The sequence below is a fragment of the Chryseobacterium sp. Leaf180 genome, assembly GCF_001424585.1.
Classification (GTDB): domain Bacteria; phylum Bacteroidota; class Bacteroidia; order Flavobacteriales; family Weeksellaceae; genus Chryseobacterium.
In genome coordinates this window covers 461,374-692,059 of record NZ_LMPJ01000001.1, presented here as the reverse complement: position 1 = coordinate 692,059, position 230,686 = coordinate 461,374, and the positions used below count along the sequence as shown (strand labels likewise).

Genomic DNA, 230,686 nt, shown 5'->3' with positions numbered 1-230,686 from the left:
ATATCGTACAAGGTAGGAATAGTCGCGACACTGCTGTTTCCTAATTTATGAATAGACATCGGCATAATGTCTTTCGGCGGAGTAAGATCGTATAAACTGTAGAAACGCTCTACGATTGCTTCATCCATCTTTTCATTTGCCTGATGAATGAGAATTTTGCTAAGCTTTTCGATAGGAACATTAGCTTTTTCAAGACAGATTTTCATCGCCAAAGGCACTTTCGTTAAAGCAAATTCATAGATTTTGCGGCCTTTCATTTTTATATAGCGTGTATCTGACGCAGCATTTGTATCATAAGATGTTCCGAAAAACAAAAATTCAGCTTCTTCGGTTGCATAAGTTGCCGTCTCGTGAGCCAAAATTCCGCCTTCGTCATCTGTTGCTTCCACAATAGTCGCTCCTGCGCCATCAGCATAAATCATCGAATCTCTGTCCGACTGATCGGTAACTCTCGAAAGAGTTTCTGCACCGACAACTAAACACTTCTTGGCAATTCCGGCTTTAATAAAAGCGTTAGCATGAATCATTCCTTCCAGCCAACCCGGACAGCCAAAGAGTAAATCATAACCTACACAACTGGGATTTTTTATCTGAAGTCTGCTCTTCACACGTGTCGCAATCGACGGCACCGTGTCAGACTGAATATTTCCTTTTTTTACATCGCCATAATTGTGCGCAACGATGATATAATCTAAAGTTTCAGGATCAATTCCCGAACTTTTTACTGCTTTTTCTGCAGCAGCAAACGCCAGATCTGAAGTCACGTGGTTTTCATCAGCGTATCGTCTTTCGTCGATGCCGGTGATTTCTTTAAATTTTCTGATGATTGTTTCTGGAGCCTTGATCTCAGATCCGTCTTCATTCAGGAAAATATGATTACTGAAATATTCATTGGTAATCACATTTGTAGGGATGCAGCTGCCAGATCCCACTATTTTTACGTTCATCAGTGTCTGATTCTAATTATTTTAAATTTAAAATCCGGAAAAAGGTTGTTTCCAGTGCTTTAATGTGCTGAGTTTTCAGACAGCAAAAGTATTAATTTACAGCATTCCTACCAAAACTTACCACCTCAAAATCATTATTCGAGCAATAGGGTATGCAGCTTTCATCATTAAAATCATCCGGATTCTGCAAAAAATCCTCTATAAATTTATTACTTTCATCTGTATTTGATGGAACAATCGTTATGTGAAACATTTTTTTTACCGACTCATCGGCTTTACTTTCTGCTTCCTGTTTGTGCAAAACAGCTTCGGCATGTGTCATAATATATTGATTTTTAATGTGTTTAAGCAACTCTTTTATCGTCAATCGACTTTACCCATTCTTCTTTGGAACAGCGTTGGCAACTTTGTTTTCCAGCCGAAAGTTTCTCTGTATGCGCACAGTAGGTGCAGGAATATATTCCGTCACTACTGATTGTTTTTAATTTATCCTTATACAGTTTTGGCTGTACCGGCATTCCGAAACCGACTTTTTCATCTTCATAATAATAGAAACTCATTTTTCCTGTAGTTTCCAAAATCGCAGTTTTTACCTGACCGACGTGATCGATACTTTCTTGGCGCATTTCTGATAGAAACTCATCTTTCGCAAAAGTGTGTTCTTTATTATCCAGCAAAACAAAAAGTCCGTTTTCTATCACATAAAGCGGTTCGCCTTCAATAAAATCTTCAAATTTTTCGCTTCTGCTAGCAATAAAGGTAATGATTCTGTAGAAAATAATGATGGCTATAAACACAATAACTGAAGGTAGAATGGCAAAATCTTTATTAAACATTGGATCGCCTGCTGCAGAACCCAATGCAATGATAATGGCAACTTCAAAAAGAGATAGTTGCCGCACGCCTTTTTTCCCGGAAAGACGTAAAATTAAGAGAATCATGCTGAACATGATGAGCGTTCGTATAACGATTTCGAACGCGAAAGAAAAATCCAGATCACAGATAAACATTTTATTCCAATCCATTTTTTGTTTTTTGCAGATTAAATTTCAATAAATTAAACTAAATCGAGAGGTTGTGACCTTAGTCATATACACTTGATATTCAGATTTAATAATTTTGATGAAATCGAATTGAAATAATACCCAGTATTTTATCGATGTTTTTAACTCAAGTTTTTATTACCCCTTGCGCGAGGGGTAATTTTTTTATTTTATGCGGTCATAGATAAATTTTGTCACCAACGCGCCAAAAACGTAATATCCCACGGTCATCAGCTTCTTCTTATTTGTAGATGCCACAGGTTCATCATCAAGTCCCATATATTTTGGTAATGCGACCGCGCCGATCCCTGCTAAAAGCCCTGAAGCCATATTATTCTGGGTTGCTGTTGTAGCGTAATAAATACCGTTGCTCATAATATCACCTGCAAGTGTTGCAGTATAAATTTTATCTGATGAAATGCTGAACGGCGTCTGATCGGTCACTTTCAACAGAGCTTCTTCACCCAATTCATTGATGTGAGGAACATCATCAAAATTCTTACGGATTACTTCGTGCAGTATGTTTAAGGCGATGGCGCCACCAAATCCTGCGATCATTTTTTTGTACATCTTCTTTTGTTTTAAAGGTTTATAATTATGTTAAATAAAAAGTTTCAAATTTCAGACCACTTGAAGTTTCGTCGTTGCAAATAACACCAATCATATTAATAAAATAATTTGTACCACAAAACTTTCTCTTGGCAGTAATCTTGTTGATTTAATTTAAAATCATAAGAAATGAACAGACTAGGAAAATTAGCACTGGCGCTCGCAGCCGGCGCTGCAGCAGCAACAATTTACAGACGAAGAAAAAAACTTAGTGAAGAACTAGAAAAATTCACCACACCAGACGGTGAAAAATACGGAAAAGACCAGACCTACAGATCATCAGACGGTGAACTGTACAGAAACGGTCACAGACTGCACACCGATCGAGGTCATGTAGCACCGCATGATCATCAGCCAGGAAATAATCATCACGACGATGCAAGATTACATTCTAACCAGAATTTGAATCAAAATCAGAATGTGCAGTATCACCCGAGAGGACATCGTCACAGATAATATTTTTTTGATTTTTTGTGTATTAAATCAATCCAAAAAATCTGCTATGACTCAGGTCATACCATGCAAGAAGCGGTTTGCGTAGTTTTGTTTACACACTAAATATTATATTATGAAAACCATTCTTGCATCTGCCCTTATTTTGGGCCTTTCTCTTGTTAGCTGTAAAAAGGAAGCAAACAACGATTCTACTTCTACGACAGACACGACGATGACAGACACGACGTCTATGACTCAACCGATGGCTGCTCCAATGGATTCTACAGGATCTATGAATTCTGGATCTTCGACTATGTCAGATTCTACAGGTGCTGCAGGCACACAAATGAGAGGAGATTCTGCCAGAACTACGACAAGATAGTTCATTATTCTAAATCAACAGAAGTTTTCGTCTGTACTCTCGGTACTTAGAAACACTTCTGTTGTTTTTCTCCAAATTTTTTTTAAATCTTTTTAATAGCTACAAATACAGCTAAGGTTATTTCCTGTGCTTTATTGTAAAGTTTTAATAGAGATGAATATCTAATCAGGCTTAAATTAAAGTCTGAGCACCAGCTGTGTTCAAACAAGATGACGTTGAATTGAAAATAAACGACTTGCGTATGAAAATGACCATTAATATACAGCATCTCGTACCCAAAAACAAAATGGGATCTTCGAACGATGCAGTGGCAACAAAAACGTATCCAGACGATCAGACAGCTATTAAAGCATTTAATGCGATTGAGAAAATGCTGTTTGACGTTAATTCCTGGACGGTAACGATTCCTTTCGGAAGCGTACGTTTTTATCTTGCCGATCCTCGCGGAAAGCCTACGTACGACGAAGCTGAGATGGGTGACTTTGTTAAAATTAAAATGCCAATGCTCGCCAATAGCTTTGGGAATGGTTTCGACTGGGTTTATGTGACGAAAATTTCAAAATTCAGTGAAGGAGATATTGCCTACACGATGATAGAAATGAAACCACATTCATGCATCGAAAATGCAGCAGGACAAATTGCTCACTTCTATACAAATGATTCGACCAATACATTTATCGTGGCGAGATCCGGAAGCGAAATTCAGGTAAGTGTACACGGTAGAAATGAAATTCCAAATGTGAAAAAACTGAGAATCAGGCACAGGTTGAGGAATTTTTTTATCGGCGGTGGCGGCATTTTCGGCGGCAGCAAACTGCAGTGGCAAAACTTTGTCGACACGCTCATCAAAATCAAATAACACCATAAATTACTAAATATGAAAAACGAAAATTTAAATTCTAATAAGAAATTAGATCAGCTGGAGGAGCACAGAACAGATAACAGCGGCGAATTTCTGACGACCAATCAGGGTTTGAAAGTCAATAATAATCAGGATTCTCTGAAGGCTGACGAACGCGGACCGTCGCTTCTGGAAGATTTTATTCTTCGCGAAAAAATTACCCATTTTGATCACGAGCGTATTCCAGAAAGAATCGTTCATGCAAGAGGTTCGGGCGCTCATGGCGTATTTAAGCTTACAAAAAGTCTTGAAAAATATACCAAAGCAAAATTTTTAACCGAAGTAGGAAAAGAAATTCCTGTTTTTGCAAGATTTTCTACGGTACAGGGAAGCCGCGGAAGTACTGATCTGGCGCGTGATGTGCGTGGTTTTGCCGTAAAATTTTATACCGATGAAGGCAATTACGACCTTGTCGCGAATAATATTCCCGTGTTTTTTATTCAGGATGCAATAAAATTCCCGGATCTCGTTCACGCGGTAAAACCCGAACAGGATAACGAGATTCCGCAGGCAGCCTCAGCTCATGATACTTTTTGGGATTTTATTTCGCTGATGCCAGAAAGTATGCACATGATTATGTGGATAATGAGTGACCGCGCGATCCCAAGAAGTTACCGTATGATGGAAGGTTTTGGCGTGCATTCGTTTAAATTTATAAACAGTGAAGGCGATGTACATTTTGTGAAATTTCATTTTAAACCAAAATTGGGCGTGCATTCGGTTGCCTGGAACGAAGCGCAGAAAATATCGGGTGTTGATCCTGATTTTCATCGTAGAGATCTGTGGGAAGCTATTGAAAACGGAGCGTATCCGGAATGGGAACTGGGCGTACAGCTGATTCCTGAAGAAAATGAGCACGATTTTGATTTTGATCTTCTCGATCCTACTAAGCTGGTTCCTGAAGAATTGGTTCCCGTAGAAATTGTAGGAACACTTATATTAAACAGAAATCCGGATAACTTTTTTGCGGAAACCGAGCAGATTGCTTTTCATCCGGGACACATCGTTCCGGGAATCGATTTCAGCAACGATCCTCTGCTTCAGGGAAGATTATTTTCGTACACCGACACGCAGCTCTCTAGACTTGGCTCACCGAATTTCCACGAAATTCCGATCAACCGTCCGGTGCAGGAAATCCACAACAACAACCGCGACGGTCATATGCGTCAACAGATTGTAAAGGGTAAAGTTGCGTACGAACCGAACTCGATGGGCGGCGGCTGTCCGTATCAGGCGATGATAAAAGATGGTGGTTTCCATACAAATAATGAGCGCATTCACGGTAATAAAATCCGGGCGAGAAGCCAGAGTTTCGTGGATCATTATTCTCAGGCGAAAATGTTTTACAACAGTCAGTCGATTCCTGAAAAACTGCATCTGCAGAACGCTCTTATTTTCGAGTTATCTAAAGTGAAAATACATGCAATCCGTGAGAGAATGGTGGCTCAGCTGAATTTCATTAATAAAGAATTAGCTGCAAACGTTGCTGCGAAAGTCGGTGTTGAAGTAACAGTTTTAGATATGCCCAACCAAAGTATTCCTGCCGATGCAGATCCTAAAACTTTGCAGAGCGCTGAGCGTGAGCCAAAAACGACTTCTTCAGAAGCTTTAAGTATGAAAAATACTGCGAAAGATTCTATTGAAAGCAGAATCATTGGATTTATGATGGCCGATGGAGTCGATGCAGATGGTGTTAATACACTGAAAAACCAGCTTGAAAATCTGGGCGCGGTTGTTCAGATTATCGGTCCAAGCATGTCGGCTGTAAAAGCTTCAGACGGAACGAAATTTATCCCAAAACATTCAATAAGCAGCACAGCAAGCGTATGTTTTGATGCTTTATATATTTGTCCGGGAGCCGAATCAGCTGCCGAGCTGATGAGATCTGAAAATAAAAACTGGGTTATCGGTTTTGTAGAAGAAGCATACAGACATTGCAAAGCGGTTTATTTCGGAGCCGATACAAATGCGATTTTCAGCAAAACAGATATTGCAGGTAAAACTTTTGAAGATCCTGCGATGATTGCCAATGTAGACAGCACCGTAGGAAACGGCAAATTTATCACCGCGATTGCCAATCACAGAGTTTGGGATCTTGAGATCGACCGATACGAAAATAATTAACATCACATCACAAAATATTAAAATTATGAAAGCAGCAGTTTTTCACGCACCAGGTAAGATTACTTACGATACGGTGGATGATCCTATTATTCAGGAGGAAAATGATATTATCTTAAAAGTAACTTCAACGGCAATTTGCGGTAGCGATCTTCATATGTATTCCGGTGGAATTCCTCAGGCGAGACCGATGGTGATGGGCCACGAGTTTATGGGAATTGTGGAAGATGTCGGCAAAAACATCGGTCATCTGAAAGTCGGCGACCGTGTGATTGTTCCTTTTCCGATTGCGTGTGGCGGATGTTATTTCTGTCAGCACGATCTTCCATCAGGCTGTACCAATTCAAATGTTGAAAATTACGGTCCTGAAGGTGGAATTTTAACGGAAAAAGGTGGCGGAATGTTTGGTTACACCGATCTTTACGGCGGTTACAATGGCGGACAGGCAGAGTATGTGCGCGTTCCGTATGCTAATTTTGGTCCGAGAAAGGTGTCAGAATCGCTTTCTGATGAGCAGCTTTTGTTTCTGACAGATATATTTCCGACCGGTTACACGGGCGTTATGTGGGCAGATCTGAAAGGTGGAGAAACTGTGGCAATTTTCGGTGCCGGACCTGTAGGTTCTATGGCGGCGAAAAGCGCAATTCTTCACAATGCTAAAAAGGTAATCGTGATCGATACACAGCAGTACCGTTTAGATCAGATTAAAAATCTTACTGGCTGCGAAACGATTCTCTGGGAAGATGGCGAGCAAACAGTCAATGAAATTCGCGATATGACGGAAGGTCGCGGTGCCGATGTTTGTATTGAAGCTGTAGGATTCGAGCCGGATCGTGATTTGATCGACCGTGCAAAAGCTGTTATCAATTTTGAAAAAGGTTCGATCAAAGTTTTGGATGCCTGTATGAGCGCGGTTCGCCGTGGTGGTTTTGTCTCAATTCTCGGTGTTTATCCGATGAATTATGATAATTTCCGCGTGGGACAGTTGTTTGATAAAGGAATTACGATCAAAGCCGGTCAGTCGCCGGTTCACGCGATTGTCGATAAACTTTTGAATTACGTAGAGACAGGTCAGGTAAAACTCGATGATATTATCACACACAGAATGGCACTGTCAGATGTTGCAAAAGGTTACGAGATTTTCCATAAGAGGGAAGATGGCTGTGTAAAAGTCGTTTTAGACCCCTGGAAATAAAATTTTCATCTTTTCATACATAGTTTTTTGAGAAGAGACCTCGTTTTGAGGTCTCTTTTTTTATTAAATCTAATCTTTCTCCATATTTTTTTTGGGGTAAAGAATGAGTCTGATTGAAGGATTATTGGTTATAAAAAGCCTGAACCAGTCGAGCATCAGCACAATTTTACTTCTGAAATTCACCAGAGGAATTACGTGAATGAAAAGCCACGTAAGCCACGCGATAAAGCCTTTGTACGAAAACTTCGGCAAATCGACGACCGCACGGAATTTCGAAATAATCGCCATACTTCCTTTATTGTTATATTCAAAAGGAGTCAGTTTTTTATTTTCGTTGATTTTAATCAGATTTTCAGCAAGATTTCTTCCCTGCTGAATGGCAACCTGCGCCAATTGCGGATGACCTTGCGGAAAATTTTTATCAGACATCTGAAGACAGATATCACCCACAGCAAAAATATTTTCGTAACCGTTTACTTTATTAAAACCGTCTACCAAAATTCTTTTTCCGCGGCCAAAAGTTTCCTGTCGCAATCCCGGCGTTTCCCGTCCAATCACTCCGGAAGTCCAGATTAATGTTTCCGTTTCAATTTTATTTCCGTCAGACAAAATCACTTTTCCGTCGACATAATCTTTCACCGAAACATTAAGAATAATCTTTACGCCCAGTTTTTTCAATGTATCGTAGGCAGATTCCTGTGCCATTTTGCTCATTGGCGCGAGTAAAGACGGTAAAGCATCGATGAGATACAGATTTGAATTGTCGAGTTTGATTTCCGGATATTCTTTCTGCGCGATATATCTTCCCATTTCTGCGATCATTCCTGCGAGTTCAACGCCAGTCGGTCCGCCACCCGCAATGACAATGTTCTGAAGTCGCTGAGCATTAGTCACATCGGTATTTCTCGCGGCTTCTTCCAGTTTTAAAAGCACATGATTTCTTATAAAAAGTGCTTCCTCGATACTCTTCATCGGTAAAGCGCATTTCCTCACATTATCCATCGAGAAAAAATTGGTTTCTGTTCCGTGCGCGATCACCAGATAATCATATGAAATATTCCCGGTATCGGTTTCAATAATATTTTGCTCCGGAAAAACCTGTTTGAAGTTTCCCATATGAAAATGCACATTCTTAAATTTAGAAATCATTTTCCTAAATGGGTAACTGATGTTGGAAGCCTGTATAAACGATGTTGCCACCTGATACAGCAGCGGCGGAAAAAAATGATAATTATTTTTGTCGACGAGTGTGATGTGAAATCTTTCGTCGTTTTGCAGTTCTTTGATCATTTTGATGCCCGCAAAACCACCACCGACGATTACAATTCTTTTTTGCATAAAGCGGTATTTTAGAGATTGTTTTAAATTTTTCAAACTGAAAAACAGAAAATGACCGGAATTTCGGTTTCCGGCCACTTTTTCAGATTAATCTTTGTATTCACTTATTTTGCTGAATGTCTCGTAAGACTGTCGCAGTTTATACAGCTGATCGTCAATTGTTTTTCTGCATTCTTCATCAAGATCACCCGAGTAAAGTGCAGCTTCATAAGCTTCAACGGCAGTTTTCTCTCCAAAAGAAACATTTTCTAAAGTCGCTTTCTCACGGTTTTTTCCAGGGATGGCATTTCTGATGTCAATCCACGCGCGGTGAATCGCGCCTGCGGTACTTGCAGAATCATCTGGAGTTCCGTTTCTTTCAGTAATAAGATTGATGAGTTCGTTTTTAAAGATTTTAGCTTCCGTGATCATGTGGTCGTATTGCGGTTTCAGTTCAGAATACATTTCCCAAACTTTTCCTTCCACGCGCGCAAAACCTTCTATCCGGTCATTGGTAATGTGTAGAAGATCATTCAGCACACTTACAGGGTTTTCGTTATTCATAATATATTTTTTATGGTGTGACTTAAATTGATCAATTATAATGCCTTTGTAAAAGGTTTTTCAAAGAAATCAAATAAGAAATTTTAATGATTTTTAATTTTGATATTCATAACTATTCATCTCATTTTTTCAGCTGATTTATCGCTTTAATTTAATGAAAAACGGGCTAAAGATTTTATGATTTAAGTTTATTTGTAATCATTCTAAGCCGTGATAAATTCATTTTTTGTAAAATCTTCATTAGCTTTGAGAGAACAACCAAAATCATTAAAAATATGTCTGAAAAACTCCACTTTTCGCGACGGAATTTTCTGAAAAGCAGCGCCATTGTAGCAGTCTTTTCTGCAATTCCGTCATCAGTGAAGGCTTTTTACCATGATGTAAAACATTTTATTATTCCCAAGAAAAAAGTTTTACCCTTGAAAATTTCCATTAACAGAAAGAAATACGATCTCAATGCCGACAGCCGTTCTACTTTGCTCGATGTGCTGCGTGAAGATCTGCAGCTTACCGGAACCAAAAAAGGCTGCGACCACGGCCAGTGCGGTGCTTGTACAGTTCATGTAGACGGCGAACGTGTTTTGAGTTGTCTTACACTTGCAGCCACACTTCCAGGAAAAGAAGTGACGACGATTGAAGGTTTGTCTGAAGGTAAAAATCTGCATCCGATGCAGGAAGCGTTTATCGAATGCGACGGTTTCCAGTGCGGTTATTGTACACCGGGCCAGATTATGTCGGCTGTTGCCTGCGTGAAAGAAGGTCATACCAAATCAGTCGAAGAAATTAAAGAATTCATGAGTGGCAATCTTTGCCGTTGCGGCGCCTACAACGGCATCGTAGAATCTATTCAAAAAGTTGCAGCACGATGAAACCATTTACATTTGAAAAACCGAAAAATCTTGCCCAGACGCAGGATTTAAAAATAAAAACGAAGAGTTTTCTTGCTGGCGGAACCAATCTCGTGGACTTGCAGAAAAAAAACATTGTTAATCCTGATGGTCTGATCGACGTTTCAGAAGCTTTGTCAAATAATATTAAAACCACGAAAAACCGATTGGTTATTGGTGCCATGGTGAAAAATACCGAGCTTACTTTAAATAATGATTTGCTTAAACATTCCCCTCTGATCTCAAAAGCGGTATTGGCAGGCGCTTCACCGCAGATCAGAAATATGGCAAGCACCGCGGGAAATCTTCTGCAGAGAACGCGTTGTCCGTATTTTTATGATACTTCGGCACCTTGTAATAAAAGAAATCCGAATTCTGGATGTAGCGCTTTGAAAGGTGATACGCACAATATGGCCGTTGCGGGATATTCTCAGCAGTGCGTGGCAACACATCCTTCAGATCTGTGTGTGGCACTCGCTACACTGGATGCTGAGGTGACTGTTGCCGACGGAAAAAAGGAATCTATTATTGCTTTTAAAGATTTTCACAGGTTGCCTGGCGAAACACCTTGGCTTGATAATAATCTGCCGGAAAATGCAGTCATTACTCAGATCGAAATTCCTGAAAACGGTTTTAATAAAAATTTTGCATATTTAAAAATCAGAGAGAGAAGCTCTTATGCTTTTGCTCTGATTTCTGTAGCCGCAGCTTTACAGATTGAAAACGGCAAAATCAAAGAAGCGCGACTTGCATCTGGCGGCGTGGCGCATAAACCTTGGCGCTGGCTTGAGGCTGAAAAATTTCTTCAGGGGAAATCTGCGACACCAGAAGTTTTTGCACAGGCAGCAACTTTAGCGACTTCAGGTCTGAAACCGCTTCCGGATAATGCGTATAAAGTTCCATTGCTGAAAGGCGCGATAGAATCAGCTTTAAAGCAGGCTTTACAACCGGAAAGCGCTATAATTTAACATCAAAAAAATACACATATGAAATTTTTTGACGAAGAAAATTCTTCTGCTCCAATGCCCGAAGGCAGAGTGGAAGCGATTGCCAAAGTGACCGGGAAGGGAAAATATTCTGCAGAATATTCTGTAGAAAACCTTTGCCATGGTGTTTTGGTGACAAGTGAAATTCCAGCCGGAAAAATCACCGGTTTTGATTTTACGGATGCAAAAGCCGCCGACGGCGTCATCGATATTATTACCCATGAAAACCGACCTGAAGTTCCGGGATTATCTACTGAAGCAAAAATCAAAGAATCAAAATTTGGATTGCCGGTTTTTCATACCGATAAGGTTTATTTCAAAGGTCAGCCGGTTGCGCTGGTCGTTGCAGGAACTTTGGAAGAGGCCGTTTATGCAGCTTCGCTGGTTAAAGTTAAATATGAAAAAAACACTGCTGATCTCGATTTTGAAACTTTAAGAAAGAAGACAGCATTAAAACCTGAAGGTAAAGAACGCGGAAGTTCTTCGTCTTGGGAAAATCTGCCTTTTACAGTTGATCAGGAATATAAAATCGCTCCGGAGGTTCACAATCCGATGGAGATGCACGCCACGATCGCGCATTGGCCTTCAGAAAATAAACTGAAGCTTTTTGATAAAAATCAGGGCGTGAATATGGTTCAGAAAACGCTTTCTGGTTTATATAATATTCCGAAAGAAAACATTGAAGTCATTAGCGAATATGTTGGTGGTGGATTTGGAAGCGGTTTACGGGTTTGGCCACATACTTTGGCGGCCGCGATAGCTGCTAAAAAACTAAACCGACCGGTAAAACTTGTTTTGACGAGACCGCAGATGTTTTTCTCAACGGGTTACCGCCCGGAATCCTGGCAGCGTGTGAAACTGTCTGCAAGCGCCGACGGAAAAATCATGGGAATTTTGCATCAGGCAATGAACAGCGGTGCAAAATATGATCCTTTCAGCGACGGAATCACGCGTGTGACGCGACTTATTTACGAGTTTCCAAATCTTAAAACTGAAAATGCTGTTGTTCCTTTGCATTTGAGTGCACCTACGTATATGCGCGGTCCGGGCGATTGTTCAGGCGATTTTGCAATCGAATCTGCTTTAGATGAGCTCAGTTATCAGCTGAAGATGGATCCTCTGGAACTTCGTTATAAAAATCTTTCGCTGGTCAATCATCCGGATTCTAAACTGCCTTGGTCAACGAATTATTTAAAGGAAGCTGCACAACGTGGCGCTGAAATGATCAAATGGAACAACCGAAAACAAACTCCCGGAAGTATATCTGAAGGTGAGTGGAAAATCGGCTACGGAATGTCGCTTGGTATGTGGAATGCCGGCCGAAGTAAAGCCAGCGCAGGAATTATCATGAGTAAAGACGGAAGTGTGATTTTACAGACTGCCATGACAGATATTGGAACGGGAACAGGTACAGGAATGCGGAATATTCTGCATGAAGCCACGGGAATTCCGAAAGATAAAATTAAAATTGAACTTGGAAATTCTAATCTACCGCAGGCAGGAAGTCAGGGTGGAAGTACCGGAATGTCTTCTGTGAGCGGCGCCGTCGTTGCTGTTGCAGATGCTTTAAGAGAGAAACTTTTGGCTTACGCAGCGACAGCAAATCCGGAATTTAAAAATGTTTCTAAAGAGAATATTATTCTAAATGATAAAGGAATTTCTGTGAAAAATCAGAATGCTTCGATAAGCTACAAAGATATTTTTGAGAAAAATAATCTGACAACATTTGAGGTTGAAGCAAGTTCCGCTCCGGGCGATGAACGTAGCAAATACGCGTTTTGTTCTTCTGCGGCACATTTCTGCAGAGTGAAAGTTCATTCGAAAACCGGAAAGGTAAAAATTGATAAAATGGTAGTTGTTGTAGATGGCGGAACGATTATCAGTGAAAAACCTGCTGCTAATCAGATTTCTGGTGCGGCAATTGGCGGAATCGGAATGGCTTTAATGGAGAAAAAAATGATCGATGAGAATCTCGGAGTAATAGGAAACGATTTGGCGAGTTATCATTTCGCTGTAAATGCAGATGCGCCGATTGTTGAAGTTGCGTTTATCAATAAACCGGATCCAAACATCAATCCGAGCGGTGCGAAAGGTTTAGGCGAAGTCGGAATCATTGGTACCGCAGCGGCGATTGCCAATGCAATTTACAATGCCACCGGAAAACGTTTTCGGGATCTGCCAATCACACCAGATAAAATAATTATGTAAAATAAAAATCCCCGCCGAAAAGCGAGGATTTTTTTATTTTGTGGATTTTAAAGCCCAGTAAATAAGAACCGGCTGCATGAATAATCTCGCAAAACGGCGTTTGTCTGTGGTAAGATTAAAAGCATCTACACGGTTGGTGTATTGCGCAATGTTTCCCGGGAAAATAGCGGTAAAAAATCCTGCAAGGATTTTTCCCATCAATGGCCGGTGTTTTTTTGGAGCTAATAAAGTTGCCGATCCCAAAGCAATTTCTGCTATTCCTGAATATACTACAGTATCATCTTTATCGAGCGGAACAAAATCCGGAACTTGTGCTTTAAATTCTTTTCTGGCAAATGTAAGATGCGATATCCCTGCGGTAATAAGCATCGCGCCCAATGCGACACGTGCGATTGTTTTTGTTTCCATAATCAATTTTTCTGTGACTCTGCAAGGACAAATGCTGTACCATTTCACTGTGTTTTATTTTCAATTATAAATGAATTATGTTAAGTTTGGTCTGATATTCGCTTATGTTTGTGATAGATCTATAAAGATTTCATTGAGACTTAAACAATTTGCTATCAGTAAATTAAAAGTGGAATTTTAACCTACAACAACACCAAAAATCACCAGATATGGAACGAATCAGAATAAAACCAACAGCAGCAGGAATAGAAGGAGGAAATGGGGCGCAGTCTACAATGATATCTGAACTCAAATCATTTTTGCAGAAAGCCGACAATAAAAGTTTCGATCAGATAAAAATGCGTCAGGATGCCGTGAACGGAAAAATTGTTGTTGACTGTGTCACAGGAATTAAATACCCGGAATTTGACGAATTTATTGCAAAAGTGAAGAGCAGTAAGTTTGGAAACTTATTACTTTTTTAAAAAAAATTCGTTCAGAATTTTTATTATGTTAAATAACTGTTAAACTTATAATTCTCGTTTTTTCGGGCATACAGATTGCAAGTTTGTAGGTACACTAATCAAAAATAAGTATTATGGAAAACAGTAAGACAGTATCAGTATTAAATGATCTACTGAACATTACCAATGACAGAATTGAAGGGTTCAACAAAGTTGAAGACAAAGTATGGGAAAATCATTCTAATCTGAAATCTGATTACGATCAAATGGTAACTGAATCTCAGAAAATGAAGTCAGAATTGATTGATTTGATTACATCAAAAGGTGGAAGCCCAGATGATACGACGAGCACTGCAGGTGCTTTACACAGAACTTGGATCGATGTGAAAAATTCTTTCTCTGGTAACAAAGAAGAGTCGACTTTAGAAAACGTAGTTTTCGGTGAAAATGCAGCAATCGACGCTTACGAAAATGCTTTGGAAAGCGGAGATTTATGCCCGGAAAGTACATTAGTAGTACAGAACCAGTTGCATCATTTAAAATCTGCAGCTTCAAAATTCGAGCACTTAGAAAATATCAAGTAACATTATTTTTATTCTTGATTTCAAAACATGTTTTGCATATGCAAAACATGTTTTTTTGTGATGAAAATGGGTCATTTATAAACGGAAATCTTTAAATTTAAACAAAATTACAAGTAAATGCAGATAGATACACGTACGCTCAGCGTAGCAGATTATGATGAATTGGCAGACACAATGCGCCGCGCTTACCCACAAATGTCGGAATACATCTGGTCGCGAAAAAGCATCGATAAACTGACGAGGATTTTCCCGAAAGGACAGATTTGCATTACCGTAGACGGAAAATTAGCGGCTGTTGCTTTATCAATTATTGTCGATTATGATGATTTTGGCGATGAACATACCTACAGCGATATCACCGGAAATTATACTTTTAATACGCATTTATCGACAGGAAATGTTTTGTATGGAATTGAAATTTTCGTAGACCCGGAATATCGCGAACTGCGATTGGGACGCAGATTATATGATGCCAGAAAAGAGCTTTGCGAACTGTTAAATTTAAAATCGATTATTCTTGGAGGAAGAATTCCGAGTTATCATAAATACAGTCATGAACTTTCTGCGAGAGATTATATCAGAAAAGTGCGTGATAAAGAAATTTACGATCCTGTGCTTTCTTTCCAGCTTTCTAATAATTTTTTACCGATTAAAATTTTAAAAAAATATCTTCCAGAAGACGAATCTTCGCGGGAGAATGCAGTGCTGTTGCAGTGGAATAATATATACTACAGCAAAAAACCAAATACCATGCAGGACAGTATTATCAGACTTGGTTTGGTACAGTGGCAGATGCGCCATTTTAAAGATTTGAATGCTTTCTATGAGCAGGTTGAGTTTTTTGTAAATGTTATGGGCGATTACAAATCAGATTTTGTACTGTTTCCGGAACTGTTCAATACACCGCTTTTGGCACCATTCAACAAGCTTTCTGAGCGTGACAGCATGATCGAACTTGCAAAACTTACTGAAGAAATAAAACTTAAAATATCTGAGCTTGCAATTTCGTATAATGTAAATATTATATCAGGAAGTATGCCTTATTTTGAGAACAATGATCTTTACAACATCAGCTATTTACTGCACCGCGACGGTAGAATCGATGAATACCGCAAAGTTCATATTACACCGAATGAACGAAAATATTATGGAATGAAAGGTGGCAACGAAATCCGTGTTTTTGATACCGATTGTGGAAAAATTGGTCTGGTTATCTGCTACGATGTTGAGTTTCCTGAATTACCAAGAATTTTGAAAGACCAGGGAATGAAAATTCTTTTTGTTCCATATCTCACAGACACTCAAAACGCTTACATCAGAGTTCGTCACTGTGCTGCTGCACGAGCGATTGAAAATGAATGTTATGTAGCCATTGCAGGTTGCGTCGGCAATCTTCCTGGAGTAAACAATATGGATATTCAGTTTGGTCAGGCAGCCGTTTTTACGCCTTCAGATTTTGCTTTTCCTTCTAATGCTGTGAAAGGAGAAGCCACGCCAAATACCGAAATGACGCTGATTGTAGACGTAGATCTGAATTTACTTAAAGATTTGCATTTTCATGGTTCGGTACAAATACTGAATGACCGCCGTAAAGATTTATATGAAACGTACCTCAAATAAATTTCAGTAAAAAATATGTTTGATAGGCAGCAGCGCAAACTGAAACGTTCAGGAAAAATGATTTCCGTACTCAGCAAATATGGTTTCAAAGACCTTATTTCGCGTATGAAAGATGGTTCCAAAAATTCAGAAAACATTCCTGATGAGGTTTCGTCGAAAGAAAATGTTTACGAAAGAATACGTCTTGTGCTGGAAGAGTTGGGACCAACTTTTGTGAAAATGGGACAGGCTTTTAGCAACCGTGAAGATCTTCTGCCTCCCGAAATGATTGTGGAAATGCAGAAACTTCAGGATCGGGTAGAGGAAATCGAGATGGACGTGGAGCAGATTCTCGAGAACGAATTTAATATTTCCGTTGCTGATCACTTTACTAAAATCGATAGAAAACCTTTGGCAGCTGCTTCTATTGCGCAAGTTTACCGTGCAACGTTGATCGACGGAACCGATGTTATCTTAAAGATAAAAAAGCCAAACGTACAGTCGCTGATTGAAGACGATTTGCTTTTGGTAAAAGATTTGGTCAAACTGGTTTCGACGTATTCCGAAATAGGTTCCAAGCTCAATCTGAAACAGGCGATTGCGACTTTTGAGAAATCTTTGCTGGAAGAAATTTCTTTCATCAACGAGAAAAATAATATTCTGCAGTTTGAGAGGAATTTTAAAGATCATAAAGAAACCTATGTACCGAAGGTTTTCGATGAATTTTCCAACAACAATGTTTTGTGCATGGAGTTTATCGACGGCATTAAAGTAACGGATGTTGAAGAACTGCGGCGCAATAATATAGATCCGGTAAAGATTTCTGAGCTTGGATTAAAACTCTTTGTTTCGCAGATTCTTGATTACGGTTTTTTCCACGCAGATCCGCATGCCGGAAATATGATGGTAACGCGGGACGGAAAAATGGTTTTTATTGATTTTGGCGCTGTCGGAAAAATTCAGCCGAACGATAAAGAAATTCTCGAAAATATGATCGTAGCTTTTGTGGCAAAAAATCCACAGAAGATTGTTAAATATCTAAAAAAAATGGCGGTCAGCTATGAAATTCCGGATGAAAAGCGTTTTGAAAATGATGTTGATGAAGTTTTAAATTTTGTACACAGCAGTTCGCTCAAAGACATTGATCCGAATGTCATCATGAATAAAATGAAAGATGTGGTGAAAGATAATCGACTGTATATGCCGGATTATTTTTATCTTTTATTTAAAGGAATCGGTCTGATAGAGGGCGTTGGAAGAACTATCAATCCGGATTTGGATGTAGTGAAAAGTCTGTATCCGTACAGTAAAAAAATGTTCCGAAAAAAGATGGATCCGAAAAAAATGCTCAAAAAAAGCATGGAAAAAATGGTAAATCTGACTGATAACATTGATGATATTCCGCGCGAATTAAGATCTGTACTTCAGAAGCTGGATGAAAACCAATTCTCAATCACGGCGGAAGTTAAAAATCTAGATAAGACCAATAAATTCTTCCGCGTGATGATGACTGACATTATCATCACGATGATTTTGGCGGCAAATATAATCGCGACAGCAATTGTTTATGTATCTGATAAAGGCTTGAAAATCGGTGAAACATCTGTTTTGGCGATTTTCGGATTTATATTTTCAATATTTTTAACTGTTGTTTTATTGCTTCGTATTTTGCGGAAATAATAATTTTAATCAACAAAATCACACTAAGATTAAATATCTATCTTTGCAAAATGGAAAAGCGCACTTTTGCAGATTTTGATCTTCCCGAAAAAATTCTTGATGTTTTAGCAGATTTAAACTTATTTGAACCGACTCCGATTCAGGAGAAAAGCATCGGCCCGATACTTTCCGGCCGCGATGTGATGGGAATTGCACAGACCGGAACCGGTAAAACGCTTGCTTATCTCTTGCCCGTTTTAAAGACCTGGAAATACAATAAAAATGGAAATCCTACGGTTGTTATTTTGGTTCCAACTCGCGAACTGGTGGTGCAGGTTGCCGAAATTGTAGAAAAACTGACCGAAAATATTTCCGCCAGAGTGATTGGAATTTACGGTGGTAAAAATATCAACACGCAGAAATTACTTTTCAAAGACGGGTGCGATATCCTTGTAGGAACACCGGGAAGAATCATGGATTTGGCGATTGACAATGCAATTTCTTTAAAAGAAGTTCAGAAACTGGTGATCGATGAATTTGATGAAATGCTGAATCTCGGTTTCAGACCGCAGCTTACCCATATTTTTGAAATGATGCGCGAAAAGCGTCAAAATATTCTTTTTTCAGCTACGATGACTGATGCCGTCGACGATATGCTGGATGAATATTTTGCCGGACCAATCGAAATTTCATTGGCTAAATCTGGCACACCCCTCGAAAAAATTCAGCAGACCGCTTACAAAGTAGAAAATTTTAATACAAAAATTAATCTTCTCGAATATCTTTTAAGGAACAACGAAGATTTATCTAAAGTTCTGATTTTCTGTAACAACAAGCGTCATGCAGATTTACTGTTCACGCAAATTGCCGAGCTCTTCCCTGATAAGTTTGATGTGATTCACTCAAATAAATCTCAGAATTACCGTTTGAGAGCAATGAAGAGTTTTGAAAACGAAGAACTCCGTGGGATTATTACAACTGATGTAATGGCGCGTGGACTTGATATTTCCGACATTACGCACGTTGTCAATTTTGAAACGCCAGAAGTTCCTGAGCAGTACATTCACAGAATCGGGCGAACGGGTAGAGCAGACAAAGATGGTAAAGCGATCACTTTTGTCGCCAAAAAAGAAGAAACTTTAGCGCTGGATATCGAACTTCTGATGGACAAAGAACTTCACTACCTTGATTTCCCGTCTGAAGTTAAAATTAATCCGAAGAAAATTTCGTCAGAAGAAGATGAAATCGTGATGAAAAATCCTGCGCAGGTAAAACTGTATGAGGGCGGCGGAGCTTTTCACGAGAAAAAGGATAAGAACAAAAAAGAAAACTGGGGCGGACCTTCGAAAAGAAAAACGCCTAAGAAATTCGGAGCCAACCGCGCACAGCAGAAGGCAATCTCGAAATCTAAACGTAAAAAATAAAAAAGAAAATCCCGAAACGTTAAATCTCGGGATTTTTTATTGACCTCTTTTAAGGTTTTATCTTGTAAAACTGATGTAAGGAATGTCGATTACCAGATCGCCGTTTTGGTCGATATTATCGGTAAGGCTCACCAGGCGCAGTTCGCTGCTGCTTAGGATCACTACTTTATATTTTCTGTCCTTATCCCCTTTCAGCGTGATCACCATTTCTTTTTTGTCAGCATCGTAAGTATATTTACCATCCGTTTTTACGCTGTTGCAGTTGTTTCCAAAACCCGAAACTGCGGTATAAGACGCAAGATAATCGGTTCTGAATTCGTAATTACTTTTTGCAAAACAACCTGTCGGGATGTCTGTAGAAATCACGATATTCTCATTCACACCAGAGATAATTTCAGTTTTAGCTATCTTCCAAGTACCCTGCAGCATGTCGATTTCCAAACCCTGAGTATCCTCATCTTCGCACGAAGTGAGCGCTAATGCTGAAAAGGTAAATAAAAGTAATAATTTTTTCATTTTTTAAACTTATTTAAGAATATGCTAAAATATAAATAAAATCGGAATAACGCCGACCAAAGAGCTGCTTTTTTGTACGATAATCTTTAAAAATGTGTACAGTCTGCAAATTAATCCTCTGATTTTATTAGTCTAAAGTGATCGTATACTCGTTTCCCGATTGTGAAACCGGAAGATTGTTCTCAAACACAACACTGTCTATTTTATAACCTTCACAGTCGGTTGTAATTGGTGAAGCTTTGATTTTAAAATCAAAAAAGTCAATATTTGAATATAATCTGTAGTTTCTTTCTCCGTTAAAATCGCCCACTTTCGTCAGTTCGAGGCGGTTATCGGTAGTTTTTGTTGCAGTAATATTAGTTGTTGTCGTACTGTTAACCTCCATCTGAATAGTGTAAAAAGTCAATGTACCGTTTTCCAGAAGATTATTGCCCGAGGCATCTACCAGTTTAAAGAAGACAGATTCCGGTGCGGAATAGCAATCTTCTTTACATGACACAAATGCGGTAATCATTATTAATAAAACTAAAACTCTTCTAAACATTATCGTTTTTTATGCTGATAAAAGTAAGCTAATTTATTTTAAATCTCTAACTAAAGAAAAAATATCTGTATTTATGTGGTGTTTTTTCAGCATACATTTTGCCTGAGAAGAGAATCCTATTATAATAATTAAGATATTTGTTAGAGAGGAATTCAGTGAAGCAATACAATTTAAAACTAAAAATCATGATGCATCAAAACCGCACAGAGCAGTTCAGACAGATTGTTGAGAACAAATTTCAGATCTATAACGCGCTGTTTATGAGCCTGCCGTATGATAAAATGAGTAATATCGGAATGCTGTTGCCATTCCTCTACGAAGAAAGTAAAAACGGTTACAATGCCGGAAAAACGCCGGAAGAAATCATTGAAGAGTTTTTTAAAAATCATACTGAACTGGAAAATGAAGAGCAGAAAACCGAACTTCTTTTTAAAATCATTCAATACATCGAGCGTCAGGTGGTTCTGTTTGACAGTATTGAGGACGCCGCTTTTCCGTCGATGCATTCTGCAGGCGACAAAGGTACGGTGAGTAATATGTACGATCATGCGGTGCAGGATCGTAAGTTAGAGGAAATTCGTGAAAAGCTGAAAGATTTTGCGGTGAAAATTGTCTTTACGGCGCATCCAACACAGTTTTATCCGAACTCTGTGCAGCGCATTCTGCATGATTTGAGAAAAGCGATTAATACAGATTCGATTACGGAAATCGATATGCTTTTGCAGCAACTGGGGCAAACGCCTTTTGTAAATAAAGAACGGCCGACACCTTTGGACGAAGCGTTGAGCATTATTTATTATCTCCGATATGTTTACTATGATTCGATCGGTGAGCTGTTTACAAAAATAAAAAACATATTTTCTGACCGTCATTTCCATCTGCGTGAAGATATTATTCAGTTAGGATTCTGGCCTGGTGGCGACCGCGACGGAAATCCTTATGTAACGGCAGAAATTACCAGAAAAGTTTCCGAAGAGCTTCGTATTGCGATTTTGAAATCATATTATGAACATTTGAAATCGGTTCGCCGAAGAATCAGTTTCCGTGGAGTGGCAGAAGCTCTAATGACTTTGAGCAACGATCTTTACGCCGCAATTTTCAGGAATAAAAATCTTACTTCAGATGAAATTTTAGGTAATTTATATGAAGCAAAAGAGATGTTGGTGAAAAATAACAATTCGCTTTTCATCAGCTTACTGGATGATTTTATTGACCGTGTGAAAATCTTCGGAACTCACTTTGCGACGCTCGATGTGCGACAAGACAGCAGGATTCATCAGCAGGTAATTGATGAAGTTTTTAAGTTTAAATTTAATGATGAGAATGCATCAAACGGCGATAAATATTCTAAATTAATCTCGCTGAATGAAAAGGTTGATCCAACTCATTTTGAAAATATTATAAAAGGTACGCTTGAGAATGTTATTCAGATCAAAGATATTCAGGCGGCGAACGGTCATCGTGGCATGCACCGTTATATTATTTCAAACTCAGATGCTGTGAAAGATGTGATGAATGTATATGCTTTCTTTAAGATCTGCGGTTACAGCGATGAGGAAATCAACATCGATATCGTTCCGCTTTTTGAAACGATGGAAGGTTTAGCAAGTGCCGGAGAGGTAATGCGCGATCTGTACAGTCATCCCGTATATCAAAAACATTTGGCAAAACGCGGAAATCAGCAGACTATTATGCTCGGTTTCTCCGACGGAACCAAAGACGGCGGTTATCTGAAAGCCAATTGGGAGATCTATAAAGCCAAAGAAACGCTTACGTCTCTATCGGAGGAGCACGATGTAAAAGTAATTTTCTTCGACGGACGCGGCGGTCCGCCTGCGCGCGGTGGCGGTAAAACCCACGATTTTTACGCTTCACAAGGCAATACGATTGCTAATAATCAGATCGAACTGACGATTCAGGGACAAACGATCACCAGTATTTTTGGGAATAAAGAACAGGCGCAGTATAATTTTGAACAGCTGCTCACCGCCGGTATTGAGAATGATGTGTTTAAAGATTCAAAGAAAAATCTCACAGAAAAAGAGCGCGAGCTCATTAAAGAGCTGGCGGAAATTAGCTATAAAAAGTATTCAGATTTGAAGGCGCATCCGATGTTTGTACCGTATCTTCAGGAGATGAGCACGCTCGAATATTACGGAAAAACCAATATCGGCAGCCGTCCTTCAAAACGTGGAGGCGACAGCGAACTTAAGTTTGAAGACCTTCGCGCAATTCCGTTTGTAGGATCGTGGTCGCAGCTGAAGCAGAATGTATCGGGATTTTTTGGTTTTGGTTTTGCCATGAATCAATTGAAAGAGGAAGGGAGATTTAACGAAATAAAAGAACTGTATCAGGGTTCGGATTTTTTCAAAACGCTTGTTTTAAACTCGATGATGAGCATGAACAAATCGTATTTTCCGCTTACGTATTACATCAGAAAGCATCCGAAATTTGGCGAATTCTGGAATATTCTCTTTGCAGAGTACAATCTTTCAAAAGATATTATGCTTGAGTTGACCGGCTTCAAGCTGCTGCAGGAAGAAGATCCGCTGTCTAGAAAATCAGTAAAGATCCGTGAGAAAATCGTTTTGCCGCTGCTCAGCATTCAGCAGTATGCGCTCATTAAAATTCAGAAACAGGAAGGAAATACCGATGCTTACAAAAAGCTTGTGACAAGATCTCTTTTCGGGAATATCAATGCTAGCAGAAATTCAGCTTAGAAAAAAGTTTTGCTTAGATTTTAATAAATTAAGAAATATCAGATCAGAAGTTTAAGATTATCATTAGTTTTTGCTTGAAGTTTTATTCTATTAAAATTAAGCAACTTTTCGTCCATGCTATTTTACTGTTTGATGATTTTATGGAAAGAAACATCTTTTCCGGATGTTACTTTCAGATAATACGTTCCTGGAAGAAAATCTCTTATATCAATCGTTTTATTGCTTTTTATCTCGCGGATCAATCTTCCCGCTGCATCTGAAATCTCTACAACGTCAATGTTTTTAGCCGAAATGACAGTGAAGAAATCTTTAACCGGATTGGGTGCGATTTTGAAATCTTTGCTGAAAATGTTTTCAGACGTACTTAAAAACGAAGTGTATGCGCCCCCGAAATTCAAAATTCCGTAGCCGATCTGCGGATTTGTGCTGGGGAAAAGGGAAGCAGTCTGCCGGAGTTTTGCTTTCAAAGTCTCGCGGCTCAGTGATGGAAAAGCTTGCAGCAGACATGCCACGCCACCTGCGGCAATCGGTGTTGCAATTGATGTTCCCGAAACATTTACCGTTGTATTATTATCAACAGTAATAGCCATAGTGCCTCGCGCTGCCGCATCGGATTTAGTGACACCTGCCGAATTAGGCCCGTACGACGAAAAAGGCGAAACCAGCCCTGAACTGTCAACCGAACCAATACTAAAGATTTGTTCATTGTCTGCCGGCGTCGTAATGTAATGCCACGTCTGCTCACCGGAATTTCCGGCGGCGACCAAAACGAAGATGCCACGTGCTGCTGCAAGCTGACTTCCGCGCGCGATAAATGAATTCGTGCCGTTCATCTGTGCGTAGGTGTAACTGTATTTCGCTTCGTCGAAAATATTGTAGCCTAAAGATGATGTGATGATATCAACACCCTGACGGTCGGCTTCCTCGGCAGCTTCTATCCAATATATTTCTTCTTCGGGCACCTCAACAGCAGCATTTTCACTTCGGTACAGATAAAAATCAGCATCCGGAGCCGATCCTGCAAAAGTATTCTGAATAAATCCGCCGATGGCGCCCAGTACCACCGTGCCGTGGCTGTTGAGCGAAGGGTCGTAGATGTTTGGCGTTTTTGTGACAAAATCGTATCCGGCTTTGATTTGGTTTTGATTCCGGATGCGCGAAAAAACGGAGCCGCTGTCGACCGTCGGAAATCCGGTGTCTATCACCGCGATCGAAACTCCGGTTCCTGTAAATCCTGCGAGATGAAGCGGCCGAAGGTTGATCTGATCGATTTGGTCGGAAGCATTTCCGTAATTGAAAGTTGTCTGTATGTTTTGATTTTTATTGAAACTTTCCCATTTATTGTATTGGCCAGATTTTAAAACAAGCGAAGAGATTTTTGCAAAACTCTCTACCGACTGTACATAAGGTTGCGTTTTAATGATATTTAGCTGGGCCTGATTTACTCTCAAAGCAACACCGTTTAACCATTTTGAGCGGTCTGTTGTGCTGAAACCCAAATTCTGTAAAGCCTGAAGATAAGACATTTCGATCGGCACATCCTGATCATTCAGCGCGATGCCTAAAGTACTTCTTCTGTTGAGTGATTTCTGTGTTAGTTCGGTCAGCGGATTGGCATAAAATGCAGATTTATTGGGCTTTCCGGTAAAATAAACAAAGACAAGTTCAGTCTGCGCATATATCGCTGCAGGAATCGTGAAGATCAAAAGAAGAAAAATCTTTTTCATACCGTATTTTTAGCTAAAGATAGAACAAAAAAGCACGATTTTATTCCCGCAACATTTTTAATTTTCCTATTTTTACGGAATAAATTACCGATTGCTGAACCCTGACAATCTTACGAAAACTAAAATTTTGTGTGGGATTCATGAAAGGTTAAAGCATTATATAAAAGATATTTAGATATGAAAAAGATACAGATGGTCGACTTGCAAAGCCAGTATTACAAGATAAAAAATGATGTAGACAATGCAGTTTTGAATGTGATGGATTCTGCAGCTTTTATCAACGGGCCGGAAGTGAAATCTTTTCAGTCTGAGCTGGAAGCTTACCTTGATGTAAAACACGTCATCCCTTGCGGAAACGGAACCGATGCTTTGCAGATAGCTCTGATGGCGCTCGATCTGCAGGAAGGCGATGAGATCATCACTACAGATTTTACTTTTGCTGCCACGGTAGAGGTCATTCATCTGCTTAAACTGAAATCGGTACTGGTCGATGCTGATTATGATACCTTTACCATTTCGGTAGATGCGATAAAAAAGGCGATTACTTCACGTACGAAAGCAATTATTCCGGTGCATCTTTTTGGTCAGACCAGCGATATGGAAGCGATTTTGAAAATCGCAGAAGAACATAATCTATATGTGATCGAAGATAATGCACAGGCCATTGGAGCCGAGTATACCTTTGAGAGTGGTGAAGTAAAAAAATCCGGAACGATGAGTACGGTGGGCACAACCTCTTTTTTTCCGTCTAAGAATCTGGGTTGCTATGGCGATGGTGGAGCCGTTTTTACCAATAATGATGATCTTGCCTATAAGATTCGCGGGATTGTGAATCACGGGATGTACGAAAGATATTATCATGATGAAGTGGGTGTAAACTCCCGTCTGGACAGTGTACAGGCGGCAATTTTACGAAAGAAACTCCCGCATCTTGATACGTACAATGAAGCACGAAGAAAAGCTGCTGATTATTACGATGAAGCTTTTGCCGGAAACGCAAATATTCTTACACCAAAGCGCGCAGAGAATTCTTCGCACGTTTTTCATCAGTATACTTTGAGAATCTTAAACGGAAAACGTAACGAATTACAGAAATTTTTGACGGAAAAAGATATTCCGGCGATGATTTATTATCCGGTGGCTTTGAGGAAGCAGAAAGCCTATTTTCAGGAAAGCAACGATGCAGATTTTGTAAATACAGACAAGCTTTTGGATCAGGTAATTTCTCTACCGATGCATACGGAGCTTGATGAGGAGCAGCTGAAGTTTATTACGGATGCTGTGCTGGAGTTTATGAGATAAAATGAAGAAAAGAGTTTTTAAGCACAGAAGTATACATATATTTGTAATTTTAATAGGCATATTTATGCTTGTTGCATTTGGGGCTGCATTATATGAAAATATAGCAGATTTTAATAATCACCCTGATTCTGTTACTGAATCAATAGTTTTGTTTTTTCTTGGATCAATATTTTTAGTTAATCTCATAAGTTTGATATTAGTAATAATCAAATCTTCAAAAAGTATTTTTTTACTAAATGTTTTTTACATATATTTCCTTCTTGTTCTTATATTCGGATTTGCAGGAAATTATATTAACGATGAAAATTATATAGATTCATCTTATATGATCGTGAATATACTATTCATTATTGTGCTAGCTTCTTTAATTTTTCTTATTAATAAATTTAAATTTGAAAAATTACGATATGAAAACATTGAAGCAATAGGAACACAAAATGATTAAAAATAATAATTAAAACAATGGCAATACTCGTCACAGGCGGACTCGGATATATTGGCTCACATACCGTTGTGGAGCTTATCAATAATAATTTTGAAGTGATTATCGTTGATGATTTATCAAATTCAGAAAAATTTATTTTACACAACATCGAAGAAATTACGGGCAAGAGACCTGTATTTTATCCTTTTGATCTAAAAAGAAAAGAACTTCTTAATCAGGTTTTTGATGCCCATCATATTGAAGGTTGTATCAATTTTGCAGCGTTTAAAGCGGTTGGTGAAAGCCAGGAAAAACCGGTTGATTATTATGAAAATAATTTGTTTTCGTTAATCAATATTCTTCAAGAGTTTAAAACAAGAAATATCTCTAATTTTATTTTCAGTTCATCATGTACCGTTTATGGTCAGGCAGATGAAATGCCAATCGACGAAAACACGCAGCTTAAGATGCCTGAAAGCGTATACGGAAAGACGAAGCAGATGGGAGAGGAGATCCTGAAAGATTTTGCTAATGCATATCAGAGGAAAATTTGCCTATTAAGATATTTTAATCCGATTGGTGCTCATCCTTCGGCACTTTTGGGGGAACTGCCGATTGGAATTCCGAATAATTTGGTTCCCTATGTGATGCAGACTGCGGCGGGGATTCGTGAAAAGCTGAGTATTTGGGGCGATAATTATCCTACTGAAGATGGCACAGCAGTGAGAGATTACATTTATGTGGTTGATTTGGCGAAAGCACATGTCGCTGCACTGAAAAATCTTTTAGCTAAAAGCTCCGGCGAGACGGTTATTGATACATATAATCTTGGCACTGGTAAAGGTTCATCGGTTTTGGAAGTAGTAAAAGCGTTTGAACAGGCGAATAATATTCCGGTTCCGTATCAGATCTGTGACCGCAGAGAAGGCGATATTACCATTGCTTACGCCAATGCTGATAAAGCAGCGGAAGAACTTAACTGGAAATCTGAGACCACGCTCGAAGAGGCTTTGAAAACCGTTTGGGAATGGCAGAAATATTTAGAATCAAGAACGAATTAATTAATACCATATTAAACAATTATATTTTATGAAGACAGAAAGAATAGGAATTACATTTTCCTCGTTTGATCTGCTGCACGCGGGTCATATAAAGATGCTGGAAGAAGCAAAAACAGTGTGCGATTATCTGATCGTAGGATTGCAGATCGATCCTTCACACGACCGACCGACGAAAAACAAGCCGACGCAAACCATCGTAGAGCGTTATGTACAGCTGAAAGCGGTAAATGCTGTTGATGAGATTATACCGTATTATACTGAGGAAGATCTTGAGGATATTTTGAGATCTTTTGTGATTGATGTGCGCATTATCGGAGATGATTATGCTGATAAAGATTTTACAGGAAAAAAATACTGCGAAGAAAAAGGCATTGAGATTTTTTATAATAAAAGAGATCATCGGTTTTCCTCCAGCGATTTGAGAAAAAGAATTTACGAAGCTGAAATTGCAAAACTTGAAAAATAACAAAAAACCCCGAAATTAATTTTCGGGGTTTTTATTTATAATGTTCGGGAGATTACATTGGTCCTTGCTGATCGTCGCCTGCAGCATTGGCATTCACATCTTTTTTACGTTTCGGGGTATCCACTTTATCACCCTGTTTGAAACGGTATGTTAGTGAAATCGCAAACTGTCTCGGTTGCCACTGCATATAAGATTCTCTTGTAAAATCTGGCGTATTAGTCACACTTCGCATTGCCCGGGTATTGAAAATATCCTGAATATTGAATGAAATCGTTCCGTTACCATCCCAGATTGTTTTTGAAGCACCAAAATTAAGTGCATACATATCTTTTCTGTCCTGGCTTTGTGATTTCTGCGCACCTCTGTAGAATCCTTGCAGCTGAAAACTGAATGTTTTATCAATTTTAAATGTGGAAGTCAGTCTGGCGATAGAAGAGAATCCTTTACCTTCGAAAGACTGCGCTCGCTGCATCACGGCAGGATCGTAATAAGTTCCGGTTGTTCTGTAACCGAAAAGGTTTACATTTCCTAAGAATTTCAGCCATTTCGTAGCATCCCAGTTAAAGTTTAAATCCATACCGAAACGGTCGTCAGTACCAAGGTTGATCGGTTTTGTGTAAAACGCATCCTCCTGAGAATACACCAGAAGTTTCACATCATCATTCGTGTGACGGTAATAAAGTGTTGGGTTAATCGTGTATTTCGGTTTCGAAATATTGTATCCAAACTCAAATGAATCTACATAGGAAGGATTAAGATCAATATTTCCTGCGAAGATGTTCTGGTTATCAGAATAACTCGGGTTCGGAATCAAAAAGTAAGATCTCGGACGGTCAATTCTTCTTGAATAATTCAGCAAAAACTGATTATCTTTTGCCACTTCATAGCTCAGAAATACCGTCGGAAAGATGTTGTTGTAATCTTTCGTATTATCAATTTTCGACGTCGCAGAATTTCTGTTAGCGTACTTTATGGAAACATTTGAATATTCATTTCTTAAACCAACCTGATATGCCAGTTTTCCGATTTTACTTTTGTACTGCACATATCCGGCATTAAAAATCTCGCGATAATTTGCATGATAAGTAAAGTCGCGTAAGAAATAAAACTGTGTATCTAGCGTGTTTTTCTGCAGAACATCATTATCATAAATGTTGTTGTTGATGTCGATTCTGTAACCGGCCTCGAGTCTCGAATTTTCACCAATCGGCAATTCGTAATCTGCTTTACCGATCAAAGTTTTATTCTTAGTATCCTGGTCGATTATGTTATTTAATACTAAAAGATTGTTGGTTCTTTCTTCAACATTGGTTTCGTTAAAAGATTTGTTACTCTGTAAACTTAATGATAGCGCAATATTCTGTCCCTTGTCATCAAATTTATGATCCAAACCTAAATCTCCCTGAAAAGCCAGATTGTTTCCTGTTCCGTTATTAAAACGTTGAGTTAACGTGCGGCTTCCGTCAAAATATCTTTCGTCGTAATTAATCGTGCCTTCATTTTCACTTTCAAAAGAACGTACTGTTCCGGAAATATTTACCGAAGTTTTATCTGAAACGTCATACACCAAACCGGTCGATGCATTGTAATTGCTGTTGTTGCTGTTGCTGATTGATTCCTGATCAACTTTTTGACGGTTTCCTGTGTTCGCAGAAAAATATGTTGCGTTATTTCTGTTTGTATTTTTAGATTCACGGTAACCGCCGCCGCCATTTAAAAACCAGGTAAGATTTCCTTTTCTCCAGCTTAAATTTGTGTTGAGATTGGTTTGAGGCAAATATCCTAAAGTTCCGATCACACTTCCGTTAAAACCTGTTTTCTTGGATTTCTTTAAAATAATATTTAAAATACCCGCAGTTCCGCTCGCTTCAAATTTTGAAGATGGATTGGTAATCACCTCAATTCTTTCAATCTGATCAGCAGGAATACTCTGTAAAGCATTCGCACCGTCATCGATTCCCAAAAGAGCTGAAGGTTTCCCGTTAATTAAAAAACGTACGTTTGAGCTTCCCCGCATAGAAACTGTACCGTCTGTATCCACAGAAACGGAAGGAACATTCGCTAAAACATCCTGCAGACTTCCTCCTTTACTCACAATATCCTGCGAAGGATCGTAGGTTCTTTTATCAAGCTCAACTTTGTACGGCTTCGTACTTGCCGTAATCACAACACCCTGAATATCCTGAGTTTTAATATTGGTCTGAGTACTTTCTGGTTCAATAGAAAGTGCTCCGATACTTCCAGGAGCCGAAATCTGCTTGTTGACGACACTTTTTTTGAAGTCAATGGCTTCAATGGTGATATCATAATTTCCAGGAGTAAGGTCTAGCGTGTATTTTCCGTTTTCATCGGTAAGTGCTGCATCGCTCAGAAGTTTGCTCTGCTTGTTACTGAATGATACCGAAGCGTAAGGAACCGGCTGATTACTTTTATCCACCACAGTTCCGCTTACCGGAAGTTTTTCCTGAGCAAAGGCAAATGCTGCCGCTGATAAAACAAAGGTTAATCCCAATGCTTTTTTCGTGAAAATACTGATTATTTCTGTCTGATTCATAAATTTATTCTTTTGGCAAAATCACAAAAAATCTGGTCTTATTCAGTAATGTTGAATCTCCAGAATTTTTGGTAATTCCCCTTATAGTTTTTATCTCAAATGCATAAGTCGACGCAAAAGGTAAAATGTTAATTACGAGTTTGTTAAAATATAGTTAAAAAACAGTTTATTTAATATTTCTCGAATTCAACCAATCTTGATATTCTTTTGCATTTATGGCATGTTCTTCTGCATTATCTGTAAATTTGTGGTAGCCTGGCCTTTTAGGATCTGCGCACATGAAGATATAGTTGATTTTTTCTGCATTCAAAACAGCATCTACAGATTTTTTATCCACGATACAGATCGGTCCCGGCGGTATACCTTTATTTGCATAGGTATTGTAGGGAGACGGTGTCGAGAGATATTTATAAAAAACCCTTTTGATATTTGATGTGAAATTAGTCTGCTTATTCATCGCATAGATCACAGTGGGATCGCTCTGCAGTTTCATGTTTTTACGATAACGGTTCAGATATAAACCTGCAATGGTTTTCATCTCATCCGGTTTTCCGCCGCTTTCTTTATAAACAATAGAAGCTAAGGCATAAATTTGAGAACGGCTTAAACCGCTTTGCTGTTCTTTTTGTTTCCTTTCAGCATTCCAGAAATCATCGTATTGTGTTTCGAATTTTTTAAAAAATTCCTGTGGCGTGACCGTCCAGAAAAAGTTATATGTATCGATAAAAAAATATCTTTTTAAATCTTCTGCATCGGAAAAACCTTTTTCACGCGCAATTTCATTTAATTCTTTTACAAAAGTCATCGAATCGGTTTCGGTTTTCTTCGTCACCTTTCCGACCATCTGATAAACGTCGCCAAAGTCACCAATTCTAAATGTATTTTCAGCCTGATTTCCCGCTTTGATCATATTCACCAAACTCGAATTTCCGGCACCTTTTTTAAAATGGTAACGTCCTGGCTTGAAATTTTTAGCTAAATCTTTACTTGCCGCAACACTCTCAAAACTCTCTTTATCTTTTATATATGCCGAGACAGAATCTAAAATCTGTTTGTATTCTGCATTTCTGGGAATAAGCACATAGCCGTCTTTCTGTACATTATTGCCATAATATTTAGCGTAAAATGTATATCCAAAAAACGCAGCGATGACAAGAACAACGATGACAACTGCGAGTACAGTTTTTTTCATAGATTTTAAATTAAAAATTCGTCAGATTTACACTTCCCTGAAAAACCTGTTTTGCCGGACCTTCCAGCCAGACATTTTTAAAGCCATCATCAGACTTTTCAGCGTAAACTTTAAGATCGCCTCCCAAAGTCTTCACGCGAACTGATGTTTGATTGCCATTTTGCATCAAGGTTAAGGCAGATGCTGTCACTCCAGTACCGCAGCTGTATGTTTCATCTTCAACGCCACGCTCGTACGTGCGGACAAAAATCTCGTCATCTGACATAATTTCGACAAAGTTGACATTGATGCCTTCTTCAGCAAATCGGTTAGAATTTCTAATCGTTTTTCCTTCTGCAAACACCGGAAACTCGGCGATGTCTTGTACATATTTTACATAATGTGGCGAGCCTGTATCTAAAATATGATCTTCGTATTCATTTGAAATCTGATTTACATTGATCATTTTCAGTTTCACAATTCCATTATTTATTTCAGCTTCATGCGACCCGTCAACGGCTGAAAATGTACATTTCTGATCAAAAATTTTCAGGAAAGAAGCAAACGCAACCAAGCAGCGCCCACCGTTTCCGCACATGGTGCTTTCTCCGCCATCGGCATTATAATACACCATTTTGAAATTTTCATCTTCGTCATTTTCAAGCAAAATCAATCCGTCGCCTCCAATTCCGAAACGTCGGTCGCAGAGTCTTGCGACTAACCTTCTGTCTTTGGGAAACTGAAGATCGCGGTTGTCGATCATCACAAAATCGTTTCCTGTGCCCTGATATTTATAGAATTCCATAGCCTAAAATTTTTCTTTTTAGAAGCTGCAAAAATACTGTATTTAAAGTAAAAAAGGACAGCCAAAGCTGTCCGAAAATGTTAGTTATAAAATTTATTATCTGAATCCACCTTGCGAACGGTTTGGTGTGTTTTGAGGTGCAGTACGTGGCACAGCCGGAGCCGTATTTCTATTTTCATTATTGTTTCTGAAACCGCCGCTTTCACCTGATCGTCGAACTGGCGCTGCGGGTTGGTTTGTTCTTACACGAACTGTTCCGCCATCACGAAATCCTGTACTGTTTCGGGTTCTTGTCGGTTGTGGAGTATTTACCGTAGTTCCGGGTGAATTTCGGAAACCATTATTGGCACGAACCGGACTTTGATTATTTTGCTGCTGCAGATACACTCGGTTTCTGTTATTTCCTAAGTAATACGGAACGCCATTGTCATAGTAATACCGCATATCGTTTCGGTAATAATATCCGTCGTCACCGTAATATCCGCCGTTCCCGTAATAATTTTGAGGAGCGTAATACACCCCGTTATCAAAATATGGATCTCCATACGTGCTCGCGTAGTTTGGATTTCCGATGGCACAAGAATTTAAACTTGCTGCCAGTAAAATCACACCTGTTAATTTAATTATATTTTTCATGAGGTTCTTTGGTATTTGTTTGTAAACTGTTTCGCCACGTCATATAACCTATGACGGCCAATGTGGTAAATACCAAATATTGCACCGAAGTGATTCCCAAACCTTTATAAATATACATAGGGATGGAAATAAAATCCCCGATAATCCAGAAAAGCCAGTTTTCGATGCGGCGTTTTGCCATCAGCCACATTCCGACCAGAAATATGGCAGTTGTAATGACATCCAGCCAGTTGGCAAAATCCAGATGGGAAAAACCTGCCTTCATATCTTTTCCTGAAAAATAATTGTCGATCGCCGGTTTATAATAATAAATAATTAAAATGAAAATGGCACTGACAATAAAAAGAAGTAGGGCAGTAACCCATTCTTTTTTTGTAGTCCATGAAACTTCGACATGCACATTATCTTTTGAGTTTTTTCTCCACAAAACCCAGCCGTAAACGCTCATCACCGTATAGTATATATTGATTAGAAAATCACCGTAAAGTCCGGCCACGAAAAGGAGATATATATAAATCATCGTGGAAGCGATTCCTGAGGGATAAACCCAGATATTTTTTTTGATAGAAAAGTAAACGCTTAAAATACCTAGAATAGTTCCCGCAGCCTCCAGAATAATCTGTTCGGCAGAAACTGCTTCGTAAGGCTTTATAAATAAATTGTACCAATTCATGGGCGCAAAAATAAGAATTGAAAAGGGGAAGATTTATGATTTTTGAAAACTTAATATTGAATTTAAATCGACTAAGCTTAAATTTTATATCAAAATAGTATTAATAAATGTTAAGATCTTCAAAATTTTTATATTTTCGTACATCTTTAAATTAAACAGAAAAAAATATGTCTAAAATTTGGGCTAAAAAGCCAATGAGCGCTTATGAGGCTGACATTCAAAAGAGTGAGCTGAAACGTGTTTTGGGAAAATGGAGCCTTACCGCCATCGGGATTGGTGCCATTATCGGAGGAGGAATTTTCGTACTTACCGGTACCGGAGCGTATTACAACGCTGGGCCGGCGCTTGCACTTTCATTTGTCATTGCAGGTATTGCCTGCGTTTTTGCCGCTTTGTGTTACGCAGAATTTGCATCAATTTTACCGGTAGAAGGTTCGGCGTATGCTTATGCTTACGGAACTGTTGGTGAAATTTTCGCATGGATTATCGGCTGGGGATTAATTCTTGAGTACGCAATGGGATCGATGACAGTGGCCGTTTCCTGGTCAGGTTATTTCGGAAAACTGCTGAAAATGTTTAACATTCATCTTCCGTACTGGATGACGACTGATCCCGGAACTGCGCATAAAGCCTTTGGTGAAGCCACCTCGCAGCTTTTAAATAGAAATCTGCCTTTAGAAAAGATTCAGACATTTCAGGAAACGATTGCCAATTACAATGCTGCTCCTCAAATTTTTGATTTTAAACTATTCATGAATCTGCCGGCGCTTGTAATTGTACTTTTTGTGATTTCAATTCTTGTAAGAGGAACGAAAGGCGCTGCAAAAGCCAATAACTTTATTGTTGTTTTAAAAGTTTCTGCAGTAATTTTTGTCATTATTGCCGGTTTGTTCTTTATTAATGTTGAAAACTGGACACCGTTTATTCCTGCACCTACTGTAATTACAGAAAACGGAGTTTCGCACAATGCGTATGGTGTTGCCGGAATTGTTGCTGGTGCTTCAGCAATTTTCTTCGCATATGTTGGTTTTGATGCCGTTTCTACACAGGCTGGTGAAGCGATCAATCCTAAAAAAGACGTACCGTTTGCGATCATTACATCATTGATTATCTGTACGATTTTGTACATTTTGGTTTCTTTGGTTTTAACGGGAATGATGCATTATACCGACTTTAATCCGCTTGGGAAATATCCAGATGCGATAAAAGCGCCGGTTGCTTACGCTTTTGATATTGCCGGTCAGGCTTGGGCAGGTTACATCATCACGATTGCTGCAACTATCGGTTTGATTTCCGTTTTGATGGTAATGATTATGGGACAGTCGAGAATTTTCCTCGGGATGTCGAAAGACGGGTTGATTCCTAAAACTTTTTCAAAAGTAAATCCTCTAACAGGAGTTCCTACAAAAAACCTGATGATTTTAGGTGGTGTAATTGCAGTAATCGCTTCTCTCACGCCAATTAATGATTTGGCGCACATGACGAGTTTCGGTACTTTATTCGCCTTTACAATGGTTTGTGTTGCGGTTTGGGTTTTGAGAGTTAAAGAACCAAATCTGGTAAGAAGTTTCAGAGTTCCAGCACTTCCATTAATTGCGTGTCTTGGGATTGCAATTAATATTTATCTGATCATCAACCTGAGCAAAGAGGCGCAAATGTACTCTGTAGCTTGGCTTCTGATCGGTTTTGTAATCTATTTTCTATATAGTAGAAGACATTCAAAACTTCAGAATGGCGGTTACGGGGAAACGTTCAAAGCAGAACAGCAGCCTTTGGAAAAACCGGATATCAATAAATAAATTCTTTTATTTGAATATAAAACCACAGAAATTCTGTGGTTTTTTTATTTTTGTCTCCTATGAAAAAATTCGGATTCTTTTTGATATTTCTCAGCACCTTCTCATTGGCTCAGAAATTTACGTTAAAAACTTTGCTGGAGGATAAAATCAGCATTCGCGCTCTTGAACTGTATGACGGAAAAGTCTGGTACAGTGGAACCGAATCGAAATTTGGTTACGTAGAGTTAAAAAACCCGCAAGATAAAAAGCAGATTATTTTGTCTGAAAAAAAACTGCAGTTCCGTACGCTGGCTCAGGATAAAAGATCGTTTTATGCGATTAATATCGAAAGTCCAGCTTACTTTTTCAAGATTGATAAAAAGACCTTGAAGTATGAAATTGTTTTTGAAGACAATGCAAAAGCGGCGTTTTATGACACGTTTCATTTTGTGAATGAAAATCTTGCTTTTGCGTTCAGCGATACTGATGATCAGCATTTAAAACTGGCAAAATTTGAAAAAGGTGCGTGGAGTTTTTTTCAAAATTCTGTTAGATTAAATAACGGTGAAGCCGCTTTTGCTGCAAGCAACACCAATATTGCTTCGACAAAAAATTATCTGTGGATCGCCACAGGTGGAAAATCTTCGAGAATTTTAAGATTAAATTTTAAAACTCAAAAATTTGAAGTTTTTAATACGCCTTTCATACAGGGAGAATCTTCTCAAGGAATTTATTCAATAGACTTCTTAAACGATCAGTTCGGAATTGCAGTTGGTGGCGATTACACAAAACAGGATGCCAACATCAACAATATTGCAACGACAAATGACGGTGGAAAAACCTGGGAAATTCAGGCTTCGGGAAAAAATGCGGGTTATACAACCTGTGTAAAAATCAAACCTGGTTCAAAGGGAAAAGAAATCATTGCGGTCGGCGACAAACATATTAGCTATTCTGAAGATTTCGGAAATACCTGGAAGAAAATTTCAGATGAAAAAGGATTATTTGTATGCGAATGGATCGATACTAAAAGCATAGTTTTTGCAGGAAAAGACCGTATCATTAAGCTTAGTTTCGAATAAAAGACGACTTTCAGCTAATATATTTCATAAGGTAAAAGTCGCTTCGAATGCCTAAATTTGCATAAGATAATCTTCGCAGAATTATCTGCTTTAAAATTTCAAAATGAATTCATTAATCGATAAATATAATATTCCGGGGCCACGTTACACGTCTTACCCAACGGTTCCTTATTGGGATGAAAGTACGTTTTCGCCTCAGGAATGGAAAAATACGGTCATAAGATCTTTCAACGAAAGCAATGCGGCAGAAGGTATCTCAATTTACATTCACCTGCCTTTTTGCGAAGCGCTCTGTACATTTTGCGCGTGTCACAAGAGAATTACAAAACAGCACAGCGTGGAAATTCCTTATCTGGAAAGTGTATTAAAAGAATGGCAGCTTTATCTCAATCTTTTCTCCGAAAAACCTATCCTGAAAGAACTGCATTTGGGCGGCGGAACACCCACTTTTTTCTCTCCACAAAATCTTAAGACGCTTCTTTCAGGTATCTTTGAAACGGTAACAATCGCCGATCATCCTGAATTTTCTTTTGAAGGTCATCCTAATAATACGACGCGCGAACATCTTCAGACTTTGTATGATTTGGGTTTCCGCAGAGCAAGTTTTGGTGTGCAGGATTATGATCTGAAAGTACAGAAAGCCATCAACAGAATTCAGCCTTTTGAAAATGTGCAGCGTGTGACCGAATGGGCGCGCGAGATCGGATATAAAGGTGTAAGCCACGATTTGGTTTTCGGACTGCCACATCAGACCTGGGAAGCAATGGAACATACGATCCGCAAAACGCTAGAACTGAAACCTGACCGTCTGGCTTTTTATTCATATGCGCACGTTCCGTGGGTGAAAGGCGTTGGGCAAAGAGGTTTTGATGAAAATGATCTGCCGAGCGGTGAAGAAAAACGCCGACTCTATGAAGACGGAAAACAGCTTTTGGAAAAACTCGGGTATATTGAAGTTGGAATGGATCATTTTTCTCTGGAGCACGACGATCTGTACCAGTCTTTAAAACAGAAAAAACTTCACAGAAATTTTATGGGCTACACTTCAAGCAATACGCAGCTGATGGTGGGTCTTGGGATGTCGGCTATTTCAGATTCCTGGTATGCATTTGCGCAGAATGTGAAAACGGTGGAAGAGTACCAGAAGATGGTTCAGAACGGTGAAATTCCTGTGGTGAAAGGTCATATTTTAAATGAAGAAGATCTTAAAGTTCGCCGTCATATTTTAAATCTGATGTGTCAGCTGCAAACAACCTTTACAGATGAAAATAGCTTTTCGGGAATTGAAAATGCAATGGAAATGCTGAAAGAAATGGAAAATGACGGTTTGGTACAACTCAGCGGAAATTCAATAAAAATTACTGAAGAAGGCAGAGCTTTTACCCGGAATGTGGCGATGGTTTTTGATCTGCGTATGATGCGGAACAAACCTGAAACCAGGATTTTCTCGATGACGATTTAATATGAAAAAAGTGACTTCAATTTGAAGTCACTTTTTATTTTGGCCTGAATTAATTATTTAATGATAATTTTTTCGCTGTACGTTTTCAGATCGTTCATTTTGATGTGAATATAATAAGTACCTGCAGGAATTCCGCGTATATCCAAACTGTTATCGAAATTAAGTTTAGTGTCGTTTAAAACAACTCTTCCTTCCAATGTCAGAATTTGTGCAGAAAATGCGTAATCATCAAAACCTTCAATAAATAAAGTCTCGTGCGCCGGATTTGGATATATTCTGATGGGCTTTCTGAAAGTTTCTTCTGTAGCCAGAGATCCTGAAGCGATTTTATAAATTTTACCGTTGTTTACCGCTGCAACGTATAAATTTTTACTTGAATCTTCTCCAAAAGTCGAGAATAAGTTTCCGGTAAATGGCGTCGTCCAGGTGACAATATTGCTTTGGTTTAACATTCCGATTTGTGCCGAGCAGTAATCAGCGAAAAAATACATTCCTTGAAGTGCCGGATAAGTTGTTCCGCGGTAAACATAGCCGCCTGTGATTGAACATTTGCTTCCTGTATGATCATAAACTGCCACCGGCGTTGTGTAATTTGCACCGACTGTACAACCTGAAGAATTGTACGCCGTGTTTCCTTCAAAACATCTCCAGCCATAATTTGCTCCAGCCTGGGTAATGGGAACACGGTTGATTTCCTCAAACTGATTTTGTCCGACATCGGCAATTAAAACATTTCCTGTGGTAAGATCGAAAGAATATTTCCATGCATTTCTTAGTCCGTACGCCCAAACTTCATCTGCGCCATCAACATTGATAAAGGGATTTCCGGGAGGAATCGCATACGGAATATTAGCAGCTGTGTTGATATCTAAGCGCAGCAATTTTCCCAACAGTGAATTTTTATTTTGCGAATTGTTATTGGGATCGCCACCGCTTCCACCATCGCCGGTAACCACCCATAGATAGCCGCTCGGATCAAATTTGATGCTTCCGCCATTATGATTGTCGAAAGGTTTCGGGATATTGATGATAATTTTTTCTGAATTGGCATCAGCAACATTTGCATTTGTTGAGCTGACAGAATATCTGGCTACAACCAGATTTCCTGCTGTGTTGTTGTAAAAAACAAAGAAATATCCGTTTGTCGCATACTGCGGATGAAAAGCCAGACCTAAAAGTCCGCGCTCGCCACCGAAATTTACCTTAGAACTGATATTTAAAAAATCTGCGGCATTTACGGCGCCGGTGGGCTGTACAATCTTAATAATTCCGTTTTGCTGAACGACAAAAATACGGGAATCATTGGCGTGGGTAATCTCCACAGGGTTTGATAATCCGGTTGCAAACTCAATTAGAGAAATGGTTTGAGACTGCGAAAAAGAAAATAAAACAAGGGAGAAAAAGAGTAGGAGTTTTTTCATAATGATCTGATTTCAAGGGTGTGAAAAGACTTATGAAAAATCTGTACCAAGCAGTGAATTTTTATCAGCGAAAATCAGAAAATTAATCTTAAGTAAAACTACATCTTTCAGATCGCAACAATGCTGAAAATAAAGCTTTTCTGTGCCATAAAATCATAAAATGTGAATAAAATCATTATATTTGCCGACTTAATTTAACGTAGTCATAACAAAATGCAAGGAAAAGGACTTATTACAATCGTCGCTATTGTACTAGGGTTAATTTGCTTAAACGAGCTATTGCCAACATGGTACGCCAGCAAGATTGAATCGCAGATCGAAGCTGCAAAAGGAAACGAAAAGGAAATCAAACGTCTGAAAGAAGAGACTTTGAATCTTGGTTTTACAGAGCTAAATTACGCTAAAGCCAAAGATAAAGAGATGAAACTCGGTCTCGACCTTAAAGGTGGGATCAACGTTCTTCTGGAAATCAATCAGCGTGATCTGATCAACGATCTTACCAATTATTCTACCAATCCGGTGCTTATCGAAGCGCTTAACAGAACGGATGAGGTACAGAAAAATTCCACAAAATCGTATATCGATAATTTCTTTACAGAATTTGATGCGGTAAACAGTGCAAAAGGAACTAAACTTAAACTTGCAGATACGGAGGTTTTCGGAAACAATAATCTTTCTGAAATCACATACAATACACCTGACGAGCAGGTGAAAAGCATCGTTAAAAAAAGAATTGATCTTTCTGTAGGAACTGCTTTTGAAGTAATCCGTACCAGAATTGACAAAATGGGCGCCGTGCAGCCAAACGTACAGAGAGTGCCTGGAACGGCGAGAATTTCTGTGGAAATGCCGGGCATGAAAGACATCGACAAAGTTAAGAAAATGCTTCAGACTTCTGCGAAACTTCAGTTTTGGGAAGTACAACAGGCTCAGGATGTTTTTCCTTATTTTGAGCAGCTTCAGCAGTCGATGAATGCGAAAAGAGATTCTGCAAAAACAGGTTCAAGTGTTCGTATTATCGAAGCACTTCAGCTGAATAAACTAAACGCAAACGGTGTCGGAAATGTAAAACTTACCGATACTGCAGCAATCAATAAACTGTTAAATTCTAAAGAAGCGATCGCTGCAAGGCCTTCAAATCTAAGATACACGCAGTTTATGTGGGGTTACAAACCAGAATCTACCACTCCGGATGCGCTGGTTCTGTACGCTATTAAAAGTAACATCAACCAAAAAGCGCCAGTAGACGGAGCAGTTGAAACTGCCAATATTTCTTACGATGATCTTGGAAGAGTAGTCGTAGATATGCAGATGGATTCTAAAGGGGCAAGAGACTGGAAAACCCTTACAGAGAAAAATGTAGGGAAACCCGTTGCTGTAACTTTGGATAACAGAGTGTACACCGCGCCTAATGTTGTAGGTGCCATTCCAAACGGAAGAACGCAGATCTCCGGTAACTTCTCTCAGGAAGAAGCTAAGGAATTGGTAGATGTTTTGGGTGCAGGTAAACTTCCTGCAGGTGCAAAAGTGGTGCAGGCAACTCAGGTTGGTCCGTCACTCGGTCAGGAATCGATCAATGCGGGTATGATTTCATTTGCAATTGCGTTTTTAATTATCATCGTTTACATCGTTTTCTATTACGGTGGAGCTGGTGTTTACGCAGTAATTGCGATGATCATCAACCTGTTCTATATTTTCGGAATCATGGCGTCGGGTAACTTTACACTTACACTTCCGGGTATCGCGGGTATCGTTCTTACAATGGCGATGGCGGTCGATACGAACGTAATCATTTATGAAAGAACCAAAGAAGAACTTTTCGCAGGAAAAAGCATTCTTGAAGCGTATAAAGACGGTTTCAAACACGCTTTAAGCGCGATTATCGACGGTCACTTAACGACTTTATTAACGGCGGTTGTTTTATTTTTCTTCGGAACCGGACCTATCAAAGGTTTTGCATTAACCCTGATGATCGGTATCGTAATGACATTATTTACCTCGATTTTGCTTTCGAGAGTAATGATTTTCAACAGACTGAATAAAGGAAAAGGTCTTTCTGTATGGACGGCTCCAACTAAAAATCTCTTCAGAAATGTATGGATCGATTTTATCGGAAAGAGAAAATATTCTTACATCGTATCTGCGATTCTTACGGTAATCTGTCTTTTCTCAATCTTCACAAACGGTTTCAAATACGGTATCGATTTTACCGGTGGTAGAAATTATATTGTAAGATTTGATAAAAATGTTGATGCTGAAAACATCGAAGAACGTCTTGCAAAAGCTTTTGCTACAACAGACGGCAAAAACTCTTCAGTAGAAGCAAAAACCTTCGGAAACGACAGACAGCTGAAAATTTCTACGGATTATCTGATCGATGACGAATCTTTAAAAGCCGATCAGACGATCGAGCAGAAACTGTTTGACGGTTTGAAAGCTGATCTTCCTTCAAAAACAACTTTGGCTGATTTTAAATCTGCAGACAAAGGTGAAGTAGGAATTGTTTCTTCAGATAAAGTAGGTCCAACGGTAGCTGATGATATTAAACTGCACGGTATTTTGGCGGTTTGCGCTGCTCTTGCCGGAATTTTTATCTACATCTTGGTGCGATTCAGAAAATGGCAGTTCTCTTTGGGCGCCGTTGCAGCACTCTTCCATGATGCGATTATTATTTTGGGAGCGTATTCTCTGCTTCACAACATCATGCCGTTCAACATGGAAATCAATCAGGATTTTGTGGCAGCGATTCTTACTGTTTTGGGATATTCAATCAACGATACGGTAATTATTTTCGACAGAATCCGCGAGTACTTAAGAGAGAAAAAAGCGCTTACTTTATCAGGTTTATTTGATGATTCAATATCAAGTACTTTGGGTAGAACTTTCAACACATCTTTCACGACGATTTTGGTAATTCTTGCGATCTTCATCTTCGGCGGAGATAACCTGAGAGGCTTTATGTTTGCCATGTTAATAGGTATTGCATTCGGTACGTATTCATCAATCTTCATCGCGTCGGCTATTGCTTACGATTTTCTTAAAACAGGAAAAGAAGAAGATGTACACGGCAAATCATCAACCGACAAACAGGTTTTGGCTACAAAATAATTAAGTTTTCAATACATATTAAAACCTCTCCTCGTGAGAGGTTTTTTATTTTAATCTAATTGGGATTCAGTTAAATTAAATATTTTTGCATGACCAAACCAACACACAAAAAATGAAATCCAATCAGAAAAATGCAGCGATGACTTTTATATTCATCACACTGCTGATAGATATTACCGGCTGGGGAATCATCATTCCTGTGGTTCCCGATCTGATTCGCGAGCTCATTCATGCAGATCTCAGTGAAGCTGCAAAATACAATGGCTGGCTTGGTTTTGCGTATGCAGTAACTCAGTTTGTTTTTTCGCCGATTGTCGGAAATCTCAGTGATAAATACGGGCGTCGACCGATTATTTTGATTTCACTTCTTGGTTTCGCCCTCGATTATATCTTGCTTGCACTATCTCCGACAATCATCTGGCTTTTTGCAGGAAGAATTATTGCCGGAATGACGGGTGCAAGCATTACTACTGCAAGCGCATACATCGCGGATATTTCTACAGATGAAGATCGCGCGAAAAATTTTGGTTTAATCGGTGCTGCTTTCGGTGTCGGATTTATCATTGGGCCGGTTCTAGGCGGATTGCTCGGGCATTACGGTTCGCGCGTTCCGTTTTATGCGGCGGCGGTTTTATGCGGAATTAATCTTCTCTACGGTTATTTTATTCTCCCTGAAAGTTTAGATAAAGACAAGCGACGCGAGTTTAGCTGGAAGAATGCAAATCCGGTTGGTTCTTTTAAATTTTTAGCAAAACATCCTGAAATTTCAGGTTTGATTGTTTCTTTAATTCTGATTTACATCGCCGGTCACGCGGTACAGAGCAACTGGAGTTTCTTCACGATGTATGTTTTCGACTGGGACAAAAGAATGGTGGGCATCTCACTTGGCATCGTCGGTTTACTCGTAGGCTTGGTTCAGGGCGTGCTCATCAGATACACCACAAAAAAGTTTGGCGACCGGAAAAGTATTTATTACGGCTTGTCGCTTTACGCCATCGGACTTTTATTATTTTCATTCGCGACGCAGGGTTGGATGATGTTTGTCTTTTTAGTTCCGTATTGTCTGGGAGGAATCTGCGGACCGGCTTTGCAGTCGATCATCTCTAAAAACGTCCCGGAAAATGAACAGGGACAGCTTCAGGGCGCTCTGACGAGTTTAATCAGCGCGACAACGATTGTAGGACCTTTGATGATGAATGATCTGTTCTATTATTTTACACAGAAACACGGTCCGGTAGAATTTCCGGGTGCGCCGTTTTTACTGGGATTTATTTTGATGTCGCTGAGTATTTACTTTACGTACCGTGCTTTCCAGAAAAACAAAACTTAAAATTGGTTTAAAATTTGCCTTTCAACATTATTTTTATATAATCTTTTGTAATTTAGCATCATGGAATTAAGCATCGGAGAAATGGCACTCATTGCCATTGCAATTGTAGTTTTGTTTGGCCCAGACAAACTTCCGCAGATCGCGCGTGATTTAGGTTCCGGGGTACGCAAAATGCGTGGTGCGGTAGAAGATATCAAAACTGAGATTTTGAAGGAGACAGACAATCCTGTTTCAGATATCAAACGCGAGATAGAAAAGGTAAAAGATGCGGCTAAAGATTACAATCCCATGAATGATTTTAATAAAGATCTGATCGCTGATCCAAGCCATACGATTGCTTCAAATACAGAACCTGCCGTTGTTGTAAAACCTTCTGAAGACGAACACTACGAAGGGCCTGTAAGCAGATAGCGTATGGAAGAAATTATTCAGGAAGACAAAAATGTTTTTTTATACCTGAACAATCTGGGAGATTCTCCTTTCGATCCTTTTTGGCAAATGGTTTCCGGCACATTCGTCTGGATTCCGCTCTACATCATTTTCCTTTACTTACTCTATAAAAATTACAAACTGAGATCATTAATTTTTATTTTGATCTTTATTGCATTAGGCGTTACTGTTTCAGACCAGGTTTCAGGGATTTTCAAATTCAGTGTTGCAAGACTTCGTCCCTGTCATGATCCTTCTGTAATGAGTATGATGCGAATCGTAAAGTGCGGCGGACAATTCGGTTTTTATTCGGCACACGCTTCCAACACGTTCTTTTTAGCTACTTATCTCAGTTTTTTATTAAAAAATAAACTCAAGTGGTTTCCTTATGCTATATTTGTGTGGGCGGCCATTGTAGCATACAGCCGTATATATTTAGGAGTACATTTCCCGATAGATATTTTGGTAGGCGCGTTTGTAGGTGTTTTATTGGGAGCAGCATTTTATTTGCTTGCAAAAAAAGTCATCAACAAACAAAACCTCAATACATGAAAAAAAATCTATTCTTCGGTGCTTTTGCACTGTTATCTCTCTCACGATTTTCTGCTCAGGACAAAAAAACTGCTGAAGCCTGCATGCAGAAAGCAGATTACGTTTGCGCGGAAGAGCAGTACACAAAACTGGCTCAGAATGAAACGATTCAGAAATTTAAATCTGAATATTTTAATAATCTCGGGATGGCGCAGCGCCGTTTGGGGAAAATTCCTGCCGCATTTAAATCATACGAATCAGCTTTAATTGCCAATCCGGCTTCTCCCGCGGCATATTCAAATCTCGGAACTTTGCACAACCAAAAAGGCAGCAAAACTAAAGCGTTGGAGTATTTAGATAAAGGTTTAAAAATCGATCCTGAAAATGCCGAAATGTATCTGACGCGTGCTAAAGTCTATGAAAGTCTTGGCAAAAAAGATTTGGCTGAAAAAGATTTAAAGCAGATTCTCACTTTCGATCCTAATAATATTTTTGCTAAAACCGGTTTGGCTAATTTTAAAAAGCGAAACGGCGATCTCGAAGGCTCGTTAAAAGATTACAATCAGCTTCTCGCTGAAAAACCGGAATCGCTTTTATACAACGGTCGTGCAGAAGTTTATCTAAAATTAAAAAAGCCCAAAGAAGCGCTTGCAGATATCGAAAAATCATTAAAAATAGATCCTAAATTTTCACAGACATACGTGATCAAATCTCAGATTCAGACAGATTCCGGGAATACGAGAGAAGCGTGTGCAAGTTTGGAAAAAGCTGTTGCGCTCGGTCATGAAAAAGCGATGCTTAGAGATGCGCTGGCAAAATGCACGCAAAAATAACCGTTGCATTCTTAATTTAAAAATTTTATGCTGAATATCGTTCTTGTCGAGCCGGAAATCCCCAATAATACTGGTAATATCGGCCGTTTATGTGTCGGAACTGAAAGCCGTCTGCATCTAATACACCCACTTGGTTTTTTGATTGATGATAAAAATCTGAAACGTTCAGGTTTAGATTACTGGGTGCATCTCGACGTGACGGAATATCAGAATGTTGAAGAATGGATGGACGTCATTCCAGATCGGTCGCGGGTGTTTCTGATGAGTTCGCACGCCGAAAAATCGTATCTGGAAATTGATTTTAAGGATGGCGACTGGCTTGTTTTCGGAAAAGAAAGTGTTGGTTTAGGTAAAGATGTTTTACAGCTTTTCGAAAATCATTTGAAGATTCCGATGTCGAATCTGATAAGAAGTTTTAATATAGCCAATTCTGTGGCTTTCATAGTAGGTGAAGCGAAGCGACAGATTGCATTGAAAAAGTAGATTAATCATTGTGATATGGTTTACCCTGCAGAATCTGATCGGCGCGGTACAGCTGTTCGACGATAAATAACCGTATCATCTGGTGTGTAAAAGTCATTTTGGAAAGCGACATTTTCTCACTGCTTCTCGCATAGATTTCATCTGAAAAACCATAAGCGCCACCGATTAATATATTAATTTTTTTTACCGACAGATTCATCCAGCTATCAATTTTCTGCGAAAACTCGCGACTGGTGTACTGCTTGCCCTTCTCGTCAAGTAAAAGAACAAGATCATTTTTATCGATGTGATTAAGAAAAAGTTTAGCTTCTTCTTTTTTTAAAAGATCAGGCGAAAGATTTTTTGCATTCTTGACATCAGCGATTTCCACGATCTCAAAATTCCAGTGTTTTGGAAGTCTCGGTAGAAAATAATTAATCAGCGAAATGATTTCGCGGTCGTCGGTTTTCCCGATACAGAGCAGGCTGATACGCATAATATAATAAACTTTGCCAAAGATAATCAACTGAAATTTATGAGCAAAATCTGAGATTTTACCAGAAAACGTTAAAATAAGGCACCACATTTTGAATTGACGATCAGAAAAATTAAATTTGTGATTGAGGTTTCCGCCAAATAAAATTTTTATCTAAGATATGGGTTTAAAGACTCCGGCTTTTCTGAAAAAAATCAAACAGTATCTCGATGATCTGCACATTCCCGTATTGGGGATTTCCTTCTGGCAGATGTTTCAGATCTATATTTCTGGTGTTTTTCAAGACAGAATCGGAAAAAAAGCCGCCAGTATTTCCTGGAATTTCACCCTCAGTTTATTTCCGTTTTTACTCTTCCTTCTGTCAGTAATTCCGTATATGCCTCATTACGACAAACTTCAATTTTACATTTTCGAAGTTCTGCTGCATAATATTTTCCCTTCAAATATGGAAGGTGATGTGCGGGAATACATTGAGAAAAGCATTATCCCGAATATGAAAGGAATCAGCAAAATTACGATTCTTATCGCTTTAATCTTTGCCACCAACGGAACATTTGCGCTTCTTAGCGGTTTTAACGAAAATACCAAAGAACGCCGCACCGATGTAAAAGAATTTATCCTTTCTTTTTTTATAACGATCGGCTTCGTCAGCATTATCTTTCTGGGACTTTTTGGAGTGTATTATTCTGAGGTTGTTTTAAAGCTTTTTACGCCGGTAGAATCACTTTCATGGATTACCAGTAACCTCTCTGCCATTATTGGATTTGTCTCTTTTCCGGTCTTTTATTTTCTTTTGCTTACGATGTTTTATTGGCTTGGAACGGTAAAAATTGTTCGTTTCCGACAGGCAATTCCCGGCGCGATTCTTACGACTTTACTTTTTACACTTACAACTGCGCTTTTTGCGATTTATGTGAAAGATATTGCGCGATACAACGTTTTGTACGGCTCAATAGGAAGTATGATTTTATTGATGATCTGGATTAATGTAAATGTTTATCTTCTGCTTTTCGGAAATGAATTAAATATTGCCATCCGAAAAGTCAGGCTTGAAAAACTCCTCAGCGATGAAGTGAAAAGAAAAGCGTTAAAGAAAAAATTCCTTCATGAGAAATCAGACGATAACACTCTTACAAAAGAAGAAAATCCCGAAAATTTTAAATAAATATCCTACATCAAATTTGTTGTAGTTCTTTTTTTACCATAAAAAACTCCTATTTTGAATCTGAAGAAAGTTTTAAGACAGCATAATTTCTTCTATTTAACTTATTAAATCCAGTTTCTTTATGCTGATTTTTTTAAATAATCCACTTAAAGACATTTCCGCAGATATAAATTATTTGCTAAGTCCTGACTACTTTTGAAACGCCTTCGATATTTTTCAGCTGTTTAAAAGTTTCTTCAAGCTGACCTTTATTTTTCACTTCGAGATTGATATTTCCCGTAAAAATCCCGTCATTAGACTCGATCGACATACTTTTCATATCCATTCCCATTGCACCGCTGATGACCGTAGTAATATCGTTGATCATTCCCATTCGGTCAAGTCCTTCGATTTCAATTTTGATTCTGTTTTTAAAACTTTCCTCATTGACCCATTTAGCAGGAATTACTCGGTAATCGTACTGTGCACGGAGGTTGATGGCGTTCGGACAATTATCACTGTGCACTTTTATCCCTTCCGAAATCGTGATAAAGCCGAAAATTTTGTCACCGGGAATTACGGTGCAGCATTTCGCGTAGGTATAATTAAGCCTTTCCTCATCTTTTCCGAAGACGATCATATCGAGATTTATCTCTTTCGGCTCGGTGTAATGCGTATTTTTTGCAGGTGATTTTCTGAAACGCGAAAGCAGATTATTAAAGACGTTTTTACTTTCAATATATTTTCTGAGACTGCTCGCATCAAGTTCTGCCGTCTGAAATTTCATAAACAGTTCCTGCGAAGTTTTCAGGTTGAAAAATTTCTGCAGTTTATTAATTTCTTCATCGTTGAAATTAATTTTTACGTGTCTTAATTTTCTCTTGAGAATCTCTTTTCCTTCTTCTACAACCGTATTTTTCTCGGAATTTAAATAACCTTTAATCTTCGATTTTGCCTTTGAAGTCACAACAAAATCCAGCCAATCGGTTTTTGGTTTCTGATTTTGAGAAGATAAAATATCCACCTGATCGCCGTTTTGCAGAACGTAAGATATCGGCACCAGTTTACCGTTGATTTTTGCCCCAAGACATTTCATGCCCAAGTCTGAATGTACAGAAAAAGCGAAATCAAGCGCGGTTGCATTGGTAGGTAAAATTTTAATTTCACCTTTGGGCGTAAAAACAAAAACTTCTTTCGAATAGAGATTGAGTTTGATGTTGTCTAAAAGTTCAGAAGTCGTCAGATTCTGTTGCTGCTCAAGCACTTCCCGAATTTCTGTAACCCATTTTTCAAAATTTCTGTCGTCGTTGGTTTGCTTGTAACCTTCTTTGTATTTGTAATGTGCGGCAACGCCTTTTTCCGCAATTTCGTCCATTCTCTCCGAACGGATCTGCACTTCAATCCACTTTTTACCAGGCCCTAAAACTGTTAAATGCAGACTTTCATAGCCTGTTGATCTCGGCTGAGTAATCCAGTCCCGCATACGCGAAGGGTTGGTATGATAAACGTCGGTTACGATGGAATAAATTTTCCAGGCGAGGAATTTTTCATTTTTGGCATCGCTGCGGTAAATAATTCTGATAGCGTAATTATCAAAAACTTCTTCAAAAGAAACGCCCTGCTTGAGCATTTTCCGGTAAATGGATGAGATCGCTTTTGCACGGCCTTTAATGGTCGTCTTTAAACCTTCTTCCTTTAAACGGTCTGAAACTTCATTTTTAAATTCTTCAATATATCTTTCGCGGCTTTCTTTTGCCAACTCGAGTTTTTCGGTAATTTCATTAAAAACATCGGGATTATTATATTTTAAAGACAAGTCTTCAAGTTCCGATTTGATATTATAAAGTCCCAAACGGTGGGCGAGAGGCGCGTAAATATATACTGTTTCTGAAGCAATCTTTTTCTGCTTATCCGGCAGCATACTTTGCAGCGTGCGCATATTGTGAAGACGGTCGGCAATTTTAATCAGAATCACACGGAAATCTTCAGAAAGTGTGAGCAAAAGTTTACGGTAATTTTCAGACTGTACAGAGATATTCTGATGGTTCATGATCGAAATCTTCGTCAGTCCGTTTACAATGACCGCGATTCTTTCGCCAAAAATCTTTTTTAAATCTTCGTAGGTATAATCTGAATCCTCAATTACATCGTGCAGCAAAGCACAGGCAATCGATGTCGCACCGAGACCGATTTCTTTCGCGACGATTTTCGCCACCGCAATCGGATGATAAATATAAGGCTCACCAGATTTTCTGCGCTGATCTTTATGTGCATCCAGCGCGATATCAAAAGCCTTCCGGATGAGTTTGTTGTTTTCCTCATCCAGCGTGCGGTAGGTATTTGAAATCAAATCTTTGTACCTCGCTAAGATTTCTTTATTTTCCTGTTCCAGATCGTAACTCATAGTTTGCTCAAGCCTTTGTTTAAACGAAAATACGAAATATCACTGCAAACTTGCTGTGAATTCGTAGAAAAATCCGCAGAGAATGCCCTGCGGATATTATTTTTTAATGAATTGCTTTTTTTTAAAATTTCACCTCAGAATCCATCCCGTCGTTTGGCGTCTTAATTTTTACATCCGGACTGTTATGAATTTCTGCTTTGCTCCGTGTATTGATAAACTTTTTCACGGTATCGTAAGACGCTTCGCGGATATTCATATTTTCTATGTAGTATGATTTTACGACAGAGTTTTCGGAAAAAATTCTTCCGATTTCTTCAGCTTCAGTCACGCTTTGCACCTGTACAGTGGCCATATACTGGCTGCTGTGATCGTCATTCAGATAAACGATGTAATCGCTATCTTGTTTTCCGGCGCTTTCAAGTTCCATTTCCAGTCTTTTGTAGTCGCTGTTGCGTTCGAAAATTCCTGCTAAAATATCAGCCATATCATTTTGTTTTTGGTGTATTAAAGTTAAAAAATAATTTTATAAAATGACTTACAATTATCTTTTAAAATCAGATTTCTTTACTGAAATCATTCTATTCTTCCGTTTTTGATTTCATCCACAACTTCAGGATCAAGAAGTGTAGAGGTATCTCCAAAATTGCCGAAGTCACCTTCCGCAATTTTTCTTAAAATCCGGCGCATGATTTTTCCGGATCTTGTTTTTGGCAAAGCCGATACGAACTGAATTTTATCAAGCTTTGCGATCGGCCCAATTTGCTCTGAAATGAGTTGATTAATTTCTTTCGCAAGATTGTCGCGCTGTCTGCCTTCACCGGATTCTTTTAAAATTACAAAACCGTACAATGCGCTTCCTTTTATGTTGTGTGGAAAACCTACAATAGCAGATTCTGCCACCGCAGGATGTACGTTGATACTGTCTTCAATTGGTGCCGTTCCAAGATTGTGACCGCTTACAATCACCACGTCATCTACGCGACCGGTAATTCTGTAATAGCCAACCTCATCGCGGAGCGCGCCGTCGCCTGTAAAATATTTCCCAGGAAAAGCTGTAAAATACGTTTCTTTATATCGCTGATGATCACCCCAAATTGTTCTTGCAATTCCAGGCCACGGAAAACGGATGCAGAGATTTCCGGTGACCTGATTTCCGGTGATTTCGTTTCGTTTGTCATCCATCAAAACCGGTTGAATTCCGGGAAGCGGAAGTGTTGCATACGTCGGCTTAGTCGGTGTCACAAAAGGAATTGGCGAGATCATAATGCCACCGGTTTCTGTCTGCCACCAAGTATCTACAATCGGACATTTTTTTCTTCCGACATGATCATTAAACCAATGCCAGGCTTCGTCATTGATCGGTTCACCTACAGATCCAATCACACGCAGCGAACTCAAATCGTGTTTGTCAACCCATTCTGCGCTTTCTTTTGCTAAAGAACGAATGGCAGTCGGCGCCGTGTAAAACTGAGTGATTTTATGTTTTTCAATGACTTCCCAAAAACGGTCAGGTTCCGGGTAAGTGGGCACGCCTTCAAAAATTACGGTCGTTGCGCCATTCAGAAGCGGACCGTACAGAATATAAGAATGTCCTGTAATCCAGCCAATATCAGCAGTGCACCAGTAGATATCATTTTCCTGATAATTAAAGACATTTTTAAAGGTGTACGCCGTGTAAACCATGTACCCTGCGCATGTATGAAGCATTCCTTTTGGCTTTCCTGTTGATCCTGAAGTGTACAAAATAAAAAGCGGATCTTCAGCATCCATAATCACTGTGACAAAATCTGCTGATGCTTTCTCAAACAAATCTTCCATCCAGAAATCACGGCCTTCTTTCATTTGAACTTCGTTGTGCGTTCTTTTTACCACCAAAGTTTTTTCGACAGTCGGGCAGTCTTTCAACGCCTCATCGATAATTGATTTTAAATCTAAAACTTTGTTTCCACGATAACTTCCATCAGATGTAATCATGATTTTTGTGCCGCAGTCATTCACACGTGAAGTTACCGCAGATGAAGAAAATCCGGCAAAAATTACCGAATGCACAGCTCCAAGTTTGGCGCAGGCCAGCATCACAACCGCCAGTTCGGGAATCATTGGCAGATAAATGCAGACGCGGTCACCTTTTTCCACACCCAAATCACGAAGAACGTTAGCAGTTTTATTTACTCTTGTGTAAAGCTCGCTGTACGAAATATGTTGCGCGGATTCATTAGGATTATTCGGTTCCCAAATGATTGCCGTTTTGTCGCCTTTGGAAGCCAGATGCCGGTCGAGACAGTTTTTGGTGATGTTAAGTTTGGCATTTTTAAACCACGTGATTTTCGCTTCGTTCATATCATATTTTACGACTTTGCTCCATCGCTGATACCAGACAAAATTTTTATCTGCGATACCGTCCCAAAATTTTTTTGGATTTTTTATCGATTTTTTATATTCTTCAAAATAATGGGGTAGGTCTTCGATGACGTAGTTTCTCATGTTTTATCGGTGTATTTATATTTTTAAAACAGTTTTATAACATGAATTTACGCAAAATTGTTGACTGAGAGAATTCAATTGCTGTCAGATTTCTAAATTTTACTATCATTTGAAATAAAAACAAAAAAGTGCTTGCCAGACTTTACAGAATATAATATCTTTGCGCCCAATGAATAAAACAGGATTCATATCATTAGATTTTCCGGGCATTGCAGACGCCCTTTACGATATTTATTTATTTTAAGCGAAGATATTTTCTTCGCTTTTTTTATGTTCAAAAATTAAGATTTTATGTTTACGATTACCGAACTAAGTACAGAGAAAATCAATAAGATACTGACGGAAGCTTTAGCTTTTGCAAACGGAAAAACCGCTAAAATTGAGGGCGAAGTTTTCTGCTCAAATCTGTTTTTTGAAGACAGCACGAGAACTAAAACGAGCTTCGATGTTGCCGAAAGAAAACTGGGTTTGCAGGTGGTTCCGTTTGATGCATCCAACAGTTCTGTCAACAAAGGTGAGAGTTTATATGATACCGTAAAGACGATTGAAAGCATAGGGGTAAATCTTGTCGTGATCAGAGATAAGAAAGACCGTTATTTTGATGAATTAAAAAATATTAGCATTCCTGTAATCAACGGTGGCGACGGAACGGGAAATCATCCTTCACAGTGCATGCTCGATTTGCTGACTATTTATCAGGAATTCGGAACTTTTGAAGGATTGAAAATCGGAATCGTTGGTGATGTTAAACACAGCCGTGTTGCCAACTCCAATGCTGAAGCTTTGAGAAGATTAGGCGCTAAAGTTTACTTCTCAGGACCTGAACAGTGGTTTGACGAAGGAGCTTTAATTAACGGTACGTATCTTTCTGTAGATGAGATGATTCACGATGTAGATGTTTTGATGTTATTGAGAATCCAGCACGAAAGACACGATTCAAAAATGAGTTTCTCAGCTTCGGAATATCATAAAAAATATGGTCTGACGAAGGCCAGAGAAAAAACGATGAAAAAGGAAGCCATCATCATGCATCCCGCACCGATCAACAGAGGCGTAGAAATCGATACCGATCTGGTGGAATGTGAACGCTCACGAATTTTCAAACAAATGCAGAATGGTGTTTTCGCAAGAATGGCGATTCTGAAAAATGCTTTGGAGGAGAAAGGTTTCTCTTTTAAGTAAAAAGGTAAAAGTAAAAAGAGCCAGGTGTGAATGCTTTTGAGATTTCTTAAGATTCAATTTAAATTGCTAAGAAATTCAACAAAAGGAAATGATGCCGAAGAAAGCTCTGAAAGGGCGACCTGTCAATAGCCATGGGTGAAGCCCATGGAGTTAAAGAAAAAATTGATGTCCGTGAGCCCTGAAAGGGCGGAATCAAACAATATCAGATAATTAAAGAAGATTAAAAAATAGAAATAAAGATAAAAGTTAAAATGAAGAAAAAATTAATACTGGAGTCCGGTGAAGTATTTCATGGAGAAGGTTTCGGAGCAGATTTGGAGACAGCAGGAGAGGTGGTTTTCAATACCGGAATGACAGGATATCAGGAATTGATTTCTGACCCGTCATACTGCGGTCAGATTGTGTGCATGACGTATCCGCTGATCGGAAATTACGGGATCAACCGTGATGACTACGAAAGCATCGAGCCTGCAATTAAAGGTCTTATTGTAAAGGAGATTTGCGATTTGCCTTCCAATTTCAGAACTCAGATTACTTTACAGGAACTGTTTAAAAAGAAAAATCTTTCAGGAATTTCAGGAATTGACACCAGAAGACTGACAAGAATTCTTCGTAACTCAGGTGTGGTGAAAGGAAAAATCGTCAATGCAGATGCAGACGAAAACACTACGGTTGAAGAATTAAAATCAACTACTTTCCCAACAAATCAAGTAGAGCAGGTTTCAACAAAAACTTCTTATGCCAATCCGGGTAGAGGACTTAAAGTAGTACTTGTGGATTTTGGATCTAAATTAGGAATAATCAGAGAATTGTCTCAAAGAAACTGCGACATCATTGTTGTTTCTCATGATACTACAGCAGAAGAAATTTTGCTGATGGATCCGGATGGAATTATGTTATCCAACGGTCCCGGAGATCCTGAAGACAACCAAAAAGCTTTAGAAATGATCCGCGGATTGCTTGGTAAAGTTCCAATTTTCGGGATTTGCCTTGGACATCAGTTGATTGGCCTTGCTTGCGGTGCAAAAACTTTTAAATTAAAATTCGGTCACAGAGGAGGAAATCACCCTGTTTTGGATTTAGAAAAAAATAAGGTAGCGATTACTTCTCAAAATCATGGTTACGCAGTTGATCAGGAGAGCCTTAAAGAAACAGATTTAATAGAGACTCATATCGCATTGAATGACAGAACAAATGAAGGTCTTAGACATAAGATCCATCCATGCTTCTCAGTTCAGTATCACCCTGAAGCGAGCCCGGGTCCTGAAGATGCGAATTATCTGTTTGATGATTTCATCACGTTGATGGAGGATTTTAAAAAGTAATTTAGATTTCAGATATTAGACATCAGATAACAGACTTTACATGCATAATTTTGAGAAATTAATTTTTTGGCAGAAATCAATAGAACTTGCAAAAGAAGTTTATATAATTTGTGCTGAATTACCAAAAGATGAAAAATTTGGTTTGATTTCTCAGATTAAAAGATCTGCAGTTTCAATTCCGTCAAATATTGCGGAAGGAGCAGGAAGAAACAATGATAGAGAATTTTACCATTTTCTTGGAATAGCAAATGCTTCTTCTTTTGAGTTACAAACTCAATTAATCTTAACTAAAGAGCTCAATTTATTAAATGCTGAAAAAGTCAACAGTTTAATATCAAATCTAAATGAAATTCAACGAATGATTTATTCATTTAAATCTAACCTAAAAAAGTAAACACAATATTGGAAGTCTAAAATCTGAAATCTGACATCTAGTATCTAAAAACAAAAAAATGGCAAAACGTACAGATATAAAAACAATTTTAGTAATCGGTTCCGGCCCAATTATCATTGGTCAGGCGGCGGAATTTGATTACGCAGGAACGCAGGCTTGTCTTTCGTTGAGAGAAGAAGGTTACAAGGTGATTTTGATCAATTCAAACCCTGCAACGATTATGACGGATGTTGAAATCGCTGACAAGGTTTACATCGAGCCGATTTCACTACAGTTTGTAAGTCACATCATCAGAAAAGAGCGTCCAGACGCACTTTTACCGACACTTGGTGGACAAACAGGCCTGAACATGGCGGTCGAACTTGAAAATTCAGGAATTCTTGAAGAGTGCAAAGTTGAGGTTCTGGGAACTAAGCTATCTGCCATCAACAGAGCAGAAGACAGAGATTTGTTCCGTGAACTGATGAGAGAATTAAACGAACCTGTTCCTGAATCAGATATTGTGACAACAGTTGAAGGAGCAATAAATTTCGCTAATGAAATTGGTTATCCTGTAATCGTTCGTCCTGCCTTCACAATGGGAGGAACAGGTGGCGGAATCGCCTCTACAGAAGCTGAATTGAAGGAAATTGCCGAATTAGGATTAAAATACAGTCCGGTAACGCAGTGTTTGATTGAAAGATCAATCGCAGGTTTCAAAGAAATTGAATACGAAGTAATGCGTGATGCAAACGACAACGCAATTGTAGTTTGTAACATGGAAAATATAGATCCGGTTGGAGTTCACACAGGTGACTCAATCGTTGTAGCGCCTTCTCAGACACTTTCTGACAGAGAGTATCAGATGTTGAGAAATGCTTCACTTAAAATCATCAGAGCATTAGGAATTGAAGGAGGATGTAACGTACAGTTGGCTTTAGACCCGCATTCATTCGAATATTATATCATCGAGGTGAACCCAAGAGTTTCCCGTTCATCAGCTTTGGCATCAAAAGCAACAGGTTATCCGATTGCAAAGATTGCTGCAAAAATTGCGGTTGGACTGACTTTAGATGAAATCATGAATCCGGTTACAGGTAAAACTTATGCTTGTTTCGAGCCGGCTTTGGATTATGTGGTAACTAAATTTCCAAGATTCCCTTTCGACAAATTTGAAACGGCAGACAGAAGATTGTCAACTCAAATGAAAGCAACGGGAGAAGTAATGGCAATTGGAAGAAACTTCGAAGAGTCTTTACAGAAAGCAGTTCGTTCTTTGGAAACAGGCTTGAGACATTTAGGTTTAAAAACAAAACAGGCTGCAGCTTTAACAGACGAGGATATTGAAAGAAGAATCAGAGTTTGTGATGACGAAAGACTGTTTATCATTTGTGATGCTTTAAGAAGAGGTTACGATTGGGAACAGATCGTAGAATGGAGTAAAATTGATAAATTCTTCATCTGGAAATTAAAGAAATTAGTTGATTTCGAAAAGACAATTGCTGCTAACAGATTCGATAAAGAAATTCTAATTCAGTCTAAAAAATTAGGTTTCTCAGATCAGAATATCGCTCATTTGTGGGAATCTACACAGAGAGAAGTTTATAATTTCAGAAAAGAAAACGGAATTGTGCCGGTTTATAAAATGGTAGATACTTGTGCCGCTGAATTTGAATCTGAAACACCCTATTTCTACGGAACTTACGAGGAGGAAAATGAATCTGTAGTTACTGATAAAGAAAAAATCATCGTTCTTGGTTCTGGTCCGATTAGAATCGGTCAGGGAGTGGAGTTTGATTACGCAACGGTTCATTCGGTGTGGGCAATCAAAGAAATGGGTTACGAAGCGATCATCATCAACAATAACCCTGAAACGGTTTCCACAGACTTTTCGATTTCAGATAAATTATACTTCGAACCTTTGACGGAAGAAGATGTAATGAGCATCATTGACCTCGAAAAACCAAAAGGTGTTGTAGTACAGTTTGGTGGACAAACTGCCATTAATTTAGCAGATAAATTAGCTGCTTATGGAGTTCAGATTTTAGGAACTTCACTGGAAGATTTGGATAGAGCTGAAAACCGAGATAAATTTGAAAAAGCCCTTCAGGAACTGGGAATTCCACAGCCTTTAGGTAAAACTTCAACTTCAAAAGAAGAAGCGATTGTGATTGCCAATGAGATCGGTTACCCGGTTTTGGTTCGTCCGAGCTACGTTCTAGGAGGAAGAGCAATGGAAATTGTGTACAATGAAGCAGAATTGGCGCACTACATGGAATTTGCTGTAGACGCAAGTCCGGATCAGCCGGTTTTGGTAGACCGTTATATTACAGGAAGAGAAGTGGAAGTCGATGCAATTTGCGATGGCGAAACGGTGATTATTCCTGGAATTATGGAACACATCGAAAGGGCGGGAGTTCACTCCGGTGACTCGATCGCAGTATATCCGCCACAGAATGTTTCTCAGGCAGAAATTGATACTTTAGTAGACTACACTGAAAGATTGGCGAAAGGACTGAATGTGATAGGTTTAATGAACATTCAATACGTTCTTTTTGAAGGAAACGTATATGTAATTGAAGTAAATCCAAGATCGTCAAGAACAGTTCCTTTCCTATCTAAAATTACGGATGTTCCGATGGCAAATCTAGCGACGAAAGCGATTTTAGGTCAGAAACTGAAAGATTTAGGCTACAAAAACGGATTGGTTCCAAACAAAGAAGGTGTTTTCGTAAAAGTTCCAGTGTTCTCATTCTCAAAATTAACGAAAGTTGATATCTCTCTAGGCCCAGAAATGAAGTCTACCGGAGAAGTGATGGGGAAAGACACAACTTTGGAAAAGGCGTTGTACAAAGGATTGGTTGCAGCAGGAAGAAAAGTTCCTATGCACGGTTCGATTTTGTTTACTGTAGCTGATAAACACAAGCAGGAAGCTGCAGATTTGGCATCAAGATTCCATGAAGTTGGTTTCAGAATCTGGGCAACAGAAGGAACTGCAAAATTCTTCGAAGAAAAAGGAATTCCGTGCAAAATCGGTTATAAAATCGGAGAAGAAAGTGTGAACTTAATCGACCTGATCCAAAAAGGAAAAGTTCAGTATGTTGTTAACACCATGACGAAAGGAAAGCAGTCTGAAAGAGACGGTTTCCAGATCAGAAGAATGAGTGTTGAAAATGGTGTTCCTTGTTTAACATCAATGGATACGGTGGAAGCAATACTGAAAGTGATCGAGAGTATGACTTTCAAAATGGAGACGATGTAGTTTTCAATACAGTAAATAAAAATCCGCTTCAAAAACTGAAGCGGATTTTTTTATTTTATCTGATAATATTCCGACTCAAAATATTTGCTCGGTTTGATATAAACTGTATTCCGGCCTTTATCGAAAATCCAGTTGAAACGGCGCAGCAAATCTGCTCCAAGATAATTTACCGTTTGTGTCTTCAATTCTCCAACAAAAAATCCAGCTGAAACATTTTTTAAAACAAAATCTCCGACTTTCAGAAAAGGCAGAATTCCCTGTTTGGTTGTGACGCTTCTTCCTGCCGAGTTTTTCATGGTTTTTTCACCAGTAATCTTCAGTTTCTTATCTAAATTTTTCCCGTCAGAAAATTCATTGCAATAGATTAATCCTCCCGAATATCCAGATTGAAGAAGAAAATACACTTCATCCTGTTGATCTTCAATAATGTTATCAGCTACAATATACAAAGCTCCGTTTTGTGCAAATAAGGGCATCGATTGATATCCTTTCAGATCAGGCATTTTATCATAAATTACAAACTGACTGTTGTCGTAATCAATCTTAAAAGTTTTTCCTTTAAAAATTCCGATTCCTATTTTTCCATCTGCTTCATGGCCTGTAATTTCGTTGTCGAAAAACCTGATGTTTTCATATTTTTCAGTTCCGATTTTGACCGTGTTGCCAATACTGATTTCATCTTTAAATGTAATGTGATCAGCTTTTCTGGTTCTCTCGGGAGAAATTGAAGCATCTTCCATCGCGATCTGAAACATCAGATCCAAAGAATCTCTGTCATTTACCAAAGATTTGATGATGAGGTTGTTGTGTTTTGTAATTCTGAAAGGAATGGTTTGCTGAGCGTGACTTAAAGTTATTCCTGTAAATAAAGCCAAAAGCGCCAGATTTTTAAAATTTTTCATCTTGAAATTTAGGCAAATATAGAGATTAAGTTTATTCTTTATGATTTGATTTAACGTGACAGAAAAATATCTATCTTCGAAAAAAACTAAAATACCAGCAAATGACACTACATCAGCGAAGAGTTGCCGAGGTTACCCATTTTTTAGAAAACAAAGACATTGATTTGGGATTCAGAAAATTGCTCGACTGCGCAATGGATACTCAGGATATGTCTGTTTATAAAGAAGCGATAGCACTGACAGACTGGAAGGAATCCCAAAAACATCCGATGGAGGAGTTTATTCTGAAATGCGAAAATTTACTTGCGAAAATTGCAACATTTGATGTTAAAGAACATCCTTCAGATCAAGCTGTTTTATCAGCTTCACAGATTGTAAAATCTTACGGAAACAGACGTTTTTCGCTCGGCCCGGTTTCAATAGAAATCAAAAAAGGAGAGGTTTACGGTCTGGTCGGCGAAAACGGAAACGGTAAAACGACATTACTGCGGATTTTAGCTAAAGAAATATCCTACGACAGCGGAAATTTATCTTATTCTTTTAATGAAATCCCAAAAAATGACTATGATCTGAAAGCGACACTCGTGTACATTCCGCAGCGAACGGAAAAATGGTACGGAAGCCTGAAAGACAATCTGAAATTTGTGCTTTCAAATTACGGAATACCGCCTGAGGAAAACGAAACCAGAGTTCTCATGATGATCGCGCGCTTTGGTCTTTGGAACTACAAACATTTGAAATGGAACGAACTGTCATCAGGGTACAAAATGCGTTTTGAACTTGCCAGAATTCTCCTAAGAAAGCCCGAAATTCTTTTGCTGGACGAGCCTTTGGCTAATCTTGATGTTTTGGCCCAACAGGTTATTCTCGAAGATTTAAAATCAATCGCCACGTCTGTCAATAATCCAATTGCCTTGATTTTGAGTTCGCAGCAGCTCTACGAGGTGGAGAAAGTGTCTGATAAGGTGATTTTTCTGAAAAACGGCCAATACAAAGATAATTCTGACAGAGAAAGGGAAGGCGAAAATCAGCTGATTATTGAAATCGATACTCCAGAGAGCAGGAAAAAACTTCTGGAGATTCTGAAAGATTTCAGCCTTGAAAAATTAAACTACAATGGTGGAATTTATGTGATGTTTTTTGGTGCCGATGTTAAATTTCATCAGGTGATTTCTGCATTAGGAAACGCCGAAGCAGAGATCCTGTATATTAGAAATATCTCGTCTTCCACAAGAAGATTTTTCGTCAGCTAATTATCATCAAATCCTTTTTCAAAATGCAAAAACTTAATAAATTTAATCAATACCTGCTTGAGAAATATCCGACCGTCTGGAATACAAAACTCGCTTGGATGCTTCTTGCAGCTTTCATATTTCATCTTCTCTTTTTTGTCGTAGGATATCTTTCTCATGTAAATCCTGAAACACTGCAGGCGCAGTACGTGAAAGACGATTACTTCCGCCACGGATTAATCTTCGTACACATCATTATTTCTGTGCTGATGATCGTCGTCTGGCTGATCATGATGTTTAAGAACAATGCTTTTAAAAACTTTTATCCTCAGTCGCGCATCAAAATTTTCGGTCAGTTTGTGCAGTATTTCATAATAATTTTTGCTTCGACCACATTCTATTTTTCTTATATGACGGGTTTCAAAATGTTTATCAACAACAGATACCCGGATTCTGAAATGGTGAAAAATATAGAAACCGTCGACCGCGCATCAGCATTTTTAAGCCAGAATGCCTCGCTGTACGATCTGCGCAACCGGCTTTATCCTGAAGTTTTCTTTAATCTTTACTGCGAAACCAACATCAGGAAAATCGACCGCACAAAAAAATATTTCGTTTCCTACGACCGTGTGTACCAGTTTTACAGGCTGTATACAAAGATCTCTTATCTTCATGGCGACGAGTTTACCGAGCCGCAGGCGGAAAAAAAAGAAAAGAAGGAAATCGTTTACTCACTGCTGAGCAAAGACGGGAAAAGCAAAACCAATTACTATAAGAAAGAGGTGGTTGATGTTTCGCCATATATCAATTTTACAGGCTTCTCATATTATAATTATTCCGAAATTTTTTATGACGCCGGCGCAGAAAATGAAACTTTAGAGTATTATCCAACCGATCCAAACCGAGATGCGCTGAATATTCCTTCAAAGAGAAAGCAGTTTGAAATAAACAGAAAGACAGCAGATCTTTTAAATAAAAATGACATCAAAGAGATTGAAAAGCTCTTGAGTCAGTTTTTGAGCATTTCAAAAAAATTCGGAATAAAAAACAATCTGAATGCTCAAAAATGGGCGCAGATAGTGTACGCTCCCAAAGAATATCCGGTGCGGTATTTCATTAAATCTTACAAAAATAAACCGGGAACGCCGTATGAAGAATTTGGTGAAACAACTGATACCGCAGTATATGCTGAGCCGGCGATAGATTCTACAGCTGTAAATTTTGAAGGAAATCAGATTCTCGACAGCTCGGGTGAAATTGTGACCGACAGTGTTCTGATTAAAGACTTCAATCCCGATATCAGCAAACAGATCTCTCCCGAAGAATACGTGAAACAAAACCTTACAGAGTATTATTATTACAATGACGATCTGAAGAATTTTCTTGCCAGTGTAGATGAGATAAAATCTTTCGATTACTTTACAGAAAATATTCATCTGTATCTTTGGATTTCATTTTTTCTTTCGGTATTTATTCTCAGTTTCAGAATTACGGGACTTAAGTCGGTTCTTTTCAGTGCGGTCTCAGCTGGTGTTCTCACCTTATCCGTCATTTTGATCGCGGTTCTTTACCAAGTTTCAGCGCATGGAAAAGTAGATTTTTTCGCTGGTTATCTTACCTTAATTATATCGCTATTAATCCTGATTGTTCCGATATTTTTCATCAGAAAATTTTCAAAAAAGATTACTTCAATTTTTGTAAATCTTTCCCTTACAGGGTTTGTGCTGTTTGTATTTTTGATTTTAGGGATTATCAGCATTCATCAGAGACAGGCCTGTTACGGTAAAAGAGAAGCAGCAGGCATCGGCGAAAAAGTTATCTGCCACGATGTCTTTGACGATTTCGGATTATCGCTCAGTTATCTTATTCTGATTTTAGGATTTATATTCGTCTTTCTGTATTCCGCTGTTTTAATGAAATGGAAAGCAAGACCGGAATAATTTTAAACCAAAGCCTCATATTTTTATGAGGTTTTTTTTTGGCGCCTTTTTCCGCCCTCCACTCCCGCTTTTTTGTGCCCTGGCTTTTTCCATCGCTTACAAAAAGAGCTCCGTTCAGGTCGGGGCGTTTGCGATTCGCAACCAACAGGTGTGTGTAATTTAACAGATTTTATAAACCCAAAAACCAAATTCTAAGCTTCATTTCGTATTTTTGAGCAAAATTTTAAAAGTGAAAAAGTTATTATTTGCCTTATGCATTTCTGCATCATCACTCGGTTTTGCTCAGGAATATATCGTACCGGCAGCAAGCCCGAGACAGAAAGTTGAGCAGCAGTTTTCGATGTCGAAAGTAACTGTAGATTACGGCAGACCTGGCGTGAAGGGCAGAAAAATTTTTGGCGAACTGGTTCCATACAATCAGGTTTGGAGAGCCGGTGCCAATTCATCCACAAAAATTACGTTTGGTCAGGCCATGAATTTTGGTGGGAAAATCGTGCAACCGGGAACGTATGGTCTATTCATTGTGCCGACAGAAAAAGAATGGAAAGTTATTTTAAATAAAGATTTCCAACAGTGGGGCGCATACACGTACGACGCAAAACAGGATGTGGTCGATGTGACCGTTCCGGTGAAAAAACTGGCTGACAAACAGGAATGGTTTGAAATCACATTAGATCCAACCGACGAAAACTCAGGAAATCTGGTGATCAAATGGGACATGGCAGAAGCTGAGGTTCCTTTAAAACCTGCAAAGCCTGATGCGGTAACAAAGATTGCCGAAAAGCTTAAAGAAATAAAGAAAATAGAGGCTGATGCTGCAAAAGCGAAAAGCTAAATAAAAATTCCCCTGAAAAATCTCAGGGGAAGTTTTTATTTTATTTTAAAAGCTCTTTCAGAAACATCATTGTGTGGTCCCAGGCGCGCTTAGCCATCACAGGATTATAATCTTTCGATTTTGGATCTGTAAAAGTGTGTTTAGAATTGGCATACGTGATAATCTGCCAGTCGGCTCTGCCATCCTTTAATTCTTTCACCAAACCATCATAGTCTGTCTGCGTCACGCTTTCATCTTCTGCAGGATTTTCTACCAAAACTTTTGTAGAAATCGCGCCATTGGGTCTCGACTGATCTTTCCCAATTCCTCCATGAATGGAAACAACTCCTAAAACCGGCATTTTTGCACGCATCGTTTCCAATGCTCCAGTGCCGCCAAAACAGTAGCCGATTACTGCAATTTTATCGGCATTGGCACCGCTTTTTTTAAGTTGATCTAACGCCAAAGAAATTCGTTTCTGATACGCCTGATAATTTTGCTTATAAAATCCGGCTGTTTTAGCTGCCGATGTATTGTCTGTCGGATAATTTCCTTCTCCGTAAATATCAGCGATAAAAGCTATGTAGCCTTCTTTTTCAAGATTTGCCGCCGCCATTTTTGCTTCATCATCGATACCTTTCCAGGCGGGAAGAATGAGCACGCCGGGAAGTTTCTTTCCGGAATTCGACGTTACCATTCCATTGAGTTTCTGCGTGCCGTCCTGATAAGAAACTATTTTTAAATTTTGGCTGATGGCGCTGCCCGAGATGAGAAACGCGGCTGCAAGTAATAAATTTTTCATAAATTCTGTTATATTTTTAGACCAGAATTTTAGCGAAAATTACGCCAACAATTTACGGCTGATAAAAGTGGTACTCGCCATTGTCGAAATACGCATTAATATGATGTAAACCGTTCGTCAGTATAATCTCAGAAGCACCAACAATCGAATTGTAGCGCGCGGTTTGCTCAAACGTTTTCTCGGTGAGTTTGATGTGTGGCGCTTTGCATTCAATGAGGATTTTTGGGAGCGTTTTTTCTGTAATCAAAAGGTCGATTCTCTTGGTCAGACCATTCAAAAGAATTTTTTTTTCTAGGATTAGAGCGGAAGCAGAAAAAGATTTTACATGAAGGTAATAATGAATCCAGTGCTGGCGAACCCACTCTTCCGGCGTGAGCAAAAGATAGGTTTTGCGCACATGGTCATAGATAAAAAACTTATCTTTGTCTTTCTTGAATTTAAAATCAAAAGTTTCCTGAAAATTCAGCCTTGGAAGTTCCATTTAAGCAATGAAAGAATTAGATTTAATCCTCAAAAATATTAAAAATAAAGAAGTTTCTCCGATTTATTTTTTCCACGGAGACGAACCTTACTTCATCGATGTTGCTGTAAAAGCTTTTGAAAATAAGCTTTTGGAAGAGGACGAAAAAGCTTTCAACCAAACTGTGACCTACGGAAAAGATGCTTCTTACGGCGAAATTTTGTCGCTGGCAAGACAGTTTCCAATGATGGGCGACCGCCAGTTGATTATTATCAAAGAAGCTCAGGATCTAAAACTGGGCGACGAGGAAAGTAAAGCGTTTGAAGCGTATATTCAGAATCCTGTTCCTTCCACGGTGCTTGTTTTTGCTCATAAACATAAAAAACTCGACAGCCGGAAAAAAGTAACGAAAGTTCTGGAAAAAAGCAATGCTCTGATTCTTAGCGAGACTTTTAAGGATCATCTTTTACCGAAATGGATTTCCGACGAATGCGCCCGACTTCAGATAAAGACTGCGCCAAATATTTCTCATCTGCTCGCAGAATATCTCGGAAACGATCTATCAAGAATCGCTAACGAACTTGGAAAACTTAAAATTATTCTGAAAGAAGGTCAGATTCTTGACGGCGCTGTAGTCGAGAATCACATCGGCATCAGCAAAGAATATAATGTTTTCGAACTTCAAAAAGCTTTAGGTGTAAAAAATGCCGATGCAGCTTTCAAAATAGCGTATTTTATGGGCAAAAATCCGAAGAATAATCCTTTTGTAATGCTTCTTTCAAGCCTTTATAATTATTTCTCTAATGTCATAATATACAGCACAATGCTAGGTCAGCCGCCGCAGATGATCGCTTCACAAATGGGTGTAAATCCTTATTTTCTGAAAGATTATGCCGATGCCGCGAGAATGTATCCGCTGAAAAACTCAACGCGCGTGATTTCTATTTTGCGTGAATTTGACATGAAAGGAAAAGGTCTTGGCGCAGTGAATATGAGTGATGCAGAACTCATCAAAGAACTTGTTTATAAGATCATCAACGTAGATAAAATCAAGATGAAAGTTTAATTTATTTTAGGGATAAATATTTTTGAAGTTTTTTGACTTGATAATTTTCCCTTTATCGGTGATCAGCAGATATTGAAATTCCGGAAAATTGTTGATCAATTTTATTCCTTTCTTCTTACCTAAAACCATAACTGAAGTGCTGAAACCGTTGGCAGAAGTCGCATCTTTTCCGATGACAGTCACACTCGTCAAACCCGTAGAAGGCATGCCGGTTTTTGGGTTGATAATATGTGAATACCGAATACCATTGATTTCTGCAAACTTCTCATAACTTCCAGAAGTCGTCACAGAATATTCTTTAAACTGCAGAACTTCGGCAATATTTTCTTTAAAAGGATTGTTGATGCCGATTGTCCAAAGACTTCCGTCAGCCTGATTTCCCCAAGTCGAAAGATCTCCGGACGCGTTGATAATGCCGCCTTTCACACCGTTTTTTTTCAGAAGCTCCCGCGCAGCATCCGCTGCATAGCCTTTTCCTATGGAGCCAAACCCGATTTTCATTCCCGGTTTTTTTAGGAAGACAGTTGAATTTTTTCGGTCAATGATGATATTTTGATAACCGACTTTTTCTATTGATTTACGGATTAAACTGTCGGCAGGAATTTCATTCATGGAATCGTCAAACTTCCAGATTTTATCCAAAGCTGCGATACTGATATCAAAAGCTCCATCTGTAATTTCAGAGAAATAAAGTGCTTTTTCGGTTAAATTTAAAACTTCTGCAGAGACTTTTACAGATTTAATTCCGGCGTTTTTATTGACTTTCGAAATCTCGGTTTCCGGTTTCCATTCTGAAATCAAATCTTCAATTCTGGAAATTTCTTTGATGGCAAGATCAATACTTTTGTCAGCTTTACCTTCATGAGAATCAACCACTGTAATATCAAAACGGCTTCCCATTAATGTCACTGCACGGCTTTTCTGAACCTGCGAAAAACTTAACACAGCGATGCAGGTAAAGAGAATAGTTATTATTTTAAAACTAAAAATACGCATCAGAAATAGTTAATAGCAATCCGTGAGAATCTGTCCGGCAGTTTTGAAATTTTCGTAATCGAGTCCGTTGATGGTGCAGATTCCGCGGAGTGTATTTTCGATGTCGTGCTGCATTTTCAGCGAGCCGCAAATCATCACTGTTCCACCTTCGGTAAATATTTTCACGAATTTTTCCTGATCACGCTGCACCAAATCCATAACATAATGATGATCTTTTTCTCTCGAAAATGCGACCGAATAAGAAGCGAGTCTTCCATTACGCTGATTATTTTCAGCAAAAGAATCGTAAAATTTCGTCATTTCCGTTTCTTTTCTGAATCCGCAATACAGATGAATATTGTTCTTCCCTGCGTTTTCATCAATCATTCCTAAAAACGGTGCAATTCCGGTTCCGTTGGCGATCATCGCAACATCGTTCTTTTTTGCTGGAAGATGAAAAGATGAATTTTTAATCAGTTTCGCGTTGAGACTTTCACCTTCTTTCATTTGATTTAAAAATCCGGAGCCAAATCCATTTTCATGAACTTTTACAATCAGCTGGATATTTCCACCGACTTTTCCGATCGAATAAAAACGTTCTTTTGCAGTATCATCAGGATAAACCGCCAGCAAATCTCCTGAAGAAAATTTCGTTCTGAAATCAGCTTTTAAAACAATTTTTATCGTTTGGTTTTCTCCTTCAGTGGCAGTTTTAGAAACGACTTTAAATTTTTTGAGTTTTAGCTGTGCCTCATTATAAACGGAAGGCGCAGTCGCCAAAGGAATCAACGTTTCGGCTGACCAGTTTTTAACCCAATCAGCAAACTGAGATGTCGAACGGTCGTTTACAGTGGCCATTTGTAATATTCTTTCGAAAGATTTTTCGGCTAAAATCTGATCAGCTTTTACCGCAAATGCACAAAATTCATCATAAGATTTCGAGCCAAAACCAACGACTGAATATTTTATATTTTGAGTGAAATCAATATTTTTTAGTTTGTTTTCAAACTGGTTTGCATTGCTTGGTGCGTCGCCCAGGCCGTAAGTTGAAGTAAAAACGACGAGATATTTTGCCTTGGGAAATGACGTCAGTTTGTTCATTTCTGTCAGGAAAGATTTTTTTCCCTCTGAAAGCAACTGCTGATGAATTTTTGAAGCAAAACCTAAAGTAGAACCGTTTTCTGAACCGAAAAGCAAAATAATTTCTGCATTTTCCGCGGAGAATTTATTCCGGATTTTATTTTTTGAACGTTTAAATGTGATTAGAAATCCTGAGATCATAAACGTAATGATGCTCAAACATGACAGACCGAGAATGATTGCCAGAAGAATATTGCCGCGGCCTGTATGCAGATTCAGGCTTACATCTTTCAAGTTTAATTGCCGGGATGATATTTCTTCAGAAACTTTTTCGCCGGTAATCTGATTAATGACCAGATCACGGTCACTGAGTTTTACCATGTAAAATTCTTCCGCATCGTCTTCAATAAAAGGAAATTCGATTTTCCTGACGTCGGAAAGTTGAGTGTTTTTGAATAAATCTGAATTTTTTAAATCAATTTTTTGCGCCTGTGGATTTTCTTTAAAAACAGTTTTATGGTTTTTTCCTCTCGGAATAATCTCAAATCTCTCCAGAAAAAGAAAAGTAGCCGTCAAAGAAATAAGCAAAATCGGAATTAAAAAAAGTCTACCAGAAACGACATGAAAATATTGAGCGAAATGGTCTTTTTTAATTTTGTCGAAAAAATGCCTAAAGCTTTTCTGTCTTTTAATAATAAGAAAAATGCCGGAAAGCGTTATCAGAACGAGGATTGCAGAGATAATACCAACGGCGAAACGCCCTGTTTCTTTAAAAAATAAGGAGCGGTGCAGCGACAAAACCCAGTTGTACAGCTTCGATTTTTCTTCAGGTTTTCCAAGTTCTTTTCCTGTCGCAGGATCTACATAAATTTTGACATTATCTCCATTTTCGTTCATTCCTTCAAGCAAAACAAATCCGTTATGATCGATGTTGATCTCGGTAATTTCGGAATATTTCTGCTTTAGAGTAAAAACAGCGTCAGCTAACGAAAGACTTGCAAATTTCTCAGATTTGTATGGCTGATATTTTTCCTGCACGGCGTCGTATGCAAGAAAAATCCCCGTTGCGGAAGCCACAAAAAGAAAGAGAAACGAAAAAATCGCGAGCGCGAGATGCGCGAGACGCCAGAAAGATAATGTCATGCCGCGAAAATTCTACAGCTTGTTGATTTTCACGTAACGAATGTAGCCTTTGCCTTCCACTTTTGTGATAACACCAGCCTTTGTGAAAGGAATTTCTAGATCTGTGACGTTGTATTTTTGATCTTCAACGGCGCTTTCAAAACGGATTTTGTAGCCTTTATCTAAATATTTATCGTCGATCGAAAATGTCGAAATATTTCGGTCGCCGCCGGCAATCGATGCACCGGTGACAGCACTGAGATTAGGTGTTTTTTTTGCTGGCGATTTGTTCCATTCTTTCAGGGTTTCCTGCCATTTTTTGTCTGGTCCCATCATGTACAGCGTCTTTTCGTAACCGCCTTTTGGGTTGATGAGCGAGATCACTATATATGCCTTTTCGCCGTCGTAATTGGTCATTTGAAGCATACATTTATATTTTGAAACCTGCGCGCTGAAGATTGCTGAAAAAATAAGGAAAGCGGTCAGCGAAAATATTCTGGTGTAAAAATTCATTGTTTTATTTTAAAAAATCGAGTGATACATTGTTTTTCTTTAGCTCTTCATTTTCCGTTGCCAGATCGTACGCAGTTTCGTCAAACTCAGTTTTAGCTGTTTTACTGGCACCTTTTGCCACGAGATATTTCAGCATTTTATCGTTTTTAGATATTAAAGCAGCTTTTTGCAGAGCAGTTAATTTTTCACCATTCAAAGCATTGATATCTGCATTTTTAAAATCAAGTTTCTCGAAAATCAGAAGATCATTTTTTGCGGCAGCCAAGTGATAAAGCGTGTTACCGTCTTTTTGCGGTTTAGAAATATCAAAACCGGCGTTCTTTAAAAGCATTAACTTTTCCGAAAACTGATCTTTCTGGTTTGGTTGTGGCGGTCGGTAAGAATTTAAAAGATAATAGGCGAGGTTATTTCCTTTTTTATCTGAAATATTTACATCGGCTTTATTATTTAAAAGAAAAGCAACAATCTCCTCAGAACCGTTTTCTACAGCCATCGTAAGTGCTGACTGACCGTTTGCATTTACGCTGTTGATATTTTTTGATTGTGAGAGAAGTGTTTTTACATTTTCTAAGTCTTTTCCACTTGAAGCAAGCATTAAAGCGGTATTTCCATCTTTGTCTAAAGCTTCAGCTTTCACGCCTTTACCGATAAAATAGGTAATGTTTTCTGACTGATTGTTTTTTCGGGCGATCAGATGTAAAACTGTTGTGCCGCTTTCATTCGTCACTTTCGGATTTAATTTTAAATCTTCAATCAGATATTTGTAAACCGGCAATCCGTTCGTAACTGACCGCGTTCCCTGCGCAGCGAAAAGAAGTGCTTTGTCAGTTGGTTTTACTTTTTCAGAAATCAAAGATTTTAAAACGTCCATTTTACCGAAAGCTGCAGCGTAATCAAACGCTGTGCTGCCGTAGTCGTCGGTATCTGATAATTTTAAACCTTTTGTTAAAAGAAATTTTCTGAGATTCCCGGAGTCGTCATTTCCTGCAGAAAGCATTAAAATGTTGGCTCCGTTTTTATATTTTTCTGTTGGCTGAACGCCTCGGTTAAAAAATAACTGATAAATTTTTGGATCAACAACTCCGGCGTTCGACGCAAAAACAAGTGGAGTAGTGCCCTTGGTATCTTTAAAGTTTACATCCGAACCTTTCTTTATTAAATATTCGACTAAATCTGTATTTCCGCTCATCGCCGCCCAATGGAGATAAATTCTGCCATCGTGCGTTATTTTATCAACGGAATTTCCCGGTTGCTCCACAAGAAATTTGATAACTTCAGTATTGGCTTTATTATTTATCGCTAAAGTAACAGGGTCGAACGCTCCACCATTTTTTTCTGAAACACTGTTACCACGCTCGATTTCGGTTTTTACCAATTCTAAGGTGGGTTTTGTTTTCCAGAAATCCTGGCTTAAAAATGTATTTTTTTGTGCGCTGAAAAATGCGGAAAGCAAAATTAAAGAAGAATATAGAAGCTTTTTCATTCTTATTTTTATTTATTCTAAATATTGATCGCAAATTTAGGATATAAGATTGAATGAAAAAAATATTGTGGAAGTTTTCTGTATGGATACAATAAAAAAAGCGGCAAACAAATCCTGTTCACCGCTTTAAAGCTTTTCTTTCTAATTTCTAGCCTTCGTCTCTTGTATTCTTTACGAGACCAATTCCTGAAACGAAGAAGATAAGTGCGATAACGCCGACTACGCCAAGCGTCATATACGTTGCGCTTTTGTTTACTAAAGAGTAGCCAGCATAGATTAATCCTACGATGCCACAGATGGTAAGCACTGTCCCGAAAATTCTTTTTACGTTCATAGTTTATATATTTAGTGAAAGACGGATTACAAAATCTATGCCTTGGGATTTTGGAACAAACAGCGACGATTTTCTCGTTCAGAAAAGTGAAATATTTATAAATTGATTTTTCATTATTATGGGTTAATAAAATTTTAATCTAAAGATATTTCTCAAAAATAAGGTTGTGTTTAATTTATTTGCAGGTCTTAAGTCTTTGATCATCATGATATATACCTTCGATAATTATTATAGTGATTAATATTTCACTTTTTCAAGGTACAACATGATGGTTGTCAGGATTGTCGTATATGGTAGTTTTTGGTACGGTAATTGGATAAGTCAGGTCATCACAAACAAAAGCTTACTGTGAGCCACTTTTCAGAAGTTGAGTTTAAAGTTTGTTTAATTGTGAAAATTGTATTAAGAAATATTAACAATAAAATTATTTATATGAAACTAAGTTTAGCTATCTTATCGCTAGCATTATCGGTACCCGCGGTAATGAGTGCCCAAGACTCTATGAGAGTATCAACAGGAGAATATCCAAACACGTATTCTTCAGGATCTGCAAATGTGTCTCCTTTCACACAAGAATCAAAAAGATTTAATGACTGGTCAATTTCATTTGGAGCTGGTACACCACTGATTCAATCTGCAGATTTGACATCTATCAAAAACGGAAACGGTAAAAACCTTTTTGGCTACTCAGGATATGTGAGTATTGATAAGGCAATTACTCATGCTTTCGGTTTGAGAGTACAGTATGACAGAGGTGAAACAAGACAGGGCTGGTTCAATACTAAAGATGCAGTTCCTACAAATGTTCCGGCTTTCCAACAAGTTGCAGGTAGAACTCAATACAATGCAATCTCATTATTAGGAGATATTAACTTTTCTAATTTATTAAGAAGAGTTGACAACAAATCACCATTCAGATGGGCATTACATGGTTATGCAGGTATTGGTACATTAGCTTACAAAGCATATCAGAAAGATATCAACGGACAGAGACTGGCAACTGAAATCAAGCCTTTCAAAGGAAATTCGTTATTTGGACAGGCTGGTGCAGGTCTTAAATATAAATTGAGCAATAGAGTAGACATCGAAGGTAGAGTAATGTACGTTGTTACAACGGATGATGAATTCGACGGTGGTGGAGCTCAATACAGTGAAATCAACAGAAGAGAAGATCAGGTTTCTGACAATTTTGTGAATGCTACTTTAGGTCTGTCAATCAACCTTGGTAAGCATGATAATCACTTAATGTGGCATGACCCATTGCAGGAAATCTATTACAAAATTACAGAGCTTGAAAACAAAAATCAGGATATCGAAGTTTGTAAAGCTGGTGATAATGATAATGATGGTGTTTGCGACGATTGGGACAGACAGTTAGATACTCCAGCTGGTGCTAGAGTAGATGGAGCAGGTGTTGCATTAGATGTTGATATGGATGGAGTAATCGATCTTTATGACAAATGTGTGACTGTACCAGGACCGGTAGAAAACGGTGGATGTCCAATGACTAACACTACAATGCCAACTAACACTGTTACAGAAACTGAAACAAAATTGGACGGTATTGAGTTTGACTTTAATTCTGACAGAATTTTACCAAACAACACACCAATCTTGAACAGCGCTATCAATTATATTAATTCTTCAGACGGTACTTATACTGTGATTGGAGCTACTGATACTGTAGGTTCTGATGAATATAACCAAAAGTTATCTGAAAGAAGAGCAGGAAGCGTAAAAAGTTATTTATTACAAAACGGTGTAGCTTCTGGTAAAATCAATGCAATCGGTAGAGGTAAAAAAGACCTTAAATACCCAGAGTGTGATCCAGCTTCTAAATGTCCGGAATGGAAAAACAGAGCAAACAGAAGAGTTTATTTCGAAGCGAAATAATTAAAACCTTTTGATCATAAAATAAGTCATCCAGTTTTGGATGACTTATTTTTTTTATAAAAGTTGTAAACTTTAAAGAAAAAATTGCTGAATCTGAGAAATGTCGCTATTCTTATGTTCCGAATGCAAATGAGAATGAAAATCATTCAGCTTTAATAATATTTCCAAAAGTGTTTTCTTTTCATTTTCATTCAGCTTTCCACACAAGATTTTTGAAGTCATATCAACCTGATGTACCGAACTGTGAAAAAGTTCTTGACCTTTATCGGTCAAAGTTAATTTCTTAATTCTGCGGTCTTCTTCATCACTGTGTTCTTCAATCAAACCGTGATCGAGCAGCCTTTTCAGGATCTGCATTCCGGTCTGTTTCTCATGACCGTTTTTTTCTGTCAGCTGAATTTTTGTTAATAACGGCTCATCTTTCAAACGGTAGAGATATGTAAATTCTTCATTCGCAATCTCCGGGAAATCGCTCAGACTTTTTCTGATCAACTGTTTTGAATATCTTCCCAATAGTAAAACCTGTTTACAAATTTCATTATCCAAAAAAGAAACCTGATGATTCTCGTTGTTCATCAGTTTTGTAGGGCTTTCGCTCACGTACTTCTTATTGTTCATCCAACCCCGGAAATCTTCAACGCTGGAATTTGGCTTACAAAACTCCGAGTTTTCAAATTCCTGTATTTCGTTAAGAAGATTGATGTAAAATTCAGTTTTCATAGTTTTTAGTTTAACATTAAATTTTTACAGCGCCCATTCCACCATCGATTCCGATGATTTGTCCGGTCATCCATGCAGATTTTTCAGAAATTAAAAATGAAATCAATTCTGCAATTTCCTCAGGTTTCCCAATGCGTTGTAAAGGATGTCTTTTGTCAGAAGATTCACGTTTTTCAGGCGTTGAGAGTAATTGCGAAGCAAGTGAAGTGTCAGTCAGAGAAGGCGCAAGCGCGTTCACACGAATTTTCTGCATCGCAAATTCTGCCGCCAAACTTTTTACCAAACCTTCCACCGCACTTTTGCTTGCCGCAACCGAACTGTGAAAAGGCATTCCGATTTTTGCTGCAACGGTGCTGAAAAGTACAATCGAAGCACTTTCAGATTTCTTTAAGTTCGGTAAAAGCTTCTGAATGGTTTTGATCGCTCCCAAAACATTGATATTAAAGTCATTTTTAAAATCTTCCTCAGACAATCTGTTGAAAGGTTTTAAATTAATGCTTCCCGGCGCATAAATAAGTCCGTCCACAACATCCGGAAACGCTATTTCATTTAAATTTCCATTTAAAATATCCAATTCATGAAAATCAATTTCAAGATTTTCAATTTCTGCCGTCTTTGATCTGGATATTCCGGTAACGTTAAAATCCTTCGATAAAATTTTTGCTGATTCAAGGCCAATGCCTTTTCCACAGCCGATGATTACTACATTTTTCATAAATCAAAATTTGTGTTGGTGTGCAAATCTAGTTTAAATCAAATTAAACTATCTTTTTGAAATCTTATTATTTGTGATAGTTCTCTGCTGGTCGCTTTTGAAACGTGTGACCTCCTCACTGCGCTTTTTCAGATGCTTCTGGCTAACTTTCGAGTGAACGCGTTCTCGCCACAATCTGAAGCTGCTGGGTTTCAGCTCACGACGCATCACTTCTACCACTTCATCTTCACTGATACCAAACTGATATTCAATTGCTTCAAATGGTGTACGGTCTTCCCACGCCATTTCTATAATACGGTCTAGTTCTTTTAAATCAAAGTCTTTCATTGTGTATTTTATTTTAATTTAGCCATAGATTACGAAAACTGCGGTCGCTGTCGTACATCGACGCCTGTTTTAAAGGATTAAAATGCCGATCCCGCGGATCATTTCCTACGCCGGCAAGATACATCCAGTTGCAGTAATTGCTGTGAACATCATAATCGATGAGCTGTTCCTCAAAATATGCCGCACCTTTCAGCCAGTTTTGAGATAAAGTTTTGCAGAAATAAGAAGCAACGTTTTGCCTTCCGCGATTGCTCATAAAACCGGTTTTTGCAATCTCAATCATATTGGCATTGATAAAATCAGAATCAGTACTTCCTTCAATCCAGCGGTCTATTTTCGGCTGACTATCCTGATGCGTATTTTCTTTATCTAAAATTCCGTCATAATTGAAAATCCGGTCGCCGTATTCCATTGCTACATATTTGAAAAATTCTCTCCAGAAAAGTTCGAAAATCAACCAGTAGGTCGATTCATTATTGCCAAATTCTTCTTCATATTTTTTTACCTTATAATAAATTTCCACAGGCGAAAGACTGCCGTTGGCGAGCCATGCAGAAAATTTGCTGCTGTAGTCGCTTCCTGTCATCCCATTTCTAGTCTCTTTATATCGGCTTAAATTCTTCGTTTCAAAAAAATAATTTTCCAATCTTTCTTTACCTGATGTTTCGCCGCCTCTAAAAAGAAAAGCTGACCTTTCATCAGTTTCAAAATCTAAAAAACCTAATGTTTGGAGCGTAATATCATCTGACATTAAATGTTCGATTTTTAAATTTTTTGCAGTAATGTTTTCGCTGTCAAAAACTTTCCGCACCTCAAGATTTTTCTCAATTTTATGTCGAAATCCTGTAAATATTTTTGGAATCGTGGTTACCGCTTTTTTTACAAATTCCGGTTTTAAAAGCAATTGTGTATAAGATTTTTCCCACTGCGTTTCAGGTAAAATTCGTTTTATGCTATTCTGTAATTGGGTTTCTTCCTTCGTAAATTCTTCCTGACAAAATATTTTCTGAATATCAACTTTATCCTTCAGTGAGGAAAAAACATCTTTGGTTTTCCCAAATTTCACCAGAAGATCAATATCTATTTTTGCTAAATTTCTCTTTAACTCATGCACTGTTTCTAAGAGAAATTTCGCACGGAATTTTCCTATTTTTCGAAATCCAAACTGTGTCTGCGCAAAAAAATCTTCATCAAAAATATAGACAGCAAGAAATTCTGTTTCTTCCTGAGATATTTTTGATAAAGATTCATTATCACTGATTCTTAGATCTCTGGTAAACCAGAGGATGTTGATTTTTTGTGTCTCCGACATTTTTCGCTGCAGTATTTTACTTCGTCCCAGTTTTTTGCCCACTTTTTCCGCCAATTGAAGGGAAGTCCACAAACTTCACATATTTTGGAAGGCAAATCTGCGGGCATTACGCTGAGAAATTTTTATAATTATTAATTTTAATATCTTTTGCTCTCAAATCATGCATCATATTATACAGTCCGAAAAAAGTTCGGTTGAGATAAATAAAGTGCTTCGAGCCTCTGTTTACATTCATCTCCCGTATATCACTCATTTTGGCGTAACGTTGTCCGATTTCTGCAATTTCACTGAAGAAATTTTCATCCGAAAAATCAAACACCTCGCTGTTGAAGGGTCTTGTAAACAATTCCAGAAGTTCGTAAAAAATCTGCGAAAAAAATGCAGTTTCTTTTGCTGTATCTTTAGAAGTTAAAATTTCGAGCTCATAAAGTTTTTTAGAGAAAAATTCTGGATCGCTGAGATTTTCCTTATTTGCCAATTCAAAATACGGTCTGTAAAATTCCTCCGGAATCTCCTTAATGCATCCAAAATCAATTACCAAAAGCTCTTTACTCGGAGAAATCAAAAAATTTCCGGGATGCGGATCGGCATGAACCTTTTTTAAGTTGTGCATCTGATACATATAAAAATCCCAAAGCGTTTGTCCTATTTTATTTAAATCTTCCTGAGAATTCTGTTTTTTTGTAAATTCAGAAAAATGTTCACCATTCATCCAGTCCATCGTAATAATCCTATCTGATGAATATTCAGGATAATAATCTGGAAATTTTAAGTTCGGCAAATGCTTACATCGTCCGGCAATTTCCTGACTTCTTTTCAGTTCAAGTGTATAATCCGTTTCCTCAAAAAGTTTATTTTCAACCTCCTGAAAATAAGATTCTGAACCTTCTTTCTGAATATTAAACATTCGTAAAGCAATCGGTTTTACCAGTTTCAAATCGCTGGAAATACTTTCTCGCACGCCTGGATACTGAATTTTTACCGCTAATTCTTTTCCGTCTTTCTTCGCTTTGTGGACTTGGCCGATGCTCGCCGCATTTACCGAGTTTGCAGAAAATTCATCATAAATCTCTTCCGGATTTTTCCCGAAAGATTTCCTGAAAGTTTTTTTCACCAAAGCTCCGGAAAGTGGAGGCACAGAAAACTGCGACAGGGAAAATTTTTCTACATATGCCTGCGGCAAAATATTTTTCTCCATGCTCAGCATCTGCGCTACCTTCAAAGCCGAACCTTTCAGCTCTTTCAAAGAATCGTAAATATCTGTTGCATTGTCTTCGTTCAGTATTTTTCTGGCTTCTGCGTCGTCTTTTGTCACGCGGTTGCCGTAATATTTTACATAATTTAGACCGACTTTTGCCCCCGCTTTCAGGAGATTACCTGCGCGCTCGATTTTTCCGGTTGGTATTTTATCTAATGATTTCATCTTCTAAATTTTTCTTTCCAAAGAAATTTGCCTAGATCAACCACTTTTCTCAGTGGCTCATTATCGATCAGTTCAAAACCTGTATCGATTGTTTTTTCAATAAACAGATCCGTTTTTTCGAACGACTGTGAAGTATCATTTCTCCAGAATTCTATGCAGGATAAAAAATGTAACCATAAACCTTCAATTCGGGATTTCTCCTGAAATTCGCGCACATTGCCTTTCATATTTTTCATCATTTCCCATTCATTGAAATTTAAGGTCTGTATGAAATTCTTATGAGCGTCGCGTAAACTTCGAAGATTTTTTGTAGAACGCAATTTATATTTACCCAAAATCATCAGAATGAGTGAACGGTTCATCGTTAGATTTTCAAAGAATATGAAATAAACATTAAGGAGTTCTTCTTTAGCTGAAATCTGACCAGGATGCTCGATCTGAGCAGCAAGCTCTATAGATTTGTAAAAAAGATTTGAAAGCATCTTTTCTTCGATCTGCTCGAAACTTGCGAAATAATCGTAAAACTCCTGCTCTTCAAAACCGTTATTTTTAGCAAAACGATAAACGTTTTTTGGCCTTTCACTATGATTCAGCAAAAATTCTCCATATAGCTCGAATATTTTTTCTTCTGTCACTTTAAAATCATTTTCCATAATATTAGAAATTAACAGTTTAAACTAGTAAATAACTATTCAATAATTACACCAATTGGTATAAAAACATACTATTAAATTCATGATAAAAATCTCTAACTTTTTAATGGAGAATTAATTGGAGTTATCAAACTTGTAGGCATGATTTTTGGTAATGAAAATCAATGCATTTTAAACATTATTGGTTTAAAGATTTATAAAAACAATATCATTGAACACAATTCCTTACGGCATAGAAGATAATGACGACCGTTTGAAAACGCTAAGTATTTATCTTCAGGCACTTAACTCATCAAATTCCGGGGTGATTATCACAGATAATCTGCAGCCGGATAATCCTATTATATATTGTAACATTGCTTTTGAAAAGATAAGCGGATATAAGCACGACGAAATTATCGGGCATAACTGTCGCTTTCTGCAGGAGCAGGACCGCTCACAGTCTGAAAGATTTATTCTGAAAGAAGCCATTTCTGAAGGTAAAGAGTGTGCAGTGGAAATCCGCAACTACCGTAAAAATGGAGAGCTTTTTTGGAACGAATTGTATATATCTCCCGTTTTTAATGATCAAAAGGAAATTACTCATTTTATAGGAGTTCAGAATGATGTTTCCAAAAGAAAAAAAGCTGAAGCAGAGCTTAAGGAAGAGAAAGCCGCTGCTGAGAAGAAAATTGAAGAACGTACGAAAGATTTAAAAGAAAATGAAGCTTTTCTTTTAAGTATTATAGAAACTGTTCGTGAAAGTCTCCTGGTATTGGATTCAGAATTTAATGTGCTTAGCGCTAACAGACATTTTTTAAATACTTTTAAAGTTTCTACTGAAGATACTGTGGGACAGCTGCTTTTTGAACTTGGAAATCACCAGTGGGATATTGTGGCTTTGAAAGATTTACTTGTAAAGATATTGCCGACAAATAATCCGGTTATTGATTTTGAAGTTGAGCACGATTTCCCTCACATTGGCAAGAAGATTATGCTTCTGAATGCATACAGAGTTGAATTTGAAGGTCAGTATAAAGATAAAATTCTTCTTGCAATTGAAGATATTACAGACAAAATTGAGGTTGACCGTAGGAAAGATGATTTTCTTTCTATTGCCAGCCATGAGTTGAAAACTCCGCTTACAACGATTAAAGGATTGGTGCAGCTTCTTCAACGAATGCCGCCGGAAAATGCGTCTGAAAAATATTTAACTACACTTGAGAAAGTTGGTACCTACGTAGACCGGCTTAATAATCTGATTACAGAACTTCTTGATACTTCAAAAATTCAGTCTGGGAATATTGAGCTCCACAACGAACCTTTCAGAATTGAAAAAACAGTAAAAGATACGGTTGAAAATCTTTCTGTTGCCACTCCAGGCTATGATATAAAAATTTCTGGAAATGCAGGCGCAACGATTATGGGCGACGAACTGCAAATTTCGCAGGTTATCAATAATCTGATTTCCAACGCGATAAAATATTCTCCGGGATCAAGTAAGGTTGATGTTTACATCAGCAAGGTTGGAGATTTTATTAAAATATCCGTGAAAGATTACGGCATGGGAATCAGTCCGCACGATAAAGAAAAAATATTTGAGCGCTTTTACAGAGCGCGCGATATTCAGAAAAAATTTCCAGGCCTTGGCATTGGTCTATATATTTCGCATGAAATTATTATCAATCACAAGGGAACGCTTTGGGTTGAGAGCGACCTTGGTGAAGGTTCTACATTCAGTTTCACATTACCAATAATGAAAGATGATGGCAGAGGAAAGTAAGAAAATTATGGTATGTGATGATAATCAGGGGATTTTAGACATTTTGGAAATGCTTCTGGAATCTGAGGGTTTCGACGTGATTACAGAAATAAACAGCACAAATCTGATTAAAGAGTTAAAAACACAAACTCCGGATTTGCTTCTTCTGGATCTCTGGATGCCGGTTTTATCAGGTGATCAGATTTTGAAAATTATCAGAACGACATCGGAATACGAAAAACTTCCGGTAATCGTTTTCTCGGCGAGCGTGGATGGAAATACCATTGCTGAAAATGCGGGTGCAAATGCTTTTGTTCCTAAACCATTTGATATGGATGATTTGGTAGGGAAAATTCGTGGGCTTTTAAATTAACAACAAAATTCAAATATCATTTAGCTGCAACTTTCTGGTGCAGCTTTTTTTTATTTAAAACAAATACTTTTTGCAATAATAACTTGGTGAAAACTAATGTTTATCTTTGTTATATATCATCAGAAAATCATGCTTACGGATAAATTTGGAAGGAAAATTAATTACCTGCGCCTTGCGGTGATCGACCGCTGCAATCTGCGCTGCAATTACTGCATGCCGGCTGAGGGATTGGTATGGACGAAGCAGCCTGATCTGATGCTTGATGATGAAATCATACGGCTTTCAGAAATATTTACTGATCTTGGTGTGGATAAAATCAGAATTACAGGCGGTGAACCTTTCGTGCGGAAGAATATGATCAATCTCCTCGAAAGGCTTTCAGCAAATGAAAAACTAAAGCAGTTAAACATCACAACAAACGGACTTTTAACTCAGAACCACATTCCTGCAATGAAAAAAATGGGAGTGAAAACGGTTAATTTAAGTCTTGATACTCTGGATGCTGAACGTTTTTATAAAATCACCAGACGAAACAGTTTTGATCTTGTAATGAAAACCCTTTATGATCTCATCGAAAACAATTTCAGAGTTAAAATAAATGCTGTGGTCATGGGAGATCAGAACATTTCTGACATCATTCCCCTTGCTGAACTTACTAAGATTCTTCCGGTCGAAATGCGTTTTATTGAAGAAATGCCTTTCAATGGAAACGTGGATAAAACGGTAAATTTAAAATGGAATCACAGCGAAATTTTAAAATATATTAAAAGTCACTTTCCAGATATAAATCAGTTATCGCTTGCTGCAAATTCTACTTCTGTTAATTATAAAATTCCCGGATATTTGGGTGAGATCGGAATTATTGCAGCATATACACGTTCATTTTGTGGCGACTGCAACCGCTTAAGAGTTACGCCAACCGGAATTTTGAAAACATGTCTTTACGAAGGCGGTGGAGTAGATCTGAAACAGGCTTTACGCGATGGAATGAGCGATGAAGAAGTAAAGAAAATCATCATTCAAGCTGTTTCGGGAAAATCTGAAAACGGCTGGGAAGCAGAAAAATTAACTTTAACAAAGCCAGAATTGCATCAATCTATGGCGACAATTGGTGGATAAATGATTACGGTAGAAGAAGCAGATCGGTACATTTTTGATAATCTTCAGGATTTCGGAACTGAAGAAACATGTATTCAAAATGCGTTGGGAAGAGTTTTGGCTGAAGATATTTTAGCAGACCGTGATCTGCCACCGTTTGACCGGGCTCTGGTAGATGGCGTGGCGATCGATTTCAAGAATTACTCTCAAAACAAAATATTCTATGTAAAAGATATTCAGGCGGCCGGACAAAATCCTTTTCACGTTTCTGATGATATTGAATGTGTGGAAATTATGACTGGCGCGGCAGTTTCGGAAACGTTAAATACAGTTATTCGCTACGAAGATATTTCGATTTCTGACGGAAAAGTTACCGTCAACGTTGACATCAAAGAAGGTCAGAATATTCATAAAAAAGGTCGAGATAAAAAGTTTGGAGATGTTTTGGTTTTAAAAAATCAGCGGATTACGGCATCAATTATTGGAATAGCTGCGTCAGTTGGAAAGATTGTGCTGAAGGTGAAAAAGCTTCCGAAAGTTATCATCATTTCAACAGGCGACGAAATTGTTCTGACTGAAAATACTCCTAATAATTTTCAAATACGTTCATCAAATAGCATTACAATTCAGTCGGTTTTAAAAAAATATAATATCGATTCTGATATTGCTCATTTGAATGACGATTTAGATTTATTAAAAGAAAATTTGGCGAAGTTTCTTCATGATTATGACGTGATTTTGCTTTCAGGAGGCGTTTCAATGGGGAAATTCGATTTTCTTCCACAAGCTTTCGAAGATTTAAAAATCAAAAAGATATTTCATAAAATTAAGCAGAAACCAGGCAAACCTTTTTGGTTTGGAAGCAGAGGAGAAGGAAAAAAAGTTTTTGCCTTTCCTGGAAATCCCGTTTCGGTTTTTCTTTGTCTGCACCGGTATTTTCTCCCTTGGCTTGAAAATTCTTTGGGATTAAAAAAACAAAATCACAACTACGCAATTTTGGAAAACGACATACACTTTTCGCCGAATCTGCAGTATTTTGCTCAAGTTGTTTTAAAAGAAAATAGTGATGGGACGGTCTCCGCAAAAACGGTTGATACGAACGGTTCAGGAGATTTTTCTCATCTTGCAGAGACTGACGCTTTTATGGAGTTTCCTTCAGATAAAAACGAATTTAAAAAAGGCGAGGTTTTCAAAATCTGGCGCTACAATCAATTTTAAATGAAAGATTTTTCCCATCTAGATGATCAGCAGAAACCTTCAGTGGTAAATGTGAGTTCAAAAAAAATTACACACAGGAAAGCAACTGCCAAAGCAGTTGTGCAGCTTCCAGAGCATATTTTCAGCAAATTGCAGGACGCAAATTTCAATACGGCGAAAGGTTCGGTTTTTCAGACGGCGATTATTGCTGGCATTATGGCGGCAAAAAAAACTGGTGATTTAATTCCGCTTTGTCATCCGATTGGGATGGAAAACTGTTCTATAAATATTGATTTTAATGATTTTAATGAAATTGAAATTTTCTGTACTGCAGAAGTTGAAGCAAAAACCGGAATCGAAATGGAAGCTTTGATTGGCGCGAGCCTTGCTGCCCTGACAATTTATGACATGTGTAAAGCAATGAGCCATGATATTGTGATAAAGGAAATCAAACTCATGGAAAAAACCGGCGGAAAAAATGATTTTAAAAGATCTTAAAATGCCTAAACTCAATGGACTGGTGCTTGCCGGCGGAAAAAGCGTAAGAATGGGAACGGCGAAAGAGCGGATCAACTGGCACGGCAAAGAACAGCAGTTTTTCGCGGCAGATTTGTTGAGAAATTTTTGTGATGAAGTTTTTATTTCATGCCGACATGATCAGAATGAAGTTCAGAATCCCGATTATCAATTTCTTTCAGATACTTTTTTAAATCTTGGTCCTTTAGGTGGAATTCTCACTGCGCTGCGTTCCGACCGTGAAAAAGCCTGGTTAGTAGTAGCGTGCGATTTACCGGTATTAGATCAGAATACTTTACAGCATCTTTCAGATTCCAGAGATTCAGAAAAAATAGCTACCACTTTTAAAAGTCCGTTTGATGGTTTGCCGGAACCGTTAATCACGATTTGGGAACCGAAAAGTTATCCTCTTTTGCTTGAATTTTTAGGCCGAGAGATTACCTGTCCCAGAAAAGTTCTGATCAACAGCAATACATTAATTCTTGAGCCTCAAAACCCTGAGAGTCTGATGAACGTCAATACACCGGACGAAGCGAAAATTGCCGAAAATATTTTATTAAATCAGAAAAAATGAATCCCGATTTCGAACGGTACAATTGCCAGATTGCGCTGCCTTCATTTGGCGAAAATTCTCAGCAGCTTTTACAGAATGCCAAAGTGATGATTGTCGGCATGGGTGGTTTGGGCTGTCCGGCCGCGCAATATCTGGTTTCTTCTGGCGTCGGCACGATCGCTTTGGTTGATGATGATGTCGTCTCTGTGAGCAATCTTCACCGTCAGATTTTATATTCTCCGGAGGATGTCGGAAAGTCTAAAGTTGACATTGCGGCAAAAAGATTAACCGCTCAAAATCCGGATATTAAAATTGTTTCTATCAACAAAAGAATTGATTCGCAAAATGTACTTGAACTTATTGAAGAATACGATCTGATTATTGAAGGAACCGACAATTTTGAGACAAAATATCTGCTGAATGATGCCTGTGTTTTAGCAAAAAAACCTTTGGTATACGGAGCAATTTTCCAGTTTGAAGGTCAGGTGAGCGTTTGGAATGTTGAGCAAATTGATGGAAATTTTTCTCCCAATTACCGCGATGTTTATCCAGATATCGCGTCGCATCATATTCCGAATTGTCGTGAAGGCGGCGTTCTCCCAGCACTTGCCGGAATGGTTGGCTGCATGCAGGCTGGGGAAGCGATAAAATATCTGACAAAATCTGCAGATCTTTTTGCCGGAAAACTTTGGATGATCGATATGCGGTCGGGGAAAACGCAGGTGATCAAGTTGCCGAAGTACACTTCAACACATATTGTCTCGCTTCAGGAGTCGGTGAAGCAGATTTCATTTAAAGATTTTAATGAAAACAGCGATGATTTTGAGTTGATTGATGTAAGAAGTTCCGAAGAACATTCGAACGAAAATATTGGCGGAAAAAACATTAAGCCAGAAAATCTAAAAGACTTTATCTCTTCAAATCAAGTTAAAAAATCCCTCGTTTTATACTGTCAGTCAGGAAAGCGGAGTTCTGCAGCAGCAGTATTAATCCAAAAAGAGTTTCCTCAATTAGATATCTATTCTTTGCGTGGCGGAATTCAGGATTCAAAATAAATTTATTTCCTTTTAATTCTTTTTAAGCAAAGCCGGATTGTGCTTTACGATCTTGATCTTTACAAATTTTGAAGCAGGCATATTACTTTCGCGCACCACATTATTTACTGAAACCAAAACGTTTGCTTCCGGAAAATACGTTACCGCATTTTTCTCCGGAATTCTATAAGGTACGATAATAAACAGAGGCGCAATGCGGGTTTTGTCATCATCAAAATTAAAAAGATCCACCGTATCACCGCCTTTTAAGCCGAGCTTTTCGATGTCTTTTTTGTTCATAAAAACAACGCGTCTTTCATTTTTGATGCCGCGGTATCGGTCATCCATTCCGTAAATTGTAGTGTTAAACTGATCGTGTGAACGGGTTGTTGCCATCAAAAATTCATCTTCAGCCAATTTGTTTTCAGGAATTTCAGTAACAGTGAATGGCGCTTTATCATGGAGTTGTGGAGAAAATTTCTGTTCGTCACGCGCTTTATTTGGCAGATAAAAACCACCTTTCTGTCTGGCACGCACATTATAATTTTCAAAACCGGGAATACATTTTTCTATGTCATCGCGCACTACATCGTAGCTGTCATGATAGCGCATCCAGTCGACAACTGTCCGGTCACCTAAAGTAGCCATCGCGAGACGACAAAGAATCTGGGTTTCGTTTAACAAATTATCGGAAACAGCATCAAGCATTCCGCGGGAATCCTGAACCACACCCATAGAATTTTCTGTAGTTACAATTTGCAGCTCACCGTTGACAATATCTTTATCACTTCGCGCATAAGTCGGTAAAATAATTGATTCTTTTCCGTGCACAAGATGTCCGCGGTTAAGTTTTGTGGAAACCGAAACAATTAAATTCAGCTTTCGCAAAGCTTCAGAAGTGTAATCGGTATCAGGCGTCGCTGAGATGAAATTTCCGCCAAGACAAAACAGAACTTTCACTTTTTCATCGTGAATTCCCTTTATTGTATTGACCACATCAAGACCATGATTTCGCGGCATTTTAAAATTAAAATGCTGTTCCAAAGTATCAAGCTGCTCTTCAGTTGGCTTGTGATTAATCATCATCGTGCGGTTTCCCTGCACGTTGCTGTGGCCACGAACAGGACAGACTCCAGCACCCGGTTTCCCAATGCTGCCTTTCAGAAGAAGAATATTTAGAATCTCGTGAATCATATCCACACCGTTTGGCTGCTGCGTCAAACCCATTCCCCAACTGAAAATAATCTTTTTGCAGGGTGCGATCATTTCTGCAGTTTCTTCCAATTTTTCTACTGAAATCCCGCAAAGTTCGGAGAGCTGACTGAGGTCGTAGTGATCGAATTGCTTTAAATAATCTTCAAAACCTACCGTTTTTTCTGCAATGAAATTTTGATCGAAAACACTTCCCGGGATTTCTTTTTCCATTTTAATAAGAATCAATTCCAAAGCTTTAAGCAAAGCCATGTCACCGTTAATTCTCACGGGAAGGTATAGGTCGGCAAGACTTTTTCCGCCACGAAGAATTTCTTTTATGTTTTGCGGATCAGTGAAACCCATCAGGCCGGTTTCAGGCAGAGGATTTACAGCAATAATTTTTGCACCGTTATCTTTACCGCATGAAAGTGCGCTCATCATTCGCGGAGAATTCGTTCCCGGATTTTGTCCGATGATAATAATCAATTCGGCTTCATAAAAATCTTCAAGTTTTACGGTTCCTTTACCAATTCCGATAGCGGGCGTCAGGGCAGTACCGGAAGTTTCATGGCACATATTGGAGCAGTCGGGCATATTATTCGTTCCAAATTCTTTTGCAAAAAGCTGATATACAAAAGACGCTTCATTACTTGTACGTCCGGAAGTATAAAATGCTGCTGCATCGGGCATTTCCAGCGCATTAAGATGTTCACCAATTTTTTTAAATGCATTATCCCACGAGATTGATTGATAATGCGTCGCACCTTCTGGCAGATACATCGGATCGGTAATTCTTCCCATTTTCCCGATATGATAATCGTCTAAAAGCGACAGATCATAAACAGAATTATCTCTGAAAAAATCCGGTGTAATTTTCTTCGATGTAGCTTCTTCAGCAAGTGCTTTTGCACCGTTTTCGCAGTATTCTCCGAGCGCAGAACGCTCGTCATCAGGATCTGGCCACGCACAACTAGGGCAGTCGAAGCCGTTATGCTGATTCATTTTAAAAAGCGCACGCGTGCCACGAATTATTGCATGATCAACAATAACATCACTGAACGCCGCTAATACAGCCGGAACACCTGCCGCAATTTTTTCGACTTTTGTGAGTTTTAAATGAGATAAATGAACTGGATTTTGCGAATCAGGAAACTTTTGAGAGTCGTTCACTTTATTTAAATCAAAATTTTTCATAACCGAATTGTGTGTTTTTTAGCAGATACTGTTAGGATTGGGATAATTGTCGCTTTGGTCTTCCGCAGAATTATCGAGGCAGACAAAATCTTTTTCCACCAGAATTTTTACTTTGCCGCTTTCACCTTCAAAACCGACCTGATCGCTGCTGCAAAATTCTTGAATAGTTTTTAGTGGAATTTCAAGCGTGATTTTTCCGTCTGAAAATGTCGCAGAGATATTTTCTGTATCTGTTGTTTTTAAAATATAATAAAAGGTATGGTCAATAAACTCCGTTTTGCTGGAAATATTTCCCTGTTCTTTCATCGTGAAAACTTCCGACTGTGAAAGCCGCATTCTCAAAGTATTGTCTTTAATTCTGATTTTCATTTGTGTCTAAAAATGTAAATTGACCGGAAATATGATACGCGTTAAAAGTATCGCGCCTCAAAAAACCAATCAGCGTTATATCAAATTCTGCAGCGAGTTCTACTGCGAGGCTTGAAGGTGCGCCAATTGCCGCCACGACTGTAATTCCTGCCATTGCTGCTTTCTGAATCAGTTCAAAACTTGCGCGTCCGCTTAGAAGTAAAATATGCTCCTGCAGAGGCACAACGTTATTCATCAGGCTTTGACCGATCAGTTTATCGAGCGCGTTATGTCTGCCGACGTCTTCGCGAACCGCCAAAAGATTTCCTTGAAAATCAAAAAGTCCGCATGCATGAATTCCGCCGGTTTTGCTGAAATTTTGCTGAAAAGTCCTCAGTTTTTCCGGCAGATCGAAAAAAACATCTCTTTTAATTGAAGTGTTTTGTCTGGGATTATTTTTAAAATGACTTTGTGTTTTTATTGAATCAATAGAAGATTTTCCGCAAACGCCGCAGCTCGATGTCGTGTAAAAATTCCGGTCTGTAGTCATAAAATTGGGCTGAAAATTAACATTTAAAGAAACAGAAATCACATTTTCAGCATTTTTTGAACAGCCTTCGATTGGTCGGACTATATTTTTTATCTGACCTGCAGAATGGATGATGCCTTCTGTAAATAAAAATCCTGCAGCGAGCTCAGCATCATTTCCTGGTGTACGCATCGTCACCGAAATATTTTTGTGCAATTTCTGATCATTTTCAATGTAAGAAACCCTTATTTCCAAAGGTTCTTCTACCGACAAATCGTCGTCTTTTAGGAAAGATTCTACTCTGGTAAATTTTGAAATCTGCAGATGTTTAATCGCGGCATTTTCACCAATCTCAGCATTCATTCGTTTGTGTTTTTTAATCTAAGGATGCGCCGAAACCCATTCTTCACCGTCTTCGAAAATCTCTTTTTTCCAGATGGTAACCGTTTTTTTTAAAGTATCAATGGCGTATTTACAGGCATCAAAAACAGAATCGCGATGACCGTCGCTTACTAAAATTATCACCGCAATATCACCTGGAAGTAAAGTTCCGGTTCTGTGATGAATGACCACGTTTTTTACCGAAAATTTACTTTGAACTTCTTCAGCGATCTTCATCATTTCTTTTACCGCCATTCCTTTATAAGCCTCAAATTCAAGGCGGAGCACTTTCTTTTCTTTGGTCTGATTTCTTACGGTTCCGATAAACGTTGCAATACCGCCGCAACTTTCGTCATGCGCCAGTTTTAAACATGTACCGATGTCTAGAATCTCATCTTTAATCTGAATATCTGTCATTTTATCCTCCGCTTACCGGCGGTATTATTGCAATTTCACTGTCGCATGTTAAAATCTGATTTTCTTCTGCATATTCTTCATTAACCGCAACAAAATACGAACGGATTTTTCTCAGTGTATCATATTTTTCCTCTAAAATTTGCTTCAAATCTTTTACTGTTGTCTGATCATCAACTTCCAGAAAAATCTTATCAGCTCCGAAAATATCTGTGGCGATTCCAAATGCCAATAATTTTAATTTCATCTAAATTTACCAATATTTTATTAAAACATTCACTCCTGCAATTAAAACAAGGAGTGCTGTCATTCTTTTGATAATGAGTGCATTCCAGTTTAGTGACAGTCGAGCACCAAGTTGTCCGCCTACTAAAACAGCCACACATAAACTTCCTATTCTGTAAAAATCAATGGTGTGCGAAAGATTCGACAGCTGTCCGAAGATTCCTGAAATTGAGTTTACCAAAATAAAAAAACTGGCTGTTGCAGCGATTTTTTTAGCGGTGTCCCAATGCATTAGATTTAAAACCGGAGAAAGAAAAATTCCGCCGCCAATTCCGACCAAGCCGGAAATAAATCCAATGATTCCGCCTAAAAAACCATTGGTTAAAATGTTATTTCTAACATTGCTGACTTCAGGTTTTTTGTCGCTCGTTTTCAGCCATAATAACAGTGCTGCAATTATCAAAGTACAGCCCAAAATTAAAAAAAAAGTTTCCTGACTGATTTTTATTTTTGCTCCGAGAAAAGCCAACGGAACACTTACCAAAGTTATTGGCAAAATTTTCTTCCAGTCGGTTTGCTTATTTTTAACGTAAATTATCACGCCGCCACTCACCACAATGATGTTACAAAGCAGCGCAGTAAGACGGATTTCTGCATAAGGAAGACTGAAAAGTGCCAGCACTGCGAGATAACTCGAACCTCCGCCAAAACCGACAGAGGCGTAAGTAAAAGCGATGACGAAAAAACAAATCAGCAGTAAAAATAAATCCATACCTGAAAAAATACCATACAATAGTACTGAATAATGTTGAAGTTTTATCATTGAATTACTTTTTATTTCTGGATAAATTTAGAGTCAAGATCACAAAATTTTTGTTTTGTGGAATGATTTTCGGTCATTTGAGAATCTTAAATTTTACTTTTCAAAAACAATTATGAAAGAAATTTCAGATATAATAAAAGCTTACGAAACGGCTAAAAAAAATCTTAAAAAAGCAGCTTTGGCAACCGTTGTAAAAGTTGAAGGTTCATCGTACCGGAGACCTGGTGCGAGAATGTTGGTGACAGATGACGGGGAACTCATCGGCGCGGTGAGCGGCGGATGTCTGGAAGGTGATGCTCTGAAAAAAGCGCTGCTGGCGATTCATCAGCAAACCAATAAACTGGTGACCTACGATACAAGTGTAGAAGATGAATCAGATTTTGGCGTGCAGCTCGGCTGCAATGGTATTGTGCATATTTTATTTGAATTTATACATTTTGATAATGCGGAAAATCCTGTTGAGTTGCTCAAAAAAACGGCAGAGAAGCGGGAGGATGCGGTTGTACTTTGTCTCTTTTCGGTAAACAGAATGCAGAAGCAACCCGGAACTCTAGTGTTTTACCGAAATAATTTGTCTAAACTCTCTGAAACATTCTCTGAATTTAAAGAAGAACTTCAATCGGTTTTAATTAATAAAAGAACGCTGGTAAAAGATATAATCTTTAAAAATGAAGAATTTTCAGCGCTTTACGACTTTATTCCGGCGGCCGTTTCGCTGGTGATTGCCGGCGCGGGTAATGATGTGAAGCCTTTGGTAGAAATGGCCTCAATTTTAGGCTGGGAAGTACATGTGGCGGACGGCCGACATTTGCATACGACTAAGGAACGCTTTCCTAAAGCTGACAGTGTGCAGATCATTTTTTCGGAGAATTTCGCAGAAAATTTTCAGATTGATGAGCAGACATTTTTTGTTTTAATGACACATAATTACCGTTACGATCTTGAAGTTTTGAAGCAGCTTTTGGATAAAAATGCGAGATATATTGGAGTTTTAGGACCGAAAACAAAGCTTGAACGGATGTTTGATGATCTGGAAAATTTGGGATGTATTGTAACTGATGATCTCAAGAAAAAAATCTATGGTCCGGTAGGATTAGACATTGGTGCCGAAACTTCAGAAGAAATTGCGTTATCTGTTGTTGCTGAAATTAAAGCCGTTCTCGAAGGTAAAAACGGACGGTCACTGAAGTTTAAAACAGAAAAGATTCACGAAGATCGAAATTAAGTTTTATGAAAAATTCAGAAACAGCAATTGTTATTTTGGCTGCAGGAAGTTCTTCGCGTTTGGGATCGCCGAAACAGCTTTTACATTTTAAAGGAAAAACTTTGCTGCAAAATGTGATTGATGAAGCATTAAAAGTAACTGAAAATGTTATTGTGGTCGTTGGAGATGAAAATCTGGAGATTTTAAAAGAAATTCGAAATGCTGAGTTCATTCAAAATAAAAAGTGGGAAACGGGAATGGGAAGTTCAGTTACCGAAGGATTAAAATTTATCCTTAAAACTTTTCCACATATAAATCAGTGCATATTTTCAGTCTGCGATCAGCCTTTTCTGACTTTTGATATTTTTATAAAACTTATCGAATTAAAAGAAAGTTCCCATAAGAAAATTGTTGCCTGTCAATACTCAGAAACAACCGGAGTTCCTGTTCTTTTTGATAAAAAATATTTTCCTGAACTTCTTAGCTTATATGGAAATGAAGGCGCAAAAACACTTCTAAAAAGATTTTCTGATGATGTGGCAACCGTGGATTTTCAAAAAGGCTCAGTTGATATTGATACCGCAGATGACTACGAAAAATTAGAAAAATATCAGATATAATTTCGGAAAAACATACCTCAATAGTTATGAAGAACCTTTTACGGTTCTTTTTTTGTTATTTCAAAATATCCAAATCAGAATTTATGACCGAAAATAATCATCAGACGGTACAGTTTACAGTAAACGGAACCGCCCAGACATTACATCTCAAGCCTTGGGTTTCTCTGCTCGACGCGCTTCGCCATAGTTTAAAACTTACCGGAACAAAAAAAGGCTGCGATCACGGGCAATGTGGTGCCTGTACAGTTTTGGTTGACGGGAAAAGGGTTTTGAGCTGCCTTACGCTTGCTGTAATGAAGGACGGTGCAGAAATTACAACCATAGAAGGCGTCGGCTCGGCCGAAAATCTGCATCCTCTGCAGAGGGCATTTATTAAGCATGATGCTTTTCAGTGCGGATACTGTACGCCGGGACAAATCTGCAGCGCAATTGGAATGATTGACGAAGGAAAAGCTGAAAGCAGGGAAGATGTGCGGGATTTGATGAGTGGAAATCTTTGCCGATGCGGTGCCAACCGGGGAATTATTAATGCCATCATGGAAGTTAAAAATGCAGGATTATGAATGATTTTTCTTACTTAAAAGCTGTTGATTTGCAGGAAGCTTCCACAAAATTGTCTGAAGACAGAAGCAATAAAATCATTGCAGGCGGCACCAATATCGTAGATCTGATGAAATATTTCATCACCGAATCTGAAACTTTGATCGACATTAATGCGATTCAGGATTTAAAACAGATTAAAACATTAAAAAGTGGAAATCTGATGCTGGGCGCGTTAATGACCAATGCCGAAACCGCTTATCATCCCGAAATAGAAAAGAAATATCCTTTGCTTTCGCAGGCTATATTAGCCGGTGCTTCGGCGCAGATCAGAAATATGGCGACAAATGGCGGCAATCTTTTGCAGAAGACCAGATGTTATTATTATTACGATCCACACGTTCCGTGTAACAAGCGAATTCCAGGATCTGGCTGTCCTGCAAAAACCGGTTATAATAGAATGCATGCGATTCTTGGACATAGCGAAAACTGCATTGCGGTTTTTCCGTCTGATATGTGCGTTGCGCTTGCTGCTTTGAATGCAACAGTTCATATCGAAAGTTTGCAGGGCCAGCGCTCACTGCTTTTTACCGATTTTCACAAACTTCCCGGCGATACGCCACAAATTGATCACGATTTGCAGCAAGGTGAAATTATCACCGGAATCGAGTTGCCGAATGAAGATTTTTCAGAAAATTACTCCTATTTAAAAATTCGTGAGCGATCGTCATACGCATTTGCTCTGATCTCTGTGGCGACAGCATTTAAACTTGAAAATAGTATAATTTCTGACGCCAGAATTGCACTTGGAGGCGTTGCTCACAAACCCTGGCGAAACCTTGAAGCAGAAGATTATTTAAAGGGAAAGGCATGTACCGAAGAGCATTTCAGCAAAGCAGCGGATATTATTCTAGCGGATGCGAAAGCTTTTGAGTACAATGAATTTAAAATAAAACTGGCCAAAAAAGCAATCGTCAGAAACTGCAAAATGGCACTCGATATTTCTTCGCATCGTACGGGTGCAAAACCTTCATTATAATTTATTTAAAGAAAATTTTATGGCCGATAAAGGAATGATAGGACAGGCGCACGATCGTCTGGAAGGTGCTTTGAAGGTAACCGGAAGCGCAAAATATGCAGGTGAATACGACGCCGACGATCTGCTTTTCGGATATGTTGTTAACAGTACAATGACAAGAGGAAAAATAAAATCAATAAATGTTGACGAAATCAAAGCTCTGCCGGGAATTGTCGAAATAATCACGCATGAGAACCGGCCGTCAACCGCTTGGTTTGATTTTAAATATGCCGACATGGATGCGCCACCGGGTACGGTTTTCAAGCCACTGAAAGATAAAGAAATACGGTATGATGGTCAGCCGATCGCGGTGATTGTAGCGGATTCTTTTGAGATGGCGAGATTTGCAGCAAAAAAAATAAAAGTAGAGTATGAGAAAGAAGCGTTTGAAACTGATCTTCATTCTCAGATTGATCAATCGCGGGAACCGAAGAAAGGTTTAGCATCTCTTTTAAAACCGCCACCGCCAAAACCGAAAGGTGATTTTGAAAAAGCGTATCAAAATTCTTTCGTGAAAAACGACAGCACTTTCAGCCATGGAACTGAGCATCACAACCCGATGGAAATGTTTGCCACGACCGTCCTTTATTTAGGAAAAGACAAGCTTAAAATTTACGATAAAACACAGGGCACAATCAATTCACAGATGTATGTAGCCAATGTTTTTGGTCTAAAAATGAAAAATGTAGAAGTTGTTGCACCTTTTGTTGGTGGCGCTTTTGGCAGCGGATTGCGGCCTCAGCATCAGCTTTTCATGGCGGTAATGGCATCTTTGCATTTAAAAAGAAACGTACGCGTGACGCTCGACCGTTCGCAGATGTACATGATAGGCCATAGGCCACCAACGGTTCAGCATACAAAATTTGGTGCTGATAAAGACGGAAAAGTAAATGCCATTTTTCATGAGGCAACCGGAGAAACTTCACAGTTTGAGGACTATGTGGAAATCGTGGTAAACTGGGCCAATATGCTTTATCCTGCTGATAATACTTTGCTTAAACATAAAATTGTTCCGCTTGATGTTTACAGTCCGCTCGATATGCGCGCGCCTGGTGGAAGTACGGGAATGCATGCGGTTGAGGTTTCTATGGATGAACTGGCATATCAGCTGAAAATGGATCCGGTGGAATTCCGTCTGAAAAATTACTCTGAAATTGATAAAAGCAGCGACAAAGAATTTTCAAGCAAAGAACTAAAAGAATGTTATCTGCGCGGTGCGAAACAGTTTGGGTGGGAAAAAAGAGATCCCGAGCCTAGAAGCATGAAGCGCGGAAATAAACTCGTCGGATACGGAATGGCCACCGGAATGTGGGACGCCAACAGAATTTTGGGACGTGCCGAAGCGATATTAAATAAAACTGGAACGGTCGATCTTAAAAGTGCAGTTACAGACATTGGCGTGGGAACATATACGGTGATGACCCAAATTGCAGCTGCCGAATTAGGTTTAAAAATCGAAGAAGTTCAGTTTAATTACGGAAGCAGTGCGATGCCTTTTGCGCCGATTCAGGGCGGATCTTTTACGACAGCGACAATTGGCTCTGCTGTAAAAGTCGCGTGCGACGAACTCAAGAAAAAGATCTTTAAAGCAGCAAAAAAATTACCTGAGTCTTCGTTTTCAAATGTGAAATTTGACGAAGTGACTTTTGAAAACGGTTTTGTTTTGCTGAAAAATAACAAGGACATTAAATTCAGTTTAAAGAAAATTGCGGAAGCCAGCGAAAAACCAATTAAAACTAAAAATTCATCGATGCCGAATCCGCTCACCTACGGAAAAAAGGCACGAGCCGTTCACAGTGCTGTTTTTGTCGAAGTTGAGGTCGATGAAGAATTAGGGGTAATTGAAATAAAACGCGCTTTAACTGCCGTTGCTGCCGGCCAAATCATTAACCCTAAAACTGCAGAAAGTCAGGTTTTAGGCGGGATGATCTGGGGAATCAGCAAAGCGTTACACGAGGAGACGATTCTTGATCATCAGTTTGGAAAGTACATGAACAAAAATCTGGCAGAATATCATATTCCGGTACATGCAGATATACATGATCTGCAAGTGCTTTTCGTGCACGAAGAAGATAAATTTGTGAACGATTTAGGTATAAAAGGCGTGGGCGAAATAGGTGGAGTAGGAATGCCGCCAGCGATTACCAATGCGGTTTTTCATGCGACCGGAAAGAGAATTTATAATCTTCCGATTCATTTTGATGAACTGATTTAAATTACATTATACCGCGGAAATGATCTCTCTAATTCTTTCTGCGGTATAATCAATTTCCTCTTTTGTGGTGAATTTGCTCAGGCTGAATCTAATGGAAGAAAGTGCGTGCTTATCGCTTAAACCCATTTCCTTCAAAACATGTGACGGTCGCGAAGTTATTGCTGAACAGGCAGATCCGCTGGAAACAGAAATGTTTTTTAAGGCCAAAATCATTTTCTCAGACAAGATTTGAGGAAAGCAGATATTGGTTGTATTAAATATCCTGTTTTCTAGCGAACCGTTCACAAAACATCCCTCAGTCTTCAAAAGCTGAAACTCAAGATCATCACGGAGATTTTTTATTTTTAAAGTACTTTCTTCAATGTTTTTCTGGTTTATTTCCAAAGCCTTTGCCATTCCTATAATTCCGGGAATATTAAGTGTGCCGCTGCGCAGATTATTCTGCTGACCGCCGCCTGTGATTTGTGAGCGAAGATATTTTTTAATTTTTGAAGAAATATAAAGACCGCCAACACCTTTCGGACCATGAAATTTGTGCGCTGAAAAAGGCATCAGATCAATCCCCAAATCTTTTACATTCACCGGTATTTTTCCAACCGCCTGAGTCGCATCGCACAGTAAGAAACTTTCATACTCATGAACCCAACCGGCGATTTTTTTAATATCGTTTAAAACTCCTGTTTCATTGTTTGAAAGCATGATACTTACAATTGCTGAACCTTTGGAAAGTGCAGTTTTAAGTTCATCAAAATTGATAATTCCATCACTTCCAACGTGGATTATAATTGATTTTTTGCCTTTAATTTGTAAACTGTCGACCGTATCTAATATAGCTTTATGCTCTGTGGATGCAGTGATGAGGTTTTGTATTGGATCAGCTTTAAAACCTTTTAAGGCCAAATTGATAGCTTCGGTTGCACCGGAAGTAAAAATAATTTCATTTTCTTTCGCGCCGATTGCCCGTGATACGGTATAAGTTGCGTTTTCCAGATGTTCACTTATGGTCAGTCCGGCGAGATGGCTGCTTCCAGAATTTTCGTACAGTTCGGTGAAAAAAGGAAGCATCGCAGAAACGACTTTGGAATCTACTTTTGTCGTAGCGTTATTGTCTAAATATATTTTTTGTTCCAAAGAAATTATTTAAAATGTGAAAGCAAAAATCAGACTTAATTTTGGAGTAATAAGAATTAAATATTAATGTCAAGATCAAAAATCATTGACTTCTGTGATTAATTGAGTACAAAAAATCTCAGTCTTAACTTCCTCTGTACGTTGAGTAACCGTATGGAGAAAGTGTAATAGGCACGTGATAATGACTTTTATCTTTTATCTCAAAAACGACTTCTATGAACGGATAAAAGCTGTCTGTGTTATTCATTTTAAAATAATCACTCGTCAGATAAATAAGTTTATAAATTCCGTTATTGATATCTGCAGACGGTAAAAAATTGGGAATTCTACCATTGGTATCTGTCTTTTTTTCGTCAACAAAAGACCATATTTTAGTCTGCTCGTTTAGCTTTTCCAGTCTGATGCTAACTCCCGGAGCGGGAAGCCCCTTCGAAATATCAAGAATATGCGTTGATAGCTGGAAGTTATTGCTTTGCGCAAATGTCCCAACTGAAAAAACGGTTAAGAGAATGGTGATGATAATTGATTTCATTTTTTTTATTTTAAATATTATGATTTTTAATCTATGTATCAGTAAGATCAGGATCTATTTTCAATTTGAACTTATTTATTTCCTAAATAAATTTCATCTTCTGAATTCTTACCGCATTCAAAATCGCCAGCAAAGCTACACCAACATCCGCGAAAACAGCTTCCCACATCGTTGCCAAACCACCTGCACCAAGTGCCAAAACTATTCCCTTGACTACAAAAGCGAGAATAATATTCTGCCACACAATCTGTTTGGTTTTCTTGCCGATATTGATTGCTACAGGGATTTTTGAAGGTTTATCATCCTGAATTACAACATCAGCGGTTTCAATCGTAGCGTCACTTCCCAATCCGCCCATTGCAATTCCTACATCACTTAAAGCTACAACCGGAGCGTCATTCACACCATCACCAACAAATGCAACATTTTCATTTCGGGCTTTTATTTCCTTTACTTTATTCACTTTATCTTCCGGAAGTAAATCTCCAAAAGCATTATCAATTCCCAACTGATCAGCCACATATTTTACAACGGTACTTTTATCGCCGCTTAACATTGTCACTTTTACTTTAAGCTTATGCAATTTTTCAACCGTGAACTTTGAATCTTCTTTAATTTTGTCTGCTATCGTAATGTAACCCGCAAATTTTCCGTCGTAAGCAATCGCAATTACGGTATAAATAATATCAGCTGGATTAATACCATACTGAATTTTATACTGGTCCATCAATTTAAAATTCCCGACCAGCAGCTCTTTCCCTTCTACATCAGCTTTCAAACCATGACCTGCAATTTCTTCAACATTTGTAATTTCCAGTGATGAATCAATTTCGCCAACGTATGTGTGAATCGCCGTCGCAACGGGATGGTTGCTGTTACTTTCCAAAGCATTCACCATTTCGAGTAATGCATTTTGGTCAAAATCTGAATTGATATTCACTTCCTGAACTTCGAAAACGCCTTCGGTCATCGTTCCGGTTTTATCCATCACAACATTTTGGATGTTGGCAATTTTATCTAAAAAGTTGCTTCCTTTAAATAAGATTCCATGTCTTGAAGCAGCTCCAATTCCTCCAAAATAACCCAATGGAATCGAGATCACCAAAGCACACGGACATGAAATTACCAGGAAAATCAAAGATCTGTACAGCCAATCTCTGAATATATAATCAACCACGAAAAAGCAAGGTAACAGGCAAATTAAAATCGCTAAAACCACAATAATAGGCGTGTAGATTCTCGCAAATTTCCTGATGAAAAGTTCGGTTGGTGCTTTTTGAGAATTTGCATTTTGAACCAGTTCAAGAATTTTGCTCAACTTACTGTCTTCATAAGCTGTAGTGATTTTTACCTGCGCAACGGTTTGAAGATTAATCATTCCTGCCAAAACGTTTGCACCCTTTTTTTTAGTATCAGGTTTACTTTCTCCGGTTAAAGCTGCGGTGTTGAAAGATGCAGATTCACTTAGTAATTCTCCATCCAAAGCCAGTTTTTCGCCAGGTTTTAACTGAATAATATCGCCAATTTTTGCCTGATACGCTTTAATGGTTTTAGGCGAATTATTTTCTAAAACCGTTACCTCATCAGGTCTTTGATCCAGCAAAGTTTTAATATTACTTTTTGCTCTCGTCACTGCCAAAGTCTGAAAAACTTCTCCCACAGAATAAAAAAGCATTACCGCAACACCTTCCGGATATTCTCCAATCGAAAATGCACCTACCGTTGCGATGACCATCAGAAAAAATTCAGAAAAAACATCACCTTTTATAATATTTTCCGAAGCTTCTTTCAAAACGGGTAATCCAACCGGAAGGTAAGCCGCTGCGTACCAAAAAATTCTTGCCCAACCTTGAAACCAATTCTGCGGAAAAAAATGATCGAAAGCGATTCCGAGAAGTAATAAAACAAATGAAATAATGGCTGGTAAAAACAGCTGAAAAGGTGTCTGATCAGAATGTTCATGACTGTGTCCATCTTCATCATTATGATCATGTTGATGGTCATCATGATTTCGGTCAGTTGCTTTGTCTTTTATATCTCTACTGTCTTCAGCGGAACAACATTCTTTTGACATGTTTTAAAGTTAATTTGAAAATTATTTAGACAGAAATGCAATACTGATGCTACGTTTATATGCATAGATTTTCAGGCATAATTTATTTTCTTAATTTTACAGAATCAGGATCAGTAATTATGGTCATCAATGAAGATACTTTATTTAAATACGGCGCCGAAATAAAAAATTTCGCCAAAAACAATGTGATTTTCGATGAGGGTGGAAGCGTAAAAAACTACTATCAAATTCAAAAAGGCATTGTGAAAATCTGTAATATATTTGATGACGGAAAAGAATTTGTGCACGGATTTCCGTTTGCCGGTCACTGTTTTGGTGAGTCTTATTTGTATACTGAAAAACCATACGGCATTACCGCGTCCACAATTTCACCATCCGGCATCATTGTTCTGCCAGACGCAGGTTTTTTGCAGATGGTAGAAGAAAATCCGGAAATTTTACTGGCAGTCAATCGCTATACTGCAGAAAGGCTACATTTCAGATATTTAATATCTTCTTTTTTGGCTATAACAGATCCGATGATTAGAATTCAAAAGTTACTGGATTATCTGAAGCAATATTTTGATCAGAAAGAACCTTACTCTTTTCAGGTTCCTTTTACGAGAAATAATCTGGCGGGACTCACCGGTTTACGCATAGAAACCATCATCAGAGTAATCAAAAAAATGCAGGCAATGCAGCTTTTAAAGATTGAGAATGGAAAAATTTATTACTGATTAATAATAATTACTTTTCAACCTCATGTTTAAGATTCCATAATTCTTTTAATCTCTTATTTCATTTTAAACTTTAAACAAAAAAATGCTGTARACAATATAGTTTACAGCATTTTAGCTTATTTTGATCTGGATTCGAACCCCCGGACCTGTTACAGTCAATAGTTTTCAAGACTATCGCAATCGACCACTCTGCCATCTCTCCTGAATGCGGCTGATGTGCCGTTTTCAGTGGTGCAAATATAAAACGTTTTTAGAAATACTGCAATAGCTTTTTCAGTTTTTCTTTATTTTAAAACAATGAGGCTTTTTTCAGAACAGATTCGTAGCCGTTTTTCAAGACATTCACAATTTTTTCACTCACTGTATCACAAAAATCCAGCCCGGAATAATCAGGATTTAAACCGCCAATAAACGGAACCGACATGATAAAAAGATTTTCTTTCGCTACACCAAAACTGTCGATCGCCTGAAAATGATCATTGATGCCCAAACCTTTCACTTTCATGTAAAAATTATTGTTTCCGCCCTCTTTTACCATCGGATCACCTTTTTCAAACATTAATTTTCCTTCTTCAAAATTTTTAAAACTCAGATAACCTGGGCTTACAACGCCATTTGATTTCAAACCGTCAAAAGGAACATCATTAAATTCCAAAGGCTGCTGGCCAATTGCATCTATGTACAAACGGTAATGCTTTTCGTGCGCATTACCATCTTCGTCAGTGTAATGATAAATGCATCCGGATTTCTGATGAGGTTCAACATGACTATTTTCGTCGACACAGATGAGGCTGATAATTTTTGCATCGTGCAGCGCAACCAATTCGCGGTAACTCGACTGCGGAAGTGAAGCGATAATAATCGTGATGAGCGGCATCAGAGTTTTTCGGAGACGAATCATATCTTCTGCCGAAAAATGTTTAGCCGGATAATTTACCGCATAGCTGAAAGCCGATAAAGTTTCTTTCCAGCTGATCGACTGATGTTTCTTTATTGATTTTTCAGCTTCTCGAAATTCCTCTGAAAAAAGATCAAAACTGTCTTTGCTCTTTCGGATTTCCATCATTTTTTCAACAAATTCTTCGATGCTGAGATCTTTAATCTGTTCGTAAAATTTTGGATCTTTTATTTTTAATGGAGATTTAAATTTTTCCTTAAAGACATAATCCAAATCAACAAAACCGCCGTTTTTCTTTTTGTAATCAAAAATTTCATCCAAACTCATCGTCCAGTCAGTTGAGAAAGAATCGTCTTCGGAATGAAACCGCAATGCAGGAAGATACCCGCCTTTTGAAAACATATCGATTTTAAAATCGGGTGAGTTTTCATTTAAAACATATTTCAGACTGCCGTCTGCATTTTCCTTGTAAATACCGTTTAAACGCGAAATCGTCTTCACCGCATCAACGGCTGTTAGAGAAGTTCCGCGAACTGCCGCAGGATAATTGTTTTCTGAAGTAAATTTTGAAGGCGGATATGGCGAATCATACCAGTTTTCGGTCGAGTTTTCATGTGTTTTACCCCAAAAATGTCCGGTGCAGATCACTACCAAATCTGTATGAATTTTTTCTGAATCTGTAATAACCGTAAATGAATCGCCGTGAGAAGGTTTTATATCTGTTACTTCAGTTTCAAGTAAAATATCAACTATAATTCCTGATTTTCTCGCGTATTTTATATAAGAATCAAACTGATTTTCAAGATAATCTCCGAGAAAAAGTCTTGGTAAAACCTCATATTCATTGATGTTTCCGTTTTTATAATATTCCGGGAAATTATCTGCAGGATGTTTTGAAATATAGCTTTTCACATCTTCAAAAAGTTCGGGAAGTTCATTTGCCGAAACATTAGCGATATGTTCTTTTTTCGAACCGTATTTTCCGTAAGGCATCCCAACACCGAGACGGTCGTAGCGTTCAATGATGGTAATTTTTTCAGGTTTCAAATTTTGAGAAACGATATGTTTCATCATAAAAAGTGCAGCAGGACCGCCGCCAACGAGCGTTATACTGTTGGAATTTATTTTATCCATGTTTTTAAATCAAGTTGTATGCTGTGATTCAAAACATATACCTTAATTTGCTTACTTAAAATAAAATAAATTTTATCGCTATGACTTTAATCATAGCTTTAAATAATCACGAAGCACTTTCGTCAGCAAGTTTGTCTAGCATCCCTTTAAATAAATATCCATGGAAAGGCAAAACTGCATACCAGTAGAGTCGCCCTAAAAGTCCCACAGGCCGGAAAGTCGCTTCCTGTATCACTTTGCCGTTTTCTATTCTGAAATCGAGCCACGCTTCGCCCGGCATTTTCATTTCGGCAAAAAGTAAAAGTCTTTTTTCGTCACGGTTGGCATAAAGCACTCGCCAAAAGTCTAAACTGTCACCCGGTTTTAAATTTTTCGAATTTTTCCGACCGCGTTTTAAGCCAACGCCGCCAAAAAGTTTGTCTATAAAACCCCGAATGCTCCAGAGGAAATTGGCATAGTACCAGCCATTCTTTCCACCGATACCAAATATTTTATCAAGTGTATATTTTTCGTTTTTTAAAGTTTTTTCGCGTCGGTCTTTGAAAACACCTCTGCTCGGAACTTCCAGAAAATTCCAGACAGTATCGGCGTAGCGGTAACTTCCAAACGAATCGTACCAGGTTGAAAGAACATCGTTTTGCTCGATTTTATCAAAGCTCAACTGTAAACTTTTCCGGTAATCTAAAAGCTCAATTCCGAGTTTTTCTGCTAAATCATTCTTCTCTGCAATCACATTAATAGTCATGCTTTCGACCAGATTTTTAGCTAAAGTATAGGAAGTAGATGTGATAAAATAAAGCCAGTACGAACTGATTTTCGGACTTAAAACAGGAACCGAAATGATCGTGCGCTTCAGTTTTCTTTCTTCCGCAAAAATTAAAAGCATTTGTTTATAAGAAAGTACATCCGGGCCGGCAATATCATAATGTCTGTCATAAGTGAAAGGTTTTAGCATTGTCCCCATTAAAAACTGAATAACATTACGAATCGCAATTGGCTGACATTTGGTCTTGAGCCATTTTGGAGCAACCATTACCGGAAGTTTTTCAACCAGATCGCGGATTATTTCAAAAGATGCAGATCCTGAGCCGATGATTATTCCGGCGCGTAATACGGTAAGTGCATATTTTGAAGACCGCAGTTCATTTTCAACATCTTTTCTCGACTGCAAATGTTTTGAAAGATTTTCCTCATTCACAATTCCTGTGAGATAAATAAGCTGTTTGCAATGGGTTTCTTCTAGTTTTTTAGAAAAATTTTGAGCCGAAAGTTTTTCGGCTTTGCTGAAATCTTCATCGGCAGACATCGAATGAATCAGATAAAATGCGACATCAATATCTTTATCAAGTTCGCTCATCGTTTTTCCATTTCGGTAATCGTTTTCAATCACCGAAATTTTATGCTGAAAATTGCTGTAAAGCGAAGTGTCGAATCTTTTACTGTCGCGCACCGAGCAAACCACGTCGTGGCCATCGGTCAGCAATTGTATGAGAAGTCTTTTGCCGATGTAACCTGTGGCGCCGGTGAGTAAAATTTTCATTTAAAATGTGTTTTTTAGCTAAAAAGTTATAGGAGAATTATATTAAAATATTTACAAAACTGATACCATGAATTTTTAAAGTTTTTATTCATTGCAGGAGCATACGAAGATTGTTTTGAAGAAAGTTGAATTTCGTGGTATGATCGCGATCATAGCCCAATAATTCTAAAGACTGTAGATTTACGATACACCAAAATCTATTATATGAAAACCGTTTGCCTTATCGTGGCTTTTGGGGCAATTTTCGCTGTGAGCTGCGACGATAAACATCCAAGGAAAGATTCTGAGCCTGTGAAACAGGAAAAAATCCCGTATCCTCATCCTGTAGATACTTTGGTGGCTGCGCCGGTAAAAGATTCGGCGAGTAAAAAATAAAATTTCATTAAAGATTAAATCATAACCAACCACACCAAAAAATATAGATATGAACAGAGACGGAGCCAGAAAAAGTATTTGGCAGAAAGATGTTAAAACTTTTGGAGAAGCGTTTGAAATTGGGCAGAAATTCGACACCGTTATTGTGGGTGCAGGAATTACCGGCGTTTCAACAGCATTACAGTTGCAGGAAAAAGGACAGAAATGTCTTTTGATTGAAGCGTCTAATGTGGCTTTCGGAACAACTGGCGGAACTACCGCACACCTGAATAATTTCTTTGACACAACTTATGCTCAGGCAGCCAGGGATTTTGGTGACGACAATGCGAAACTGCTTTTTCAAAGTGCACTTTCTGCGCTTAGTACAATTAAAAACAATATTTCTAAATACAGTATCGACTGTGATTTCAAAAATAAGAACGCCTACATTTTTGCTTTAGATAAAAAGCAGGTAAAGCAGCTTGATGAAATCGTGGAAGGTAGCGGGAAAGTGGGTCACGAAGTCTTTGAAACCGAGCAGATTCCTTTTCCGATTCCTTTTGAAAAAGCGGTGCAGGTGCCGGGTCAGGCGCAGTTTCATCCGGTAAAATATGTTATCGCGTTGTGCGAGGCTTTTAAAAATGCCGGAGGACAAATTGCTGAAAACTGCCGTTATGATTCACATGATAAAGAGCAGGATCTTTTAGAAATAAAAACTTCTAGAGGAATTGTATACACTAAAAATCTTGTTTTTGCGACGCATATTCCTCCGGGAAATAATATTTTCAACTTTACCAATGCACCTTACAGAAGCTACGCGATCGCTGTAAAACTTAATGGAGAATATCCTACCGAGCTTGGTTATGATCTTTACGATCCGTACCGATATTACCGAACGCATGATATAGAAGGCGAAATGCTGATGATTGCCGGTGGTGAAGATCACAAAACAGGTCATATTGAAAATACGGAAGAATGTTTTAAAAATCTTGAAAACTACGTCCGTGAGCATTTTGATGTGGAAGAAATTGTCTATTCATGGTCGAGCCAGTATTACGAGCCGACTGACGGTTTGCCATACATTGGAAAATCGCCGGGCGAGGACAATATCTATGTAGCCACAGGTTTTCGTGGAAACGGAATGATCTTCGGAACGCTCAGCAGCCAGCTTATTTCAGATCTAATTATAAGAAACGAAAGTGAATATGAAAGTCTTTTTAAACCTACACGTGTAAAACCGATTGCTGGATTTTCAAGTTTTGTGAAGGAAAATGCCGACGTCGCTTACACGATGATTGCTGATAAAATATTTATTGAGAAGCTGAATTCTCTGACAGATATTGAAGATGATGGCGGGAAAATCGTGAAATATGAAGACGACAATTATGCGATTTACAAGGAAAAAAGCGGCAAACTTCATATTGTAAAAAGTACGTGTCCGCACGCGAAATGTGAAGTTCGGTTTAATAATGCCGAAAAATCATGGGACTGCCCGTGTCACGGTTCCCGTTTCGGAATTAAAGGAAATCTGCTGAACGCGCCTGCGACTGATGATTTGCCGAGGATTGATTTAGGACTTTAATGCAATTTAAAAATGAAAAAATTATGGAAATCCAGAAGAATATTTTAGAAGATATCGCGAACTGTTTTCATAAAAATGAAGAAAGTATTGCCGTTGCAGAAAGCGTCACGTCGGGTTTTCTGCAGTTTTCGTTTTCGCAGATGGATAAAGCTTCGGATTTCTTCCGGGGCGGAATTACAGCCTATTCGCTTGGTGAAAAGGTCCGTCTGCTTGAGGTCAATCAACTTGAAGCTAAAAGCTGCAACTGCGTTTCAGAAAAAATTTCGCAGCAAATGGCTGTCGGTGTATCTAAACTTTTCCGTACCGACTGGGGAATCGGCGTTACAGGCTATGCAGTGCCTGTTCCCGAAAGTGATGATAAACTTTTTGCGTATTTCAGTTTTGCTTATTATGGCGAAATTATTTTTACTAAAAAACTGGAACTCGATCTTGATACGGTAGGAAAGGAGGCACAGCTGTATTATTCAGAATTTATTTTAGGCTGTCTGAAATGTGAACTGAATAAACTTATTGCCAATAAGTGCACTCATTCTGCCAGATAGCATTGTATGGTAGATTATCAAATTAAATTGTGGACTATTTAATTATTTGAGCTATATTTACATCCTGTTGAAGAAAAATTTATTATGCATTTGCAAATGTGTAGCATGTTGAAAGATAATGTGTTATTTGATGCATAATTTAAATAACTCAAATTTTGCGGAGGCTTATCATCAGATTTGATAACTAAAAGTGGAGTCATTTTCTTTTATGGTAGAATTACAAAAAACTGACGTTTAGACATGGTAATTAACGAAGACCTGCTCATAGCAGCTGGAGCAGAGGTTGTAGATTTTAAGAAAAAAGAATTTATTTTTTCTGAGAATACTACACCCAAGTTTTATTACCAGATAAAAGAAGGAAAGGGAAAAACCAATAATTATCAGGAAGATGGGAAAGAATTTATTCAGGGATTTCTTTCCAAAGGCGATCCTTGTGGCGAATCTTATCTTTTTAATAACCACGAATATCCCGTAAATGCCGTCGCTACCCAGCACAGCAAAATCATCAGACTTGATAAAGTAAAATTTTTAGAGCTTGTACATGAAAATCCTGATTTACTGATGAAAATCTACGCACATACGGCTGAGCGTTTTTACTATAAATCGATTCTGATCAATAACCTCTCGATTGCCAATCCCATTGAACGTCTCAAAACACTGATCATTCTGATTAAAAAATATCATAATAAAGTAAAACCGTACAGTTTTCAGGTTCCTTTTACACGGCAGCAACTGGCTGCACTTACCGGTTTGCGGATTGAGACGGTCATACGCTCAATAAAAGCCATGGAAAAGCAGAAAATGCTTGTCATAGAAAACGGAAAGATTTTGGTTTAAATAATTAAAAACCGCTTCATTACTGAGGCGGTTTTTTTTAGGTCTAAAATTAATTAAAATGAAATTGCAAACGGTCCTTCAAAGTACGTTTTATACGTATCAATGAGATTTCCTTTCAGATCATAAACTCCAAACGTAATATTTTGCTTGGAAAGTTTCATTTCACTTTCGGGGAAGCTGATGCTGATCGAACCTTTCACAATCTGATCTCTGTCGACCACGATTTTATCTGTATTACTGAAACTGATCTCTCCGTGCGTCGGTTCAATAATTTTAATCGTTACAATTTTCTTATCGTTGGTTTTATTTAAAAACGTGTAATTGTAAACGTTGATGATATTATTGTCGCGGAGGAAATATGTGCTTCCTGCGGGCTTGATAAATTTCGCTTCCATTTCCGGTCGGCTGTATAGCAGATATCCTAGAACTAGCTGCAGCGCAATCAATACTGCCAGAAAACCTTTCATTCTGCCCGAGAATCTCGTAGGAGTACGTGATTCAATTTCTTTCTCTGAGGCATATCGAATCAAACCTTTTGGTAAACCCACTTTATCCATCACCTCATCACACGCGTCTATACAGGCGGTGCAGTTTACACATTCCAGTTGCTGTCCGTCTCTGATGTCAATTCCTGTCGGACAGACAACAACGCATTGATAACAATCGATACAGTCACCTTTTCCTGCTGCCTGGCGATCTTCGCCCTTTCTCCATTTAGACCGGTTCTCACCTCTTTTAAAATCGTAAAAAACATTAATTGTTTCTTTATCAATCAAAACGCCCTGCAGTCTTCCGTACGGACAAACAAGCGTACAAACCTGCTCTCTGAACCACGCAAATACAAAATAAAAAGCCATCGTAAACAAAATCATTACAATGAAATTGGTGGGATGTGCAAACGGACCTTCAGAAACGATTTTTAAAACTTCTTCATATCCAACCACATACATAAACATGAAGTGCGTAAAAATTAGAGAAATAATCATAAAAATCGTCCATTTCAGACCTTTTTTAGAGATTTTCTCCATGTCCCATTCCTGACGGTCGAGTTTCATCTGTCTGTTTCGGTCGCCTTCAATCAAATATTCGATTTTGCGGAAAACGTTTTCCAGGAAGATAGTCTGAGGACAGATCCATCCACAAAAAATTCTACCAAAAGCGATTGTAAAAATGATGATGCATATTAAAGATACAATGGCACCAACTGTCAGGATGAAAAAATCCTGCGGATAAAACGGCTGCCCAAGAATGAAAATCTGACGGTCGATCAGATTAAACATCAGAAAAGGATTTCCGTTGATTTTTATAAAAGGTACAAAAAGATAGAAAGCAAGCAGAATCCAGGCGACAAGATTTCTGTAGTTGGTATATTTTCCACGCGGCTTCTTTGGGAAAACCCATTTTCGCTTCCCGGAAGTTTCCATGGTGCCGATGGAATCTCTATACGATTCGGGATCGACGACCTGGCCTTCACCACCACGAATTTCTTTATTTATATTATCAGCCATAAGCTATTTTAAGTCACTAAAAATGGTTATACAAATATTGGTTTTAAAATTGCTGCTAAAGATAATTACTGAAAAAGAATGATGCAGCAATGTATTGTAGTGATGTACAATTATAAGACCATCAGTACCATTTTTTTTATGATCTGTACCATATGAAATCAAAAAAAGTTTCTTTTTATGATATAGAACTGTAGATTTTATTTTCAGGTTTTCTATTTTTACTGAACCATATTAAATTTTAAAAAAACACTATTTATGCTAAATACCGAACTGCTGTTGGCATACGGCGCTTCTCAGGTAGAATTCCCAGTTGGACACTCGATCTTCAGTGCGGGAGAAAAGCCCGGCTATTATTACCAGATTTTAGAGGGCCGCGTGAAACTCAACCACGAAACTGAAGACGGAAAGGAATTTATTCAAAACATTTTATCCAGCGGACAGAGCGTTTGTGAGCTGTTACTTTTTATTGAAGAACCTTATCCTGTAAACGCAGTTGTTTTAAATAACTGTCGGGTTTTGCGTTTGCCAAAAGTTCGTTTCTTTGATATTTTAAAAGATCATCCGGAACTTTCGATGATGATTAATAAATTTCTTTCTGAAAGATTATATCATAAATTTCTGATGCTGCAAAACAACGCTTCGCTCGATCCTGTTGTAAGATTACGCGGAGTTTTGACTTATCTCAAGAGTTTTACACCAGAACAGACGCAGTATGTCTATCAGATTCCTTTAACCAGAAAACAGCTGGCGGCAATTACCGGACTTCGGGTAGAAACCGTAATTCGTGCCATCAAAAAAATGGAAACCCGCAATATGCTGAAAATAGAGGATCACAAGATTTTTGTTTAAAACATTTTCAAATTTAAAATAAACCTTCCAAAACGTGTTCAGGAAGGTTTTTTATTTTAAATAAATTCCCAACCGATGTTATAATCCTAAAATTGCAGCTTCATATATGCTTTAAGTCATACCCATAAGGGATAAGTGTTGAGTAAATTGTCATCGATAAACCACTTTACAAAATATGCAGCATTTATTATGTTTCAGTCATCTGTCGTGGAACTTTGTTTTCCAGCGGCCTCAGCATCTGTTGACGAGATTTGCAAAAATCTATCAGGTGTTATACTTTGAAGAGCCAAAAATTGGCGAATCTCATCATTATACAGTCGATTTTCAGGATGGTGTTTATATCGTGCAGCTTTTTGTAACGCGTCACGATGAGGAGACCAACGCCGAAATCGCCAAACTCATCAAATCGGTCATCAAAGAATACGAAATTCAATCGTACATCTCTTGGTACTACACGCCGATGGCTTTAGATTTCACGTATGAACTTTCTCCGGAACTTGTAATATACGATTCTATGGATGAGCTTTCTGCGTTTAAGTTTGCTCCGCCAAGACTTCTGGCTTTGGAGGATGAACTTTTCCAGATGGCAGATATTGTTTTTACCGGTGGGCAAACGCTTTATCAGGCGAAAAAACACCGTCATCACAATATTCATGCTTTCCCGAGCAGTATAGATAAAGATCATTTTGGTGCTGCAAGACTATTTCAGGACAGTCCGAAAGATCAGGAACATATTCCTTATCCAAGATTAGGTTTTTTCGGTGTTGTGGATGAGCGGTTTGATGTACAACTTCTACGCGATGTTGCCGGGGAACGCCCAAATTGGAACTTTATAATTATTGGTCCGGTTGTTAAGATTAGTCACGAAGATTTACCACAAGCTCCCAATATTCATTATTTGGGTTCAAAACAGTATTCAGAATTGCCCGCGTACATAAGCCAGTGGGATATTTCCCTCATTATGTTTGCACTGAATGAATCAACAAAATTCATCAGCCCTACAAAAACTCCCGAATATCTCGCTGCAGGAAAACCTGTAATCTCAACGCCTATTACAGATGTTGTAGAGCCTTACGGAAGCAAAGGTTTGGTGCATATCGTAGACGACTGCACTTCTTTTGTGCTTGCCGCCGAAGAAATTTTAAAGGAAAACAACCGGGAAGAATGGCTTTCCAATGTCGATAATTTTCTGAAAGACAATTCCTGGGACCATACTTTTTCTAAAATGAATAATTTAATAAGTGAGCTTTATGCAAAATAAAATGATGTACGATTTTTTAATCGTAGGCTGTGGTTTCGCGGGTGCGGTTCTCGCCGAAAGACTTGCAGACAGCGGAAAAAAAGTGTTGATTGTTGACAAACGCGATCATATTGCCGGCAACGCGTATGATTTTTACAACGAAGACGGTATTCTGATTCACAAATATGGGCCGCATATTTTTCATACGAATTCAGCAGATGTGTTTAATTATTTAAGCAAATTTACAGCGTGGCGACCTTATGAGCACCGTGTTTTGGGAAGTGTAGACGGCCAGCTGGTGCCGATTCCTATTAATTTAACAACAATAAATACCCTGTACGGAACCAATCTTTGTTCAAATGAAGTGGAAGATTATTTAGCCTCAAAAGCTGAAAATAGAAAACCCGTACTTACGTCTGAAGACGTGGTTGTAAATGCGGTAGGAAAGGAGCTTTATGAAAAATTTTTCCGTGGCTACACAAAAAAACAGTGGGATCTTGATCCTTCGGAGCTTGATGCTTCGGTTACGGCGCGTGTACCGACGCGTACCAATAGCGACGACCGTTACTTTACAGATTCTTATCAGGCAATGCCGAAAAACGGATATACTGAAATGTTCAGAAAAATGCTGTCGCATAAAAATATCAGTATAATGCTGCAAAGTGATTACCGCGAAGTGGCTTCCATGATTTCTTATGATAAGATGATTTATACAGGACCTATTGATTCGTATTTTGATTTCTGCTTTGGTAAACTTCCCTACCGATCGATCGATTTTAAATTTGAAACCCTGAATGAAGATCAGTATCAAAAAACAGGAACCGTAAACTTCCCGACCTCAAATCTCTACACGCGAATCACTGAGTTTAAATATCTTACCGGGCAAAAGCATGATAAGACTTCGATAGTTTACGAATATCCGACGGCAGAAGGCGATCCTTATTATCCAATTCCGAGAAAGCAGAATCACGAAATATATGCCCAGTACAAAAGGCTTGCAGACGAAACGCCTGATGTTTATTTTACAGGCCGTTTGGCAACTTACAAATATTATAATATGGATCAGGTTGTCGCGCAGTCTCTTGCTTTGTTTAAAAAAATTATAAACGCTGAAGTTGCAGTATAATCAGGATTTTTTATCGTATCAGTACAATCCCTTCCGCTCATTTCTGATGGGCGGTTTTGAATGTGCCGATCAACAGAATGCTTTCGGAAACAGAGTAGATCTCTACGAAATGACTGGTCACGACCATTTTTTAGAGGAAGATTATCACCGCGCCAATGATCTTGGGATTTTTTCGGTTCGCGAAGGAATCCGCTGGAGTTTTGTCGAAAAAAAACCTTACGAATATGACTGGAGCGAGGTTGAAAGGATGATTTTTGCCGCAAAAAAGCACAGCATTCAGATCATTTGGGATATCTGTCATTTTGGTTATCCGGATGATCTTACACCTTTCCATCCGATGTTTGCCCGACGTTTTACACATCTGTGCGTGGCTTTTGTGAAAAAGTACCGTGAAATTTCACCTGATGACGAACTCATTATTACACCAATCAACGAGGTAAGTTTTATTTCATGGCTTGGTGGTGATGCGCGTGGAACTTCGCCGTACTGCATTCATCAAGGTTGGGAAGTAAAATACAGTCTGATGCGCGCTTACATTGAAGGTGTCGTTGCCATCAAAGAAATTGATGCAAACATCAAAATTCTTGCGACAGAACCGCTTATTAATATCGTAGCGGAGAATCCTCTAGATTCGATTGCAGTTTTAAATGCTAAAAAGAATCACGAAGATCAGTTTCAGGTTTTGGATATTTTATGCGGAAAAATATGTCCGGAACTTGGCGGAAAACCGGAACTGTTAGATTTCATTGGGGTTAATTTTTATTATAATAATCAGTGGATCAACGAAACGCATGAGTTTCTGCCCTGGGCCGACGAGCCGCCGCATACGTCTTACCGAAATTTAGAAAGTCTGGCCGGCGAAGTTTTTGTCCGCTACGGCAAACCGCTTTTAATTTCCGAAACCAGTCATCCTGGCGAAGACAGTGCAAAATGGCTTAACATGATTAATTTTGAATGTCAGAAGATTTTAAAACAGGGAATTCCGCTTTTGGGTTGCTGTATTTACCCGCTGATTGACCGCCCAGACTGGGACATTACCGATCACTGGCATCACAGCGGAATCTGGGATATTGTTAATTCTGAAACGCTCGAACGCGTCGTTTGTGAAGATTCTTTTGCTGCCTGTAAAGCGATAGGAGAGATAGATTCAGTATTTTCCGGTCAGCAAGATTTCAGTTTTCATGATTCTGGTCATGGCAATGTCTGAAATATTTCTTTACATTTAAACTGAAAAAACACACAAATGGATAGTTCTGTAGATTTTAAAGATAAAAATATTGTTTTTTTTGACGGCGACTGTGGTGTCTGCAACTTTTGGGTGCAGTGGATTTTGGAGCGTGATAAAAACGATAAATTCATGTTTGCATCGCTTCAGTCAAAGTTTGGGCAAAAGTTTCTGGCTGAAAGAAATTTAGAAAGAAAACAGTTTAAAACGCTTTATCTCTGGAAACCGGGCAAAACTTATCTGGTAAAATCACAAGCTGTTTTAGAAATCGCGTCTTTACTTGGCGGGGTTTACTCGTTAGCGAAAATAGCGAAGATTTTCCCGACCGGTTTTATGAATTTTTTTTACAATTGGGTTTCGGATAACCGCACAAAACTCGCCACACAAACATGCTTCCTTCCCGATGCGCATCAGAAAAAGAAATTTATCGAAGTCTGATTTAAAACAATTACAATGGAAAAAAAATGGGTAAAAGAGCAAAGACTGCCGAATGCCACCGCCGTTTTGGTGCTTGGCGTAGCATCGATCGCATTATGCTGCTGCTACGGAATTCCGGGGATTCTGACGGGAATTATCGCTTTGGTACTGTATCGTAAAGATGAAAAGAAGTTTTTAAATGACGACAGAAATTCTGCTGATATCCGCAATCTGAAAACCGGCCGTAAGTTAAGCATCATCGGGATGTGTATGAGTTCAATCTACTTCATGTACGTTGTTTACGCATATTTTACCCTTGGCGCAGAAGCGTTTACCAACCCAAAATTAATGGTTGAGCATTTCAGAAATCTGTTTTAGGAATAATCTTTCAACAGTTTTCTGTAGCCTGTGAGAATGGCAGATTTTGATATAAAACCAACAAATTTATTATCATCTCTGATGACCGGAAGATTCCAAGTGTCGGTATCATCAAAAACCTGTAAAATCTGATACAGACTGTCATTTTCACGAATGAGCGCCGGCGGAATTTTCATGATTTCCTTAATGCTTTCCGGTTTTTCTTCTTTAAATAAATACGGACGAAGGTCATCAATCGTAAGAAAACCTTTCAAAGTATTTTCTTCATTTACAATCGCAAAATTATTTTTTCTGCTGTCTTTTATTAAATCAAATACTTTCTCAATTCCCGCATCAATCTGAATCGTCCTTGATTTAGGATCGATAAAATCTCTGATATTTAAAGTTGAAAGAAGATTCTGATCATGTCTGTTGGTGAAGATTTTTCCTTCTTCTGCCAAAGTTTTTAATTCCGGAGAAATTGATGAAAACCACTTTGCAATGATGTAGGAAATCACCGAAACAATCATCAGCGGAATAAATAAATCGTAACCAAAACTCGATTCTGCAATCAGGAAAATCGCAGTGAGTGGTGCATAGAGAACGCCGCTGAGCGCACCTGCCATTCCCACCAGAACCAAATTTGTAACTGGGACATCGTGAAAGCCGAGCTGCTGACAGATAAATGAAAACAAAAATCCGAGGGTTCCACCGGCGAAAAGTGAGGGCGCGAAATTACCGCCGTTTCCGCCACTGAAAATCGTAAATGACGTAGCAAAAGCTTTAAGCAGACAAAGAAAAATTAGGAAAATAATAATCGTCCATTCGCGGATTTCAAAATATCTGAAAAAACTGTTTTCAATGATGGAATTGATATTTCCTGCAGTGTAGGCCTTTACTGTGTCATAACCTTCACCAAAAAATGGTGGAAACAAAACACACAGAACCGACAGAACGACACCACCAAACATGGCTGTTTTTATCTTTGAAAAATTCCGGCTATTGATGAAATGCTCGACTTTCTGCGATATAAAAAGAAAATAGCGCGCGTACAGTCCGGTGATAATTCCGAGAATAAAATAATACGGTGTATTTAAATAATTAAAAGAATCGCGTGTATAAAATCTGAATAAAACATCTTCCTGAAGTAAAATCCGCGAGAGTAAACTTCCGCAAACTGCTGCAACAACCAAAGGAATAAAGTCAGTAAAAACCACACCTGTCAATAAGATTTCAAACGCAAACATAATTCCTGCAATCGGTGCGTTGAAAGCTGATGCAATACCTGCGGTAGCGCCCGCAGCGAGTAAAAGTGTTCGTTCTTTATAAGTCAGCTGGTAGGTTTGAGCGTAATTTGAACCAATCGCGGCGCCTGTCACGGCAATCGGACTTTCAAGACCTGCAGAACCACCGAGCCCTACGGTTACTGCACTCTGAATGATCTGTGAATACATTTTCACCGAAGCAACAATGCTAGAATTCTTGGCAATTTCATATAAGATTGCACCGATTCCTTTACGGTCCTGACCTTTAAAAATTGCTAGAACAATCATCGTCGTTAGAACAATTCCGGCGAAAGGGAAGATGATGTAAAAGAGAATCTGATATTCGAAATACAGCTTCTGCGTTATAAAATAGTGGATATTGTGTACAATCGTTTTCAGTAAAACTCCAGCCAGACCGGCAGTGAGGCCGACCAAAATACCGGAAAGTATAAGAAACTGATTCCGTCCCAGTTTTTCTTTTAGCCAAAAAAGAACGATCTCATAACTCCGTGCTTTTTCCAACCCAAATTTTTGAAACTCGTTTTTGAATTTTAAAAAACTCAGATATTTTTTACGGTAATGAAACTTCACGGAGGTATAGAAATGATGGTGATTTGCAAATATAGCGCAGAAGCACTAAAATAAAAAAACCTTCGACGTAAATTGAAGTTTTTTGTGCGAAGCGTTATGATTTTTTTGTAACTCTACTTTAACATTTTCCTAAAAGTTAGACCGCATATTCTGCAGGTCCGCCCTGAAATCCGCCTGTTGTGTGCGAATAGCCACAAATTTTACCAACACCAATAGCCATTGCATTTATGGCAGTTCCTAAAAAGTTACTGTTTAAAGAAGGCGCATTTCCGCAGGAAATGTCAAATTGGCCATTTGGTAAAATTTTATCATGTCAAATTAACTGATATAGCGAAAGCGAATTTCCACTCGAGATTCATAATGCTTGGCATTTTTATTGACTCAAAAATGAATTAATAATTTAAGTTGAAAGCATACGCTTCAAAAATTAAACACCAGAAACATCACAAAAATATTTACCAATGAATTCTACTGAAACTACTGAAAAACCGAAATTATCCCGAAAAGAATTTCTCAATTTGACAGGCAAATCTTTAGCGGTTGCAGCCGGATCAATCGCCTTAGCTCCGGTAATATCAACCAATGTTTACGGACAGGATCGAAAAAAGGCAACGTCGCCACCAGCGAAAATCCCTTCCGATGTTGAAAAACCAATCGTGCTTGAAGAATGGAAATCTGATGCAGACCAAAAAGGGGCACCGACACCGACACCGCTTCCTCCAGACAGAAGGCTAGGCTATGCAGTTGTAGGTTTAGGACATTTGTCTCTTGAAGAAATTCTGCCAGCACTCAACGACTGTAAAAAATCAAAACTTGCTGCTTTAGTAAGTGGAAGTCCTGATAAGATGAAAAAGGTCGCTGCACAATATGGTGTAGGTGCCGAAAATTGCTACTCGTATCAGAATTTTGATCAGATAAAAAATAATAAGCAAGTTGATATTGTCTACATTGTTTTGCCAAACGGTCTTCATAAAGAATATGTAATAAGAAGCGCACAGGCAGGAAAACATATTTTGTGTGAAAAGCCTATGGCCAATTCATCTGCAGAATGCCGCGAAATGATTGCTGCCTGCAATAAAGCCAATGTTAAAATGATGATCGCCTATAGGATTCATTTTCAGCCGCACAACCGTAAGTTGAGAGAAATGTTGCAGAAGAAAGAATTTGGTTTGGCAAAATACGTTGAAGCTCACAATTCGCAAAGTACAGCCAATGTGAATCACTGGCGTCATAACAAAGCTTTAGCAGGAGGCGGCGCACTGCCAGATATTGGGCTCTACTGTTTAAATACAACACGTTTTGTTTTAGACCAAGAGCCTGTTGAAGTTTTTGCTTATCAATACAGTACACCGGGAAATCCGTTATTTAAAGAAGTAGAAGAGTTGGTGAGCTGGCAGATGCGTTTCCCAACCGGAATTATTGCGGGCTGCGCGACTGATTATGATGTACACGAAAGCAGAAGGTACCGAGTGAACTGCGAAACAGGGTGGATTGATATTGATCAGGCGTATGCTTATAGCGGACAGCGTTTAAAAACATCAAGAGCAGATGGAAATATAAAACGCACCGAAGAAATATCGATTGGTGAAAACAATCAGTTTGGAGCAGAAATGGATCATTTTTCAGACTGTGTGATGAACAATAAAAAACCATTTACGCCAGGCGAAGAGGGACTTCAGGATCATATCATCATGGAAGCAATATATCAGTCTGCCAAAGAAGGCAAGCCAATCAAGATTAACGGTCTGGCTCAAAAAAATAACTGGAGAGGACCAGAACCGGAATTGTAAATGACAAATCAACCTTTATTTAAAAGCAAAAAAATGCTGTAGACGATAGTTGATTCGAACCCCCGGACCTGTTACAGTCAATAGTTTTCAAGACTATCGCAATCGACCACTCTGCCATCTCTCCTGAATGCGGCTGATGTGCCGTTTTCGGTGGTGCAAAGATAGAATTGTTTTTGAATTTTACAAAAAATAATAACCGTTTTTCTGAAGGATTTAGTCAACAAACTTATTATCAGAAGGTTTAAATTTAAATCATTTTATAATTTCGTAGAGCTTTACGCCACAGAAAACAGCAACCAATCCTAAAACAACGCTTGCCACAATATTTAAAGCAAATAATCCATACTGCTGATCCTGCCATAATCCGAAATTTTCTAATGAAAAAGCCGAAAAAGTGGTAAAGCCGCCGCAAAATCCAGTAATTAATAAAAATTTTAAATATGAATCTGACTTTACCAAGGCAGGAAGCAAAAAACCGATGATCAGGCATCCGAGAAAATTGACGCTCAGGGTTCCAACCGGAAAAGCGCCAAATTTAAAAATCTTCTGCGAAAAGCTGCTGAGAAGAAATCTAGTGATGCTGCCAATTCCGCCACCAAGAAAAATGAGAATAAGATTTTTCATAAAAAAGTCGCAGCGTGTAAAGATGCGACTAATGTTTTAGTTTAGTTCAGATAGATATTTTTCTGCGTCCATCGCTGCCATACAGCCACTGCCTGCCGCAGTGATTGCCTGTCTGTAAATATGATCCTGCACATCGCCGGCTGCAAAAACTCCCGGAAGATTGGTTCTGCAGGTGCCTTTTTCAGTTACGATGTAACCGTTTTCGTCAAGCGTAATTTGTCCGGCAAAAATATCAGTGTTCGGTTTGTGACCGATTGCAATGAAAATTCCCTCGACTTCAACCGTAGATGTTTCCTGAGTTTGATTGTTAATAATAACCGCCCTTTCCACAAGATTGTTTTCGCCTTCGATGCCAATTAATTCGTGATGAAATTTTACTTCGATATTAGGCGTATGCTCTACACGGTGAATCATGGCTTTCGATGCACGGAATTCTCCTTTACGAACAAGCATTGTCACCTTTCTGCACAATTTGGAGAGATAAGTTGCCTCTTCAGCAGCTGTGTCACCTGCTCCTACAACGACAACATCTTTACCTTTGTAGAAAAATCCGTCGCAGGTTGCACATGCAGAAACTCCACCGCCGCTGTATTTTCTTTCGTCATCAAGACCAAGATATTTAGCCGTTGCTCCTGTAGAAATAATTACTGATTTTGCCAAAATTTCTTTTGCACCTACGAAAAGCCGGTGAATTCCGCCCTCTTCTTTAGCGAATTCGGCTTTGGTGATCATTTCATAATGAACTTTTGTATCAAATCTTTCAGCCTGTTTCTGAAGATCCATCATCATTTCCGGACCTGTAATTCCGGAAGGATAACCCGGAAAATTGTCAACTTCGGTTGTGGTAGTAAGCTGTCCGCCCGGCTCTAATCCTGTATATAACTGTGGTTTAAGATCTGCTCTTGCAGCATAAATGGCTGCTGTAAAGCCTGACGGGCCAGAGCCAACAATCACACAGTCAAAAATATTTTGTTCCATAGCTGATGATATTATTTTTAAGGGTACAAATTTCGCAAAAATCATCGGGTGAGCAATGGTTTTTGTGATCAGACTTTACGATATGGATTATAAGCCTCAGCAATCGATATTTATCAACAAAAAAATCTCCCCTCATAGAAGGAAGATTTAAGCTTTTCTTTTTACGGTTTATTTAATCTAAAGGACGTCTGCCTGAAATTAAATTGTATAAAACTACGATGATCGCGATCACCAATAAAACATGAACTAAATATCCTGTGCTCATTCCCGGAACGATTCCAAGCATTCCTAAAAGCCATACAACAATGCAGATTACTGCAACTAACCATAGTAGATTTCTCATGACGTTTATATTTTAAAGTTATGCAATCATATTAGCACAATCCGTGCCTTTTTTATTATTGTTTTGTGATATTGTTAATTTATAAGGATTTAAAATAAATTTTGATTAAATATTTTATAATTTTAATGCCACAAAATTTAAAAAAGATTTCAAGCTAACCTGTTTTTTGTACCTGATTTGTGAATTATTCTGTTAAATCATTACCTAAAAAATAGCTTTTTAAATTTTTTGTCAGTATTTTTGAATGCTTTAGCGTGAAAGCGTTTTTTTTAAATTTTAGCCTTATGATCTTAATCGTTGACGATAATCAAAATAATATTTTTTCATTAAAAAAACTTTTAGAATCTAAAAATTTTAGGGTAGACGCCGCAAATTCTGGCGAGGAAGCATTGGGGAAGGCTTTAAAAAACACCTACGCGCTTATCATTCTTGATGTACAAATGCCGGGAATGGACGGTTTTGAGGTTGCTGAATTATTTTCAGGCTACAGCAAAACAAGAGAAATTCCGATTATTTTTCTTTCGGCTGTTAATACAGATAAGCGTTTTATTACGAAAGGTTACGCATCCGGCGGAATCGATTATGTCACCAAACCCATTGATCCCGAAATTCTTCTGCTGAAGGTAAAAACTTTTTATAAACTTCAGGAGCAGAGTCTGGCGATGAAGAAAACGCAGCATCATCTGGAGCTGGAAGTGAAAGGCAGAAAAGAATCTCAAGCCACGATGAAGAATGAAAACGATCATTTTCATCTGATGTTGGAAGCGCTGCCGCAAATCGCTTTTACCTTAAATGGCGAAGGCCAGATTGATTTTGTAAATAACCGATGGTACGAGTACGCCGATTCTTTTGAACATTTTCCCGAGACTCATATTGATGATAAAAATATCGCGGAAGAGATTTTTCACTGTAGAAAAAACAAGCGGCCGCTCGAACTTGAAATCCGCATGAGAAAACTTAATACAGACGAATACCGCTATCATCTTTTAAGAATGTCTCCGGTTTTTGAAGGTGAAAATATCAAAAACTGGGTAGGAACTTTTACAGATATTGAAGATCAGAAAAAAGTTGAGAAGGAAAAAGATGAGTTTTTAAGTATTGCGAGTCATGAATTAAAAACACCGCTTACGAGCATCAAAGCTTACATTCAGCTTCTTGAAAGAAAATTAAAGCTTGAACCAACTGCTGCGGAAGCCAGTTACTTAACCAAAGTTCAGACGCAGATTGACAAACTGAATACTTTAATTACCGATCTTTTGGATGTTTCAAAAATTGAAAACGGCAAGCTGAAGATTACCAAAAAGCCGGAAAATTTTGAAGAAGTTTTAAAAAATTCGATAGAGACGATTTTGCATACGCATCATGATGATACGATTCGCATTGACCGCCACGGTCCGTTGGCAGATGTTATTTTGCCTTTCGACGCAATACGTATCGAACAGGTTTTGCTGAATTTTCTGAGCAATGCGATTAAATATTCACCAAAAAATCATCACATTATTGTTACCACTTTTCTGGACGAGCACGAAGTGAAAGTAAGTGTCACGGATTTCGGAATTGGTATTCCGGATTACAAGCAGGATGCAGTTTTCAAGAAATTTTACCGTGTGGAAGAGTCTTCGCTGCAGTTTCAGGGAATGGGAATCGGGCTATATATCTGCTCGGAAATCATTAAACAGCACCGCGGAACGATCGGTCTTTCCAGCAAAGTGGGCGAGGGCTCAACGTTTTATTTTACTTTACCTTTAAATTAATTTATGCCAAAAAGAATTATAAGAAACCTTCAGTTCAGTGTCGGTTTTTCACTTTTTATATTAATTGCCAGTTCGGTTGCGTCTTACGTGAGTATTCAGAAACAGATGGATAACCGAGAAAGTGTCTCGAAAACACGCCGTATTATTTCAGCTGTAAAAGATATTTCGATTACGCTTCTTGATGCCGAAACAGGAAACCGCGGCTATCAGCTTACCGGAAAGGAAGATTTCCTTGAGCCTTACAATATGGCGCTTGCAGAACTTCCAAAGTCTATTGAACGAGCAAAATCTTTAGATATTACCGACAGAATTCAGCTTCAGCGTCTACAGAATCTTGAGAAAAACATTAATGAAGAAATCAGCAAGCTGAATTTTTTCATTCAAAATAAGCGGGCCGGAATTCAGATGACACAGGCGCAGATGGTCGAAAGTAAACTGACGATGGATACTTGCCGGAAACTTGTAAAAGATTTTGTGACCTACGAAGAAAATATTCTTGACCGGAAAAGTAAAAATCTCAATACAACGTCGAATACAACGGTACTTTTCATCGTTTTTTCAGCTTTGGCTGCGACGGTTGTGACGGTCATGTTTTATTTTAGAATGAAAAATGATCTTTTGCGAAGAGACCGTTTAGAAAGAAAATTACGCACGAAAGATGAAGAAATTGCCAATCGTGTGAGCGTGATTCAGGAAATTGCAAATCGCGTAGCAAACGGCGATTACAGCCAGCGCGTCATAGATGGGAAAGGTGATGATCTTGGAGACATAGCAGAATCTTTGAACCACATGACCGAGTCTCTCAAGATTTCTTTTGATAAAATCAATAAAAGTGATTGGCTGCAGAAAGGTCTGGCTTTTCTGAATGAATCTTTGGTTGGAAATAAATCTGTAAAAGATGTAACGAACGATTCACTTCAACATTTAATCGACTATGGGAGATGCGTAAACGGCGCTGTTTATCTTTTGGAAGATGGAAAGCTGCATCTTAATAATGCCTCCGGCCTGGAAGATTCTATGAAGAAAATATTCTCGCCAGGCCAAGGAATGATTGGGCAGGCTTTTCTTGAGAAAAAAATTAAAGTTTTTAAAGATCTTAGCGGAAATGAATTCTCGGTAACATTTGCAGCAAATAAAATTAAGGTAAACGGGATTGTTCTTATTCCTATCATGAACGGAAGGCAGATAATGGGAATTCTGGAGCTTTCTTCTATCGAAAATTTTAATGAAAACTCAATCGAATATTTTAAGGAAAGTTCAAGAATCATCGGAGTGGCACTTGCTGCGTCCAAAGGGCGAGAAAAAGAGCAGCGGCTTTTAGAGGAAACGCAGGCGCAGTCGGAAGAACTTCAGGTGCAGCATTCTGAGCTGGAAAATCTAAATACAGAACTCGAGGCGCAGGCACAAAAACTTCAGGCGTCTGAGGAAGAGCTGAAGGTGCAGCAGGAAGAACTGATGCAGATAAATGCAGAATTGGAGGAACGTTCTAAACTTCTGGAGGAAAAAAATTATCTGGTTGCTGAGCGAAATATTGAAATTCAGAAAAAAGCTGAGGAGTTGGCGCTGAGTACGCAGTATAAATCTGAGTTTTTAGCGAATATGAGCCATGAATTGCGCACGCCACTGAATTCTATTTTGTTGCTTTCAAGGTTGATGTCTGAAAATACAGAGGAAAATTTAACAGAAGATCAGATCGAATCGGCAAAAGTAATTCAGAGTTCGGGAACAAGTTTGCTGACATTAATTGATGAGATTTTGGATTTAGCAAAAATCGAATCCGGGAAAATGACACTGGAAAATGAAAATGTAGCAATCACCGATGTTGTCACCGATGTTGAGCGTCTTTTCAGACCGATGATGAACGAAAAAGGCCTTGAATTTAACATCAATATTGATAAAAATGTTGAACCAAATATTATCACCGACAGACTTCGTATCGATCAGGTTTTCCGAAATCTTTTATCAAATGCATTGAAATTTACAAAAACCGGAAGTATCAGTTTTAATGTTAAAAATGATTCGAAAAATAATAAAAATATTATCTTTTCTGTGAAAGATACGGGCATCGGAATTCCTGATGACAAGCAGAAAATTATTTTTGAAGCTTTCCAGCAGGCCGACGGTTCTACACAAAGAAAATTTGGAGGAACAGGTCTCGGATTGTCCATTTCAAGAGAAATCGCGAAACTATTGGGTGGTGAGATGCTTTTAGAATCGAAAATTAATGAAGGAAGCGAATTCAGCATTGTCATTCCAAAAAAACCAAACCCGGAAAATCAATCAGAAGTTCAGAAAACGGATGCTTTATCGGTAATTCAGCATGATGTGGAAGAAATTAAAACGATCATTAATTACGAGGAAGAGAAAACGGTTCCGCCTGTAAATGATCTTAAAATTCCTGAAAGTATTCCGGACGATCGTGATTCTTTGGTGAAAGGTGACCGAATTATTCTCATTGTGGAAGATGACGTGAATTTTGCCAAAGCTTTGATCAAATATGCGAACCGACAGGATTATAAAGCGATTGTTGTCGTTCGGGGCGATTACGCGCTTTCGGCGGCACTGCAATACAGACCGCTGGCGATTTTGCTTGATGTGCAGCTTCCGGTACAAGACGGCTGGCAGGTGATGGATGAGCTGAAAAAGAATTCGGAAACGAAAAATATTCCGGTGCACATGATGTCTTCACTGCATGTGAAGAAGGAAAGTCTCATGAAAGGTGCGATTGACTTTATCAACAAACCTGTGGCTTTGGAGCAGATGGGCGGCATTTTTAAAAAAATTGAAGAAGCGCTGAAAAGATCTCCACAGAAAGTTTTGATCGTGGAAGAAAATGCAAAACATGCGAGCGCGCTTTCATACTTTTTGAGCAATTTTAATATCAGTCTTTCGATTCAGGATGATGTAGAAAGCAGTGTGAAAGCACTTCGTGAAGAAAAAACAGACTGTGTGATTTTAGATATGAGTCCGTTCCGTGGAAATGAATTCCAGATTATTGAGTCGATCAAAAGCCATGAGGGTTTGGAAAATCTCCCGATTATCATCTTTACGGCGCAGTCACTTTCTACAGAAGAAGAACTGAGAATAAAAAAATATGCAGATTCTATTGTTGTAAAAACGGCGCATTCTTATCAGAGAATTTTGGATGAGGTTGGTTTGTTTCTGCATTTAGTTGAAGAAAAAAATACCGGAAATGAAAGCAGCCGAAGTAAAAATCTAGGTTCGCTAACTGAAGTTTTAAGCGGAAAAAAAATTCTGATTACAGATGATGATGTCCGAAATATTTTTTCACTGACGAAGGCTTTAGAAAAATATAAAGTGGAAGTTGTACTGGCAATTGACGGAAAACAGGCACTTACACAGATAAAAGATCACCCTGATATTGATGTGGTTTTAATGGATATGATGATGCCGGAGATGGATGGTTACGATACAATTCGTGAGATCAGGAAAATGCCGGCGCACAGTAAACTGCCGATTATCGCGGTCACGGCAAAATCTATGGTGGGTGACCGGGAGAAATGCATCACAGCCGGTGCCTCAGATTATATATCAAAACCCGTCGATATAGATCAGCTGCTATCGCTGTTGCGCGTGTGGCTGTATGAAAATTAAAAGCGATATATGAAAAATAAAATTCTGATTGTGGATGATGATCCGCGCAATATATTTGCTTTAAAATTAAGTCTGAAAGCTCGGGACTTTGAAATTGAAAGCGCAGATTCAGCTATGAAAGCAATAGATTATTTAAGATTAAATCACGATATTGATTTGGTGCTTATGGATATGATGATGCCGGATATAGATGGTTATGAGGCTGTTAAGATTATTAGAAATGATAGAAATATTCATCAGCTACCAATTATTTCTGTGACTGCGCAGGCGATGCCTGAAGATTTTCAGAAATGTATCGACGCCGGAGCCGATGATTATATAAAAAAACCTGTTGATATGGATCTGCTTATGACTTCCATACAAAAACTGATTTGATATGCTTGAACCCGACATCGTAAAAGACCAGGAAATCAGCGACTTGATACAGGATGTACATCAGGTCTACGGCTACGATTTTTCGATGTACAGCCGGGCAAGTTTTAAAAGAAGAATCAACAGAATCTGTCTGATTGACAAACTGACGAGCTTTGCCGAGCTTCGGTATAAAGTTCTGCATGATGCAGATTATTTGAAGCGTTTTGTTGAGGAAATTACGGTAAATGTGACGGAAATGTTTCGTGATCCACAGTTTTTCAAGGCGTTACGCGAGAAAATAATTCCGCAGTTGGGAACCTATCCTTTGATCAGAATATGGATTGCCGGATGTTCGACAGGTGAAGAAGCATATTCGATTGCGATTTTACTGAAAGAGGCTGGACTTTATCAAAAATCATTAATCTACGCAACCGATATCAATCCTTCCGTTTTAGAAACCGCGCGAGCCGGGGTTTTTCCTTTAAACCAGATGAAAATATATTCTGAAAATTATATATTATCTGGCGGCAAAGAAGATTTTTCAGGATATTACACGGCGAATTATGACAGTGTGAGATTTGATGATTCTTTAAAATCGAAACTGATTCTTTCAACGCATAATCTGGTTTCCGACGGTTCATTCAACAGTTTTCAGCTTATTATCTGCAGAAATGTTCTTATTTATTTTGATAAGAAACTTCAGGAACGCGTTTTTAATCTATTTGATGAAAGCATGGATAATTTAGGATTTCTTGCTTTAGGATCGAAAGAAACACTGCGGTTCGCAGCCATTCAGAATCATTATCAGCAGATAAGTGAGCAAAAAATCTGGAAGAAAGTAGAGCCTTAAACGATAATCAATTGATGGGGAAAAGTACAGAAATTGTTGTGATCGGAGGTTCCGCGGGAAGCCTTCAGGTAATTCTTGATTTATTAAAAAAATTAAATGAAAATCTGTCGTTTCCGATCATTATTGTGGTTCACAGAAAAGCAAATTCGTCAAATGTACTTCCAATTTTGCTCCAACAATATACCGAAAAAACTGTTTTGGAAGCTGAAGATAAAACCGAATTGCAGCCAAATCACGTATATGTAGTTCCTGCGGATTATCACTTGCTTTTTGAGGATAAAAATATAGTCTCTTTGGACAGTTCTGAGAAGATAAATTATTCGCGGCCGTCTATTGATGTGACTTTTAGAATGGTGGCAGAAATTTTTAGAGATAAAGCAGTTGCAGTTTTGTTGAGTGGCGCGAATGCCGATGGAGTGGAGGGTTTGCAGTATATTTTGCGTAATGGTGGAAAAGTCTGGATTCAGGATCCTGAAACTGCAGAAGTTGATTACATGCCGCAGCAGGCCTTAAAAGCTTTGAAAAAGTATATGGTAATTACACCGCAAAATCTTGCTGAAAATATCATTCAGCTGGAAAAAATGTAATAAATTTATTGTTTAAAATATTCACTCGATGAGTAAGAAAAAAATACTGATTTTTGATGATGACACGATTATTTTAGAGGTCATTTCAATTATTTTTAAAGATGGTGGCTATGATGTGGAGATTTCAGAAACTTCGCATGATATTATTCAGCGGGTTTCAGATTTTAAGCCGGATCTTATTTTAATGGATAACTGGATTCCGAATATTGGTGGAGTAGAAGCTACAAATCTTTTGAAAAATCATGAAGATTTTAAGCATATTCCTGTAATCTACGTTACAGCAAATAACGATATTGCCTATCTTGCCAACAGTGCAAGGGCGGACGATTATATTGCAAAACCGTTTAATTTAGAGGATTTGGAAGAAAAAGTAGCCAAATATTTATTCTAAAATGTAAGTGGCCATGCTCTATATACTGACAAGTGATTTCAGCTGGCAACAGTTTTTTTTTGGTAGCGAAGACATTTCTTTTCTGATCGAAATAGTCCTGCGCACGCTCATTATGTTTGTTACCATTATCTTCGGACTGCGTGTTTTGGGGAAAAGAGGTGTAAAGCAACTTTCTATTTTTGAACTTGTAGTTATCGTTGGGTTGGGTTCTGCGGCCGGTGATCCGATGTTTTACAAAGAGGTTGGTATCGTTTCTTCCATAATGGTTTTCTGCGTGATCATCGCATCGTACAGTTTGCTTACCTTTCTGTTGGCAAAATTTAAAAAGTTTGAAATTATCCTTGAAGGAAAACCTACCTGCCTTATCAGCAACGGAGAATTTGCGATTACAAATTTTAAAAAAGAAAATCTGGGAAATGATGAGTTCTTTTCAGAACTTCGATTAAAAGGAATTTCGCACCTTGGGCAGATCGAAACAGCTATTGAAGAAACTTCAGGTGATATCAGTGTTTTTTATTTTAAAGACGAAGACGTAAAATTCGGTTTGCCTATTATGATTGATTCTTTAAAAAATCATACAAGAATATTTGAAAAAGATACGCATTACTCGTGTAGCTTTTGTGGTTTTACAGAAAAAAAAGATCATGGCGACAACTTCATCTGTAATAAATGCAGTAATTCTTCGTGGATTCTATCTAAAAATAATTTACGGGTAACATAAAACAAAAAATCCCTGCAAGCAGGGAAAAAGTAAAAATATATATAGTTTGATTTGGTCTTGCTACTTATATGAAAGCTTCATTTTTAAGGGAATTCTTGGGTCCAAACAAGGCATCTTTTCCAAAAAGACAAGATAGAATATTCTGAAACTCATGAATATATCTACATTTAATCGAATTACCATAGATTTTCAGTCCCTCAACAATCTTTTTTGAGTTTAAATCTATATCATACTTAATGTACGATTCAGGACGTTCATATCTGATTCTGTGATCTGATGTATAAGTCTTAGAGAAACCTAGTTTTTGGAGCCAGTCTTCGTTAATGCTGATCGGCATAATAGATTCTGCCGGCACTGATAAACTATGTTTGCTATTCTCAATCTTTACAAAATATCTTTCACTCTCGTTCTGGAAGATTTCTGTAATGGTAAAAGTTTCATTATTAAACTCTACTAAATTTCTGATTTTAAGATCTGTTACCTGCATAATATTCTGTGATGTCTTGTTTTAAATAATTTGCAAATAGTATGCCTTTGAAATGTCGTGGTATGATCCTAATCATTATGCATCAACTTATTCTTTATAAAGTATTGTAAATCAGTAAATAAAATTAAGGATTATTTTTGCGGTTATTTTTTCAAGGCTTCACGGTAAGTTGATAAAGCACGTTCTCTTGCTAACTTATGTTCAACAATAGGTGAAATTTCTTTTGATTCTTTATCCAGCCATTTGTCGACGTACACATTGTTTTTGTCAAATTTTTTACTCTGTTCAGCTGGGTTGAAAATCCTGAAATACGGAGCAGCATCACAACCGCAACCTGCTGCCCACTGCCAATTTCCGTTGTTAGACGAAAGTTCGTAATCAAGAAGTTTTTCAGCAAAATAAGCTTCACCCCAACGCCAGTCAATGAGCAGATGTTTTGTAAGAAAGCTTGCGGTAACCATTCGAATGCGGTTGTGCATAAAACCGGTTTCATTCAGCTGCCGCATTCCCGCATCCACAATCGGATAACCGGTTTTTCCCTCACACCACAGTTTAAATTCCTTCTCATTATTCCGCCAGTCGATCTTTTCGTAATCTTCTTTAAAACAGGTTGTAACAACTTTTGGAAAATGATATAAAATTTGCATAAAAAACTCTCTCCAGATCAGTTCATTCAACCAGACTTCATTATTTTTTTCCGCAAAGGCAACGCATTCGCGAATCGAAATCGTCCCAAAACGCAATGCAACGCCTATTCTGGTCGTCTTATCTGCTCCAGGAAAGTTTCTTGTTATATCGTAATCTTCAATCTGAGATTTTTTTAAGACAGGTTTTTCGTATGTAAAGCCCGTTTCTTTAAAGCCTAAATCCTTAAGACTTATAATATTTTTAGCAGAAAATTTATATAAATTTTTAAAATCAAGTGGACAGGGCTTTACATCTTCATTGGTAAACTTTTCTTTCCACTTTCTGGAGTAAGGTGTATAAACCGAATAGGGAGTGCCGTCTTTCTTTAAAATATCATCTTTTTCAAAAATAATCTGATCCTTAAAACTCTGAAAATCAACATCGTTTTGCTTCAAAAATTTAGCAACCTCTTCATCACGATTCTTTGCGTAAGGCTCGTAATCGGTATTTGTGTAAACGGTTTCAATATCAAAATCTTTAATGATTTTTTTAAAAATTTCCAAAGGCTTTCCGTGAAAGGTCTGAATTCCGCTGCCGTGTTTTTTAAATTCAGCATTCATTTTTTCTAAAGCCTGATGGAAATAATCAAGACGCTTATCTTCTTTATTTTCAAGCTTATCCAATATTTCTTTATCAAAAATAAAAATCGGAAGTACATTGTGTTCCGATTTTAAAGCTTCGCTGAAACCTCTGTTGTCTTCTGTACGCAGATCTCTGCGGAGCCAGAAAATATTAATTTTGCTCATCTAGTTTCTTGAATTTTTTAAAGAAAAACAGATTCCATAGGATCAATTCTAATCCATATACTGCGTCTTCCACAGGAATTGTCCACATTCTTATTCCAATAAAATTGCTGAGATTATAATTTACGATAGGCGATTCTAGTCCGGTTCCTGTAAGAATTCCGTTAACGCCTAAAAATCCGGGAGAAAGAATCAAGTAAATCACTGTAGCTTTCCCGATCCATCTTACTTTTAAAATAAAATGCATTACGAACAGTGTTGCTACAGTCGTAAGCATGGTCACAAAAGTATAAATTCGGTCATGATAAATCAACCCGACGATTAAGAAAAATATCATCATTACAATGACTAAGATTCTCTCCGGCGTTGGTTTCCAGTTAAGATCAAAAAATTTATCGATACAGAAATAGGTAAAGACACAGGAAAACGGAATGCAAATGAAAAATAAAATTTCCTCAATAGGCAAACCGAAAAAGCGCAGGCCTAAAAGATATTTATCATTAAACCACCAAACCCCGATTTCTGTAAACCACGCATCCCAGGCAATAAAAAAAACGGCAACCAGTGCGGAAGCCATAAAAAATGCTTTAAAATGTTTGTTAAACTTTATTTTCGGGTGAAATGAAAAGAGAAAGCAAACGATGACCGTAAAAAAATTGATCAGCAGGTAAGTGTATTGCCACATCATTTGAGTGCTTTATTCTTATTAAAATACATTTTAAAATATTTTACCGGCACCCAGAGAAAGCCAAAGCATTCGCCTTCTTCTTTTCCTGTGTGCTTATGATGCTGCTTGTGTGCACGGCGAATCGCCAGTAAGTACGGATTTTTAGTGTCTCTTAATAGTTTAAATCTCTGGTGGATAAAAATATCATGAACAAAAAAATAAGCCATTCCGTAAAGCGTAATTCCTATGGAGATGTAGAAAAGTGGGCTGAAATTATTTACAGTTCCAAAATACATCAGAACGATAGCGGGAACTGCAAAAATGGCAAAGAAATAATCATTGCACTCAATAGGTCCATCGGTGCTGTGATCGTGATGATCTCTATGAAGACTCCACATGAAGCCGTGCATTACATATTTATGAATCACCCAGGTAAGGCCTTCCATGGCAAAAAATGTGGCGACAACAATCAAAAAATTCATTAGTTTTATTTTCTTTTGTTAAACATTTCTTCTAAAACCTGAAAACGGTAGGCAAAAATGTGGTTTAATTTATTTTTAACAAAAAGCGAGTGCGCAATCTCTCCTAAAAATCCTAGAGGAAGCTCGTAGTCTACTGTATCTTTTATCAAAACGCCTTTCTCATTAGGAATAAATTCATGAAAATGATTCCACAATTTGTAAGGACCTTTCTTTTGAAAATCGATAAAACTTCGCAAACGGTCGACATGGGTAATTTCTGTCGTCCATTCGGTCTTTATGCCCAATAACGGAGAAACATAATAATCGATGATCATTCCTTTATAGATTTCTTCGTCCTTCATTTTTGTACGAACGATAAAATTCATGTCTTTAGGCGTAATTTTCGAAAGGTTTTCCGGAGCCGAGAAAAATTTCCAGGCAGTTTCTATGTCGCAGTCGATTTGTTGCTCGCGCTTTAATTGATGTTTCATTATAAGATTTAAAGTAAATTTTATCTATAAATATGAGATTTTATACTGAAAATAACTGCTCATCATCAAAGAGAATTTACGGCCATTGGAAATCCTAATTCTTCTGTTGATGATATTACAGGCAGATGTCTTTTTTATTTTTTTGAACAGCGAAATGTAATATTTATATGCTAAGAAAACACCAAATCTCGAACTGTTGGGCAGTCTTTTAATTCCTTCTAAAGCTTCCATAAATTCCTGTTGAATATCTTTCTCAATCTGACATTTTACAGATGAGCTGAAATCTGCAATATCAACATCCGGGAAATATGAACGTCCCAAAATTTGATAATCATCTTTCATATCTCTAAGAAAATTAACTTTCTGAAAGGCGGAGCCAAGTTTCATTGCAAAAGGTTTAAGCTCTTCATATTGTTTTTTATCACCGTTTACGAAAATCTGAAGACACATTAAACCAACGACCTCCGCAGAACCCAAAATATATTCTTTGTACAGTTCAGAATTGTAATCGATGTCATGAAGATCCATTTCCATACTTTTCAGAAACTGATTAATCAATTGAATATCAATATCATAATGATTAATAGTTTCCTGAAATGACTGTAAGATAGGATTTAGAGAAATCTTTTCTTCCAAAGCCTGATAAGTCTGTTCCTTAAATCTAGACAAAAGCGTTTTTCTGTCGTATCCGTGAAAACTGTCAACGATTTCGTCGGCCAATCTCACGTAACCATAAATGGCATAAATTGAATTTCTTATTTTCGGTGAAAGCGCTAAGATTCCCAATGAAAAACTAGTGCTGTATTGCTGAGTCGTGTGTTTACTGATCTTATAAGAAAGGTCATCAAATAGTTTTTTCATAGTTTTTAATTATTTTTTGTGGCTTCTAAAGCAGCAATCTTTCCTGATATAATAGAAGGCGGCACTCCCGGGCCAGGAACGGTAAGCTGACCTGTATAAAACAAATTCTTTACCTTTTTGTTTCTCATTGCTGGTTTTAAAACGGCGGTTTGAGAAAGTGTATTTGCCAAACCATATGCATTGCCTTCGTATGCGTTGTAATCTTCCTTAAAATCTTTGATACAATAGCTTTTCTTATAATCCAGCTTCTCAGTTAAATTATTCGTTCCGGTATGTTTTTCCAGTCGTGCAATCATTTCCAGAAAATATTTCTCACGAATTTCCTCACTGTCTTCCAATCCGGTCGCAACGGGCATCAGCAGGAAAACATTTTCGCAACCTTCCGGCGCAACAGAATTATCTGTTTTTGAAGGACAGCAAACATAAAAAAGAGGTTTTGTCGGCCATTTTTTATCACTGTAAATCTCATCTGTATGCAGATCTAGATCATTTTCAAAAAATAAAGTATGATGTTTTAATCCGTCAATTTTTTTGTTAAAACCAAGATAGTATATTAAACAAGACGGAGCAAAAATTCTTTTCTTCCAGTAATTTTCATCATAATTTTTAAATTCTGCATCGAGAAGCTTTTCTTCGGTGTGATGATAATCAGATGATGCAATAATATTATCGAACTCTATTTTTTCGCCGTTAACGGTTAAACTTCCCGCATTTTTTCCGCTAACATTTATTTTCTCAACGGGCGAATTGGTGTGGAATTGAACACCTTGCTGCCTTGCAACTTCACTCATACCTTCAATAATTTTTGAAAACCCACCGATGGGATACCAGGTACCGAGTTTGTAACCGCCGTAATTCATCAAACTGTATAATGCCGGAATATCCTTTGGCGCTGCTCCGAGAAAAATCACCGGAAATTCCATGAGCATAATAAGCTTTGGGTTTTTGAAATATTTTCGTACAAATTTGTGAAAATTGGATAATAGATCAAGCTTTAAAGCACTTACCGCAATCTTTGGTGAAACAAATTCAAACCAGGAATGGCATGGTTTGTTCACAAAATCTTTCATTCCCACTTCGTATTTGTACTGCGCATCTTTCATAAATGCATCAAGTTTTTCTCCGGCGCCCTTTTCTGTTTTTTCAAACAGAGCCTTCATTTCACTGTATTCATGGGGAATAGCCATCACGCCATCCGAAAACACCATTTCAAACTGAGGATTCAATGGAACCAATTTATAAAAATCTGAAGCTTTCTTACCAAAATCATTAAAAAATGATTCGATAATATCTGGCATCCAGTACCAACTCGGTCCCATATCGAAAACGTAGCCATTGTCAGTCTTGAACTGTCTGGCCCGTCCCCCGATGGTTTCGTTTTTTTCAAAGATATGTACTTCGTTACCTTTTTGTGCGGCATAAGCTGCAGCGGAAATTCCTGAAAATCCTGAGCCTATCACCGCTGTTCTCTTTGGCATATTAGTCTTGATAATTTAATTGATAATACAGTTACGATTTCTAATCGCTGTTCAGATTTTACTCATCATTTTACAATAATCAAATATAATGTATTGCAACCTGACTGTACTCATATTCATCTCTGCAAATAGTATGCAACTTTTAGTCTAATTATATACAAATTGAAAAGATTAGGTATTTTATTTTACTTTCAACTGAAAAAATCTAAGTTATACCATAAAAGGTGATGATAAGACGAAAGTTGATTGGTGACTTATGTTACAATAATTCATTCCCATATATTAGACATATTAATAATCTTTATACCTTGTCTTATTTCCAATGATTTGCATATCAAAAGATTATACTGTGTAGTTTTTAATAACAGTTATTGATAAAATGTTATGCAATGGTGTATTATTTCTCGAGAAATAAATATTATATTTGTCCCAACCAAACCATAAAAATGACTAAACAAGATTTTACAAAGGCGACTTTCAGGGATTTTGAAAATATTGAGGGCATGAATATCGCTGAACGTTCCGAAATTTTTTATGAATTTTTAAATTTCATGAAGGATAACGGGCACATGAATTACAGACTTCCGAATAATACAGGAAGCAATTCTGTAGTCAATGTGAATATTCATGGGAAAAACCGCGATTACGTAAGTTTTGTATCCAGTGATTACTTAGGATTTACACAGCATCCTAAGGTAAAACAGGCTGCGATTGACGGAATAGAAAAGTACGGAACTGGAACTGCTGCAACGCCACTTATCGGTGGTTTTTTTAATTATCATGGCGAACTTGAAGCTAAAATTTCTTCATTTTTCGGTCGTGATGCTGATGAAGCGGTAACATTTACAACAGGTTATACAGCTAACAGTGCATCGCTTCAGGTTTTGATGCAGAAAGAAGATATTGCGATTCTGGATATGGCTGTACACGCCAGCGTTCACGAAGGTTGTGCATTCACAAATAAAAAAACTTTCTTACACAACAATCTTGAAAATCTGGAGCAGATTTTAAAAGTGTCAGAAAACCAATACCGTACGAAACTCGTAATTATCGACGGAGTGTATTCGCAGGATGGCGATGTAGCGCACGTTGAAGAAATTTACAGGCTGGTAAAAAAATATAACGCTTTCCTGATGGTCGATGATGTACATGGTGTAGGAATTTTAGGAAAAACAGGTCGTGGAACTTTGGAAGATACTAATCTGCTTGATAAAGTCGATATCATTACAGGAACGTTCAGCAAAACTTTCGGAAATCTAGGAGGATATGTGATTACTAATAAGAAACTTGCTGCGTTCATCAAATTTCAGTCGAGGCAGCAGATTTTCTCTGCAACAGCGCCACCGTCGTCAGCAGGAATTATCAAAGCAATCAGTTTGATTGATGAAGAACCTGAATGGCGTGAGAAACTTTGGGAAAACATTCACTATTTCACAAAAAACCTGGTAGAGTTGGGTTATGATATAGGAAATACCTGTTCGGCAGTAATTCCGGTTAAAATTGGTGATCCGCATGTTACCGGTGATGTTGGAAGGATGCTGATTGATAGAGGGATTTACACCAATCCAATTTTATATCCAGCTGTTGCGAGGAAAAATGCCAGAATCAGGATGAGCATGACGGCGAGACATAATAAGGAACATTTAGATCAGACGCTCAACGCGTTTGAAGATATTAGCAATCATTTGAATATTAAAAAAAAACTATAATATGCCAAGAAAAATTGTACAGGGTCCCATCCGCGACAAAGAGCGCACCAAGCAAAAACTGATGGCGGCCGTCGGAAAAATCATTAAAACCAAAGGTTATTCTGGCTTGATGGTGAGTAAGATCGCTGCCGTTGCAGGATTTGATAAAAAACTGATTTACGAGTATTTCGGAAGTACAGAAAAATTGATCGACGAGTACATCAAAACTCAGGATTACTGGAGCCAGATGAGCAAAGAAATCGATGTGGATATCTCTGATGGTGGAAAAGAACTTTCAAAAATAGCTTTGGTTGACCAGTTTGAGAGTCTTAAAAAGAATAAAGAACTTCAGAAGATTATCGTTTGGCAGCTTTCTGAAAGTAAGCCTATTCTTAAGAAAATTATCGATCAGCGTGAAGAAGTAGGTGAGGCCTTATTTACTCATATTACCGATTTGCATTTTGGCGATAAGGCGACCAACTACAGAGCGATCATTGCACTGCTGATTTCCGGAATCTATCATTTAAATCTTTTTGCGTCACACAACGGAACTAAGTTTTGCGGAATTGATGTAAAGAGCGACGAGGGAAGAGCGGAAATCGAGCAGGCGATAAAAGACGTCATTGATATGGCGTACAGCAAATAATTTTTTAAAAGAAATATAGCAAACTGAAATTTTGATCTAACCATCAAAATTTCATATTTTTGCGGTATGGAAAATTTCGTTGTGTCTGCAAGAAAATACCGGCCGCAGCAATTTGATACGGTCGTGGGACAGTCGCATATTACTGATACGCTCGATCATGCAATTGTTGAAAATCAGCTGGCACAGGCATTACTTTTTTGTGGTCCACGAGGCGTTGGTAAAACGACTTGCGCCCGAATTTTAGCAAGGAAAATCAACGAAAAAGACGGTTCTGTTTCTGAGGACGGTTTTGCTTATAATATTTATGAGCTTGATGCAGCATCCAATAATTCTGTTGATGACATTCGTGAACTGATTGATCAGGTACGCTTTGCGCCGCAGGTTGGGAAGTATAAAGTCTACATTATTGACGAGGTTCATATGCTGTCTTCTGCCGCTTTCAATGCTTTTTTGAAAACATTGGAAGAACCGCCTGCTCATGCTATTTTTATTTTAGCAACGACAGAAAAGCACAAGATTATTCCTACGATTTTATCCCGATGCCAGATTTATGATTTTAAACGAATCACAATTTTAGACATTCAGGAGCACTTGAAAACCATTGCTGCTAAAGAAAATATCACATATGAAGACGATGCGCTTTTCCTGATTGCACAAAAAGCAGATGGCGCATTAAGAGATGCACTTTCTATTTTTGACCGACTTTCTACTTTCACTCAAAAAAACATTACGCTTGCAAAAGCAGCTGAAGTTTTAAATATTCTTGATTACGATCAGTATTTAAAAATTGTTGATTTTGCATGTGAAAATAATATTCCGCAGGTTCTTTCCGCTTTTAATGATATTGTAAAAAAGGGTTTTGATCCGCATATTTTTATTGCAGGACTTGGAAATCATTTCCGTGATCTCATGATGGCGCAAAATCCTGCAACAATCGAACTTATAGAAGTTGGTGAACAGACTAAACTAAAATTTTTAGAACAGGCAAAATCGTGGCAGGCTCAACATTTAATAGACGCCGTAGAGATATGTAATTATGCCGACATCAACTATAAAAATTCTAAAAATCCGCGTCTCACGGTAGAAATTGCGTTAATGCAGCTTTCCTCTCTTACTTCGGGAAACGATTTTTCTAAAAAAAAAAATTCCTGATTTTAGCGCCGTTTCTTAGTATTAATATTGATAAAGCGGAAAAAAAGCCAGAGAAATCAGAAGCGTTATCAGTTCCTGAGCCACAAAAAGCTATTCCGGAAAAGAAAATTGAAGAACTGGGAATTGCTGAGATTAAAAAAGTCAGCAAACCGCTCGCACAGGCAAAAATTTCGTCAGGATTCAGCATAAATTCTTTTTTAAATAAAGAAGAAAAGCAGGAAGTTCATGAGCCGATCGCCGAAAAATCCGATCATCTTCCCGAACATCATTTTACCGAAACCGATCTGCATACAGAATGGGTTATTTTTCTGAAACAGCTGAAGCAGAAAGATATTTTCGTTTTTAATGCCATTAAAACTTTTACTTTAAAAAAACTTGACGAGAAAACAGTAGAAATTGCTTATCCCTCAGACTCTGCAAAGAGTGAATTTGATAAGCTAAGTCCGGAATTTTTTAATCATTTCAAACATAAAGTCAGCAATCAGGTTTTAAAATTTATTTACAGGAAAGATCATGAAAACCTGAAGATCGAGGTGATGACAAAAAAGAAAATGTTTGAAAAACTGGCGGAGAAAAATCCTTTACTGAAAGATCTTGATGATTTAATGAAGTTTGATCTTTCGTAAAATAAATTATAAAATTAAGCAAAATATAACAGGGTCAAATGTGAAGGATTTTGGCGCAATCAATATAAGGATGAATTTAGAAAATTTAGAAAACAAGTGGATAAAAGATTTTTCTGCACCAATGATTATCGCTGGCCCATGCAGTGCAGAAAGTGAATCTCAAATGTTGCAGACTGCAAAAAGAATCAAAGAATCTGGTGCAGAAATACCAATTTTCCGTGCAGGAATCTGGAAGCCGCGAACCAAGCCAAATGGTTTTGAAGGTGTAGGTGAAATCGGCCTCAACTGGCTGAAAAAAGTGAAAGATGAATATGGTTTTAAAACTGCTACTGAAGTTGCGAATGCGCATCACGTAGAAGCTGCGCTGAATACCGACGTTGATATTTTATGGATAGGTGCCCGTTCTACGGTAAATCCTTTCACCGTTCAGGAAATCGCCAATGCACTTCAGGGCACAGAAAAAATAGTTCTTGTAAAAAATCCTGTCAATCCTGATTTGGCACTTTGGATCGGTGCTTTGGAAAGACTTTTAGGACAGAATATTCAAAATCTTGGTGCGATTCACAGAGGTTTTTCTACGTATCAAAAAACAAAATACCGGAATAATCCAAACTGGCAGATTGCGCTTGATTTTAAAAGTCAGTTTCCAAATATTCCACTTCTAATTGATCCTTCACACATATGCGGAAACCGGTATGGTTTGGCATCTATTACACAGGAAGCGCTAAATTTAGGATATGAAGGTGCGATTATAGAATCTCATGAAAATCCTGATGTCGCTTGGAGTGATGCCGCGCAGCAGATTACGCCGGAAGTTCTGGCAGAATTGATCAGTGATTTAAAGATCAGAAATAATGTTTTTGAAGGTTTTGATGAAGTTGTAAGCCGTCATCGAACGTTGATTTCTGACCTTGATTTTCAGATCATTGATCTTTTGAGTCAGAGAATGAAAATTTCTGAGAAGATCGGAGTTCTGAAGAAAGAAAACGATGTCTCAGTTTTTCAACCTGAACGCTGGAAGGAAATAAAAGAATATACGACCACAAAAGCATCAGAAATTGGGATGTCGCAGGAGTTTATTGAGAAAATTTTTAAAAGTATTCATGAAGAATCTATTGAGGTGCAGAATAAAATAATGATTCGGATTTAATTTAATCAATTCGAAAACGAATACTGTATTTTTGCAGACAATGAAAGGTAAAATAATCAAATCTACCGGAAGCTGGTATCAGGTTTTAGAAACTGAAACGAAAAGAATATTCGAGGCGCGTATTCGCGGAAAATTTAAACTGATAAAAACGCGGCTTACAAATCCTTTGGCTGTTGGCGACTTTGTGGAATTTCAGCTGGAACAGGATGATATTGCATGGATTACCAAGATTGAACCTCGCGAAAATTATCTGATCAGGAAGTCTGTGAATCTTTCGAAGGAAGCACATATCATTGCTTCAAATATTGATTTGGCGTGTTTTATTTTTACTTTAAAACATCCTGAAACTTCGCTTGGATTTCTAGACCGTTTTCTCGCTTGCTGTGAAGCTTATAATATTAAAACATTGATTCTGTTTAATAAAATGGATGTTTTGAATGAAGATGAAATTGAAATGGTGAAAGATATTGAGTTTCTCTACGAGCAAATCGGCTACGAAAGTCTTGAAATTTCTTCTTACAATCAAATGAACTTTGAAGAATTGCGAACGCTTCTTCATGATAAAACTTCAGTATTTTTTGGGCATTCAGGTTGTGGGAAATCTACGTTGGTAAATGCGCTTCAGCCTGGCTTAAATTTGAAAACTTCTGAAATCAGTGATACACATCTAAAAGGAAAACATACGACAACTTTTGCGCAGATGCACTTCTGGGATTTTGGAGGAAATGTCATTGATACACCTGGCGTACGCGAGTTTGCCATGATCGATGTGGAGAAAGAAGAGGTACAGCATTATTTCCCCGAGATTTTCAGGAAAAGGAAAGACTGCAAATTCCATAACTGTATGCATATTAATGAACCTAAATGCGCGGTTTTGGAAGCTGTGGAAAATGGCGAAATACAGTATTCTCGGTATGCAAACTATCTGAAGCTTATGGAAGAAGCAGAAGAAGATATGAAGATGTAAAAATAAATTAATTGAAACTTAAATTTTAGGTTCCATTTTTTTTGGTTTAAAAACAAAAAACCCAGCCGAAGCTGGGTAAAAACTAATAACCATGAAAACTCAAATTAAACATGAGAATCACAATCTAATAAACAATTAGTGTGCCATGAAATTTTAAATTTAAAATATTTTATTCTTTTTTTATGTTAAAATAAATTCATCGGCGGTATCTTAATTTTTTTGTAGTTTTGCGCCATTAAAATATTATATAAAAATGTCGAATATTACGTTTACCATGATCAAACCTGATGCAGTTGCAGACGGACACATTGGTGCTATTTTAGGTAAAATTGCTGAAGGCGGTTTTAAAATCAAAGCTTTGAAACTGACTCAGCTTACCGTTGCTGATGCTAAAAAATTCTACGAAGTTCATTCAGAAAGACCTTTCTACGGAGAATTGGTAGATTTTATGAGTTCTGGACCAATCGTAGCTGCGGTTTTGCAAAAAGACAATGCTGTAGAAGATTTCAGAAAACTAATTGGCGCAACAAATCCTGCTGAAGCGGCAGAAGGAACGATCAGAAAAATGTTTGCCAGAAGCATCGGAGAAAATGCAGTACACGGATCTGATTCTGACGAAAATGCTCAGATCGAGGCTGACTTCCATTTTGCAGGAAGAGAGATTTTCTAGTCTCTTTCAAAATATATTAAAAAAAGCTGTCGGTATTACTGTCAGCTTTTTTTATTGTGTTGAATGAATAGCCCTGATAGGAGCGGCATCCTTTTTTTCGGCGGCGGAGCGAAGCGGAGCCGCGGTAAAAAAGATATAGCGGATAGCAGGAATCAGCTTCTAAATCTTCATCAATTCGATAGTCTTTTGAGGATCCTGTGCTGAGAAAACAGCATTTCCTGCAACCAGAACATCGGCTCCGGCGTCAAAAAGTTTTGCAGCATTGTCGAGATTCACGCCGCCGTCAATTTCTATAAGCGCGGTTGAATTGTTATTTAGAATTAAATCTTTTGTCTCGGCGATTTTTTTGTAAGTGTTTTCAATGAATTTTTGACCTCCAAAACCAGGATTTACACTCATCAGCAAGACAAGATCGACGTCTGCGATAATATCTTCAAGCATCAAAACCGGCGTCGAAGGATTGAGAACCACACCTGCTTTCGCGCCTTTACTCTGAATGAAATCAATGGTGCGGTGAAGATGTATGCATGCTTCATAATGCACTGAAATGAGATCGGCACCATGCTCTATGAATTCTTCAACATATTTATCGGGTTCCACGATCATCAAGTGAACATCAATAAACTTTTTCGAATGTTGCTGTACGGTTTTCATCACAGGAAATCCGTAAGAAATATTTGGCACAAACCGGCCGTCCATAATATCGATATGCAGCCAGTCGGCCTGAGAATGATTGATCATCTCGATGTCTCTCTGCAGGTTACCAAAATCTGCTGCAAGCAGAGAAGGTGCGATGAGTTTTGTTTTCATGTAAATTTTTCTTTTTTTCAATCAGCCAATTGAAAAACTGTTGTTGTGTGTTATATAATAATTTGTTAGATATCCAATTATTAATACTGCTTCAATTATAGATAGCCATATTCGATTTGTTATCACCGTTAACAATATTCTGTCAACGCCGATTATAAAACCCAATATAAATATTCCAATAATTTCTAAAGCTATTCCAAAACTTGCTCCTCCTCCAAGATCAACAAAAAGAGTTTGATAAATTACTAGAAGTATTAAAAGTAGAATACAAGCCGTACTAAATACCGACGCAAATGTCGGCCGCTTGAGTAAATCATCTACAATTTTCATCTTAATGATACTTCAGCTTCATATCCGGTTTTATTTCCAGTAAAGTTTCATAAATGAGCTGAATGACATTTGCCACATCTTCTTTCGCAACCATTTCCACCGTCGTATGCATGTAACGGAGCGGAAGCGAGATCAAAGCACTCGGCACGCCGCCGTTGCTGTGCGCAAAAGCATCCGTATCGGTTCCGGTCGCGCGGCTCGCCGCCGCTCTCTGAAAAGGAATTTCTTTCTTTTTTGCGGTGTCAATAATCAACTGTCGGATGGTATGATGCACGCTTGGCGCAAAAAATACAACCGGTCCGTCACCACATTTTTGGTCGCCTTCTTTTTTCTTTTCGATCATCGGCGTCGTGGTATCATGTGTGACGTCGGTTACGATGGCAATGTTTGGTTTGATCGTATCGGCAATCATATCGGCGCCATATAAACCGACTTCTTCCTGCACAGAATTCGTAATGTAAAGACCGAAAGGCAGTTTGTTTTTATTTTCCTTTAAAAGACGTGCAACTTCAGCAATCATAAATCCGCCTATTCTGTTGTCGAGCGCGCGGCAGACAAAATAGCGGTTATTCATTTCAAAAAATTCATCGGGATAGGTAATCATACAACCGACGAAAATGCCAAGTTCTTCAACTTCTTCTTTCGTTGTTGCGCCACAGTCAATAAAAATATTTTCAAGTTTTGGTGTCGGCTCGTTTTGATTGGCGCTTCTTGTATGAATTGCCGGCCAGCCAAAAACGCCCTTCACAATACCTTTTTCCCCATGAATGTGTACCACTTTCGACGGTGCAATAGTTTGGTCTGAACCGCCATTTCGGATAACATAAATCAAACCGTCATCTGTAATATAATTTACGTACCAGGAAATTTCATCGGCATGAGCCTCAATTACCACTTTGAATTCGGCTTCAGGATTGATGATTCCGTAGCAGGTTCCGTAGTGATCCACTTCAATTTTGTCGACGTAAGGTTTGATGTAATTCATCCATACTTTCTGGCCGTTATGCTCATAACCGGTCGGTGAAGAAGTGTTAAGATATTCTTCTAAAAATTTTATTGATTTATCTTGGAAATTCATTTTAAAGGAATGATTTTTGTAATTTGATTCAGTTATAAAAACCGTAAAAATAATGAAATTTCATAAATTGATCGTGATTTCGCTGCTCTTTTTCGGGACTTTGGTTTTTTCCCAAAACGAAACTTTAAGCGTAAAACCGCTCAGCCAATATCCTGAAGAATCTCTGCAGATTGACGAATACGGCAACAAATACTTTTACGATCAGGCTCAGAAAGCCAAAATATACGATATCAACGGTGAAACCGTGGTGGTGATGGATGAATTGGTTCTGAAAAACAAACCGAGATTCAACAATCAACTTGATCAGAAATTTTATTTTTTCCTTAATAAAAAACTGTACCGTGTATATCCTTTGTTTCTGACTGCGCTTCAGCAGTACCGCGATATTCAGAAAGAAATGAATAAAATGGAAGGCGGCGCGAAAAGAAAATATATGAAAGACCGTCAGAATATGTTGGCCGATCAGTACGAAAAGCAGTTGAAAGATTTAACGACGACGGAAGGTCAGGTTTTCGCCAAATTGATGAACCGGGCAACAGGAAAAAATGTTTACGAAATTATCAAAGAACTTCGTGGCGGCTGGAGCGCTTTTTGGTGGAATGTAAAAGGAAAAGTCGCAAGCATCGATCTGAAAGACCGCTACAATCCGGCAGGAAACCGCACCGACGAGTTTCTTGAATCACTTTTGCAGTCCAACTGGAATCTCGGTTATTTACAGCCTTATCCTGGAGCAAATGATTTTAAAGTTTATAAATAAAAAAAATTCCTTTAAGTTTTGCTTAAAGGAATTTTTCCTTCAACTTTTTAAAAACCACGCGGTCTACAGGAAGTTTAAACGGATTGTATGGAGAATCAATATCAATCCACTCAGTTTTTTCAATACAAGGATCAAGAATAATAAAATCTTCTTCGTTGATGATTTTTACCAGGTAATATATTGTTAAAAGCTGCTCGTTTTCACGAAAGCGCGAAACAATAAAATTATCCTGCGTATATAAATGGTCTACAATTTCAATGGAAACATTGAGCTCTTCATTAAATTCTCTGTGAAGACACTCCGTCAAACTTTCGCCAAATTCCAATCCGCCACCGGGAAATTTTAACAACTGCTCACCAGCGTACTCCTCATATAAAGCCAGAACTTTTTTGTCTTTTATGGCACAGGCGTAGACACGCACATTTATTTTATCAATCATTTTTTAAATTTAAAATTTCACGGCATTAATCATTTCACGTTTTCCCGGTGGTCCCTGTTTTTTCTCTACCCGGAAATTGAGTTCCTCTAAAATCCTTCTCACGCTGCCTTTGGACGAATAGGTTGTTAACAATCCACCGGTACTCATCTTATCTGAGACCAATTCAAAAAGAGGTTTTTCCCAGAGATCCGGCTGCACGCGGGCGCCAAAGCAGTCGAAATATACCAAATTTATCTGAGGTAATTTTATGCTTTCAAGATCAAAAAAGTCGCACTGAAATTTTGTAAGCGTAAAACCCTTAATAATTTCTGTCGGTTTTTCCCATTCTGCTGCGTGAATTTTCTGATACATTTCTGCAACGTTATCATTAATAAAAAGAGTGTCGTAAGCCAATTGTGAAATCTCATCGGCAGAAACCGGATATTTTTCCAGGGTAAAATAATTAACCGTATGATTTTTATCAGTTTTTAAATATTCATTAATACTTACCAAAACATTTAAACCTGTACCAAAACCGAGTTCTAAAATGTTGATTTCGGAATCATATATAAGATTTAGTCCATTTTTGATAAACACATGTTCAGCTTCCTGCAGTGCGCCGTGATGCGAATGATAGTTTTCATTTAAATCCTTTATATACAGTGTCTTACTGCCGTCGTTGGTTATTCTGATCTCTCTTTCCAAAGTAATTTTTTTCAAATTTAATGTAAAACTTTTATATTTGGAAAATTATGTTAAATTTGTAGAACATCATAAAAATTTTTAAAAATGATAATTCAAAAGACAGAAAACTCCAGACTTGCATCATTTGATCCTCAGAATTTTTCTTTTGGGAATACCTTCATCGATCACATGATCATTTGCGAGTATGAAAACGGAAAATGGGGTGATGTAAGATTGCTTCCTTACGGTCCGCTACCTTTTACTCCTGCAATGATGGGCGTTAACTACGGTCAGGCTTGCTTTGAAGGGATGAAAGCGTATAAGGATAAAGACGGTAAAGTTTTCCTTTTCAGGCCTGAAAAGAATTTTGAACGTATCAATAAATCGGCGAAGCGTCTTGCGATGCCGGAAGTGACCGAAGAAATGTTTATGGAAGGTTTAAAAGCTTTGGTAAACATCGACCGTGATTGGGTTCCTCAGGGTGAAGGGAATTCTTTATATATCAGACCTTTGATTTTTGCTACCGAAGAAGCTTTGAAAGCCAGAGTAGCCAATAAATATATGTTTGCGATCGTTGCGACACCTGCAAAAAGCTATTATGCAGAGCCTGTTGCCGTGAAAATTTCTGATCATTATTCCAGAGCGGCGAGTGGTGGAGTTGGTTCCGCGAAAGCGGCCGGTAACTATGCAGCGTCTTTCTATCCGACGCAATTGGCGATGGAAGAAGGTTATGATCAGATTATCTGGACTGATGACGCGACACACGAATATTTCGAAGAAAGTGGAACAATGAACGTTTTCGTAAGAATTGACGATACGATTTATACACCACCAACTTCAGAAAAAATTCTTGATGGTGTAACGAGAGACAGCTTCCTGAACCTTGCTGCGAGAAAAGGCATCACAGCAAAAGTAGAACCTGTTCCTGTAAAAAAGGTAATCGAAGCGCATAAAAACGGAACCTTAAAAGAAGTCTGGGGCGTGGGAACTGCGGTTGTGACAACCGTTTTTAAAGCATTAGGATACAATGGTGAAAAACTCGAATTGCCATTATTGCCGGATAACGAAAGTTTTGCAGCACAGCTTAAGAAAGATCTGGTAGATCTGCAAACCAATATTTCTGAAGATCCTTTCGGATGGAGAGTTTTGGTGGAAAAAGAAGTTTTTGAAAAAGCATAATACAGCTTCATTAAATATAGAAGTCGGGATTTTTCCCGGCTTTTTTTATTTTAAAATATCCTTATAAATGCTTATTTTCGCAAAGTCGTTATGAAAAAAATAGTCCTTTTATCCGCTTTTTCTCTCCTGGCCTGTAACCGAAATTCTACGGTGCATCCGCCTGTTGGTGGTGTACTGAGTAAAAATGATCTGGAAGTTTCTAAACAGAGATCAAAAGGTTTAAATACATTAGAAAGAGAACAGATTCAGGATTGGATTAATCATCAGAAAACACCTTTTTATGCGATGCCGCTGAATTACTGGACGGATAATAAGGAAATGCAGCAGCGAAGCAGAATGCAAAATGATACGCCTGTTTCTTATGAATACGAGCTTTACGACTTTGATCAGACTAAAATTTACGACCAACCACAGGGCAAAATGAATGTGAGCCTCGGTCATTTTGATGAACTGAAATCTGTAGAAGATGCGCTTCATTATTTAAAATCGGGTGAAGAGGCAACACTTTTGGTTCCTTCCTCGCTTGCCTACGGCACATTCGGTGACGAAAAGAAAATTGACAACGATATTCCCTTAATTATAAAAGTAAAAGTTTTATAAAATGAAACTGTTAAAAAGAAATATAATCCTTGCTGCGGCCAGCGTCTCGCTCCTCAGCTGTACACCAATTTATAAAAAGATGAACGTAGACAAAGAAACGTACGAAGGACTGCAAGACGGTATTTATGCCAATATGCAGACCACAAAAGGTAACCTGATTGTAAAGCTTGAAGACAAAAAATCTCCGGTAACGGTAGCTAATTTTGTCGGTCTTGCTGAGGGTAAAATTGATAATAAAGCTAAGGTGAAAGGAGTTCCTTTCTACGACGGCACTATTTTTCACCGTGTGATAAAAGATTTTATGATTCAGGGTGGAGATCCTCAGGGAACGGGTATGGGAGATCCCGGTTATAAGTTTGAAGACGAAAAAAATGATCTTAAACATACCGGAAAAGGCATTCTTTCTATGGCAAACTCGGGTCCGAATACAAACGGTTCTCAGTTTTTTATCACTGAAGTGGCAACACCTTGGTTAGACGGCAAGCATACGATTTTCGGGAAGGTAGTGAAAGGTGATGATGTGATTGATGCGATTGCAAACACCGAAAAAGGTGCTCAGGATAAACCTAAAACAGATATCGTTCTTCAGAAAGTTTCTGTTTTCTCTAAAGGTGATGAGTACAAAAACTACGATGCTGCAAAAACTTTTAACGAAGGAAAAACAAAAATCGCTGCCAACAACAAAGCAATGGCTGAAAAAGCAGAAGCAGAAGCTGCAAAAGCTTTGGATGGATTAAAAGCAGGTATGACTAAAACCGACAGCGGTCTGTATTATAAAATCACTAAAACAACTGATGGAAAAGCTCCAAAAGTGGGTGATAACGTTTCAGTTCATTATGCAGGTAAATTAACCAACGGAACAGAATTCGATTCTTCTTTCAAGAGAAATGAGCCGATCGAAATTCCTATCGGGATGGGCAGAGTAATCAAAGGTTGGGACGAAGGTATTTTGCTTTTGAAAGAAGGTGAAACGGCTACTTTCCTTATTCCGTCTTCATTGGGTTATGGTGCAAATGGCGCTGGCGGCGTAATTCCACCAAACGCGTGGTTGATTTTTGATGTTGAGTTGGTTAAAGTAAATTAACTCAAAACTAAATAAAATAAAAAGCCGTCTCCTTTGAGACGGCTTTTTTTATGTTTAAATAAAATTATTAAACGGTTTTTCTTTCGCCAATCTGCTGTCTCCACATCGCGTAGTACAAACCTTTCAACTCCAAAAGATAGTTGTGTGAACCGGTCTCTATTACTTTTCCGCGCTCAAGAACGTAGATGCGGTCGGCGTGCATAATGGTGCTTAATCTGTGTGCTATCAAAACGGTAATCTGTTCTTTATTCAGAGAAATTTCACGTATTGTCGATGTGATTTCTTCTTCCGTAATGCTGTCGAGCGCAGAAGTGGCTTCATCGAAAATTAACAGGTTTGGTTTTCTCAGCAATGCTCTGGCGATGGCAATACGCTGCTTTTCGCCGCCACTTAGTTTCAGTCCGCCTTCTCCGATTACGGTATTAATCCCATTTTCAGCGCGTTCAATTAATCCGGTACTGCTAGATTTTTTTAAAGCGATATTCAGATCATATTCTGTAGCATTGGGATTAACGAAAAGTAGATTTTCTTTAATGGTTCCTGCAAAAAGCTGTGTATCTTGTGTTACAAAACCGATCTGGTTCCTCAGTTCGTCAAAATCAAACTCGCTGCCGTCGGTATTATTATAATAAATTGCACCTTCTTTCGGGCAGTACAGTCCAACCAGAAGTTTGACCAAAGTACTTTTTCCCGAGCCACTCGGCCCGACAAATGCTATAGTCTCGCCATTTTTTACCTCAAAAGAAATATCATTCAGCGCTTTGTACGTTGCAGTCTGATGCTGAAACGACACTTTCTCGAAAGCCAGTTTCTCAATCGCGCCAATCTGTTTCGGCATAGAAGGTTTCTGCTCGACTGGTTTTTCCATTACTTTATCAAAATTGTTGAGAGATGCCTCAGCTTCCCGGTAAGAGATGATGATGTTTCCAATTTCCTGCATCGGCCCGAAGATGAAAAATCCGTAGAACATCAGCGAAAGGTACTGACCGGGCGTCACGATATTCCTGAAAATCAGATACAGCAAAGTCAGCGTAATCATCTGCTGCAGAAAATTCACCATAGTTCCCTGAATAAAACTAAGCGAGCGGATGCTTTTCACCTTTTTAAGTTCAAGACCAAGAATTTTGTACGTGTTATTATTCAGCCGTTTTACTTCCTGTGTGGTTAAACCGAGACTTTTTACAATCTCAATGTTTCGGAGACTTTCAGTGGTGCTTCCGGCCAAACCAGTGGTTTCTTTTACAATCGTTTTCTGAATGTTTTTAATTCTCTTGCTCAGAAAATTGGTGATAAAAGCAATCAGGAAAATCCCGACTACATAAACCGGCATAATCGACCAGTGTAGGCGAATCGCGTATACCGAAACGAAGATGATACTCACGAGAATTCCGAAGAAAATATTAATGAAATTGGTAATAAACTTCACCGAATCTTCGCGTACTTTCGTAAGCACTGAAAGCGTTTCTCCGCTACGCTGATCCTCAAATTCCTGATAGGGAAGTGCCATAGAATGCTGCAGCCCGTCGGTGAAAATATTGGCTCCGAATTTCTGCGTAATCACACTTACGGTATAATCCTGAAAGGCTTTTGCGATTCTGCTTACCATTGCCGTACCGATGAGAAGACCGAGAAAATAGAAAACACCGTGGTAAAGATCGGTGCCGTAGAGATACTGATCAAGATTTCGGGGCATTGTTTTTTCTTTGTCGAAAAAATTGGGGTGCGTTACCAATCTGTCAAGAATATTTCCGGTAATCGCCGGACCGAATAATGAGAAAACCTGATTGATCGTCGCCAGGGCCAGCGATAAAATGAGAAGCCATTTGTGAGGTTTTAGATATCTGTAAAGTGTTTTCATGCGTAAATTTAGAAAGGACAAAAGTACGCTTATAAAAATTGAGCCGCATTGATCTCGGATATGATTTGTCGATGATGATATGAAAGTTTTGAACATAGAAAAACCGGCTGCTGAAGCCGGTTCTGCTGAATTTTAACGTCAATTTTAAAACTGTATCTTATTCCTGCGGTTTTTCATCATCCGAATCTTTTTTTCTTCTCGAAAGCACGGTGTTGGCAAAATAATTTCTGCCGTTATTAATCACCGCGAGAACTTCCTGATAAAAAGGCAACGCTTTCACATTCGCCATCACGCTAATATATTCGTACATATTTCGGTAATCAGACGTTAGTTTTTTGCGGAGCTGTTTAACATCATATACTACCTTTTGCGAGGTATTGTACGACCGCTGTGCAAAAAGATCGTTGAAAGCCGTGTTGGAATCTGACACATGATTTACAAATTTCACTATGCCCAGCGTCGCTACATGCGCCGAATAATCTGCCGAAAGCAGACGCTCCACAAGCTGGTTCACAGAATTGGTCTGGCTTTCATAAGACTCTTCATCGGCATCTTTATATTCCGCCATCAGCAGATTGAGAACATTATAGGCATTTGTTTCGGCGGCGGTTTTGGCATTCCGGTACGGTTTTAAAGCATCGCGCAAAGCCTGCAGATCGGCATCGCGTATTTGGTCGAGCGCTTCAATCTGTTGAGATTCTTCGCTTGCGCGCACCTGATCGAGCGACGAATTATATATCGGAAGCTGATCTTGAAGTACGTCATAAAGCTTTTTAAAATCAGGATCGGTAGACGCGGAAAGTGCAGAATTCTCAAAATCTTCGAAGAACCGCACGATGAGCTGTCCAAATTCTGAGTTGTGAACTTTGTGAAGGTTGAGCGGGGAAATTTTTGCTTTCATACTAATATGTTTTAAAGTTTTTTTCTGTGTTTTCCGGTCTGCATTCTTCCGCATTTGTATTAAATTTTTGTTTTTAACCGATTCACACATCCAAACTGGTTCAGCTTGAGGCTGATTAACCGGTATACTAAGGCAAACCTGTTTCGGTTGGTACCAATGTAGCGTTACATTAGCTTAAAATTTTACCGTTTTACATCAGTGTCATGATTCATTGCCTTCAACCTGTTGAGTGGAGAACAAATGTTGCGTATAATCTGTGATGCGCTATATATTATGGTATTAAAATTAATAAATTTTTCAATTGAATTTATTATAACGGTGATATTTCGATGATTTCGAATATATAATTCTGTTGGGAAATAAGAAACGGTCAGACAACACATTATTTATAGTCACTGCAGCGTCGAAATAAAACGAAATGGAAGATTGAGTTCGCAGAAACAAGTCTAAAAGCGAGCTGCAGAAGATTCTTCCGTAGAAGATTATATAAAATTATAATGGAAAAGCGACTTTGTGAGTCGCTGTTATTTTTTTAATCTGTATTTAATCTTGTTAAATTACCACGCCTGATCGATCATAAAAACCATCTGCGTCAGTACGGCCGCACCCAGAAGGAGTTCGCGGCGGTTCACTTTATCATAAGTATCTTCCACCGAATGATGATAATCAAAATAACGCTGCGGATCGACAACCAGCTCGATCAGCGGAATATCAAGCTTTTTAAGCGGTGCAATATCCTGAATCGCATCAGTCTGATCAAAATCGTAGACGCCGTACGGTAGAAAATATTCCTTCCACGGAAAGATCAGGCGCCGGCGCTGTGGCGACATATCCAGAGAAAATCCACGCGGAGAATAACCTCCGGCATCCGACCCGATTGCGGCGATGTGCTTTTCATCTTTCTTTTTTACATATGCTGCGTAAGTATCGCGACCGCCGCCGCCATTTTCACTGTTCGCGTATAAAACCACGCGAATCGTGTGACTGTTCTGAATGTTTAATGTTTTGATCGTACGCAAAACTTCAATGCACTGAACGACACCAGAACCATCATCGTGTGCGCCTTCTGCAAAATCCCAGCTATCCAGCTGAGCACCTATCACAATGACTTTGCCGTCTTTTTTTCCTGGAATTTCAGCGATAATATTTTGATTAACAGTTTCGCCCCGTGTCTCTGCAGACATATTGAGTTTTGCTTTTACAGTCTGATTTTTCAAAAGTTTTTCAAGCTCGTCGGCAGATTTTACACCGATCGTAACTGCAGGTATTTTAACTTTATCTTCCGGTTCGTAATAAATCTGTTTCGCATGTGGCGTGTCATCAAAAGCTGTTGTGATGGAGCGAATAATGAGTCCTCGCGCTCCTTTTGCACCAATTACAGAAGCGGAAAGCAGTTTAGATTTAGCAGCAATTAAATAAGAATCGGTCGCATTGATGATTTTCTGATCGATCGGATAATTAACAAAAATAATTTTGTCTTTGGTTTGCGCAGAAGTGAGATTGACCAGTTCTTTGGTATCGTTTACGAGCAGAATATCGCAGATAAGATCTTTGCCTTTTGTGCCTTCAGAATTTCCAAAAGACAGCATTTTTATAGATTTCCAGTCGCCATTTGCAGTTTTAATCTGCAGACTTTCGCGACCGCGTACCCATATCGGAACACGAACATCTTGGGTCCAGATTTTTTCAGCGCCGGCTTCTTTCAGTTTTCGTTCGGCCCAGACAGTTGCTTTTTCATATCCCGGCGTTGCGCTGAAACGTGGCCCAATACCTTTTGTGAGTTCACCCAAATCATTATAGGCAAGCCCGTACATCATGATCTGGTCTGATATTTTTTTGAATTCTTCGTGATAATTGAATTTCGGAATTATGCGGGGTTTTTTCGCCGGAAGTTTTTTCTGAGAAAACAAAAATCCACTCATAAAGAGTGGAAGTATGATGCATAAGACTTTTTTCATGGGTGCAGACCTTTCTTTATCAGCGATAAAAATAAAGAAAATCTCGCAATTACTGCTTCATATCGTACATTAATAAAGCGCTGATCAGTTTTGGTTCAATAAAAGTACACTTTGGCGGCATACCTAGTTTAAGATCTGAAATTTTAATCATGTCATTAAAACTCACCGGATAAATCCCGAAACCAACCACACCTTCGCCAGCGTCAATCTTTTCTTTAATTTCATTGATGCCTTTCAAGTCAGAAGTTCCTTTCACATAATCGATCTGGTCTGAGCTGTCTGAGTTTTCAATCTGCAGAATATCTTTAATAATATATTTATCAAGCAAATGGTGATCAAGATTATCCAGCGACATTTCTTTTGAACGGAGATCGTGTTTCACGTGCAGCGAGTAAAATTTACCATCCATATACATTGAAATATGAAATTTCTGTGACGGAAAATATGGTGTCTCGTGCTTTTCGTGAATGAGGAAATATTTCTCCAAAGCCTTCAGAAAATCAGAAGGAGAGTATCCGTTCAACGTTTTCACAATACGGTTGTAATCATGAATTTTTATTGACTGATTGGAAACAATAAAGCTGTATACAAAATTGTAAGCTTCTGTTCCGTTATGTTTTTTGTTTTTTTCCTGCTGACGCTGCGCGTGCAAAGCTGTAGAACCGATTCTGTGATGACCGTCGGCGATGTAGAAGGATTCAATCTGCGCAATAACTTCTTTAAACTGCTGGAGTTTTAAGCGGTTATCAATACGCCAGATCTTATGTCTGATTCCCTTGCTGTCTACATGATTAAAAATCGGAACGTTCTTCTGTTCATGATTCATCAGAAGTTCTACCTTAGAATTTGAGGGATACGTCAGCAAAACCGGTTCTGCCTGCAAATGAACTTTATCTAAATAATGTGCAAGTTTTTCCTTTTTCTGTGGGATTGTACTTTCGTGTCTTTTTATTTTGCCGTTTTTAAAGTCTTCAATACTCGCCAGACCAAGCAAACCGCGGAAAACCTGTTTGTTTGGGTAAGACTGTTCGTAAAGATAGTAAGACGAGTTGTCCTGCACCAGTGTGTTTTCATCCATCAGCTCCTCAAAAGTTGATCGTATTTTTCGCAGATTGCGGTCTACATCTTTAGATTTGCTTACGACGTAAGGCTTAATCATGTTGATATAGGTTTTTTCGACCTGCGCTCTTTCAGCGATTTCGGCCTGCGAAAAATTCTCTAAAGGATGAGTGGGGAAGGTAGATTCATGATCTTTATGAGGTCTGACTCCCCGAAAAGGTTTAAAAACTGGCATATATACTTTAAAGTTTCTTTTTAATCTCAATAATTTGTTCGGCAAGTTCCGTTCCGATTTTTTCCTGTGCGTCGATGGTATTTCCACCCAAATGCGGCGTTAATGAAAGATTCGGATTCATCAAAAGCGTAAGTTCGGGTTTCGGCTCATTTTCAAAAACATCAAGAGCCGCGCCAGCCACTTTTCCGTTTTCGATCTCATCTAAAAGTGTCACTTCATTGATGACACCGCCACGCGCCGTGTTTACTATAAAGATACCGTCTTTCATCATCCTGAACTGTGGAGAATCGATGATATAACCGTCACTCTTCGGCGTATTAATACTCAAAAATTCAACGTCTCTCAGAAATTCTTTCATATCGTTAGTCGAAGTAATTTCAAAAAAAACTTCCTGACCGTCAAAAAATGATAAGCTTAATTTTTCTTTTTTAATATTTCGGGTGAAAACTTTCACTTTCATTCCAAGCGAAATTCCCATTTTCACGACTTCTTTTCCGATTCCGCCAAAACCGATCACACCAAGTGTTTTACCTGAAAGTTCATATGCTTTGCTGAACGACTTTTTCATCGCTTCAAAATGCGTATCACCTTCCAGAGGCATCAGACGGTTGGATTCATGCAGAAATCTGGCTAATGCAAAAAAATGCGCGAAAACCAGTTCAGCAACAGATTTTGATGACGCTGAAGGCGTATTTATCACATACAGACCTTTATCAATAGCATATTCCACATCGATATTATCCATCCCAATTCCGCCTCGGCCGATAATTTTGAGACTTGGACAGGCATCTATCAAATTCTCTCTCACTTTAGTGGCACTGCGTACAAGCAAAACATCAACCTGATTTTCATTAATAAAATTAATCAAATGATCTTGCGCCACTCTGTGCTCCAGAAGTTCGATTCCGGCCTCGCGGAGGACATTTTCACCAGCTTTGGAAATTCCGTCGTTTGCTAAAACTTTCATATTTTATTTAAAACATTATCCTTTCATCACTAATTTCAGGCAGTTGGCTGAATATTTAATTTAAAAGTAATGAATTTGATTTAATTTTTTCAGTCTTCTAATATATGTTAATTTATCGACTTCATCACATCTACCAAAACCTGCACGCTTTCTATCGGCATCGCGTTGTATAGACTCGCGCGGTAACCGCCAAGACTTCTGTGACCATTCAGTCCGCTGATTCCGGCTGCTTTCCATGCTGCATCAAATTCTTCTTTTTTGCTTTCGTCATTAAGTTTAAAAGAAACATTCATGAGCGAACGGTCTTCTTTCACGCAGAAACTGTCAAAATTGGGATTGCGGTCTATTTCATTATAAAGAAGTTCTGCTTTAGCAATATTTCTTGCTTCCGCAGCGGCAATTCCGCCATTTTTTTCCAAATACTGAAGTGTAAGAAGTGTTGCATAAACCGGGAAAACCGGAGGCGTATTATACATTGATTCTTTTTCGATATGCTGAGAATAATCGAGCATTGAGAACATATTTTCTCTTCCTGTTTTGCCTAGAATTTCTTTTTTAATCACTACCAGAGTCACTCCGGCAGGTCCCATATTTTTCTGTGCACCAGCATATATCAGATCAAATTTAGAAAAATCAAGCTGACGTGAGAATATATCAGAACTCATATCGCAAACCATCAAAGTATCCACTTCAGGAAATTCTTTCATCTGCGTTCCGAAAATCGTATTGTTTGATGTGCAGTGGAAATAATCATATTCAGATCCAACCGTAAAATCTTTCGGAATGTAACTGTAATTTTTATCTTTTGAAGATCCGACAACATCTACGTTACCAACTTTTTTGGCTTCTTTTATAGCGCCAGCAGCCCATGTACCGGTATCTGTGTAAGCTGCTTTTCCGTTCACTTTTAGTAAATTATACGGAACCATTGCAAACTGCAGACTCGCGCCACCGCCCAAGTACAGAACTTCATAGTCATCACCAAGATTCATCAGTCTTTTTACGATTGCACGCGCTTCATCCATTACCGCAACAAAATCTTTGCTTCGGTGGGAAATCTCCAGAAGAGAAAGCCCGATGCCGTTAAAATCCAATATTGCTGCCGCGGATTTTTCGTACACTTCGTTCGGTAAAATGCAAGGTCCAGCGCTGAAATTATGTTTTTTGATCATAGTAAATTTTTTATAAGGCTGATTTGTATAGTTTTAGAAATAAATAATTGGTGTATAATTTACAGTTAAAATAAAAATCCGCCTCAAAAAATTGAGACGGAATATTTTTTATTCGCCATGCAGAAAAGCTTTTTTATCAAGAAGAGCCTCTTCAGACTCCACATGATCTTCATCAGGAATACAGCAGTCTACAGGGCAAACCGCAGCACACTGTGGTTCTTCGTGAAAGCCTTTGCATTCGGTACATTTATCGGTCACAATGAAATAAACATCATCATTCACAGGTTCCTGAGGCGAATCTGCATCTACAGTAAGCCCGGAACTGAGCGTTACCATACCTTTCAGTTCAGTTCCCTCAGAAGCTTTCCAGTCTACTGCGCCTTCATAGATCGCATTATTGGGACATTCCGGCTCGCAGGCTCCACAATTAATGCACTCATCAGTTATTTTAATAGCCATTGCTAATTTTGTTTAAATTTGCACAAAAATACGAAATATATCTTATTTCAACAGTACTTATGAGCATGGAAAAGCAAGTTTTCGGACTTACACAAGTAGGTGAATTTTTACGTAATTTTCTGGCAAAAGATTCGGAGTCGTACAGCGAAGATGATGCCGATTTAGTTGAAGTTTTAAAAAAATCAGAAATTGAAAATCCGTGGTTTACGCAGGAAAGTCAGCGGAAAGCATTACATAACTGGGCAGAACTTTTTACAGAAGAAAAACTTAATAACTGGCTTAAAAATTACCGCACATCGAAAATTCAGAAAAAAGTCGGACTTATTCTCGCAGGGAATATTCCGTTGGTAGGTTTGCATGATGTGATTTCTGTGATTTTAAGCAATCATATTCCGTTGATCAAGCTTTCGTCGAAAGACCGCTTAATGCTTCCTTTTCTTTTAAACAAATGGCGAAAATTATCTGAAGCAGAAATTCCTTTTGAATTTATCGAAAGACTGGATAATTTTGATGCGGTTATCGCGACCGGAAGCAATAATACCGCGCGTTACTTGGAATTTTATTTTAAAGATTATCTGCATATCATCCGCAAGAACCGAACTTCTGCAGCTGTTTTATCCGGAAACGAAACACAGGAAGATCTCGAACTTTTAGCTGACGATATTTTCACTTATTTCGGTTTGGGATGTAGAAACGTTACCCGACTTTTTATTCCTGAAAATATGGATCTTGTCAGAATTTTCGAAAGCTTTACAAAATATCAGGACATTGTAAATCATCATAAATACGCGAATAATTACGATTACAACCGTGCTGTTTATCTTTTAAATCAAGACCTATTTTGGGACAATAATTTTGTGATGCTGAAGGAAGACCAACAGCTTTTCAGTCCGCTTTCGGTTATTAATTTCAGCAGATATTCTTCTTTAGACGAAGTGAAATCTTTCTTGCAGGAAAACGAAAAAGACATTCAGTGTGTGGTGGCAAATCCAGATTTGGGAATAGATTCTATTCCTTTGGGAAGTGCGCAAAACCCGTCGCTCGACACATACGCAGATAATGTTGATACGATGAGATTTTTAGAAGTCATATAGAAGTTTTCAGTACATTTACGTTATAATATCCACAAAATGAGACCTATTATTTTATTGTTTTTAATTCTTTTCACACAGTTTTCTTTTGCTCAAAAGAAGAAGACTTCTGTAAAGAAATCGGAAAAAATAGAGAAGACAACCGAGGAAAAGCTTCAGCTAAGTGCCGAGCAGATTAAATTATATAATCCAAACTTTGAGAAATTCATCGAAGCATTAAAAATTTCTGACCGACCTTCAATGGAATCTTTGTTAGGCAGTAAGGCAAAGCAAATGGTTACCGAGCAAGTTTTTACTAAACTTTCAAAAGACATCAATCTGAGCCGAAAACTAACCATTTATAAAACCGGTTACAAATCCACAATCGGAGGTAAAAACTATCCAATGATTCAGTATAAATATAGTGATGACAAAGCCAAAGAGCCTAAAGAAATCATCACCGCAGTTTTTGAAGAAGACGGAAAAATTTTAGGTATAAAACCGTACAGACAAAGTTCAATTTAAAAAATTAATATAATTATGTTTACAAACAATCTCGTGATGCAATCTACGGATGTAGAAAAAGCAGAATTTTACAGGAAAACCTACACGCATGTTGCTTTAGCTATTTTGGCATTTATGGCTCTGGAAACCATTTTGCTCAAAACAGTTCCCGCCGAACTTATTTTTATGATGATCGGGCAGCGCTACAGCTGGCTTTTGGTACTGGGAGTTTTTTGGCTAGCCTCTTTTCTTGCCGAAAAATGGTCGCTATCTCAAAGCAAATCGGTGCAGTACGGCGGTTTGGCTTTTTATGTTGTTTTGCAGGCTGTGATTTTTTTGCCAATGATGTATCTGGCGATGGCGTATACAGATGGTGGACAGGTGATTTTTCAGGCAGCAACGCTTACTGTAGCAATGTTTGCAGGAATATCAGCAGTGGCTTTTACTTCAAAAAAAGATTTTTCATTCCTTCAAAACATCATTACAATCGGTGGTTTTATCGCGATTGGTTTGATTGCAGCTGGAATGATTTTCGGTTTCGATCTCGGACTTTGGTTTTCGGTAGGAATGGTTATTTTGGCTTCAGCAACGATTCTTTATCAAACCAGCAAACTTAAAGAGCAGTATTCAACTTCTCAATACGTAGGCGCGGCATTGCAGCTTTTTGCTTCTATTATGCTGCTTTTCTGGTATATTTTAAGAATTTTAATGAGCCGAAGAGGATAGAGAATCTATCATGTGTAAATAAAAAAACCTGGCAGTTTCCTGTCAGGTTTTCTTTTTTATTCAAATCAAAATTTTATCGGTCGATTGATCCCAAAACTTTCTGCGCAAAAGAGTTTAAAGCATCTTTTTCTGTCATTCCGTTTTGAACATTTGAGTGAACTTCGAGAGCGCCACAAATATTGGTAATCAGTTCGCCGGCAACATTCAGATCTTCATCGCTCGTTCCGCGAAACTCAGAAAAGCTTTCTAAAACCTCAAGTGTTTTTTCTAAATTTTCCGGAGTCTGGTTTTGATAAAACTGTCTTATTATCGGTAGTTTCATTTTATTTCATTAAATAAATTATACAAACTTTCTGCCTGATTCGACTGTACCTGATTTACCAATTCTCCATTTCTAAAGACAGCAAACGTCGGCAAATTATCAACTTTCGCAAGCTTTCTGCTTTCCGGCAGTTTCTCTGCATCTACGTAAAGAAAAGGAATTGCGTCATTTTCAGCAGCCAGTTTTTTAAATTTTGGTTTCATGATGCGGCAGTTTCCACACCACGTTGCGCCGTACTGTACGACCACTTTATCGTTTTCGCTGACAATATTCTGCAGCGTATCTTCTGTTAACTCAGTATACATAATTGTGATTTTAAAAATATGTCGAACATGTTGCCCGAAAATAAAAAATGAGATAATTCTTAAATAATCTTTTAAATCATTTTCAAATTATCTCATTCAAAATAAGATATTCTCTTAGTTTTTAGCTAAATATTCAGCGGTAGAGGTGCGGTCTGCTTTCATAGCATCTTTTCCTTCTTCCCAGTTTGCTGGGCAAACTTCACCGTGTTTCTGTACGTGCGTGTACGCATCAATAAGTCTGATATATTCTTTCACGTTTCTTCCCAAAGGCATATCGTTCACTGACTCATGGAAGATTTTTCCGGTTTCGTCGATAAGATAAGTAGCTCTGTAAGTAACGTTTGAGCCTGTATAAGTCTCGTTTCCTTCTTCATCGTAATCAAAATCCTGATCTACGATTCCCAAAAGATTGGCAAGCTGTCTGTGCGTATCGGCAAGCAAAGGATAGGTAACTCCTTCAATTCCGCCATTGTCTTTAGACACATTTAACCATGCAAAATGCACTTCGTTTGTATCGCAAGAAGCACCGATAATTTTTGTATTTCTCTTTTCAAACTCAGCAGCAGCCTCCTGAAAAGCGTGTAATTCTGTAGGGCAAACAAAAGTAAAGTCTTTAGGATACCAGAAAAGCAAAACTTTCTGTTGATTTTTCGTAGTTTCTTCAAAAATGTTGATTCTAAGATCATCACCCATTTCAGACATTGCATCAATCGTTACGTTTGGGAATTTTTTTCCTACTAATGACATAAATTTTGTTTTTGTTTAATTAATATTTCTTGCACAAAGGTAAAAATATTAATCTATCGCAAAGGTCATTTACAATTCATAAAATCTATTGAAGTTTTAGGCAATTTCTTAATCAAATTTTACTTCAATAAGAAGATTTTTAATTCTTGTCATCGCATCAATCAAATCTTTTTCTGAAGCCGCGTAGGAAAATCTGATGCATTCATTACTTCCGAAAGAGACACCTCCGACGCAACCTACAAATGCGTGTTCAAGTATAAACATAGCAAAATCATCGCTGTCGTTTATATGAACTCCATTTAAAGTTTTACCAATGTAGAAAGAAACGTCTGGGAAGAAATAAAATGCAGATTTTGGAAGTAAAACTTTAAACCCGGGAATTTTCTGCATCATTTCGTAGACTATATTCCGGCGCTTTTCAAACGCATCAATCATGTAGCGGTATTCCGAAGGATCAGTTTTTAAAGCGGTAATCGACGCACGCTGAGCCACGGTATTTGCTCCGCTTGTCATTTGTCCCTGAATTTTTTCACACGCTTTTGCCAGCCATTCGGGGCAGGCAGAATATCCGATTCGCCAACCAGTCATCGCAAACGCTTTAGACATTCCGTTTATCACGGCAGTCTGTTCATAAATCTCAGGGAACTGTGCTATAGAAGTTGTTTTTGTTTCGTAGTTGATGTATTCATAAATTTCATCTGAAATCACGGTAATCTGCGGATATTTCGCAATCACTTTTGCCAAAGATTTCAGTTCGTCAAACGTATAATATCCACCGGAAGGATTGCATGGTGAACTGAACAATATTGCTTTAGTTTTTTCGGTAATCGCAGTTTCAAGCTGTTCGGCAGTGATTTTATAATCAGTAACATACGAGGTTGGCAGCATAACAGCAGTGCCGTCCATCATTTTTACCATTTCTTCGTAGCTCACCCAGAAAGGCGCAGGAAGAAGAACTTCGTCACCATCATTTATAATCGACGCCAGAACATTTAAGATCGCCTGTTTTGCGCCATTAGAAACGCAGATTTGGGAAGGTTTGTAGGTTAACGAATTATCTCTTTTCAGTTTTTCGCAGATCGCTTCACGAAGTTCCAAAAATCCCGGAACGGGCGAGTAGTGACTGTAGTTCTCGTTGATGGCGTCAAAAGCAGCCTGTTTTATATGATCCGGCACATCAAAATCGGGCTCACCCAAGGTAAGACTTATTACATCTATTCCGCTGGCTTTCATTTCCCTCGCCTTATTCGACATCACGAAAGTTTGAGAATATCCCAGTCTGTTTACTCGGTCTGATAATTTGTTCATGCAGTATTTGTATTAAAACAAATATATAATAAAACTTTAATCTCTACCGGTAAAACCGAAAAAATGCACATAACTTATCATATTTCACGTTGCAAATCTGCATTGTACATCTCTCTGAAATAAATCTTATTTTTGTGTCTTCAAAATCATATATGTCGGCACAACTTATTTTAAAATACTTTCCGGATCTTACCGAGCAGCAGATTTCCCAATTTGAAAAACTTGAAGCGCTCTACAACGAGTGGAATGAAAAAATCAACGTCATCTCGCGCAAGGATATGGAATCGCTTTACGAAAAACACATTCTTCATTCGCTCGGCATTGCCAAAGTGATGCAGTTTGCACCGGGAACCAAAATTCTGGATGTCGGCACTGGCGGAGGTTTCCCCGGAATTCCGCTCGCAATTTTATTCCCTGAAGCGCATTTTACTTTGATCGATTCTATTGGAAAGAAAATTACCGTCGTGAACACAGTTTCTGAAGGTTTAGATTTAAAAAATGTAAAAGCCATTCACGGACGAGCCGAAAAAGTGAAAGAAAAATTTCATTTTGTGGTTAGCCGTGCAGTTACGCAAATGCCGGAATTCCTTCGCTGGCTGAAAGGAAAATTTGAAAAAGAACAGCTAAACTCCAGGCACAATGGCGTTCTTTACCTTAAAGGCGGCGATCTCGCAGAAGAACTCGCCGGACTTCGCTGTGAAATTTTCAATCTGAAAAATTATTTTGACGAAGAATTTTATGACACCAAAAAAGTTGTTTATGTCTCGAAAGGTAATTTTAATTCTTAACGAACTTTAAGACATTTGCTTCCAAATTTTTATCGTAAATTTTCGTTTAATTAATGACGGTAAAAAAACGTCACAGAAATTTTATGAGAGGATTATTCATTTTATTTTTCTTCGCTGCTAATTTATTGTCGGCACAAAAAATCGTGTGGAGCGCCGATAAAAAACTGGTCTGGAACAATTTTAAAAGCAACAAAAATAGTTTGGGAGGAGCCGATGTTGTTGCGTACACGCATTGCGGCTGGGAATATTCCAGCATCACGTCCAGCGATCCAAAAAAGCCTGTGAAGATAGAAATTACTACTATTTTCAACGAAGATAAGTCTTGGAAAGATGTAAAAAGAATCAACGATTATGTGTTGGTTCATGAGCAAAAACATTTTGACATTGCCGAACTTCACGCAAGAAAACTTCGTAAAGAATTAGCTGAGAAGATAACCTACACGTCAGATTACAAAAAATATTTCAAGTCGATATACGCGAGAATTTCCAACGATTACAGGAAGTTTCAGCAACGGTACGACAAAGAAACCGATCACGGACAAAATAAAGAAAAGCAGGCAGAATATAATATTATGATCGCTGACGCACTTGCCGAACTTAATAATTACCAGAAAATTTGAAATTTTTAAATAAAATCGTAGATGAACTGCTCGCTGAAAACAGCGATCTTTCGGCCTTCAACATTGTTCTTCCCGGCAAACGGCCGATTGTTTTTATCCGCAAAATTCTTGCTGAGAAAAAATATTCAGGCTTTCTTCCAAATTTTTTCACAATTGAGGAACTCATTAACGAAATTTCTGAACAGCAGCAGATCTGTGGCGTTGCGCTCTGGCTTTTTTCGTTTAATGTATATAAAAGATCCGGAGTTTTGCCGAATGATGATTTTGCGGAATTCCTGAAATGGTTCCCAACGCTGCAGAAAGACTGGGACGATATGCTGAAATTTTCTGAAAATGACGGCGATGTTCTCCGCTACATGTATGACGAAGAACGCATTAAAGAGTGGGCTCAGGATCTTGGTGATGATGAAAATACACCGCGAAAAAAGTTTCTCAATTTCTGGCGGAATATGAATGTGTATCTGCCGATTTTGAAAAAAGAACTTTTGGCAAAAAATTGGGCAACGCCGGGAATGATTCATGAATGTGCGAAAATTAAAACTGAAAAATTTGCCAAAGAAACGGATAAGAAATTCGTGTTTTGTGGCTTTAATGCTTTTACGCCGACAGAAGAAAAACTCGTGAGAAACCTTTTGCAATGGGATAAAGCAAAATGTTTTTTTCAGGCAGATAAATATTATTTTGATGATGAAAGGCAGGAAGCCGGACGGTTTTTGCGCGATCACAGCCTTTGGAAAGAATTTAATGATTCGCGTGCGTTTTGCTGGATCGAAGACGATTTTCGGCAGCTAAAAAATATAAAAGTGTATGAAGTTTCCGGGAATGTAACGCAGACGAAACTTTTGCCAGATATTTTTGAGAAAATTCAGGACCGGAAACTGAGCAATACCGCCGTTGTTCTGCTTGATGAAAATCTTCTTCCGGCAAGTCTGGATGTGATGCACAATTTTGAAAAACTAAACATCACAATGGGGTTTCCTCTCAAAAATCTCTCTTTTTCGAATGCGGTAAAACAGCTTTTTTATCTTCAGAGACAATTAGAGAAAAACAATTCCTCCTATTACTACCGCGACATTTATCCGATTTTTGATGAACTGCCACGCGCGGAAAACGATGAAGATATCATCAATATTTTTAAATCTAAAATTGAAGAGCGAAATATTGTTTACATTTCACCGTCTCTGATCAGAGAGCTTCTAAGCAAACTGTCGTATTTTAAGCTCCTGCTGAAATCCGAATCCGGATTGGCTTTTCTGGATCTGTTAAATGAATATTGTCAGCAGATAAAATGGCTTCCGCTGGATGATATTCAGTACGAAAACGTTTCGCATTTTGAAAAAACGTTCCGCATCATAAAAAACCAGATGTCGCCGTATGGTTTTGATGTGAAAATGGAAACGCTCGAAATACTCATCAACCAACACATCAATTCTGAAAATATAGATTTTGAAGGTGAGCCTCTGGAAGGCCTTCAAGTGATGGGACTTCTGGAAACCAGACTTCTAAACTTTGAAAATGTGATTCTGCTTTCTGTAAACGAAGGAAAATTACCGCTGGGAAATTCGCACAATACCTACATTCCGTTTGATATTCGGAAACATTTTGATCTGCACACTTTTCTGGAAAATGATGGTATTTATGCATATCATATTTACCGTTTGATTCAGGATTCGCAGAACGTTCATCTGCTTTACAATGCCTTGAGCTCTGGTGTAAATACAGGAGAAAAAAGTAGGTTTATCACACAGATTGAGATGGAAAGCGATCACGAAATTGAGCATATTATTGTCGAAAATACTTCAGAACCTATTTTCAGTGAACCTGTAATTTTCAAAAAAACACCCATTGTTCTGGAACAGTTAGAGCTTTGGAAAAATAAAGTTTCAGCTTCACATCTTACGAGTTATCTGTATAATCCGGTTGATTTTTATCTGTCAAAAATTTTAAAAACGGCTGAAGCAGACGAAATTGAGGAAGAATTATCTGTTAGAAATTACGGAAATCTTGTGCATTACACACTTCAAGAAATCTATGAAGAGCTTAAAGGTAAAATCTTAAAACAAAACGATTTACAGAATTCACTTAATAAACTGGATGAATATATTTCAAAAGGAATTGTGAAGCTGAAACATCATCCGGAATTTTACACCAAGGGAATGAATTTTATTCATAAAGCTATTGCGGAAAAAGTTGTTTTGTCCATTTTAAATCATGATTTAAATCTAATCAAAGAAGGTCATGCACTTGAAATTATCGATATCGAGCGGAAATTTGAAAACGTTGAATTTAAGTTAAATGAAAATGATCAGATTAATTTCTACGGTTATATTGACCGGATTGACCGGATTGACGGAAAGATCAGAATTATTGATTATAAAACCGCAAAAGTGAAGAATATTTCAGTAAAAATTGATAAAGATAATGCTGAAGATTATTTTAGAAACAGTGATCGAAAGCAAGCTTTGCAGCTTTGCATTTATCAGTATGTTGTAGAAAATTTACCAGAATTTTGGGGTTTGCCGGTTGAAACCGGAATCTGGAGTTTCGCTGATGCAAAAAATGGAGTAGTGCCTCTGGAATTTGCGCAGGGAAATCTGGATGATGCAATGATTGGCGTAAAAAGTTTAATTGAAGAAATTTTAAATCCGGAAATCGATTTTACAGAAAATGTAAAGAGTTTTCAGTTTTAAATAAAAATCCGGCTGCAAAATGAGCCGGATTTTTTTATGATTTAAAAAGCATTGAAGCCTGTAATATCCATTCCTGTAATCAAAAGGTGAACGTCGTGTGTGCCTTCGTAGGTGATTACCGATTCGAGATTAGCAGCGTGGCGCATCATCGGAAATTCTCCCATAATTCCCATTCCTCCCAAAACCTGACGTGATTCTCTGGCAATATCAATCGCCATTTTTACATTATTTCTTTTCGCCATTGAGATCTGGGCGGGCGAAGCTTTGTGATCATTTTTAAGATGACCGAGCTGCAGACAAAGAAGTTGTGCCTTGGTAATCTCAGTTAAAAATTCAGCCAGTTTTTTCTGCTGAAGCTGAAATGCCCCAACAGGTTTTCCGAACTGTTTTCTTTCTTTAGAGTACTGAACAGCAGTGCAGTAACAGTCAATTGCCGCACCGATTACGCCCCACGAAATACCATAACGGGCAGAATTTAAACAAGACAATGGACCTTTAAGTCCAGTAACATTTGGTAATAGATTTTCTTTAGGAACTTTTACATTATTGAAAACCAATTCTCCGGTTTTGGAAGCTCTCAAACTCCATTTGTTATGCGTTTCAGGTGTTGTGAAGCCTTCCATTCCGCGTTCTACAATTAATCCCTGTACTTTCCCTTCTTCATTTTTTGCCCAGATTACGGCAATATCGCATAGCGGTGCATTCGTAATCCACATTTTAGCGCCATTAAGCAAGTAGTGATCGCCCATGTCTTTAAACTGAGATTCCATAGAACCAGGATCTGAACCATGATTCGGCTCTGTAAGACCAAATGAACCGATCATTTCGCCAGAAGCCAGTTTTGGTAAATATTTCTTTTTCTGCTCTTCAGAACCGAATTCATTGATTGGAAACATTACCAATGACGACTGTACAGATGCCGCTGAACGAACCGCCGAATCTCCACGCTCTAGTTCCTGCATGATAATTCCGTAGGAGATCTGATCTAAACCGGAACCGCCATATTCTTCCGGAATGTACGGTCCGAGAGCGCCAATTGCTCCCAATTCTTTCATCAGGTTTGGCAAATCGCGGTGTTCCTGTGCTGCCTGATCGATCTGAGGCATCACAAAACTTTCTACCCAGTCTCTGATCGACTGGCGGATGAGCTTGTGTTCTTCAGTAAGTAACGCATCAATTCCAAAATAATCCGGGATGCTGGTAAGCGGATAATATGACATGTAAAATATTTTCCTAAAAATAAGACTTTTCATTCTTTTTGGCGAAAAATCTTGCGGAAAAATTTAATCTTTCTTGAAACGGTAGAGGTAAGGCGCCTTGTTGGCAGAGCCGCTGTAGAATTTCTCTAGACGCTCGAGTGAATTGCTGTTTAAGATTTTTCTCTGAAAATTATTTCTTCTGAATTCTTCGCCTAAAATGGTTTCGTAAACCTGCTGAAGTTCTTTCATCGTAAATTTCTCTGGAAGTAAATTGCTGGCAGCGATCTGCGTGTCGATATTTTTCTGGAGATAGAGATAACCTTCTTCTACAATTCTAGCGTGATCAAAAATCATTTGAGGAAGATTTTTCACTTCAAACCATTCACAAATTTCGGTATTGGAATTTGGAAATGAATCGGCTTTGGAAAAATCGATAAGACTGCAATATCCAACGGTAATAAACCGGTCTAAAATCCAGAGGTTCTCATCAAATTCGATATTTCTGTTTTTTAAAACCGACTGATGCACAAAATCGTCGGTGCGGTTTACTCTTCCGAAAGTATGAAACTGTTCAAGGAATACTCCGGTCAGATGCGTTCTTTCAAATAAAACTCGGTCTGCAGCGACGCGCAAATCTTCATTTTGATAAATATATCCGCCAGGAAGCGCCCAGCGGTCGAAGTCGGGATGACGCAACAGAAGAACTTTCAGGATATTATTATGAAAACCAAAAATCGTACAGTCAACTGATAGATGTGGGATGTAATTTTTTTCGTCAACGAGATGCTGCAGCTTTTTCCGGCTTTCTGTTTCTTCCATTTTCATAGCAACAAAAATAAAATTATTTTTAACAATGATCTTCGATGTGGTGTGAATAATAAGTAAAATTTAAATGCATTTCTACTGATTTGCAAATTCTTGGGTTGAAGCTCTATTTTATTGCGCTTAAAACAGTTTCGGCGGCACCGAAGGTGCCGCCGAAACATAAAATATTATTTAAGCTAGTAAATTATTCAATATCATATTTCTGAATAACTTTCTGCGATACTCCTGTATTGCTGAATCCACCGTCGTGGAAAAGATTTTGCATCGTCACTTTCTTCGTTAGATCAGAGAACATAGTGACACAGTAATCTGCACATTCCAAAGCTGTAGCGTTACCAAGCGGAGACATATCTTCTGCATAACCTAAAAATCCGCCAAAACCTTTCACACCGCTTCCAGCAGTAGTAACCGTTGGAGATTGAGAAACAGTATTTACACGCACTTTTCTTTCGCCCCAGTAATATCCGAAAGTTCTTGCGATACTTTCGAGATACGCCTTGTTATCCGACATATCATTATAATCAGGAAATGTTCTTTGAGCAGCGATATAAGTCAGCGCCAAAATGCTTCCCCATTCGTTCATACAGTCTTTTTCCCAAGCCGTACGCATTACTTTGTGGAAAGAAACTGCAGAAATATCCCAGCCTTTTTCCAACCAGTCATAGTTCATTTCTGTGTAATGTTTGCCTTTTCTTACATTGACAGACATCCCGATTGAATGAAGTATAAAGTCGATTTTACCAAATTTTTCGATCGCAGCATCAAAAAGTTTATTCAGATCTTCTGTAGAAGTTGCATCTGCACCGATTACTTCTGAACCTGTTTTTTCGGCCAAACCATTCAGTTCGCCCATTCTCAAAGCGATTGGAGCGTTAGACAAAATAAACTCAGCACCTTCTTCGTGGCATCTTTCTGCAACTTTCCAGGCGATAGACTGCTCATTCAAAGCACCGAAAATAATCCCTTTTTTACCTTTTAGTAAACCGTATGACATATCTTTTTAATGTTAATTGATGCACAAATGTAGCAATAAAAATAGTTTTTATACGCAAAAAAACGAAGCTTTATACAAAGCTCCGCTTTTTTGAATAATATTTAAAAAGAATGAATTTTAGTTTGTTTTCTTTCTCCATTCAGCTTTTACATCTTCAGATGCATCTTTGGTTTTTTCCCATGCATCACTTGCTCCATCCTTAATGTCTTCCCAAGTGTCTGAAATGTTTTCTTTCACTCGCTCAAACCAACCTTCCTGAGTAGCTTCAGGATCGTTCTCTCTTTTTTCGCTGATGTAATCTTTCGCACGGTCAGCTAAATCTTCAGCTTTCCACTTTACATCACTTGCAGTATTTTTTACAGAATTTTCTGCGTTATTAACTGCTTTTTCTGCGTTGTTGTAATCTTGATTGTCCATAATATTTTGATGTTTTTAAGTTTCTGTTTTATTATAAACAAGAAGTGTTCCTAAAATATTTCCGGTATGAAATATTTAACTTTTTAAGCTAATTTTAAGAAATAACACGATCCAAAACCCATTCGATCAGTTTTTTTTCTGATATATGATGATCTTTGCTGAATTCTCCTCGACGTCTATTGGCAACTACATTACAGACCGTGATTGCATGATGACCAAGAAGTTTTGCGAAGGCATAGATGGCAGAAGTTTCCATTTCGAAATTACTGATACCAAGATTATTTAATGTTTCCAGAAAATTTTCATCGGTCGCATTTAAGCGTAACTGTCTTCCTTGTGGCGCGTAAAACCCAGGAAAAGTCGCCGTATTTCCGTGATATTTCGCATCCTTATATAATGAAGCAAGTTCTGTTGAAGACTCAGAAAAATAGAGCATCGGTTTTATTTTATCATAAGGAAATTTCTCATAAAACGCTTCCGAAAATTCATTTTTAAAATCATAATCGGCATAAAAGTTCATCAGACCGTCAAGACCCACAACATTTTCTGTCACCAGCATCTGATCGACTTCGATGTCAGGATTTACACTTCCGCACGTTCCCATGCGGAATAATTTTAAGGCTTTTTTCTCACTTCTGATTTCCTTCTTTTCTAAATCGATATTTACGAGCGCATCAAGCTCATTCATCACGATGTCGATGTTCTCTGTTCCGATCCCTGTTGACATTACAGAAATTCTTTCTCCGCGCAAAGTTCCGGTGTGTGTGTAAAATTCGCGTTTGTTTTTTCGGATTTCTACAGTATCAAAATACTCCGAAACTTTAGGAACACGATCCGGATCGCCAACCAGAATTATTTTTTCGGCAATATCTCCTGCATGAAGATTTAGATGATAAATGCTTCCGTCTTCATTTAGTATAAGCTCAGAAGCGGCAAGTTTTTGCTGCATAATTGTATTTAAATTTTATCCTCCGACTCTTTTTGTCTTATAGCCAAGATCTTTTAAAATTGCCATTATTTTGTCGCGGTTGTCACCCTGTATGATGATGGTTCCGTCTTTTTCAGACCCTCCGATGCCAAGTGTTGATTTTATTTTTTTTGAAATATCTTTCAGTCCCTCTTCGGTGCCTTCCCAGCCTTCGATGATGGTAACCGGTTTTCCTGCGCGGCCCTTTTTCTCAAATTTGCAGACCAAAGGTTCTTTTTGTTTAAAAGCTTCTTCAGGCATTTCAAAATCCTGCTCATCATGCTCCGGGAAAAGATTTTTCAGCTGATCGCGTAAATCCATATCATTTATTTAAGGTTAAAAGTAATGCCTTTTTTTCAAATCACAAACCGACTTGTTTTAAATAATTTTAATTACAAAAAATATTCTTTAACGAAATTTTAAGTTTCAAAATCATAAAAAATTACGCTGAAATCGGTATTTTTGGGCAACAAAACGATTATTATGTCTAAAAAAGCTATACTCGCCATCTTAGACGGCTGGGGTTTGGGGAAAAATGCGGCAGTTTCTGCACTCGATCAGGCAAACACGCCTTTTATAGACAGCTGTCTGAAGAATTTCCCACATACAACACTCGAAGCAAGCGGTCTCGCAGTTGGTTTACCGGCCGGTCAGATGGGAAATTCTGAAGTCGGGCACATGAATCTCGGAGCCGGAAGAGTGGTTTATCAAAATTTGGTAAAGCTCAACATGGCGGTAGAAAATGGGAGTCTTGGTAAAGAGCAGGTAATTCAGGAAGCATTTGCATATGCTTTAAAAGAGAATAAAAATGTGCATTTCATCGGTCTGGTTTCTGACGGAGGCGTGCATTCGCATATCAATCATTTGAAAGGATTGCTTTCGGCAGCAAAAGATTTTGGTTTTAATGAAAATGTTTACGTTCACGCTTTCACAGACGGTCGTGACTGCGATCCGCACTCTGGGATTGATTTTATAAAAGAGCTTGAAGATCATATGAAAATTTCAACCGGAAAATTAGCGACAATTACCGGAAGATATTACGCGATGGACCGTGACAGACGCTGGGAACGTGTAAAACTTGCATACGATGCGATGGTTGCCGGAACTGGCGAAGGAAGTTATGATGCAGTCGAATCTATTCAAAAATCTTACGACGAAGGCATTACGGATGAATTTATCAGGCCGATTATTATGATGCAGAAAACGCAGATTGGCAACGAGGTTCCTGAAGCAAATATTGTGGATGATGATGTGGTGATTTGCTTTAATTTCCGCACAGACCGTGGCCGTGAAATTACGGAAGTGCTTTCGCAGCACGATATGCTGGAGTTTGGAATGAAAAAACTGAGACTTCATTACGTGACGCTTACCAATTACGATAAAACTTTTGAAAATGTTCAGGTCGTTTTTGATGAAGAAGTGTTGAAGGAAACGATGGGCGAAATTTTAGAGCAAAACGGAAAATCGCAGATCAGAATCGCAGAGACAGAAAAATATCCTCACGTGACGTTCTTTTTCTCCGGTGGCCGGGAAGAACCTTTCAATGGCGAACGAAGATTGCTTTGTCCGAGCCCGAAAGATGTGCCGACTTACGATCTGAAACCACAGATGTCTGCTTTTGATATTACCAATTCCATTCTTCCGGAAATCGAGAACGAAACGGCTGATTTTATCTGTTTGAATTTTGCCAATACAGATATGGTAGGTCATACAGGCGTTTTCGAAGCGGCAGTTCAGGCAGCCGAAGTGGTGGATCAGTGCATTCAGAAAGTAGCGACTGCCGCGTATGAGCATGGTTATGCCGTTTTCATTCTTGCAGATCACGGAAATTCTGATGTAATGGTCAATCCGGACGGTTCACCAAACACACAGCACTCGACAAATCTGGTTCCGTTAATTGTTATGGATAAAGAACAATCCTGGAAATTGAAACCCGGAAAACTCGGAGATATTGCACCAACTATTTTGCATGTGATGGGAATTCATATTCCGGCGGTGATGACCGGCGATATTTTGGTAAGCTAATTCTGATTTAATTTAAATGTTTAAATAATAATTCTGACAGAAGTCATCTGTATTATGGCATGCATAATGCAGTATTTCTAATATAATTATTAATATCTTTGCAAGGATAAACGTATTTTAAAATGTATAACACGCTGGTAAGAAAAGAAGTAATGGGAATTTTGGAGAAGGAAGTAGGGTCTTTTCTGGGAAAATTTTTGACGCCCATCGAAAAAATTTGGCAGCCTTCAGATTACCTTCCGGATCCTTCTAGCGATCAATTCAAATATGATCTTGAAGAGATTCAGACTTTTGCAAGAGAAATGCCTTATGATTTGTTTGTAACCTTAATTGGTGACTGTATTACGGAAGAGGCGCTTCCGTCTTATGAATCCTGGCTTTTGAGCGTAGATGGTATCGATCAGGAAAAACAAACCGTTGGCTGGGCAGATTGGATCAGATCGTGGACCGGCGAAGAAAACAGACACGGCGATCTATTAAATAAATATCTTTATCTCTGCGGTCGTGTTAATATGCGTCAGGTGGAGATTACAACACAATATCTGATCAGTGACGGTTTTGATATCGGAACGAGTATGGATCCGTACAGAAACTTTATTTATACGAGTTTTCAGGAAACTGCAACCAATATTTCTCATAGAAGAGTAGGAACATTAGCAAAACAGTCTGGAAACGGAAAACTTGCTAAGATGTGCGGTGTCATCGCAGCTGACGAAGCAAGACACGCAAAAGCTTACAAACATTTTGTAGCTAAAATTCTGGAACTCGATCCTTCAGAAATGATTCTTGCTTTTGAAGATATGATGCGTAAGAAAATCGTAATGCCGGCGCACATGATGAGACAGTCAGGGCAAAAAGCCGGCGAATTGTGGGGTCATTTTTCGGATGCTGCACAGCGTTGCATGGTTTACACCGGTCAGGATTATATAAATATTATGAAGGAATTGCTTGATGAATGGAAGATCGAGCACATCACAGGTCTTACCGAAAAAGCTGAAAAAGCTCAGGAATATTTAATGAAATTACCATCAAGACTTCAGAAAATTACAGACCGGGTTTCTACTCCAGATCTGCAGTTTGAATTCAGCTGGGTAAAAAAATAAATTATCTTTTAACAGTTAATTATAACGTAAGAGTGTCGGTATCCATCGGCACTTTTTTATTTATTTGCTATCTTTGCCAATCTAAATCACAAAAGATGATGAATAATAAAAAAATTGCGGTCGATTTTGACGGAACCATTGTAGATGATGCGTACCCAGGAATCGGTAAAGCAAAGATTTTTGCATTTGAAACTCTGAAAAAGCTTCAGTCGCAGGGTTTTCGTCTGATTCTATGGACTTACCGACATGGTCAGACTTTGGATGAAGCCGTAGAATTTTGCCGTAAAAACGGGATCGAATTTTACGCGATCAATTCAAGTTTTGAAGGTGAAGTTTTTGATCAGAACGTGCAGTCGCGTAAGCTTGATGCCGACTGGTTTATTGATGACCGTAATTTAGGCGGATTTCCTGGTTGGGGTGAGATTTATAATATCATCAATGAAAGAATCGAATTCCGTGTGGAAGGAAATGAAGTTTTGCCTTATTCAAAACTTAAAAAAGAAAAGAAAAAAGGACTATTCTGGTAAAATATAATTTGAAATTGATGTATAAAATAAAGTTGTTTACAAAATCAGCTGTAATTTTAAATTCAATAGTTCAAATCTCAAATTTATTAAATGATTCAGTTAAAAAATATAGACGAGCTTCGTCTGATGCGCGAAAGTGCACAGTTGGTTTCCAGAACTTTAGGAATGATCGCGAAAGAAATCAAACCTGGAATCACAACTTTATATCTCGATAAACTTGCGCATGATTATATTAAAGATCACGGCGCAGAGCCTGCGTTTTTAGGATATGGCGGATTTCCGCATTCGCTTTGTATTTCACCAAATGAACAGGTCGTTCACGGTTTTCCAAATAAAGATGAAATAAAAGAAGGTGATGTGCTTTCTGTAGATTGCGGAGCGGTTTTGAATGGTTTTGTTGGCGATCATGCCTACACTTTCGAAATCGGAGAAGTAAAACCTGAGACGAAAAAACTTCTTAAAGTTGCCAAAGAATCTTTGTACAAAGGAATCGAGCAGTGTGTTCGCGGAAAGAGAATCGGAGATATTTCGCATGCAATTCAGTCGCACTGTGAAAAAGAAGGTTATGGCGTGGTTAGAGATTTAGTCGGTCACGGTGTCGGCAGAAAAATGCATGAAGATCCGCAAGTACCAAATTATGGCAAAAAAGGAAGTGGAAAAGTGATCAAAGACGGTCTTACCATCGCGATTGAGCCGATGATAAATATGGGATCGGAGAAGGTTCGTTTTCATAATGACGGATGGACCGTGACAACTCTGGATAATCAGCCTTCGGCACATTTCGAGCATGATGTGGCAGTTATCAACGGAAAACCGGTTCTGCTGTCGACTTTCAAATATGTTTACGAAGCGCTTGGCATTACGAGCGACGAAGAAGCGCCATTTCAAATGGATTTTTAATGAAAAAAATTACCGGATTTCTGCTGAATAAAATTCCAAGACCTTTGCTTATCAAAGCAAGTGTTTTGGCTCGTCCGTTAATTTATCAGTTTTTTAAAGGTGATCAATTCTTTGATCCTATTGACGGCAAATCGTACAGAAAATTTTTACCGTACGGCTACGGAAAACAACGTGAGAACGCTTTGTCTCCCGGAACTTTGAGCCTTGAAAGGCACCGTCAAATGTGGCTTTATCTTCAGAACGAAACCGAATTTTTCATTAAAAATACCAAAGTCCTTCATATTGCTCCCGAGCAGGAATTTCTCCGGAAATTTAAAAAAATGCAGAATCTTGATTATATTTCTGCTGATCTGTATTCTCCTATTGTTGATGTGAAAGCCGATATTCTCGATTTGCCTTTTGCTTCACAAAGTTTTGATGTGATATTTTGCAATCACGTTTTAGAACATATAGAAGACGATTCAAAAGCGATGAGTGAGCTGTACCGTGTTTTGAAACCTGGCGGATGGGGAATTTTGCAGGTTCCGATGAAGAATTCTTTGATGAAAACGTACGAAGATTTCACCATAAAAAATCCGGCAGAAAGACAGAAACATTTTGGGCAGTATGATCATGTTCGTTGGTACGGAATTGACTATTTTGACCGACTTCGCGATGCAGGTTTTGAAGTTGAAATTAATTATTATTCGCAGACATTTTCCGACGAAGAAATTAAAAAATACGGTCTGAACCGCAATGAGATTCTTCCCATTGTGTACAAAAAATAAACGTCTTCTTTTCGGAAGACGTTTTTCTTTGATTAAATAAATTTATCAATTTTTTGAAAATTTTGTTGCTGTGTAGTTTTCAATATTTAAAATGTATTGTCCCGTTGGCAAACTGCTGACATCTATTTTAAAATTCTTGTCAGAACTTACCGTCTGTAAAACAATTTTCCCTGAAATATCAAAAATCTTTACCGGAACATTTTTCTCAGCAATATTTATATTAAGCACATCGTTTACAGGATTGGGATAAATTTCGAATGATTTTTTATTCAAGTCCAAATCACTTGTTCCAAGATTTGCTGTATTATTATAATATATTTTATTGCCAGAAGGATCGGTAATCGCAAGCGTTTTCAAAGTTCCTGTCGTAGTAAGCACATAACTGTAAACCGATGCATAGGCACCGTTTATATAAAAATCACAGTTTTTCTGATCATAGTTTCTTACGGCAGTAGCATTTCCACCATTGTAAAATAAAAGGGTACAGCTTTGCGCGGTTTTAATCATGTTTGTCGTTCCCGGCATGATTCCGAATGCGAATGAAGCCTGATTGTAATATCTTGAAGTAAAAACATAACTGGAACCCGCAGACGTAAATGTTGACGCAGGAACGCTCATATCCATAACCGGCGTATTGGTTGTAACGCCGGCACTTGTTACCATTTTAGAAATGTACCAGTTGTTTGAAAGTAAATCGCTGATCTGCGCATTTAAGAGACCACCGATAAAAAGAAGAAGTAAAGCTTTTTTCATTAAAACTAAATTTAGCCGCGAAGATATTTAAAATTATTTAATGCGAAACTGCTTTCAAACCAATCACGGAGCCTATGAGCGTGCAGATAAAAAAGATGCGCCAGAAAGTTGCCGGATCTTTAAAGAAGAAGATTCCGACAAGTGCGGTTCCGACTGCCCCAATACCTGTCCAGACCGCGTAAGCTGTACCAATCGGTAGAGTCTGAGTGGCTTTGATTAATAAAAGCATACTTACAGTAAGGCAAACTAAAAATCCTGCAAACCAAATGTACATTGCGGTTCCGGTTGTTTCTTTTACTTTCCCGAGGCAGCTTGCGAAAGCCACTTCAAAAAATCCTGCAATAATCAGAATAATCCAGTTCATAAAAAATCAATTAAGGTTTAAGCGTAAATATAAGATTATTAAAACCGCTGAAAGATGCTCGGGCGAGTTTTTTGGCAAATTCGGGAGTGTACGGTTTTGTTTCCTTAACTTTGCTGCTCAATATTTATTAGATAAGTTTTAAAACATTTATATGCACAAAGCAGGATTTGTAAACATCGTAGGAAAGCCCAATGCGGGGAAATCTACGCTGCTCAATCAGTTGATGGGCGAGAAGCTGGCCATCGTTACCCAAAAAGCACAGACGACAAGACACAGAATATTCGGGATTTATAATGAAGAAGATCTTCAGATTGTATTTTCTGATACGCCCGGCGTGCTGGATCCGAAATATGGTTTGCAGGAAAAAATGATGGATTTTGTGAAAGATTCTCTGCAGGATGCCGATGTTTTTCTTTTTATTGTGGATGTGACCGATAAAGCTGCACCTTCAGAATTTCTGATCGACAAGCTGAATAAAATCCCGGTGCCTGTTTTGTTGCTTCTTAATAAGATCGATCAAACTAATCAGGAAGGACTGGAAAAGATTGCGACAGATTGGCACGAGCGCATTCCGAAGGCGGAGATTCTGCCGATCTCTGCATTAAATGCTTTCAACATTGATGTTATTTTACCGAAATTAAAATCAATGCTGCCCGAAAGTCCTGCTTATTACGACAAAGATATGTACACCGACAAGCCGGAACGTTTCTTTGTAAATGAAGCCATCCGTGAGAAAATTTTGCTTAATTATGAGAAAGAAATTCCGTATTCTGTAGAAGTAGTGACGGAAATGTTTAAAGAAAAAGAAGGCATCATTTTCATCGATTCTATTATTTATGTAGAGCGCGACACGCAGAAAGGCATCATCATCGGGCATAAAGGTGAAGCGATAAAAAAGGTCGGAACTGAAGCAAGAATAGATCTGGAGAAGTTTTTCTCGAAGAAAATTCACCTCAATCTTTTCGTGAAAGTGAAGAAAGACTGGCGTAAAAATGACCGGGATCTGAAGAATTTTGGCTACAGATAAACATACTTTTTATGATTTTAATCAAGATTTCACAAATAAGTGCTATCTTAGTTAAAACTTAATGAAATGAATAACTTGAATGGATCAAACCGCAACCTGAAGGTAGATATTGTGGTGTTTGTGGTGAGACTGTTTGTGGGATTTGCAATGCTCACGCACGGTTTTCCTAAACTTCAGCAACTCATTTCCGGAAAAACTGCCGACTTTTACGATTTTCTCGGAATGGGAACGACAGTTTCCCTTGCTTTAACAGTCTTAGCCGAGTTTGTCTGTTCGATCTTTATTATCTTAGGTTTATTCACAAGAATTGCATCAGGCATTTTATTATTCACGATGGGTATTGCCGCTTTTGTCGTTCATGGCGCAGATCCGTTTAGTGACCGCGAGATGAGTCTGCTGTACGCTGCGATATATATGGTGCTGATCACGGTTGGTGCCGGAAAGATTTCCGTTGATTATATGATAGAAAAAAGAAGACGCGCAAGCGACTGGTAATTATATTTTAAGGTTAAACATTCGAAGAGCAGCATACAGTTGCTCTTTTTCTTTGCTGCAAAATCTTCCGAAAGACTTTTCTTTTGCCAGAAAGTTTTTCTTATTTTCGTGAAAATCAATTCAACATTTCATGAAGATAAAACTCACCATCTGCCTGCTTGCTTTCCTTAATTTTTATGAAGCGCAGGAGAATATCACCTATCAAAAACCATCGGCGGAGATTCTGAAGCTTGCCGATTACGAAAGGCCACCAAGCGTTCTTACCAATTCGAAGAAAGACTGGGTCGTTTTCGTCTACAGACCGACCTACAAAACCCTCGACGATCTCAATCAGCAGGAGATGAAACTCGGCGGACTGCGCATTAATCCTGTTACCAACATCTCTAGTTCTGCTACGTATTCTAACAATCTGAAAGTACGCAGAATGAGTGACAAGACCGAAACGCAGGTAAAGAATCTTCCGCAAAATCCTAAGATTACCAATACATCGTTCTCACCAGATGAGAAAAAGCTGGCCTTCACCAATACAACCGACAGAGGCGTAGAACTCTGGATCGTCGATCTTGAAACCGCAACCGCGAAGAAAATCACCAAAGACAACCTCAACGCCAACCTCGGTAATCCTTACATCTGGATGAAAGATTCTCAGCGTTTCCTTGTAAAAACACTTCCGGAGAACCGAATGAAGCTGAGCGATTCTTCCAAAGATCTTCCGACCGGCCCGATTGTCTCTACAGCAGACGGCAAAGTGTCGCAGAACAGAACCTATCAGGATCTGCTGAAAAACCCGCAAGACGAGAAGAATTTTGAAATCCTCACCGCATCCGAACTGCAGTATGTTGATATGAACGGCAGCATGAAGAAGCTGAAAGATCAGGATATGTACGCCGGAATTTCCTATTCACCAGACGGAAATTACCTCATGCTGACGACGATTAAGAAGCCATTTTCCTATATCGTTCCCCTCAGCAGATTCCCGATGACGACGACGGTGTACGATGCAGAAGGCAAAATGGTAAAGACAGTAAACGATGTTCCTTTAAATGAAATCATGCCCAAAGGCTTTTCATCGGTACGAACCGGCAAGAGAGATATGAGCTGGCGTGCAGATGAGCCGGCAACTTTGGTGTATACAGAAGCATTAGACGGCGGCGACCAGTCGAAAAGTGCAGACTACCGTGACGAGATATTCACGTGGCAGGCGCCTTTCAACGCTTCACCGAAGTCTTTCTTTAAAACGAAACAACGGTATGAAGGCACGAGCTGGACGAATAATCATTACGCAATCGTTTCTGAAGGTTGGTACGACACGCGAAATACAAAATCGTATTTAGTTGATCTCAATGATGGCAGCTCGAGAGTGATTCAGGACAGGAATTACCAGGATGTCTACAGTGATCCGGGGACTTTTAACACCGTGAAAAACGATTACGGCCGCTATGTTTTAGATATGAAAAAGGATAAAGCCTACCTCATCGGCGACGGCTTTACCAAAGACGGTCAGCATCCTTTCATCGATGAGATGGATGTGAAAACTTTAAAAAAGAAAAGACTGTACACCTCAAACCTGAAGACCGGCAAAGAAGATATCATCGATATTATTGATCCGGCGAAGGGAGACATCCTCACCATACAGCAGTCTGCAAGTGCGTATCCCAATTATTTCAGAAAGAATATTAAATCAAATAAAGCAGATGCGATAACCGCCTTCCCAAATCCTTTTGAAAGCATTAAAGATGTATATAAGGAAGTGATTACCTACAAACGTAACGACGGCGTGACGCTTACGGGAACTTTATACCTACCAGCCAACTACGACCGCAAAGCGAAGAAAGAAAAACTGCCGCTCCTGATCTGGGCGTACCCGACTGAATACAAAGACAGGAACACCGCAGGGCAGAATACGCAGAACCCGAACGATTTTACCTTCCCGAATTATGGCTCTTTTGTGTACTGGACGGCCAAAGGATATGCTGTGCTCGATGATGCCGCGTTCCCGATTATCGGTGAAGGAAAGACCGAGCCCAACGATACTTTCATCCCGCAGCTTGTGGCAAACGGCCGCGCTGCGATCGACGCTTTAGACAAACTTGGCTACATAGACCGCACAAAAGTGGCAGTGGGCGGGCACTCTTACGGCGCGTTTATGACCGCAAATCTATTGACACATTCCAAAGATTATGCATGCGGTATTGCCAGAAGTGGTGCGTACAACCGTACTTTGACGCCGTTTGGTTTCCAGAGTGAGCAGAGAAATTACTGGGATGTACCTGAGATTTACAACACGATGTCGCCGTTTATGAATGCCGACAAGATGAAGACGCCGCTGCTTCTCATCCACGGTGATGCCGACAACAACCCGGGAACCTTTACGCTGCAGACCGAGAGATATTTTCAGGCTTTAAAGAATCTCGGCGCACCGGTGAAGATGGTGCTGCTGCCGAAAGAAGCGCACGGCTACGTCGCCAAAGAAAACATTCTGCACCTTCTTTGGGAACAGGATCAGTTTCTGGAGAAATGTTTAAAGAAATAAAAGCAAAACCTTACTCGATGAGAGTAAGGTTTTTTTTGTATTGATTTTAAGGCTATAAAAGCTTCACAATATGGCTTTTAAATAAAGCCTTAGACGACTTTGGCAACTCGTAGTAACGACTTAGTAAAAAGCCCGCCTGCTTTTTCAAAAAGCAGGCGGGCTTTTAGGTAAAAGCAGGCGGGCTTTTGGGTGAAAGCACGCCTGCTTTTTTATTAATCCCTACTTGCTTTCTCAAACTTCAATGTAGCAAGCATATCTTTCAGATCCAAACCCGGTCTGAAGCCGATCTTCGCGGTTTTGATCATTGAAGCATTAAAATCATATTCCTGCTCTGAGCCTTCGCTGCTGAGGGTTAAACTGAATGATCCAAAATCACCGAACCTTACAATTTTTCCCTCGGCAAGATGTCTGGAAAGTATCTTCGTTAAATCATTAAGAACCGCCAAAACATCGGTGTCGCTTACGGTAGTTGATGCACCTGCTATTTCTTTGCTGAGACTTCTTAAGGTCACTTCACCCGAAGATTTTGCATTGGCGTAATACTTCTTTGGTGCTGTAGGTTTAGAAGGATTACCTTTCTGTGTTAATGTGTACTGTACTGGCATATCGTTGTGTTTTAAGAATTATTTAAATCAAATATACCATTTAAAGCAATATCATAAAAAATTTTCTACTCAGAAGATTTTAATCTTCGGGCAGACATATTGAGAAAACGTTTGACGAGCATTACGGCAGAGATGGTAAGTCCCAGGCCGAGCGCAATCCACATACCGAGCGCGCCCATTTCCATGGTGACGCAAAGAATATATCCTAAAGGAATGGTAATAAGCCAGTACGCAATGAAGGTGTAGATAGAAGGAATTTTCACATCCTGAAGTCCGCGAAGCATTCCCAAAGCCGTCACCTGAATGCCGTCTGAAAGCTGGAATAATGCAGCGATGATCATGAGTTTTGATGCTAAAAGGATGACTTCGGTTTCTTCGGGTTTGGTAAAGAAGGTTGGCAAAACGTTTCGGCCGATCACGAAAAACAAACCGCAGAGACACATAAAGAGAAAGGCGATTTTAAGATTATTAATACCGATTTTGCGGAGTTCTACGAAGTTCTGTTCGCCAAGCTTCCGTCCGATCATCACTGTTGATGCGACACTGAAACCGATACATAGGTTGAAGGTGAATGAAGCCATACTGAGGGCGATCTGATGCGAGGCGATATCGTGGGCAGAAACCAGTCCGCAAATGAATGCAGCCGCAGCAAAAGCCGTCACTTCGAAGAACATCTGTAAAGCGGTCGGAAAGCCGAGACGGATCATTTTCTCAAACATATTCTTTGAAAAGATCTGTGCTTTTAAGGTGAAATCTTTGATGTACTGTTTGGTTTTCGGCTCTTTCATCAATACAAAATACAGGAAGATCACCATAAAGATTCTGGCGATAAGGCTGGCGAGTGCCGAACCTTTCACGCCCATCTCAGGGAAAATCCACATTCCTTTAATAAAGACATAGTTTAGCGCAATATTGATGACGTTGGCAATGATCGTCGCTTTGGTTACACCGATCGTGTACGACAGACCTTCTGATACTTCCCGCAGTGTCTGAAACGCCATAAAAGGGATGATACTGACCGCCATGATGGTGAGGAAATCTACTGTATTGGGAACAATTGTCGCAGGCTGCCCTGAATGATAGAGCAGCGGCATTCCTGTTAAAAGAAGTGTCATTAAGATAAATCCTACCGACATATTGATTACAAACCCGTGGCTGAATACTGAGTTGATCGTTTTGTGATCGTGCTGAGAATGCGCCTCAGACACCAATGGCGGAATGGCAAAGGAGAAACCCAACGCCAGAACGAACATCGAGAAAAAGACCGCATTGCCCAAAGATACCGACGCAAGTGCATCTGCACCGAGAAGTCTTCCCACAATGATATTGTCGAAAAGGTTAACAGAAACCTGGCCTACCTGCGTAAGCATTACGGGAAGTGCGAGGGTGAGTGCTTCTTTGGTGTAGTTTTTATTAAGGAATGTCATGGTTTAATACAAAAAAAATCTGCAGCATAATTACTGCAAATTTTTTTATGTTTCGGTATTTGGGTTGTCTTTTTATTTTCTTACGAAGCTTGCCACGTCTTCTTTCGAAACTGTGGATCCGCCGAGAATGATGAGTCGCTCTACAACGTTTCTCAACTCACGGATGTTACCCGTCCAGGATAATTCCATCAGCGCATCAATTGCCGAGTCGTCAAACTTCTTGAGTGCAGTACCGTGTTCGTCAGAGATAATACCGGCAAAATGCTCTACCAATAACTTGATGTCATCCTTACGCTCATCCAAAGGTGGAACGTAAATTTCGATCACTGAAAGTCTGTGATACAAATCTTCTCTGAATTTCCCTTCTTCAATCTCCTTCTGCATGTTTTTGTTGGTTGCCGCAAGTACGCGTACGTCAACTTTTATCTCTTTGTCGCTTCCTACCGGAGAAACTTTACTTTCCTGAAGTGCTCTCAACACCTTTGCCTGAGCGATTAAACTCATATCACCGATCTCATCGAGGAAAATGGTTCCACCATTTGCCTGTTCAAATTTCCCCTGTTTGTCTTTTATAGCTCCTGTGAAAGATCCTTTCACGTGACCGAACAGTTCAGACTCAATAAGCTCAGAAGGAATTGCGGCGCAGTTAACTTCCACCATTGGTCCGCGGGATCTGTCGCTGAGGTTGTGAATGGCGTGCGCAACAAGTTCTTTACCGGCACCGTTCGGACCTGTAATCAAAACTCTCGCATCAGAAACAGCTACCTTTTCGATCATCTCCTGAATTTTCTTCAGCGGAGCCGACTGGCCAATCATCTGATACTTTTTATTGACTTTTTTCTTCAGTGTCTTGTTTTCAGTCTGAAGATTTTTATTCTCTATTTTAAGTGTTTCTTTCGCCAGCGCATTCTTAACACTGGTGATTAAACGGTTGATATCAATAGGTTTAGAGATGAAATCATACGCACCGTCTCTTAGGCAGGCAACAGCAGAATCGATATCTGCGTGCCCGGAAATCATGATGAAAGTAGATTCTGGTTTTAGTGTAAGACTTTGTTTAAGAAGCTCTGTGCCGGAAAGTTTCGGCATTTTAATATCTGAAATTACAAGTGAGAAATCTTCTTTTTCGATTTGTTTGTAACCTTCCAGACCGTCTTCTGCAACAAGAAATTCATATTCTGTAAGTTCTTCAGAAAGGATACTTTGAAGCACTCCTGAAATGGCTTTTTCGTCTTCTACTATAAGGATTTTTTGCATAGGTGCAAATTTAATTATTTTTTGCTTGATGAGCATCAATAATCGTTCCCAATTAGCCTTTTAGCGGTAATCTCTTGCCCCGAAAATCGCTGAACCAACGCGTACAGAATTTGAGCCTGATTTTATTGCCAGAAGAAAATCATCGCTCATTCCCATCGACAGTTTTTCCAGTGGGAAATAGTTGTTTATCTTATCATAAAGACTTTTTAAAATATTAAATTCGCCTGCAATCTGTTCCTGATTTTCTGTGAATGTTGCCATTCCCATCAAGCCTTTGATATTTACATTTGCAAATTCTCCGGCCATTTTTTTTCTGATTAAATCTTCAGCTTCCGATATTTCTAGACCAAATTTAGAATCTTCCTGCGCGATTTTCACCTGAAGCAAAACATTAATCTTTCGGTCGTTTTTCTCCGCCTGCTTATTGATTTCATCTAAAATTTTTTCAGAATCTACACTTTGAATCGTATTCACAAAAGGTGCAATGTATTTTACTTTATTACTCTGCAGATGCCCAATCAGATGCCAATGAATGTCTTTTGGTAACTTTTCATATTTTTCGGTCAGTTCCTGCACTTTATTTTCACCAAAAACACGTTGTCCGATCTCATAAAGTTCCGCAATCATTTCAGCCGGATGCGTTTTTGATACTGCAACAAGTTCGATGTGATCAGGAATTTTCAACTTTATATTTTGATAATTTTCTGTCAAACTCATAATTTGTTTTTAATAATTTGTATTAATTCCGGAGCGTTTTTTATGGCTGACGTTCCCCACGTATTGTTGAAAAATATGAATGATTTCCTGTTGGATTTTATTAAATTTTCAGCAAGATTAACAAGAAATTCTTCTGTATATTCAGATTTATATAAAAAAGGATTTCCGTGAAGTCTGTAGTATAGTATTTTCGGATGATTTGCAATCAATGTGTCAGGAATTTTACCTGGAAAACTCGTTCCCGAAAAAACTAATTTTAATTTTGCTAAAAATTTAAAAGCTTCTTCATCAAACCATGTTTCATGCCGAAATTCTATCACGTTCAAAAAGTCATTAGCTATATTTTTCCCGATCAGCTCCCGCGTTTCTTCAGTATTTTTGAACGATGGCGGAAACTGATAAAGAAATCCGGCAAGTTTTTCACCTAAATTTTCACTGATGTAACTGCAAAATCCATCAACAGAATTTTTACTGTCGACCAAACGGTTAATATGCGTGATGGCTTTCGGAATTTTAATAAAAAACTTAAAATCGTCAGGCGTTTCACTTTTCCAGCGCTCTAAAGTTTTTACTGTGGGTTTTCTATAAAAGGTTGAGTTTATTTCAACTGCATTCAGCTGCTGAGAGTAAAGGGTCAGAAAATCTAGATTTTTTGCGTCAGCGGGATAAAAAGAGCCTTTCCAAGCCGGATTGTAAAACCCTGAACATCCAATATAGAAATCTTTAAAATTCATATTTTGCATTCTAAATTTTAGCTGAATTTAACCTCAGAGAATTTAAAATAACAGAAACGGAGCTCAGACTCATTGCTGCCGCTGCAATCATTGGCGAAAGTAAAATTCCGAAGAAAGGGTAGAGCAAACCTGCTGCAACAGGGATGCCGAGCACGTTGTAAAAGAAGGCAAAAAATAAATTTTCCCGAATGTTTCGTACGAGTTTCTCGCTTAAAGTGCGGGCGCGTAGAACGCCAGAAATATCTCCTTTCAGCAAAGTAATTTCAGCGCTTTCAATCGCCACATCGGTTCCGGTTCCCATCGCAATTCCGATGTCGGACTGTGCCAGAGCAGGCGCATCGTTGATTCCGTCGCCGGTCATCGCCACGGTTTTTCCTTGGTGCTGCTGTTTTTTTACTTCCGTTAATTTATCTTCAGGAAGACAGTTGGCTTTAAAGTTTATAATGCCAAGTTCGTCTGCCACAGCTTTCGCCGTATTTTCATTGTCGCCGGTCATCATTATAATTTCGATGCCATCATTTCTCAAATCAAGAATGGCTTTTTTCGAACTCTGTTTAATTTTATCTGTAAAACTCAGAAAACCTAAAACCTGATTTTCTTGGGCCAAATAAGAAACAGTATGCGCTTTTTCCTGAGTCTGTTTTGCTTTTATTTTCAGTTCTTCAGGAATAATAATGTTTTGCGAAATCATTAGATTTTCATTGCCGAGAAAAACTTTTTTTCCATTAATTATTCCTTTCAGGCCTTTTCCGGTAAGATTTTCAAAATTTTCCACTTTTTCAGATGAAATATTTTCTTCTTTCGCTTTCTTAATAACAGCACCGGAAAGCGGATGTTCAGAATTTTTATTTAAAGAAAAAGCCAGTCTCAAAAGATCATTTTTATCTGAATTTCCAAAAGTTTCGATAATTTCCAGCGATGGTTTTCCTTCCGTTAAAGTTCCGGTTTTGTCGGTGATCAGAACATTTACCTTTTTCATCAGCTCCAAGGCTTCAGCATTTTTTATCAGAATTCCGTTTTTAGCACCTTTCCCAATTCCGACCATGAGCGACATCGGCGTCGCCAACCCAAGCGCACACGGACAAGCCACAATAAGTACGGCAACGGCATTGATAAAGGCGAAAAGTGTTTTCTGGTTTTCCGGTCCGAATATTTGCCAGATGACAAACGTGATTATAGAAGAAGCGATGACTGCTGGCACAAATATCTTCGCAACTTTATCGGTGAGTTTCTGAATAGGAGCGCGGCTTCGGCTCGCATCATTCACCATTTTTATAATTTTTGCAAGCAAAGTTTCCTGTCCGATTTTCTCGGCTTTCATTACAAAAACCTGATTTCCGTTAATTGTTCCTGAACTCACTTTATCATGTACGTTTTTCTCCGCAGGAATCGGTTCTCCGGTAATCATACTTTCGTCAACCAAAGAACTTCCTTCAGTAATGACGCCATCCACAGGAATTTTTTCGCCAGGTTTAACCTTTAAAAAATCGCCAACCTTAACTTCAGAAAGAGAAATTCTTTTTTCTTCACCATTTTTAATAAGATTCGCCTCTGCCGGTGATAAATTCATCAGATCTTTAATTGCGTTTCCGGTTTTTTTGTGCGCTAAAGCTTCAAGCAGCTGACCGAGAATCACAAGTGTAATAATCACGCAGACGGCCTCAAAATATAATGGAATTTCATGACCGTGACCACGGAATTCATGAGGTAAAATATTCGGAAAAACTAAAGCAAAAGCACTGAACAGAAATGCTGCCGCAACGCCTAAAGCGATTAAACTGAACATATTAAGATTCCAGGTTTTAAAAGAAACCCAGCCACGCTTCATCAGAAACCATCCGGCGTAAAAAATTACAGGCAACGTTAAAATAAGTTCAAAAATACCCTGAAGCTGGTGTGAAAATGGAAATGTAAAAAGCATTCCGCCCATCGAGAGGATAAAAACAGGAACCGTGAAAATGAGTGCGGTAATCAGTTTTTTCTTTAATATGTCTAAAGTGTCGTCGCTTTCGTTACCATTTTTGTCGGGATATTTTACCAAATCCATCCCGCAAACGGGACAGCCCACATTGCTGTCGTAGGTTTTGTCGCCTTCACAAAACATCGGGCAGTAATATTTTCCCGCCATATCAGCCGTTACTTCTGGGATTTTGTGCTGATCATGAGAATTTTGAGATACTGAATTTTTAATTAAATCATCTGTGATTTCTTCCAGATGCATGTGGCAAACCGGGCAGTCGGTTTTTTCACTGTAGGTTTTATCGCCTTCACAGAACATCGGGCAATAGTAACCGCCGATGTGATTTTTAAAATTGTCGGGAAGATTTGTTTTAGAAAATGTCGTTTTGTAATTGGGATCTTTCGCTAGCTTTTCTTCAATTGGGACAAGATACATATTGCATACCGGGCAGCGTTTTCCCTGCTGAAAATACACTTTATCGCCCTCACATTCCATCGGACAATAGTAAACAGACGAAGGAGAAATGCGATCCTGAGGCTTTACAAAACCAGATTCTTCGGCATTTAAATCTTCAAGCTGATAATTTCCAATTTCCTTTAAACCCAGATTGATAGCAGAAATATCGATCTCATTTTCAGAATTAATTTCTACGGTATTTTTTTCGAGATCAACAGTTGCTGAAATCCCTTTCAGACTGTTGAGTTTCTCTGATATTTTCTTCTGACAGCCTTCGCAGGTCATGCCGGTAACTTTATATTTTGCGTGCATTTGTTTATTTTAAAAAAGATAAACTTTCGCCGAATTTTTTTAAATCTGAATCAAACCGAATCCCCCAAACGGTCTTTGATAAATTCAACCTTCGTTTTTCCGTGCGGTAAAGGGTTTCCATCGTCATCAAGATTTACCATAACCAGTTTATCAACCGTGATGATTGTCTGGTGCGTCATTTTATTCCTTACATCGCATTTCAGCGTGAGAGAAGTCGAGCCAAATGCAGAAACTTCAATCCCGATCTCAATAATATCGCCCTGTTTTGCAGAACTGACGAAGTTAATTTCGGAAATAAATTTGGTTACTACTTTCTTATTTCCAAGTTGAATTACAGCGTAGAGTGCGGCTTCTTCATCAATCCACTGCAGAAGGCGGCCGCCAAAAAGCGACTGGTTGGGATTTAAATCTTCAGGTTTTACCCATTTTCTGGTGTGATAATTCATTCGTCGGCATTTTTCTACACAAATTTAAGCTTTATATATGATACTTCAGACCATCAGAATTCCTGCCTTAATGTATTAAAAATGCCTTTTGCGTGCAATACTGTTAAGAAAACGTTCCTGCGAATGTTCACTGTTTTAAATTTTTGATAAGTAGGTGAAATAATAATAAAAAAGTTTTGGCGTATTCAATTTAATTGTATCTTGCACAGGTTTATATGAGGAATCAATGTCATGTTCATTATTATGTTGCTTTTCTACCTATACACAAGATATTTATTAATTTAATTTTTTTTTAAAATGAACATTTTTGTTTCAAACATCAATTACGCAACTAAAGAGTATGAGTTGCACGATCTATTCGCTGAATTTGGCGATGTAACTTCTGCAAAAATCATCACAGACAGAGAAACGGGCCGTTCTAGAGGTTTCGGTTTCGTAGAAATGGGTGACGAAGAAGGTCAGCAGGCGATTGAAGCGCTACATGAAAAAGAACTTAACGGAAAAATCCTTAACGTATCTGAGGCTAAGCCAAGAGAAGAGAAGCCAAGAAGAAGCTTTGACAATAACAGAAGCGGTGGTGGAAGTTTTGGAGGAGGTAACCGTTCTGGTGGAAACAGCGGAGGCGGATACGGAAGCAACAACCGTGGTGGAAACACTGGCGGCGGCGGAGGTCGTTGGTAAGAATATAAAAGGCAGTACAAACTGTTTTTGTTCGAAGACCGGTAATTTAATTGCCGGTCTTTTTCTTTTTGGACTTTTTGTCTTTCTTCTTTTTCGTTTTTTTTGGGTTTAAAATCTCATCTGCAATACTCAGTTTTTCTTTTTTCTGAGGTTTTTCTTTTTCGATGTTTCCAGCGATAAAACTGTTGCTGACCAAAAATTCCTGAAAATCTTCTTTTTTACCTTCAAAAAACTTATCAATAATCTCCTGAAAAAGGAAACTTTTGTAATGCTCCACCGGAATCGCAACGCTGTATTTAAAAATTCTGCCTTCTTTTTTTATGGAAAGAAATTCTTTTTCGACCAGAATTTTAAGATAAGTGCTTACCGTATTTTGATGTGGTTTCGGCTCAGGATGCTTTTCCATAACTTCTTTCAGATAAAAATGTTCCATCTGCCAGAATAGTTTCATAAGATTTTCTTCGGCAGTAGTGAGATGATTTATTTTCATGTTGTTTTTATAATTTAATCATTTAAAATAATCCTTAAGCTGGTGAAAAATAAAGATAGATAAAAGAAACGAATATCGAAATACCTGCACCCAGCAATACTTCCGGCAATGTATGCCTTTTCAGTTTAATTCTCGTAAAACCTACCAATGCTGCAATAAGAAACCAAATGACACCAATTTTCCAGTTCATGCCATAAAATAACGCGGCAACAAAAACATTGTACGCTGTGTGCATCGAACTTTTAATATAGAGATTGCTGAAATGGAGTACCAGCAGAAGAATCAAAATAAAAAGCATCACAAGATCAATAAGATTTGTTTGCCAATAAAAATAAATAAGATAAACGACCATGCAGCTTTCAGCAAAATAATACAGACTTTTTCTCTGCAGACGGTTTGAAACATCCATATTAGTATAGCGGCCGGTGCGCACGCGATATATAATCCAACCCATCACCGGAATAATCGTCAAAATAAGAATTGGGAGAAAGTGTACTGAAGCTTCTTTTAAACTGTACTTTTCGACACTCATGTAAATAAAATAGATGAAAAGAGAAATCATCGGGTTGAAGAAATTCGAGATGAAACGGTATAAAAAATCGAAGCGCGATGAGATTTGTGTGGTCATAGGATTTGCGATGTGTAAAGATACCATTATCGGGAAAAAACAATTGTGGGATATACAATTAAACTGACTTTTTTTTTATAATTTTGCTGATATTTCATCACAAAAAAGCAAGAAGCTATCACATGAAAGAATTTTCTAAAGAGGTATACCTGAAGTGGTATGAAGATATGACCATGTGGAGACGATTTGAAGACAAATGCAGATCGCTCTATCTTAAACAAAAAATCAGAGGTTTTTTACATTTATATAACGGGCAGGAAGCAATTCCGGCAGGTTTTACACACGCGATGGATCTTAGCAAAGACAGCATGATCACGGCGTACAGATGTCATATTCATCCAATGGCGATGGGCGTTGACCCGAAGAGAATCATGGCTGAACTTTGCGGTAAAGCTACCGGTACATCTGGCGGAATGGGTGGTTCTATGCACATTTTCAGCAAAGAACACCGTTTTTATGGTGGTCACGGTATCGTGGGCGGACAGATTCCATTAGGCGCAGGTATTGCTTTTGCCGATAAATATTTCGACAGAAAAGCGGTAAATATTTGTTTCTTTGGTGATGGCGCTGCGAGACAGGGATCTCTTCACGAAACTTTCAATATGGCAATGAACTGGAAACTTCCGGTGGTTTTTGTTGTTGAAAACAATCAGTACGCGATGGGAACTTCCGTAAAAAGAACTGCGAATCACGAAGATATTTATAAATTAGGTTTAGGCTATGAAATGCCGTGTCTTGCTGTAGATGCAATGGATCCTGAAAAGGTTGCTGAGGCTGCATACGAAGCGATCGAAAGAGCAAGAAGAGGAGACGGCCCAACGTTTATCGAAGCTAGAACTTACCGTTTCAGAGGTCACTCAATGTCTGATGCTGAACCTTACAGAAGCAAAGACGAAGTAGCGATCAATAAGAAAGATGATCCGATCGAACTTATCAAAGCGAGAATTCTGGAAAATAATTGGGCAACTGAAGAAGAACTGGAAGCAACGGATAATAAATCACGAGAATTTGTGGAAGAGTGCATCGAGTTTATGGAAAATTCACCATATCCCGAAACAGAAAAAATCTATGAGTATGTGTATGCTCAGGAAGATTACCCGTTCTTAGATAAACTAGAAAACTAAAAAAAGTATTATTTGAAATATGAAGTCTGAAGTTTGACATTCTGTGAATCTCAAGTATTAAATTTCGAATTTCAAATTAAATCAATAAATTATGGCAGAAGTAATCACCATGCCCCGCCTTTCCGATACAATGACGGAAGGTAAAGTGGCTAAATGGCATAAAAAAGTTGGAGATCAGGTAAAAGAAGGAGATATTCTTGCCGAGATCGAAACAGATAAAGCAGTACAGGATTTTGAATCTGAAATTAACGGAACTCTGTTATACATTGGTGTAGAAGAAGGTTCGGGTGCAGAAGTAGATTCTGTTTTAGCCATTATTGGCGAAGAAGGTGAGGATATTTCATCGCTGAAAGGTGGCGAAGGTGCCGACAATTCAGAAGAGAAAAAAGAAGATAAAAGTTCAAGCGAACAGAAGTCTGAAGAGAAAAAATCTGAAGATGAGCTGAAAACTGAAAACGAATCGACAGATGTAGAAAGTTCTTCAGACGAAAAGCCTGAAGGTGTGGAAGTGATTACAATGCCACGTCTTTCTGATACAATGACGGAAGGTAAAGTGGCGAAATGGCACAAAAATGTTGGCGATCAGGTAAAAGAGGGCGATCTTTTGGCGGAAATCGAAACCGATAAAGCAGTGCAGGATTTTGAATCTGAATTCAACGGTGTTTTGTTGAAGCAAGGCGTTGAAGAAGGAGGTTCTGCACCTGTCGATACTGTTCTGGCAATGATCGGACCGGAAGGAACAGATGTTTCTAAAGTTGGAAAGGGAGAATCTGTGAAGAAAGAAGAAAAAGCTGAATCTAAAAAACCTGAAGAAAAACCAGCAGAAAAAAAAGAATCACCAAAGGAAGATACAAATAAAGAAGATTCTCAGAAATCTGTAGCAAACTCATCATCAGACCGTGTAGCCATTTCACCTTTAGCTAAAAAAATGGCTGAAGACAAAGGTGTTGACATTCATGAACTTCAGGGTTCTGGAGAAAACGGGCGCATCGTGAAAAAAGATATCGAAAATTATCAGCCTTCACAAAAAGCGCAGCCGGCAGCAGAAACAAAAACTGCATTGCAACCGCCAGCAATGTTCGTTCAGGGTGAAGATACAGAAACGCAAAATTCTCAGGTAAGAAATATCATCGCGAAACGTCTTTCAGAAAGCAAATTCTCAGCGCCACATTATTATCTGATGGTTGAGATCAACATGGATAAAGCAATTGAAGCGAGAAAAGAAATCAATTCACTGCCAGATACCAGAATCTCTTTCAATGATATGATCATAAAGGCAACGGCGATTGCTCTACGAAAACATTCACAGGTAAACTCGAGCTGGGCTGGCGATAAAATTATTCACCGAGGAAATATAAACATTGGTGTAGCAGTTGCAATTCCTGACGGATTAGTCGTACCTGTTCTGAAAAATACTGATCAGATGTCTTACACGCAGATTTCTGCTGCAGTGAAAGATATGGCCGGAAGAGCAAAATCTAAAGGTTTGAAAGCAAACGAAATGGAAGGTTCAACCTTTTCGATTTCCAATTTAGGAATGTTTGGCATCGAAACTTTTACCAGCATCATCAATCAGCCAAACGCTGCGATTCTATCTGTAGGTGCGATTGTCGAAAAACCAATTGTAAAAGACGGACAGATCGTAGTAGGAAATACCATGAAACTTTCGTTAGCATGCGACCACAGAGTGGTAGACGGCGCCACAGGTGCACAGTTTTTGCAGACTCTGAAAACATATTTAGAGAGTCCGCTCACCTTATTGCTGTAAAAAATTTTAACAGATACAGAAACCTCTCAGATATTTATTTGAGAGGTTTTTTTTATGCAGCTTTATCCCGCTTTCCGCTGTATCTTTTTTGTATTGGGGCGGCGGCTTTGCCGCCGCCCCAATACAAAAAAAGGATGCCGCTGCAATCGGGGCTGGCGATTGGTCTTTCAAATAAAATCTCACAAAAATTCAAACCATGACAGAAAAAGAAAAATGCCACGCCGGAATGTTGTATGACGCCATCGATCCCGAACTGATGAACGACCGAATGATTTGCAAAGATCTGTGTCAGAATTACAATCAGCTGACTTATTCTCAAAACCAAGAAAAGCAGGAATTAATTAAAAAAATTATCGGAGACTGCGGTGAAGATTTCGTTATTGAACCCAATTTCTGGTGTGATTACGGCTACAATATTTTTTTCGGAAATCAATTTTATGCCAATCATAATCTCGTTATTTTAGACTGCGCCGAAGTTCGTTTCGGAGATCACGTCTTCATCGGCCCGAACTGCAATTTCTACACCGCAGGTCATCCGCTTGATGCAGAAACAAGAAACTTGGGATTAGAATTCGCTAAACCGATCCTTGTAGGAAACAACGTCTGGTTTGGCGGAAATGTCACTGTTCTCCCCGGAATTACGATTGGGAACAATGCAGTAATCGGTGCGGGAAGCGTTGTAACAAAAGATATTCCGGCATTTGCTGCCGCAGTGGGAAATCCGTGTCAAGTGATAAAGATGCTTGAATAATTTATCTTACATTTAGGAAAAAACAAATGGGATTTAAACTTTTCTTTTTTATTTATTGAGCATTACATTCTCAGCGCAAAATCAGCAGTTTACTTACGAATATCAATTTGCGAACGATTCTACAGCTAAAAACCAACTAGAATCAAAAATAATGATTCTTAACGTTTTTAAAGAAGGCTCGCAGTTTTACAGCAGGGCATCTTTTGTATCCGATTCTATAAGGCAGAAGGAAATAAAAAAAATGCGTGAAACAGGTTCTATAACATTAGGTCCAACTGGTCCTCAGGGTAAAATTAAATTTAAAGTAGAAAAAAAACACCCAGAATTTAAGATGGGTTATTTATCAGAGGCTGGTTTAGACAACTATTGGGTTGAAGATGACCGAAAAATGAACTGGAAAATTCTTCCTGAAAAGGAAAAAATCGGTGAGTTTACAGCGCAGAAGGCGACCACAGATTTTGCCGGGAGAAAATGGATCGCATGGTTTACCACAGAGATTCCAATTCAGGATGGACCGTATAAATTTCATGGCTTGCCTGGATTTATTATTAAAATCGAAGATTCGTCGAGATCACACTCTTTCATTCTGAAAGGCGCAAATTTAGATTCAAAAGCAGAATTTAAAAGTTTTAAAAGCGATGAAAATTCTAAAAAGCCAATCGTTATAGAAACGGAAAAGTTTAAAAATATTTTTCTGGAAAACAGAGCCGATCCAAATAAAAAATTCAGAGATCTGGCTGTCAGTGGTGGATCGCTTGAAATAACAGATTCTTCGGGAAAAGTGATGAGTATGAAAGAGATTATGCAGATGAATGAGAAAAGGCAAAGAGAAGCCAACCGGAAAAATAATAATATCCTGGAAATCGATTTACTCAGATAAAAATTACGGCGCGGAAACGAAGTTTCCGCGCCGTAATTATCTTATTAGAAAAATGTATTAAGCCATTTTCTGAGAATCGCTTACAAACTGCGCAAGACCGCTGTCTGTAAGTGGATGTTTCAGCAAACTCAAGATCGGAGGAAGTGGTGAAGTAATCACATCAGCACCGATTTTAGCACAGTCTATGATGTGCATCGAGTGGCGGATTGACGCGGCAAGGATCTGAGTTTCGTACATGTAATTATCAAAAATCAAACGGATTTCTTCAATTAAATAAAGACCGTCGGTAGAAATATCATCTAATCTTCCTAAGAACGGAGAAACATAAGTCGCTCCGGCTTTTGCTGCCAAAAGTGCCTGTCCGGCAGAAAAAATCAACGTACAGTTGGTTTTGATTCCTTTGTCAGAAAAATATTTCAAAGCTTTGATCCCATCTTTGATCATCGGGATTTTAACCACGATATTTGGATGAATCGCAGCAAGTTCATCACCTTCTTTGATCATTTCTTCGTATGTCGTAGACAAAACTTCCGCAGAAATATCGCCGTCCACGATTTCGCAAATTGCTTTGTAATGATCTTTTACAGCTTCGCTTCCACGAATTCCTTCTTTGGCCATTAATGAAGGGTTTGTTGTAACGCCGTCAAGAATTCCAAGGTCTTTTGCTTCTTTAATCTGCTCAAGATTGGCAGTGTCGATAAAAAATTTCATTATTTACAAGATTTATTATGCAAAGATAATCATTAGCCACAAATGATGATCGACTTGGGTGGTGCGAATATTGAGTTTTAATTATCTTTGTTGAGAACAGTTTTGCAGTTTTTATTTAAAGAAATACTATGAATATTATTCTGGCTTCGACTTCCACTTTATACGGCGGAAATTATTTGGAATATTTAAAAGAAGAAATCAAAGAACTTTACAAAGGTTTGGATGAAATTATTTTTGTGCCGTTTGCCAGACCTGGCGGAATTTCTCACGACGATTACACACAGAAAGCAAAATCATTTTTTAAAACTGTAAACATCAGCGTTAGAGGATTACACGAATTTGAAAATAAAAAAGAAGCTATACAGAACGCGCAGGGCTTTTTTACAGGTGGCGGAAACACTTTTCTGCTTGTAAAAACTTTACATGAAGAGCAACTGATGACCGCTCTGAAAAGTCAGGTTGAAAACGGAAAACCATATCTCGGATGCAGTGCAGGAAGCAATCTTGGCGGTTTGAATATGAAAACAACAAACGATATGCCGATCGTATACCCGCCAAGTTTCGACTGTATGGGATTAGTTCCGTTTAATATCAATCCGCATTATCTGGATCCAAATCCGGATTTGAAACACAATGGAGAAACGCGCGAAACCCGCATCAGAGAATTTCTTACACAGAGTGACATCAAAGTTGTGGGTCTTCGTGAAGGAAACTGGATTCGCAGAATTGGTGATATAATCACTGTTAAAGGCAGCGAAATGACGAGAATATTCGAAAAAGGTAAAGAACCTTACGAGATGAAACCAGGAATGCCGCTTTAAATTTATTTAAATGAAAAGTAGTCTAACTATTTTGGCAATTGCGGTTTCAGGTGCTGCTTTTTCACAAAATATTTCCCAAAAACTCGATGCAGCCGTTCAAAAGCTGATGAATTCTCCGGCAGCAGTTTCTTCGTCACTATCATTTTATGTGACGGATGAAAACGGCGATAAAATTTATGATTTCAACGCCAATAAAGGTCTTTCGACGGCAAGTACGCAGAAGATTTTTACCGCTGCAGCTGCTTTGGAAACTCTGGGCAAAAATTATACATATAAAACCTACGCGGGATTTTCCGGAACTGTTTCATCAGGAAATCTTGTCGGAGATTTTATCGTGACTTCAAATGGCGATCCGACTTTGGGAAGCTGGCGGTATGAAGCTTTTTCGCCTGATAATTTTAAAAATAAACTTGTTGATGCCATAAAAAAATCAGGAATAAAAAAAATATCCGGAAATCTGATCATCGACGACTCGTATTTTGATCACCAAACCATTCCCGGCGGTTGGCCGTGGGACGATCTCGGGAATTATTACGGTGCTGGAGTTTGGGGAATCAACTGGCGCGAAAATCAGTTTGATATCAATATTAAAGGAACTGAATTTAAAAGTTTTTCATACAAACTGGAAAATGTAAAATGGCTCAATGATCTTGAAGCAGAAGGAAATTCTGACCAAAGTTTGATTTTTACAGCGCCAAATTCTGATGTTGCGTTAATCAATGGAAAACTCCCTTCAGGAAAAGTAACGACGGTTTCTGGCGCTGTTCCCAATCCTCCAATGCAGTTGGGCGCAGAAATTAAAAGCTGGCTGCAGGAATCAGGAATTGAGTTTGCAGGAAAGGTAATCAGCAATTCTCAACTCGAACTGAATGGCGAAACGGCCATTAAATTAGCAGAAACCAATCGGATTTTCACTTATGAATCACCGGCTTTAGGTAAAATCATTTTTTATTTTCTCCGAAAAAGCATCAATTTTTACGGTGAAACTTTACTTAAAACGATGGCAAAAGAAAAAACCGGAAACCCAAGTTTCAAAAGCGGTGTAGCTTTTATGAAAGATTTCTGGAAATCAAAAGGCATCAATCCTGCGATGATTAATTTTGCGGACGGGAGCGGCCTTTCACCACAAAATTATGTTTCCGCGAAAGCAGAAGTGCAGTCACTTTTATACTCGCAAAAGCAGATTTGGTTTAAAGATTTTTTTGAAGGTTTTCCCACGCAGGACAATGGCATGAAAATGAAAAGCGGAACTATGCGCGATACAAAATCCTACGCCGGATTTCACACTTCCAAAGACGGTAAAAAATATGTATTTTCTATTATATTAAATAATTACACAGATAATGGTGGAGCAGAACTCCAGAAAATTCTGAATCAATTAAAATAAAATCTGTTGAAAAAAAGATCCATTCTTTCCCGGTTGAATAACTGGTTTATTTTTATGCTCATGACGGTTGTTGTGATTGCGCTCGTGGCTTCGTCGGCGATTTTACTGAACTATCTGAGAAAAGAAGAAGTAAAAAGGATCGATATTTTCGTGAGCGCGATTAAATTTCAGCAGGAAGTAACCACGCCTAGTCTGGAAGTTCAGTCGCTGGTTCTGCAGATTTACAGTTCAAATACGACTATTCCGGTCATTATTTTAGATAAAAATGATCAGCTGATCGAGGTTAAAAATTTACCTCAGGAAGTGCAGGATCATCCTGAAGAAATAGTACAGCTGGCAAAAAAAATGGCAAAAAAATATCCGCCTATTGAGCTTGAATTTTCAAATGGAAACAATCAGTTTGTTTATTACGACAACTCCAAAGTACTGAATAATCTTCAGTATTCACCATTCTTGCTGGGACTTTTTGTGCTGGCCTACTTTCTTTTTTCTTTTTGGTTTTTGCGTACCGTAAAAAAGACCGACGAGGGCTACCTTTGGGCCGGACTGGCAAAGGAAACCGCGCATCAGATCGGGACGCCTTTGTCTTCAATGATGGGCTGGATGGAAATTATGAAACTTGAAAATCCGGAATCCGACGGCGTTATTGAGATTGAGAAAGACATTGAAAGACTTCGTACGATATCTGAGCGTTTCTCGAAAATTGGCTCGGTGCCCGAACTTAATGATATGGATTTTAACCAAACCATTCAGGAAAATTACGATTACCTGAAAACCCGCATCTCAAAACAGGTGGATTTCAGTCTGACGATGCCGAATTATATTATTTCGGTTCCTCACAACAGAATTCTGATCAGCTGGGTTATAGAAAATCTCGTTAAAAATGCGGTAGATGCGATGAAGGGAAAGGGAACTCTGCAAATGTCAGTTTTTGAACGCAACAAAAATATTTTGGTTGAAGTAAAAGATAACGGTAGCGGAATGACAAAATTTCAAGCCCAGAATGCTTTTAAACCCGGTTATTCCACCAAGAAAAGAGGTTGGGGGTTAGGACTTTCGCTGGCAAAAAGAGTAGTGCAGGAATATCATAACGGTGATATTAGAATTTCCCAAACTGACATCGGTAAGGGAACAACCTTCCGGATTTTTATACGCAAAGTCTGAATTAATAATTAATAGAAGATGCCACAAATTTTACTTTTCATTTAAAATTTATTTAATACAAATTCTTACTTTTGAAACATGATAACAGCAGTAAACGTACGGAAATCTTACGGAAATCTTGAAGTATTGAAAGGCGTAAATCTTCACATAAAAACCGGTGAAGTCGTGTCGATTGTTGGGGAATCCGGTGCGGGAAAATCTACTTTGCTGCAGATTTTAGGAACGCTCGATTCGCCTTCAAATCCTGTACAGAATGGTACCGAAATTACACTCAACGGTGAATCTTTTATCAATATGAGCGACCGTCAGATTTCGATGTTCAGAAATCAGAATATTGGTTTTGTGTTTCAGTTTCATCAGCTTTTACCAGAATTTACGGCATTGGAAAATGTTTTACTTCCCACAAAAATCGCAGGTGCGAACGAAAAAGAAGCGACTGAAAAGGCCATATCAATATTTGAAGATTTGAAAATTGCAGAGCGTCTCCAGCACAAACCCAATCAGCTTTCCGGCGGTGAAGCGCAGCGTGTGGCGGTCGCGCGGGCGTTAATCAATTCACCGAAAATTATTTATGCCGACGAACCGACAGGAAATCTTGATTCGAAAAATGCCGACGATCTTCACCGACTTTTTTTTGACCTGAGAGATAAATACAATCAGACATTTGTTATCGTTACGCACAACCCAAATCTCGCAGAGATTACCGACCGAAAACTGGTAATGAAAGATGGGTTAATTATCGAGTAAAATTTTATGAAAAAATTTCTGCTGATTTTTCTGTGTTTTCTTTTTACTGGTTGTGATGTAAAATCGCAGTCTGCAAAAAATGTTTTGCCGGAAAATAGGGTGCAGGAAATGAGAGAATTTTTACAAAATAGCGTTTATAATCAAGATGTTGCTGTTTTTATCAACTTTAAAATACATTCAGGAAAATTCAGATATTTCGTTTACGATTTAAAGAATAACAGAATTTTGCAGCAGGCAACCGTTTCGCACGGTTCCGGCTCAGTGATCAAAAATTCCGAAAATCTGCGTTTTTCAAATACTGAAAATTCGTATCAGTCATCGCTCGGCTTCTACAAAATAAGTGAAAGCTACGAGGGCAATTTTGGAAAATCTTACCGCCTTGATGGTTTAAGCGCAACAAATAGCAAAGCAAGAGAACGCGCGATCGTTTTGCATCCGTATAAAAGTGTAAATGATTTCGAAACCTCAACACATTCGGCTTTAAGTCTTGGTTGTCCCATGCTTTCTCCTAAAGCTTTTTTGGCGACTGCAAAGATTTTAGATGATTCTAAAAATAACATTCTGCTGTATGCGTTTTACTGATTTTTAAACTGAAAATTGAATCTCATGTCGATAAAATTTCTTGCCGAAGACGACCGCCCGCGCGAAAAATTTATGCTGAAAGGAAAAAATTCACTCTCAGATTCTGAATTGCTTGCGATCATTATGGGAAGTGGCAGCCGTGATGAAACAGCCGTGGAACTGGCAAGAAAAATTCTGGCATCGGTAGAAAACAGCTGGCATCAGCTCAGTTTGCTCGGCGTAAAAGAGCTCACCAAATTTAAAGGTGTAGGCGAAGTGAAAGCCATTTGCATCGCGACAGCATTGGAAATCGGAAGACGCCGCGCTGCGCAGGAAGTTCCGGACCGGATACAGATTTCTTCCAGCAAAGATGCTTTTGATGCTTTGAAACTTCATTTGCAGGATCTTCGTACGGAAGAATTCTGGGCACTTTTCCTTAACCAAAGCAATAAAGTAATTCATACGGCACAACTGACCCAAGGCGGCATCAATCAGTCAATTGTTGACATTCGAATTTTGTTTAAAACTGCGCTTGAGCACTTTGCGACAGGAATTATTGTTTCGCACAATCATCCGTCCGGAAATCTAAAGCCGAGCAGCGAAGACATAAATATTACCAGAAAAATTAAAGACGCCGGAAATCTGATGAATATTCAGCTGCTTGATCATCTTATTTTAACCCAAAATTCTTATCTGAGTTTCGCAGACGAAGGTTTATTATGATTAAAAAAATAAAGTACTGCGATATTGATTTTGAAAAATACAACCGATGTCTGGAAAATTCTGCGCAGCGGAAATATTCTGCTACAAAATTGTTTTTAGACATCACATCGGGGAAAAACTGGGATTTGTTGATTTACAGAGATTATGAAGCGGTAATGCCCGTTCCTTTTGTGAAAAAATCTTTCGTAAAAATCGTACATAATCCTATGCTTTGTCAGCAGCTCGGAATTTTTTCGGTAGTTGATAATGCAGAAATCAATGAACTTTTCCTTAACTTTTTTAAAGGAAATTATGTTATTAGGCTTTATAATTTTAATGATAGAAATTATTTTAAAAGTGATTTGAAGATTAAGAGGAATTATCTGATTTTTAAGGAAGATTATCAAAAAGTTTACGCAAAATATTCACCAAAGAGAAAAAGAAAATTACGTCTTGATCCTGAAGCTGCAGAAAATTCTGAAATCAGAAATGTCAGCTTTAAAGAAGCCGAATTTTTTATTGACAAACATTTTATAGGTGCGCACAAAACTGATGTTCATGGTGTTTTTATGAAACTTTTCAAAGAATTGGCGGATAATAAACTACTGCATTTTTCAGCTTTTTTACTGAAGCAAAAAATCATCAATATTATTGCGCTCTACGAAGATCAAACAACAGTTGCGCTTCTCGGGACTTTCAATGATAAAAATTTTGTAAAAACTTCCGGTGCCTCTTTACTGATTGACCATGCCATTAAAACTAATATTGAAAGTAAGATTTTTGATTTTGAAGGAAGCGAATTGCCGAACGTGGAAGAGTTTTTTCGGGGATTCCGTCCGGAGATGCGACCTTATCCGGTTTTATATTATTCCAAAAAAGAGATCATCAGCAGACTTTTTCATCTGAAAAAAAATCTGTGAAAGTGCACTTAAGCCGATTTTTATCTAAATTTATACAATTATTTTCCTCTGAAATGCTACAAATACTCCGCAATTACAAGCTTTCTTACACGCTTTACAATTTTTTTCAGCACAAAAAACTGAAACATAATATTCCGCTGTTCAGAAAATTCGGTTTGAAGAAAAGTTATTTTTCAAGTATTTCGAGCAAGGATTTTCAGCATTTGCCGGAAAACAAACGGCTTTTTAATTTTGAAAAACTGCAGCAAACCGATTTCTTTAGAAATCTTTCAGAAGACAATCAGAAAAGTGCGGAAAGCTTTGATGATAAAGGATTTCTGGTCTTAAGAGATTATCTGAAACCTGAAACAGCCGATCAAATAAATACAGAAATCGACCATTTACTTTCTGCCGGAACCATAAAATTCCGGTATGGCGGTAAGTTGATGTTTGTAATTCATCATTCTGAACTGGTGCAAAAAATTGGCGACGATCCTAATCTTCTCGAGTTTTTATCGGTTTTAATGGATGGTCAGGCGAAACTATTTCAAAGCATTAATTTCATTAACGGAAGTCAGCAAAAAACGCATTCTGACAGCATTCACATGACGACGTATCCGCTTGGCGGACTGCTTGGCGTCTGGATCGCTTTGGAAGACGTGGATGAAGAAAACGGTGCATTACACTACATTCCGGGAAGTCACAAACTGCCGTATTTCCTCAATTCAGATTATGATAATGAAGGTTCAGCAGCAAAAATTGGTGATAAAAGTTATAAAGCCTACGAAGAATTTTTAGAAAAGAAAGTTCAGGAACTGGGTCTGAAAAAAGAAATTTTCAGAGCTAAAAAAGGTGATCTTCTGATCTGGCATGCGAATATTCTTCATGGCGGTGAGCCACATTTGGACAAATTGCGGACCCGAAAAAGTCTTGTTTACCATTATTTTGACGCCAACAGCATCTGTTATCACGAGGTTTCGCAAAGACCTGCACTGTTTGAGTTGTAGTTTGATAAAATTTTGGTAATTTTGCGCTCCGTAATGTTCACAGGTTTTACTCCATATTTGCCGTACGCGGCCGCGCTGATTATCGCCATACCTTTTCTGGTTTTGCTGCGACAGTTTGTATATTCATACATCAAGCTCAAAAATAAAGAGCTCAAACTTCTTGCCAGCCAGAGCAGCGGTGAAAACCGTACACATTCTTATGAAAGGATGACGCTTTTTCTGGAGCGTATAAAGCCATCCAATCTTGTGCAGAAGTTTGATAAGAATCTTGCGCCACACGAATTTCTGTTTCTTACCGAAAAAACGGTCAGTGAAGAGTTTGAGTACAATTCTTCCCAGCAGCTTTATGTTTCAAGAAACTCCTGGCAGAATATTGTAGAGTCTAAAAATGCTGTTGTTGCGCTTTTAAACAAAACATACGAAGATCTTTCACAGAATTCTGATCTTGATGATTTTAAAACGGTCTTCATTATGAATTATGTAAACGGTGAAGATTATATCGCTGCAACTATTGAAGATCTGCGTCGCGAAACACTTCTTTTATCTTAAAATTAAAACAAACCTAAATAAATGATTCCAAATTTTAAAGCACATCCTTGGCACGGAATCTCTGCCGGAGACAATGCGCCAGAGGTCGTTAATGTGTTCGTAGAAATCGTTCCTTCTGATACCATCAAATACGAAATTGATAAAGAAACCGGTTATCTGAAAGTTGACCGTCCGCAAAAATTTTCTAATATTATTCCTGCTCTGTACGGTTTTGTTCCGAGAACTTACTGTAACGAAGAAGTGATGCGCTTGGCGGTAGAAAGTGGTGCAGAAGACGTAACGATGGGCGATCACGATCCTTTGGATATCTGTGTTCTGAGCTCGCACAATATTCATTCTGGTGGAATTTTAATGGAAGCTATTCCAATCGGCGGCTTCAAAATGATCGACGACGGTGAGGCTGATGACAAAATTGTTGCGGTAATGGTGAGCGATCACGCTTTTGGACATTTCAGAGATATTTTCGAGCTACCGGAGGCGGAAGTGAGAAGACTCATGCATTATTTCCTGACGTATAAAAACCTTCCGGATGAGCCTGCAAAATGCCGAATTCACGAAGTGTACGGCGCTGAGCATGCAAGAGAAGTAATTTTAGCATCAAAAAAAGATTACGAAACAAAGTACGGAGGATAAGATCATACTTCCGTTTAAAATATAAAGCAGGTGAATTTTTCATCTGCTTTTTTTTGTATCTGATGGCATACACATTGCGGCAGTCAATATTTTTTCAGATTACTGAAATTAATATGTATATTTAGTTAACAAATTATTAAAAATATTAAACTATGAATCTATTTCTCTTAGTGCCGATCTTCGGCGTGTTGGCTTTGCTGTACACATTTCTGCAAAGCAATTGGGTAACCAAGCAAAATGCCGGTGACGACAAAATGAAAATCATCGCCGGTCACATCTCAGACGGTGCGATGGCTTTTCTGAAGGCAGAATACAAAATAATGATGTATTTCGTTGTGATTGTCGCTATTTTACTGGCAGTAATGGGTTCCACAAATGCCAATTCGCACTGGACGATCAGTATCGCATTTATTATTGGTGCTGTTTTTTCTGCACTTGCCGGATTTATTGGGATGAAGATCGCAACCAAAGCAAATGTAAGAACAGCTCAGGCTGCAAAAACATCATTAAGCAAGGCTTTAAAAGTTTCTTTTGCCGGCGGATCGGTAATGGGAATGGGCGTTGCAGGACTTGCCGTGCTTGGTCTTGGTTCTCTATTTATTATCATAAAACAGATTTTTGCGCCCGATGCTGCTGTTAATTCAGAGGAAATGGAGCGTACGATTGAAATCCTTACAGGATTTTCTCTCGGTGCGGAATCCATTGCACTGTTTGCAAGAGTTGGCGGGGGAATTTATACGAAAGCCGCTGATGTAGGCGCCGATCTGGTAGGAAAAGTCGAAGCCGGTATTCCGGAAGATGATCCGAGAAACCCTGCAACCATTGCTGATAATGTGGGAGATAACGTGGGAGACGTTGCAGGAATGGGAGCTGACCTTTTCGGATCTTATGTAGCAACTGTTTTGGCAACAATGGTTTTAGGACGGGAAACCATGTCTGAGGATTCTTTTGGTGGTTTTGCTCCGATTTTGTTGCCGATGCTCATCGCAGGAACCGGAATAATCTTCTCAATGATCGGAACTTTATTCGTGAAAATCAATGACAGCGAAGATGCTTCTACTTCCAATGTTCAGAATGCTTTAAACCTTGGAAACTGGGGAAGCATCGTAATTACTGCAATCGCTTCATACTTTTTGGTTACCTATCTCTTACCTGAAAAAATGGTTTTAAGAGGCTATGAATTTACGAAAATGGGTGTCTACGGCGCCATCATCGTGGGTCTCGTTGTCGGAACTTTGATGAGTGTAATTACAGAATATTATACTGCCATGGGCAAAAGACCGGTTTCAAGTATTGTGCGGCAGTCTTCTACCGGTCACGCAACAAATATTATCGGCGGACTTTCTGTCGGGATGGAATCTACTTTTCTTCCGATTATCGTTCTTGCAGGCGGAATTTACGGTTCATATCTGTGCGCCGGATTGTATGGTGTCGCGATTGCTGCTGCAGGGATGATGGCAACCACAGCAATGCAGCTCGCGATTGATGCCTTTGGTCCGATAGCAGATAACGCCGGAGGAATTGCCGAAATGAGTGAACTGCCAAAAGAAGTGCGCGAGAAAACAGATATTCTTGATGCTGTCGGAAACACCACTGCCGCTACAGGAAAAGGTTTTGCGATCGCTTCAGCAGCACTTACAGCGCTGGCACTTTTCGCCGCTTTCGTAGGAATTGCAGGGATCGACGGAATAGATATTTATCGTGCCGATGTTCTTGCCGGACTATTCGTGGGCGGAATGATTCCGTTTATATTTTCGTCGCTGGCAATCACCGCAGTGGGGCAGGCTGCCATGGCGATGGTAGAAGAAGTGAGAAGACAGTTCAGAGAGATTCCGGGGATTTTGGAAGGCAAAGCCCAGCCGGAATATCAGAAATGTGTAGCAATCTCTACCGATGCTTCCATTAAAAAGATGATGCTGCCGGGAGCGATTGCCATTGTTTCACCGCTGTTGATAGGATTTATTTTCGGGCCTGAAGTATTGGGAGGCTTTCTCGCCGGAGCTACAGTTTGCGGAGTTTTAATGGGAATGTTCCAGAACAATGCAGGTGGTGCCTGGGATAATGCAAAAAAATCATTTGAAAAAGGGGCAAAAATTAACGGAGAAATTTATTATAAAGGTTCTGAGCCGCACAAAGCATCTATTACCGGAGATACAGTGGGCGATCCGTTTAAAGATACTTCAGGTCCTTCAATGAATATTTTAATAAAATTAATGTCGATTGTCTCACTTGTTATCGCACCAACGCTGGCTGTGATGCACAAAGATAAAATTGACGCCAACCGCCAGGCAAAAATTGCGAGCCTTACCGGCGGACAGATGCTGAACGGAACCGTGGCGCCGGAAAATGCAGCGGCCATGCCTGTGATCACAGGCGAAATTAATGAAGAGGGAGATTTTGTTTATAATACAGGAACACCGCAGGAGGTGAGTTTGGAAGGCGGAAGAAAAATAATGATCGGCAACCAAAGTCAGTTGAATTCTCTGGTGAGCGCATTAAAGAATAAAAACCAACAGCTTCTTGATCCAAAAGCCTGGTACACGCTCGAAAATTTATATTTCCAGACAGGTTCTGCAGATATAAAGCCTGGATCTGATGCCGCACTGACGAATCTTGCGGAAATTATGAATGCGTATCCAACGGTGAAAGTGAAGCTTGGCGGCTACACAGACAGCACAGGAAACGAAGAAACCAATATGAGTCTTTCGAATCTCCGTGCACAGACTGCCAAACTGAAACTCCTGGAACTTGGTATTTCCGGTGACCGCATCGAAGCGGAAGGTTACGGGTCACAGTATCCGATTTGTGATGACGCAGAAAGTGAAGCCTGCAACGCACAAAACCGCAGAATAGACGTTCGCGTTTTGAGTCTCTAAATCATTTAGTTTGATAAAAGCCACTGTAGAATTTCTGCAGTGGCTTTTTTTGTTTTTAAAAGTAAAAGTTGATCATGTTTTCGGGAAAGCTTCATGCAGCCGTGCAACAGACTTTCTCACGAAAGAGAAACCTTCTTACACGCGTGCGACAGACTTTCTCGTTAAGGAGAAACCTTACTGCAGCCTGCAGGAGACTTTCTCGTGAAAGAGAAACCTTGCCGCACTACTGCGTGGAACTTTCCCGCTCTGGCTACAGATTTTTCCGAAGATGATTCAGCGCGTCGTAGATAAGTTCGTCTCTCTTGGCAAAACTGAAACGGATGTAATCTGAATTTTGTTTTGAATGAATAAACGCTGAAAGCGGCAAACACGAAACTTTCATCTCAACCGTCAGCCATTTGGCAAACTCTACATCGGTTTTATCTTTAGAAATCTCACGGAAGTTTACTGTCTGAAAAAATGCGCCTTCACAGATGTGATCTGTTTGCAAAGGCGTTTCTTTCATTACATCTAAAAAAAGATTCCTTTTGTTTTCCATCAAAATGCGGTTTTCATTTTCATCAAAAACTGCAAGATATTTCGCGACCGCGTGTTGGCACGGACCGTTTGAGCTGAAAGAAATATATTGCTGATAAAACCTGAAATTCTCCAGGAGTTCGGGTGAAGAAATCAAATAACTGACTTTCCAGCCAGTCGCATGAAACATTTTGCCGAAAGAAAAAATAGAAAACGTTCGTTTTTTGAGTTCAGGATGAAGAAATGGGCTGTAATGCCGGTTTTCGCCGTAGCAGTAGATGTCATAGATTTCTTCTGAAATCAAATAAATATCGTGGTCTTTTATTGCATGATATAAGTTCTCCCAGTCTTCTTTACGCCATATCTTTCCCGTAGGATTGTGGGGAGAATTCACGATAACAGCTCTTGTTTTCTCGTTTACAGAACGTTTAAGTTTATCAAAATCAATAGAAAAGTCATCTTCCAGATCATAAAAAACAGGCACACCACCGTTCAACGAAACTGAAGGTGCATACGTATAATACGCAGGCTGAATGATGATCACTTCATCGCCAGGATTCAAAATCGATTTTAATGAAGTATAGAGCGCAAAAGTGGAGCATGGTACTACAGAAACTTCGTTTTCCTTTAAATGAATCGGGTTTTCACGTTTTGCATTAAAGGAAATAATCTGGCCGATAAGAAAAGGATTTCCCGCCAGCGATTCGTAGCCATGAGAAACATGATCAACAGATTCCCGCAGAAATTCCTTCAGTCTCGGATCCACAGGAAAGTCGGGCAAACCAAGGGAGAGATCATAACTTCCGTGCTGTTTTGCCAGTTCAGACATCTCGGTAAAGAAAGTATAATCCTGAAACAGGCCGTTGTTCTTCATAAGTGTTTTGGTAAATATATAGAAAAAATGATTTCGCTTTTACAGACCGCATAATTTTGCTATTTTTAAGAATAAATAATAGACAATGAAAAAAATCATCATTCCGGCGCTGTCCGTAATGCTTTTGGCAAGTTGTGGAAGCAGCAAGATGGCTTCCGGAAATACAGGTTCTACCGCGCAGACTCCTCCCGGAAAAGTGTCCGGCACCAAAGCATTTGTTGAAGCGTACAATTCGATCAGCTTAGATGATCTCAAGAAAAACCTCACGGTAATCGCTGCAGATGATATGCAGGGAAGAGACACGGGCAGCGAAGGCCAGAAAAAAGCCGGTGTTTACATGACCAATTATTATAAAAATCTGGGAATTTCGTATCCTAAAGCTTTAGGATCGTATTATCAAAAAGTTCCTGCAGATTATATGGCGAAGCGCGGCGGGAGAAATCTTCCGGATTCTGAAAATATTTTAGCCTTCATCGAAGGTTCTGAAAAACCGGATGAAGTGATCGTGATTTCGGCGCATTATGATCATGTTGGCGTGCAAAAAGGCGTGGTATACAACGGTGCAGACGACGATGGAAGCGGAACTGTTGCGGTAATGGAATTAGCGAAAGCTTTTAACAATGCTAAGAAAGCCGGCAACGGACCGAAGCGTTCGGTTCTTTTTCTTCATGTAACCGGCGAGGAGCATGGTTTGTTTGGTTCTGAATATTATTCTGACAATCCGGTTTTTCCGCTGGCCAATACTGTGGTAGATTTAAATATCGATATGATCGGGCGCGATGATCCTGAAAACCGCGGCAAACAGTATGTTTATGTAATCGGATCTGAAATGCTGAGTTCAGAATTAAAAGTGATCAACGAGACCGCCAACAAGCGCACCGTAAATCTTGAGCTTAATTATAAATACGACGATCCTAAAGATCCTCAGCGACTTTATTACCGTTCGGATCATTATAATTTTGCGAAAAACAACATTCCGGTGGCGTTTTTCTTCGACGGAATTCACGAAGATTATCACAAGCCAACCGATGATGTTGATAAAATTGACTTTCCGCTTTTGCAGAAACGCGCACAACTAGTTTTTGCAACGGCCTGGGAAATTGCCAACCGCGATACAAGAATTGTTGTTGACAGAAAATAAAAACAGTGAATAATCAAAAAACCTACGAGATCATTCTTGTAGGTTTTTACTTTATCTAAACTTATGAAAACGAAAATTAAATCAATCCGGCCGTTTATCGGTTCAAAAAACTTTGATGAAAGCAGAGAATTTTACAGAGATGTAGGTTTTGAAGAATTTGTGATTGCACCAAATCTTTCTGTGTTTAAAAAGGATGAAACTGCATTTTATTTACAGGATTATTATGCAAAAGACTGGGTCGATAATACCATGATTTTTGTCGAAGTGGAAGATACAGATGCTTTTTATGCGGAACTTTTATCTCTTAATCTTCCGTTAAAATATAAAAACGTAAAATTAGTTCCTGTAAAAACTATGGATTGGGGCAAGGAATGCTTTCTTCATGATCCGTCCGGAATTCTCTGGCATTTTGGAGAATTTTTCTAATAAAGAGATTGTAAAGTTATTTTAAATCTCGCTGTAAATATTTACAAACAACGTTTCTTAAGAAGTTAAAGCGAAAGAATCCGCTCTTTAGAAGCGGATCCAGTAGATAAATACATCTCATTTTTTAGTTAGACAACAACAAAAAAGCACAGCCGACGATGCTGTGCTTAAATTTTATCTCAAATTTAATTGCTGATTCTGAATAGAAAAACGCAATTTTTGGTTTCATTTTATCTTTTACTTCAGTAAAGTTAGCAAAAAAAATATCTCATATTTACGTTGCGAAATAAAATTAATGATTAGTTCATTTTAATTCAAACAGCAAAGTCTTTTACAGTTTCTCAGCAATATATTTCGCAGTATGCGATTTTTTATTTTTTGCCAGATCTTCCGGAGTTCCCGCGAAAACAATTTCACCGCCATATTTTCCTGCTTCCGGGCCAATATCAATAATGTAATCGGCAGATTTCATAATATCTGGCTGATGCTCGATCACGATCACTGAATGACCAAGCTCAATTAAAGCCTGCAGCGATTTTAATAATTTTTGAATATCATGAAAATGAAGACCTGTCGATGGTTCATCAAAAACAAAAAGGGTTTTGTCCGTTGTTACACCTTTTACGAGAAATGATGCCAGTTTTACACGCTGTGCCTCACCACCAGAAAGGGTGGAGGAGCTTTGGCCAAGCTGCAGATAGCCCAAACCAACTTCCTGTAAAGGCGTCAGTTTTGTTGCGATTTTATCTTCTTTATTCTCTCTGAAAAACTGTAAAGCTTCGTCAACAGTCATTTTCAGAATATCAGAAATATTTTTTTCGTCGAATTTTACATCGAGGATTTCATTTTTAAAACGTGTGCCTTTGCAAACCTCACATTCAAGCTCTATATCAGCCATAAACTGCATCGAAACATTGATTACACCTTCACCTTTGCATTCGTCGCAACGGCCGCCATCTACGTTGAAGGAGAAATGTTTCGGCTTATAACCCATCAGTTTTGCGCTTTTCTGTTTAGAAAAAAGATCGCGGATATCGTCGTAGGCTTTCAGATACGTTACAGGATTCGACCGTGAGGATTTTCCGATCGGGTTCTGGTCGATCAGTTCAATGTTTTTAATGAGTTTTTTCGGAAATTCTACGCTGTCGTAATCGCCTTTTTTGCCACCCATTCCGAGCTGAATCTGAATATCATTCGTCAGAATTTCTTTCATTAAAGTAGATTTACCACTTCCAGAAACTCCGGAAATAACGACCAAACTTTCCAGAGGAATATCAACATCAATATTCTTGAGGTTATTCTGCCGTGCACCTTTTATCTGAATTTTCTCTTTGCTTTTTCGTCTTTTCTCCGGTACCTTGATCTCCAGTCTTCCGGTAAGATATTTTGAAGTGAGCGTATCGGCATTTTTCAGCTGTTTAAAATCGCCGGCGAAAACCAGTTCACCACCTAAATAACCTGCTTCCGGACCAATATCGATGATATAATCTGCCGCTCTCATCACATCTTCGTCATGCTCTACAACAATCACGGTATTGCCAAGATCACGGAGATTTTTTAACACCAAAATAAGATTTTCTGTATCTCTGGAATGCAGACCAATCGAAGGTTCGTCCAGAATATAAATGGAGCCGACAAGTGAACTTCCCAAACTCGTAGCCAAATTAATGCGCTGACTTTCTCCGCCGGAAAGTGTATTGGAAGTACGGTTAAGCGTAAGATATCCCAAACCGACTTTCAGCAAAAATTCAATTCGGGTAGTGATCTCATAAAGCAATCTCTTGGCAATTTCTTTATCGTGATCTGAAAGCGTTAAATCTGAAACCAGCGGATGAAGTTCGTCCAAAGGAAGATCAATCATCGACTGAATATTGTGTCCGTCGATTTTTACCCAGGATGTTTCTTCGCGCAAACGCAAACCTTCACAAACCGGACAAAGCGTTTTCCCGCGATATCTGGATAGCATCACACGATACTGTATTTTGTATAAATTTTCCTCCAGCATGCTGAAGAAATTATTTACAGAAGGAAAAGATTTGCTGCCGTCGCCTTTCCAGAGATAGTTTTTCTGTTCTTTGGTTAACTGATGATAAGGCTTATGAATCGGGAAATCTTTAGCTTTTTTGATGAAATTTTTTTTCCATTCACTCATCGATTCGCCACGCCATGAAGCGATCGCGTCTTCAAAAACCGAAAGCGTTTTATTTGGAATTACTAGATCTTCGTCAATGCCAATTACTTTTCCGTAGCCTTCACAGCTCGGGCACGCTCCAAAAGGATTATTAAAACTGAAAAAATGTACATTCGGCTCGATAAATTCCATGCCGTCTAGTTCAAATTTATTCGAAAATTCTCTTGTGTCGCCGCTTTCTGTATTTTTTAATGTGCAGTAACCACGACCTTCGTAAAATGCCATCTGAATGGAGTCTGCCAAACGCTGAAGGAAACTTTCGTCTTCTTCGTAAGAAAAACGGTCGATCACAAGATTGATGACCATTCCTTTTTCCGGAGTGAAACCGAAGCTTTCCAGATCTTCTATTCCTGCGACATTTCCGTTAACTTCGAGTCTTGTAAAACCGGCAAGTTTTAAAACATTCAAATTTTCGGTAAAATTTTCTGCTTCATAATCATAGGGTGCAGTCAGCAAAAAAGGCACGTCTTTTTTGGAAGATTTGATATAATCAATCACATCAGAAACCGAATCTTTCTTCACTTCGTCACCAGAAACCGGAGAATACGTTCTTCCGATTCTTGCAAAAAGAAGCTTCATGTAGTCGTAAATTTCCGTTGAAGTTCCAACCGTAGAACGCGGATTTGATGAAATTACTTTCTGCTGAATAGCGATTGAAGGCGCCAGACCTTTGATGTCATCCACTTTTGGCTTCTCGAGTTTGCCGAGAAACTGTCGCGCGTACGAGCTGAGACTTTCCACATATCTGCGCTGTCCCTCCGCATAAATTGTATCAAAAGCCAGCGACGATTTTCCGCTACCGGAAACACCTGTGATGACGATTAATTTATTTTTCGGGATGAGTACATCAATGTTTTTCAGGTTGTTAAGGTGTGCGTTTTTTACGAAAACCTCCTTTTTTATATCTATTTCTTTCGGTATTGCCATGGTAAAATTAAGACTAACAAAAATACGGTTTTAAGCTGAGAAGACGCGTACTGATATTTTAAAAATTATCGAAAAGAAGCAAGGTGATTTTTTACATTTTGACTGTATACATTACAGAAAAAATAAAATATAATACACTGTTTTTTGAATTTTGTATTGTGCGGTTTAAAAATAATCAGTAAAATTGTACCACAAATACGTAATAATTATGATCGCTCTATTCAGACATTTTATTGCATATTTGATGAGAAAAAGGTAAGAAGAAAAAGCATTGCGAGCTTCGTAATGCTTTTTTATTATGACATTTATCACATAGGTTTTTACAATCAAGACTTTTACTTTTGGTACCACAAAAACCAATCCCATACTATGAGATTTCAAATTATCGCTGCTTTTGCGCTTACGGCTTCCGTACAGATTTTTGCTCAGAAAATTTCTGATATTGATTCTGTTCAGATTCAGTCTAAATTTTTCTCTACGACTTACAAAAACGCAAGCCAAAATATTTCAATTATCACAAAAGAAGACATTAAAAATTCTCCTGCAGCGAGCATCGATGAAATTCTGCAGCAGATTCCCGGGATGGATATCCGCAGGAGAGGCGCAAACGGCGTTCAGAGTGATGTTGGTTTTCGCGGAAGTTCATTTGAACAGGTCTTGCTTCTCATCAACGGAATCAGAATGAATGATTCGCAAACCGGACATAATTCTTTAAATATCCCTGTTGATCTAGATGATGTTGAACGTATTGAAATAGTAAAAGGTCCCGCTGCAAGACGTTTCGGGCAAAATGCGTACGCAGGCGTTATCAACATTATTACCAAAACGCAGATCGGTAAAAAAGTGAAAATAAGTGCCAATGGCGGCGATTACAAGACTTTTGGTTTTGGTTTAAATGCAAATATCGGAAACGAAAAATTCTCGAATACATTTCAGGCAAATTCCAACACTTCCGAAGGCTACCGATACAATACCGATTTTGAAATTCGTAATATTTTTTATCAGAATCAGTTAAAAATCAATAATGGCAGTCTGAGAATGCAGGCAGGTTTTTCAGAAAAAAAATTCGGAGCGAACGGTTTTTATTCCTCACCAGCAGCTGCCGATCAGTATGAAGAACTTCAGGCTTCGATTGTAAGTGTCGCCCATCAGCAAAGTTTTGGTAAATTTAAAATTAATTCAAATGCTTACTGGCGAAGAGGGCAGGATCTATATCTTTTTAACCGAAGTAAGCCCGAAATCTACCGCAATATGCACATCGGAAATAACGTTGGTGGCGAAATTAATTCATCTTATGATTCAAAACTGGGGACGACCGGCCTTGGTGTCGAACTTAGGAAAGAATTTCTGGCGAGTAATAATCTGGGACAGCGCGAACGTTTTGTGACGCAGGTTTTCCTCGAACATCATTTTTCTTTTTTTGATGATAAGGTAGATGTAACACCTGGCGCTTCTTGGGCAAATTATTCTACCAACGGAAACTTCTTTTATCCTGGAATTGATATCGGTTACAAATTTTTAAATAACAACAAAATATACGGAAACGTTTCGAAAGTACATCGAGTTCCGACGTTTACCGAGTTGTATTACACCAGCAAAACAGAACAGGGAAATCCAAATTTAATCCCTGAAAGTGCCGTTTATGCAGAAGCAGGCTATCAGTTTCAAAATAAAATTTTCCTCGGAAAAGCCGGTGTTTTCTATAGAAGTTCAACCAATGCGATTGATTTCGTGAAAAATTCTTTGCAGGATCCGATTTGGTTTGCACAGAATGTCGGCGATACAGAAATCAAAGGTTTTGAAGCGGAGATTGCTCATCAGGCTTCGTCGTGGCTTCGTTACACACTCGGCTATACATATCTCGATAACAAATTTAAAGATCTAAAAAATTTGAATTCGCGCTATGTTTTGGATAATCTGAAACATCAGTTTGTGGCAAAATTAACTACAACTTTCCTGACGAATTTCAGCAACGAAATTGTTTACCGTTACAATGAGAGAATCAATTTGGGAAGCTATCATTTGCTTGATGAAAAAATAAGTTTCAATAAAAAAGATTTTTCTTTATATGCCTTAATAAATAATGTAACGAATACCGATTATACCGAAAACTTTGGTGTGCCGATGCCGAAAAGGTGGTTTCACGTCGGTTTTTCGTACAATATTAATATTAAGTAAACTTAACATTACCCAAATATTAAATCTGTTAATTTTGCAAAAATTTTTAAATGAAACTTTTTGCGGGTTTTGCGTTTGTATGGATGTCGGTTTTCTTTTCGGCACAGGAGCACATCTCTAATTTTAATGCGCTTACGGTCACGTACAAGTTTCATCCCAATTTTTTCCTTTATGCGGAAGGTCAGATGCGTGGAATTGAAGATTATTCCTATCCGGATTATTATGAGATTAAAGGTGGTTTAGGATATATACTCACCAAAAATCACAAACCGTTTATTGGTTTGGGTCGGTATGCAACGTACAAAAACAGACTTATTGATAAAGAAGAATTCCGTGTCTGGCTGCAGGATGTGATCGATTTTAAAAAAGGAACCGTCAAATTTGAAAACCGTTTCCGCGCTGAGAAATCGTTTTTCCACGAACCTCAGAAAAACAAGGATTCAGAAAGGTGGAGATACCGTTACCGCTTAAATATCTCGGTGCCGCTAAATGCCAAAAAAATTGAAAAAGGAACACTTTTCGCCAATGTTTACGACGAAATATTTCTTGTTTCACCTCAGAAACCAACCTTTGCGAGAAACCGTGTTTATGGCGGATTTGGTTATCAGGTCGATGACAATTTTGGTTTGGCGACAGGTTATCTCTGGCAACGCGAGTTTGAAGCAAAAGGAAACCGAAACGTGCATTTTGTTTATTTATCGTTGAATATAAACATCGACGGAACGACAGAAAACCAAAGGTTTTTTCACTTTCCCGGCGCCGATTAATACTTTTCAGAAAGATAGCGGTATGCTTTCAGATATTTGTTGAAGCGCACGATGTCTTTTGAAGTTAAATCCCGGTTTACACGACGCAGATCCATGTTGTCACGAAGATCATTAAGTTTTACAGCCACGGCAAGTGGAGACCTTTCTGTACGTCTTATGAAATCATCATAATTTTCTTCTGAGTCGAATTTGGTCAGACATTTTACCGCAAAAAGAATATTTTCAGGAAAACCTTCATTTCTCAAATATTCAAAACTGAAATTTTCAGGATTATCTTCTACCACATCGTGTAGAATGCCAACTATTTTCTCATCAAAAGTTTTACCATATTCCATCACGCGCATTACGTGCGCAATATACGGCGCGTGGTATTTGTCTTTCTGGCCTCGGTGGGCTTTATTGGCGATTTTTATGGCGGAGTGCAGCAGTTCTTCTTTGGTCATGGTCTATTAAAGTAGACTGCAAAAATAAATAATGAAGCGGAATTACATTGGGTATTCTGTCAAAATTTACAGAAGTTTAATGTTTATTTGGATGATTCTTTTTTCTCTGAATTCTTTTTGAAAGTATTCGGCATATCATACATTTTAATTCTACGTTCCAAAATGTATAGCTTAGAATACAAAGAGGTGTCGCTCGGTTTTACATTGGGCATCTTGTACATTTTCAGCGTCAGATCTTCCTCTTTTTCTAATAACGGTTTATTATACAGCAGGGAAAGATTTTTAGATTTTGTTTTAGAAGAATCAGGTAAAGGCTTTGAAATCTGCGCTGAAGAAATTGCCGAAATAAACGTAAAAGAAATAATCAAAATCTTCATAATTTTTTTTTAAATGTAAAAATTATATTTCACCTGATGAAGTAGTATGGTAAATTTATCTTAAATTTAAATAGAAAATGACGTACAGAGCAGTAAGTTGCCTTCGAAATTATTCGAAAACGATCGCGTACTGTGACCGTACGGTTTGACCTTCTATTTTTGCTGGCGACCACACTTCTTTAATGGGCAAAATTGCTCTTTTAATCTTTTCACTTTTGTTTTCGTCTTTCCCGAAAATCTTAAGATCGGTGCATGTTCCGTCTCTTTCAATTACAAATTTCATTGTAAAAGGATAGACATTAGGAATTTCTTTAATTTTTTCTTGAATGATTTTTTTGAAATTCTGCAAGCCTCGGGAATATTCTGCCGCTTGTTCCACGTGCTGAAAAATCTGTGATGTATTTACTTTTCTTACCCCGAAAAAGGAGTTTGCCAGATTCTTATCCGTAACAGAAGTTTGTTGCGCATAAAAAATGGGGACACTCACATGATACCGTACCTGCCAGTGTGAATATTTCGCACTTTTCCATTCAGATTTCATTTTCCTGAAAGCACTTTCTACAGCCAGATTAAAGGCTTTATCTCTGCCTTTCGCTTCTATAGAACTTACCGTTCCATCTTTTTCGATAATAAAATTCAGATCTGTTTCAAATTTCTTTTCTGCTTTATTAAATTTTTTAACATCCAGATTATTGATTAAAGATGTGCGAAAATTATTGATATCGCCTTTAAATTCCGGGACCTGGTCTGCCTGCTCATAAGGTTCTGCGTTTCCATACATTTTTTCATCTACTGTCGGATCTTTCATCCCAAAACTGGTTGTATTGTTTTGGCTGTACATAAAATTCAAAGTGAGCAGCGCACAAAAAAAATAGATCTTCATCATTTTTAAAATTTGACTTCAAAATTATTATTTTTCAAAATTAAATAAAACTGAATTATATATCTTCAGAAAATACTTATTAATACAAAACGCCCCGATTTCCCGGAGCGTTTTTAAATATTTTGTTTTTAAAAAAGTCTCTTAATAATGACCTTTTGAAATATAATGTGCAGCAATTTTTTCCGTTAAAGCGACAACATTCGGATGATTGGTATACTTTGTAAATCTTCTCAAACCGGAAAGCATCATGCGTTGCTCATCACCTTCAGCGAAAGAAATAATGCCTTCTTTAGCGGCAGCAATCGTCTTTTCAACAGCTTTGTAAAGGAAGAGCTGAGCCATCGCCGATTCTGCAGAATCCGGTGCAAAACTTTTCTCGGCTCTGAGAATAGCAGATTCAGCCATATAAATCTGATTTAAAATTTCCGAAGCATTTAACAGTAAATGCTGTTGTTTCTCAATATCCATCATGTATTTTTGAAGCGCAGCACCGGCAACCATCAGAAATACTTTTTTCAGATTGGCAATAATGGTTTTTTCCTCACTCATGAATTCAGAATAATCCGGAACTTCAAAAGATGGAATTCCCATCAGTTCTTTGCTGATTGCCATCGCAGGAGAAAGCAGGTCGAGCTCACCTTTCATGGCTCTTTTAATTAACATTCCTACAGAAAGCAGACGGTTGATCTCGTTGGTTCCTTCATAGATTCTGCCGATTCTGGCATCTCTCCACGCAGCTTCCATAGGCATTTCTTCCGAAAATCCCATTCCACCATACACCTGAAGACCTTCATCTGCAGTGTGTTGCGTAAGATCGGAAACAAAAACTTTCAGAATAGAAGCTTCTACCGCAAATTCTTCAACACCTTTCAGTTCGGCTTCCTGATGAGTCATTCCGCCAGCGGTAAGTTCTGCAATTTTATCTTCCACATTTTTTGCAGCACGGTAAGATCCTGCTTCCGAAACGAAAACTCCCGTTGCCATTTCTGCAATTTTCTTTCTGATCGCCCCGAAAGTTGAGATTGAAACACCAAACTGCTTTCTCTCGTTTGAATACTGAATAGAATGATTCAAGATTCTTCTCTGTCCGTCAAGATTTGCTGCGGCCAGTTTAATTCTTCCCACGTTCAAAGCGTTCAAAGCGATTTTAAAACCGTTATTTCTCTCTCCTAAAAGATTTTCTGCGGGAACTTTCATATCATTAAAGAAAACCTGACGGGTAGAAGAGGAGCGTATGCCCAGTTTATGCTCTTCTTCACCGAAACTTAGACCTTCAGTTTTGCTCTTTTCAACGATAAATCCGGTAATATTTTTATCGTCTTCAATTTTTGCAAAAACGATAAATATTTCAGCAAAACCGGCGTTCGAAATCCACATTTTCTGTCCGTTGATCACATAATGTGATCCGTCTGCAGAAAGTTTGGCTCTGGTTTTCCCAGAGTTGGCATCCGATCCGGCATCAGGTTCTGTAAGGCAATATGCGCCAAATTTGGTTCCTGTCGCTAAATCCGGAAGATATTTCTGCTTCTGTTCTTCGGTTCCGTAAAGTAAAATCGGAAGTGTTCCAATTCCTGTGTGTGCGCCGTAAGCGGTTGCTAAAGAACCGTTTGCACCCGAACAGTAATCGCAGGCGAGCATGGTATTGACAAAGCCCATTCCGAGTCCGCCATATTCTTCAGGAACGGCAACACCCAAAAGTCCCATTTCACCAAGCTGACGCATTTTCTCTTCTGTCAGTGCGTAGTTTTTCTTTTCAAACTGTGGATTTTGTGGAATCACATCGCGGTCGATAAATTCTTTCGCCGAATCTCTCAGCATTTTTTGCTCCTCAGAAAGCTCTTCTAACGTGAAAACTTCATTTGCAACGACTTCTTTAATGAGGAATTCGCCGCCCTTTAATATATTGTTCATAACTGTTAATTTTAAATTTATAAAAGTTCAAAAATTGACGCCGCGCCTTGTCCTGTTCCCACGCACATAGAAACCATTCCGTATTTGTTTCCACGCTTTCTCATTTCGTGGAGAAGCTGAACGGTTAATTTTGTTCCTGTACAACCCAGTGGGTGTCCGAGCGCGATGGCACCACCGTTCACATTCAGAATATCTGGATTGAGGTTCAGTTCTTTTTTTATAGCAACAGATTGTGATGCAAATGCTTCGTTTAACTCGATTAATTCAATATCTTTTAATTCTAAACCTGCTTGCTTTAGTGCTTTTGGAATCGCATAAATTGGTCCCATTCCCATTATTCTTGGCTCAAGTCCGGCTGCAGCGTATGCAACCAATCTTGCTTCCGGCTCCAATCCTAATTCTTTTACCATTTCTTCCGACATCACGATTACGAAAGCTGCACCGTCACTCATTTGTGAAGAATTTCCGGCTGTTACACTTCCTCCGTTTGCGAAAACGGGTTTTAATTTTGCTAAACCTTCCAGAGAAGTGTCTAATCTCGGGCCTTCATCTACAGAAAAATCAAATTTTTTCGTCTGCATTTTCTGATTTTCATCCAGAAAATTATATTCTACAGGAAGAGGAACAATTTGGCTTGCAAATTTCCCTTCTGCATTCGCTTTTAAAGCTTTTTGATGAGATTCAAAAGCAAACTGATCCTGCTCTTCACGGGAAATGTTGAACTGTTTTGCCACTTCTTCTGCAGTATATCCCATTCCCCAATAATAATCGGGATTTGACTTTGCTATTTCAGTTTCAGGAACGGGTTTGTAACCACCCATCGGAATGTAAGACATTGATTCTGTACCACCTGCGATAATACAATCCGCCATTCCAGTCTGAATTTTTGCCGAAGCAATAGCAATCGCTTCACTTCCTGATGCGCAATATCTGTTCACGGTAACTCCGGGAACTTTGTCGGTTTGTAATCCCATCAAAGAAATTAAACGTGCGACATTTAAGCCTTGTTCTGCTTCCGGCATTGCGTTTCCGACGATTAAATCATCGATTCTGTCTTTATCTAATTGCGGAACGGCTGCCATCAATTTCTCGATAACTGTTGCTGCCATTACGTCGGGACGGGTGAATCTTAAACTACCTTTTGGAGCTTTTCCAACGGCGGTTCTGAACCCCTTGATTATATATGCTTGTTTCATTGTAGATTACAGATTTTTAGACAAGAGATTTGAGACTCTTGCCATTTAATTATTTATTAATATTTTCTTTAAAAACATAAACCATTTTTTGAACTCCATTTAACTTACTCAATAAAGATTCATTTACTTCAGGTGAAATAAAATTTAATCTTTCAGAAATAATTAATTGTGTTTGAAGTTCATAAGAAGAACCGTATGCAATATTTAAAAAATGTGAAAATTGGGGATTTGTATCTCTTCCTGCGCCTTCTGCGATGTTGGAAGGAATTGAAACCGCTGACCTTTTGATTTGTGAAGAAAGTCCATATCGCTCATCGTTTGGCATATTTGCTAACGCTTCATAAACATCTACACACAAATCAATTGAATATTCCAGATTTTTAATTTTCTAATGTTATGCATTATCAGTAGATTTAAATTAGGTTTATATTCTATTTTTAATTCTAAAATTGAAAACTCTTATAGTCTCGAGTCTCTCAGTCTCAAGTCTAATTTCTAAGAGGTTTCCCTTTCTGCAACATGTATTGAATTCTCTCCAAAGTTTTTCTTTCACCACAAAGCTGTAAAAAAGTTTCTCTTTCAAGATTCAGTAAATACTGTTCGGTAACAACTGTTGGTTCAGAAAGATTTCCACCTACTAAAACGTTGGCTAATTTATCTGCGATTTTCTTGTCGTGTTCGGAGATGAAATTACCGGTTAACATCTGATCAGTCCCAACGTAGAACATTCCTAAAGCATCTTTTCCAAGAACTTTTACCGTTTGCTCGATCGGTTGCGTGTAGCCGTGTTCTGCTAGACTTTTCGCCATCATTTTTGCAGTCATAATCTGCGTTCTTTTATCAACAACTACGATGTCTTTTCCTTTTTCAAGAATTCCCATATCGTAAGCTTCGTACGCTGAAGTGGCTACTTTTCCCATTGCAATATTCATGAAAGCTTCACGAAGACGGTTGTTTTTCACATCGTCACTGTGAAATTCTCTTGAAGTTCTCAATGCAAATTCTTTCGTTCCACCACCGCCGGGAATTACGCCAACTCCGGTTTCTACCAATCCGATGTAAGTTTCTGCGGCTGCAACAACGCGGTCTGAGTGCATCGTCATTTCGCATCCACCGCCTAAAGTCATTCCGTGAGGAGCGACTACGACAGGAATTGAAGAATAACGAACTCTCATCATTGATTTCTGGAAATACGCAATTGCCATATTCAAATCATCCCAATCCTGCTCGATGGCCATCATTAAAATCATGGCTAAATTGGCTCCGACAGAGAAATTCGTTCCCTGGTTTCCGATCACCAATCCGTCGTATTCTTTTTCAGCTAAATCGATGGCCCGGTTTAAGCCGTCCAGAACTTCACCACCTAAAGAATTCATTTTAGAACGGATTTCAAAATTGATAATTCCGTCGCCCAAATCTTCAATCGAAGAACCTGAGTTGCTCCAAAGCGTCTTGTTTTTTCTGATATTATCTAAAATGATAAATGATTCCTGACCCGGAATATTATTGTAGTTTCCTGAGTTTTTATCGAAGAAAATACTTTGTCCGTCTTCGTTTACTTTGTAAAATGATTCAACGTTTTTCACCCAATCAGAAACTTCATAACCAGCTTCTGTAGCCAATTCAATTCCTTTTTGAACGCCAACCGAATCCCAAATTTCGAAAGGACCGTTTTCCCAACCGAAACCTGCTCGCATCGCATCGTCAATTTTGTACACTTCATCTGAAATCTCTGGAACTTTGTGAGAAACATAAGCGAAAAGAGAACCTAAGGATTTTCTGTAAAGCTCTCCAGCTTTGTCTTTACCGCCAATCAAAACTTTAAATCTATCAATTGGCTTGTCGATATTTTTAGTTAATTCTAAAGTTGGGAATGAAGATTTTCCCTGAAGCTCGTATTCTAAAGTATCCAGATTTAAACCGTGAATTTCAGATTTACCGTCTTTACCTTTCACTTTTTTGTAGAAACCCTGTTCGGTTTTTGAACCCAACCATTTGTTATCCACCATTTTCTGGATGTAGTCTGGAAGAGCAAAAACGTCATTAAAATCATTTGCCTCAGCACCGCTATTACGAACGCCGTTCGCTACCATCACCAAAGTATCCAAGCCAACAACATCGGCAGTTCTGAACGTTGCAGATTTTGGCCGGCCAATAATTGGACCTGTTAATTTGTCGACATCAGAAACATTTAAACCTAATTTCTGAACATTATGAAGTAAATCCATCATCGAGAAAACTCCGATTCTGTTGGCGATAAACGCCGGAGTATCTTTTGCTAAAACCGTGGTTTTTCCTAAGAATTTCGCTCCGTAATTCATGTAGAATTCGGCAATTTCCGGATCCGTTTCTTTGGTTGGGATCACTTCTAAAAGTGGTAAATATCTTACCGGATTAAAAAAGTGTGTTCCTGCAAAATATTTTTTGAAATCGTTACTTCGTCCTTCTACCAACATATTGATTGGAATTCCGGAAGTATTGGATGAAACTAAAGTTCCCGGTTTTCTGAACTGTTCAATTTTTTCGTAAACCGATTTTTTGATGTCGAGTTTTTCAACCACAACTTCAATAATCCAGTCGGTATCTTTAATCTTCTTTAAATCATCATCAAAATTTCCGACTTTAATTCTTTCCGCAAATTTTGGGGAATAGAGTAGAGCGGGACTAGATTTCTTCAGTTTTTCAAAGTTTTCAGAAGCAATTCGGTTACGAACGGCTTTGTCGTCTTTGGTCAAACCTTTTTTCTGTTCGGATTCATTCAGCTCAAAAGGAACAATATCGAGCAGTAGAACCTGCACGCCGATGTTGGCAAAGTGTGCTGCAATACCGCTTCCCATAATTCCAGAACCTAAAACCGTTACGTGTTTGATTCTTCTTTTCATCTATAAACTATTTATTTGGTGATATAAAGCCTACGGCTTTAATAAAATTTGTTGAATGATTTTTATTTTCGGTTGTTGATGTCGTTGGCGATTTTCATTATTTCATTCATCACATCTTTAAAAACTTCTAGTTTTTCAGGCGCGATTTTCTCCATCACTTTCTTATTAAAATTCACCACAACTTCTTTAGACATATTTCTAGAATTCAACCCTTTTTCCGTGAGTTTAATAATTACCTCACGTTTATCAGTGGTAGTTTTTTCTTTATAAATATATCCGTTGTCTTCCAGAAGTTTGATGATTCTTGTGAGCGAAGTGGGTTCAATCGCCATTTTCGGACCGAGATTTGTGCTTCGCGTGCCTTCTTTTGGATCTATTTTTAAAAGTGTAAGTGCCTGTACAGCAGTAGAATCATGTTCCTGCGCCATCTCGGTGTACATTTTTGAGACAGAAAGCCACGTTTGCTTTAAAATAAGATCTACGTTTTCGGTTTTGTTTTTTTCATTATCCATTATAAAAGTTTTACAATTGATTTACTCAAATGTAGCAAATATTATGCATGCATAGTATTTAATAATAGTTAATGTACGTTAAAGCACTGAAAATCAATAAGTTTAAATGTATGATTTGCATAATACTATGCATGCATAGTATATGAATCTGATCAAGATTAGTAAAATTTAATGAAGATTGTTCAGGAAAAGAAGTATTTCACCAAAGTTTAAACATTGATGATGATTGTTTTTATAAGAAATCTGCCAGATGTTTTCTTTGAAAGTGAAAATAATATCAGACAGATCTGTATCATAATTCTTCTGCAGCAGTGAGAAAAGCATTTCTTTCTCAACTTTTGGTGCAAATATGTGTGGCGGAATAAAATTTTTATTGACTTTGAATAACGAAACATCAGTAAGTTCGTGATGTTGCAGCAAAATATCTTCAACTAAACCGCTATGCAGTTTTTCACCTTTTATATACCAAATCTGATCTGTAAATTCTTTTGCCAAACGCCAGTCGTGACTGGAAAACAGAATTATTTTATTTTGTTTTTTCGCCAACTCCCGAAGTGTCTTTAGAATGATGATTTTATTCTTTTCATCGAGATGAGTGGTCGGTTCATCAAGAATGATAATTGCTGAGTTTTGTGCGATTGCACGGCCAATAAATGCTTTCTGAAGATTTCCGTCTGAAAGATTTTTCAGTAAAGTATTTCTGTACTGATTAAGTTTTAAAGAAGAAATAATTTCATCAATTTCCTTCTGATCGGTGTTTTTCAGTTTAAAATAATAAGGATAATAAATAAATTTTCCCAGCGAAATAAGATCGTAAACCGTCTGGTTTTGGGGAACGGGAGATTTAGAAAAAACAATAGCAATTTTCTCTGCAACTTCTTTTACAGAAAGCTTTTTTATGTTTTGCTTGTCAATAGAGATTTCTCCGTTTAATAATGGAATCTGATGAAGAATTGATTTGATTAAAGTTGTTTTTCCGACGCCGTTGTTTCCGATCAAAAGGCAGACATCACCATTTTTAAGATGTGTATTTACACCCGAAATCAGCGAGCTATCATAGCCAATATCTGCATTTTTTATATCAAAAATCATGACCTGCTCTGTTTTAAAAGCATCATCAGAATCACCGGAATTCCGAAAACGGAACTGATCACATTAATTGGAATGTGCGATTTTTCGGCAAATATGGAAAATACCAGCATGATTGCAATCCCAAGAAGCATATTAAGAAGCCACTGATGCCAGAGTTTCGACGGATTATAAATCATCCGACAAAAATGCGGAACGATGATTCCGACAAATAAAATGGGACCTATAAATGCCGTCACCGAAGCGGAAAGGAGAGAAGATGTGGCGATAATTAATATTTTCAAGCGGTTAAGATTTACGCCAAAACTTTGTGCATAAGCCGAGCCAAGCGAATTTCCAATGAGCGGTTTTATGGTTTTAAAACAGAAAAATAATCCTATGATTACCAAAATTCCGAGAATGTAAATTTGATTTTTTGTCGCCGTATTATTTGCGCCAAATGACCACAGAATATAGTTTTTCAGACTTTGATCTTCTGCATATAGCTGCAACATCGAAACTACTGCACCAGCAAGTGCTGATACGAGAAATCCGAAAATGATAAGATATGATTTATCTGAAAATTTACGGGAAACGGCAAGGAGAAGCGTCATAAGCAGTAAACTTCCTCCAATGGCGGAAATGCTCATAAAGCTGTTCTGAAAAATCTCGGGAATAAATAGATTTTGCGAAAAGAAAATGTAAAAAGCTACCGAAAGACTTGCGATGGAAGTTATTCCTAAAATATCCGGTCCTGCCAGCGGATTCTGAAAATATTCCTGCATGAGAAAACCGGAAGTAGGAATGGAAACTCCCGCCAAAATCATCACCAAAACTCTGTTGATACGAATTTCAGCAATCTGCGATTGCGAAGTTTCAGAAACAAAATCGCTGAAATGTAAATATAAAAATCCTGTGTTCAGATTCAGTAAAGCAAACAGAATAATGGCCATTACTAAAACTGAAAACAGGATTTTAAACTTCTGCGACATTAACGTAATCTCAGAATTATTTGAAAGACTTTATTTTAGAATCAAGAATTTCAGGTGTCATCATTCCCAGATATTCGTCGGTTTTATCGCCCTTTCTCATATATGTAAATGGAATTGCACTGCCATTCCACTCTTTAAAATTTTTGCTGAAAAAAGCTTCGTCAAGAGATCCTCCATCCAAAAGATAGGTATTTCCCTGAATGCCCTGCTTTTCGACAAACTTCGGAACGTCTTTTTCCCAAGCCGATTTTGTATCAAGACTTACGAAAGAAATTTTCACCGGCTGACCCTTCACTTCAGCAATTTTATCTTTAAAATGAGGGATTTCTCTCACGCACGGTCCGCACCAGGTTGCAAAAAAATTGGTTACGTAAAGCGTGTCATTTTTTGTATTTAAGAATTTTGCGGCGTCATCCGGCGATAAGACTTTCAAGCCATCCGCAACAATTGGAGCAGAAGAAGTTGCTGGTTTTTGGACGATTACAGAGTCTTTAGTTTCCGTTTTTTCAGTCACAGCGGTTTTTTCTTTGGTACAGCCAACAACTGCGGTAAGCACAATCGCGGAGAAAATTATCTTTATCATAATTATTTTAATTAAATTTGAGTTGAACTTATGGAGCAACAAATCTACAAAGGTAAACCGACCCGGTTTTACCGTTTAAAAATAGCTAAAAAGCAAGACCTGACCAAAAATTCTTTTTCGCTGGATCTTGAAATTCCCGAAGATTTAAAAGATATTTTCAGCTTTGAAGCGGGTCAGTTTGTGAGTTTGATTTTTCAGGCTTTTGGCGAAACGGTGATTCGTGATTACTCAATGACATCGGCGCCTTTTGAACAGAAAATTTCTTTGGCAGTTAAAATTTCCTCAGAAAATTCTGCTACTTCAGAACTGTATAGAAATTTTCATACAGGCGATGAAATCCTTGTAAGTGCTCCTTCAGGGCGTTTTACTTTAGTTTCAAAGCCAAGCGAATTTCGTACCATCATTGGTTTTGCAGCGGGAATAGGAATTACACCGATTCTAAGTCATTTTAAAACTATTCTTCACACCGAACCACGTACGAGACTTTTTCTTTTTTACGGAAACCGCACAAGCAGCGAAGTTATTTTCCGTGAAGAACTGCACGATTTAGTTGAAAAATATAACGAAAGACTGCAGGTTTTTTATTTTTATTCTCAGGAAAAACTTTCGCACCAGCTTTTCAACGGTCGGCTCGATGATAAGAAATTAAATTTAATTATCAATCAGCTGCTGCATCTCGATGATACAGATGAAGAATCTACAATTTGGGACGCGGTAGATGAAGTTTTGATTTGTGGAAAAGGAGACATGATAAAGTCTCTTGCAAATGCCTGTTATCATCACGGAATCAGAAAAAAGAATATTCATTTTGAACTTTTTGAAGAGTTTAATGAAGATATTTATCCGGTAGAAAAAGAATTTCCGCTGATAAATAATATTGAAGTTGAATTTCAGACTTTGGGAAAAACGTATACAGCGACGCTTAAAAATAACAATGAAAAAATTCTTCAGCAGCTCATTTCACAGAAACTCCCGGTGCCATATTCGTGTAAATCCGGAATTTGCGGAACCTGTGAATGTCAGCTTGAAAATGGTGACGTCGAGCTTTTGGAAAATGAATATCTGACCGAAAAAGAAGAAGCAAGCGGGAAAATTTTGCCATGTATGTCTATTGCTAAAAGCAAAAAAATCAAACTAAACTTTGATCTGAATTGAGATTTTTCAGAAACATATTTAAAATTGTTTTTACATCAGCAGAATTGGTTTTGCTGCTCATCTGCCTTTCAAACATATGGGTTTTCGGCCTGACAGACGGAAGAACGTTTACCCGAATTTCTAAAATTCCACCACGTGAAGTGGCTTTGGTTTTGGGAACTTCACCGAGAATGCGTTCCGGAGCTTCGAATCCGTATTTTACCAAAAGAATGGATGCCACGGCTTTGCTTTATCATCACGGAAAAATAAAGAAAATCATCGTGAGTGGCGAAAAAAGCAAAGGCTACGATGAACCTGCGGCGATGAAAAATTTTCTAATTTATCAGGAAGGGGTGCCTGAGGATATCATTATTGAAGATCCGAAAGGATTCAACACTTTTCAGAGCATTTTACGGTGCAAAGAAGTGTACAAAAAGTCTGATGTGATTATCGTTTCACAGGGTTTCCACAATCTCCGTGCACTTTTTTTTGCCAGAAACAATAATATGAATGCCCTGGGGTTTGACGCGCAGGATGTGAATAAACCCGAAAGCTACTACCGAAACCAGTCGCGCGAGATTCTTGCCCGCGTGATCGCGGTTGTATATTTTGTTCTTGGAATCTCTCCAGATTAAAACGGATATCCAAATGCGAGATTAAACGTCGGTTTGAGTGGATTAAAATCTTTGAATCTCCATTTTTCACCGTCGGGTTTGTTTGGATCATAAATTTTATACGCAAAATCAAGTCGAAGCGTGATGTAAGCGACATTTACACGGAGACCGACGCCACTTCCGACACCAACCTGACGAAGGAATTTATTGAATTTAAATTCATCATTAAAACCATTGTCTTTCAGACTCCAGATATTTCCAATGTCGGTAAAAATCGCACTTTCAAAACGTTCTGAAAACGGAATTCTGTACTCGATATTGGTCGTCAGTTTCACATTTCCCATTACGTATGTACGGATTCTTTCGTCGATTTGTGAGTCTGCAGGACCGAGACCTCCAAATGCAACCCAGGCACGAATGTCGTTGGCACCGCCGTTAAAATAAGATCTTGCAAAAGGCATATTGGTCGAGTTTCCATAAGGAATTCCAAGACCAATAAACTGTCTTACAGCAAGGGTTTGGTTCGAATTAAACTTGAAATATTTTCTTACATCAACATCAAATTTCACAAACTGAGCATACGGAATTCCAAAAATGGTACGTTCACCAGCGTCGAAAACACCAGGATTTCTGTTGTCTCTTTTTTGATTGAAAGCACTCAGAATATTTCCTGCAAATTCTACTTTTCCGTTGAAATAGAATGGGTTGACGTATTCTTTTTTACCGATTTCATTATAAATAAAATTATAAATAAGTGAAGAAATAATGACATCCTGCGTCTGTCTGTCTTTATTGATAAGAGACTGATTAAAACTGTTCAGATTATTTCGCTGATCTGCGGAAAGAGAATTTCTGTAGCCTTCATCACTGATGATCTGCGCAGAAAGCTGATCTGAAGTGATCGTTCCGTTCTGCAATTGTTGCTGCGCGGTCGGATTGTATTGATAATAACTTGAAAAAACATCATCGCGGATATCACGGTCGCGTACGAAGAAATCGTAAAAACTTTCTTTATTTCTAGTAAGACTCAGCTGCGTATTAAAAACCGTGAGTCGGTGCGAAACCTTATCATCAACGTTTGCAAAATAGTTCAGACCCGTATTGAAAATGGTTCTTCCTAGACCAATATTATTCTGCACCGAAGCTCCTAAAACAATAGAAGATGTCGGCGTGTATCTTTTTGGAATCAGTTTGTAGTAATTAAACGGCAGAAGTAATCTTGGAAATGAAAGTGAAGCCTGTGCAGAGATTTCATAAGCTAAAAGTCTACCCTGATCATTTCTTGGATTACGGATTGAACCAAATGTACCCGAAACACTGGTGGAAAGGTTCTCTGCGCCACCAAAGACATTTCTGGTCACAAGATCAGCGGACGGCGATATACCAAAATTCAGAATTTGAGAATAATTGAGATCGGCTCCTAGCTTTAAATCATACTTATCTAAAGGTTTTAAAACATACAAAACGTCGATGATGCTGTCATTAGGCGAGCCAACGCCGCCGCGACGCAGCGAATCTCTTGCTTTTAAAACGCTGAAATTATTCATCGCGATAAAATTCCGTTTTGTAAGATCGAGTTTTTTCTGATCGTAAACAGTGCCGTTATCGACGATTACTGCACGCCACAGCGCATTGGTTTTGTAAGTATCATCTACTTTATGAAAACGGATTCTACGCAAACTGTCTTTTTTTGTATTTTTTGGAAAATCTCCGTTTTCGTTTACAATCGCAACATCAATATTTCCAAACGTAGCTTTTTTGTAAGTTGAATTCATCGAATCCTTCTGAATCTCCATCACCAGCGGAACCTGTTTCGTGTTTTTTAAAGTGTCAGCCACAAAGCTCACTTCATCATTCGAACTGTTGAACCGGTAAAAACCAGCCGCACGCATTTGATTATTAACTCTTGTAACTTCTTTTTCTAAAAGTGTCTGATCAAGAATCTGCCCGGATTTAATAAAACTCTCATGCTTCTTTTCTGCATACGTCCCGCGAACGCCTGCGTCAGGAATGTTGTAATAATAATCTTTTATAAAAGTAGGACTGTTGTGTTTTACAATATATGTAACCTGCGCTTTTTTTGCAGCAGAA

The 230,686-nt window shown here is 38.4% G+C and carries 219 protein-coding genes and 1 pseudogene (2 of these 220 running past the window's edge); 115 read left to right on the top strand and 105 right to left on the bottom strand.

Annotated features, from left to right (window positions below; translation table 11 throughout):
- From ASG01_RS03175 to ASG01_RS03160, 4 genes are all read right to left on the bottom strand, one after another.
- Positions 1-947 carry the 5' portion of a 3-oxoacyl-ACP synthase III family protein gene (locus ASG01_RS03175; RefSeq protein ID WP_055859775.1) on the bottom strand. Its footprint begins 109 nt before the window's first position, so the window shows 947 of its 1,056 coding nt (coding positions 1-947); it begins with the start codon at positions 945-947; its stop codon lies beyond the left edge, outside the window.
- A 91-nt stretch (positions 948-1,038) separates the two neighbouring features.
- Positions 1,039-1,269: a hypothetical protein gene (locus tag ASG01_RS03170; RefSeq protein WP_055859772.1), complete on the bottom strand. Its 231-nt coding sequence runs from the start codon at positions 1,267-1,269 to the stop codon at positions 1,039-1,041.
- A 22-nt stretch (positions 1,270-1,291) separates the two neighbouring features.
- On the bottom strand, positions 1,292-1,972 hold the full coding sequence (locus ASG01_RS03165) for a DUF421 domain-containing protein (RefSeq protein ID WP_055859768.1): 681 nt from the start codon (positions 1,970-1,972) through the stop codon (positions 1,292-1,294).
- Between the two features lie 183 nt (positions 1,973-2,155).
- Positions 2,156-2,560, bottom strand: coding sequence for a hypothetical protein (locus tag ASG01_RS03160; RefSeq protein WP_055859765.1), 405 nt, complete (start codon positions 2,558-2,560; stop codon positions 2,156-2,158).
- A 168-nt stretch (positions 2,561-2,728) separates the two neighbouring features.
- Between ASG01_RS03160 and ASG01_RS03155 the strand changes: the two genes are divergently transcribed.
- The 5 genes from ASG01_RS03155 (at position 2,729) to ASG01_RS03135 (ending at position 7,633) form a co-directional block, all read left to right on the top strand.
- Complete coding sequence (locus ASG01_RS03155; protein WP_055859762.1) at positions 2,729-3,055, top strand: hypothetical protein; 327 nt, start codon at positions 2,729-2,731, stop codon at positions 3,053-3,055.
- Between the two features lie 112 nt (positions 3,056-3,167).
- A complete protein-coding gene (locus ASG01_RS03150) occupies positions 3,168-3,416 on the top strand; it encodes a hypothetical protein (protein WP_055859759.1) in 249 nt (82 codons plus the stop codon).
- A gap of 241 nt (positions 3,417-3,657) precedes the next feature.
- A complete protein-coding gene (locus ASG01_RS03145; protein ID WP_055859757.1) occupies positions 3,658-4,275 on the top strand; it encodes a hypothetical protein in 618 nt (205 codons plus the stop codon).
- Between the two features lie 18 nt (positions 4,276-4,293).
- Complete coding sequence (locus ASG01_RS03140; protein WP_055859753.1) at positions 4,294-6,441, top strand: catalase; 2,148 nt, start codon at positions 4,294-4,296, stop codon at positions 6,439-6,441.
- 25 nt (positions 6,442-6,466) lie between these two features.
- Positions 6,467-7,633 (top strand): zinc-dependent alcohol dehydrogenase, encoded by a 1,167-nt coding sequence (locus ASG01_RS03135; RefSeq protein WP_055862126.1) that lies wholly within the window; start codon positions 6,467-6,469, stop codon positions 7,631-7,633.
- 69 nt (positions 7,634-7,702) lie between these two features.
- On the opposite strand, the gene ASG01_RS03130 is transcribed toward ASG01_RS03135, so the two are convergent.
- A complete protein-coding gene (locus ASG01_RS03130; RefSeq protein WP_055862123.1) occupies positions 7,703-8,971 on the bottom strand; it encodes an NAD(P)/FAD-dependent oxidoreductase in 1,269 nt (422 codons plus the stop codon).
- A gap of 87 nt (positions 8,972-9,058) precedes the next feature.
- Positions 9,059-9,514, bottom strand: coding sequence for a PA2169 family four-helix-bundle protein (locus tag ASG01_RS03125; protein ID WP_055859749.1), 456 nt, complete (start codon positions 9,512-9,514; stop codon positions 9,059-9,061).
- A 275-nt stretch (positions 9,515-9,789) separates the two neighbouring features.
- On the opposite strand from ASG01_RS03125, the gene ASG01_RS03120 reads away from it, so the two are divergent.
- Genes ASG01_RS03120 through ASG01_RS03110 form a run of 3 tightly spaced genes read left to right on the top strand, consistent with a single transcriptional unit; the run spans position 9,790 to position 13,595 of the window.
- Complete coding sequence (locus ASG01_RS03120) at positions 9,790-10,383, top strand: (2Fe-2S)-binding protein (protein ID WP_055859746.1); 594 nt, start codon at positions 9,790-9,792, stop codon at positions 10,381-10,383.
- A complete protein-coding gene (locus ASG01_RS03115) occupies positions 10,380-11,369 on the top strand; it encodes an FAD binding domain-containing protein (RefSeq protein ID WP_055859743.1) in 990 nt (329 codons plus the stop codon). The genes ASG01_RS03120 and ASG01_RS03115 overlap by 4 nt, the downstream gene beginning before the upstream one ends.
- Positions 11,370-11,387: 18 nt before the next feature.
- A complete protein-coding gene (locus ASG01_RS03110) occupies positions 11,388-13,595 on the top strand; it encodes a xanthine dehydrogenase family protein molybdopterin-binding subunit (RefSeq protein WP_055859740.1) in 2,208 nt (735 codons plus the stop codon).
- 33 nt (positions 13,596-13,628) lie between these two features.
- Here the strand turns inward: ASG01_RS03110 and ASG01_RS03105 are convergent, their stop codons facing one another.
- Complete coding sequence (locus ASG01_RS03105; protein ID WP_055859737.1) at positions 13,629-14,003, bottom strand: hypothetical protein; 375 nt, start codon at positions 14,001-14,003, stop codon at positions 13,629-13,631.
- Between the two features lie 209 nt (positions 14,004-14,212).
- On the opposite strand from ASG01_RS03105, the gene ASG01_RS03100 reads away from it, so the two are divergent.
- The 5 genes from ASG01_RS03100 to ASG01_RS03080 all read left to right on the top strand — a co-directional run bounded on the left by ASG01_RS03100 (position 14,213) and on the right by ASG01_RS03080 (position 19,712).
- Positions 14,213-14,467 carry a hypothetical protein gene (locus ASG01_RS03100; protein ID WP_055859734.1) on the top strand — a complete coding sequence of 85 codons (255 nt, stop codon included), beginning with the start codon at positions 14,213-14,215 and terminating at the stop codon, positions 14,465-14,467.
- Between the two features lie 113 nt (positions 14,468-14,580).
- Positions 14,581-15,030, top strand: coding sequence for a ferritin-like domain-containing protein (locus ASG01_RS03095; protein WP_055859731.1), 450 nt, complete (start codon positions 14,581-14,583; stop codon positions 15,028-15,030).
- A 117-nt stretch (positions 15,031-15,147) separates the two neighbouring features.
- A complete protein-coding gene (locus ASG01_RS03090) occupies positions 15,148-16,650 on the top strand; it encodes a carbon-nitrogen hydrolase family protein (protein WP_055859728.1) in 1,503 nt (500 codons plus the stop codon).
- A 15-nt stretch (positions 16,651-16,665) separates the two neighbouring features.
- Positions 16,666-18,309 (top strand): ABC1 kinase family protein, encoded by a 1,644-nt coding sequence (locus ASG01_RS03085; RefSeq protein WP_055859725.1) that lies wholly within the window; start codon positions 16,666-16,668, stop codon positions 18,307-18,309.
- 50 nt (positions 18,310-18,359) lie between these two features.
- Positions 18,360-19,712 carry a DEAD/DEAH box helicase gene (locus ASG01_RS03080; RefSeq protein WP_055859722.1) on the top strand — a complete coding sequence of 451 codons (1,353 nt, stop codon included), beginning with the start codon at positions 18,360-18,362 and terminating at the stop codon, positions 19,710-19,712.
- A 57-nt stretch (positions 19,713-19,769) separates the two neighbouring features.
- Here ASG01_RS03080 and ASG01_RS03075 read toward each other — a convergent pair whose 3' ends face one another.
- Entirely contained in the window at positions 19,770-20,228 is a 459-nt protein-coding gene (locus ASG01_RS03075) for a lipocalin family protein (protein WP_055859719.1), read from the bottom strand.
- A 127-nt stretch (positions 20,229-20,355) separates the two neighbouring features.
- Entirely contained in the window at positions 20,356-20,742 is a 387-nt protein-coding gene (locus tag ASG01_RS03070; RefSeq protein WP_055859716.1) for a hypothetical protein, read from the bottom strand.
- Positions 20,743-20,957: 215 nt separating this feature from the next.
- On the opposite strand from ASG01_RS03070, the gene ASG01_RS03065 reads away from it, so the two are divergent.
- On the top strand, positions 20,958-23,492 hold the full coding sequence (locus ASG01_RS03065; RefSeq protein WP_055862120.1) for a phosphoenolpyruvate carboxylase: 2,535 nt from the start codon (positions 20,958-20,960) through the stop codon (positions 23,490-23,492).
- 122 nt (positions 23,493-23,614) lie between these two features.
- On the opposite strand, the gene ASG01_RS03060 is transcribed toward ASG01_RS03065, so the two are convergent.
- Positions 23,615-25,219 carry a S8 family peptidase gene (locus ASG01_RS03060; RefSeq protein ID WP_055859712.1) on the bottom strand — a complete coding sequence of 535 codons (1,605 nt, stop codon included), beginning with the start codon at positions 25,217-25,219 and terminating at the stop codon, positions 23,615-23,617.
- A gap of 177 nt (positions 25,220-25,396) precedes the next feature.
- Between ASG01_RS03060 and ASG01_RS03055 the strand changes: the two genes are divergently transcribed.
- From ASG01_RS03055 to ASG01_RS03040, 4 genes are read left to right on the top strand one after another with little or no spacing between them, the layout of a single operon-like run.
- On the top strand, positions 25,397-26,521 hold the full coding sequence (locus ASG01_RS03055) for a DegT/DnrJ/EryC1/StrS family aminotransferase (RefSeq protein WP_055859710.1): 1,125 nt from the start codon (positions 25,397-25,399) through the stop codon (positions 26,519-26,521).
- A 1-nt stretch (position 26,522) separates the two neighbouring features.
- Positions 26,523-26,966: a hypothetical protein gene (locus ASG01_RS03050; protein ID WP_131725313.1), complete on the top strand. Its 444-nt coding sequence runs from the start codon at positions 26,523-26,525 to the stop codon at positions 26,964-26,966.
- A 17-nt stretch (positions 26,967-26,983) separates the two neighbouring features.
- Positions 26,984-28,006: a UDP-glucose 4-epimerase GalE gene (gene galE, locus ASG01_RS03045; protein ID WP_055859705.1), complete on the top strand. Its 1,023-nt coding sequence runs from the start codon at positions 26,984-26,986 to the stop codon at positions 28,004-28,006.
- A 28-nt stretch (positions 28,007-28,034) separates the two neighbouring features.
- The gene (locus ASG01_RS03040; protein WP_055859702.1) at positions 28,035-28,472 is read left to right on the top strand and encodes an adenylyltransferase/cytidyltransferase family protein; all 438 of its coding nucleotides are present in this window, start codon (positions 28,035-28,037) and stop codon (positions 28,470-28,472) included.
- Between the two features lie 52 nt (positions 28,473-28,524).
- Here ASG01_RS03040 and ASG01_RS03035 read toward each other — a convergent pair whose 3' ends face one another.
- From ASG01_RS03035 to pnuC, 5 genes are all read right to left on the bottom strand, one after another.
- Positions 28,525-31,026 (bottom strand): TonB-dependent receptor domain-containing protein, encoded by a 2,502-nt coding sequence (locus tag ASG01_RS03035; protein WP_055859699.1) that lies wholly within the window; start codon positions 31,024-31,026, stop codon positions 28,525-28,527.
- 166 nt (positions 31,027-31,192) lie between these two features.
- Positions 31,193-32,218, bottom strand: a complete 1,026-nt coding sequence (gene mltG, locus ASG01_RS03030) for an endolytic transglycosylase MltG (RefSeq protein WP_055859696.1) — start codon at positions 32,216-32,218, stop codon at positions 31,193-31,195.
- Between the two features lie 10 nt (positions 32,219-32,228).
- Positions 32,229-33,002, bottom strand: a complete 774-nt coding sequence (dapF, locus tag ASG01_RS03025; protein WP_055859693.1) for a diaminopimelate epimerase — start codon at positions 33,000-33,002, stop codon at positions 32,229-32,231.
- A 96-nt stretch (positions 33,003-33,098) separates the two neighbouring features.
- A complete protein-coding gene (locus tag ASG01_RS03020; RefSeq protein ID WP_055859690.1) occupies positions 33,099-33,638 on the bottom strand; it encodes a hypothetical protein in 540 nt (179 codons plus the stop codon).
- Positions 33,622-34,311, bottom strand: a complete 690-nt coding sequence (gene pnuC, locus ASG01_RS03015) for a nicotinamide riboside transporter PnuC (protein WP_055859687.1) — start codon at positions 34,309-34,311, stop codon at positions 33,622-33,624. The genes ASG01_RS03020 and pnuC overlap by 17 nt, the downstream gene beginning before the upstream one ends.
- A 167-nt stretch (positions 34,312-34,478) precedes the next feature.
- Between pnuC and ASG01_RS03010 the strand changes: the two genes are divergently transcribed.
- The 3 genes from ASG01_RS03010 (at position 34,479) to hemN (ending at position 38,633) form a co-directional block, all read left to right on the top strand.
- On the top strand, positions 34,479-36,110 hold the full coding sequence (locus tag ASG01_RS03010; RefSeq protein WP_055859684.1) for an APC family permease: 1,632 nt from the start codon (positions 34,479-34,481) through the stop codon (positions 36,108-36,110).
- 59 nt (positions 36,111-36,169) lie between these two features.
- Positions 36,170-37,171 carry a WD40/YVTN/BNR-like repeat-containing protein gene (locus ASG01_RS03005; protein ID WP_055859681.1) on the top strand — a complete coding sequence of 334 codons (1,002 nt, stop codon included), beginning with the start codon at positions 36,170-36,172 and terminating at the stop codon, positions 37,169-37,171.
- A gap of 103 nt (positions 37,172-37,274) precedes the next feature.
- A complete protein-coding gene (gene hemN / locus ASG01_RS03000; protein ID WP_055859678.1) occupies positions 37,275-38,633 on the top strand; it encodes an oxygen-independent coproporphyrinogen III oxidase in 1,359 nt (452 codons plus the stop codon).
- Between the two features lie 53 nt (positions 38,634-38,686).
- On the opposite strand, the gene ASG01_RS02995 is transcribed toward hemN, so the two are convergent.
- The gene (locus ASG01_RS02995; protein WP_055859675.1) at positions 38,687-40,054 is read right to left on the bottom strand and encodes a PQQ-dependent sugar dehydrogenase; all 1,368 of its coding nucleotides are present in this window, start codon (positions 40,052-40,054) and stop codon (positions 38,687-38,689) included.
- 213 nt (positions 40,055-40,267) lie between these two features.
- Between ASG01_RS02995 and ASG01_RS02990 the strand changes: the two genes are divergently transcribed.
- From ASG01_RS02990 to ASG01_RS02965, 6 genes are all read left to right on the top strand, one after another.
- On the top strand, positions 40,268-43,162 hold the full coding sequence (locus ASG01_RS02990) for a protein translocase subunit SecDF (protein WP_055859672.1): 2,895 nt from the start codon (positions 40,268-40,270) through the stop codon (positions 43,160-43,162).
- A gap of 112 nt (positions 43,163-43,274) precedes the next feature.
- On the top strand, positions 43,275-44,492 hold the full coding sequence (locus ASG01_RS02985; protein ID WP_055859670.1) for a TCR/Tet family MFS transporter: 1,218 nt from the start codon (positions 43,275-43,277) through the stop codon (positions 44,490-44,492).
- 60 nt (positions 44,493-44,552) lie between these two features.
- The gene (locus ASG01_RS02980; protein ID WP_055859667.1) at positions 44,553-44,903 is read left to right on the top strand and encodes a twin-arginine translocase TatA/TatE family subunit; all 351 of its coding nucleotides are present in this window, start codon (positions 44,553-44,555) and stop codon (positions 44,901-44,903) included.
- Between the two features lie 3 nt (positions 44,904-44,906).
- On the top strand, positions 44,907-45,473 hold the full coding sequence (locus ASG01_RS02975) for a phosphatase PAP2 family protein (RefSeq protein ID WP_055859664.1): 567 nt from the start codon (positions 44,907-44,909) through the stop codon (positions 45,471-45,473).
- Complete coding sequence (locus tag ASG01_RS02970; RefSeq protein ID WP_055859661.1) at positions 45,470-46,285, top strand: tetratricopeptide repeat protein; 816 nt, start codon at positions 45,470-45,472, stop codon at positions 46,283-46,285. The genes ASG01_RS02975 and ASG01_RS02970 overlap by 4 nt, the downstream gene beginning before the upstream one ends.
- 27 nt (positions 46,286-46,312) lie before the next feature.
- Entirely contained in the window at positions 46,313-46,768 is a 456-nt protein-coding gene (locus tag ASG01_RS02965) for a tRNA (cytidine(34)-2'-O)-methyltransferase (protein WP_055859658.1), read from the top strand.
- 1 nt (position 46,769) lies between these two features.
- Here the strand turns inward: ASG01_RS02965 and ASG01_RS02960 are convergent, their stop codons facing one another.
- Positions 46,770-47,243, bottom strand: coding sequence for a 23S rRNA (pseudouridine(1915)-N(3))-methyltransferase RlmH (locus tag ASG01_RS02960; RefSeq protein WP_055862117.1), 474 nt, complete (start codon positions 47,241-47,243; stop codon positions 46,770-46,772).
- Between the two features lie 160 nt (positions 47,244-47,403).
- Between ASG01_RS02960 and ASG01_RS02955 the strand changes: the two genes are divergently transcribed.
- Positions 47,404-48,408, top strand: a complete 1,005-nt coding sequence (locus ASG01_RS02955) for a YihY/virulence factor BrkB family protein (RefSeq protein ID WP_055859655.1) — start codon at positions 47,404-47,406, stop codon at positions 48,406-48,408.
- Between the two features lie 178 nt (positions 48,409-48,586).
- On the opposite strand, the gene ASG01_RS02950 is transcribed toward ASG01_RS02955, so the two are convergent.
- The 3 genes from ASG01_RS02950 to acs all read right to left on the bottom strand — a co-directional run bounded on the left by ASG01_RS02950 (position 48,587) and on the right by acs (position 53,275).
- Positions 48,587-50,791 (bottom strand): RelA/SpoT family protein, encoded by a 2,205-nt coding sequence (locus ASG01_RS02950; RefSeq protein WP_055859652.1) that lies wholly within the window; start codon positions 50,789-50,791, stop codon positions 48,587-48,589.
- A 121-nt stretch (positions 50,792-50,912) separates the two neighbouring features.
- Positions 50,913-51,275, bottom strand: coding sequence for a hypothetical protein (locus tag ASG01_RS02945; protein WP_055859649.1), 363 nt, complete (start codon positions 51,273-51,275; stop codon positions 50,913-50,915).
- 89 nt (positions 51,276-51,364) lie between these two features.
- Positions 51,365-53,275 carry an acetate--CoA ligase gene (acs, locus tag ASG01_RS02940; protein ID WP_055859646.1) on the bottom strand — a complete coding sequence of 637 codons (1,911 nt, stop codon included), beginning with the start codon at positions 53,273-53,275 and terminating at the stop codon, positions 51,365-51,367.
- Between the two features lie 291 nt (positions 53,276-53,566).
- Between acs and ASG01_RS02935 the strand changes: the two genes are divergently transcribed.
- The 4 genes from ASG01_RS02935 to carB all read left to right on the top strand — a co-directional run bounded on the left by ASG01_RS02935 (position 53,567) and on the right by carB (position 59,417).
- Positions 53,567-54,457, top strand: a complete 891-nt coding sequence (locus tag ASG01_RS02935; RefSeq protein WP_055859643.1) for an aspartate carbamoyltransferase catalytic subunit — start codon at positions 53,567-53,569, stop codon at positions 54,455-54,457.
- 251 nt (positions 54,458-54,708) lie between these two features.
- Entirely contained in the window at positions 54,709-55,782 is a 1,074-nt protein-coding gene (locus ASG01_RS02930; protein WP_055859640.1) for a carbamoyl phosphate synthase small subunit, read from the top strand.
- Positions 55,783-55,822: 40 nt separating this feature from the next.
- A complete protein-coding gene (locus tag ASG01_RS02925; protein ID WP_055859637.1) occupies positions 55,823-56,176 on the top strand; it encodes a four helix bundle protein in 354 nt (117 codons plus the stop codon).
- Positions 56,177-56,234: 58 nt separating this feature from the next.
- A complete protein-coding gene (carB, locus tag ASG01_RS02920) occupies positions 56,235-59,417 on the top strand; it encodes a carbamoyl-phosphate synthase large subunit (RefSeq protein WP_055859634.1) in 3,183 nt (1,060 codons plus the stop codon).
- Positions 59,418-59,467: 50 nt separating this feature from the next.
- Here carB and ASG01_RS02915 read toward each other — a convergent pair whose 3' ends face one another.
- Complete coding sequence (locus tag ASG01_RS02915; RefSeq protein WP_055859631.1) at positions 59,468-60,319, bottom strand: hypothetical protein; 852 nt, start codon at positions 60,317-60,319, stop codon at positions 59,468-59,470.
- Positions 60,320-60,420: 101 nt separating this feature from the next.
- Here ASG01_RS02915 and ASG01_RS02910 point away from each other — a divergent pair, with 101 nt between their 5' ends.
- The 3 genes from ASG01_RS02910 (at position 60,421) to ASG01_RS02900 (ending at position 64,326) form a co-directional block, all read left to right on the top strand.
- Complete coding sequence (locus tag ASG01_RS02910; RefSeq protein WP_055859628.1) at positions 60,421-61,572, top strand: ATP-binding cassette domain-containing protein; 1,152 nt, start codon at positions 60,421-60,423, stop codon at positions 61,570-61,572.
- A gap of 23 nt (positions 61,573-61,595) precedes the next feature.
- Positions 61,596-63,491: a hypothetical protein gene (locus ASG01_RS02905; protein WP_055859624.1), complete on the top strand. Its 1,896-nt coding sequence runs from the start codon at positions 61,596-61,598 to the stop codon at positions 63,489-63,491.
- A gap of 229 nt (positions 63,492-63,720) precedes the next feature.
- Positions 63,721-64,326 carry a DUF2911 domain-containing protein gene (locus ASG01_RS02900; RefSeq protein ID WP_055862114.1) on the top strand — a complete coding sequence of 202 codons (606 nt, stop codon included), beginning with the start codon at positions 63,721-63,723 and terminating at the stop codon, positions 64,324-64,326.
- Positions 64,327-64,366: 40 nt separating this feature from the next.
- On the opposite strand, the gene ASG01_RS02895 is transcribed toward ASG01_RS02900, so the two are convergent.
- Entirely contained in the window at positions 64,367-65,107 is a 741-nt protein-coding gene (locus ASG01_RS02895) for a dienelactone hydrolase family protein (protein WP_055859621.1), read from the bottom strand.
- Positions 65,108-65,159: 52 nt separating this feature from the next.
- Positions 65,160-65,588, bottom strand: coding sequence for a type I restriction enzyme HsdR N-terminal domain-containing protein (locus ASG01_RS02890; protein WP_055859618.1), 429 nt, complete (start codon positions 65,586-65,588; stop codon positions 65,160-65,162).
- 7 nt (positions 65,589-65,595) lie between these two features.
- On the opposite strand from ASG01_RS02890, the gene holA reads away from it, so the two are divergent.
- Positions 65,596-66,633 (top strand): DNA polymerase III subunit delta, encoded by a 1,038-nt coding sequence (gene holA, locus ASG01_RS02885; protein WP_055859615.1) that lies wholly within the window; start codon positions 65,596-65,598, stop codon positions 66,631-66,633.
- Between the two features lie 6 nt (positions 66,634-66,639).
- Here the strand turns inward: holA and ASG01_RS02880 are convergent, their stop codons facing one another.
- The 5 genes from ASG01_RS02880 to ASG01_RS02860 form a co-directional block, all read right to left on the bottom strand.
- Complete coding sequence (locus tag ASG01_RS02880; protein WP_055859611.1) at positions 66,640-67,629, bottom strand: FAD:protein FMN transferase; 990 nt, start codon at positions 67,627-67,629, stop codon at positions 66,640-66,642.
- Positions 67,630-67,638: 9 nt separating this feature from the next.
- Positions 67,639-69,831, bottom strand: coding sequence for a PepSY domain-containing protein (locus ASG01_RS02875; RefSeq protein WP_055859608.1), 2,193 nt, complete (start codon positions 69,829-69,831; stop codon positions 67,639-67,641).
- 12 nt (positions 69,832-69,843) lie between these two features.
- Complete coding sequence (locus ASG01_RS02870; protein WP_055859605.1) at positions 69,844-70,323, bottom strand: DUF2271 domain-containing protein; 480 nt, start codon at positions 70,321-70,323, stop codon at positions 69,844-69,846.
- Between the two features lie 4 nt (positions 70,324-70,327).
- Positions 70,328-71,806 carry an ankyrin repeat domain-containing protein gene (locus ASG01_RS02865; RefSeq protein WP_055859602.1) on the bottom strand — a complete coding sequence of 493 codons (1,479 nt, stop codon included), beginning with the start codon at positions 71,804-71,806 and terminating at the stop codon, positions 70,328-70,330.
- Between the two features lie 148 nt (positions 71,807-71,954).
- Positions 71,955-72,140, bottom strand: coding sequence for a hypothetical protein (locus ASG01_RS02860; protein WP_055859600.1), 186 nt, complete (start codon positions 72,138-72,140; stop codon positions 71,955-71,957).
- Positions 72,141-72,572: 432 nt separating this feature from the next.
- Here ASG01_RS02860 and ASG01_RS02855 point away from each other — a divergent pair, with 432 nt between their 5' ends.
- Positions 72,573-74,033 (top strand): OmpA family protein, encoded by a 1,461-nt coding sequence (locus ASG01_RS02855; RefSeq protein ID WP_055862111.1) that lies wholly within the window; start codon positions 72,573-72,575, stop codon positions 74,031-74,033.
- Between the two features lie 72 nt (positions 74,034-74,105).
- Here the strand turns inward: ASG01_RS02855 and ASG01_RS02850 are convergent, their stop codons facing one another.
- From ASG01_RS02850 to ASG01_RS02825, 7 genes are read right to left on the bottom strand one after another with little or no spacing between them, the layout of a single operon-like run.
- On the bottom strand, positions 74,106-74,753 hold the full coding sequence (locus ASG01_RS02850) for a MarR family winged helix-turn-helix transcriptional regulator (RefSeq protein WP_055859598.1): 648 nt from the start codon (positions 74,751-74,753) through the stop codon (positions 74,106-74,108).
- A 16-nt stretch (positions 74,754-74,769) separates the two neighbouring features.
- On the bottom strand, positions 74,770-75,468 hold the full coding sequence (locus ASG01_RS02845; protein ID WP_055859597.1) for an SDR family NAD(P)-dependent oxidoreductase: 699 nt from the start codon (positions 75,466-75,468) through the stop codon (positions 74,770-74,772).
- A 48-nt stretch (positions 75,469-75,516) separates the two neighbouring features.
- Positions 75,517-75,795 (bottom strand): TIGR03643 family protein, encoded by a 279-nt coding sequence (locus ASG01_RS02840; RefSeq protein WP_055859594.1) that lies wholly within the window; start codon positions 75,793-75,795, stop codon positions 75,517-75,519.
- A 13-nt stretch (positions 75,796-75,808) separates the two neighbouring features.
- Entirely contained in the window at positions 75,809-77,107 is a 1,299-nt protein-coding gene (locus tag ASG01_RS02835; RefSeq protein ID WP_055862106.1) for a DASH family cryptochrome, read from the bottom strand.
- Positions 77,059-77,214 carry a DUF2256 domain-containing protein gene (locus ASG01_RS15660; protein WP_082498279.1) on the bottom strand — a complete coding sequence of 52 codons (156 nt, stop codon included), beginning with the start codon at positions 77,212-77,214 and terminating at the stop codon, positions 77,059-77,061. Before ASG01_RS15660 ends, ASG01_RS02835 begins: the two co-directional genes overlap by 49 nt.
- Entirely contained in the window at positions 77,214-78,530 is a 1,317-nt protein-coding gene (locus ASG01_RS02830; RefSeq protein ID WP_055859591.1) for an ABC1 kinase family protein, read from the bottom strand. The genes ASG01_RS15660 and ASG01_RS02830 overlap by 1 nt, the downstream gene beginning before the upstream one ends.
- Positions 78,527-79,183, bottom strand: a complete 657-nt coding sequence (locus ASG01_RS02825) for a TetR family transcriptional regulator C-terminal domain-containing protein (protein WP_055859588.1) — start codon at positions 79,181-79,183, stop codon at positions 78,527-78,529. Before ASG01_RS02825 ends, ASG01_RS02830 begins: the two co-directional genes overlap by 4 nt.
- 211 nt (positions 79,184-79,394) lie before the next feature.
- Here ASG01_RS02825 and ASG01_RS02820 point away from each other — a divergent pair, with 211 nt between their 5' ends.
- From ASG01_RS02820 to ASG01_RS02790, 7 genes are all read left to right on the top strand, one after another.
- The gene (locus tag ASG01_RS02820) at positions 79,395-80,945 is read left to right on the top strand and encodes a PAS domain-containing protein (protein WP_202966976.1); all 1,551 of its coding nucleotides are present in this window, start codon (positions 79,395-79,397) and stop codon (positions 80,943-80,945) included.
- Positions 80,926-81,297 carry a response regulator gene (locus ASG01_RS02815; RefSeq protein WP_202966975.1) on the top strand — a complete coding sequence of 124 codons (372 nt, stop codon included), beginning with the start codon at positions 80,926-80,928 and terminating at the stop codon, positions 81,295-81,297. Before ASG01_RS02820 ends, ASG01_RS02815 begins: the two co-directional genes overlap by 20 nt.
- Positions 81,298-81,393: 96 nt before the next feature.
- The gene (gene moaA / locus ASG01_RS02810) at positions 81,394-82,416 is read left to right on the top strand and encodes a GTP 3',8-cyclase MoaA (protein ID WP_238584496.1); all 1,023 of its coding nucleotides are present in this window, start codon (positions 81,394-81,396) and stop codon (positions 82,414-82,416) included.
- Positions 82,417-83,613, top strand: coding sequence for a molybdopterin molybdotransferase MoeA (locus tag ASG01_RS02805; RefSeq protein ID WP_055859581.1), 1,197 nt, complete (start codon positions 82,417-82,419; stop codon positions 83,611-83,613).
- A complete protein-coding gene (gene moaC, locus ASG01_RS02800; RefSeq protein ID WP_055859578.1) occupies positions 83,614-84,090 on the top strand; it encodes a cyclic pyranopterin monophosphate synthase MoaC in 477 nt (158 codons plus the stop codon).
- A gap of 1 nt (position 84,091) precedes the next feature.
- The gene (locus ASG01_RS02795; protein WP_238584495.1) at positions 84,092-84,682 is read left to right on the top strand and encodes an NTP transferase domain-containing protein; all 591 of its coding nucleotides are present in this window, start codon (positions 84,092-84,094) and stop codon (positions 84,680-84,682) included.
- Positions 84,679-85,716 carry a HesA/MoeB/ThiF family protein gene (locus ASG01_RS02790; protein ID WP_055859571.1) on the top strand — a complete coding sequence of 346 codons (1,038 nt, stop codon included), beginning with the start codon at positions 84,679-84,681 and terminating at the stop codon, positions 85,714-85,716. Before ASG01_RS02795 ends, ASG01_RS02790 begins: the two co-directional genes overlap by 4 nt.
- A 12-nt stretch (positions 85,717-85,728) precedes the next feature.
- On the opposite strand, the gene ASG01_RS02785 is transcribed toward ASG01_RS02790, so the two are convergent.
- The 6 genes from ASG01_RS02785 to ASG01_RS02760 are packed head-to-tail and all read right to left on the bottom strand — an operon-like array spanning position 85,729 to position 90,803.
- Complete coding sequence (locus ASG01_RS02785) at positions 85,729-88,083, bottom strand: FdhF/YdeP family oxidoreductase (RefSeq protein WP_055859568.1); 2,355 nt, start codon at positions 88,081-88,083, stop codon at positions 85,729-85,731.
- An 18-nt stretch (positions 88,084-88,101) separates the two neighbouring features.
- Complete coding sequence (locus tag ASG01_RS02780; RefSeq protein ID WP_055859566.1) at positions 88,102-88,452, bottom strand: DUF7009 family protein; 351 nt, start codon at positions 88,450-88,452, stop codon at positions 88,102-88,104.
- The gene (gene fdhD, locus ASG01_RS02775) at positions 88,436-89,323 is read right to left on the bottom strand and encodes a formate dehydrogenase accessory sulfurtransferase FdhD (protein WP_055859563.1); all 888 of its coding nucleotides are present in this window, start codon (positions 89,321-89,323) and stop codon (positions 88,436-88,438) included. Before fdhD ends, ASG01_RS02780 begins: the two co-directional genes overlap by 17 nt.
- Before the next feature lie 18 nt (positions 89,324-89,341).
- A complete protein-coding gene (locus tag ASG01_RS02770; RefSeq protein ID WP_055859560.1) occupies positions 89,342-89,758 on the bottom strand; it encodes a molybdenum cofactor biosynthesis protein MoaE in 417 nt (138 codons plus the stop codon).
- A 1-nt stretch (position 89,759) separates the two neighbouring features.
- A complete protein-coding gene (locus ASG01_RS02765; RefSeq protein WP_055859558.1) occupies positions 89,760-90,002 on the bottom strand; it encodes a MoaD/ThiS family protein in 243 nt (80 codons plus the stop codon).
- A gap of 6 nt (positions 90,003-90,008) precedes the next feature.
- Positions 90,009-90,803 (bottom strand): sulfite exporter TauE/SafE family protein, encoded by a 795-nt coding sequence (locus ASG01_RS02760; RefSeq protein ID WP_317038766.1) that lies wholly within the window; start codon positions 90,801-90,803, stop codon positions 90,009-90,011.
- A gap of 112 nt (positions 90,804-90,915) precedes the next feature.
- Here ASG01_RS02760 and ASG01_RS02755 point away from each other — a divergent pair, with 112 nt between their 5' ends.
- The 5 genes from ASG01_RS02755 (at position 90,916) to ASG01_RS02735 (ending at position 96,460) form a co-directional block, all read left to right on the top strand.
- Positions 90,916-92,028: an XdhC family protein gene (locus ASG01_RS02755; RefSeq protein ID WP_055859552.1), complete on the top strand. Its 1,113-nt coding sequence runs from the start codon at positions 90,916-90,918 to the stop codon at positions 92,026-92,028.
- Positions 92,029-92,033: 5 nt separating this feature from the next.
- On the top strand, positions 92,034-92,627 hold the full coding sequence (locus ASG01_RS02750; RefSeq protein ID WP_055859549.1) for an NTP transferase domain-containing protein: 594 nt from the start codon (positions 92,034-92,036) through the stop codon (positions 92,625-92,627).
- A gap of 83 nt (positions 92,628-92,710) precedes the next feature.
- Positions 92,711-93,190: a (2Fe-2S)-binding protein gene (locus ASG01_RS02745; RefSeq protein ID WP_055859546.1), complete on the top strand. Its 480-nt coding sequence runs from the start codon at positions 92,711-92,713 to the stop codon at positions 93,188-93,190.
- A complete protein-coding gene (locus ASG01_RS02740) occupies positions 93,187-94,206 on the top strand; it encodes an FAD binding domain-containing protein (RefSeq protein WP_055859543.1) in 1,020 nt (339 codons plus the stop codon). The genes ASG01_RS02745 and ASG01_RS02740 overlap by 4 nt, the downstream gene beginning before the upstream one ends.
- Before the next feature lie 19 nt (positions 94,207-94,225).
- On the top strand, positions 94,226-96,460 hold the full coding sequence (locus ASG01_RS02735; RefSeq protein WP_055859540.1) for a xanthine dehydrogenase family protein molybdopterin-binding subunit: 2,235 nt from the start codon (positions 94,226-94,228) through the stop codon (positions 96,458-96,460).
- A 6-nt stretch (positions 96,461-96,466) separates the two neighbouring features.
- Here the strand turns inward: ASG01_RS02735 and ASG01_RS02730 are convergent, their stop codons facing one another.
- From ASG01_RS02730 to ASG01_RS02720, 3 genes are all read right to left on the bottom strand, one after another.
- A complete protein-coding gene (locus ASG01_RS02730) occupies positions 96,467-97,591 on the bottom strand; it encodes a cysteine desulfurase family protein (protein WP_055859536.1) in 1,125 nt (374 codons plus the stop codon).
- A gap of 124 nt (positions 97,592-97,715) precedes the next feature.
- Positions 97,716-98,123 (bottom strand): hydroxyisourate hydrolase, encoded by a 408-nt coding sequence (gene uraH / locus ASG01_RS02725; protein WP_055859533.1) that lies wholly within the window; start codon positions 98,121-98,123, stop codon positions 97,716-97,718.
- A gap of 82 nt (positions 98,124-98,205) precedes the next feature.
- Positions 98,206-100,197, bottom strand: coding sequence for a heavy metal translocating P-type ATPase (locus ASG01_RS02720; protein ID WP_055859530.1), 1,992 nt, complete (start codon positions 100,195-100,197; stop codon positions 98,206-98,208).
- A 119-nt stretch (positions 100,198-100,316) separates the two neighbouring features.
- Here ASG01_RS02720 and ASG01_RS02715 point away from each other — a divergent pair, with 119 nt between their 5' ends.
- Complete coding sequence (locus ASG01_RS02715; RefSeq protein WP_055859528.1) at positions 100,317-100,913, top strand: Crp/Fnr family transcriptional regulator; 597 nt, start codon at positions 100,317-100,319, stop codon at positions 100,911-100,913.
- A gap of 292 nt (positions 100,914-101,205) precedes the next feature.
- Here the strand turns inward: ASG01_RS02715 and ASG01_RS02710 are convergent, their stop codons facing one another.
- Positions 101,206-102,948 (bottom strand): FAD/NAD(P)-binding protein, encoded by a 1,743-nt coding sequence (locus ASG01_RS02710; RefSeq protein ID WP_055859525.1) that lies wholly within the window; start codon positions 102,946-102,948, stop codon positions 101,206-101,208.
- A gap of 106 nt (positions 102,949-103,054) precedes the next feature.
- The gene (locus ASG01_RS02705) at positions 103,055-104,488 is read right to left on the bottom strand and encodes an SDR family oxidoreductase (RefSeq protein WP_055859522.1); all 1,434 of its coding nucleotides are present in this window, start codon (positions 104,486-104,488) and stop codon (positions 103,055-103,057) included.
- 204 nt (positions 104,489-104,692) lie between these two features.
- Here ASG01_RS02705 and ASG01_RS15955 point away from each other — a divergent pair, with 204 nt between their 5' ends.
- The 4 genes from ASG01_RS15955 to ASG01_RS02690 all read left to right on the top strand — a co-directional run bounded on the left by ASG01_RS15955 (position 104,693) and on the right by ASG01_RS02690 (position 107,803).
- A complete protein-coding gene (locus ASG01_RS15955; protein WP_157844171.1) occupies positions 104,693-104,863 on the top strand; it encodes a hypothetical protein in 171 nt (56 codons plus the stop codon).
- Positions 104,864-104,912: 49 nt separating this feature from the next.
- A complete protein-coding gene (locus ASG01_RS02700; RefSeq protein WP_055859519.1) occupies positions 104,913-106,424 on the top strand; it encodes an FAD-dependent oxidoreductase in 1,512 nt (503 codons plus the stop codon).
- Positions 106,425-106,447: 23 nt separating this feature from the next.
- A complete protein-coding gene (locus ASG01_RS02695; RefSeq protein ID WP_055862097.1) occupies positions 106,448-106,966 on the top strand; it encodes a CinA family protein in 519 nt (172 codons plus the stop codon).
- 240 nt (positions 106,967-107,206) lie between these two features.
- Positions 107,207-107,803 (top strand): Crp/Fnr family transcriptional regulator, encoded by a 597-nt coding sequence (locus ASG01_RS02690; protein ID WP_055859518.1) that lies wholly within the window; start codon positions 107,207-107,209, stop codon positions 107,801-107,803.
- Between the two features lie 53 nt (positions 107,804-107,856).
- On the opposite strand, the gene ccoG is transcribed toward ASG01_RS02690, so the two are convergent.
- Positions 107,857-109,311 (bottom strand): cytochrome c oxidase accessory protein CcoG, encoded by a 1,455-nt coding sequence (gene ccoG / locus ASG01_RS02685; protein WP_055859515.1) that lies wholly within the window; start codon positions 109,309-109,311, stop codon positions 107,857-107,859.
- A gap of 255 nt (positions 109,312-109,566) precedes the next feature.
- Between ccoG and ASG01_RS02680 the strand changes: the two genes are divergently transcribed.
- From ASG01_RS02680 to ASG01_RS02655, 6 genes are all read left to right on the top strand, one after another.
- A complete protein-coding gene (locus ASG01_RS02680; protein WP_055859512.1) occupies positions 109,567-110,160 on the top strand; it encodes a Crp/Fnr family transcriptional regulator in 594 nt (197 codons plus the stop codon).
- 175 nt (positions 110,161-110,335) lie between these two features.
- A complete protein-coding gene (locus tag ASG01_RS02675) occupies positions 110,336-111,421 on the top strand; it encodes a glycosyltransferase (RefSeq protein WP_055859508.1) in 1,086 nt (361 codons plus the stop codon).
- A 1-nt stretch (position 111,422) separates the two neighbouring features.
- A complete protein-coding gene (gene glf / locus ASG01_RS02670; RefSeq protein ID WP_202966974.1) occupies positions 111,423-112,526 on the top strand; it encodes a UDP-galactopyranose mutase in 1,104 nt (367 codons plus the stop codon).
- Entirely contained in the window at positions 112,516-113,733 is a 1,218-nt protein-coding gene (locus ASG01_RS02665; RefSeq protein WP_202966973.1) for a hypothetical protein, read from the top strand. The genes glf and ASG01_RS02665 overlap by 11 nt, the downstream gene beginning before the upstream one ends.
- Before the next feature lie 36 nt (positions 113,734-113,769).
- The gene (locus tag ASG01_RS02660) at positions 113,770-114,189 is read left to right on the top strand and encodes a thiol-disulfide oxidoreductase DCC family protein (RefSeq protein WP_055859505.1); all 420 of its coding nucleotides are present in this window, start codon (positions 113,770-113,772) and stop codon (positions 114,187-114,189) included.
- 15 nt (positions 114,190-114,204) lie between these two features.
- On the top strand, positions 114,205-114,546 hold the full coding sequence (locus ASG01_RS02655; protein ID WP_055859503.1) for a CCC motif membrane protein: 342 nt from the start codon (positions 114,205-114,207) through the stop codon (positions 114,544-114,546).
- On the opposite strand, the gene ASG01_RS02650 is transcribed toward ASG01_RS02655, so the two are convergent.
- Complete coding sequence (locus tag ASG01_RS02650; protein WP_238584494.1) at positions 114,543-116,312, bottom strand: chloride channel protein; 1,770 nt, start codon at positions 116,310-116,312, stop codon at positions 114,543-114,545. The genes ASG01_RS02655 and ASG01_RS02650 overlap by 4 nt on opposite strands.
- A 530-nt stretch (positions 116,313-116,842) precedes the next feature.
- Here ASG01_RS02650 and ASG01_RS02645 point away from each other — a divergent pair.
- Positions 116,843-118,171, top strand: coding sequence for a Gfo/Idh/MocA family protein (locus ASG01_RS02645; RefSeq protein ID WP_055859497.1), 1,329 nt, complete (start codon positions 116,843-116,845; stop codon positions 118,169-118,171).
- A gap of 252 nt (positions 118,172-118,423) precedes the next feature.
- Here ASG01_RS02645 and crcB read toward each other — a convergent pair whose 3' ends face one another.
- From crcB to ASG01_RS15825, 3 genes are all read right to left on the bottom strand, one after another.
- A complete protein-coding gene (gene crcB / locus ASG01_RS02640; protein WP_055859495.1) occupies positions 118,424-118,795 on the bottom strand; it encodes a fluoride efflux transporter CrcB in 372 nt (123 codons plus the stop codon).
- A gap of 36 nt (positions 118,796-118,831) precedes the next feature.
- On the bottom strand, positions 118,832-119,773 hold the full coding sequence (gene trxB / locus ASG01_RS02635; protein WP_055859494.1) for a thioredoxin-disulfide reductase: 942 nt from the start codon (positions 119,771-119,773) through the stop codon (positions 118,832-118,834).
- A 172-nt stretch (positions 119,774-119,945) separates the two neighbouring features.
- The gene (locus ASG01_RS15825; RefSeq protein ID WP_055859491.1) at positions 119,946-120,116 is read right to left on the bottom strand and encodes a lmo0937 family membrane protein; all 171 of its coding nucleotides are present in this window, start codon (positions 120,114-120,116) and stop codon (positions 119,946-119,948) included.
- A 284-nt stretch (positions 120,117-120,400) separates the two neighbouring features.
- Here ASG01_RS15825 and ASG01_RS02625 point away from each other — a divergent pair, with 284 nt between their 5' ends.
- Genes ASG01_RS02625 through ASG01_RS02595 form a run of 7 tightly spaced genes read left to right on the top strand, consistent with a single transcriptional unit; the run spans position 120,401 to position 128,388 of the window.
- Positions 120,401-121,870: an ATP-binding protein gene (locus tag ASG01_RS02625; protein ID WP_055862089.1), complete on the top strand. Its 1,470-nt coding sequence runs from the start codon at positions 120,401-120,403 to the stop codon at positions 121,868-121,870.
- A 3-nt stretch (positions 121,871-121,873) separates the two neighbouring features.
- Positions 121,874-125,485, top strand: a complete 3,612-nt coding sequence (locus tag ASG01_RS02620; RefSeq protein WP_055859488.1) for a response regulator — start codon at positions 121,874-121,876, stop codon at positions 125,483-125,485.
- A 9-nt stretch (positions 125,486-125,494) separates the two neighbouring features.
- Entirely contained in the window at positions 125,495-125,860 is a 366-nt protein-coding gene (locus tag ASG01_RS02615) for a response regulator (RefSeq protein WP_055859486.1), read from the top strand.
- A 1-nt stretch (position 125,861) separates the two neighbouring features.
- Complete coding sequence (locus tag ASG01_RS02610; RefSeq protein WP_055859483.1) at positions 125,862-126,689, top strand: CheR family methyltransferase; 828 nt, start codon at positions 125,862-125,864, stop codon at positions 126,687-126,689.
- Positions 126,690-126,703: 14 nt separating this feature from the next.
- A complete protein-coding gene (locus tag ASG01_RS02605) occupies positions 126,704-127,276 on the top strand; it encodes a chemotaxis protein CheB (protein ID WP_055859480.1) in 573 nt (190 codons plus the stop codon).
- A 28-nt stretch (positions 127,277-127,304) separates the two neighbouring features.
- Positions 127,305-127,667 carry a response regulator gene (locus ASG01_RS02600; RefSeq protein WP_055859478.1) on the top strand — a complete coding sequence of 121 codons (363 nt, stop codon included), beginning with the start codon at positions 127,305-127,307 and terminating at the stop codon, positions 127,665-127,667.
- Between the two features lie 13 nt (positions 127,668-127,680).
- The gene (locus ASG01_RS02595) at positions 127,681-128,388 is read left to right on the top strand and encodes a DUF421 domain-containing protein (RefSeq protein ID WP_082498276.1); all 708 of its coding nucleotides are present in this window, start codon (positions 127,681-127,683) and stop codon (positions 128,386-128,388) included.
- A 64-nt stretch (positions 128,389-128,452) separates the two neighbouring features.
- Here ASG01_RS02595 and ASG01_RS02590 read toward each other — a convergent pair whose 3' ends face one another.
- From ASG01_RS02590 to ASG01_RS02560, 7 genes are all read right to left on the bottom strand, one after another.
- Positions 128,453-128,875 carry a hypothetical protein gene (locus ASG01_RS02590; RefSeq protein ID WP_055859475.1) on the bottom strand — a complete coding sequence of 141 codons (423 nt, stop codon included), beginning with the start codon at positions 128,873-128,875 and terminating at the stop codon, positions 128,453-128,455.
- 143 nt (positions 128,876-129,018) lie between these two features.
- Positions 129,019-130,308: a cryptochrome/photolyase family protein gene (locus ASG01_RS02585; RefSeq protein WP_055859472.1), complete on the bottom strand. Its 1,290-nt coding sequence runs from the start codon at positions 130,306-130,308 to the stop codon at positions 129,019-129,021.
- Positions 130,295-130,990, bottom strand: coding sequence for a lycopene cyclase domain-containing protein (locus tag ASG01_RS02580; RefSeq protein ID WP_055859469.1), 696 nt, complete (start codon positions 130,988-130,990; stop codon positions 130,295-130,297). Before ASG01_RS02580 ends, ASG01_RS02585 begins: the two co-directional genes overlap by 14 nt.
- Complete coding sequence (locus ASG01_RS02575) at positions 130,990-131,454, bottom strand: sterol desaturase family protein (protein ID WP_055859466.1); 465 nt, start codon at positions 131,452-131,454, stop codon at positions 130,990-130,992. The genes ASG01_RS02580 and ASG01_RS02575 overlap by 1 nt, the downstream gene beginning before the upstream one ends.
- A 5-nt stretch (positions 131,455-131,459) precedes the next feature.
- Positions 131,460-131,924 carry an SRPBCC family protein gene (locus ASG01_RS02570; RefSeq protein WP_055859463.1) on the bottom strand — a complete coding sequence of 155 codons (465 nt, stop codon included), beginning with the start codon at positions 131,922-131,924 and terminating at the stop codon, positions 131,460-131,462.
- 24 nt (positions 131,925-131,948) lie between these two features.
- Positions 131,949-132,785, bottom strand: coding sequence for a phytoene/squalene synthase family protein (locus tag ASG01_RS02565; RefSeq protein ID WP_055859460.1), 837 nt, complete (start codon positions 132,783-132,785; stop codon positions 131,949-131,951).
- Positions 132,786-132,790: 5 nt separating this feature from the next.
- On the bottom strand, positions 132,791-134,263 hold the full coding sequence (locus ASG01_RS02560; protein ID WP_055859457.1) for a phytoene desaturase family protein: 1,473 nt from the start codon (positions 134,261-134,263) through the stop codon (positions 132,791-132,793).
- 446 nt (positions 134,264-134,709) lie between these two features.
- On the opposite strand from ASG01_RS02560, the gene ASG01_RS02555 reads away from it, so the two are divergent.
- The 6 genes from ASG01_RS02555 to ASG01_RS02525 all read left to right on the top strand — a co-directional run bounded on the left by ASG01_RS02555 (position 134,710) and on the right by ASG01_RS02525 (position 141,162).
- A complete protein-coding gene (locus tag ASG01_RS02555) occupies positions 134,710-135,972 on the top strand; it encodes an aminotransferase class I/II-fold pyridoxal phosphate-dependent enzyme (RefSeq protein WP_055859453.1) in 1,263 nt (420 codons plus the stop codon).
- A gap of 1 nt (position 135,973) precedes the next feature.
- On the top strand, positions 135,974-136,597 hold the full coding sequence (locus ASG01_RS02550) for a TetR/AcrR family transcriptional regulator (RefSeq protein WP_055859451.1): 624 nt from the start codon (positions 135,974-135,976) through the stop codon (positions 136,595-136,597).
- A 66-nt stretch (positions 136,598-136,663) separates the two neighbouring features.
- The gene (gene dnaX, locus ASG01_RS02545; protein WP_055859448.1) at positions 136,664-137,749 is read left to right on the top strand and encodes a DNA polymerase III subunit gamma/tau; all 1,086 of its coding nucleotides are present in this window, start codon (positions 136,664-136,666) and stop codon (positions 137,747-137,749) included.
- A 696-nt stretch (positions 137,750-138,445) separates the two neighbouring features.
- Positions 138,446-139,525, top strand: coding sequence for a chorismate mutase (locus ASG01_RS02535; protein ID WP_055859442.1), 1,080 nt, complete (start codon positions 138,446-138,448; stop codon positions 139,523-139,525).
- A 40-nt stretch (positions 139,526-139,565) separates the two neighbouring features.
- Entirely contained in the window at positions 139,566-140,492 is a 927-nt protein-coding gene (rsgA, locus tag ASG01_RS02530; protein ID WP_055859439.1) for a ribosome small subunit-dependent GTPase A, read from the top strand.
- Between the two features lie 253 nt (positions 140,493-140,745).
- The gene (locus ASG01_RS02525; protein ID WP_055859436.1) at positions 140,746-141,162 is read left to right on the top strand and encodes a nucleoside-diphosphate kinase; all 417 of its coding nucleotides are present in this window, start codon (positions 140,746-140,748) and stop codon (positions 141,160-141,162) included.
- 159 nt (positions 141,163-141,321) lie between these two features.
- Here the strand turns inward: ASG01_RS02525 and rpe are convergent, their stop codons facing one another.
- Together rpe and ASG01_RS02510 are read right to left on the bottom strand one after the other, a co-directional pair.
- Complete coding sequence (gene rpe, locus ASG01_RS02520; RefSeq protein WP_055862086.1) at positions 141,322-141,972, bottom strand: ribulose-phosphate 3-epimerase; 651 nt, start codon at positions 141,970-141,972, stop codon at positions 141,322-141,324.
- A gap of 331 nt (positions 141,973-142,303) precedes the next feature.
- Positions 142,304-143,380: a M42 family metallopeptidase gene (locus ASG01_RS02510; RefSeq protein ID WP_055859432.1), complete on the bottom strand. Its 1,077-nt coding sequence runs from the start codon at positions 143,378-143,380 to the stop codon at positions 142,304-142,306.
- Positions 143,381-143,432: 52 nt separating this feature from the next.
- Between ASG01_RS02510 and ASG01_RS02505 the strand changes: the two genes are divergently transcribed.
- Positions 143,433-144,137: a DUF4294 domain-containing protein gene (locus tag ASG01_RS02505; protein ID WP_055859428.1), complete on the top strand. Its 705-nt coding sequence runs from the start codon at positions 143,433-143,435 to the stop codon at positions 144,135-144,137.
- A 22-nt stretch (positions 144,138-144,159) separates the two neighbouring features.
- On the opposite strand, the gene ASG01_RS02500 is transcribed toward ASG01_RS02505, so the two are convergent.
- Positions 144,160-144,576 carry an NUDIX hydrolase gene (locus ASG01_RS02500; protein WP_055859426.1) on the bottom strand — a complete coding sequence of 139 codons (417 nt, stop codon included), beginning with the start codon at positions 144,574-144,576 and terminating at the stop codon, positions 144,160-144,162.
- A gap of 9 nt (positions 144,577-144,585) precedes the next feature.
- Positions 144,586-145,260 (bottom strand): tRNA (5-methylaminomethyl-2-thiouridine)(34)-methyltransferase MnmD, encoded by a 675-nt coding sequence (gene mnmD / locus ASG01_RS02495; RefSeq protein WP_055862083.1) that lies wholly within the window; start codon positions 145,258-145,260, stop codon positions 144,586-144,588.
- 84 nt (positions 145,261-145,344) lie between these two features.
- Between mnmD and ASG01_RS02490 the strand changes: the two genes are divergently transcribed.
- The 3 genes from ASG01_RS02490 to ASG01_RS02480 all read left to right on the top strand — a co-directional run bounded on the left by ASG01_RS02490 (position 145,345) and on the right by ASG01_RS02480 (position 148,102).
- Positions 145,345-146,418 (top strand): branched-chain amino acid aminotransferase, encoded by a 1,074-nt coding sequence (locus ASG01_RS02490; protein ID WP_055859423.1) that lies wholly within the window; start codon positions 145,345-145,347, stop codon positions 146,416-146,418.
- A gap of 90 nt (positions 146,419-146,508) precedes the next feature.
- Positions 146,509-147,018 (top strand): FKBP-type peptidyl-prolyl cis-trans isomerase, encoded by a 510-nt coding sequence (locus ASG01_RS02485; RefSeq protein WP_055859420.1) that lies wholly within the window; start codon positions 146,509-146,511, stop codon positions 147,016-147,018.
- 79 nt (positions 147,019-147,097) lie between these two features.
- On the top strand, positions 147,098-148,102 hold the full coding sequence (locus ASG01_RS02480; protein ID WP_117613405.1) for a peptidylprolyl isomerase: 1,005 nt from the start codon (positions 147,098-147,100) through the stop codon (positions 148,100-148,102).
- A gap of 67 nt (positions 148,103-148,169) precedes the next feature.
- Here ASG01_RS02480 and ASG01_RS02475 read toward each other — a convergent pair whose 3' ends face one another.
- From ASG01_RS02475 to ASG01_RS02445, 7 genes are all read right to left on the bottom strand, one after another.
- Positions 148,170-149,960, bottom strand: a complete 1,791-nt coding sequence (locus tag ASG01_RS02475; RefSeq protein WP_055859414.1) for an ABC transporter ATP-binding protein — start codon at positions 149,958-149,960, stop codon at positions 148,170-148,172.
- A gap of 157 nt (positions 149,961-150,117) precedes the next feature.
- Positions 150,118-150,861, bottom strand: coding sequence for a DUF6261 family protein (locus tag ASG01_RS02470; protein ID WP_055862080.1), 744 nt, complete (start codon positions 150,859-150,861; stop codon positions 150,118-150,120).
- Between the two features lie 557 nt (positions 150,862-151,418).
- Positions 151,419-152,819, bottom strand: coding sequence for a M28 family peptidase (locus tag ASG01_RS02465; protein WP_055859411.1), 1,401 nt, complete (start codon positions 152,817-152,819; stop codon positions 151,419-151,421).
- Between the two features lie 49 nt (positions 152,820-152,868).
- On the bottom strand, positions 152,869-154,113 hold the full coding sequence (locus ASG01_RS02460) for a DUF1015 domain-containing protein (RefSeq protein ID WP_055859408.1): 1,245 nt from the start codon (positions 154,111-154,113) through the stop codon (positions 152,869-152,871).
- A gap of 7 nt (positions 154,114-154,120) precedes the next feature.
- A complete protein-coding gene (locus ASG01_RS02455; RefSeq protein WP_055859406.1) occupies positions 154,121-155,080 on the bottom strand; it encodes a D-2-hydroxyacid dehydrogenase in 960 nt (319 codons plus the stop codon).
- A gap of 107 nt (positions 155,081-155,187) precedes the next feature.
- Complete coding sequence (gene serC, locus ASG01_RS02450; RefSeq protein ID WP_055859403.1) at positions 155,188-156,252, bottom strand: 3-phosphoserine/phosphohydroxythreonine transaminase; 1,065 nt, start codon at positions 156,250-156,252, stop codon at positions 155,188-155,190.
- Positions 156,253-156,360: 108 nt separating this feature from the next.
- Positions 156,361-156,711, bottom strand: coding sequence for a 4Fe-4S dicluster domain-containing protein (locus ASG01_RS02445; protein WP_055859400.1), 351 nt, complete (start codon positions 156,709-156,711; stop codon positions 156,361-156,363).
- Positions 156,712-156,770: 59 nt separating this feature from the next.
- Here ASG01_RS02445 and ASG01_RS02440 point away from each other — a divergent pair, with 59 nt between their 5' ends.
- From ASG01_RS02440 to ASG01_RS02430, 3 genes are read left to right on the top strand one after another with little or no spacing between them, the layout of a single operon-like run.
- A complete protein-coding gene (locus ASG01_RS02440; RefSeq protein ID WP_055862077.1) occupies positions 156,771-157,805 on the top strand; it encodes an acyl-CoA reductase in 1,035 nt (344 codons plus the stop codon).
- A 36-nt stretch (positions 157,806-157,841) separates the two neighbouring features.
- Positions 157,842-158,306 carry a hypothetical protein gene (locus ASG01_RS02435; protein WP_055859397.1) on the top strand — a complete coding sequence of 155 codons (465 nt, stop codon included), beginning with the start codon at positions 157,842-157,844 and terminating at the stop codon, positions 158,304-158,306.
- A 15-nt stretch (positions 158,307-158,321) separates the two neighbouring features.
- Positions 158,322-159,011, top strand: coding sequence for a Bax inhibitor-1 family protein (locus ASG01_RS02430; protein ID WP_185097214.1), 690 nt, complete (start codon positions 158,322-158,324; stop codon positions 159,009-159,011).
- Between the two features lie 73 nt (positions 159,012-159,084).
- Here ASG01_RS02430 and ASG01_RS02425 read toward each other — a convergent pair whose 3' ends face one another.
- The 4 genes from ASG01_RS02425 to ASG01_RS02410 form a co-directional block, all read right to left on the bottom strand.
- Positions 159,085-159,333 (bottom strand): DUF6952 family protein, encoded by a 249-nt coding sequence (locus ASG01_RS02425; protein WP_055859391.1) that lies wholly within the window; start codon positions 159,331-159,333, stop codon positions 159,085-159,087.
- A complete protein-coding gene (locus ASG01_RS02420) occupies positions 159,330-159,638 on the bottom strand; it encodes a thioredoxin family protein (RefSeq protein WP_055859388.1) in 309 nt (102 codons plus the stop codon). Before ASG01_RS02420 ends, ASG01_RS02425 begins: the two co-directional genes overlap by 4 nt.
- A 114-nt stretch (positions 159,639-159,752) precedes the next feature.
- The gene (locus tag ASG01_RS02415) at positions 159,753-160,385 is read right to left on the bottom strand and encodes a peroxiredoxin (protein ID WP_055859385.1); all 633 of its coding nucleotides are present in this window, start codon (positions 160,383-160,385) and stop codon (positions 159,753-159,755) included.
- 108 nt (positions 160,386-160,493) lie between these two features.
- Entirely contained in the window at positions 160,494-161,693 is a 1,200-nt protein-coding gene (locus ASG01_RS02410) for a pyridoxal phosphate-dependent aminotransferase (RefSeq protein ID WP_055859382.1), read from the bottom strand.
- Positions 161,694-161,845: 152 nt separating this feature from the next.
- On the opposite strand from ASG01_RS02410, the gene rsmG reads away from it, so the two are divergent.
- From rsmG to ASG01_RS02395, 3 genes are all read left to right on the top strand, one after another.
- On the top strand, positions 161,846-162,481 hold the full coding sequence (rsmG, locus tag ASG01_RS02405; RefSeq protein WP_055859379.1) for a 16S rRNA (guanine(527)-N(7))-methyltransferase RsmG: 636 nt from the start codon (positions 161,846-161,848) through the stop codon (positions 162,479-162,481).
- Positions 162,482-162,564: 83 nt separating this feature from the next.
- Entirely contained in the window at positions 162,565-163,101 is a 537-nt protein-coding gene (locus ASG01_RS02400; RefSeq protein ID WP_055862074.1) for a DUF922 domain-containing protein, read from the top strand.
- The gene (locus tag ASG01_RS02395) at positions 163,098-165,791 is read left to right on the top strand and encodes a PD-(D/E)XK nuclease family protein (protein ID WP_055859376.1); all 2,694 of its coding nucleotides are present in this window, start codon (positions 163,098-163,100) and stop codon (positions 165,789-165,791) included. Before ASG01_RS02400 ends, ASG01_RS02395 begins: the two co-directional genes overlap by 4 nt.
- Positions 165,792-165,832: 41 nt before the next feature.
- Here the strand turns inward: ASG01_RS02395 and ASG01_RS02390 are convergent, their stop codons facing one another.
- The 6 genes from ASG01_RS02390 to ASG01_RS02365 all read right to left on the bottom strand — a co-directional run bounded on the left by ASG01_RS02390 (position 165,833) and on the right by ASG01_RS02365 (position 170,514).
- Positions 165,833-167,011: an acyl-CoA dehydrogenase family protein gene (locus tag ASG01_RS02390; protein ID WP_055859373.1), complete on the bottom strand. Its 1,179-nt coding sequence runs from the start codon at positions 167,009-167,011 to the stop codon at positions 165,833-165,835.
- A 63-nt stretch (positions 167,012-167,074) separates the two neighbouring features.
- A complete protein-coding gene (locus tag ASG01_RS02385) occupies positions 167,075-167,815 on the bottom strand; it encodes an NUDIX hydrolase (RefSeq protein ID WP_055859368.1) in 741 nt (246 codons plus the stop codon).
- Positions 167,816-167,999: 184 nt separating this feature from the next.
- Positions 168,000-168,809, bottom strand: coding sequence for an enoyl-ACP reductase (locus ASG01_RS02380; protein WP_055859366.1), 810 nt, complete (start codon positions 168,807-168,809; stop codon positions 168,000-168,002).
- A 117-nt stretch (positions 168,810-168,926) separates the two neighbouring features.
- A complete protein-coding gene (locus tag ASG01_RS02375; protein WP_055859362.1) occupies positions 168,927-169,226 on the bottom strand; it encodes a hypothetical protein in 300 nt (99 codons plus the stop codon).
- A 94-nt stretch (positions 169,227-169,320) separates the two neighbouring features.
- Positions 169,321-170,175 carry a nucleoside phosphorylase gene (locus ASG01_RS02370; protein ID WP_055859359.1) on the bottom strand — a complete coding sequence of 285 codons (855 nt, stop codon included), beginning with the start codon at positions 170,173-170,175 and terminating at the stop codon, positions 169,321-169,323.
- A gap of 15 nt (positions 170,176-170,190) precedes the next feature.
- Complete coding sequence (locus ASG01_RS02365; protein WP_055859356.1) at positions 170,191-170,514, bottom strand: translation initiation factor; 324 nt, start codon at positions 170,512-170,514, stop codon at positions 170,191-170,193.
- A 162-nt stretch (positions 170,515-170,676) separates the two neighbouring features.
- Here ASG01_RS02365 and gpmI point away from each other — a divergent pair, with 162 nt between their 5' ends.
- The 5 genes from gpmI to ASG01_RS02340 all read left to right on the top strand — a co-directional run bounded on the left by gpmI (position 170,677) and on the right by ASG01_RS02340 (position 175,515).
- Positions 170,677-172,218, top strand: coding sequence for a 2,3-bisphosphoglycerate-independent phosphoglycerate mutase (gene gpmI, locus ASG01_RS02360; RefSeq protein WP_055859353.1), 1,542 nt, complete (start codon positions 170,677-170,679; stop codon positions 172,216-172,218).
- Positions 172,219-172,340: 122 nt separating this feature from the next.
- The gene (locus ASG01_RS02355; protein ID WP_055859350.1) at positions 172,341-173,321 is read left to right on the top strand and encodes an acyl-ACP desaturase; all 981 of its coding nucleotides are present in this window, start codon (positions 172,341-172,343) and stop codon (positions 173,319-173,321) included.
- 95 nt (positions 173,322-173,416) lie between these two features.
- On the top strand, positions 173,417-173,848 hold the full coding sequence (locus tag ASG01_RS02350; RefSeq protein ID WP_055859347.1) for a BT0820 family HAD-type phosphatase: 432 nt from the start codon (positions 173,417-173,419) through the stop codon (positions 173,846-173,848).
- Between the two features lie 90 nt (positions 173,849-173,938).
- Positions 173,939-174,748: a type I methionyl aminopeptidase gene (gene map, locus ASG01_RS02345; protein ID WP_055859343.1), complete on the top strand. Its 810-nt coding sequence runs from the start codon at positions 173,939-173,941 to the stop codon at positions 174,746-174,748.
- Entirely contained in the window at positions 174,748-175,515 is a 768-nt protein-coding gene (locus tag ASG01_RS02340; protein WP_055859341.1) for a class I SAM-dependent methyltransferase, read from the top strand. Before map ends, ASG01_RS02340 begins: the two co-directional genes overlap by 1 nt.
- A 45-nt stretch (positions 175,516-175,560) precedes the next feature.
- Here the strand turns inward: ASG01_RS02340 and ASG01_RS02335 are convergent, their stop codons facing one another.
- Both ASG01_RS02335 and ASG01_RS02330 read right to left on the bottom strand, forming a co-directional pair.
- Positions 175,561-176,268, bottom strand: coding sequence for a T9SS type A sorting domain-containing protein (locus ASG01_RS02335; protein ID WP_055859338.1), 708 nt, complete (start codon positions 176,266-176,268; stop codon positions 175,561-175,563).
- Positions 176,269-176,305: 37 nt separating this feature from the next.
- Positions 176,306-176,632: a DMT family transporter gene (locus ASG01_RS02330; RefSeq protein WP_055859335.1), complete on the bottom strand. Its 327-nt coding sequence runs from the start codon at positions 176,630-176,632 to the stop codon at positions 176,306-176,308.
- A 151-nt stretch (positions 176,633-176,783) separates the two neighbouring features.
- Between ASG01_RS02330 and era the strand changes: the two genes are divergently transcribed.
- The 3 genes from era (at position 176,784) to ASG01_RS02315 (ending at position 180,687) form a co-directional block, all read left to right on the top strand.
- Positions 176,784-177,659, top strand: a complete 876-nt coding sequence (era, locus tag ASG01_RS02325) for a GTPase Era (RefSeq protein ID WP_055859332.1) — start codon at positions 176,784-176,786, stop codon at positions 177,657-177,659.
- A 66-nt stretch (positions 177,660-177,725) separates the two neighbouring features.
- Positions 177,726-178,154 carry a DoxX family protein gene (locus ASG01_RS02320; RefSeq protein WP_055859329.1) on the top strand — a complete coding sequence of 143 codons (429 nt, stop codon included), beginning with the start codon at positions 177,726-177,728 and terminating at the stop codon, positions 178,152-178,154.
- Between the two features lie 130 nt (positions 178,155-178,284).
- The gene (locus ASG01_RS02315; protein ID WP_055859326.1) at positions 178,285-180,687 is read left to right on the top strand and encodes an alpha/beta hydrolase family protein; all 2,403 of its coding nucleotides are present in this window, start codon (positions 178,285-178,287) and stop codon (positions 180,685-180,687) included.
- Between the two features lie 212 nt (positions 180,688-180,899).
- Here ASG01_RS02315 and ASG01_RS02310 read toward each other — a convergent pair whose 3' ends face one another.
- From ASG01_RS02310 to ASG01_RS02280, 7 genes are all read right to left on the bottom strand, one after another.
- A complete protein-coding gene (locus tag ASG01_RS02310; RefSeq protein ID WP_055859323.1) occupies positions 180,900-181,292 on the bottom strand; it encodes an HU family DNA-binding protein in 393 nt (130 codons plus the stop codon).
- Positions 181,293-181,357: 65 nt separating this feature from the next.
- Positions 181,358-182,719, bottom strand: coding sequence for an MATE family efflux transporter (locus ASG01_RS02305; protein ID WP_055859320.1), 1,362 nt, complete (start codon positions 182,717-182,719; stop codon positions 181,358-181,360).
- Positions 182,720-182,791: 72 nt separating this feature from the next.
- Positions 182,792-183,976, bottom strand: a complete 1,185-nt coding sequence (locus ASG01_RS02300) for a sigma-54-dependent transcriptional regulator (protein WP_055859318.1) — start codon at positions 183,974-183,976, stop codon at positions 182,792-182,794.
- Between the two features lie 60 nt (positions 183,977-184,036).
- Entirely contained in the window at positions 184,037-184,693 is a 657-nt protein-coding gene (locus ASG01_RS02295) for a YggS family pyridoxal phosphate-dependent enzyme (RefSeq protein WP_055859315.1), read from the bottom strand.
- Complete coding sequence (locus tag ASG01_RS02290) at positions 184,690-185,427, bottom strand: DUF72 domain-containing protein (protein WP_055862071.1); 738 nt, start codon at positions 185,425-185,427, stop codon at positions 184,690-184,692. The genes ASG01_RS02295 and ASG01_RS02290 overlap by 4 nt, the downstream gene beginning before the upstream one ends.
- A 10-nt stretch (positions 185,428-185,437) precedes the next feature.
- Entirely contained in the window at positions 185,438-188,155 is a 2,718-nt protein-coding gene (locus tag ASG01_RS02285; protein ID WP_055859312.1) for a heavy metal translocating P-type ATPase, read from the bottom strand.
- A gap of 50 nt (positions 188,156-188,205) precedes the next feature.
- Positions 188,206-188,601, bottom strand: coding sequence for an acyl-CoA thioesterase (locus tag ASG01_RS02280; RefSeq protein WP_055859309.1), 396 nt, complete (start codon positions 188,599-188,601; stop codon positions 188,206-188,208).
- A gap of 297 nt (positions 188,602-188,898) precedes the next feature.
- Between ASG01_RS02280 and ASG01_RS02275 the strand changes: the two genes are divergently transcribed.
- Positions 188,899-189,282: an RNA recognition motif domain-containing protein gene (locus ASG01_RS02275; protein ID WP_055859304.1), complete on the top strand. Its 384-nt coding sequence runs from the start codon at positions 188,899-188,901 to the stop codon at positions 189,280-189,282.
- A gap of 46 nt (positions 189,283-189,328) precedes the next feature.
- On the opposite strand, the gene ASG01_RS02270 is transcribed toward ASG01_RS02275, so the two are convergent.
- Positions 189,329-189,772 (bottom strand): BlaI/MecI/CopY family transcriptional regulator, encoded by a 444-nt coding sequence (locus ASG01_RS02270; RefSeq protein WP_055859301.1) that lies wholly within the window; start codon positions 189,770-189,772, stop codon positions 189,329-189,331.
- A 34-nt stretch (positions 189,773-189,806) separates the two neighbouring features.
- Positions 189,807-190,400, bottom strand: a complete 594-nt coding sequence (locus ASG01_RS02265) for a hypothetical protein (protein ID WP_055862069.1) — start codon at positions 190,398-190,400, stop codon at positions 189,807-189,809.
- A gap of 122 nt (positions 190,401-190,522) precedes the next feature.
- Here ASG01_RS02265 and pdhA point away from each other — a divergent pair, with 122 nt between their 5' ends.
- From pdhA to ASG01_RS02245, 4 genes and pseudogenes are all read left to right on the top strand, one after another.
- The gene (pdhA, locus tag ASG01_RS02260) at positions 190,523-191,524 is read left to right on the top strand and encodes a pyruvate dehydrogenase (acetyl-transferring) E1 component subunit alpha (RefSeq protein WP_055862066.1); all 1,002 of its coding nucleotides are present in this window, start codon (positions 190,523-190,525) and stop codon (positions 191,522-191,524) included.
- A 91-nt stretch (positions 191,525-191,615) separates the two neighbouring features.
- The gene (locus ASG01_RS02255; RefSeq protein ID WP_055859298.1) at positions 191,616-193,292 is read left to right on the top strand and encodes a pyruvate dehydrogenase complex dihydrolipoamide acetyltransferase; all 1,677 of its coding nucleotides are present in this window, start codon (positions 191,616-191,618) and stop codon (positions 193,290-193,292) included.
- Positions 193,293-193,488: 196 nt separating this feature from the next.
- On the top strand, positions 193,489-194,043 hold the full coding sequence (locus tag ASG01_RS02250) for a sugar O-acetyltransferase (RefSeq protein WP_055859295.1): 555 nt from the start codon (positions 193,489-193,491) through the stop codon (positions 194,041-194,043).
- Positions 194,044-194,095: 52 nt separating this feature from the next.
- Positions 194,096-194,923, top strand: a pseudogene (locus ASG01_RS02245) (GLPGLI family protein); the annotation flags it as partial.
- Between the two features lie 57 nt (positions 194,924-194,980).
- Here the strand turns inward: ASG01_RS02245 and fsa are convergent.
- Positions 194,981-195,634, bottom strand: coding sequence for a fructose-6-phosphate aldolase (fsa, locus tag ASG01_RS02240; protein WP_055859289.1), 654 nt, complete (start codon positions 195,632-195,634; stop codon positions 194,981-194,983).
- 128 nt (positions 195,635-195,762) lie between these two features.
- Between fsa and pepE the strand changes: the two genes are divergently transcribed.
- The 12 genes from pepE (at position 195,763) to ASG01_RS02180 (ending at position 207,185) form a co-directional block, all read left to right on the top strand.
- A complete protein-coding gene (pepE, locus tag ASG01_RS02235; protein ID WP_055859286.1) occupies positions 195,763-196,455 on the top strand; it encodes a dipeptidase PepE in 693 nt (230 codons plus the stop codon).
- 10 nt (positions 196,456-196,465) lie between these two features.
- On the top strand, positions 196,466-197,842 hold the full coding sequence (gene dacB, locus ASG01_RS02230) for a D-alanyl-D-alanine carboxypeptidase/D-alanyl-D-alanine-endopeptidase (protein ID WP_055859283.1): 1,377 nt from the start codon (positions 196,466-196,468) through the stop codon (positions 197,840-197,842).
- A 6-nt stretch (positions 197,843-197,848) separates the two neighbouring features.
- Positions 197,849-199,006 (top strand): sensor histidine kinase, encoded by a 1,158-nt coding sequence (locus ASG01_RS02225; protein ID WP_238584493.1) that lies wholly within the window; start codon positions 197,849-197,851, stop codon positions 199,004-199,006.
- Between the two features lie 78 nt (positions 199,007-199,084).
- Positions 199,085-199,753: an ABC transporter ATP-binding protein gene (locus ASG01_RS02220; protein ID WP_055859279.1), complete on the top strand. Its 669-nt coding sequence runs from the start codon at positions 199,085-199,087 to the stop codon at positions 199,751-199,753.
- A 6-nt stretch (positions 199,754-199,759) separates the two neighbouring features.
- On the top strand, positions 199,760-200,335 hold the full coding sequence (locus tag ASG01_RS02215) for a murein L,D-transpeptidase catalytic domain-containing protein (protein WP_055859276.1): 576 nt from the start codon (positions 199,760-199,762) through the stop codon (positions 200,333-200,335).
- 24 nt (positions 200,336-200,359) lie between these two features.
- Positions 200,360-201,037 carry a RadC family protein gene (gene radC, locus ASG01_RS02210; RefSeq protein ID WP_055859274.1) on the top strand — a complete coding sequence of 226 codons (678 nt, stop codon included), beginning with the start codon at positions 200,360-200,362 and terminating at the stop codon, positions 201,035-201,037.
- Entirely contained in the window at positions 201,034-201,936 is a 903-nt protein-coding gene (locus tag ASG01_RS02205; RefSeq protein WP_055859269.1) for a hypothetical protein, read from the top strand. The genes radC and ASG01_RS02205 overlap by 4 nt, the downstream gene beginning before the upstream one ends.
- A gap of 53 nt (positions 201,937-201,989) precedes the next feature.
- Complete coding sequence (locus ASG01_RS02200; protein ID WP_055859267.1) at positions 201,990-202,922, top strand: phytanoyl-CoA dioxygenase family protein; 933 nt, start codon at positions 201,990-201,992, stop codon at positions 202,920-202,922.
- Positions 202,923-202,955: 33 nt separating this feature from the next.
- Entirely contained in the window at positions 202,956-203,471 is a 516-nt protein-coding gene (locus ASG01_RS02195) for a hypothetical protein (protein WP_055859264.1), read from the top strand.
- Positions 203,472-203,492: 21 nt separating this feature from the next.
- Entirely contained in the window at positions 203,493-204,104 is a 612-nt protein-coding gene (locus ASG01_RS02190; RefSeq protein ID WP_055859261.1) for an inorganic pyrophosphatase, read from the top strand.
- A gap of 152 nt (positions 204,105-204,256) precedes the next feature.
- Entirely contained in the window at positions 204,257-206,980 is a 2,724-nt protein-coding gene (locus ASG01_RS02185; RefSeq protein WP_055859258.1) for a sodium-translocating pyrophosphatase, read from the top strand.
- A 10-nt stretch (positions 206,981-206,990) separates the two neighbouring features.
- Positions 206,991-207,185 (top strand): hypothetical protein, encoded by a 195-nt coding sequence (locus ASG01_RS02180; protein ID WP_055859255.1) that lies wholly within the window; start codon positions 206,991-206,993, stop codon positions 207,183-207,185.
- A 45-nt stretch (positions 207,186-207,230) separates the two neighbouring features.
- On the opposite strand, the gene ASG01_RS02175 is transcribed toward ASG01_RS02180, so the two are convergent.
- Positions 207,231-208,370, bottom strand: a complete 1,140-nt coding sequence (locus ASG01_RS02175) for an aminotransferase class I/II-fold pyridoxal phosphate-dependent enzyme (RefSeq protein WP_055859252.1) — start codon at positions 208,368-208,370, stop codon at positions 207,231-207,233.
- Positions 208,371-208,455: 85 nt separating this feature from the next.
- On the opposite strand from ASG01_RS02175, the gene ASG01_RS02170 reads away from it, so the two are divergent.
- Together ASG01_RS02170 and ASG01_RS02165 are read left to right on the top strand one after the other, a co-directional pair.
- On the top strand, positions 208,456-209,511 hold the full coding sequence (locus tag ASG01_RS02170; protein ID WP_055859250.1) for a M28 family metallopeptidase: 1,056 nt from the start codon (positions 208,456-208,458) through the stop codon (positions 209,509-209,511).
- Positions 209,512-209,574: 63 nt separating this feature from the next.
- Entirely contained in the window at positions 209,575-209,937 is a 363-nt protein-coding gene (locus ASG01_RS02165; protein WP_055859248.1) for a glyoxalase, read from the top strand.
- Between the two features lie 331 nt (positions 209,938-210,268).
- Here ASG01_RS02165 and uvrA read toward each other — a convergent pair whose 3' ends face one another.
- A complete protein-coding gene (uvrA, locus tag ASG01_RS02160) occupies positions 210,269-213,055 on the bottom strand; it encodes an excinuclease ABC subunit UvrA (protein WP_055859246.1) in 2,787 nt (928 codons plus the stop codon).
- A 369-nt stretch (positions 213,056-213,424) separates the two neighbouring features.
- Between uvrA and ASG01_RS02150 the strand changes: the two genes are divergently transcribed.
- Both ASG01_RS02150 and ASG01_RS02145 read left to right on the top strand, forming a co-directional pair.
- Complete coding sequence (locus tag ASG01_RS02150) at positions 213,425-215,233, top strand: TonB-dependent receptor plug domain-containing protein (protein ID WP_055859240.1); 1,809 nt, start codon at positions 213,425-213,427, stop codon at positions 215,231-215,233.
- A 50-nt stretch (positions 215,234-215,283) separates the two neighbouring features.
- Positions 215,284-216,000 (top strand): DUF2490 domain-containing protein, encoded by a 717-nt coding sequence (locus tag ASG01_RS02145; RefSeq protein ID WP_055859238.1) that lies wholly within the window; start codon positions 215,284-215,286, stop codon positions 215,998-216,000.
- On the opposite strand, the gene ASG01_RS02140 is transcribed toward ASG01_RS02145, so the two are convergent.
- The 11 genes from ASG01_RS02140 to ASG01_RS02090 form a co-directional block, all read right to left on the bottom strand.
- Positions 215,997-216,443, bottom strand: a complete 447-nt coding sequence (locus ASG01_RS02140) for a phosphohydrolase (RefSeq protein WP_055859235.1) — start codon at positions 216,441-216,443, stop codon at positions 215,997-215,999. The genes ASG01_RS02145 and ASG01_RS02140 overlap by 4 nt on opposite strands.
- An 83-nt stretch (positions 216,444-216,526) precedes the next feature.
- Positions 216,527-216,820 carry a hypothetical protein gene (locus ASG01_RS02135; RefSeq protein ID WP_055859233.1) on the bottom strand — a complete coding sequence of 98 codons (294 nt, stop codon included), beginning with the start codon at positions 216,818-216,820 and terminating at the stop codon, positions 216,527-216,529.
- Positions 216,821-216,929: 109 nt separating this feature from the next.
- A complete protein-coding gene (locus ASG01_RS02130) occupies positions 216,930-217,706 on the bottom strand; it encodes a hypothetical protein (protein WP_055859230.1) in 777 nt (258 codons plus the stop codon).
- Between the two features lie 138 nt (positions 217,707-217,844).
- Complete coding sequence (locus ASG01_RS02125; protein WP_055859228.1) at positions 217,845-219,614, bottom strand: acyl-CoA dehydrogenase family protein; 1,770 nt, start codon at positions 219,612-219,614, stop codon at positions 217,845-217,847.
- 17 nt (positions 219,615-219,631) lie between these two features.
- Positions 219,632-220,810 carry a thiolase family protein gene (locus ASG01_RS02120; protein ID WP_055859225.1) on the bottom strand — a complete coding sequence of 393 codons (1,179 nt, stop codon included), beginning with the start codon at positions 220,808-220,810 and terminating at the stop codon, positions 219,632-219,634.
- A 49-nt stretch (positions 220,811-220,859) separates the two neighbouring features.
- Entirely contained in the window at positions 220,860-221,135 is a 276-nt protein-coding gene (locus tag ASG01_RS02115; RefSeq protein WP_202966972.1) for a four helix bundle protein, read from the bottom strand.
- Positions 221,136-221,298: 163 nt separating this feature from the next.
- Entirely contained in the window at positions 221,299-223,692 is a 2,394-nt protein-coding gene (locus ASG01_RS02110; RefSeq protein ID WP_055859222.1) for a 3-hydroxyacyl-CoA dehydrogenase/enoyl-CoA hydratase family protein, read from the bottom strand.
- Positions 223,693-223,754: 62 nt separating this feature from the next.
- Positions 223,755-224,204, bottom strand: a complete 450-nt coding sequence (locus tag ASG01_RS02105; RefSeq protein ID WP_055859219.1) for a MarR family winged helix-turn-helix transcriptional regulator — start codon at positions 224,202-224,204, stop codon at positions 223,755-223,757.
- Positions 224,205-224,372: 168 nt separating this feature from the next.
- Positions 224,373-225,296 (bottom strand): ABC transporter ATP-binding protein, encoded by a 924-nt coding sequence (locus ASG01_RS02100; RefSeq protein ID WP_055859216.1) that lies wholly within the window; start codon positions 225,294-225,296, stop codon positions 224,373-224,375.
- Positions 225,293-226,264 carry a FecCD family ABC transporter permease gene (locus ASG01_RS02095; RefSeq protein WP_055859213.1) on the bottom strand — a complete coding sequence of 324 codons (972 nt, stop codon included), beginning with the start codon at positions 226,262-226,264 and terminating at the stop codon, positions 225,293-225,295. Before ASG01_RS02095 ends, ASG01_RS02100 begins: the two co-directional genes overlap by 4 nt.
- 16 nt (positions 226,265-226,280) lie before the next feature.
- Positions 226,281-226,847 carry a TlpA family protein disulfide reductase gene (locus ASG01_RS02090; protein ID WP_055859210.1) on the bottom strand — a complete coding sequence of 189 codons (567 nt, stop codon included), beginning with the start codon at positions 226,845-226,847 and terminating at the stop codon, positions 226,281-226,283.
- Positions 226,848-226,877: 30 nt separating this feature from the next.
- On the opposite strand from ASG01_RS02090, the gene ASG01_RS02085 reads away from it, so the two are divergent.
- Both ASG01_RS02085 and ASG01_RS02080 read left to right on the top strand, forming a co-directional pair.
- A complete protein-coding gene (locus ASG01_RS02085) occupies positions 226,878-228,002 on the top strand; it encodes a 2Fe-2S iron-sulfur cluster-binding protein (protein ID WP_055859207.1) in 1,125 nt (374 codons plus the stop codon).
- Positions 227,999-228,616, top strand: coding sequence for a vancomycin high temperature exclusion protein (locus ASG01_RS02080; protein WP_055859205.1), 618 nt, complete (start codon positions 227,999-228,001; stop codon positions 228,614-228,616). Before ASG01_RS02085 ends, ASG01_RS02080 begins: the two co-directional genes overlap by 4 nt.
- On the opposite strand, the gene ASG01_RS02075 is transcribed toward ASG01_RS02080, so the two are convergent.
- Positions 228,613-230,686: the 3' portion of a BamA/TamA family outer membrane protein gene (locus tag ASG01_RS02075; RefSeq protein WP_055859202.1), read on the bottom strand. 527 nt of this gene lie beyond the right edge of the window; the window shows 2,074 of its 2,601 coding nt (coding positions 528-2,601); its start codon lies beyond the right edge, outside the window; its stop codon occupies positions 228,613-228,615. The genes ASG01_RS02080 and ASG01_RS02075 overlap by 4 nt on opposite strands.

Bases quoted from the DNA above. Each gene is read 5' to 3' on its own strand.
- ASG01_RS03120 (WP_055859746.1), top strand. From the start codon at position 9,790: ATGTCTGAAAAACTCCACTTTTCGCGACGGAATTTTCTGAAAAGCAGC.
- ASG01_RS03070 (WP_055859716.1), bottom strand. From the start codon at position 20,742: ATGATTACCGCATTTGTGTCATGTAAAGAAGATTGCTATTCCGCACCG.
- ASG01_RS02750 (WP_055859549.1), top strand. From the start codon at position 92,034: ATGAAAAATTCAGAAACAGCAATTGTTATTTTGGCTGCAGGAAGTTCT.
- ASG01_RS03135 (WP_055862126.1), top strand. From the start codon at position 6,467: ATGAAAGCAGCAGTTTTTCACGCACCAGGTAAGATTACTTACGATACG.
- ASG01_RS02845 (WP_055859597.1), bottom strand. From the start codon at position 75,468: ATGAAAAATGTAGTAATCATCGGCTGTGGAAAAGGCATTGGCCTTGAA.
- ASG01_RS02950 (WP_055859652.1), bottom strand. From the start codon at position 50,791: ATGAGTTACGATCTGGAACAGGAAAATAAAGAAATCTTAGCGAGGTAC.
- ASG01_RS02370 (WP_055859359.1), bottom strand. From the start codon at position 170,175: ATGCAGCAAAAACTTGCCGCTTCTGAGCTTATACTAAATGAAGACGGA.
- ASG01_RS03085 (WP_055859725.1), top strand. From the start codon at position 16,666: ATGTTTGATAGGCAGCAGCGCAAACTGAAACGTTCAGGAAAAATGATT.
- ASG01_RS02145 (WP_055859238.1), top strand. From the start codon at position 215,284: ATGAAACTTTTTGCGGGTTTTGCGTTTGTATGGATGTCGGTTTTCTTT.
- ASG01_RS02120 (WP_055859225.1), bottom strand. From the start codon at position 220,810: ATGAAACAAGCATATATAATCAAGGGGTTCAGAACCGCCGTTGGAAAA.
- moaC (WP_055859578.1), top strand. From the start codon at position 83,614: ATGAAAGATTTTTCCCATCTAGATGATCAGCAGAAACCTTCAGTGGTA.
- uraH (WP_055859533.1), bottom strand. From the start codon at position 98,123: ATGAAATCAATTATCATCACCATTCTCTTAACCGTTTTTTCAGTTGGG.
- ASG01_RS03115 (WP_055859743.1), top strand. From the start codon at position 10,380: ATGAAACCATTTACATTTGAAAAACCGAAAAATCTTGCCCAGACGCAG.
- ASG01_RS02490 (WP_055859423.1), top strand. From the start codon at position 145,345: ATGATAATTCAAAAGACAGAAAACTCCAGACTTGCATCATTTGATCCT.
- ASG01_RS02085 (WP_055859207.1), top strand. From the start codon at position 226,878: ATGGAGCAACAAATCTACAAAGGTAAACCGACCCGGTTTTACCGTTTA.
- ASG01_RS02410 (WP_055859382.1), bottom strand. From the start codon at position 161,693: ATGAACAAATTATCAGACCGAGTAAACAGACTGGGATATTCTCAAACT.
- ASG01_RS02600 (WP_055859478.1), top strand. From the start codon at position 127,305: ATGAGTAAGAAAAAAATACTGATTTTTGATGATGACACGATTATTTTA.
- ASG01_RS02995 (WP_055859675.1), bottom strand. From the start codon at position 40,054: ATGAAAAAACTCCTACTCTTTTTCTCCCTTGTTTTATTTTCTTTTTCG.
- ASG01_RS02265 (WP_055862069.1), bottom strand. From the start codon at position 190,400: ATGACCACACAAATCTCATCGCGCTTCGATTTTTTATACCGTTTCATC.
- ASG01_RS02470 (WP_055862080.1), bottom strand. From the start codon at position 150,861: ATGAAAGCAAAAATTTCCCCGCTCAACCTTCACAAAGTTCACAACTCA.
- ASG01_RS02390 (WP_055859373.1), bottom strand. From the start codon at position 167,011: ATGTCATATTATCCGCTTACCAGCATCCCGGATTATTTTGGAATTGAT.
- ASG01_RS02855 (WP_055862111.1), top strand. From the start codon at position 72,573: ATGAAACTAAGTTTAGCTATCTTATCGCTAGCATTATCGGTACCCGCG.
- ASG01_RS02125 (WP_055859228.1), bottom strand. From the start codon at position 219,614: ATGAACAATATATTAAAGGGCGGCGAATTCCTCATTAAAGAAGTCGTT.
- rsmG (WP_055859379.1), top strand. From the start codon at position 161,846: ATGTCGGCACAACTTATTTTAAAATACTTTCCGGATCTTACCGAGCAG.
- ASG01_RS02695 (WP_055862097.1), top strand. From the start codon at position 106,448: ATGGAAATCCAGAAGAATATTTTAGAAGATATCGCGAACTGTTTTCAT.
- ASG01_RS02335 (WP_055859338.1), bottom strand. From the start codon at position 176,268: ATGAAAAAAGCTTTACTTCTTCTTTTTATCGGTGGTCTCTTAAATGCG.
- ASG01_RS02560 (WP_055859457.1), bottom strand. From the start codon at position 134,263: ATGCCAAAGAGAACAGCGGTGATAGGCTCAGGATTTTCAGGAATTTCC.
- ASG01_RS02425 (WP_055859391.1), bottom strand. From the start codon at position 159,333: ATGAAACTACCGATAATAAGACAGTTTTATCAAAACCAGACTCCGGAA.
- ASG01_RS02740 (WP_055859543.1), top strand. From the start codon at position 93,187: ATGAATGATTTTTCTTACTTAAAAGCTGTTGATTTGCAGGAAGCTTCC.
- ASG01_RS02380 (WP_055859366.1), bottom strand. From the start codon at position 168,809: ATGTCATACGGTTTACTAAAAGGTAAAAAAGGGATTATTTTCGGTGCT.
- ASG01_RS02510 (WP_055859432.1), bottom strand. From the start codon at position 143,380: ATGAATTTCCAAGATAAATCAATAAAATTTTTAGAAGAATATCTTAAC.
- acs (WP_055859646.1), bottom strand. From the start codon at position 53,275: ATGAGAAACTACGTCATCGAAGACCTACCCCATTATTTTGAAGAATAT.
- ASG01_RS02465 (WP_055859411.1), bottom strand. From the start codon at position 152,819: ATGAAAAAAGTCTTATGCATCATACTTCCACTCTTTATGAGTGGATTT.
- ASG01_RS02250 (WP_055859295.1), top strand. From the start codon at position 193,489: ATGACAGAAAAAGAAAAATGCCACGCCGGAATGTTGTATGACGCCATC.
- ASG01_RS02675 (WP_055859508.1), top strand. From the start codon at position 110,336: ATGCAGCATTTATTATGTTTCAGTCATCTGTCGTGGAACTTTGTTTTC.
- ASG01_RS03075 (WP_055859719.1), bottom strand. From the start codon at position 20,228: ATGAAAAAATTATTACTTTTATTTACCTTTTCAGCATTAGCGCTCACT.
- glf (WP_202966974.1), top strand. From the start codon at position 111,423: ATGATGTACGATTTTTTAATCGTAGGCTGTGGTTTCGCGGGTGCGGTT.
- ASG01_RS02755 (WP_055859552.1), top strand. From the start codon at position 90,916: ATGAAAGAAATTTCAGATATAATAAAAGCTTACGAAACGGCTAAAAAA.
- ASG01_RS02970 (WP_055859661.1), top strand. From the start codon at position 45,470: ATGAAAAAAAATCTATTCTTCGGTGCTTTTGCACTGTTATCTCTCTCA.
- ASG01_RS03035 (WP_055859699.1), bottom strand. From the start codon at position 31,026: ATGAATCAGACAGAAATAATCAGTATTTTCACGAAAAAAGCATTGGGA.
- ASG01_RS02935 (WP_055859643.1), top strand. From the start codon at position 53,567: ATGTTTACGATTACCGAACTAAGTACAGAGAAAATCAATAAGATACTG.
- ASG01_RS02165 (WP_055859248.1), top strand. From the start codon at position 209,575: ATGAAAACGAAAATTAAATCAATCCGGCCGTTTATCGGTTCAAAAAAC.
- rsgA (WP_055859439.1), top strand. From the start codon at position 139,566: ATGAAAGGTAAAATAATCAAATCTACCGGAAGCTGGTATCAGGTTTTA.
- ASG01_RS02610 (WP_055859483.1), top strand. From the start codon at position 125,862: ATGCTTGAACCCGACATCGTAAAAGACCAGGAAATCAGCGACTTGATA.
- holA (WP_055859615.1), top strand. From the start codon at position 65,596: ATGAAAGAATTAGATTTAATCCTCAAAAATATTAAAAATAAAGAAGTT.
- ASG01_RS03080 (WP_055859722.1), top strand. From the start codon at position 18,360: ATGGAAAAGCGCACTTTTGCAGATTTTGATCTTCCCGAAAAAATTCTT.
- ASG01_RS03165 (WP_055859768.1), bottom strand. From the start codon at position 1,972: ATGGATTGGAATAAAATGTTTATCTGTGATCTGGATTTTTCTTTCGCG.
- ASG01_RS02460 (WP_055859408.1), bottom strand. From the start codon at position 154,113: ATGCCAGTTTTTAAACCTTTTCGGGGAGTCAGACCTCATAAAGATCAT.
- ASG01_RS02835 (WP_055862106.1), bottom strand. From the start codon at position 77,107: ATGTCGGAGACACAAAAAATCAACATCCTCTGGTTTACCAGAGATCTA.
- ASG01_RS02535 (WP_055859442.1), top strand. From the start codon at position 138,446: ATGAATTTAGAAAATTTAGAAAACAAGTGGATAAAAGATTTTTCTGCA.
- ASG01_RS02200 (WP_055859267.1), top strand. From the start codon at position 201,990: ATGCTACAAATACTCCGCAATTACAAGCTTTCTTACACGCTTTACAAT.
- ASG01_RS02330 (WP_055859335.1), bottom strand. From the start codon at position 176,632: ATGAACTGGATTATTCTGATTATTGCAGGATTTTTTGAAGTGGCTTTC.
- ASG01_RS02830 (WP_055859591.1), bottom strand. From the start codon at position 78,530: ATGAAATCATTAGATAAAATACCAACCGGAAAAATCGAGCGCGCAGGT.
- ASG01_RS02795 (WP_238584495.1), top strand. From the start codon at position 84,092: ATGCCTAAACTCAATGGACTGGTGCTTGCCGGCGGAAAAAGCGTAAGA.
- ASG01_RS03110 (WP_055859740.1), top strand. From the start codon at position 11,388: ATGAAATTTTTTGACGAAGAAAATTCTTCTGCTCCAATGCCCGAAGGC.
- ASG01_RS02565 (WP_055859460.1), bottom strand. From the start codon at position 132,785: ATGAAAAAACTATTTGATGACCTTTCTTATAAGATCAGTAAACACACG.
- ASG01_RS03050 (WP_131725313.1), top strand. From the start codon at position 26,523: ATGAAGAAAAGAGTTTTTAAGCACAGAAGTATACATATATTTGTAATT.
- ASG01_RS02705 (WP_055859522.1), bottom strand. From the start codon at position 104,488: ATGAAAATTTTACTCACCGGCGCCACAGGTTACATCGGCAAAAGACTT.
- dapF (WP_055859693.1), bottom strand. From the start codon at position 33,002: ATGGAATTCTATAAATATCAGGGCACAGGAAACGATTTTGTGATGATC.
- ASG01_RS03100 (WP_055859734.1), top strand. From the start codon at position 14,213: ATGGAACGAATCAGAATAAAACCAACAGCAGCAGGAATAGAAGGAGGA.
- ASG01_RS02905 (WP_055859624.1), top strand. From the start codon at position 61,596: ATGCAAAAACTTAATAAATTTAATCAATACCTGCTTGAGAAATATCCG.
- ASG01_RS02745 (WP_055859546.1), top strand. From the start codon at position 92,711: ATGACCGAAAATAATCATCAGACGGTACAGTTTACAGTAAACGGAACC.
- ASG01_RS02440 (WP_055862077.1), top strand. From the start codon at position 156,771: ATGAGCATGGAAAAGCAAGTTTTCGGACTTACACAAGTAGGTGAATTT.
- ASG01_RS02870 (WP_055859605.1), bottom strand. From the start codon at position 70,323: ATGAATTTTTACACCAGAATATTTTCGCTGACCGCTTTCCTTATTTTT.
- ASG01_RS02100 (WP_055859216.1), bottom strand. From the start codon at position 225,296: ATGATTTTTGATATAAAAAATGCAGATATTGGCTATGATAGCTCGCTG.
- ASG01_RS02645 (WP_055859497.1), top strand. From the start codon at position 116,843: ATGAATTCTACTGAAACTACTGAAAAACCGAAATTATCCCGAAAAGAA.
- ASG01_RS02735 (WP_055859540.1), top strand. From the start codon at position 94,226: ATGGCCGATAAAGGAATGATAGGACAGGCGCACGATCGTCTGGAAGGT.
- ASG01_RS03065 (WP_055862120.1), top strand. From the start codon at position 20,958: ATGATGCATCAAAACCGCACAGAGCAGTTCAGACAGATTGTTGAGAAC.
- pdhA (WP_055862066.1), top strand. From the start codon at position 190,523: ATGAAAGAATTTTCTAAAGAGGTATACCTGAAGTGGTATGAAGATATG.
- ASG01_RS02980 (WP_055859667.1), top strand. From the start codon at position 44,553: ATGGAATTAAGCATCGGAGAAATGGCACTCATTGCCATTGCAATTGTA.
- ASG01_RS02275 (WP_055859304.1), top strand. From the start codon at position 188,899: ATGAACATTTTTGTTTCAAACATCAATTACGCAACTAAAGAGTATGAG.
- ASG01_RS02190 (WP_055859261.1), top strand. From the start codon at position 203,493: ATGATTCCAAATTTTAAAGCACATCCTTGGCACGGAATCTCTGCCGGA.
- ASG01_RS02595 (WP_082498276.1), top strand. From the start codon at position 127,681: ATGCTCTATATACTGACAAGTGATTTCAGCTGGCAACAGTTTTTTTTT.
- rpe (WP_055862086.1), bottom strand. From the start codon at position 141,972: ATGAAAACAAAACTCATCGCACCTTCTCTGCTTGCAGCAGATTTTGGT.
- ASG01_RS02615 (WP_055859486.1), top strand. From the start codon at position 125,495: ATGAAAAATAAAATTCTGATTGTGGATGATGATCCGCGCAATATATTT.
- ASG01_RS02365 (WP_055859356.1), bottom strand. From the start codon at position 170,514: ATGGATTTACGCGATCAGCTGAAAAATCTTTTCCCGGAGCATGATGAG.
- dacB (WP_055859283.1), top strand. From the start codon at position 196,466: ATGAAAAGTAGTCTAACTATTTTGGCAATTGCGGTTTCAGGTGCTGCT.
- ASG01_RS02720 (WP_055859530.1), bottom strand. From the start codon at position 100,197: ATGTCAAAAGAATGTTGTTCCGCTGAAGACAGTAGAGATATAAAAGAC.
- carB (WP_055859634.1), top strand. From the start codon at position 56,235: ATGGCAAAACGTACAGATATAAAAACAATTTTAGTAATCGGTTCCGGC.
- ASG01_RS02400 (WP_055862074.1), top strand. From the start codon at position 162,565: ATGAGAGGATTATTCATTTTATTTTTCTTCGCTGCTAATTTATTGTCG.
- ASG01_RS02605 (WP_055859480.1), top strand. From the start codon at position 126,704: ATGGGGAAAAGTACAGAAATTGTTGTGATCGGAGGTTCCGCGGGAAGC.
- ASG01_RS02780 (WP_055859566.1), bottom strand. From the start codon at position 88,452: ATGAAAATCAGAATTAAAGACAATACTTTGAGAATGCGGCTTTCACAG.
- ASG01_RS02680 (WP_055859512.1), top strand. From the start codon at position 109,567: ATGCTAAATACCGAACTGCTGTTGGCATACGGCGCTTCTCAGGTAGAA.
- ASG01_RS02915 (WP_055859631.1), bottom strand. From the start codon at position 60,319: ATGAAAAATTTTAAAAATCTGGCGCTTTTGGCTTTATTTACAGGAATA.
- ASG01_RS02115 (WP_202966972.1), bottom strand. From the start codon at position 221,135: ATGCCAAACGATGAGCGATATGGACTTTCTTCACAAATCAAAAGGTCA.
- ASG01_RS02505 (WP_055859428.1), top strand. From the start codon at position 143,433: ATGAAATTTCATAAATTGATCGTGATTTCGCTGCTCTTTTTCGGGACT.
- ASG01_RS02455 (WP_055859406.1), bottom strand. From the start codon at position 155,080: ATGAAAGTTTTAGCAAACGACGGAATTTCCAAAGCTGGTGAAAATGTC.
- ASG01_RS02955 (WP_055859655.1), top strand. From the start codon at position 47,404: ATGGGTTTAAAGACTCCGGCTTTTCTGAAAAAAATCAAACAGTATCTC.
- gpmI (WP_055859353.1), top strand. From the start codon at position 170,677: ATGTCTAAAAAAGCTATACTCGCCATCTTAGACGGCTGGGGTTTGGGG.
- ASG01_RS02585 (WP_055859472.1), bottom strand. From the start codon at position 130,308: ATGAGCAAAATTAATATTTTCTGGCTCCGCAGAGATCTGCGTACAGAA.
- ASG01_RS02700 (WP_055859519.1), top strand. From the start codon at position 104,913: ATGAACAGAGACGGAGCCAGAAAAAGTATTTGGCAGAAAGATGTTAAA.
- pepE (WP_055859286.1), top strand. From the start codon at position 195,763: ATGAATATTATTCTGGCTTCGACTTCCACTTTATACGGCGGAAATTAT.
- ASG01_RS02625 (WP_055862089.1), top strand. From the start codon at position 120,401: ATGATCTTAATCGTTGACGATAATCAAAATAATATTTTTTCATTAAAA.
- ASG01_RS03170 (WP_055859772.1), bottom strand. From the start codon at position 1,269: ATGACACATGCCGAAGCTGTTTTGCACAAACAGGAAGCAGAAAGTAAA.
- ASG01_RS02415 (WP_055859385.1), bottom strand. From the start codon at position 160,385: ATGTCATTAGTAGGAAAAAAATTCCCAAACGTAACGATTGATGCAATG.
- ASG01_RS02480 (WP_117613405.1), top strand. From the start codon at position 147,098: ATGAACGTAGACAAAGAAACGTACGAAGGACTGCAAGACGGTATTTAT.
- ASG01_RS02785 (WP_055859568.1), bottom strand. From the start codon at position 88,083: ATGAAAAATTTTGATTTAAATAAAGTGAACGACTCTCAAAAGTTTCCT.
- ASG01_RS02960 (WP_055862117.1), bottom strand. From the start codon at position 47,243: ATGCGTATCAGCCTGCTCTGTATCGGGAAAACCGACGACCGCGAAATC.
- ASG01_RS02340 (WP_055859341.1), top strand. From the start codon at position 174,748: ATGAAAAAAATTACCGGATTTCTGCTGAATAAAATTCCAAGACCTTTG.
- ASG01_RS02315 (WP_055859326.1), top strand. From the start codon at position 178,285: ATGAAGATAAAACTCACCATCTGCCTGCTTGCTTTCCTTAATTTTTAT.
- ASG01_RS02435 (WP_055859397.1), top strand. From the start codon at position 157,842: ATGAGACCTATTATTTTATTGTTTTTAATTCTTTTCACACAGTTTTCT.
- ASG01_RS02205 (WP_055859269.1), top strand. From the start codon at position 201,034: ATGATTAAAAAAATAAAGTACTGCGATATTGATTTTGAAAAATACAAC.
- radC (WP_055859274.1), top strand. From the start codon at position 200,360: ATGTCGATAAAATTTCTTGCCGAAGACGACCGCCCGCGCGAAAAATTT.
- ASG01_RS02110 (WP_055859222.1), bottom strand. From the start codon at position 223,692: ATGAAAAGAAGAATCAAACACGTAACGGTTTTAGGTTCTGGAATTATG.
- ASG01_RS02840 (WP_055859594.1), bottom strand. From the start codon at position 75,795: ATGAAAGACTTTGATTTAAAAGAACTAGACCGTATTATAGAAATGGCG.
- fsa (WP_055859289.1), bottom strand. From the start codon at position 195,634: ATGAAATTTTTTATCGACACTGCCAATCTTGAGCAGATTAAAGAAGCA.
- ASG01_RS02765 (WP_055859558.1), bottom strand. From the start codon at position 90,002: ATGAAATTAAAATTATTGGCATTTGGAATCGCCACAGATATTTTCGGA.
- ASG01_RS02895 (WP_055859621.1), bottom strand. From the start codon at position 65,107: ATGAAAAATTTATTACTTGCAGCCGCGTTTCTCATCTCGGGCAGCGCC.
- ASG01_RS03150 (WP_055859759.1), top strand. From the start codon at position 3,168: ATGAAAACCATTCTTGCATCTGCCCTTATTTTGGGCCTTTCTCTTGTT.
- ASG01_RS02805 (WP_055859581.1), top strand. From the start codon at position 82,417: ATGATTACGGTAGAAGAAGCAGATCGGTACATTTTTGATAATCTTCAG.
- ASG01_RS02925 (WP_055859637.1), top strand. From the start codon at position 55,823: ATGCATAATTTTGAGAAATTAATTTTTTGGCAGAAATCAATAGAACTT.
- ASG01_RS02430 (WP_185097214.1), top strand. From the start codon at position 158,322: ATGTTTACAAACAATCTCGTGATGCAATCTACGGATGTAGAAAAAGCA.
- ASG01_RS02825 (WP_055859588.1), bottom strand. From the start codon at position 79,183: ATGGAAAATGATTTTAAAGTGACAGAAGAAAAAATATTCGAGCTATAT.
- ASG01_RS02860 (WP_055859600.1), bottom strand. From the start codon at position 72,140: ATGAACGTAAAAAGAATTTTCGGGACAGTGCTTACCATCTGTGGCATC.
- ASG01_RS02890 (WP_055859618.1), bottom strand. From the start codon at position 65,588: ATGGAACTTCCAAGGCTGAATTTTCAGGAAACTTTTGATTTTAAATTC.
- ASG01_RS02910 (WP_055859628.1), top strand. From the start codon at position 60,421: ATGACACTACATCAGCGAAGAGTTGCCGAGGTTACCCATTTTTTAGAA.
- ASG01_RS03005 (WP_055859681.1), top strand. From the start codon at position 36,170: ATGAAAAAATTCGGATTCTTTTTGATATTTCTCAGCACCTTCTCATTG.
- ASG01_RS03155 (WP_055859762.1), top strand. From the start codon at position 2,729: ATGAACAGACTAGGAAAATTAGCACTGGCGCTCGCAGCCGGCGCTGCA.
- ASG01_RS02280 (WP_055859309.1), bottom strand. From the start codon at position 188,601: ATGAATTATCACACCAGAAAATGGGTAAAACCTGAAGATTTAAATCCC.
- ASG01_RS02865 (WP_055859602.1), bottom strand. From the start codon at position 71,806: ATGAAAAAGCTTCTATATTCTTCTTTAATTTTGCTTTCCGCATTTTTC.
- ASG01_RS02715 (WP_055859528.1), top strand. From the start codon at position 100,317: ATGGTCATCAATGAAGATACTTTATTTAAATACGGCGCCGAAATAAAA.
- ASG01_RS02255 (WP_055859298.1), top strand. From the start codon at position 191,616: ATGGCAGAAGTAATCACCATGCCCCGCCTTTCCGATACAATGACGGAA.
- ASG01_RS02295 (WP_055859315.1), bottom strand. From the start codon at position 184,693: ATGAGTTTGACAGAAAATTATCAAAATATAAAGTTGAAAATTCCTGAT.
- ASG01_RS02090 (WP_055859210.1), bottom strand. From the start codon at position 226,847: ATGATAAAGATAATTTTCTCCGCGATTGTGCTTACCGCAGTTGTTGGC.
- ASG01_RS02215 (WP_055859276.1), top strand. From the start codon at position 199,760: ATGAAAAAATTTCTGCTGATTTTTCTGTGTTTTCTTTTTACTGGTTGT.
- ASG01_RS02420 (WP_055859388.1), bottom strand. From the start codon at position 159,638: ATGTATACTGAGTTAACAGAAGATACGCTGCAGAATATTGTCAGCGAA.
- ASG01_RS02570 (WP_055859463.1), bottom strand. From the start codon at position 131,924: ATGAAACATCAATTAAAGCGCGAGCAACAAATCGACTGCGACATAGAA.
- ASG01_RS02105 (WP_055859219.1), bottom strand. From the start codon at position 224,204: ATGGATAATGAAAAAAACAAAACCGAAAACGTAGATCTTATTTTAAAG.
- ASG01_RS02760 (WP_317038766.1), bottom strand. From the start codon at position 90,803: ATGATAAAACTTCAACATTATTCAGTACTATTGTATGGTATTTTTTCA.
- ASG01_RS02170 (WP_055859250.1), top strand. From the start codon at position 208,456: ATGAAAAAAATCATCATTCCGGCGCTGTCCGTAATGCTTTTGGCAAGT.
- ASG01_RS03140 (WP_055859753.1), top strand. From the start codon at position 4,294: ATGAAAAACGAAAATTTAAATTCTAATAAGAAATTAGATCAGCTGGAG.
- ASG01_RS02555 (WP_055859453.1), top strand. From the start codon at position 134,710: ATGACTAAACAAGATTTTACAAAGGCGACTTTCAGGGATTTTGAAAAT.
- ASG01_RS02175 (WP_055859252.1), bottom strand. From the start codon at position 208,370: ATGAAGAACAACGGCCTGTTTCAGGATTATACTTTCTTTACCGAGATG.
- ASG01_RS03160 (WP_055859765.1), bottom strand. From the start codon at position 2,560: ATGTACAAAAAAATGATCGCAGGATTTGGTGGCGCCATCGCCTTAAAC.
- ASG01_RS02550 (WP_055859451.1), top strand. From the start codon at position 135,974: ATGCCAAGAAAAATTGTACAGGGTCCCATCCGCGACAAAGAGCGCACC.
- ASG01_RS02850 (WP_055859598.1), bottom strand. From the start codon at position 74,753: ATGAAAACTGAATTTTACATCAATCTTCTTAACGAAATACAGGAATTT.
- ASG01_RS02930 (WP_055859640.1), top strand. From the start codon at position 54,709: ATGAAGAAAAAATTAATACTGGAGTCCGGTGAAGTATTTCATGGAGAA.
- ASG01_RS02580 (WP_055859469.1), bottom strand. From the start codon at position 130,990: ATGTGGCAATACACTTACCTGCTGATCAATTTTTTTACGGTCATCGTT.
- ccoG (WP_055859515.1), bottom strand. From the start codon at position 109,311: ATGGCTGATAATATAAATAAAGAAATTCGTGGTGGTGAAGGCCAGGTC.
- ASG01_RS02320 (WP_055859329.1), top strand. From the start codon at position 177,726: ATGAATAACTTGAATGGATCAAACCGCAACCTGAAGGTAGATATTGTG.
- ASG01_RS03145 (WP_055859757.1), top strand. From the start codon at position 3,658: ATGAAAATGACCATTAATATACAGCATCTCGTACCCAAAAACAAAATG.
- ASG01_RS02290 (WP_055862071.1), bottom strand. From the start codon at position 185,427: ATGAATTTTAAAGATTTCTATATTGGATGTTCAGGGTTTTACAATCCG.
- ASG01_RS02690 (WP_055859518.1), top strand. From the start codon at position 107,207: ATGGTAATTAACGAAGACCTGCTCATAGCAGCTGGAGCAGAGGTTGTA.
- ASG01_RS02385 (WP_055859368.1), bottom strand. From the start codon at position 167,815: ATGAAAATGGAAGAAACAGAAAGCCGGAAAAAGCTGCAGCATCTCGTT.
- ASG01_RS02195 (WP_055859264.1), top strand. From the start codon at position 202,956: ATGTTCACAGGTTTTACTCCATATTTGCCGTACGCGGCCGCGCTGATT.
- ASG01_RS02985 (WP_055859670.1), top strand. From the start codon at position 43,275: ATGAAATCCAATCAGAAAAATGCAGCGATGACTTTTATATTCATCACA.
- ASG01_RS02875 (WP_055859608.1), bottom strand. From the start codon at position 69,831: ATGACATTATCTTTCTGGCGTCTCGCGCATCTCGCGCTCGCGATTTTT.
- ASG01_RS02975 (WP_055859664.1), top strand. From the start codon at position 44,907: ATGGAAGAAATTATTCAGGAAGACAAAAATGTTTTTTTATACCTGAAC.
- ASG01_RS02660 (WP_055859505.1), top strand. From the start codon at position 113,770: ATGGATAGTTCTGTAGATTTTAAAGATAAAAATATTGTTTTTTTTGAC.
- uvrA (WP_055859246.1), bottom strand. From the start codon at position 213,055: ATGGCAATACCGAAAGAAATAGATATAAAAAAGGAGGTTTTCGTAAAA.
- ASG01_RS02575 (WP_055859466.1), bottom strand. From the start codon at position 131,454: ATGAATTTTTTGATTGTTGTCGCCACATTTTTTGCCATGGAAGGCCTT.
- ASG01_RS02655 (WP_055859503.1), top strand. From the start codon at position 114,205: ATGGAAAAAAAATGGGTAAAAGAGCAAAGACTGCCGAATGCCACCGCC.
- ASG01_RS02300 (WP_055859318.1), bottom strand. From the start codon at position 183,976: ATGCAAAAAATCCTTATAGTAGAAGACGAAAAAGCCATTTCAGGAGTG.
- ASG01_RS02590 (WP_055859475.1), bottom strand. From the start codon at position 128,875: ATGCAGGTAACAGATCTTAAAATCAGAAATTTAGTAGAGTTTAATAAT.
- ASG01_RS02445 (WP_055859400.1), bottom strand. From the start codon at position 156,711: ATGGCTATTAAAATAACTGATGAGTGCATTAATTGTGGAGCCTGCGAG.
- ASG01_RS02095 (WP_055859213.1), bottom strand. From the start codon at position 226,264: ATGTCGCAGAAGTTTAAAATCCTGTTTTCAGTTTTAGTAATGGCCATT.
- ASG01_RS02140 (WP_055859235.1), bottom strand. From the start codon at position 216,443: ATGACCAAAGAAGAACTGCTGCACTCCGCCATAAAAATCGCCAATAAA.
- ASG01_RS03090 (WP_055859728.1), top strand. From the start codon at position 15,148: ATGCAGATAGATACACGTACGCTCAGCGTAGCAGATTATGATGAATTG.
- ASG01_RS02130 (WP_055859230.1), bottom strand. From the start codon at position 217,706: ATGATGAAGATCTATTTTTTTTGTGCGCTGCTCACTTTGAATTTTATG.
- fdhD (WP_055859563.1), bottom strand. From the start codon at position 89,323: ATGAATGCTGAGATTGGTGAAAATGCCGCGATTAAACATCTGCAGATT.
- ASG01_RS03055 (WP_055859710.1), top strand. From the start codon at position 25,397: ATGAAAAAGATACAGATGGTCGACTTGCAAAGCCAGTATTACAAGATA.
- ASG01_RS02945 (WP_055859649.1), bottom strand. From the start codon at position 51,275: ATGGCTGATATTTTAGCAGGAATTTTCGAACGCAACAGCGACTACAAA.
- ASG01_RS02150 (WP_055859240.1), top strand. From the start codon at position 213,425: ATGAGATTTCAAATTATCGCTGCTTTTGCGCTTACGGCTTCCGTACAG.
- ASG01_RS02500 (WP_055859426.1), bottom strand. From the start codon at position 144,576: ATGATTGATAAAATAAATGTGCGTGTCTACGCCTGTGCCATAAAAGAC.
- ASG01_RS02485 (WP_055859420.1), top strand. From the start codon at position 146,509: ATGAAAAAAATAGTCCTTTTATCCGCTTTTTCTCTCCTGGCCTGTAAC.
- ASG01_RS03060 (WP_055859712.1), bottom strand. From the start codon at position 25,219: ATGAAAAAGATTTTTCTTCTTTTGATCTTCACGATTCCTGCAGCGATA.
- ASG01_RS15825 (WP_055859491.1), bottom strand. From the start codon at position 120,116: ATGAGAAATCTACTATGGTTAGTTGCAGTAATCTGCATTGTTGTATGG.
- serC (WP_055859403.1), bottom strand. From the start codon at position 156,252: ATGATCAAAAAACATAATTTCAGCGCTGGACCTTGCATTTTACCGAAC.
- mltG (WP_055859696.1), bottom strand. From the start codon at position 32,218: ATGAAAAAAACTGTACTCGCAGTTGTCATCGTTGTTCTTGTCATCGCT.
- ASG01_RS02135 (WP_055859233.1), bottom strand. From the start codon at position 216,820: ATGAAGATTTTGATTATTTCTTTTACGTTTATTTCGGCAATTTCTTCA.
- ASG01_RS03095 (WP_055859731.1), top strand. From the start codon at position 14,581: ATGGAAAACAGTAAGACAGTATCAGTATTAAATGATCTACTGAACATT.
- ASG01_RS03105 (WP_055859737.1), bottom strand. From the start codon at position 14,003: ATGGAAACAAAAACAATCGCACGTGTCGCATTGGGCGCGATGCTTATT.
- ASG01_RS02620 (WP_055859488.1), top strand. From the start codon at position 121,874: ATGCCAAAAAGAATTATAAGAAACCTTCAGTTCAGTGTCGGTTTTTCA.
- ASG01_RS03010 (WP_055859684.1), top strand. From the start codon at position 34,479: ATGTCTAAAATTTGGGCTAAAAAGCCAATGAGCGCTTATGAGGCTGAC.
- ASG01_RS02305 (WP_055859320.1), bottom strand. From the start codon at position 182,719: ATGACATTCCTTAATAAAAACTACACCAAAGAAGCACTCACCCTCGCA.
- ASG01_RS02350 (WP_055859347.1), top strand. From the start codon at position 173,417: ATGATGAATAATAAAAAAATTGCGGTCGATTTTGACGGAACCATTGTA.
- trxB (WP_055859494.1), bottom strand. From the start codon at position 119,773: ATGGAACAAAATATTTTTGACTGTGTGATTGTTGGCTCTGGCCCGTCA.
- ASG01_RS03130 (WP_055862123.1), bottom strand. From the start codon at position 8,971: ATGCAAAAAAGAATTGTAATCGTCGGTGGTGGTTTTGCGGGCATCAAA.
- crcB (WP_055859495.1), bottom strand. From the start codon at position 118,795: ATGAAAAATCTTATTCTCATTTTTCTTGGTGGCGGAATTGGCAGCATC.
- ASG01_RS02990 (WP_055859672.1), top strand. From the start codon at position 40,268: ATGCAAGGAAAAGGACTTATTACAATCGTCGCTATTGTACTAGGGTTA.
- ASG01_RS02790 (WP_055859571.1), top strand. From the start codon at position 84,679: ATGAATCCCGATTTCGAACGGTACAATTGCCAGATTGCGCTGCCTTCA.
- galE (WP_055859705.1), top strand. From the start codon at position 26,984: ATGGCAATACTCGTCACAGGCGGACTCGGATATATTGGCTCACATACC.
- hemN (WP_055859678.1), top strand. From the start codon at position 37,275: ATGAATTCATTAATCGATAAATATAATATTCCGGGGCCACGTTACACG.
- ASG01_RS02270 (WP_055859301.1), bottom strand. From the start codon at position 189,772: ATGAAAATAAATCATCTCACTACTGCCGAAGAAAATCTTATGAAACTA.
- era (WP_055859332.1), top strand. From the start codon at position 176,784: ATGCACAAAGCAGGATTTGTAAACATCGTAGGAAAGCCCAATGCGGGG.
- map (WP_055859343.1), top strand. From the start codon at position 173,939: ATGATTCAGTTAAAAAATATAGACGAGCTTCGTCTGATGCGCGAAAGT.
- ASG01_RS02285 (WP_055859312.1), bottom strand. From the start codon at position 188,155: ATGCACGCAAAATATAAAGTTACCGGCATGACCTGCGAAGGCTGTCAG.
- ASG01_RS02815 (WP_202966975.1), top strand. From the start codon at position 80,926: ATGATGGCAGAGGAAAGTAAGAAAATTATGGTATGTGATGATAATCAG.
- ASG01_RS02710 (WP_055859525.1), bottom strand. From the start codon at position 102,948: ATGGATAAAATAAATTCCAACAGTATAACGCTCGTTGGCGGCGGTCCT.
- ASG01_RS02220 (WP_055859279.1), top strand. From the start codon at position 199,085: ATGATAACAGCAGTAAACGTACGGAAATCTTACGGAAATCTTGAAGTA.
- ASG01_RS02310 (WP_055859323.1), bottom strand. From the start codon at position 181,292: ATGCCAGTACAGTACACATTAACACAGAAAGGTAATCCTTCTAAACCT.
- ASG01_RS02965 (WP_055859658.1), top strand. From the start codon at position 46,313: ATGCTGAATATCGTTCTTGTCGAGCCGGAAATCCCCAATAATACTGGT.
- ASG01_RS02770 (WP_055859560.1), bottom strand. From the start codon at position 89,758: ATGACAGATATTCAGATTAAAGATGAGATTCTAGACATCGGTACATGT.
- ASG01_RS15660 (WP_082498279.1), bottom strand. From the start codon at position 77,214: ATGCCCGCAGATTTGCCTTCCAAAATATGTGAAGTTTGTGGACTTCCC.
- pnuC (WP_055859687.1), bottom strand. From the start codon at position 34,311: ATGAATTGGTACAATTTATTTATAAAGCCTTACGAAGCAGTTTCTGCC.
- ASG01_RS02375 (WP_055859362.1), bottom strand. From the start codon at position 169,226: ATGGACAATCAAGATTACAACAACGCAGAAAAAGCAGTTAATAACGCA.
- ASG01_RS02525 (WP_055859436.1), top strand. From the start codon at position 140,746: ATGTCGAATATTACGTTTACCATGATCAAACCTGATGCAGTTGCAGAC.
- ASG01_RS02475 (WP_055859414.1), bottom strand. From the start codon at position 149,960: ATGAAAACACTTTACAGATATCTAAAACCTCACAAATGGCTTCTCATT.
- ASG01_RS02185 (WP_055859258.1), top strand. From the start codon at position 204,257: ATGAATCTATTTCTCTTAGTGCCGATCTTCGGCGTGTTGGCTTTGCTG.
- ASG01_RS03020 (WP_055859690.1), bottom strand. From the start codon at position 33,638: ATGAAAAATATAATTAAATTAACAGGTGTGATTTTACTGGCAGCAAGT.
- ASG01_RS02880 (WP_055859611.1), bottom strand. From the start codon at position 67,629: ATGCGTATTTTTAGTTTTAAAATAATAACTATTCTCTTTACCTGCATC.
- ASG01_RS02355 (WP_055859350.1), top strand. From the start codon at position 172,341: ATGTATAACACGCTGGTAAGAAAAGAAGTAATGGGAATTTTGGAGAAG.
- dnaX (WP_055859448.1), top strand. From the start codon at position 136,664: ATGGAAAATTTCGTTGTGTCTGCAAGAAAATACCGGCCGCAGCAATTT.
- ASG01_RS15955 (WP_157844171.1), top strand. From the start codon at position 104,693: ATGAAAACCGTTTGCCTTATCGTGGCTTTTGGGGCAATTTTCGCTGTG.
- ASG01_RS03040 (WP_055859702.1), top strand. From the start codon at position 28,035: ATGAAGACAGAAAGAATAGGAATTACATTTTCCTCGTTTGATCTGCTG.
- ASG01_RS03125 (WP_055859749.1), bottom strand. From the start codon at position 9,514: ATGAATAACGAAAACCCTGTAAGTGTGCTGAATGATCTTCTACACATT.
- moaA (WP_238584496.1), top strand. From the start codon at position 81,394: ATGTTTATCTTTGTTATATATCATCAGAAAATCATGCTTACGGATAAA.